This window comes from uncultured Psychroserpens sp., assembly GCF_947503375.1.
Classification (GTDB): Bacteria; Bacteroidota; Bacteroidia; order Flavobacteriales; family Flavobacteriaceae; genus Psychroserpens.
Window position 1 is genome coordinate 57,672 of the sequence record NZ_CANNDQ010000004.1, and the last position, 230,686, is coordinate 288,357.

The 230,686-nt window shown below is 32.6% G+C and carries 228 protein-coding genes, 1 tRNA gene and 1 pseudogene (2 of these 230 only partly in view); 102 read left to right on the top strand and 128 right to left on the bottom strand.

Translation table 11 applies throughout. The features are described from left to right. From Q0876_RS07975 to Q0876_RS08010, 8 genes are all read left to right on the top strand, one after another. A protein-coding gene (locus Q0876_RS07975; protein WP_299225985.1) for a histidine kinase dimerization/phosphoacceptor domain -containing protein crosses the window boundary here: on the top strand, window positions 1-1,273 show its 3' portion. The gene continues 533 nt to the left of window position 1, outside the view; 1,273 of the gene's 1,806 nt are visible here — the last part of the coding sequence; its start codon lies off the left edge, out of view; its stop codon occupies window positions 1,271-1,273. Next, window positions 1,273-2,022, top strand: a complete 750-nt coding sequence (locus Q0876_RS07980; protein WP_299225988.1) for a LytTR family transcriptional regulator DNA-binding domain-containing protein — start codon at window positions 1,273-1,275, stop codon at window positions 2,020-2,022. The genes Q0876_RS07975 and Q0876_RS07980 overlap by 1 nt, the downstream gene beginning before the upstream one ends. Before the next feature lie 130 nt (window positions 2,023-2,152). Beyond that, window positions 2,153-2,890 carry a hypothetical protein gene (locus Q0876_RS07985; protein ID WP_299225991.1) on the top strand — a complete coding sequence of 246 codons (738 nt, stop codon included), beginning with the start codon at window positions 2,153-2,155 and terminating at the stop codon, window positions 2,888-2,890. 17 nt (window positions 2,891-2,907) lie between these two features. Continuing rightward, window positions 2,908-3,426, top strand: coding sequence for a nuclear transport factor 2 family protein (locus Q0876_RS07990; protein ID WP_299225994.1), 519 nt, complete (start codon window positions 2,908-2,910; stop codon window positions 3,424-3,426). Between the two features lie 187 nt (window positions 3,427-3,613). Further along, window positions 3,614-3,889, top strand: a complete 276-nt coding sequence (locus Q0876_RS07995) for a hypothetical protein (protein WP_299225997.1) — start codon at window positions 3,614-3,616, stop codon at window positions 3,887-3,889. Between the two features lie 144 nt (window positions 3,890-4,033). Beyond that, window positions 4,034-5,431, top strand: a complete 1,398-nt coding sequence (locus Q0876_RS08000) for a TIGR00366 family protein (protein WP_299225999.1) — start codon at window positions 4,034-4,036, stop codon at window positions 5,429-5,431. A 60-nt stretch (window positions 5,432-5,491) separates the two neighbouring features. Beyond that, the gene (locus tag Q0876_RS08005; RefSeq protein ID WP_299226001.1) at window positions 5,492-5,974 is read left to right on the top strand and encodes a cupin domain-containing protein; all 483 of its coding nucleotides are present in this window, start codon (window positions 5,492-5,494) and stop codon (window positions 5,972-5,974) included. A 125-nt stretch (window positions 5,975-6,099) separates the two neighbouring features. Continuing rightward, window positions 6,100-6,828, top strand: a complete 729-nt coding sequence (locus tag Q0876_RS08010) for a hypothetical protein (RefSeq protein WP_299226003.1) — start codon at window positions 6,100-6,102, stop codon at window positions 6,826-6,828. Here the strand turns inward: Q0876_RS08010 and Q0876_RS08015 are convergent. Then, window positions 6,825-7,199 (bottom strand): VOC family protein, encoded by a 375-nt coding sequence (locus Q0876_RS08015; RefSeq protein ID WP_299226006.1) that lies wholly within the window; start codon window positions 7,197-7,199, stop codon window positions 6,825-6,827. The two genes, Q0876_RS08010 and Q0876_RS08015, sit on opposite strands and share 4 nt — an antisense overlap. A 56-nt stretch (window positions 7,200-7,255) precedes the next feature. On the opposite strand from Q0876_RS08015, the gene Q0876_RS08020 reads away from it, so the two are divergent. Then, a complete protein-coding gene (locus Q0876_RS08020) occupies window positions 7,256-8,065 on the top strand; it encodes a M23 family metallopeptidase (protein ID WP_299226008.1) in 810 nt (269 codons plus the stop codon). 3 nt (window positions 8,066-8,068) lie between these two features. Here the strand turns inward: Q0876_RS08020 and Q0876_RS08025 are convergent, their stop codons facing one another. The 11 genes from Q0876_RS08025 to Q0876_RS08075 form a co-directional block, all read right to left on the bottom strand. Continuing rightward, window positions 8,069-8,641 carry a hypothetical protein gene (locus tag Q0876_RS08025; protein ID WP_299226011.1) on the bottom strand — a complete coding sequence of 191 codons (573 nt, stop codon included), beginning with the start codon at window positions 8,639-8,641 and terminating at the stop codon, window positions 8,069-8,071. Between the two features lies 1 nt (window position 8,642). After that, a complete protein-coding gene (locus Q0876_RS08030; RefSeq protein ID WP_299226014.1) occupies window positions 8,643-8,966 on the bottom strand; it encodes a hypothetical protein in 324 nt (107 codons plus the stop codon). A 14-nt stretch (window positions 8,967-8,980) separates the two neighbouring features. Then, window positions 8,981-10,384: a M20/M25/M40 family metallo-hydrolase gene (locus Q0876_RS08035; RefSeq protein ID WP_299226017.1), complete on the bottom strand. Its 1,404-nt coding sequence runs from the start codon at window positions 10,382-10,384 to the stop codon at window positions 8,981-8,983. A gap of 70 nt (window positions 10,385-10,454) precedes the next feature. Continuing rightward, window positions 10,455-11,333 (bottom strand): PPK2 family polyphosphate kinase, encoded by an 879-nt coding sequence (locus tag Q0876_RS08040; RefSeq protein WP_299226020.1) that lies wholly within the window; start codon window positions 11,331-11,333, stop codon window positions 10,455-10,457. Window positions 11,334-11,340: 7 nt separating this feature from the next. Beyond that, window positions 11,341-12,504: a sigma-54 dependent transcriptional regulator gene (locus Q0876_RS08045; protein ID WP_299226023.1), complete on the bottom strand. Its 1,164-nt coding sequence runs from the start codon at window positions 12,502-12,504 to the stop codon at window positions 11,341-11,343. 2 nt (window positions 12,505-12,506) lie between these two features. Then, window positions 12,507-13,331, bottom strand: a complete 825-nt coding sequence (locus Q0876_RS08050) for a DUF6268 family outer membrane beta-barrel protein (RefSeq protein ID WP_299226026.1) — start codon at window positions 13,329-13,331, stop codon at window positions 12,507-12,509. Between the two features lie 103 nt (window positions 13,332-13,434). Next, window positions 13,435-14,316, bottom strand: coding sequence for a mechanosensitive ion channel domain-containing protein (locus tag Q0876_RS08055; protein ID WP_299226029.1), 882 nt, complete (start codon window positions 14,314-14,316; stop codon window positions 13,435-13,437). Between the two features lie 2 nt (window positions 14,317-14,318). After that, window positions 14,319-15,632 carry an ABC transporter permease gene (locus Q0876_RS08060; protein WP_299226032.1) on the bottom strand — a complete coding sequence of 438 codons (1,314 nt, stop codon included), beginning with the start codon at window positions 15,630-15,632 and terminating at the stop codon, window positions 14,319-14,321. Window position 15,633: 1 nt separating this feature from the next. Beyond that, on the bottom strand, window positions 15,634-16,560 hold the full coding sequence (locus Q0876_RS08065) for an ABC transporter ATP-binding protein (protein ID WP_299226035.1): 927 nt from the start codon (window positions 16,558-16,560) through the stop codon (window positions 15,634-15,636). A 234-nt stretch (window positions 16,561-16,794) separates the two neighbouring features. After that, complete coding sequence (gene dnaJ / locus Q0876_RS08070; RefSeq protein WP_299226038.1) at window positions 16,795-17,919, bottom strand: molecular chaperone DnaJ; 1,125 nt, start codon at window positions 17,917-17,919, stop codon at window positions 16,795-16,797. Window positions 17,920-17,975: 56 nt separating this feature from the next. Further along, the gene (locus tag Q0876_RS08075) at window positions 17,976-18,512 is read right to left on the bottom strand and encodes a nucleotide exchange factor GrpE (RefSeq protein ID WP_299226041.1); all 537 of its coding nucleotides are present in this window, start codon (window positions 18,510-18,512) and stop codon (window positions 17,976-17,978) included. Window positions 18,513-18,670: 158 nt separating this feature from the next. Here Q0876_RS08075 and Q0876_RS08080 point away from each other — a divergent pair, with 158 nt between their 5' ends. Continuing rightward, window positions 18,671-19,348 (top strand): YceI family protein, encoded by a 678-nt coding sequence (locus tag Q0876_RS08080; RefSeq protein WP_367276642.1) that lies wholly within the window; start codon window positions 18,671-18,673, stop codon window positions 19,346-19,348. 59 nt (window positions 19,349-19,407) lie between these two features. Here Q0876_RS08080 and Q0876_RS08085 read toward each other — a convergent pair whose 3' ends face one another. From Q0876_RS08085 to Q0876_RS08095, 3 genes are all read right to left on the bottom strand, one after another. Then, the gene (locus Q0876_RS08085) at window positions 19,408-20,316 is read right to left on the bottom strand and encodes a TIGR01777 family oxidoreductase (RefSeq protein ID WP_299226044.1); all 909 of its coding nucleotides are present in this window, start codon (window positions 20,314-20,316) and stop codon (window positions 19,408-19,410) included. 66 nt (window positions 20,317-20,382) lie between these two features. Then, the gene (gene mnmD, locus Q0876_RS08090) at window positions 20,383-21,057 is read right to left on the bottom strand and encodes a tRNA (5-methylaminomethyl-2-thiouridine)(34)-methyltransferase MnmD (RefSeq protein WP_299226047.1); all 675 of its coding nucleotides are present in this window, start codon (window positions 21,055-21,057) and stop codon (window positions 20,383-20,385) included. Window positions 21,058-21,059: 2 nt separating this feature from the next. Then, entirely contained in the window at window positions 21,060-21,575 is a 516-nt protein-coding gene (locus tag Q0876_RS08095; RefSeq protein WP_299226049.1) for a DUF4920 domain-containing protein, read from the bottom strand. A gap of 116 nt (window positions 21,576-21,691) precedes the next feature. Here Q0876_RS08095 and Q0876_RS08100 point away from each other — a divergent pair, with 116 nt between their 5' ends. Next, window positions 21,692-22,762, top strand: a complete 1,071-nt coding sequence (locus Q0876_RS08100; protein ID WP_299226711.1) for a branched-chain amino acid aminotransferase — start codon at window positions 21,692-21,694, stop codon at window positions 22,760-22,762. A 29-nt stretch (window positions 22,763-22,791) separates the two neighbouring features. On the opposite strand, the gene Q0876_RS08105 is transcribed toward Q0876_RS08100, so the two are convergent. Then, window positions 22,792-23,178: a nucleoside triphosphate pyrophosphohydrolase family protein gene (locus Q0876_RS08105; RefSeq protein ID WP_299226052.1), complete on the bottom strand. Its 387-nt coding sequence runs from the start codon at window positions 23,176-23,178 to the stop codon at window positions 22,792-22,794. A gap of 626 nt (window positions 23,179-23,804) precedes the next feature. Here Q0876_RS08105 and Q0876_RS08115 point away from each other — a divergent pair. Beyond that, window positions 23,805-24,824 carry a GyrI-like domain-containing protein gene (locus Q0876_RS08115; RefSeq protein WP_299226056.1) on the top strand — a complete coding sequence of 340 codons (1,020 nt, stop codon included), beginning with the start codon at window positions 23,805-23,807 and terminating at the stop codon, window positions 24,822-24,824. Window positions 24,825-24,826: 2 nt separating this feature from the next. Continuing rightward, window positions 24,827-25,192 carry a fluoride efflux transporter CrcB gene (gene crcB / locus Q0876_RS08120; RefSeq protein WP_299226714.1) on the top strand — a complete coding sequence of 122 codons (366 nt, stop codon included), beginning with the start codon at window positions 24,827-24,829 and terminating at the stop codon, window positions 25,190-25,192. A 3-nt stretch (window positions 25,193-25,195) separates the two neighbouring features. On the opposite strand, the gene Q0876_RS08125 is transcribed toward crcB, so the two are convergent. Next, the gene (locus Q0876_RS08125; protein ID WP_299226059.1) at window positions 25,196-25,798 is read right to left on the bottom strand and encodes a DUF1684 domain-containing protein; all 603 of its coding nucleotides are present in this window, start codon (window positions 25,796-25,798) and stop codon (window positions 25,196-25,198) included. A 228-nt stretch (window positions 25,799-26,026) separates the two neighbouring features. Here Q0876_RS08125 and Q0876_RS08130 point away from each other — a divergent pair, with 228 nt between their 5' ends. The 3 genes and pseudogenes from Q0876_RS08130 (at window position 26,027) to Q0876_RS08140 (ending at window position 28,380) form a co-directional block, all read left to right on the top strand. Beyond that, window positions 26,027-27,241 (top strand): MFS transporter, encoded by a 1,215-nt coding sequence (locus Q0876_RS08130; protein ID WP_299226062.1) that lies wholly within the window; start codon window positions 26,027-26,029, stop codon window positions 27,239-27,241. After that, window positions 27,238-27,615 carry a VOC family protein gene (locus tag Q0876_RS08135; protein WP_299226065.1) on the top strand — a complete coding sequence of 126 codons (378 nt, stop codon included), beginning with the start codon at window positions 27,238-27,240 and terminating at the stop codon, window positions 27,613-27,615. The genes Q0876_RS08130 and Q0876_RS08135 overlap by 4 nt, the downstream gene beginning before the upstream one ends. A 10-nt stretch (window positions 27,616-27,625) precedes the next feature. Next, window positions 27,626-28,380, top strand: a pseudogene (locus tag Q0876_RS08140) (DJ-1/PfpI family protein). A 2-nt stretch (window positions 28,381-28,382) separates the two neighbouring features. Here the strand turns inward: Q0876_RS08140 and Q0876_RS08145 are convergent. Continuing rightward, window positions 28,383-28,826 (bottom strand): Lrp/AsnC family transcriptional regulator, encoded by a 444-nt coding sequence (locus Q0876_RS08145; protein WP_299226068.1) that lies wholly within the window; start codon window positions 28,824-28,826, stop codon window positions 28,383-28,385. Window positions 28,827-28,941: 115 nt separating this feature from the next. Between Q0876_RS08145 and Q0876_RS08150 the strand changes: the two genes are divergently transcribed. Next, on the top strand, window positions 28,942-29,337 hold the full coding sequence (locus Q0876_RS08150) for a hypothetical protein (RefSeq protein WP_299226071.1): 396 nt from the start codon (window positions 28,942-28,944) through the stop codon (window positions 29,335-29,337). Here the strand turns inward: Q0876_RS08150 and Q0876_RS08155 are convergent. Next, window positions 29,332-29,487: a hypothetical protein gene (locus Q0876_RS08155; protein ID WP_299226074.1), complete on the bottom strand. Its 156-nt coding sequence runs from the start codon at window positions 29,485-29,487 to the stop codon at window positions 29,332-29,334. The genes Q0876_RS08150 and Q0876_RS08155 overlap by 6 nt on opposite strands. A gap of 263 nt (window positions 29,488-29,750) precedes the next feature. Continuing rightward, entirely contained in the window at window positions 29,751-33,161 is a 3,411-nt protein-coding gene (locus tag Q0876_RS08160) for a methylmalonyl-CoA mutase family protein (RefSeq protein ID WP_299226077.1), read from the bottom strand. 206 nt (window positions 33,162-33,367) lie between these two features. Between Q0876_RS08160 and Q0876_RS08165 the strand changes: the two genes are divergently transcribed. From Q0876_RS08165 to Q0876_RS08175, 3 genes are all read left to right on the top strand, one after another. Beyond that, window positions 33,368-34,075, top strand: coding sequence for a DUF4197 domain-containing protein (locus Q0876_RS08165; RefSeq protein ID WP_299226080.1), 708 nt, complete (start codon window positions 33,368-33,370; stop codon window positions 34,073-34,075). A 226-nt stretch (window positions 34,076-34,301) separates the two neighbouring features. Then, window positions 34,302-34,502, top strand: coding sequence for a Lacal_2735 family protein (locus Q0876_RS08170; protein WP_299226083.1), 201 nt, complete (start codon window positions 34,302-34,304; stop codon window positions 34,500-34,502). Between the two features lie 71 nt (window positions 34,503-34,573). Continuing rightward, entirely contained in the window at window positions 34,574-34,801 is a 228-nt protein-coding gene (locus Q0876_RS08175; RefSeq protein ID WP_299226086.1) for a Lacal_2735 family protein, read from the top strand. Here Q0876_RS08175 and Q0876_RS08180 read toward each other — a convergent pair. Both Q0876_RS08180 and bshC read right to left on the bottom strand, forming a co-directional pair. Further along, on the bottom strand, window positions 34,776-35,558 hold the full coding sequence (locus Q0876_RS08180; RefSeq protein WP_299226088.1) for an ABC transporter substrate-binding protein: 783 nt from the start codon (window positions 35,556-35,558) through the stop codon (window positions 34,776-34,778). The two genes, Q0876_RS08175 and Q0876_RS08180, sit on opposite strands and share 26 nt — an antisense overlap. Before the next feature lie 7 nt (window positions 35,559-35,565). After that, a complete protein-coding gene (gene bshC / locus Q0876_RS08185) occupies window positions 35,566-37,167 on the bottom strand; it encodes a bacillithiol biosynthesis cysteine-adding enzyme BshC (RefSeq protein ID WP_299226091.1) in 1,602 nt (533 codons plus the stop codon). Window positions 37,168-37,320: 153 nt separating this feature from the next. On the opposite strand from bshC, the gene Q0876_RS08190 reads away from it, so the two are divergent. Further along, a complete protein-coding gene (locus Q0876_RS08190; RefSeq protein ID WP_299226094.1) occupies window positions 37,321-37,857 on the top strand; it encodes a Crp/Fnr family transcriptional regulator in 537 nt (178 codons plus the stop codon). Window positions 37,858-37,911: 54 nt separating this feature from the next. After that, a complete protein-coding gene (locus tag Q0876_RS08195; protein WP_299226097.1) occupies window positions 37,912-38,472 on the top strand; it encodes a DinB family protein in 561 nt (186 codons plus the stop codon). A gap of 2 nt (window positions 38,473-38,474) precedes the next feature. Here Q0876_RS08195 and guaB read toward each other — a convergent pair whose 3' ends face one another. Continuing rightward, window positions 38,475-39,947, bottom strand: a complete 1,473-nt coding sequence (guaB, locus tag Q0876_RS08200) for an IMP dehydrogenase (RefSeq protein WP_299226100.1) — start codon at window positions 39,945-39,947, stop codon at window positions 38,475-38,477. Window positions 39,948-40,308: 361 nt separating this feature from the next. Next, window positions 40,309-40,812: a ferritin gene (locus Q0876_RS08205; protein ID WP_299226102.1), complete on the bottom strand. Its 504-nt coding sequence runs from the start codon at window positions 40,810-40,812 to the stop codon at window positions 40,309-40,311. A 228-nt stretch (window positions 40,813-41,040) separates the two neighbouring features. Between Q0876_RS08205 and Q0876_RS08210 the strand changes: the two genes are divergently transcribed. After that, window positions 41,041-43,263, top strand: a complete 2,223-nt coding sequence (locus Q0876_RS08210) for a TonB-dependent receptor (RefSeq protein ID WP_299226105.1) — start codon at window positions 41,041-41,043, stop codon at window positions 43,261-43,263. Window positions 43,264-43,324: 61 nt separating this feature from the next. Here the strand turns inward: Q0876_RS08210 and Q0876_RS08215 are convergent, their stop codons facing one another. Beyond that, complete coding sequence (locus Q0876_RS08215; RefSeq protein WP_299226108.1) at window positions 43,325-44,188, bottom strand: hydroxymethylglutaryl-CoA lyase; 864 nt, start codon at window positions 44,186-44,188, stop codon at window positions 43,325-43,327. A gap of 39 nt (window positions 44,189-44,227) precedes the next feature. Continuing rightward, entirely contained in the window at window positions 44,228-44,854 is a 627-nt protein-coding gene (locus Q0876_RS08220; RefSeq protein ID WP_299226717.1) for a LysE family translocator, read from the bottom strand. Window positions 44,855-44,962: 108 nt separating this feature from the next. Here Q0876_RS08220 and Q0876_RS08225 point away from each other — a divergent pair, with 108 nt between their 5' ends. Both Q0876_RS08225 and Q0876_RS08230 read left to right on the top strand, forming a co-directional pair. Then, complete coding sequence (locus Q0876_RS08225) at window positions 44,963-45,913, top strand: spondin domain-containing protein (protein ID WP_299226111.1); 951 nt, start codon at window positions 44,963-44,965, stop codon at window positions 45,911-45,913. Between the two features lie 86 nt (window positions 45,914-45,999). Further along, window positions 46,000-47,754, top strand: a complete 1,755-nt coding sequence (locus Q0876_RS08230) for a T9SS type A sorting domain-containing protein (protein ID WP_299226114.1) — start codon at window positions 46,000-46,002, stop codon at window positions 47,752-47,754. Between the two features lie 37 nt (window positions 47,755-47,791). On the opposite strand, the gene Q0876_RS08235 is transcribed toward Q0876_RS08230, so the two are convergent. Further along, window positions 47,792-48,814 (bottom strand): quinone-dependent dihydroorotate dehydrogenase, encoded by a 1,023-nt coding sequence (locus Q0876_RS08235; RefSeq protein WP_299226117.1) that lies wholly within the window; start codon window positions 48,812-48,814, stop codon window positions 47,792-47,794. 232 nt (window positions 48,815-49,046) lie between these two features. Here Q0876_RS08235 and pepT point away from each other — a divergent pair, with 232 nt between their 5' ends. Both pepT and Q0876_RS08245 read left to right on the top strand, forming a co-directional pair. Then, the gene (gene pepT / locus Q0876_RS08240; protein WP_299226119.1) at window positions 49,047-50,288 is read left to right on the top strand and encodes a peptidase T; all 1,242 of its coding nucleotides are present in this window, start codon (window positions 49,047-49,049) and stop codon (window positions 50,286-50,288) included. A gap of 3 nt (window positions 50,289-50,291) precedes the next feature. Then, complete coding sequence (locus Q0876_RS08245) at window positions 50,292-50,891, top strand: DUF1801 domain-containing protein (protein WP_299226122.1); 600 nt, start codon at window positions 50,292-50,294, stop codon at window positions 50,889-50,891. Between the two features lie 79 nt (window positions 50,892-50,970). Here Q0876_RS08245 and yajC read toward each other — a convergent pair whose 3' ends face one another. The 4 genes from yajC to Q0876_RS08265 form a co-directional block, all read right to left on the bottom strand. Continuing rightward, window positions 50,971-51,252 carry a preprotein translocase subunit YajC gene (yajC, locus tag Q0876_RS08250; RefSeq protein WP_299226125.1) on the bottom strand — a complete coding sequence of 94 codons (282 nt, stop codon included), beginning with the start codon at window positions 51,250-51,252 and terminating at the stop codon, window positions 50,971-50,973. Between the two features lie 21 nt (window positions 51,253-51,273). Next, window positions 51,274-51,774 (bottom strand): DUF1573 domain-containing protein, encoded by a 501-nt coding sequence (locus Q0876_RS08255; protein ID WP_299226127.1) that lies wholly within the window; start codon window positions 51,772-51,774, stop codon window positions 51,274-51,276. A gap of 135 nt (window positions 51,775-51,909) precedes the next feature. Further along, a complete protein-coding gene (nusB, locus tag Q0876_RS08260; RefSeq protein ID WP_299226130.1) occupies window positions 51,910-52,854 on the bottom strand; it encodes a transcription antitermination factor NusB in 945 nt (314 codons plus the stop codon). A 93-nt stretch (window positions 52,855-52,947) separates the two neighbouring features. Then, window positions 52,948-54,051, bottom strand: coding sequence for a Glu/Leu/Phe/Val dehydrogenase dimerization domain-containing protein (locus Q0876_RS08265; protein WP_299226133.1), 1,104 nt, complete (start codon window positions 54,049-54,051; stop codon window positions 52,948-52,950). A 130-nt stretch (window positions 54,052-54,181) separates the two neighbouring features. Between Q0876_RS08265 and Q0876_RS08270 the strand changes: the two genes are divergently transcribed. From Q0876_RS08270 to Q0876_RS08280, 3 genes are all read left to right on the top strand, one after another. Further along, window positions 54,182-55,936: an ABC transporter ATP-binding protein gene (locus tag Q0876_RS08270; RefSeq protein ID WP_299226136.1), complete on the top strand. Its 1,755-nt coding sequence runs from the start codon at window positions 54,182-54,184 to the stop codon at window positions 55,934-55,936. A gap of 73 nt (window positions 55,937-56,009) precedes the next feature. Beyond that, window positions 56,010-56,414, top strand: a complete 405-nt coding sequence (locus Q0876_RS08275; protein WP_299226139.1) for a PUR family DNA/RNA-binding protein — start codon at window positions 56,010-56,012, stop codon at window positions 56,412-56,414. A 104-nt stretch (window positions 56,415-56,518) separates the two neighbouring features. Next, window positions 56,519-59,023: a M14 family metallopeptidase gene (locus Q0876_RS08280; RefSeq protein ID WP_299226142.1), complete on the top strand. Its 2,505-nt coding sequence runs from the start codon at window positions 56,519-56,521 to the stop codon at window positions 59,021-59,023. A 102-nt stretch (window positions 59,024-59,125) separates the two neighbouring features. Here Q0876_RS08280 and Q0876_RS08285 read toward each other — a convergent pair whose 3' ends face one another. Then, a complete protein-coding gene (locus Q0876_RS08285) occupies window positions 59,126-61,276 on the bottom strand; it encodes a TonB-dependent receptor (RefSeq protein ID WP_299226145.1) in 2,151 nt (716 codons plus the stop codon). 275 nt (window positions 61,277-61,551) lie between these two features. Further along, complete coding sequence (locus Q0876_RS08290; protein ID WP_299226148.1) at window positions 61,552-62,823, bottom strand: NAD(P)/FAD-dependent oxidoreductase; 1,272 nt, start codon at window positions 62,821-62,823, stop codon at window positions 61,552-61,554. Window positions 62,824-62,957: 134 nt separating this feature from the next. On the opposite strand from Q0876_RS08290, the gene Q0876_RS08295 reads away from it, so the two are divergent. Beyond that, window positions 62,958-63,452: a sigma-70 family RNA polymerase sigma factor gene (locus Q0876_RS08295; protein ID WP_299226151.1), complete on the top strand. Its 495-nt coding sequence runs from the start codon at window positions 62,958-62,960 to the stop codon at window positions 63,450-63,452. Window positions 63,453-63,456: 4 nt separating this feature from the next. Next, window positions 63,457-64,095: a hypothetical protein gene (locus Q0876_RS08300; protein WP_299226154.1), complete on the top strand. Its 639-nt coding sequence runs from the start codon at window positions 63,457-63,459 to the stop codon at window positions 64,093-64,095. 6 nt (window positions 64,096-64,101) lie between these two features. On the opposite strand, the gene Q0876_RS08305 is transcribed toward Q0876_RS08300, so the two are convergent. Together Q0876_RS08305 and Q0876_RS08310 are read right to left on the bottom strand one after the other, a co-directional pair. Beyond that, window positions 64,102-64,902, bottom strand: coding sequence for a 1-acyl-sn-glycerol-3-phosphate acyltransferase (locus Q0876_RS08305; protein ID WP_299226157.1), 801 nt, complete (start codon window positions 64,900-64,902; stop codon window positions 64,102-64,104). A 46-nt stretch (window positions 64,903-64,948) separates the two neighbouring features. Continuing rightward, entirely contained in the window at window positions 64,949-65,590 is a 642-nt protein-coding gene (locus Q0876_RS08310) for a CoA pyrophosphatase (RefSeq protein WP_299226160.1), read from the bottom strand. A gap of 79 nt (window positions 65,591-65,669) precedes the next feature. On the opposite strand from Q0876_RS08310, the gene Q0876_RS08315 reads away from it, so the two are divergent. The 3 genes from Q0876_RS08315 (at window position 65,670) to Q0876_RS08325 (ending at window position 70,320) form a co-directional block, all read left to right on the top strand. Then, window positions 65,670-66,344 (top strand): peptidylprolyl isomerase, encoded by a 675-nt coding sequence (locus tag Q0876_RS08315; protein WP_299226163.1) that lies wholly within the window; start codon window positions 65,670-65,672, stop codon window positions 66,342-66,344. Window positions 66,345-66,422: 78 nt separating this feature from the next. Continuing rightward, window positions 66,423-68,576 carry a M3 family metallopeptidase gene (locus Q0876_RS08320; RefSeq protein ID WP_299226166.1) on the top strand — a complete coding sequence of 718 codons (2,154 nt, stop codon included), beginning with the start codon at window positions 66,423-66,425 and terminating at the stop codon, window positions 68,574-68,576. A gap of 31 nt (window positions 68,577-68,607) precedes the next feature. Then, the gene (locus Q0876_RS08325) at window positions 68,608-70,320 is read left to right on the top strand and encodes an alkaline phosphatase family protein (RefSeq protein WP_299226168.1); all 1,713 of its coding nucleotides are present in this window, start codon (window positions 68,608-68,610) and stop codon (window positions 70,318-70,320) included. Window positions 70,321-70,372: 52 nt separating this feature from the next. Here the strand turns inward: Q0876_RS08325 and Q0876_RS08330 are convergent, their stop codons facing one another. Both Q0876_RS08330 and Q0876_RS08335 read right to left on the bottom strand, forming a co-directional pair. After that, window positions 70,373-70,987: a trimeric intracellular cation channel family protein gene (locus Q0876_RS08330; protein ID WP_299226170.1), complete on the bottom strand. Its 615-nt coding sequence runs from the start codon at window positions 70,985-70,987 to the stop codon at window positions 70,373-70,375. Further along, entirely contained in the window at window positions 70,987-71,703 is a 717-nt protein-coding gene (locus tag Q0876_RS08335; RefSeq protein ID WP_299226173.1) for an RDD family protein, read from the bottom strand. Before Q0876_RS08335 ends, Q0876_RS08330 begins: the two co-directional genes overlap by 1 nt. Before the next feature lie 34 nt (window positions 71,704-71,737). On the opposite strand from Q0876_RS08335, the gene Q0876_RS08340 reads away from it, so the two are divergent. Genes Q0876_RS08340 through Q0876_RS08365 form a run of 6 tightly spaced genes read left to right on the top strand, consistent with a single transcriptional unit; the run spans window position 71,738 to window position 77,899 of the window. Continuing rightward, complete coding sequence (locus Q0876_RS08340) at window positions 71,738-72,715, top strand: stage II sporulation protein M (protein ID WP_299226175.1); 978 nt, start codon at window positions 71,738-71,740, stop codon at window positions 72,713-72,715. A gap of 14 nt (window positions 72,716-72,729) precedes the next feature. Beyond that, complete coding sequence (locus tag Q0876_RS08345; RefSeq protein ID WP_299226177.1) at window positions 72,730-73,605, top strand: hypothetical protein; 876 nt, start codon at window positions 72,730-72,732, stop codon at window positions 73,603-73,605. Then, complete coding sequence (locus Q0876_RS08350; RefSeq protein ID WP_299226179.1) at window positions 73,606-74,352, top strand: DUF4129 domain-containing protein; 747 nt, start codon at window positions 73,606-73,608, stop codon at window positions 74,350-74,352. Beyond that, window positions 74,349-75,593, top strand: a complete 1,245-nt coding sequence (locus Q0876_RS08355) for a DUF4350 domain-containing protein (protein WP_299226182.1) — start codon at window positions 74,349-74,351, stop codon at window positions 75,591-75,593. Before Q0876_RS08350 ends, Q0876_RS08355 begins: the two co-directional genes overlap by 4 nt. Then, entirely contained in the window at window positions 75,575-76,558 is a 984-nt protein-coding gene (locus Q0876_RS08360) for a MoxR family ATPase (protein ID WP_299226184.1), read from the top strand. The genes Q0876_RS08355 and Q0876_RS08360 overlap by 19 nt, the downstream gene beginning before the upstream one ends. Before the next feature lie 9 nt (window positions 76,559-76,567). Continuing rightward, window positions 76,568-77,899, top strand: a complete 1,332-nt coding sequence (locus tag Q0876_RS08365) for a DUF58 domain-containing protein (RefSeq protein WP_299226187.1) — start codon at window positions 76,568-76,570, stop codon at window positions 77,897-77,899. Window positions 77,900-77,914: 15 nt separating this feature from the next. Here Q0876_RS08365 and Q0876_RS08370 read toward each other — a convergent pair whose 3' ends face one another. The 3 genes from Q0876_RS08370 to Q0876_RS08380 are packed head-to-tail and all read right to left on the bottom strand — an operon-like array spanning window position 77,915 to window position 81,713. Beyond that, window positions 77,915-80,218, bottom strand: a complete 2,304-nt coding sequence (locus Q0876_RS08370) for a TonB-dependent receptor (RefSeq protein ID WP_299226190.1) — start codon at window positions 80,216-80,218, stop codon at window positions 77,915-77,917. Then, window positions 80,215-81,141, bottom strand: coding sequence for a FecR family protein (locus Q0876_RS08375; RefSeq protein ID WP_299226193.1), 927 nt, complete (start codon window positions 81,139-81,141; stop codon window positions 80,215-80,217). The genes Q0876_RS08370 and Q0876_RS08375 overlap by 4 nt, the downstream gene beginning before the upstream one ends. A 59-nt stretch (window positions 81,142-81,200) precedes the next feature. Beyond that, complete coding sequence (locus Q0876_RS08380; protein ID WP_299226196.1) at window positions 81,201-81,713, bottom strand: RNA polymerase sigma factor; 513 nt, start codon at window positions 81,711-81,713, stop codon at window positions 81,201-81,203. A 131-nt stretch (window positions 81,714-81,844) separates the two neighbouring features. On the opposite strand from Q0876_RS08380, the gene Q0876_RS08385 reads away from it, so the two are divergent. Then, window positions 81,845-83,152: a hypothetical protein gene (locus Q0876_RS08385; RefSeq protein WP_299226200.1), complete on the top strand. Its 1,308-nt coding sequence runs from the start codon at window positions 81,845-81,847 to the stop codon at window positions 83,150-83,152. Between the two features lie 276 nt (window positions 83,153-83,428). Then, on the top strand, window positions 83,429-84,367 hold the full coding sequence (locus Q0876_RS08390; protein WP_299226203.1) for a LysR substrate-binding domain-containing protein: 939 nt from the start codon (window positions 83,429-83,431) through the stop codon (window positions 84,365-84,367). Window positions 84,368-84,511: 144 nt separating this feature from the next. Here the strand turns inward: Q0876_RS08390 and Q0876_RS08395 are convergent, their stop codons facing one another. The 3 genes from Q0876_RS08395 to Q0876_RS08405 all read right to left on the bottom strand — a co-directional run bounded on the left by Q0876_RS08395 (window position 84,512) and on the right by Q0876_RS08405 (window position 86,160). After that, window positions 84,512-84,709 carry a hypothetical protein gene (locus tag Q0876_RS08395; protein ID WP_299226206.1) on the bottom strand — a complete coding sequence of 66 codons (198 nt, stop codon included), beginning with the start codon at window positions 84,707-84,709 and terminating at the stop codon, window positions 84,512-84,514. Between the two features lie 135 nt (window positions 84,710-84,844). After that, window positions 84,845-85,645, bottom strand: coding sequence for a TIGR00266 family protein (locus Q0876_RS08400; protein ID WP_299226209.1), 801 nt, complete (start codon window positions 85,643-85,645; stop codon window positions 84,845-84,847). 56 nt (window positions 85,646-85,701) lie between these two features. Next, complete coding sequence (locus Q0876_RS08405; protein WP_299226719.1) at window positions 85,702-86,160, bottom strand: DUF4442 domain-containing protein; 459 nt, start codon at window positions 86,158-86,160, stop codon at window positions 85,702-85,704. A gap of 144 nt (window positions 86,161-86,304) precedes the next feature. Here Q0876_RS08405 and Q0876_RS08410 point away from each other — a divergent pair, with 144 nt between their 5' ends. The 8 genes from Q0876_RS08410 (at window position 86,305) to Q0876_RS08445 (ending at window position 94,306) form a co-directional block, all read left to right on the top strand. Beyond that, window positions 86,305-86,751: a DUF4870 domain-containing protein gene (locus Q0876_RS08410; RefSeq protein ID WP_299226212.1), complete on the top strand. Its 447-nt coding sequence runs from the start codon at window positions 86,305-86,307 to the stop codon at window positions 86,749-86,751. A gap of 153 nt (window positions 86,752-86,904) precedes the next feature. Further along, window positions 86,905-87,243, top strand: a complete 339-nt coding sequence (locus Q0876_RS08415) for a PadR family transcriptional regulator (RefSeq protein ID WP_299226216.1) — start codon at window positions 86,905-86,907, stop codon at window positions 87,241-87,243. Next, entirely contained in the window at window positions 87,243-89,021 is a 1,779-nt protein-coding gene (locus Q0876_RS08420) for a PspC domain-containing protein (protein WP_299226219.1), read from the top strand. Before Q0876_RS08415 ends, Q0876_RS08420 begins: the two co-directional genes overlap by 1 nt. 87 nt (window positions 89,022-89,108) lie before the next feature. Next, a complete protein-coding gene (locus Q0876_RS08425; RefSeq protein WP_299226222.1) occupies window positions 89,109-89,882 on the top strand; it encodes a nuclear transport factor 2 family protein in 774 nt (257 codons plus the stop codon). Between the two features lie 21 nt (window positions 89,883-89,903). Continuing rightward, window positions 89,904-90,626, top strand: a complete 723-nt coding sequence (locus Q0876_RS08430) for a head GIN domain-containing protein (RefSeq protein ID WP_299226225.1) — start codon at window positions 89,904-89,906, stop codon at window positions 90,624-90,626. Window positions 90,627-90,639: 13 nt separating this feature from the next. Next, complete coding sequence (locus Q0876_RS08435) at window positions 90,640-91,503, top strand: hypothetical protein (RefSeq protein ID WP_299226228.1); 864 nt, start codon at window positions 90,640-90,642, stop codon at window positions 91,501-91,503. Window positions 91,504-91,611: 108 nt separating this feature from the next. Next, window positions 91,612-92,448, top strand: coding sequence for a DUF2807 domain-containing protein (locus Q0876_RS08440; protein WP_299226231.1), 837 nt, complete (start codon window positions 91,612-91,614; stop codon window positions 92,446-92,448). 40 nt (window positions 92,449-92,488) lie between these two features. Further along, on the top strand, window positions 92,489-94,306 hold the full coding sequence (locus tag Q0876_RS08445; RefSeq protein WP_299226235.1) for a M2 family metallopeptidase: 1,818 nt from the start codon (window positions 92,489-92,491) through the stop codon (window positions 94,304-94,306). Between the two features lie 74 nt (window positions 94,307-94,380). Here the strand turns inward: Q0876_RS08445 and trxB are convergent, their stop codons facing one another. Then, the gene (gene trxB, locus Q0876_RS08450; RefSeq protein WP_299226239.1) at window positions 94,381-95,361 is read right to left on the bottom strand and encodes a thioredoxin-disulfide reductase; all 981 of its coding nucleotides are present in this window, start codon (window positions 95,359-95,361) and stop codon (window positions 94,381-94,383) included. A gap of 211 nt (window positions 95,362-95,572) precedes the next feature. Between trxB and Q0876_RS08455 the strand changes: the two genes are divergently transcribed. The 3 genes from Q0876_RS08455 to Q0876_RS08465 all read left to right on the top strand — a co-directional run bounded on the left by Q0876_RS08455 (window position 95,573) and on the right by Q0876_RS08465 (window position 98,290). Then, window positions 95,573-95,959 (top strand): arsenate reductase family protein, encoded by a 387-nt coding sequence (locus Q0876_RS08455; protein WP_299226242.1) that lies wholly within the window; start codon window positions 95,573-95,575, stop codon window positions 95,957-95,959. Window positions 95,960-96,019: 60 nt separating this feature from the next. Next, a complete protein-coding gene (locus Q0876_RS08460; protein WP_299226245.1) occupies window positions 96,020-97,048 on the top strand; it encodes an AraC family transcriptional regulator in 1,029 nt (342 codons plus the stop codon). 201 nt (window positions 97,049-97,249) lie between these two features. Beyond that, window positions 97,250-98,290: a helix-turn-helix transcriptional regulator gene (locus Q0876_RS08465; protein ID WP_299226248.1), complete on the top strand. Its 1,041-nt coding sequence runs from the start codon at window positions 97,250-97,252 to the stop codon at window positions 98,288-98,290. On the opposite strand, the gene Q0876_RS08470 is transcribed toward Q0876_RS08465, so the two are convergent. Then, window positions 98,273-98,974 (bottom strand): SOS response-associated peptidase family protein, encoded by a 702-nt coding sequence (locus Q0876_RS08470; protein WP_299226251.1) that lies wholly within the window; start codon window positions 98,972-98,974, stop codon window positions 98,273-98,275. The genes Q0876_RS08465 and Q0876_RS08470 overlap by 18 nt on opposite strands. A 241-nt stretch (window positions 98,975-99,215) precedes the next feature. Between Q0876_RS08470 and Q0876_RS08475 the strand changes: the two genes are divergently transcribed. Then, a complete protein-coding gene (locus Q0876_RS08475) occupies window positions 99,216-100,256 on the top strand; it encodes an AraC family transcriptional regulator (RefSeq protein WP_299226252.1) in 1,041 nt (346 codons plus the stop codon). A 1-nt stretch (window position 100,257) separates the two neighbouring features. On the opposite strand, the gene Q0876_RS08480 is transcribed toward Q0876_RS08475, so the two are convergent. The 7 genes from Q0876_RS08480 to Q0876_RS08510 form a co-directional block, all read right to left on the bottom strand. Beyond that, the gene (locus Q0876_RS08480; RefSeq protein ID WP_299226254.1) at window positions 100,258-100,806 is read right to left on the bottom strand and encodes a hypothetical protein; all 549 of its coding nucleotides are present in this window, start codon (window positions 100,804-100,806) and stop codon (window positions 100,258-100,260) included. 55 nt (window positions 100,807-100,861) lie between these two features. Further along, on the bottom strand, window positions 100,862-100,999 hold the full coding sequence (locus tag Q0876_RS08485; protein WP_299226256.1) for a hypothetical protein: 138 nt from the start codon (window positions 100,997-100,999) through the stop codon (window positions 100,862-100,864). A 28-nt stretch (window positions 101,000-101,027) separates the two neighbouring features. Beyond that, window positions 101,028-101,186 carry a DUF1328 family protein gene (locus Q0876_RS08490; protein ID WP_299226259.1) on the bottom strand — a complete coding sequence of 53 codons (159 nt, stop codon included), beginning with the start codon at window positions 101,184-101,186 and terminating at the stop codon, window positions 101,028-101,030. Between the two features lie 111 nt (window positions 101,187-101,297). Continuing rightward, the gene (locus Q0876_RS08495; protein WP_299226261.1) at window positions 101,298-102,002 is read right to left on the bottom strand and encodes an SOS response-associated peptidase family protein; all 705 of its coding nucleotides are present in this window, start codon (window positions 102,000-102,002) and stop codon (window positions 101,298-101,300) included. Between the two features lie 138 nt (window positions 102,003-102,140). Further along, window positions 102,141-102,590, bottom strand: coding sequence for a PA2169 family four-helix-bundle protein (locus Q0876_RS08500; protein WP_299226264.1), 450 nt, complete (start codon window positions 102,588-102,590; stop codon window positions 102,141-102,143). Between the two features lie 157 nt (window positions 102,591-102,747). Next, entirely contained in the window at window positions 102,748-103,830 is a 1,083-nt protein-coding gene (locus tag Q0876_RS08505; RefSeq protein WP_299226267.1) for a DNA topoisomerase IB, read from the bottom strand. A 3-nt stretch (window positions 103,831-103,833) separates the two neighbouring features. Beyond that, entirely contained in the window at window positions 103,834-104,268 is a 435-nt protein-coding gene (locus Q0876_RS08510; protein ID WP_299226721.1) for a hemerythrin domain-containing protein, read from the bottom strand. Window positions 104,269-104,704: 436 nt separating this feature from the next. Here Q0876_RS08510 and Q0876_RS08515 point away from each other — a divergent pair, with 436 nt between their 5' ends. Further along, the gene (locus Q0876_RS08515; RefSeq protein ID WP_299226270.1) at window positions 104,705-105,748 is read left to right on the top strand and encodes an AraC family transcriptional regulator; all 1,044 of its coding nucleotides are present in this window, start codon (window positions 104,705-104,707) and stop codon (window positions 105,746-105,748) included. 29 nt (window positions 105,749-105,777) lie between these two features. Further along, on the top strand, window positions 105,778-106,377 hold the full coding sequence (locus Q0876_RS08520; protein ID WP_299226273.1) for a DUF2652 domain-containing protein: 600 nt from the start codon (window positions 105,778-105,780) through the stop codon (window positions 106,375-106,377). A gap of 102 nt (window positions 106,378-106,479) precedes the next feature. Here the strand turns inward: Q0876_RS08520 and Q0876_RS08525 are convergent, their stop codons facing one another. The 4 genes from Q0876_RS08525 to Q0876_RS08540 form a co-directional block, all read right to left on the bottom strand. Next, window positions 106,480-107,076 carry a hypothetical protein gene (locus Q0876_RS08525; RefSeq protein WP_299226276.1) on the bottom strand — a complete coding sequence of 199 codons (597 nt, stop codon included), beginning with the start codon at window positions 107,074-107,076 and terminating at the stop codon, window positions 106,480-106,482. Between the two features lie 190 nt (window positions 107,077-107,266). Beyond that, window positions 107,267-107,467 carry a hypothetical protein gene (locus Q0876_RS08530; protein WP_299226279.1) on the bottom strand — a complete coding sequence of 67 codons (201 nt, stop codon included), beginning with the start codon at window positions 107,465-107,467 and terminating at the stop codon, window positions 107,267-107,269. Between the two features lie 3 nt (window positions 107,468-107,470). Continuing rightward, window positions 107,471-107,818: a hypothetical protein gene (locus Q0876_RS08535; protein ID WP_299226282.1), complete on the bottom strand. Its 348-nt coding sequence runs from the start codon at window positions 107,816-107,818 to the stop codon at window positions 107,471-107,473. A 2-nt stretch (window positions 107,819-107,820) separates the two neighbouring features. Next, on the bottom strand, window positions 107,821-108,171 hold the full coding sequence (locus Q0876_RS08540) for a YtxH domain-containing protein (protein WP_299226285.1): 351 nt from the start codon (window positions 108,169-108,171) through the stop codon (window positions 107,821-107,823). Between the two features lie 173 nt (window positions 108,172-108,344). On the opposite strand from Q0876_RS08540, the gene Q0876_RS08545 reads away from it, so the two are divergent. Beyond that, complete coding sequence (locus Q0876_RS08545) at window positions 108,345-109,709, top strand: NAD-dependent succinate-semialdehyde dehydrogenase (protein ID WP_299226288.1); 1,365 nt, start codon at window positions 108,345-108,347, stop codon at window positions 109,707-109,709. A gap of 240 nt (window positions 109,710-109,949) precedes the next feature. Further along, window positions 109,950-110,429, top strand: a complete 480-nt coding sequence (locus tag Q0876_RS08550) for a hypothetical protein (protein ID WP_299226291.1) — start codon at window positions 109,950-109,952, stop codon at window positions 110,427-110,429. Between the two features lie 46 nt (window positions 110,430-110,475). Here the strand turns inward: Q0876_RS08550 and Q0876_RS08555 are convergent. Next, window positions 110,476-110,550: transfer RNA gene (locus tag Q0876_RS08555), tRNA-Pro, on the bottom strand. A 121-nt stretch (window positions 110,551-110,671) separates the two neighbouring features. On the opposite strand from Q0876_RS08555, the gene Q0876_RS08560 reads away from it, so the two are divergent. The 14 genes from Q0876_RS08560 to Q0876_RS08625 all read left to right on the top strand — a co-directional run bounded on the left by Q0876_RS08560 (window position 110,672) and on the right by Q0876_RS08625 (window position 125,969). Then, window positions 110,672-111,775, top strand: a complete 1,104-nt coding sequence (locus Q0876_RS08560; RefSeq protein WP_299226294.1) for a PQQ-dependent sugar dehydrogenase — start codon at window positions 110,672-110,674, stop codon at window positions 111,773-111,775. Further along, window positions 111,772-112,212, top strand: a complete 441-nt coding sequence (locus tag Q0876_RS08565) for a cytochrome c (RefSeq protein ID WP_367276643.1) — start codon at window positions 111,772-111,774, stop codon at window positions 112,210-112,212. Before Q0876_RS08560 ends, Q0876_RS08565 begins: the two co-directional genes overlap by 4 nt. Window positions 112,213-112,261: 49 nt before the next feature. Further along, window positions 112,262-112,870 (top strand): uridine kinase, encoded by a 609-nt coding sequence (gene udk / locus Q0876_RS08570; RefSeq protein ID WP_299226297.1) that lies wholly within the window; start codon window positions 112,262-112,264, stop codon window positions 112,868-112,870. After that, the gene (locus Q0876_RS08575; RefSeq protein ID WP_299226300.1) at window positions 112,871-113,176 is read left to right on the top strand and encodes a septum formation initiator family protein; all 306 of its coding nucleotides are present in this window, start codon (window positions 112,871-112,873) and stop codon (window positions 113,174-113,176) included. Further along, entirely contained in the window at window positions 113,169-114,554 is a 1,386-nt protein-coding gene (locus Q0876_RS08580; RefSeq protein WP_299226727.1) for a methylmalonyl-CoA mutase subunit beta, read from the top strand. Before Q0876_RS08575 ends, Q0876_RS08580 begins: the two co-directional genes overlap by 8 nt. An 11-nt stretch (window positions 114,555-114,565) precedes the next feature. Further along, complete coding sequence (locus tag Q0876_RS08585) at window positions 114,566-115,207, top strand: hypothetical protein (RefSeq protein ID WP_299226302.1); 642 nt, start codon at window positions 114,566-114,568, stop codon at window positions 115,205-115,207. A 29-nt stretch (window positions 115,208-115,236) separates the two neighbouring features. Then, window positions 115,237-117,360, top strand: a complete 2,124-nt coding sequence (gene scpA / locus Q0876_RS08590) for a methylmalonyl-CoA mutase (protein ID WP_299226304.1) — start codon at window positions 115,237-115,239, stop codon at window positions 117,358-117,360. A 240-nt stretch (window positions 117,361-117,600) separates the two neighbouring features. Beyond that, entirely contained in the window at window positions 117,601-120,441 is a 2,841-nt protein-coding gene (locus Q0876_RS08595) for a pitrilysin family protein (RefSeq protein WP_299226306.1), read from the top strand. 145 nt (window positions 120,442-120,586) lie between these two features. After that, window positions 120,587-121,351: a ParA family protein gene (locus Q0876_RS08600; RefSeq protein WP_299226309.1), complete on the top strand. Its 765-nt coding sequence runs from the start codon at window positions 120,587-120,589 to the stop codon at window positions 121,349-121,351. Then, window positions 121,351-122,253, top strand: coding sequence for a ParB/RepB/Spo0J family partition protein (locus Q0876_RS08605; RefSeq protein WP_299226313.1), 903 nt, complete (start codon window positions 121,351-121,353; stop codon window positions 122,251-122,253). Before Q0876_RS08600 ends, Q0876_RS08605 begins: the two co-directional genes overlap by 1 nt. Beyond that, window positions 122,243-122,830 (top strand): DUF5683 domain-containing protein, encoded by a 588-nt coding sequence (locus tag Q0876_RS08610; protein ID WP_299226316.1) that lies wholly within the window; start codon window positions 122,243-122,245, stop codon window positions 122,828-122,830. Before Q0876_RS08605 ends, Q0876_RS08610 begins: the two co-directional genes overlap by 11 nt. Window positions 122,831-122,833: 3 nt before the next feature. Beyond that, window positions 122,834-123,535: a 4-hydroxy-tetrahydrodipicolinate reductase gene (gene dapB / locus Q0876_RS08615; RefSeq protein WP_299226319.1), complete on the top strand. Its 702-nt coding sequence runs from the start codon at window positions 122,834-122,836 to the stop codon at window positions 123,533-123,535. Between the two features lie 60 nt (window positions 123,536-123,595). Next, window positions 123,596-125,317 carry a signal peptidase I gene (lepB, locus tag Q0876_RS08620; protein WP_299226322.1) on the top strand — a complete coding sequence of 574 codons (1,722 nt, stop codon included), beginning with the start codon at window positions 123,596-123,598 and terminating at the stop codon, window positions 125,315-125,317. A 31-nt stretch (window positions 125,318-125,348) separates the two neighbouring features. Beyond that, a complete protein-coding gene (locus tag Q0876_RS08625) occupies window positions 125,349-125,969 on the top strand; it encodes a WbqC family protein (RefSeq protein WP_299226325.1) in 621 nt (206 codons plus the stop codon). A 9-nt stretch (window positions 125,970-125,978) separates the two neighbouring features. Here the strand turns inward: Q0876_RS08625 and Q0876_RS08630 are convergent, their stop codons facing one another. The 7 genes from Q0876_RS08630 to Q0876_RS08660 all read right to left on the bottom strand — a co-directional run bounded on the left by Q0876_RS08630 (window position 125,979) and on the right by Q0876_RS08660 (window position 132,435). Continuing rightward, window positions 125,979-126,998: an endonuclease/exonuclease/phosphatase family protein gene (locus Q0876_RS08630; RefSeq protein ID WP_299226328.1), complete on the bottom strand. Its 1,020-nt coding sequence runs from the start codon at window positions 126,996-126,998 to the stop codon at window positions 125,979-125,981. A 4-nt stretch (window positions 126,999-127,002) separates the two neighbouring features. Then, the gene (locus tag Q0876_RS08635) at window positions 127,003-127,878 is read right to left on the bottom strand and encodes a rhomboid family intramembrane serine protease (RefSeq protein WP_299226331.1); all 876 of its coding nucleotides are present in this window, start codon (window positions 127,876-127,878) and stop codon (window positions 127,003-127,005) included. Then, window positions 127,875-128,699, bottom strand: a complete 825-nt coding sequence (locus Q0876_RS08640) for a rhomboid family intramembrane serine protease (protein ID WP_299226335.1) — start codon at window positions 128,697-128,699, stop codon at window positions 127,875-127,877. Before Q0876_RS08640 ends, Q0876_RS08635 begins: the two co-directional genes overlap by 4 nt. 6 nt (window positions 128,700-128,705) lie before the next feature. Then, window positions 128,706-130,562 (bottom strand): DNA mismatch repair endonuclease MutL, encoded by a 1,857-nt coding sequence (gene mutL / locus Q0876_RS08645; protein ID WP_299226338.1) that lies wholly within the window; start codon window positions 130,560-130,562, stop codon window positions 128,706-128,708. Beyond that, window positions 130,562-130,867, bottom strand: coding sequence for a hypothetical protein (locus tag Q0876_RS08650; protein ID WP_299226341.1), 306 nt, complete (start codon window positions 130,865-130,867; stop codon window positions 130,562-130,564). The genes mutL and Q0876_RS08650 overlap by 1 nt, the downstream gene beginning before the upstream one ends. Window positions 130,868-131,183: 316 nt before the next feature. Next, the gene (ribH, locus tag Q0876_RS08655) at window positions 131,184-131,669 is read right to left on the bottom strand and encodes a 6,7-dimethyl-8-ribityllumazine synthase (RefSeq protein ID WP_299226344.1); all 486 of its coding nucleotides are present in this window, start codon (window positions 131,667-131,669) and stop codon (window positions 131,184-131,186) included. Between the two features lies 1 nt (window position 131,670). Further along, window positions 131,671-132,435 carry a tetratricopeptide repeat protein gene (locus Q0876_RS08660; protein WP_299226347.1) on the bottom strand — a complete coding sequence of 255 codons (765 nt, stop codon included), beginning with the start codon at window positions 132,433-132,435 and terminating at the stop codon, window positions 131,671-131,673. A gap of 120 nt (window positions 132,436-132,555) precedes the next feature. Here Q0876_RS08660 and Q0876_RS08665 point away from each other — a divergent pair, with 120 nt between their 5' ends. Genes Q0876_RS08665 through Q0876_RS08675 form a run of 3 tightly spaced genes read left to right on the top strand, consistent with a single transcriptional unit; the run spans window position 132,556 to window position 134,380 of the window. Beyond that, complete coding sequence (locus tag Q0876_RS08665) at window positions 132,556-133,635, top strand: DNA replication/repair protein RecF (protein WP_299226350.1); 1,080 nt, start codon at window positions 132,556-132,558, stop codon at window positions 133,633-133,635. Window positions 133,636-133,675: 40 nt separating this feature from the next. Continuing rightward, window positions 133,676-134,065, top strand: coding sequence for a lipocalin family protein (locus Q0876_RS08670; protein ID WP_299226353.1), 390 nt, complete (start codon window positions 133,676-133,678; stop codon window positions 134,063-134,065). A gap of 18 nt (window positions 134,066-134,083) precedes the next feature. After that, on the top strand, window positions 134,084-134,380 hold the full coding sequence (locus tag Q0876_RS08675; RefSeq protein WP_299226355.1) for a DUF721 domain-containing protein: 297 nt from the start codon (window positions 134,084-134,086) through the stop codon (window positions 134,378-134,380). 70 nt (window positions 134,381-134,450) lie between these two features. On the opposite strand, the gene Q0876_RS08680 is transcribed toward Q0876_RS08675, so the two are convergent. Beyond that, the gene (locus Q0876_RS08680; protein WP_299226358.1) at window positions 134,451-135,383 is read right to left on the bottom strand and encodes a peptidylprolyl isomerase; all 933 of its coding nucleotides are present in this window, start codon (window positions 135,381-135,383) and stop codon (window positions 134,451-134,453) included. A gap of 113 nt (window positions 135,384-135,496) precedes the next feature. On the opposite strand from Q0876_RS08680, the gene Q0876_RS08685 reads away from it, so the two are divergent. After that, window positions 135,497-135,943, top strand: coding sequence for a hypothetical protein (locus Q0876_RS08685; protein WP_299226361.1), 447 nt, complete (start codon window positions 135,497-135,499; stop codon window positions 135,941-135,943). Here the strand turns inward: Q0876_RS08685 and recQ are convergent, their stop codons facing one another. After that, entirely contained in the window at window positions 135,944-138,145 is a 2,202-nt protein-coding gene (recQ, locus tag Q0876_RS08690; RefSeq protein WP_299226364.1) for a DNA helicase RecQ, read from the bottom strand. It lies immediately after the preceding gene. Window positions 138,146-138,231: 86 nt separating this feature from the next. On the opposite strand from recQ, the gene Q0876_RS08695 reads away from it, so the two are divergent. The 4 genes from Q0876_RS08695 to lptB are packed head-to-tail and all read left to right on the top strand — an operon-like array spanning window position 138,232 to window position 141,161. After that, window positions 138,232-139,197: an SIS domain-containing protein gene (locus Q0876_RS08695; RefSeq protein WP_299226367.1), complete on the top strand. Its 966-nt coding sequence runs from the start codon at window positions 138,232-138,234 to the stop codon at window positions 139,195-139,197. Continuing rightward, complete coding sequence (tatC, locus tag Q0876_RS08700) at window positions 139,197-140,024, top strand: twin-arginine translocase subunit TatC (protein ID WP_299226370.1); 828 nt, start codon at window positions 139,197-139,199, stop codon at window positions 140,022-140,024. Before Q0876_RS08695 ends, tatC begins: the two co-directional genes overlap by 1 nt. Continuing rightward, entirely contained in the window at window positions 140,017-140,364 is a 348-nt protein-coding gene (locus tag Q0876_RS08705; RefSeq protein WP_299226373.1) for a carboxymuconolactone decarboxylase family protein, read from the top strand. Before tatC ends, Q0876_RS08705 begins: the two co-directional genes overlap by 8 nt. 53 nt (window positions 140,365-140,417) lie before the next feature. Next, window positions 140,418-141,161: an LPS export ABC transporter ATP-binding protein gene (gene lptB / locus Q0876_RS08710; RefSeq protein WP_299226376.1), complete on the top strand. Its 744-nt coding sequence runs from the start codon at window positions 140,418-140,420 to the stop codon at window positions 141,159-141,161. A gap of 182 nt (window positions 141,162-141,343) precedes the next feature. Here lptB and Q0876_RS08715 read toward each other — a convergent pair whose 3' ends face one another. From Q0876_RS08715 to Q0876_RS08725, 3 genes are read right to left on the bottom strand one after another with little or no spacing between them, the layout of a single operon-like run. Next, window positions 141,344-141,940, bottom strand: coding sequence for a hypothetical protein (locus Q0876_RS08715; RefSeq protein ID WP_299226379.1), 597 nt, complete (start codon window positions 141,938-141,940; stop codon window positions 141,344-141,346). 18 nt (window positions 141,941-141,958) lie between these two features. Then, complete coding sequence (locus Q0876_RS08720) at window positions 141,959-142,765, bottom strand: tellurium resistance protein TerC (protein WP_299226381.1); 807 nt, start codon at window positions 142,763-142,765, stop codon at window positions 141,959-141,961. A gap of 9 nt (window positions 142,766-142,774) precedes the next feature. Next, window positions 142,775-143,530 (bottom strand): CDP-alcohol phosphatidyltransferase family protein, encoded by a 756-nt coding sequence (locus Q0876_RS08725; RefSeq protein WP_299226384.1) that lies wholly within the window; start codon window positions 143,528-143,530, stop codon window positions 142,775-142,777. A 135-nt stretch (window positions 143,531-143,665) separates the two neighbouring features. Between Q0876_RS08725 and Q0876_RS08730 the strand changes: the two genes are divergently transcribed. Next, complete coding sequence (locus Q0876_RS08730; RefSeq protein ID WP_299226729.1) at window positions 143,666-144,724, top strand: PorV/PorQ family protein; 1,059 nt, start codon at window positions 143,666-143,668, stop codon at window positions 144,722-144,724. After that, on the top strand, window positions 144,721-146,319 hold the full coding sequence (gene lnt / locus Q0876_RS08735) for an apolipoprotein N-acyltransferase (RefSeq protein WP_299226732.1): 1,599 nt from the start codon (window positions 144,721-144,723) through the stop codon (window positions 146,317-146,319). Before Q0876_RS08730 ends, lnt begins: the two co-directional genes overlap by 4 nt. A gap of 17 nt (window positions 146,320-146,336) precedes the next feature. Here lnt and Q0876_RS08740 read toward each other — a convergent pair whose 3' ends face one another. From Q0876_RS08740 to Q0876_RS08920, 37 genes are all read right to left on the bottom strand, one after another. Beyond that, window positions 146,337-147,731 carry a sugar transferase gene (locus Q0876_RS08740; protein ID WP_299226387.1) on the bottom strand — a complete coding sequence of 465 codons (1,395 nt, stop codon included), beginning with the start codon at window positions 147,729-147,731 and terminating at the stop codon, window positions 146,337-146,339. A 35-nt stretch (window positions 147,732-147,766) separates the two neighbouring features. Further along, the gene (locus tag Q0876_RS08745; protein WP_299226390.1) at window positions 147,767-148,795 is read right to left on the bottom strand and encodes a glycosyltransferase family 4 protein; all 1,029 of its coding nucleotides are present in this window, start codon (window positions 148,793-148,795) and stop codon (window positions 147,767-147,769) included. Between the two features lie 50 nt (window positions 148,796-148,845). After that, entirely contained in the window at window positions 148,846-149,622 is a 777-nt protein-coding gene (locus Q0876_RS08750) for a hypothetical protein (protein ID WP_299226393.1), read from the bottom strand. 197 nt (window positions 149,623-149,819) lie between these two features. Then, complete coding sequence (locus tag Q0876_RS08755) at window positions 149,820-151,181, bottom strand: O-antigen ligase (protein WP_299226396.1); 1,362 nt, start codon at window positions 151,179-151,181, stop codon at window positions 149,820-149,822. Next, window positions 151,178-152,323, bottom strand: coding sequence for a glycosyltransferase (locus Q0876_RS08760; RefSeq protein ID WP_299226398.1), 1,146 nt, complete (start codon window positions 152,321-152,323; stop codon window positions 151,178-151,180). The genes Q0876_RS08755 and Q0876_RS08760 overlap by 4 nt, the downstream gene beginning before the upstream one ends. Beyond that, the gene (locus tag Q0876_RS08765; RefSeq protein ID WP_299226401.1) at window positions 152,287-153,348 is read right to left on the bottom strand and encodes a glycosyltransferase family 4 protein; all 1,062 of its coding nucleotides are present in this window, start codon (window positions 153,346-153,348) and stop codon (window positions 152,287-152,289) included. Before Q0876_RS08765 ends, Q0876_RS08760 begins: the two co-directional genes overlap by 37 nt. Continuing rightward, on the bottom strand, window positions 153,345-154,670 hold the full coding sequence (locus Q0876_RS08770; protein WP_299226403.1) for a glycosyltransferase: 1,326 nt from the start codon (window positions 154,668-154,670) through the stop codon (window positions 153,345-153,347). The genes Q0876_RS08765 and Q0876_RS08770 overlap by 4 nt, the downstream gene beginning before the upstream one ends. A 6-nt stretch (window positions 154,671-154,676) precedes the next feature. After that, window positions 154,677-155,417: a class I SAM-dependent methyltransferase gene (locus tag Q0876_RS08775; RefSeq protein ID WP_299226406.1), complete on the bottom strand. Its 741-nt coding sequence runs from the start codon at window positions 155,415-155,417 to the stop codon at window positions 154,677-154,679. 88 nt (window positions 155,418-155,505) lie between these two features. After that, window positions 155,506-156,705 carry a glycosyltransferase family 4 protein gene (locus Q0876_RS08780; protein ID WP_299226409.1) on the bottom strand — a complete coding sequence of 400 codons (1,200 nt, stop codon included), beginning with the start codon at window positions 156,703-156,705 and terminating at the stop codon, window positions 155,506-155,508. Next, window positions 156,706-157,881, bottom strand: a complete 1,176-nt coding sequence (locus Q0876_RS08785; protein ID WP_299226412.1) for a glycosyltransferase family 4 protein — start codon at window positions 157,879-157,881, stop codon at window positions 156,706-156,708. Further along, a complete protein-coding gene (locus tag Q0876_RS08790) occupies window positions 157,874-158,761 on the bottom strand; it encodes a hypothetical protein (RefSeq protein ID WP_299226415.1) in 888 nt (295 codons plus the stop codon). Before Q0876_RS08790 ends, Q0876_RS08785 begins: the two co-directional genes overlap by 8 nt. Window positions 158,762-158,783: 22 nt before the next feature. Beyond that, complete coding sequence (locus Q0876_RS08795) at window positions 158,784-160,211, bottom strand: MBOAT family protein (RefSeq protein WP_299226418.1); 1,428 nt, start codon at window positions 160,209-160,211, stop codon at window positions 158,784-158,786. 14 nt (window positions 160,212-160,225) lie between these two features. Next, window positions 160,226-161,074, bottom strand: coding sequence for a sulfotransferase domain-containing protein (locus Q0876_RS08800; RefSeq protein ID WP_299226420.1), 849 nt, complete (start codon window positions 161,072-161,074; stop codon window positions 160,226-160,228). Then, entirely contained in the window at window positions 161,071-162,165 is a 1,095-nt protein-coding gene (locus Q0876_RS08805; RefSeq protein ID WP_299226423.1) for a glycosyltransferase, read from the bottom strand. Before Q0876_RS08805 ends, Q0876_RS08800 begins: the two co-directional genes overlap by 4 nt. Then, window positions 162,158-162,712 carry a serine acetyltransferase gene (locus Q0876_RS08810; RefSeq protein WP_299226427.1) on the bottom strand — a complete coding sequence of 185 codons (555 nt, stop codon included), beginning with the start codon at window positions 162,710-162,712 and terminating at the stop codon, window positions 162,158-162,160. Before Q0876_RS08810 ends, Q0876_RS08805 begins: the two co-directional genes overlap by 8 nt. A gap of 20 nt (window positions 162,713-162,732) precedes the next feature. Beyond that, window positions 162,733-163,719 carry a glycosyltransferase family 2 protein gene (locus Q0876_RS08815; RefSeq protein WP_299226429.1) on the bottom strand — a complete coding sequence of 329 codons (987 nt, stop codon included), beginning with the start codon at window positions 163,717-163,719 and terminating at the stop codon, window positions 162,733-162,735. Window positions 163,720-163,724: 5 nt separating this feature from the next. Next, window positions 163,725-165,107: an asparagine synthase-related protein gene (locus Q0876_RS08820; protein ID WP_299226431.1), complete on the bottom strand. Its 1,383-nt coding sequence runs from the start codon at window positions 165,105-165,107 to the stop codon at window positions 163,725-163,727. An 80-nt stretch (window positions 165,108-165,187) separates the two neighbouring features. After that, the gene (asnB, locus tag Q0876_RS08825; RefSeq protein WP_299226433.1) at window positions 165,188-167,029 is read right to left on the bottom strand and encodes an asparagine synthase (glutamine-hydrolyzing); all 1,842 of its coding nucleotides are present in this window, start codon (window positions 167,027-167,029) and stop codon (window positions 165,188-165,190) included. A gap of 3 nt (window positions 167,030-167,032) precedes the next feature. Beyond that, window positions 167,033-167,782 carry a methyltransferase domain-containing protein gene (locus tag Q0876_RS08830; protein WP_299226435.1) on the bottom strand — a complete coding sequence of 250 codons (750 nt, stop codon included), beginning with the start codon at window positions 167,780-167,782 and terminating at the stop codon, window positions 167,033-167,035. Window positions 167,783-167,835: 53 nt separating this feature from the next. Next, window positions 167,836-168,735: a glycosyltransferase gene (locus Q0876_RS08835; protein WP_299226438.1), complete on the bottom strand. Its 900-nt coding sequence runs from the start codon at window positions 168,733-168,735 to the stop codon at window positions 167,836-167,838. Between the two features lie 44 nt (window positions 168,736-168,779). Beyond that, window positions 168,780-169,766 (bottom strand): glycosyltransferase, encoded by a 987-nt coding sequence (locus Q0876_RS08840; RefSeq protein ID WP_299226440.1) that lies wholly within the window; start codon window positions 169,764-169,766, stop codon window positions 168,780-168,782. Further along, window positions 169,756-170,790: a glycosyltransferase family 2 protein gene (locus Q0876_RS08845; RefSeq protein ID WP_299226443.1), complete on the bottom strand. Its 1,035-nt coding sequence runs from the start codon at window positions 170,788-170,790 to the stop codon at window positions 169,756-169,758. The genes Q0876_RS08840 and Q0876_RS08845 overlap by 11 nt, the downstream gene beginning before the upstream one ends. Before the next feature lie 44 nt (window positions 170,791-170,834). Then, window positions 170,835-171,941 (bottom strand): glycosyltransferase family 4 protein, encoded by a 1,107-nt coding sequence (locus Q0876_RS08850; protein ID WP_299226446.1) that lies wholly within the window; start codon window positions 171,939-171,941, stop codon window positions 170,835-170,837. Window position 171,942: 1 nt separating this feature from the next. Next, a complete protein-coding gene (locus Q0876_RS08855; protein ID WP_299226449.1) occupies window positions 171,943-172,713 on the bottom strand; it encodes a glycosyltransferase family 2 protein in 771 nt (256 codons plus the stop codon). 13 nt (window positions 172,714-172,726) lie between these two features. Next, a complete protein-coding gene (locus Q0876_RS08860) occupies window positions 172,727-173,881 on the bottom strand; it encodes a glycosyltransferase family 1 protein (protein ID WP_299226451.1) in 1,155 nt (384 codons plus the stop codon). Further along, complete coding sequence (locus Q0876_RS08865; protein ID WP_299226454.1) at window positions 173,860-174,753, bottom strand: NAD(P)-dependent oxidoreductase; 894 nt, start codon at window positions 174,751-174,753, stop codon at window positions 173,860-173,862. Before Q0876_RS08865 ends, Q0876_RS08860 begins: the two co-directional genes overlap by 22 nt. Further along, complete coding sequence (locus Q0876_RS08870) at window positions 174,750-175,610, bottom strand: bifunctional 2-polyprenyl-6-hydroxyphenol methylase/3-demethylubiquinol 3-O-methyltransferase UbiG (RefSeq protein WP_299226457.1); 861 nt, start codon at window positions 175,608-175,610, stop codon at window positions 174,750-174,752. Before Q0876_RS08870 ends, Q0876_RS08865 begins: the two co-directional genes overlap by 4 nt. Continuing rightward, window positions 175,610-176,491: a class I SAM-dependent methyltransferase gene (locus Q0876_RS08875; protein ID WP_299226460.1), complete on the bottom strand. Its 882-nt coding sequence runs from the start codon at window positions 176,489-176,491 to the stop codon at window positions 175,610-175,612. The genes Q0876_RS08870 and Q0876_RS08875 overlap by 1 nt, the downstream gene beginning before the upstream one ends. Next, window positions 176,484-177,377, bottom strand: coding sequence for a sulfotransferase (locus Q0876_RS08880; protein WP_299226463.1), 894 nt, complete (start codon window positions 177,375-177,377; stop codon window positions 176,484-176,486). Before Q0876_RS08880 ends, Q0876_RS08875 begins: the two co-directional genes overlap by 8 nt. Before the next feature lie 39 nt (window positions 177,378-177,416). Beyond that, a complete protein-coding gene (locus Q0876_RS08885) occupies window positions 177,417-178,196 on the bottom strand; it encodes a sulfotransferase domain-containing protein (RefSeq protein WP_299226466.1) in 780 nt (259 codons plus the stop codon). Window positions 178,197-178,212: 16 nt separating this feature from the next. After that, window positions 178,213-179,508, bottom strand: coding sequence for a polysaccharide ABC transporter ATP-binding protein (locus tag Q0876_RS08890; protein ID WP_299226469.1), 1,296 nt, complete (start codon window positions 179,506-179,508; stop codon window positions 178,213-178,215). Between the two features lie 2 nt (window positions 179,509-179,510). Next, a complete protein-coding gene (locus Q0876_RS08895; RefSeq protein WP_299226472.1) occupies window positions 179,511-180,377 on the bottom strand; it encodes an ABC transporter permease in 867 nt (288 codons plus the stop codon). 77 nt (window positions 180,378-180,454) lie between these two features. Continuing rightward, window positions 180,455-181,435 carry an SDR family oxidoreductase gene (locus Q0876_RS08900; protein ID WP_299226475.1) on the bottom strand — a complete coding sequence of 327 codons (981 nt, stop codon included), beginning with the start codon at window positions 181,433-181,435 and terminating at the stop codon, window positions 180,455-180,457. Then, the gene (locus tag Q0876_RS08905) at window positions 181,435-182,727 is read right to left on the bottom strand and encodes a nucleotide sugar dehydrogenase (protein ID WP_299226478.1); all 1,293 of its coding nucleotides are present in this window, start codon (window positions 182,725-182,727) and stop codon (window positions 181,435-181,437) included. The genes Q0876_RS08900 and Q0876_RS08905 overlap by 1 nt, the downstream gene beginning before the upstream one ends. A gap of 3 nt (window positions 182,728-182,730) precedes the next feature. Continuing rightward, complete coding sequence (locus tag Q0876_RS08910; protein ID WP_299226481.1) at window positions 182,731-183,318, bottom strand: sugar transferase; 588 nt, start codon at window positions 183,316-183,318, stop codon at window positions 182,731-182,733. A gap of 1 nt (window position 183,319) precedes the next feature. Continuing rightward, the gene (locus tag Q0876_RS08915; protein WP_299226484.1) at window positions 183,320-185,794 is read right to left on the bottom strand and encodes a tyrosine-protein kinase family protein; all 2,475 of its coding nucleotides are present in this window, start codon (window positions 185,792-185,794) and stop codon (window positions 183,320-183,322) included. A 1-nt stretch (window position 185,795) separates the two neighbouring features. After that, a complete protein-coding gene (locus Q0876_RS08920; protein WP_299226487.1) occupies window positions 185,796-186,587 on the bottom strand; it encodes a polysaccharide biosynthesis/export family protein in 792 nt (263 codons plus the stop codon). Window positions 186,588-186,690: 103 nt separating this feature from the next. On the opposite strand from Q0876_RS08920, the gene Q0876_RS08925 reads away from it, so the two are divergent. From Q0876_RS08925 to Q0876_RS08960, 8 genes are all read left to right on the top strand, one after another. Then, complete coding sequence (locus Q0876_RS08925; RefSeq protein WP_299226490.1) at window positions 186,691-188,559, top strand: ABC-F family ATP-binding cassette domain-containing protein; 1,869 nt, start codon at window positions 186,691-186,693, stop codon at window positions 188,557-188,559. Between the two features lie 3 nt (window positions 188,560-188,562). Further along, the gene (locus tag Q0876_RS08930; protein ID WP_299226493.1) at window positions 188,563-189,333 is read left to right on the top strand and encodes an O-methyltransferase; all 771 of its coding nucleotides are present in this window, start codon (window positions 188,563-188,565) and stop codon (window positions 189,331-189,333) included. 65 nt (window positions 189,334-189,398) lie between these two features. Then, entirely contained in the window at window positions 189,399-190,082 is a 684-nt protein-coding gene (locus tag Q0876_RS08935) for an ABC transporter ATP-binding protein (protein WP_299226496.1), read from the top strand. Window positions 190,083-190,276: 194 nt separating this feature from the next. Continuing rightward, on the top strand, window positions 190,277-190,852 hold the full coding sequence (locus Q0876_RS08940; RefSeq protein WP_299226499.1) for a cob(I)yrinic acid a,c-diamide adenosyltransferase: 576 nt from the start codon (window positions 190,277-190,279) through the stop codon (window positions 190,850-190,852). Between the two features lie 155 nt (window positions 190,853-191,007). Next, entirely contained in the window at window positions 191,008-191,229 is a 222-nt protein-coding gene (locus tag Q0876_RS08945) for a DUF2795 domain-containing protein (RefSeq protein ID WP_010177336.1), read from the top strand. Between the two features lie 168 nt (window positions 191,230-191,397). After that, the gene (gene secA, locus Q0876_RS08950; protein ID WP_299226503.1) at window positions 191,398-194,754 is read left to right on the top strand and encodes a preprotein translocase subunit SecA; all 3,357 of its coding nucleotides are present in this window, start codon (window positions 191,398-191,400) and stop codon (window positions 194,752-194,754) included. 119 nt (window positions 194,755-194,873) lie between these two features. Then, window positions 194,874-195,278 (top strand): hypothetical protein, encoded by a 405-nt coding sequence (locus Q0876_RS08955; RefSeq protein ID WP_299226506.1) that lies wholly within the window; start codon window positions 194,874-194,876, stop codon window positions 195,276-195,278. 20 nt (window positions 195,279-195,298) lie between these two features. Then, entirely contained in the window at window positions 195,299-196,261 is a 963-nt protein-coding gene (locus tag Q0876_RS08960) for an SMP-30/gluconolactonase/LRE family protein (protein WP_299226509.1), read from the top strand. Here Q0876_RS08960 and Q0876_RS08965 read toward each other — a convergent pair whose 3' ends face one another. The 5 genes from Q0876_RS08965 to Q0876_RS08985 form a co-directional block, all read right to left on the bottom strand. Further along, entirely contained in the window at window positions 196,262-197,443 is a 1,182-nt protein-coding gene (locus Q0876_RS08965; protein ID WP_299226512.1) for a hypothetical protein, read from the bottom strand. It lies immediately after the preceding gene. A gap of 68 nt (window positions 197,444-197,511) precedes the next feature. Continuing rightward, window positions 197,512-198,222 carry a peptidoglycan DD-metalloendopeptidase family protein gene (locus Q0876_RS08970; RefSeq protein WP_367276645.1) on the bottom strand — a complete coding sequence of 237 codons (711 nt, stop codon included), beginning with the start codon at window positions 198,220-198,222 and terminating at the stop codon, window positions 197,512-197,514. 59 nt (window positions 198,223-198,281) lie between these two features. Then, complete coding sequence (locus Q0876_RS08975) at window positions 198,282-199,844, bottom strand: hypothetical protein (RefSeq protein ID WP_299226515.1); 1,563 nt, start codon at window positions 199,842-199,844, stop codon at window positions 198,282-198,284. A 55-nt stretch (window positions 199,845-199,899) separates the two neighbouring features. Beyond that, window positions 199,900-200,484: a hypothetical protein gene (locus tag Q0876_RS08980; protein ID WP_299226518.1), complete on the bottom strand. Its 585-nt coding sequence runs from the start codon at window positions 200,482-200,484 to the stop codon at window positions 199,900-199,902. Next, complete coding sequence (locus Q0876_RS08985) at window positions 200,468-201,019, bottom strand: RNA polymerase sigma factor (protein WP_299226521.1); 552 nt, start codon at window positions 201,017-201,019, stop codon at window positions 200,468-200,470. The genes Q0876_RS08980 and Q0876_RS08985 overlap by 17 nt, the downstream gene beginning before the upstream one ends. 169 nt (window positions 201,020-201,188) lie before the next feature. On the opposite strand from Q0876_RS08985, the gene Q0876_RS08990 reads away from it, so the two are divergent. Genes Q0876_RS08990 through Q0876_RS09000 form a run of 3 tightly spaced genes read left to right on the top strand, consistent with a single transcriptional unit; the run spans window position 201,189 to window position 203,577 of the window. After that, entirely contained in the window at window positions 201,189-201,755 is a 567-nt protein-coding gene (locus Q0876_RS08990; protein ID WP_299226522.1) for a DUF2911 domain-containing protein, read from the top strand. Between the two features lie 14 nt (window positions 201,756-201,769). Next, window positions 201,770-202,852 (top strand): methylmalonyl Co-A mutase-associated GTPase MeaB, encoded by a 1,083-nt coding sequence (meaB, locus tag Q0876_RS08995; RefSeq protein WP_299226525.1) that lies wholly within the window; start codon window positions 201,770-201,772, stop codon window positions 202,850-202,852. 8 nt (window positions 202,853-202,860) lie between these two features. Then, window positions 202,861-203,577 carry a glycosyltransferase gene (locus Q0876_RS09000; protein ID WP_299226528.1) on the top strand — a complete coding sequence of 239 codons (717 nt, stop codon included), beginning with the start codon at window positions 202,861-202,863 and terminating at the stop codon, window positions 203,575-203,577. Window positions 203,578-203,581: 4 nt separating this feature from the next. Here Q0876_RS09000 and Q0876_RS09005 read toward each other — a convergent pair whose 3' ends face one another. From Q0876_RS09005 to Q0876_RS09040, 8 genes are all read right to left on the bottom strand, one after another. After that, window positions 203,582-204,157 carry a phosphatase PAP2 family protein gene (locus tag Q0876_RS09005; protein WP_299226531.1) on the bottom strand — a complete coding sequence of 192 codons (576 nt, stop codon included), beginning with the start codon at window positions 204,155-204,157 and terminating at the stop codon, window positions 203,582-203,584. Continuing rightward, entirely contained in the window at window positions 204,157-204,384 is a 228-nt protein-coding gene (locus Q0876_RS09010) for a hypothetical protein (protein ID WP_299226534.1), read from the bottom strand. The genes Q0876_RS09005 and Q0876_RS09010 overlap by 1 nt, the downstream gene beginning before the upstream one ends. Window positions 204,385-204,390: 6 nt before the next feature. Continuing rightward, on the bottom strand, window positions 204,391-205,773 hold the full coding sequence (locus tag Q0876_RS09015; RefSeq protein WP_299226738.1) for an MATE family efflux transporter: 1,383 nt from the start codon (window positions 205,771-205,773) through the stop codon (window positions 204,391-204,393). A 342-nt stretch (window positions 205,774-206,115) separates the two neighbouring features. After that, window positions 206,116-207,225, bottom strand: a complete 1,110-nt coding sequence (locus Q0876_RS09020) for an ATP-grasp domain-containing protein (protein WP_299226537.1) — start codon at window positions 207,223-207,225, stop codon at window positions 206,116-206,118. Window positions 207,226-207,269: 44 nt separating this feature from the next. After that, window positions 207,270-208,217 (bottom strand): nitronate monooxygenase, encoded by a 948-nt coding sequence (locus Q0876_RS09025; protein WP_299226540.1) that lies wholly within the window; start codon window positions 208,215-208,217, stop codon window positions 207,270-207,272. Beyond that, on the bottom strand, window positions 208,218-209,828 hold the full coding sequence (locus tag Q0876_RS09030) for a S8 family serine peptidase (RefSeq protein WP_299226543.1): 1,611 nt from the start codon (window positions 209,826-209,828) through the stop codon (window positions 208,218-208,220). A gap of 32 nt (window positions 209,829-209,860) precedes the next feature. After that, window positions 209,861-211,048: a tRNA 2-thiouridine(34) synthase MnmA gene (mnmA, locus tag Q0876_RS09035; RefSeq protein WP_299226546.1), complete on the bottom strand. Its 1,188-nt coding sequence runs from the start codon at window positions 211,046-211,048 to the stop codon at window positions 209,861-209,863. A gap of 78 nt (window positions 211,049-211,126) precedes the next feature. After that, the gene (locus tag Q0876_RS09040) at window positions 211,127-211,813 is read right to left on the bottom strand and encodes a toxin-antitoxin system YwqK family antitoxin (protein WP_299226548.1); all 687 of its coding nucleotides are present in this window, start codon (window positions 211,811-211,813) and stop codon (window positions 211,127-211,129) included. A 102-nt stretch (window positions 211,814-211,915) separates the two neighbouring features. Between Q0876_RS09040 and Q0876_RS09045 the strand changes: the two genes are divergently transcribed. After that, window positions 211,916-213,322: a fasciclin domain-containing protein gene (locus Q0876_RS09045; protein WP_299226551.1), complete on the top strand. Its 1,407-nt coding sequence runs from the start codon at window positions 211,916-211,918 to the stop codon at window positions 213,320-213,322. A gap of 260 nt (window positions 213,323-213,582) precedes the next feature. Here the strand turns inward: Q0876_RS09045 and yidC are convergent, their stop codons facing one another. The 3 genes from yidC to Q0876_RS09060 all read right to left on the bottom strand — a co-directional run bounded on the left by yidC (window position 213,583) and on the right by Q0876_RS09060 (window position 217,784). After that, window positions 213,583-215,490 carry a membrane protein insertase YidC gene (gene yidC, locus Q0876_RS09050; RefSeq protein ID WP_299226554.1) on the bottom strand — a complete coding sequence of 636 codons (1,908 nt, stop codon included), beginning with the start codon at window positions 215,488-215,490 and terminating at the stop codon, window positions 213,583-213,585. Window positions 215,491-215,557: 67 nt separating this feature from the next. Then, the gene (locus tag Q0876_RS09055) at window positions 215,558-217,195 is read right to left on the bottom strand and encodes a CTP synthase (protein ID WP_299226557.1); all 1,638 of its coding nucleotides are present in this window, start codon (window positions 217,193-217,195) and stop codon (window positions 215,558-215,560) included. Window positions 217,196-217,325: 130 nt separating this feature from the next. Further along, a complete protein-coding gene (locus Q0876_RS09060) occupies window positions 217,326-217,784 on the bottom strand; it encodes a hypothetical protein (RefSeq protein ID WP_299226559.1) in 459 nt (152 codons plus the stop codon). Between the two features lie 226 nt (window positions 217,785-218,010). Between Q0876_RS09060 and Q0876_RS09065 the strand changes: the two genes are divergently transcribed. The 3 genes from Q0876_RS09065 (at window position 218,011) to Q0876_RS09075 (ending at window position 220,550) form a co-directional block, all read left to right on the top strand. Then, window positions 218,011-219,576 carry an MBL fold metallo-hydrolase gene (locus tag Q0876_RS09065; RefSeq protein WP_299226561.1) on the top strand — a complete coding sequence of 522 codons (1,566 nt, stop codon included), beginning with the start codon at window positions 218,011-218,013 and terminating at the stop codon, window positions 219,574-219,576. Between the two features lie 293 nt (window positions 219,577-219,869). After that, on the top strand, window positions 219,870-220,217 hold the full coding sequence (locus Q0876_RS09070; protein WP_299226563.1) for a hypothetical protein: 348 nt from the start codon (window positions 219,870-219,872) through the stop codon (window positions 220,215-220,217). A 3-nt stretch (window positions 220,218-220,220) separates the two neighbouring features. Then, on the top strand, window positions 220,221-220,550 hold the full coding sequence (locus Q0876_RS09075; RefSeq protein ID WP_299226565.1) for a hypothetical protein: 330 nt from the start codon (window positions 220,221-220,223) through the stop codon (window positions 220,548-220,550). Between the two features lie 169 nt (window positions 220,551-220,719). Here Q0876_RS09075 and Q0876_RS09080 read toward each other — a convergent pair whose 3' ends face one another. The 5 genes from Q0876_RS09080 to guaA form a co-directional block, all read right to left on the bottom strand. Next, on the bottom strand, window positions 220,720-220,947 hold the full coding sequence (locus Q0876_RS09080; RefSeq protein WP_299226741.1) for a DUF3820 family protein: 228 nt from the start codon (window positions 220,945-220,947) through the stop codon (window positions 220,720-220,722). 5 nt (window positions 220,948-220,952) lie between these two features. Beyond that, window positions 220,953-221,498, bottom strand: coding sequence for a DUF922 domain-containing protein (locus Q0876_RS09085; RefSeq protein ID WP_299226567.1), 546 nt, complete (start codon window positions 221,496-221,498; stop codon window positions 220,953-220,955). Further along, window positions 221,499-221,900 (bottom strand): OsmC family protein, encoded by a 402-nt coding sequence (locus Q0876_RS09090; protein WP_299226569.1) that lies wholly within the window; start codon window positions 221,898-221,900, stop codon window positions 221,499-221,501. After that, window positions 221,897-223,804, bottom strand: coding sequence for a LysM peptidoglycan-binding domain-containing protein (locus tag Q0876_RS09095; RefSeq protein WP_299226572.1), 1,908 nt, complete (start codon window positions 223,802-223,804; stop codon window positions 221,897-221,899). The genes Q0876_RS09090 and Q0876_RS09095 overlap by 4 nt, the downstream gene beginning before the upstream one ends. A 76-nt stretch (window positions 223,805-223,880) precedes the next feature. Beyond that, the gene (guaA, locus tag Q0876_RS09100) at window positions 223,881-225,416 is read right to left on the bottom strand and encodes a glutamine-hydrolyzing GMP synthase (RefSeq protein ID WP_299226575.1); all 1,536 of its coding nucleotides are present in this window, start codon (window positions 225,414-225,416) and stop codon (window positions 223,881-223,883) included. 149 nt (window positions 225,417-225,565) lie between these two features. Here guaA and Q0876_RS09105 point away from each other — a divergent pair, with 149 nt between their 5' ends. The 4 genes from Q0876_RS09105 to Q0876_RS09120 all read left to right on the top strand — a co-directional run bounded on the left by Q0876_RS09105 (window position 225,566) and on the right by Q0876_RS09120 (window position 230,609). Beyond that, window positions 225,566-227,428: a tetratricopeptide repeat protein gene (locus tag Q0876_RS09105; RefSeq protein WP_299226578.1), complete on the top strand. Its 1,863-nt coding sequence runs from the start codon at window positions 225,566-225,568 to the stop codon at window positions 227,426-227,428. 189 nt (window positions 227,429-227,617) lie between these two features. Next, the gene (locus Q0876_RS09110; RefSeq protein ID WP_299226581.1) at window positions 227,618-228,586 is read left to right on the top strand and encodes a hypothetical protein; all 969 of its coding nucleotides are present in this window, start codon (window positions 227,618-227,620) and stop codon (window positions 228,584-228,586) included. A gap of 23 nt (window positions 228,587-228,609) precedes the next feature. Further along, on the top strand, window positions 228,610-229,611 hold the full coding sequence (locus Q0876_RS09115; RefSeq protein ID WP_299226584.1) for a hypothetical protein: 1,002 nt from the start codon (window positions 228,610-228,612) through the stop codon (window positions 229,609-229,611). Window positions 229,612-229,622: 11 nt separating this feature from the next. Next, complete coding sequence (locus Q0876_RS09120) at window positions 229,623-230,609, top strand: hypothetical protein (RefSeq protein ID WP_299226587.1); 987 nt, start codon at window positions 229,623-229,625, stop codon at window positions 230,607-230,609. 70 nt (window positions 230,610-230,679) lie between these two features. On the opposite strand, the gene pyrF is transcribed toward Q0876_RS09120, so the two are convergent. Continuing rightward, window positions 230,680-230,686, bottom strand: partial view of an orotidine-5'-phosphate decarboxylase gene (gene pyrF, locus Q0876_RS09125; protein WP_299226590.1) — the final stretch only. The gene runs 806 nt beyond the window's last position; the window shows 7 of its 813 coding nt (coding positions 807-813); the start codon falls outside the window, past its right edge — the gene reads right to left on this strand; it ends in the stop codon at window positions 230,680-230,682.

A 230,686-nucleotide genomic window follows, 5' to 3' on the forward strand; every position in this document is an offset into this window, starting at 1 on the left:
TTTAGAAAATGCATTAGAATCCATTAATCAATCTATTGAAATTTACAGGAGTTTAGGAGAAGAAGGAATTCCATTGATGGCTTCTATCAATTGGAGAGGAAATATCTATAAGTATATGGGGCTTTATGAAGAAGCAATTGCTGATTACCAGACAAATTTTGATAACTCAGTTCAAATGGGATTAGAGCGTTACTTGATTCCATCATTAGGGAACATAGGTCATGTTTATCTCATGCAAGGCAAGTATGAACAAGCTTTACCTTACAATTTGAAAGCAATAGATCTAATAAAAAAAACTGGTAGAACTCGTAATCTATGGGAAAACTACATGCATGTATCAAGCATATACGAATCACTTGGAGATTATAAGATGGCACTGCATTATCATCAGTTGTATGCAGAAGAGCATGAAGCCTTTAAAGACAATATAATTCTGGCATTAGAATCTGAAGCACAATCTAAATATGAAGTTGGTCAAAAGAACGCTACCATTTATTTTCAAGACGAAAAAATAAGTCAGCAACAACGCACAAAAGTATTGTATCTGTTATTAACTGGTTTATTAGCTTTGATCATTTTCGGACTATTTCATAACTATAGAAAACGAAAAAAACGCAACGAGCAATTAGAACTTTTAAACGATAAGCTTGATAGCAAGAATAAACAAAATGAACTACTATTAAAAGAAATACACCATCGTGTTAAAAATAATCTTGAACTTGTTAAGAGTTTAATTTCACTTCAATCAGCACAATTAGAAGATTCTGAATCTAAAGACGTTATGATTGCTAGTCAAAATAGAGTTCAATCAATGGGCATCATTCACCAAAAACTGTATCAAGGTGAAAACCTAGGAAGTGTTGACATGAAAGATTATTTTTTAAATCTTAGTGATGGCATCTTAGACACATTCAATGCAGAAGATAAAGTTAAAGTAGTTTGTGCTATGGAACGATTAGAGCTAGATGTAGATACAGCAGTTCCTATTGGACTTATTGTAAATGAACTACTTACCAATGCATTAAAATATGCCTTTCCAAACAAAGGTGAAGGGAAAATTGAAATTAGTTTAACAAAGTCCTCTGCAGAAATTTTAATACTAAAAGTGACAGATAATGGTATTGGAAAATCGAACAGTACTTCTTCGACTGGAACTGGTTTTGGCTCTCAACTCATCAAATTATTAACGCAACAGCTTAATGGGGAAATGCATGAAAAACATGAAGATGGAACGTCAATATTATTTCAATTTAATACTAAATCTGCTGCTTAATGAAGTTACCGACTAAAATATTAATTGTTGAAGATGAAATGATCATTGCTGCTAATATTTCATTACAACTCACTACATTAGGCTACGAAGTTACTGGTATTGTACCAAGAGCAGATGAGGCGTTATCTTGCATCAAACAAAACCCTCCAGATATTGTTTTAATGGATATCAACCTAAAAGGTAAAATAGATGGTATAGAAACTGTTAAGCGCATTCAACAATCGTATAATATTGCAATCATCTATCTAACAGCAAATGCAGATGATGCGCATTTTAATCGTGCTAAGGCAACGCATCCACATGCATTCATTTCTAAACCATTTAAGAAACTAGATCTTCAGCGTTCTATTGAACTCACTATAGATCGCATAGAACAAGAACAAGCTTCCGTAACTGATAAAACCAGTAATGAACATAAATCGTCACCTTTTATATTGAGTAATTGCATTTTTGTAAGGCATCATGAGAAAATGGTAAAAGTAGATATTAAAGATATCTTGTATATTGAAGCAGAGCGTAATTACTGTAGAATTTATTCTAAAGGGAAAGAATACTTATTAGTTATGACATTAAAAGATATGGACGAAAAACTTCCAAACAAACACTTCTTAAGAATACACCGTTCATTCATTATCAATCTTTCTCAAATAGATGAAATTGCAACTAGCCACATCGTTATTGCAAAAAAGGCAATTCCGGTAAGCAAATCATTAAAAGACGAACTGTTGAATAGGCTCCAAACCATTTGATAATTTAATACTCACCTTCGGACAGTAATAAACTAGATTCGTCCTAGATTGGTTTCATATACCTATAGTTATCATGTATTTAGTATTGAGTTTAAAACAAATATTAATTAACCATTTAAAAACTATTATTATGAAAATCTTAAAATCAATCTTTGCTGTCACATGTTTTTTATTAATACTAACAACAAGTATTCAAGCTCAAGAGGACAATAACTTCATGCTTAACTTAACAGAGTTTACAGTGAAATTTGGCCATGATGCCAACTTTACTGATGGTGTTAAAAAGTGGAACAAATGTTATAAAGATAATGGAGGAAAAAACACATGGAATGTTTGGAATCGTGTTCAAGGTTCAGGCAATGTTTATGTGATGGCCTCAAGAATGGATAGTTGGGCTGAGATGGATGCGAGTGATCCAGCTTCAAAAGCGTGCAGTAGCATTGCATATAGCTCAATAATTCCACATATAGAAAGTTCAAGCTTTTCTACAACTAAATATATGCCAGAACTAAGTAAAAATGAAGGCTTAGGTGACAACACTCTTGTCTGGGTTTATAATTTTAAAGTAAAAAATACTTTAGCATTTAACGAGGTCGTAAAAGATGTCGTTAGTACAGTAAAACAAAAAGAAGGCAGCAATAGAGGGTATTGGTACTCAGTAATAGGCGGAAATGGCGCTGACTACTTCGTTTCCGTACCTATGAAAGACTTTGCCGCATTAGATACTAAAATAGACAGTGTTTGGAAAATTTATGAAAGTGTACATGGCGCAGCTAAAACCAAAGCTGCAAGAGAAAAGTTTAGCGCATCTTTAAGTGATGCTTGGGATTATGCTTACACCTTGAGTAAAGATTTAAGCATGAATTAAAATAAAATGATAAAATAATGAAAAATATAATCATAATGGCAATGACTGTTATTTTAATGACAGCTTGCCAACCAAACGAAAAACGCTATACACAACAATCTCCTGAGATTGAAACCGTGAAAAAATTAGTAAGTAATTATAATGGGAAAATTTACGATACTAGTGTATATGCTGACACATCAAAAACCTTTTTCAATTCTAGCAAGGAAGCCATGACTTCTGAAGATGTGATGAACTATCATAAAATAAATGATGCTAATTACTCGAGCAGAGGCTTTACAGGGAAAGACCCAGAATACGAAATGGTCGTTACCGACGAAGGCAAAACATGGGTTAACTGTTGGCTAGATTGGAAAGCTACTCTAGCTGGTAATGGTAAAGAGGTTAACATTCCTGTACACCTTACCTATCAATTTGTAAATGGAAAAATTGTAAGAGAAGTTGGGTATTGGGATCCTACTGAAGTTGTATTGAACCTTCAAGCCATAGAAGCGGCTAGTAAAGCTACTACTGAAGAAGACAACTCTAGTGAATAACCAATTCATTAAATTATATTTCAACAGGCAGATGCGATTTTTGTGGAGAGAATCAAGGTAATCACACAAATAATAGATTTTCTGTTTTAGTGTTTAAAAAAGTAAATCAACCAAAAAACGATTACTTATCTGCCTGTTTATTTAAAAAATCATCAATTAAAAGCTATCCAATTCGCTTAAAATCATTATGAAAAAGGTAGGCATAATAAGTGGCTCAGGGTTTATTGAAAGTGATATTATCAAACTATTTTTAAATCAAGATTTTGATGTCAAAATATCAACCGCAGATATTTCTATAAAAGAAAACTACCAACATTTGATGGAATTAAACAACGCACAAGCATTACATATTTGTGAATTGGATGAATACAACACTACAGCAATTATTGACTTTGTAAAAGATTGCGACTATATCATTCATTTAAATGTAAATAATAGATTAGTGTCTAAGACAGTATTTTGAGATCGAGTAAAATTAAAAATACCGAAAACTAAATAAAATAGTATATTTAGAATATACAAATCTTAATAAACTTAAGCTCAAAAATAAAGTCACAATTAGCAATATATGTGTGTGTCTTATACGCACTTAAACCAACTTGATTAGATGATTACCAAACTTGGAGAGAAGTTTACTTTTTTATTTCAAAAATACATGCCAGACGCTTTTGTGTTTGCTATACTACTAACCCTAATAACCGGTTTATCTGCTTTTTTCTTTTTAGATGCTAAACCTATAGAAATTATAGTGTCTTGGTATGATGGATTTTGGTCGTTACTAGAATTTGGAATGCAAATTGTGTTAATTATTATAACTGGATTTGCTATAGCATTATCTCCAATTATCAATAAGCTTATTGACCGCTTAACCCATTACATAAAAACTCCTAAAAAAGTCTATTTTTTTGTGGTTTTAATAGGTGTATTGCTTTCAATGATAAGTTTTGGCTGGGTGGTGATCACTTGTGTTTTAGCTCGAGAATTAGCGTTACGTATCAAAGGAATCAACTATCCTTTTTTAGTAGCTTGTGTATATTTTAGCAACAGCGCTTGGGTTACAGGTTTATCTAGCTCTATACCACTATTATTGGGTACAAAAGACAATTATTTGATCCAAGCTGGTGTCTTATCAGATGTTATCCCAACCACTTATACTTTAGGCTCTACACTCAATATTGTTACTGTTCTTTTGTTTGTGCTATTTGCTCCTTTAATGATTTTGCTATTAATTCCAAAAACAAAACACATTAAAGAACTAAAGGATATGACTGAACACTCATACAATAAAGAACAAACCTCTATAAAAAATGAAGCCGATGGTCTAAATTTAAACTATAATGCGCTGTCTGATAAATTAAATAATGGCATACTATTACAAATCATTATAGTAGTCATGGGCTTAACATACATCATTTATCATTTTCATACAAATGGTTTTGAATTGAATTTCAATATCATGATTTTCATCTTCCTCATCATTGGATTAGCCTTACACAAAACACCAATGCGCTATGCTATAGCAATGAAGCGATCAAGTAGTAATATCTCAGGAATTTTATACCAATATCCATTTTATGCTGGTATTATGGGAATAATGCTCCATACGGGTTTGGGTAAAGAATTAGCTAATATGCTATCGTCTGTAGCTACATTAGAAACGTACCCTTTCTACGCATTTATAACAGGAGGAATTGTAAATTTTGCTATCCCATCAGCAGGTGGAGAATTTGCCGTTGTTGGACCAAGTATCATAGATGCTGTTAAAGATATTGGTGCTGGTTTACCTGCTGAAGAAGTTACAGCCATGATATCAAGAGCATCATTATCTGTTGCTTATGGTGAGAGCTTAACCAATTTATTACAACCTTTTTTCTTGCTATTAGTATTCCCAATTATGGGAGCAGGAATTAAAATACAAGCACGTGATGTTATGGGTTATTTTGTAATCCCCTTCGTTGTATTGTTTATCATTCAATCTATATTAGTTATGTGGTTACCTTTATAATTCTCTATAACAAATGAATATTGAAAAGCACTTATTTATAAACCATCTAGAGTATTAAACATGAACTTGATTTACATTGGTTTTTATTCATGGGCTACCTATCTTGGTTCAAGATTGAAAATAGTATTACTTTATCCGCTATATAAAATATTTATGAGAAAGTATGTCAGATTAATATCAATAACACTTGTAACACTACTATATTCGCTATCGGTTACAAACTGTAAAGATAACAACCAATTACCTGACCCGTTAGAAGCTGGCTGGAACAATGAAGCTGTTTGCGAAGTTCTTGAAGAAAATTCAAAATTAAGAACATTAAAATGTACTTTCCCTCCTGGTGTAGGACACGAAAGACATTATCATCGAGCACATTATGGCTATACAATAGTAGGAAGTAAATTCAAAATAAAGGATACTGCGGGTGTTAGAGAAGTTAATGTACCAACTGGCTACAGTTTTTATAACAATAAGATTGAATGGCATGAAGTATTAAATATAGGTGACACTACTGCTATTTTTTTAATTATTGAACCTAAATAGTTAACTTGTGCTATGAATGGTTTTGATATTGTTTTGGCAATAGCCATAATCTTATTTGCGCGTCTTGGTATTAGACTAGTAGCTGGTTATATTAAAATGAAAAATGAGCAAAAAAATAACACTCAATGATAGGCTTTTTTAGAAAAATTCGCCAAGTTTTACTCAAAAAAAACAGATTTACTCAATACTTATTATATGCCGTTGGTGAAATTGTTTTGGTTATGATTGGGATTTTATTAGCTATGCAAATCAATAACTTAAATGAAAAACGCAAATTACAAAAGACACTTAATAATACATTTCGAATTATCTCTGACGACTTAAAAACCGATACCCTTATCGCTTCTAATATCATTTCCTATTATGAGAAAAATCAAAAAAATAGCTTAAAGATTATTAACAGAGAGTTTACTAAAGATAATTATTCAGACTGTATGCAGTGTTTTAATCTGGTGACCTTTTATCAACCCTTCAATACGCAATCGAAAGGAATATCTCAGTTAAAAAACATAATTGATGGAGAAAGTAAAGAATTGGATAGCTTAGTAGCTGATATCTCTAAATTTTATTCGGTATTTGAACCAAACATAAAGAAGAGTAATGATCGCATGGAGAATGTTGTGATGAGCAATGTAAATGATTTTCAAGAATTTTCTTGGTTTGTAGATATGTCTCAAGCGAAATTCACACCTGAACTTATAGCATATTTTACTACAAGTGAAGATTATAGAAAACGTGTTGTATCACACAATATGTTAGCAGTTGGTAACCATTTAGGACTCGCTAAAAGCTACAAAGCTAGTGCTACAGAACTTATTCAACGTATTGAGAGCAGACTAAAAGACGAAGATTAAAGATCAAGATAAAACACTAGTCCATTACCATATAAATCATAAAACCCAAATTCTCGAGTTCCCCATGTCGTTTCTTTTAAAGATGTTCTATCATGAAATATATCTTTGGTTTTATACTCATCAAACAACGCTTCAATATGATCTACATATATTCTTAACAAAGGTCTATCTATTGTGACTTCCCATTCTTTTTCATCATGCCATTGCAAATGAATTTCAATACCATCTCTTATGACACCTCCATAATTTGGATTATCTCCTTCATCCTTGAATGCCAACCTAAAGCCTAGCTTTTCTGTATAGTAACGAATGGCTTGAGTAACATTTTTAACAGGAAGAACAGGATGAATATGTTTTAGATAACCAGACATTTATATATTTTTACTACATAAATGTAACACTTTAATTAAATTATTGCCTTTATTTTATGAAACTTTTATTAGCGATTTTTATACTCCTCTTTTCATTTCAATACGGTAGTAGCCAATCTGTAAAACGCATTAAACATATTGATAAAGATTCCATTTATTTAAGTTTTATCAATCCGTATATTGCGCCAATGGAAATTAGTATTACACCTTTAGATTCAACTAGATCGTATATTGGTGTAAACAGTTATGGCATTTTAAAGGAAGGTGACACTTTAAAAAATGCACTCATAATTCCTTTAAGTAAACTATCAGATACTACAAAGATACACGCCAAGTCATATATCAATTTTAAAGCTACATTTGGAGATCCTAATGGTATTATAGACGAAGACCACCTCTATGAATTACCTTTTATGAAAGGGAAACGCTATAAAATCATTCAAAGTTTTGATGGCAAATTTTCGCATAATAAGCCACATTCAAAATATGCCATAGATTTTGGAACTCCTATTGGAGACACCATAACTGCAGCAAGAAGTGGAAGGGTGTTTTTTGTAAAAGAAGACTCTAAAGAGCACTGTAAAACTTCAAAATGTGCAAGCAAAGGCAATAAAGTACTTATCATTCATGATGATGGCACTATGGCTCACTATGTTCATTTAGATTTTGAAGGCGCTTTAGTTGAAATAGGTGATCATGTTAGTGTCAATCAACCCATAGGCATATCTGGCATGACTGGTTTTACAACAATTCCTCATCTTCATTTTGTGATGTACAAAGCGCGTAGTAAATCAATTCCTTATTACTTTAAAGGCTTTCGAAGAAAAAAATTAAAACAAGGCAAGTATTATAAAAAACCTTGGTGAAAGTTATTGTTTCACAATCCCTTTAAACTGACTTATATTTGGATTAATTGGATTTCCAGTAGTTCTCCTAAAAGAAGCCAGCTGCCCACAATGCCATATAGCATCAGCAATAGGACCATTAATTTGATTCCAAAACGGATATTCTTTCTCTCCAAAAATAATTTTATACTGAGAAATATCTTCACTTGTTCTTAAAATATCAGCAGCTGTTTTTAAGTTTTCTAGTATTTGTGTTCTCTTTTCTAAATAACTTAAATCTGCTGCTTCTAATTCTCCATTTGGCTGTTTCAATGTTGAATTGACTATTATATAAGACAGACGCAAAATATGGTCTATAGTTTCTTCGGTAGAGCGCACTTCTTCATTAGGTCTGTATTGCAAATCTTTTTCGGTCAAGCCTTCACTGGACCAGTAAAACCTAAACCCTAAACCATCAACCATTCTAGCAGCTGTCGTACCTGCGGTATATTCATTTGAATATTCAGGGATTTCATAATAAGGTAATTTCGCGCTCTCAGTTTGAGATTGAGAAAAAGCAGTAACTAATAAGATAAAGAAAAGGATACTATTTTTCATTTTATTTAGGTTCTAAAGTCATGACGTAGTCATAACTTTCGTTTAAGTATTTTGCAACGTTATCTAAATCATTTAGCATAGAATCAGGAATTAAAACATATCCTTTCATTACTGCGCCATATGATTTGTAAATAGAAGAATTAAAGGCTTTAATATACTCTTCTTGAACGTCCTTTGAAAATCTAATACCTATTTCACAATCTTTATTGAATAATGAAAACATGTAACCATTAGCTGATGTATAAGGCATTGTTTTTCCTTTACGCTCAAATCTTGAGCATTTAGCAACTAATTGATCATAAACCTTAAGTTTTTCTTCCCACATGAAAGTATGCGTTTTTAGTCTTTCAATTTTGTATCATTGCTTATGGTATCTGTACCATACTTATCAATTAGATAAATTAAGGCAGTCATTGCGCCAGCACCCAGTTCAAGTTCACGTTTATTAACATGTTCAAACGTATCATTAGAAGCATGGTGGTGATCAAAATAACGCTGAGAATCTGGTCTCAATCCAGCTAAGACAATGTTATCATCTTTTAACGGCCCAATATCGGCTCCACTGTAACCTTTTTCAAAATAATGAATCAAATAGGGTTTAAATAAAGGCTTCCAGCTCTGTACTTTAGCTAACATGGCTTCACTAGATTGAAAGCTAAACCCTCTAGGTGTGAATCCGCCAGAATCACTTTCTAAAGCAAAAACATGATGCTCTCCTTTTCGTTTTGCTTCTTCAGCATATTTATTTCCACCACGTAATCCATTTTCTTCATTCATAAACAATACAGCTCTAATGGTTCGCTTTGGTCTAATACCACTTTCTTTGAGCAATCTCAACACATCCATAGACTGTACAACTCCTGCACCATCATCATGCGAGCCATCTCCTAAATCCCATGAATCTAAATGACCTCCAACTACAATAATCTCGTTCGGAAACTCACTTCCTTTAATCTCACCTATAACATTATACGATTGCACGTCTGCCAATTGTTTACAATGTTGACTAAAATATAATTTAATATTCTTGTCAAGCGCCAACATACTACTCAACAATTCTGCATCGTTTGTACTAATTGCTGCAGAAGGAATACGTTTTGAGCTCGGTAAATCACCATAAGACATACTTCCTGTATGAGGGTAATCGTCTAATCTTAAATTTAGAGATCTAACTATAAGACCTACCGCACCATACTTTCCTGCTTCACTAGCACCAGAATAACGTTCATTAGCACATCCTCCATAAGCTTCAAACGTATTTATCAAATCTGCCTGCATAGGTCTGTTTATAAATACAATTTTACCTTTTATATTTTCTTTGCCTAAAGCTTCTAATTCTTCAAAACTGTTAACTTCAATAATGTTGGCTTTTACGCCTCCTGCTGGAGTAGCTATTGAGCCACCAAGCGCGCATATATTAACACTAGTTGTTTTTCCGGGAGCTGTTTCGATATAAGCAAATTCGGGTGCTCCTCTTACCCAACGTGGAACCATGACTGGCTGTAGCCATACACGATCTAAGCCTAAATTTTCAAACTCTTCTTTGGTGTACTGAACAGCTTTCTCTGCGTTTAAAGAGCCCGATAAACGACTCCCTATTTGATTTGATAGATGATCTAACCATTGGTAGCTCATTCCATTGGTAAGCGTATTATTAAAAATAGTTTTAATGGTTTCGGCATCCGTCTGTGCCGATAATTGTAAGGTAATTATTAATGAAAATAATATCAGAATTCGCTTCATGCAGTAATTTTTAAAGCTAAATATACTACTTAAAATATTTACGTTTTATAAAGAAATCATAAAAAAAATATCACTCACTCTCTAACTGCTTTATATAGTTGTCTAAATTCTCTTTAATCTCAGCTTCTAATTCTGGCTCAACAATATCTTTATATTCTGTGAGTGTATCGTATAGTATTCTAGCAACAATATAACGTGCTGTAGGTTTATCGTCTGCTGGAATGGTATACCAAGGTGCATGTGGTTTTGATGTTCGGTTAATGGCATCTTCATAGCATTCTTGATATTTATCCCAAAGTTTACGTTCTTTGAGATCTCCTGGCGAAAACTTCCAATTCTTTTCAGCTTTACGCAAGCGCCTTAATAGTCGGTTTCTTTGCTCATCTTTAGAAAGGTGTAAGAAGAATTTAAAAATAAGGGTTCCATTTTGTGCAATATGCTCTTCAAAAGCGTTGATTTGATCAAAGCGCTTATCCCAAAATGATTCGTCAATATCTTCTACTGAATTTACATCAGGCAGAAACTCACCAAGAATATAGCTTGGATGCACACGAGTTACCAATACATTCTCGTAATGTGTTCTATTGAAAACACCAAATTTCCCACGTGCTGGCAACGCAATATAGTGTCGCCAAAGGTAATCATGCTTGCGCTCTAATTCGGTAGGCACTTTAAAACTATGAACGACTATTCCTCTAGTATTAAAATCTTTAAACACTTCACGAATCATACTATCTTTACCTGCAGTATCCATACCTTGAATACAAATCAAAACGGCATACTTTCCATGAGCATAAATGGTGTTTTGAAAGTCGCCTAGTTTTTCCCTTACGTCTTCTAGCTCTTTTTCAATTTCTTTTTTATCAGCATCCAAATCAAATGTAGTAGGTGTGTCTTTCAACTGGATACTTTTGGTGACTTGGAATTTATTTACGTTGATGTCTTTCATACGATTTTTATTTTGATGCAAACATCTTTACATCATGTTCACTTACTTCATTTTCGCCAAGGATAATTAAGCGTTCTACTACATTACGTAGTTCTCTAATATTTCCGGTCCAATCATACTCCTGTAATAATTTGATCGCTTTTTTAGAGAATGATTTTTTGGCTGTACCTTGTTCTTCAGCAATTTTCTTTGTAAAATAGTCTATTAATAAAGGAATATCTTCACGTCTATCATTTAAAGCTGGTACTTTTATTAAAATTACTGCCAATCTATGATATAGATCCTCTCTAAATTTCCCATCTTCTATTTCTTTTTTTAGGTTTTTGTTCGTTGCAGCTACTACGCGAACATCTACTTTAATATCTTTATCATTACCTACGCGTTGAATTTTATTTTCTTGTAAAGCTCTTAACACTTTAGCTTGAGCAGAAAGACTCATGTCTCCTATTTCATCAAGAAAAATTGTGCCTTTATTAGCGGCTTCAAACTTTCCTGCTCTATCTTTTACAGCACTTGTAAAAGCACCCTTTACATGACCAAACAACTCACTTTCAATAAGCTCAGAAGGTATTGCTGCACAATTTACCTCTACTAAAGGTCCTTTTGCGCGTTCGCTTTTTTCATGTAACCAATGTGCAACCAATTCTTTACCTGTTCCATTGGGTCCAGTAATTAATACACGAGCATCAGTAGCTGCTACTTTTTCTATCATGTCTTTGATATGAGAAATGGCTTCACTTTCACCAATCATTTCATATTTTTTGCTGACTTTCTTCTTAAGCATTTTGTTTTCGACAACAAGCTCTTTCCTATCTAAAGCAATGCGAACAGTATTTAAAAGTCTGTTCAAATCTGGTGGCTTAGAGATGTAATCAAAAGCACCAAGACGCATGGTATTTACTGCTGTATCTAGATCGCCATGACCTGAGATCATGACCATAGGTGTTTCTGGCTTGATCTTTTTTACGGCCTCAAGAACTTCAACACCATCCATTTTAGGCATTTTTATATCACACAGGACAAGATCATAATCTTCTTTCTTTATTTTTTCAATACCAACTAATCCGTCTTCAGCCTCTTCAACTGTGTAAGCATCGTTTTCTTCAGAAAGAATTTTTACTAATACTCTTCTAATAGCTGCTTCGTCTTCAATTACTAAAATTTTTGCCATAATTATATTTTAAATTTTATTCCTGTTCTTAGATAGAACGCATTTACATCGTCTAATTTAAAAACTTCATCTCTATCTTTATTGCGTAGCACATTATTTAATCTAAATGTATAACCTGTATAAATGTAAGCTACCAAATGTTTAGTGAATAAATATTCATATCCTAAACCTCCAACTGCAACTGATAATGAAATGTTTTCTACCGCTTTTCCATTAACAAGCTGTGGTCTTTGCAAATGTGCGAAATACCCATCAAGGCCAATAAATGCTTGCAACATATTTTTTTCATTTAAGAAGCGTTTTATATTAGATTTTGGCACGCCAGCATTAAATGACCACTTATCATTTATTCGTCTATAATAGCTTACAAAAGGCAAAGGAAATGGCACTCCTGTTGTTGCGTTATATGTCAATCCTAAAATCAATCTGTAAGGACGTTTAAGACCTTCATCTTTAGTTCTGTCATTAATAGCGTAGGCTCCTCCATTCAGAAAAAAATCATCAGAAGTTAATTTTTCGGTAAGTGTTGATGCTATTCTTGGGTTGAATTTAAAACCTAATCGCCATTTTTCACTAGTCTTAAAAGTATAGCCTATATTTAAGTCAATAATATTTATAGTTTCTAATAGCGAACGGTCAAATGGGTAATCGTCTTCTAAATTAAGAATAATACGATTATATTCAGCTCCAATAATAAGGTAACAATCTTCGCTTGTCTTTATTGGGTAATTGAGTAAAGCTCTAAGTCTTGTGTATTGATCTTCGGAATCACTTTTTGGTATGAATGAATACTCCAATCGAGCTATGTCTGTGAGTTGAGCAGTCATCGAGTATGATATTAGACAAAAAAATAATGAGATAAAAACTTTACACAGTTTATTGATCATAGAATAGTATAGCTATTATTAAGTTTCTTATTTGGTTTTAGTATTATTCAGATTTTTGAATAATATGTATATCTCGCTGAGGGAAAGGAATGGTCACATTGTGTTCCCTAAACAATTTATCTATTTCAAAACGTATATCACTCTTAGGAAATTGTGCTTTGAAACTATCATTTATAGTAAATACGACCCTAAAATCTAAACTACTGTCACCAAAGTTGGTAAAAACTACTGCAACAGGTGGTTCAGGTAACACATCGGGATGAGAGCTAGCAGCCTTAGTGAGTAGCTTTTTTACCAATTGTACATCACTACCATAAGCGACCCCAACTGAGACACTCTCACGAGTTATCGATCCATTTTGCGTCCAATTGTACAAACTATTCTCAAGATATAGGTGATTAGGAATTACTAATACTTTATTATCAATAGTTACTGCTCTTGTGGTTCGAAGTTTAATTTCTTCTACACGACCAACCTTTCCATCAATTTCTATAATATCTCCAACATGTACAGACTGATCTATTAAAATAAATACACCAGAGATGATATCTTGAAATAAGGTTTGCAATGCTAATCCTATTCCAATTAATAATGCAGCAGATGCAGCAAAAACAGCAGTAACATCTACACCAACACTATGCAATGTTATGAGCAGTATGATTAAATAGACAAGCCACCTAAAATAGCCAAAAACCACATTGAATTTTCCTTTATCTTCTAATGGTAAATTTCTAGTAAATGCTTTAAGCACTAGTCTTAAAACGATGGTTGTTATAAAAATAACTGTGATAATAATCAATACATCTAAAATTGAAATACTAATATCCTCACTAAAATCTATGTGTTGATTTAGAAATACTTTAGTATTTTCCCAAACAGAGCTTTCAGTAATAGTTTCTTCTATTTTAGATAAATCTTGAGCCATAATTAATACTTAATCCACTTGAATAATTCTTTATAACTTGGCTTTTTCCCATACATCAAGATACCAACCCTATAAATCTTGGCAGCGAACCATACAGTAAAAACAAAAGTGCATATCAATATTAGTAAAGATAATACTTGTTGCCAAATAGGAACACCAAAAGGTATTCGCATAAGCATCACCACTGGTGATGTCAATGGCACAAATGAAAACACAGTAGATACTGTACCATGAGGATCTTCAATTACAGTAAATATTCCAACATATACTGCTAATATTAAAGGCATAATAATAGGCATCATAAACTGCTGAGTATCAGTTTCGTTGTCTACAGCAGCTCCAATTGCAGCATACAAAGAGCTATATAATAGATAACCTCCAATAAAAAAGAACATGAATGCAATAAGTAAGTTAGCTATTGGTAAATTTAAAAATGATGCTATCGCCAATTGCATCTCCTGCTCCATCCCAGGATTTTGCATTGCTTGTTGCATAATTTCCTGCTGTGGTGTTTGCAATTCAGACAAGTTAATGCCTAAGATTGCTGTTAAAACAAAAATCATCACACTACCTAGAACTACCCAAATTGCAAATTGAGTTATTCCCGCAAGTGAGGTTCCAATAATTTTACCCATCATAAGTTGAATAGGTTTCACTGAAGAAATAATGACTTCAATGATCCTGCTTGTCTTTTCTTCAATAACACTACGCATGATCATGTTACCATAGATAATAATAAACATAAATAACAAATAACCTGCTGCACCTCCAAAGAACAGCTTCAAATAGCTATCTATTTTTGATGTTTTTTCGCCTGTGAATGTTTCTTGCGCTATATTAATTTTAATTTGCGAGGCTTTTATTTTTTCAATATTAACACCATCTCTTTGCAATTTAGTGTTAGAAAGCTTGTCTTCAATTTTTCGCTCTAAACTACTCATAATTGATAATGAAGGGGATTCATCTGAATAAAATCTAACCGTATCAACAATGTTCAAAGTATCTTGACTTTTCTCAATATACAACAACCCAAACTCTTCTTTTGCCTTTACAAGTTCTTTAGCCGACTCTAAGTTTGTATTTGATAAAATGGTATAGGTTGTATGCTCAGTATTAACAAAAACATCACTTAAAACTCCTGTTTCATCCAACACAGAAATAGCTCGCTCTTTATCATTATTTAACTGAGACAAGTAGGCTACAACTGCAATTAGCGCAATCATAATCAATGGGCTAACAAATGTCATTATAATGAATGATTTGTTTTTTACCTTAGTAAGGTATTCACGTTTTATAATGAGTGGTAAATGATTCATTTTAGTTGTTTTTTACAGTTTGAATAAAGATATCATTTGCACTTGGTATAACCTCTACAAAATGGTGTACTTCAGCCTTAGATGTTAAAAAGGAGAGCAGATCATTTGAAGTATCCCCTTCGTGAAGTTTAATGTTCATTTTAACGTCATCATTTAAATTTCTAAATGTTGCAGGCATAACCTCAAACTTCGCTTTTATTGCATTAGTTACACTATCAATTGCATTGGTTTGTAATCCAACTTCAAAAGTATTGGTTTTGAACTCACGTTTGATATCAGTGAGTTTACCATCTAGAATCTTATTCGATTTGTGAATTAATGCAATGTGGTCACAAAGTTCTTCAACAGACTCCATTCGATGTGTTGAAAAAATAACGGTAGCACCTTCATCTCTTAGCTGAAGAATCTCGTCTTTGATTAAGTTTGCATTAATGGGATCAAAACCAGAAAAAGGCTCATCAAAAATAAGTAATTTAGGCTGATGCAAAACGGTTACTACAAATTGAATTTTTTGTGCCTGACCTTTACTTAGTTCTTGTATTTTTTTATTCCACCAATCGCCTATTTCTAATTTCTCGAACCAATATTTCAAGCGTTTTTTTGCTTCTTGTTTACTCAGTCCTTTCAATTGAGCTAAATACAGTGCTTGTTCTCCGACTTTCATTGACTTATACAAACCACGTTCTTCTGGGAGATATCCAATATTCTGAATGTGTTGCGGTTGCAATGGCTCTCCATCTAATAAAACATGACCAGAGTCTGGCATAGTGATTTGATTAATAATACGTATTAGAGTAGTTTTTCCTGCGCCATTGGGACCTAACAAACCAAAAATACTTCCTTTTGGTACAGCAACAGAAACTGAATTGAGTGCTCTAAAATCTCCAAAGCTTTTAGATACAGATTCAGCAACTAAGAGGTTGTTCATATGAAAAAAATTGAAATTGTTAATTTTGCAACGCGTAAAGATAAAAATGTTACTGATGTTATTTGTGCTAAATCACTAAATTTTTGGTTACAAAACAAAATACAGATGATCTAAAAAACAAAACCCACCCTTAAATAAATAAGGATGGGAAAAAATTGCTATGAAAAAGAAAAATTACCACTAAAATGAATTAGTGATATTCAAATATAGTGTTTTTTCTTAAAATCTCTATTTTTAAGAAAACATATCTTTAACTTTTTCAAAAAAAGATTTATCACCACTTTCTGGTTTAGGATCGAAATGCTCATCGTTTCGCATACTCTCAAAGAACTCTTTTTGCTGCTTGCTTAATGTTTTTGGTGTCCAAACATTAACATGAACTAACAAATCACCTGTTCCATAACCATTGATACTTGGTATTCCTTTACCACGTAAGCGCAATATTTTGCCAGATTGCACTCCAGCTTCGATTTTAATTCTCACTTTACCTGTAACTGTATCTATTTCTTTAGAAGTTCCTAATACTGCATCAGGCAAGCTTACATAAAGATCGTAATGCAAATTATCACCTTCTCTCTTGAGTGTTTCATGTTCTTTTTCTTCAATAACAACTAATAAATCACCAGATATTCCATTACCAGGCGCTTCATTACCTTTACCTGTTACTTTTAATTGCATTCCATCTACCACTCCTGCTGGAATTTTCACAGATACCGTTTCTTCCTGCACCTTAAGCCCTTGGACATCAGCATCATTAGGTTTTTTATCTATACTTTGTCCTGCACCTCCACAAGTAGGACAAGCTGAAGAGGTTTGCATTCTCCCAAGAATGGTATTTGTCACTCGAGTAACTTGACCTGAGCCATTACAAGTACTACACGTTTTATAAGTAGTTCCTGGAGCTTGGATTTTGCGTTTTACTTTAATCTTCTTCTCGATACCATTGGCAATTTCATCGAGTGTAAGTGTGACACGTATTCTAAGGTTACTACCCTTTACGCGTCTTTGACCTCCTCCAAAGCCACCTCCAAAGCCAGAAAATCCTCCGCCTCCAAATGCACCACCAAAAATATCGCCAAACTGACTAAATATATCGTCCATATTCATACCACCACCGCCAAAGCCACCAGCACCATCAAAGGCTTGATGCCCAAATTGATCGTATCGTGCTTTTTTGTCAGCATTACTTAGTACCTCATAAGCTTCTGCAGCCTCTTTGAATTTGGCCTCAGCTTCTTTATCATCGGGATTTTTATCGGGATGATATTTTATTGCCATCTTACGGTAGGCTTTTTTAATTTCAGACTCAGAAGCATTCTTATCGACTCCTAATATTTCGTAATAATCTCTCTTTGCCATAATTAGATTCTTAGTCCTTTTAAAAACATGTAGGACATAAGCATTTTAGTTAATATTTATTGGCCTATAACCACTTTTGGAAAACGAATTACTTTATCTCCCAACTTATATCCTTTCTCTACTACATCTACAATTTTACCCTTAAGCTCATCATGTGGTGCTGGGATTTGAGTGATTGCCTCATGTAAATCTGCATCAAAAGCATCGCCAGAATTTACTTCAATTTTTTCTAACCCTTTTTGGTTAAGTGCATTAAGTAATTTATTATAAATTAGAAGGACTCCTTTTCTAAGTTCTTCAGCCTCTTTATCTTCTTCTATATGTGTAAGTGCACGCTCAAAATCGTCTAAAACTGGAAGCATCGCTAACATAACATCTTCACTAGCTGTTTTGAATAAATCAATGCGCTCTTTTGCTGTTCGCTTTTTATAGTTTTCAAACTCTGCAAACAAACGCATAAATTTATCTTTTTCTTTGTCTAGTGATTCTTGCAGTTGCTCTTCAATTGTTGGTGTTTTAGTATCTGTATCTTTAACATCTACATCTTGAACTTCTATATCTTTTTCAATGTCGTTTTTATCTTTTTTACCCATTGTATTAGTCATTTTAATAAATCTTCGATTTAAGATTTGCAAAAGTACTGCCATTATTTTTAAAATGTCAAAATGTCATCAAATAAATTTTATGAATTTGTCCAGTACTAAAAATTCGTTATTTTTATATTAGAATTTTAACATTAAAAACACTTAAAATGATTAAAAAAACATTCATCTCTGTTGCAATCTTAATTGTGGTATGCTGTTCTATAACATCTTGTAATGATAAAGCTAAAGAAGCCAATACTAGTAATGCAGAAGCCGCTGCAGTAAGTAAAAGTACTTCTGAAAAATTTAACGTCAATATTGGTGAATCTAAAATAGAGTGGAAAGGTTTTAAACCTACTGGCACACATACTGGAACTATTAATTTAGAAAATGGTATTTTTAAGACTGATGATGGTAAATTACAAAGCGGAACATTTTTAATAGATATGACATCAATAAATGTAACTGATCTTGAAGTTGGTGATGGAAAAGAAGACTTAGAAGCTCATTTAAAAGGTTCTGTTGAAGGAAAAGAAAATCATTTTTTTGACGTTAGTAAATTTCCTATATCAGAGTTTGAGATAACCAGTACAGAATCTCTTGCTGCAGGAAAGACTAGACTTTCTGGTAATCTTGCCATAAAAGGACAAAAACACAACATTTCATTTCCTATTACCATAACCAATAATAATGATGTTATGACCATTGAAAGTGAACCATTCACTATTGATAGAACAAAATGGGGTGTCAATTATGGATCAAAATCTATTTTTGACGATCTAGGAGATCGTTTTATAAATGATGAAATAGAACTAAAAATCACTATCAAAGCCAAAAAAGCGTAAAATAAAGAATTTTACTAATGTGCAGGTTAATTAAAACCTGTACATACTAGTAAAAATGATTAGCGCAATATGTTGTTAAGTGCTAACTCAAGGTTGTGAAAGTTAAAATGAAATCCAGAATCTTCTACTTTTTTTGAGCTTACTCTTTGGCTTTCAAACAATAAAATGTGCATCTCTCCAAGAATTAACTTCATCATAAATCTTGGAATATTAGGAAGAAGTAGTGGCCTGTTTAAAACTTTGGCTACAGCTCTTGTTAGTTCTTTATTAGTCACAGGATTTGGTGCTACAGCATTGTAGATTCCTTCATAGTGATGCTCAATTGCAGCAATGAACAATTTCGCAAGATCATCTAGATGTATCCATGATTGCCACTGTTTACCACTTCCAAAAGCAGCTCCAACACCAAAGCGTATTGGTTTACTTATCTCTGGTAAAGCGCCTCCTTTTTCAGATAAGACCAATCCTATTCTAATTTTGGTAACTATTAATCCTAAACTTGAAAATTCATCTACTGCTGTTTCCCATTTTTGAACAACCCTTCCAAGAAAAGAGTTGGATAAGTCAGTTGCGTTTTCAAAGTAGTAATTAGTTAACGAATCTTCATATATTCCAATAGCACTTGCGGAAACAATTTGCTTGATTTTCAAATCATTTGCTTTAATTGTGTCTCTTAGTAACTTAGCAGTTTGAGTTCTACTATTTATAATTTCCTTTTTATATGCTTCGGTCCAGCGTTTAGAAATTGTAGCTCCAACTAGATTGATTATAGCATCAACCCCTTCAAAGCACTTGACATCTATTTCATTTTGCTTTGGATTCCAATAAAACCCTTTGTAGTTCTCTGTAGAGCTTAATTTGGTTTTTGAAGTAGTCAAATAATGAACTATCCATTGCTTTTTATGACAATGCTCAACAATTTCCTGACCGATTAGTCCTGTAGCTCCAGTAATTAATATCCGCTTCATAATAACTCAAAGTTACTGAAACTGGGTTTTAGCAACTAGATATTTAGCAAGGGTTTAACGTTTAGTTTAAGGCTTCAAAGCCCTTAACATTTCTCGCTTGCCAGGAGGACCTTCAAGACGTTCAACTTTAAAACCTACAGATTGCATGGCACGTCTCACGCTTCCTTTAGCAGAATAAGTCACTAAAATACCACTACGTTTTAGTGCTTCAAACATGGTTTTAAACATAGCTTCTGTCCAAAGTTCTGGTTGAACTCTAGGACCAAACGCATCAAAATAAATAATATCAAACTCATTAAAATTAGTTATGTTTTTAAATCGTTTATTTTGTTTGATCAATTTAAAACCTTTTTCTATTTCTACTGAATTTTCCCAACCAGTATCATGAAGCTTTGTAAGCAGTTGCGAATCTATCTTTAATTGCTCATTATAATTTAATTGTTCTATTTCCGCTTTAGAGACTGGAAATGCTTCCACTCCAACATAGTTGATACCCGTTAGTTTTTTATAATTCATTAAGGTAAGTAAGGCATTTAGCCCAGTACCGAAACCTACTTCTAAAATTGAAAGTGGTTGCTTTTTATTTAACGCAATCTCATTAAAATAAAAAAGCAAACCATGTTTAATGTAGACATGGTTTGCTTCTTGAATTGCTCCGTGAACAGAGTGATACTGTTCGTTCCATTCTTCTATTTGAATGGTTTTTGAACCATCAGCTGTGGTAATGATCTTCCGCTGCAAAACTATTCTGTTTTCAACAAAACACCATCAGCTTCAAAAGAATATGTTTTTTTAGGTTCAGTAATTTTTGCAATTTCTTCAGCAGATTGCCCAGCATCTTCAGCATAATGACGTTGTTCATCTACTGGAACCTCATTTACAAATGCTTTACCATTAATAACTACTTCTTTACCAGCAATATCTTTTGGCATAAAGAAACCATAGTCTTTAAATTTAACCATGATTTGCTCTCCGTTTTCAAGATTTAATTTCATCCAGCAACCTTTTGCTTGACATACCTCATCAACTTTTGCCATTATTTTAGTATTCACAGAATCTCCTACAGTCATTTTTTCATAATGAACGGCCATTCTTTTTGCAGATAATGCATCGGCATCATTAATTTCTTTACCAAAAGATTCGTATGATGTTTCTTGTTTTAGAGTTGTATCTGCTATATCTACTTTATCCTCTTTAGCTTCATTTTTGCAAGAAAACATTATAGTTACCGCAATAAATAATATAAAAATATGCTTCATGATTTTATGTATATGTGATTAAAATTTGAAGCTATAAAGATACGCATTTTTTAGGTAAATTTTATGTTTTTTATACAGCTTAAATTGAGTAGTTTTGCAAAACATAATACATTATGATGACTAAAATTTCAACTTACGCAATCGATATAGTAAAATCTGAAAACACTAAAATTAACGAGGTGGATTTCAATAATCTTGTTTTTGGAAGAACCTTTACCGATCACATGTTTTATTGTGATTATATAGACGGAGAATGGCAGCAACCCAAGATCGTTCCTTATGGCCCAATGACTATTGATCCATCTGCAAGAGTGTTTCATTATGGACAGGCTGTTTTTGAAGGGATGAAAGCCTATAAAGATGAGGATGACAACGTTTTTTTGTTCAGGCCAGATGAAAATTTCAAACGTATAAATAAATCTGCTTCGAGATTAGCCATTCCTAAATTCCCTGAACACTATTTTTTTGAAGGGCTTTATACATTATTAAATTTAGATCGTGATTGGATAAAGACAGGTAAAGGGAACTCATTATACATAAGACCATTTGTTATTGCAACAGAGTCGGCTATTTCAGCTTCTCCTGCAAATTCATATCGTTTTATGATAATTTGCTCACCTGCAAAAGCATATTACACAGATAGAGTTAGAGTTTTATTTGCTGAAAAATATAGCAGGTCTGCAGATGGAGGTGTTGGGTTTGCAAAAGCTGCAGGAAATTATGCAGCACAGTTTTATCCAACGGGCTTAGCACAGAAGAAAGGGTTTCAACAAATTATATGGACAGATGCTAATTCGCATAAATATTTGGAAGAAGCAGGTACTATGAACATTTTCTTTAGGATAAATGACACTTTGATAACTGCACCAAACAATGACCGAATCTTAGATGGAGTAACTCGAAAGAGTGTTATACAATTAGCTAAAGACCTGAATATAAAATGTGAGGTAAGGCGTGTTAGTGTTGATGAGATTAAGGAAGCTTCAAAAAATGGCTCGCTAAAAGAGATTTTCGGTGCTGGGACTGCAGCAGTAATAAGTCCGATTTCCGCTTTTGAGCATGCTGGAAGTGTCTTTGAAATCTCTGAAGTTGACGATTCTTATGCCATACTTTTCAAAACTAAACTATTAAACATACAACACAATCTTACAGATGATAAGCATGGTTGGAGATATGAAGTAAAATAAAAAAAAGAAGCCTTTCGGCTTCTTTTTTTTTATGATTCAAGAATTTCTTTAATATGTGGTTTAAAATAATTGGGACCTTTTAGCACTTTACCATCTTCTCTGTAAATGGGCTCCCCATCATTGCCTAACTTACTCATATTGCTACGCTGTATTTCATCAAAAACTTCTTCAATCTTATGTTGTAAACCATGTTCAATTATGGTACCACATAAAATATACAACATATCTCCAAGTGCATCGGCTACTTCAACTAAGTCATTTTCATTAGCTGCTTCAAGATATTCTTCGTTTTCTTCACGCATTAACTTGTAACGTAGCATATTCTTTTCTAAACCTAAATCGGCCTTAGGTGTTTCCCTATGCCCTATTTTAAATGCAGTATGAAATGCTTTTACAGCCTCAATTTTATTTTTCATATGGAATTATTTTACGATAAATCTCTAGTATTACTCTGTAATTAATACATAATTTTATATTACTATTATTTCGAAATTCAAGAAAACATTAACTAGATTTTAAAGATTAATGTATTTAGTTTAATTATTTTTGCATAAAAATAGCTATATGTTTAGTAATGGTCAATGGATTTTTGGAATTTTATTCGCGATTGTTTTCGCGGTAATTATTTTTATGGCCTACAAAAAAGATTTTAAATTACATCAAAAGTATTACAAAGGCAGTGTTTGGATTTTAATTGCTTTCGTTTCTTTCATTTTAATGATTTCTGCTATCAAATATATCTTCGTATAATTATTTCGAAGACGTTTCTCTCTCTTTTTACATTAATATAATCCGTTGTTTGTAGCTAATTAAGCAACAATGATGACATTCTGTGCATTTTAAGATGTAATGTAAACAAAAGTCATGATAGTAGTTTTCTTAATTCTTACGTTAATCGTAATTAACTTTCTCCTTTTGAAGTTTAGTAGCAACAAATACAAGAGTTAAAATAAAAAATGAAGGGTCTCGAGAAGCCTTATAAAATAACTAATAAGGCAAAATTGATTATATTTGATTACCTAATCAAAAAATAATCAAAATCATGAAAGCGCTCAAGTACATTTTATTTTTAATCCTAATACTCATCATAGGTTTGGCAATTTATATTGCTGTTCAGCCAAATTCTTTTGAAGTAAAACGAACAAAAACTATAAATGCGCCTTCAGCAGTTATTTATGAAAATATAATAGATCTTAAAAACTGGGAAGCTTGGTCATCTTGGGTTGAAGCTGATCCAGATATGAAAATAACATTAGGAGAACAAACTAAAGGTATTAATGGTTCTTATAAGTGGGAAGATAAAGATGGTGTTGGTAAAATGAAAATTGTCGATGCTACGCCTTATACATCAATTAAACAGGAAATGCAGTTTGCTGAATTTCCAAAATCTGATATATCTTGGGATTTAGCATCTAATGAGGATGGATCTACAGATGTGACTTGGACGATTAATGGGAAAGATCTTCCTTTCGGATTTAAAGCGTTCTCAGTTCTCTCAGGTGGTATGGAAAAGCAAATCGGTCCACACTATGAAAGAAGTTTAGAAAAGCTAGATAGTATTGTTGTTACAGACATGAAAAAATATAGTATCACCGTTGATGGTATCACCAAACATAGTGGTGGGTTTTACCTGTATAATACAACCTCTTGTAAAATGTCTGATTTCAAAGAAAAAATGCAAGAAATGATGCCTAAAATTGGTGCTTATGCAATAACAAATAATATAACAATGGCTGGAAATCCCTTTGTTATCTATCATAAATGGGATACCGAAAATGACGCTGTTATTTTCTCGTGCTGCATCCCAACAACTACAAAAGTAATAACAACCGAATCAGATGTGTTAACAGGTCAATTAGAACCATTTAAAGCTGTAAAAACAGTATTAAAAGGTGATTATGAAAATCTTGCTGAAGCTTGGACTAAAGCTATGGCCTATATTGAAGAAAACAACCTAGAGCAACCAGAGACAGGACCAGCTATAGAATCTTATCTAACAGATCCAATGAATACACCTAATCCTGCAAATTGGATTACTGAGATTTATTTAGCTGTTAACTAATGATAAAGCAACTTGTATTAGTATTTCTTGGTGGTGGCGTTGGCAGTGCTTTACGTTTTATCTTAGGAAAGTATTTCAACAGTTCTGAAAATGGGATTCCATATGGCACTTTCGCTACCAACATTATTGGTAGTCTTTTAATTGGAATTATTCTTGGTTTGGCTTCAAAAAACGATTCGTTGACCACTAATCAAACACTATTACTTGCTACTGGTTTTTGTGGTGGTTTTACAACCTTTTCAACATTTGCATACGAAAACCATGTATTTCTAAAATCTGGTGATTTTACCTCTTTTGCTATTTATACCATTGCTAGTTTTATAATTGGATTTTTAGCAGTTTTCTTTGGTATGCATATTGTAAAATAAAGCTTAATGCTTTTTATAAGCCTTTACGCCAGCTTTAATTTCTAAGGCCAAATAATTATCTCTTGGTACTATTGGACATGAATACACTTCATTATAAGCACAATATGGGTTGTATGCACTGTTAAAATCGATTTCAATGCTATCTCCATCTGGAATTCGTAAGTCTATATAACGACCACCTCCATAGCTCTCCGCTCCATTGGTATCGTCTAAAAATGGTAAGAACAAATAATCTTCATAACCTTCAAGATCCATTGTTTCTTTACCTTGATAGACATTCAACTGAAATGTCTTTCCTTTTAATTGAAAAGTTAAAACTCCAAAAATACGCTCTGGTGAAACACGACTGGTTGTTGTTTTCATGTTGAACCATTCAGTATTTGGCGTTCGCTCTAAACTTGCAGTAACCACATACGTTGAATCAAACTTGAAAAAATCTAAGCCAGTAAATGTTTTTAGATCTTTTGCTTTTAAAGGCGATTTGGTTGCATCTTTATATTCGGCATTAAGATTTTTTTGAAATTGAGTCTCTCCCGAAACAGGCGTTTTTTCTTGAGCACAACTTAACGTGCAGATCAATAATACGATCAAAGCGTAAGATTTCATAATTATCAATTTGAAATCCAAAAATACAACTTAAAGATATTTTTTATAGATTTGAATATTAATAATAAGCGAATCATGCTAAACTTCGTCGTAACATATACAAAAAGACAGACCTCTTTTTTAAAGAGTCGGACTTACTATATGCTATGATAATATAAATATTTAACCAATCAATCATAAAAAGTCCGACGATATCGTCGGACTTTTTACATTTATACAACAGTCAAAATGAAAACAATAATCAATCATTACAAAGCATCTTTTGAAGGCCTTTCAAAGGAAATTTGGTACCTCTCTTTAATTACATTAATTAATAGAGCTGGTACTATGGTTATTCCTTTTTTATCACTGTACCTTACAAAAAGTCTTGACTTCAGCAAAGATGATGCTGGTTGGATTTTAGCATGTTTTGGAATAGGTTCTGTAATTGGCGGCTGGCTTGGAGGAAAATTGACAGACAAAATTGGATACTATAAAGTAATGATTATTAGCCTTTTTATTACGGGCATAAATTTTATTATTCTACAATATATCACCTCTTTCATAGGCTTATGTCTTGCTATTTTATTTCTAATGATAATTGCTGACTCCTTTCGTCCTGCCGTTTATGTTTCAATAAAGGCATATAGCAAGCCAAAAAACCAAACGAGATCGTTAGCTTTACTAAGATTGGCAATAAATATTGGAATGGGAATCGGACCTACCATTGCTGGTTTGATTATTGTCATGGAAGGCTATGATTTATTATTCTGGATTGATGGCCTAACATGTATTTTTGCAGTATTACTTTTTAAATACTTAGTCAAATCTCCAGAGAAAGTAATTCAAGAAACAAAGGCTGATGATACCAAAAAAGATTTAAATATTGTATACAAAGACTTTACCTATTGGATTTTCATTGCGATTTGTTTCTTTATGGGAATGGCTTTTATGCAATTAATTGTTACAATGCCAGTATATTATAATGAAATCTTCGGGCTAGATGAATTTAAAATTAGTTTAATCCTTGTTATTAATATTGTTATTATCATTCTTTTTGAAATGCCTTTGATTAGTTTTTTAGAAAAAACCAATATTTCTATAACAACCTATATTCTTACCGCTTCATTACTTATGAGTTTAAGCTTCTTAGTGTTATATGAAAATTATTGGATTGGAATTCTAATTTTAAGCATGATCATAATTACTTTGGGTGAAATGTTAGGGTTTCCATATACGAATAAGTTTGCTCTAAGTAGAACTAAAGAGGGTGTTGAAGGAAGCTACATGGCACTGTATGCCATCGCTTTTTCATTATCACATATATTTAGTCCGAAAATTGGACTAAATATCGTTGAAAACTATGGATACCAAGTAAACTGGCTTTTAACTTGTGCTTATGGCATTATAGGAGTTATACTATCTCTATGGCTTCAAAAACGAATAAAAAGCAACCCAAAATGAATCTAAATCAAATTACCATTCCATCCCTTGATGTCGAAAAAGCATCGAGGTTTTACAAAACATTAGGATTACAGCTTATTGTTGAAGCATTACCTCGTTACGTTCGCTTTGAATGTCCAGATGGTAATGCTACATTTTCAATTCATAAAGTAAATACATTACCAAAAGGTCAAGGCATTACTATATATTTTGAAGACGACAATCTAGATACATTGGTAAACACACTTCAGCAAAAAGGAATTATATTTACATCATTACCAGAAGATAAATCATGGCTTTGGCGTGAAGCGCATTTAAATGATATAGATGGCAACCATATAATCTTATTTAAAGCTGGTGAAAATAGAAAAAATCCTCCATGGCGCATTAACTAAATATACATAAATGAAACACCTAGTATTTTTATTGATTTTTACATTTTTGATTAGCTGCAATAGTAATACGGAAAATGATATACCTAAAGCTGTCATAAATGAAGTTCAAAAGGACCAAAAAAAGTTTCCAGAGCTTAAACCAAATCGTTACAATGTGGCATTTTTAATTATGAATGGTGTTTACAATACCGAATTAACTGCACCTTTTGACATCTTTCAACATACTATTTTTAGAGATAGTATCAAACCAATGAATGTATTTACAGTAGCAAATACTAGTCACCCCATAGTTACTTTTGAAGGAATGCGTATTTTACCAGATTTCAATTATGTTAAAGATAGTCTACCAAAGATCGACATTCTAGTAGTACCAAGTGCAGAACACCACTTAGATACAGATCTGGAAGACTCTACAATGATTAACTTCGTAAAACAAGTAGATCAAGAAGCTCAATTCGTTACTTCGCATTGCGATGGTGCGTTTGTATTAGCGAAGGCTGGATTACTAGATAATTCTGTAGCTACCACTTTTCCAAGTGACATAGATACAATGCGTGAACGTTTTCCAAATTTAGACATAAGAAAAGAGGTTCTTTTCGTACATGATGGTAAATACATCACTTCAGCTGGAGGTGCAAAATCATTTGAAGCTGCTTTTATCTGTGCGAATATCTTTACGGTAAGGCAATTGCTAAACGTCTTGCAAAAGGATTAGTAATAGATTGGGAATTAGAAAATATTCCGCATTTGATCATTGAAAAATAACACTACTTCAATGGTTTAACTTCGTTGTGCTTTATAACATGAGACAATACTATTTGTGTTTTGGTTTCACCATAGACTATTAATTGATCAATAAAAGATTCTAAGTGTTTTTGATTTTTCAAAACGACTTCCATTACTATATTTTCATTACCTGTAATGCGATAACAATTAATAACCTCATCGTATGTTTTTACTTTTTCTAAAAACGGCTTCAACATGCCCATAAAAGCACGAAGTGTAATTAATGCTTTTAATTGATATCCAACTTCAAAAGGAGATACTAAAGCATTATAATTTTGAATAATACCAGCGTCTTCCATTTTTTTAATACGCTCAGATACCGCAGGAGAACTTATCCCAACTTGTCGCCCAATTTCTGCATTAGACTGACGAGCGTTTGTTTGTAGACATTTCAAAATCTTCCAATTAAGATGATCTATATTCATTTAAAGAAACAAACTAATATACGTTAATAGTTAAATCAAATATACATTTTTACTTTAATATCTAAAGCATAATTTCATTACTTGTCACTAATTTTGTTACAATTGCTATTAAAAAATGAATTATAATATCCCATCTCATTTATCTGAACTGCCTATATATAAAAAGGCTATAGATATTCTTGTGCTTTCAAGAAGTATATCAAGCTATATTAGTCAAGATCTATCCTATTTAAGACCAGATGGTAAGGAAGACACTCATATCTATTTTTCTGGAGATATCATTCAACAATCGGAATCTTTAGCTCCTGAAATTGAAAAAGCGCAAGCAGAGCGTTTTTCAGAAAAAAAACACAAGCATATTGCTTCGTTAGAGCGCTTGATACATCGTTTGCATCTTAACTGTAATCGTCTGCAACATTGTAATAGTAATGGAAAAGATTATCTACCAATACTACAAGGGGAACTTAAAAAGTTTAAGCGTTTACAACGCAGTTGGATGTTAACTTTATAAGTTATCAAACCTAGAAGATTGCTCGATAGACTTTGGAGAAACGATATAACTATCGGCCAAAAAGTATTTTTCTGATTTAATAATCCTTGACAACCAATCTAAATGATTTTTTGATTGTCGCTTAAAGTTGTAATTTAAAGTAGCTTCCATAATTCATACATTTTCGTTCGTAAACTTGAGTGGTATAAAATTACATTTGGAAACTTCAACTTCTGCTAATCAAAATTTAAATTAGTTAAATCGTAACATTTTTCCTTTCATCTGTATTGACTTGCAAAATTTAACGATAAAACTCAATATAAATTACAAATCATTGAAAATCAATATTTTGAAATTTTAATTTTCAGTAGCATTCAATTGCAATACCTCGAAAACACTGTGTTTTTTGCTAATAAATGTGTGATGCATTAGGATTACATATTTCTACGGTACTGACCACCTACTTCAAATAGTGCAGATGTGATTTGACCAAGAGAGCATATCTTACATACATCCATTAAAGCTTCAAAGATATTTTCATTATTGATAGCCCTGTGTTGTAACTCTTTCAATAATGCTTTAGTATCATTTGCTTTGTGCAAGTTTTCTAATGTTTTAATTTGAAATTGTTTTTCCTCCTCGGTAGCCCTGATTACTTCTGCAGGAATTACTGTAGGTGAGCCTTTACTACTTAAAAATGTATTAACACCTATAATAGGAAATTGTCCGTTATGCTTTAATGTTTCATAGTATAGACTCTCCTCTTGGATTTTACTACGCTGATACATGGTTTCCATAGCGCCGAGTACACCACCACGCTCAGTGATACGATCAAATTCCATCAAAACAGCCTCTTCAACTAAATCCGTTAATTCTTCAATAATAAATGACCCTTGAATTGGATTCTCATTTTTAGCTAAACCTAATTCTTTATTTATAATTAACTGGATTGCCATTGCACGACGAACAGACTCTTCTGTAGGTGTGGTAATGGCTTCATCGTAAGCATTAGTATGTAATGAATTACAATTGTCATAAATGGCGTATAACGCTTGTAATGTGGTACGTATATCATTGAAATCTATTTCTTGAGCGTGAAGACTTCTACCAGAAGTTTGAATATGGTATTTCAACATTTGCGCTCTAGGATTTGCTCCATACTTATTTTTCATAGCTTTAGACCATATCTTACGGGCTACTCTACCTATGACTGCATATTCTGGATCAATCCCATTTGAGAAAAAGAACGATAAATTAGGTCCAAATTTATTGATATCCATACCTCTTGAGAGGTAATACTCAACATAAGTAAATCCATTTGCTAATGTAAATGCAAGCTGAGAAATTGGATTTGCGCCTGCTTCAGCTATATGATATCCAGAAATAGATACCGAATAAAAGTTACGCACATTATTTTCAATAAAGTACTCTTGCACATCACCCATTAAACGCAATGCAAATTCTGTAGAGAATATACAGGTATTTTGAGCTTGGTCTTCTTTTAATATATCTGCCTGAACCGTCCCTCGAACCTGAGCTATTGTATTCGTTTTTATTGTTTTATATACATCATCAGGTAGCACCTGATCTCCAGTAACACCTAAAAGCATGAGTCCTAGCCCATCATTTCCTTCAGGTAATTTACCATTATAGATTGGACGCTCTTTATCTTTATATATTTTATCAATTTTAGACTCAACTTCTTTTTCTAGTCCATTTGCTTTAATGTAGATCTCACATTGTTGGTCTATGGCAGCATTCATAAAAAAGCCTAATAACATAGGTGCTGGACCATTGATGGTCATACTTACCGAAGTCATCACATCAGCCAAGTTAAAACCAGAGTATAATTTTTTAGCGTCATCTAAACAACATATAGACACACCTGCATTACCTATTTTACCGTAAATATCAGGTCTGTGATCTGGATCATTTCCGTAAAGTGTAACACTATCAAATGCTGTTGATAAACGTTTAGCCGGCAAGCCCATACTTACATAATGAAAACGACGATTGGTACGCTCTGGACCACCTTCTCCTGCAAACATACGTGCAGGATCTTCACCTGTACGTTTAAATGGATATAATCCAGAGGTATATGGAAATTCTCCAGGTACGTTTTCTTGTAGTGTCCATCTTAAAACATCGCCCCAAGCTTGATATTTTGGCAATGCAACTTTTGGAATTTGCGTATGTGACAAAGACTCGGTATGAGTCTCAATTTTAATTTCTTTATCGCGAACTTTAAATGTGTAAATCGGATTTTTATATTTATTGACTTTCTCATCCCACCCAGTAATCACTTCCCAATTGTATGGATCTAGGTTTAGTTTTACCCGATCGAATTCACCAACAAGTAATTTCAAAAAGTCTTTGTTTTCAGAAGACGCTATCGATTTTGAATCGATTCCAGCTTTATCAAGTTCTGGTGTTTTACCAACAACAGACTCTATTGTTTTATAAATCCCATAAAGTTTTTGAGCCACATCTACTTGTTCATTTACAGTTTTATCATAAGCACGATTGTTCTCGGCAATCTCAGACAAATAACGAGTTCTTGAAGGTGGAATAACAAATATCTTTTCACTCATTTCATCTGAAATATGGAATGTAGAATTCAAGTCTGTATTTGTTTTCTCTACAAGTTTGTCCATTATGGCTTTGTAGAGTGTATTCATTCCTGGGTCGTTAAACTGAGAAGCAATTGTTCCAAAAACCGGGAGTTCTTCTTGAGGTGTATCCCAAAGGTTATTATTACGCATATATTGTTTTTTAACATCGCGTAATGCGTCTAACGAACCTCTTTTATCAAATTTGTTAATTGCGACAAGATCAGCAAAATCAAGCATATCAATCTTTTCAAGCTGAGTTGCAGCGCCAAATTCTGGTGTCATAACATAGAGAGAAACATCACTATGCTCAATAATTTCTGTATCGGATTGTCCTATTCCAGAAGTTTCCAGAATAATCAAGTCGAACTCAGCAGCTTTAAGCACTTCAACTGCTTCATTAACATATTTTGATAATGCAAGATTAGATTGACGTGTTGCCAAACTACGCATGTATACTCTAGGAGAATTAATGGCATTCATACGAATTCTGTCACCTAATAAAGCACCTCCAGTTTTTCGCTTTGAAGGGTCTACAGAAATAATTCCAATTGTTTTCTCTGGAAAATCAATTAGAAATCGACGCACTAATTCGTCAACTAAACTCGATTTACCTGCACCTCCAGTTCCTGTAATACCCAAAACTGGAGTTTTACAATCCTTGTTCTTAGAATGTATCATATCTAGAGTGGCTTTTGCCACTTTGGGAAAGTTTTCAGCAGAAGAAATAACACGTGCTATAGCCCTAGGATTCTTTTCTGGAAGCATATCAAGTTCACCATTTAGAGCATCTCCAATTGCAAAATCAGATTTTTGCACCAAATCGTTTATCATTCCTTGTAATCCCATTTCTCGTCCATCATCTGGAGAATAGATACGATCAATACCGTAATCCATAAGTTCTTTTATCTCAGATGGCAAGATAACTCCTCCTCCTCCTCCAAAAATCTTGATGTGTCCAGCGCCTTTTTCTTCGAGTAAATCATGCATGTATTTGAAATACTCATTATGGCCACCTTGGTATGAAGTTAAGCAAATGGCATTTACGTCTTCTTGAATAGCAGTATTCACGACCTCCTCGACACTACGATCATGACCTAAGTGAATCACTTCTACACCAGTAGCTTGGATGATTCTACGCATGATATTGATAGAGGCATCGTGACCATCAAATAATGATGCTGCTGTTACAATTCTAACTTTATGTTTCGGGTTATATGGTGCGACTTGCTTCATTCGTAATTTTATGAGAATTTAGTGGCACAAATTTACGGAATTTTCAAAAGAAGAGCTGTATGATTTAGAATAGTTTAATAGTTAATTATGGCTTCCATTAAAAGTGTGACTTGTTTCGAATAATAGGGTCTTAGATATTTGCACTTGGCTTTTAAACTTTTTTCATAAGTAAATATTTATATTTGTCACTATTAAAACCTTAAATCATGATACGTAAACTATTAACCTTCGTCCTTATTTTTAACCTCACTGCTTGCGCAGAATTACAAAGCGTTGTTGATCAGCTTCCACAAGGTGGAGGTGTTTTGAGTAATGCTGATATAGCTTCTGGTTTAAGACAAGCCTTAGATCTTGGTATTGATAAGCAAGTAAGTAAACTGACTCAGAAAGATGGGTTTTTTAAAAACGAATTGGTAAAAATCTTACTTCCAGATGAGTTACAAAAAGTAGACAAAGGACTTAGAGATATAGGCCTAGATAATCTTGCAGACGAAGGATTAAAAGTATTAAATCGTGCTGCTGAAGACGCTGTAAAAGAAGCAACACCGATTTTCATTAATGCAGTTAAAGATATTACATTCAATGATGCTAAGAACATTTTACTTGGCGATGACAATGCAGCTACTCAATACCTAACAAGTAGAACACAAACAGAGTTATATAATAAATTCAAGCCTGTAATAAATAATTCGTTTTCTAAAGTAGGTGCAGATCAAATTTGGGCTAACCTTATCAATAAATACAATGCAATTCCATTTACCAACAATGTAAATCCTGATCTAACTGATTATGTTACAGGTGAAGCTTTAAAAGGGGTTTATACTATGATTGCTGTTGAGGAAAAAGAGATTAGAAATAAAGTATCATCTAGAACTACAGATTTACTTCGTAAAGTATTTGCATTACAAGATTAATAATACTTAATGTAAAGCTAATATTTACGTAACATTGATGTAAATACTTTATAGCATATTTGTAATGTTAGCAAAAGTAATTTACTCTTCACTTTATTTGAATTAGAAAAGTTAGTAAGAAAATCGGTCTACAAATTGAGATCGATTTTTTTTATTCACAATCTATATCATTAAGTTGCTGCTTTCTAATATTTTAAATATATTTAATGTCACAACCATTGTAGTAATGAAAAATCTAAACGAATTAAAAAGTCACCAACTCAAACTACAAGCACGTTATAAACAACTTATTGAACAAGCCTACAATTTCCGTCAAACTGATTCAGCATTTAGTGATATTTCTGAATACAAGGCTATAAAACTCTTACATAAACTCAATAAGCTAAAGTTCTTGGATAGAGATTTTTCTAAAATCTCTTGTAATTAATTTTTACATAAATTTAACTTTAAGCTGCATCTGTACCTTGTTTTATGGTCGTATATAAAATAAAACAAGTCATGAGTCGTCATTTTTGTAGAATAGGACATGTAAGTCTTAGCCATAAAAGTTTACTTAATCTTGGTGAGCTAGAGCACAAATATTATCATTTTATTGAAGAAGCTTATAATGTGATGCAAACAGATGCTAGCTTGAGTGATTTTTTATATCATGAAGCTTCAAAAATAAAGAAGCGCATACGTAATCTTAAAACTTCAAAAGCTAAAGGTCGTCACGTAAAGTTCTAAAATAATCAAACACTTTCAAAAGTCGAGAGCCATACCAAGAAAATGCTTCGCCATCAACAATTTTAATTATTGTATTTGGGAATAATGGCTTTAATATTTTTACATCTTTTTCCTTAAAAGGATAAGGTTCACTGGACAACAATATCATTTCTGGTTTTAGCTGTTTTAGTTGTGATAATTCAATTTCAGGATAACGATTGTCATTTTTATAACAGTTTTCAAAATTATTTATCGTCAACATTTCATTAATAAATGTATTCTTTGCTGCTACCATCCATGGATTTTTCCATATAAAATAAGTTACTTTTAATTTTTGAGATCCTTCAATATGCTTTGCGAAAGCTTTTTGTTTAGCCTTTATAGAAGCTACCATAGATACAGATGCTTTTGTTTTGTTAAACAGTTTGCCATACATAAGTATTAATTGCAAGCTATCTGTTATAGTATATACATCACTAATATGAACTGGAGCAATAGCTTGTAATTTACCAATCATATCTTTTGTGTTCTCTTCTTTATTACAAAGTATGATGTCTGGCTTGAGTGCTTTTATCTTTTCAAAATGTACTTGTTTTGTACCTCCTACTATGGCCTTTTTTTGTTTATAATGAACTGGATGTACACAAAACTTTGTTATACCTACAATTTCATTTTCTAAGCCAAGATCATGTAACAGCTCGGTTTGTGAAGGCACAAGCGATACAATACGTTTAGGTATTTGCGTTAGCGATATGATTCTGTTAAGTTGATCTTTCAAAAGAAAATTATACCGTTATGATAGAAAATTTATTTTCTAGCGGATTGAGATCATCGATTAACTTAGATATGAGCTCTATACCATGCTCTAAATAAAATTCTGAAAAATTCATTTTGCGTTCTTGCAAGCTTTGATTTGGAAATAAGTCATTTTGAATCAAAATGATACGATCTAAATGGTCTTTTAACTTACGCTTCTGTGCTTTGAGTAGTCGCTTTTCTAAATGTTCTAACCCTTTTATTTGTTTTCGTTCTTGGGCAGAAACCGCGCCTGTAAATGAAGCATCGGTTTTTTCAGCTAAATGATACAAGCCTTTAAATTGTTGTGCTAAGTAAGTTTTTTGTTCAGAAAAGTCAATCTTGATTTCTGATATTTTTTTGGTGACCTTGGTTTTTAATTCTGCTTGTTCTAAAAATAAATCTGAAATTGGAACTTCTAAATTTTCTAGCTTTTGTTTCTGTTTTTCAGTAATTAAAAGTACCGAATTACGTAATAATAGCATTGGATACGTAACACCTTGCGCATCAAAATTAGATCTCAATTGAAGCCAATACGCCAGTTCTCCTCCTCCACCTATATAGCATAAGTTTGGTAAAATGACTTCTTGATATAGCGGTCTCATAATCACATTTGGAGAAAATCGTTCTGGCTTCTCAATTAGATGTTGTGTTATTTCACTTTTACTCCATTTAATATTAGTATTGTTAACGTAAAACGTACCATCTTTTTCTATAATACGCTCACGTATACCTTCTTTATTATAAAAAAGATTAATTTTTCTAGGATTCACCTGAATTTTATAATTTCCATCTAACGCATTTAGTTGCTTGTTTGCTTGGGTTACTTTATCAAATGAAGTTTGTTTGTATAATTCATTCTTTAGGTAAGGTATGAAAAGACGCTTTAAATCAGCATTATCTCCATCTACAATGACCAAGCCATGATCTTTAAACAATTCATTCACCAAATAATGCATAGCTTGCGTAAGATTATCGTGTGATAAATAGGCATTTTCAAACAAGCTTTTCAATTGAGTGGCATGAATAGAGGTATCTAACTGACTGCTAAAGACCTTAAAAACTTCGTCTAGACCTTTTAAGTTCAATGCTCCAACTGCACCAGAGGCTTCTCGATTCCATTGTACCTTTTTACCCTTAAAATTAAAAAAGTTGATCTCTTCAAAATCGTGATCTTCAGAAGCCATCCAATATATTGGAACAAAATTATATTTTGGGTACTTAATCTTTAGCTTTTTGCATAAATTGAGTGTAGAGATGACTTTGTAGAAAAAATATAATGGTCCAGTAAACAAATTCAATTGATGACCAGTAACTACTGTAAATGTATTGTTATCATTTAAAAGATTAATATGTGTTTGGGTAGCTTCAGAAATCAGAAAATTTTTGTACTGCTCATTTAAGTTATCTACTAAAACTGCTCTTGTTACACGATCGAAGTTCTTTTGCTTTTCATCTATTTGTGCTTTAAAAGCATTTAGGTTAGGAAAGCGATTGTAAAATGGTTTTAAAGCTTCTTTTTCATCTAGATAATCACATATTAAGGAAGAAAAATAGTTAGTTTCTCTAAACGATATATAGTCGGTTGGCATAAATACAATTCTATTGAGTTGTAAATATACAGTTATTCCTATTTCTTGTTTCTAAAAATTACGTTAAGAGTTTTATCCTAAAAAGTTTATAAACTAAAAAATTATGACACTTAATTGATTACATTCGTAGCTATAAAACGGTAATACAGACTGATGAATCCTATTGATATTCTAGTCAAAGATCTAAACGAAAATGACTTATGGAGCAAACAAATTTTACTTCATAGAAAAGACTACCTTAAAGTAAATGCCAGTATTGATACCAACTTGTACTTAGTTGTTTCTGGTAGTTTGCGAATTTTTGTAATCGACTCAAATGAAGAACATACCATTCGATTTGGTTATAAGAATAATATTATTGCAGCTTTAGATTCATTCATAAGTGAAAGTCCCTCAGACCTATATATACAAGCCCTCAAGCATACCACTTTAAAGGTTGTCGAAAAATCTAAATTAATGAGTTATTTTTCGTCTTCTCCTGAACGTTTAAACTTATGGCGAATTATTTTGGAGAATTTTGCACTTCAACAAATGGAACGAGAACGAGACATCTTAACCAACTCACCTTTGGAACGCTATGAACGCGTTTTAAAACGAAGTCCGCAATTGTTTCAAGAAATACCTAACAAATATATAGCGTCCTATCTTAGGATGACTCCTGAAACACTCTCAAGAATTAAAAAATCTTAATTTCAATCAATTTTTTTACTACTGAAAATCATCAATTTTGTAAAAAATAAAGTAATGACTATAGCAACTACTAATCTACTTCAAAATTTAATTGAAAGAACACATCAAAATTTAAATGAAGCTGAAAAGTACTATCAACTTTCAATAGAGCTTCTCAACTATAAACCACATTTAGATTCTTGGAGTATTTTAGAATGTTTAGAACACTTAAATTTATATGGAGACTTTTATCTTAGAGAGATCGAACAACAAATGAAAAATTCAAGAAAAGCGCCTTCTTCACATTTTAAACCTGGTTTACTAGGGAATTATTTTGCAAAACTAATGTTACCGCAAGAAGGGATGAAGAAAATGAAGACCTTCAAAGACAAAAACCCTATTAATAGTCGTTTAGATAAAAACACAATCGAACGCTTTATCAATCAGCAGCAACAAACCCTAGAGTTGTTGAATATTGCTAAAACAAAAAACTTGAATAACGTAAAGACTGGTATTACTATTTCCAGATGGATTCGCTTAAAGCTAGGAGACACCTTTAGAGTAGTCGTCTACCACAATGACAGGCATATTGCACAATGCAATGCAATACTGAATAACAAAAAAAGCTTGAATTAATCTTATCTAGAATAATTAGGAGCCTCTTTAGTTATGGTTACATCGTGAGGATGGCTTTCATTAATTCCAGAAGCAGTAATTTTCACAAAGCGACCTGAATTTTTTAAGGTTTCAATATTCTTAGCACCACAATATCCCATTCCTGCCCGTAAGCCACCAATAAACTGATGAATGCTCTCAACCAATTCTCCTTTGTATGGTACACGACCTACAATACCTTCAGGTACCAGTTTTTTAATATCATCTTCAACATCTTGAAAGTAGCGATCTTTGCTACCTTGCTTCATCGCTTCAACAGAACCCATACCACGATACGACTTAAACTTTCGCCCCTCATAAATTATAGTCTCTCCAGGACTTTCTTTAGTACCAGCTAAAAGTGAACCCAGCATCACACTATCTGCACCTGCAGCAATAGCTTTGGGGATATCTCCTGTGTATCTAATACCTCCATCAGCTATTACTGGAACTCCAGTTCCTTTAATAGCAGCAGCAACTTCAAGCACTGCAGAAAATTGAGGAAATCCAACACCAGCAACAACTCGCGTTGTACAAATAGAGCCAGGACCTATACCAACTTTAACTGCATCTGCACCTGCATCTACTAAATATTTTGCAGCCTCTCCTGTCGCAATATTACCTACGATTACTTCTAATGTTGGAAACTTTTCTTTGATGGCTTTCAAAACCATAACCACCCCTTTTGTATGGCCATGAGCTGTATCAATGATTACAGCATCTACACCAGCTTTCACTAAAGCTGAAGCTCTTTCTACGGCATCACCAGTAACACCAATTGCAGCAGCAACTCGTAATCTACCATAAGAATCCTTATTAGCATTTGGTTTTTGTGTTACTTTAGTAATGTCTCTAAATGTGATGAGTCCTACCAATTTGTAATTATCATCAACAATTAGTAGTTTTTCAATTTTGTTTTGCTGAAGAATCTTTTCTGCATCTTTCAACGAAGTCCCTTTTGCAGAAGTAACTAGATTTTCAGAAGTCATCACCTCAACAATTGGTCTATCGTTTTCATGTTCGAATCGCAAATCACGATTGGTCACAATACCTTTCAATGTACCGTTATCATCAACAATTGGAATACCTCCTATTTTATGTTCAGCCATGTTAAGCTTAGCATCTGCTACTTTAGCTGTTAATGGTAATGTAACAGGATCTATGATCATACCACTTTCTGCACGCTTGACCTTACGTACTTTTTCAGCCTGTTGCTCAATGGTCATGTTCTTGTGAAGTACTCCTATTCCTCCTTCTTGCGCCATAGCAATGGCCATTTTACTTTCTGTAACTGTATCCATAGCTGCAGAAACAACTGGGATATTAATCGTTATGTTACGTGTGAATTTGGTTTGAATGTTTACTTCACGTGGTAGAACTTCAGAAAATGCTGGAACTAAGAGTACGTCATCATAAGTTAGACCTTCTCCAACAATTTTATTTTCGTGTGCTGTCATGATGCAATTACGGTTATAATTGCATGCAAATCTACGTATTTTTTCCCATTATAATTAATTTAAATCAGGAATAGTACAAAGCGTATTAAATGTGGGATGGAAGCCAAAAGATTTTAAATCTATTTGTGGTTAGATCAAAGGACAACGTTTGCAATTAGTTTTACCTTTTTTTTTGTATTTCTTACAACATTTAGACTTCTTATTGGTATTACAATATACAATACAAGATGTAATAATAATTGGTGTAGGTGCTTCTGAAAAATCTGATTGCATTATTTTAATTTATTCTAAATAAATGCAAATTTATAAAAAAAAGATTCCTATTTAGGAATCTTAATGCATATAGTTATTAACAGTTTAACTATTTACTATCGTGAGCTGCAGCGATAGCATTGATATCACGATCAAATAAATAATGACCAGACTTATCACTACCAATAATATTCAATTTATCCAATAATGTTCTCGCCATAGCTTCTTCTTCCAACTGTTCGGTTACATACCATTGCATAAAGTTGTGTACATTATAATCTTTAAGCTCTAAACATTTATATATTACATGGTTGATTTGCTCAGTTACAAACATTTCGCTTTCTAGAAATTTCTCGAACAACTCATTTAACCCTTTGTAAGTTGCTTTTGGTTTTTCTAATTCAGGGATTTCAACATTACCACTTCTTTCGTTTACGAATTTCACCAATTTGGTCATGTGTACACGCTCTTCTTCTGATTGACTGTAAAAGAAATCGGCAACACCATTATAACCTTTAGCATCAGCCCAAGAAGCCATTGCCAAATACTGCATAGATGCAGTAGCTTCATACTTTATTTGATTATTTAATAGTTCTTCTATTGTAGCATTCATCTTTCTTTTTTTTAATAATGAGCTACTAAATTAAGCATTCTGATTTAGAATTTCGTATTCCATCAATCTTTATAATATTAAATGCTAAAAATTCTACCAGTAAGAATAAATTGATTATCAAATAATTATAAATTTTATTTTTATTTATTCTAAATAAACTTTGTTTAAGTAAAATTCATCCTTAAATTTGCGCCCATATTATTAACTATTTTAAATCAGTCTAAATAAATGAAATCCAAAATCGTATTATTATTCCTACTTATCTGCGGAGTGGTTGCAGCTCAAAATAATGATAACACTAAAAAAGATTCTATTCAGCAACTTGATGAAATATTGCTCAAAACGAATGTTATTTTTGGTAGCAAGTATCAAGCAAAAAACAGAACGGGATCTTCATATTACATTTCTCCTGAAGAACTTCAAAAATTTAATTATACAGATATCAACAGAGTACTCAGAACTGTTCCTGGTGTTAACATCTACGAAGAAGACGGTTTTGGTCTAAGGCCAAATATTAGTTTAAGAGGGACGTCACCAGAACGTAGTGCTAAAATTTCGATCATGGAAGATGGTGTTCTTATTGCTCCTGCTCCATATAGTGCTCCTGCAGCTTATTACTTTCCTTCTGTAGCAAGAATGGAAGCTGTGGAAATACTAAAAGGTAGTAGTCAAGTACAATATGGCCCATTTACTACGGGTGGTGCAATTAATCTTGTTTCTAGTCAAATTCCTAACACATTTCGTGGTCAAGTAAAAGCAAGCACAGGAAGTTTTAACACAAATCAGTTTCATGCAAAATTTGGAGATCAAAAAGGTGTTTTTGGTTATAGTATAGAATATTTGAATTTTAATTCGGATGGTTTTAAAAATCTACCTGATGAAAGCAATACTGGCTTTGATAAAAATGATGTCGTTGCTAAATTTAGAATCAATAGTAAGGCTGATGCCGAATTTCAACAAGCAGTAGATGTTAAATTTCAATATTCAGATGAGGTATCAAACGAGACTTACTTAGGTTTGAGCCAAAACGACTTTAATATTAATCCTTTTGACAGATATGCCAGTTCTCAAGAAGATGTTATGACTAATGATCATATACAATTTATGGTTACTCATCAAATGGATTTTAATCAAAAACTAAGAATTACTACTACAGGATATTATAATGGCTTTTCTAGGAATTGGTATAAGTTGAATGATGTTGTCTCCGACGGAGAAAAAATTGCTATAGCTTCAATACTTGAGCGCCCAAATGAATTTCCTAATCACTTTAATATTGTTAATGGAAATACAAACTCTGATGCTGATGCACTTTTAGTAAAAGCTAATAATAGAGATTATGTTTCTAAAGGCGTACAAACAAAATTTGATTATCATTGGTCTGGAGAACAAATGTTTCATGATCTAGAGATAGGTTTACGTTATCATTATGATGAAGAAGATCGTTTTCAATGGAAAGATGGTTATAGCATCATTAATGGTGAAATGATCCAAACTACAGAAGCTACACCTGGTACTGATGCAAACAGAATAAGTAGTGCTAAAGCATTTGCTGCATATGCCTTGTATAAATTAAAGTATAAGAACCTTACACTAACTCCAGGTCTTAGATATGAAAACATAGTTTTAGAACGAGAAAATTTTGGGTCTAATGATCCTAGTAGAGTTGGGAACAACCTTTCAACTAGAGAAAACAGCGTTGATGTCTTCATTCCTGGTATAGGCTTTAACTATAAATTTAATAACGATGTTTCTGTTTTTGGTGGAGTACATAAAGGATTTTCTCCTCCAAGTAATCAAGAAGGACAAAAAGCTGAAGAGAGTGTAAATTATGAAATAGGAACAAGATTTAATCTTTTAGGCTTACGAGGAGAGGTTGTCGCTTTTTATAATGATTACAGTAATTTGCTAGGAAGCGATTTGGCAGCAACAGGAGGAACTGGCTCACTAGAACAATTTAATGCAGGTGAAGTAAGTGTTAGAGGTTTAGAGGTCTTATTTAACTATAATCTTTTAAATAAAAATTCAAAATTTGAGTTGCCAATTACTTTTGGATATACTTTTACAGACACAGAATTTCTTAATAGTTTTGGAAGCGATGATGACCTTTGGGGAGAAGTTACAAAAGGTGATGAACTACCCTACATAGCAAAACATCAATTCAACACATCAATTTCTTTAGAGCATAGGAAGTTTGAATTAAATCTAAATGGACGATATAATGGTGCTTTTAGAACTACTGCTGGCACAGATGATATTACAGACACCAATGGTGTGACCTCTAATTTCATAATAGATTTTTCAGGAAAATATCATATTACCAAGTATTTAAGCCTTACAGGAAACGTGATCAATCTATTAGATGAAACCTATGCTGTATCAAGAGTTCCTGCTGGACTAAGACCTGGTCACCCATTTGGAGCATATGCTGGTTTAGAATTAAAATTCTAGTTCAGTTCTCTCTCTATTGGATTAAAAAAAGAGTCATTATAAAAATAATGACTCTTTTTCTTTAATGATATGAAGTAAATATTTTTGTTGCTTCATTGTAAGCACTTTCAAAGCTCATGGCATTGAGCTGATTATTCTTTTTGGATGTAAAATATGATAGTAATTTTTCGGTAGGCATGTTCCCTGTAAGCTCATCCTTGGCCATAGGACAGCCACCAAATCCTTGAATAGCACCATCAAATCGCATACATCCTGCCTTGTAAGCTGCATCAACCTTTTCAAACCATGTGGTAGGTGTTGTATGTAAATGGGCGCCAAACTCGATATTTGGATATTTTGGAATAAGATTTGAAAACAAATAATCTATACTCTCAGGATTTGAACTACCAATAGTATCACTTAAAGATAAGATCCTAACTCCCATTTTACTAAGTCGTTCTGTCCAATCTCCAACAATACCAACATCCCAAGGATCTCCATAAGGATTTCCAAAACCCATAGAAATGTAAACTACAACTTCTTTATTATGTGCATTTGCTAATTCTAATATCTCTGACAATGTCACCACAGATTGCGCTATGGTCTTATGCGTATTTCGCATTTGAAAATTTTCAGAAATTGAAAACGGATAACCTAAATATTGGATTTCAGGATGCTGACATGCATCATTTGCACCTCTAGTATTTGCAATTATTGCTAAAAGTTTACTTGTTGTAACACTCAAATCTAATTGAGATAATACTTTTGCAGTATCTACCATTTGAGGAATTGCTTTTGGTGAGACAAAGCTCCCAAAATCTATAGTATCAAATCCAACCCTTAATAACGATTGTATGTATTGTACTTTTTTATCTGTAGGAATAAAATCCTTTATCCCTTGCATAGCGTCACGAGGACATTCAATTATCTTAAGTGGTGTATTCATTGTTGTTCAAAGATAGTAATTAAGATGATTTTTCAGCAGCTATTTTTTTGAGATAAAAATGATAATTGCAATTCCAATAAATACAATAATTTGTAACCATTTAAGGTATAAACCGATACGGTTGCTTTGTTTGATGTAATTAGAAATCCAGCCAGCTAAAATTGCTATTACTGAAAATATGATTGCTGAAACAAGCATGAATAAGATCCCTAGAACATAAAACTGACTTACAGTACTCAGTGAACTACTAAATAAAAACCCAGGAAAGAACGCCAGAAAAAAGATAGATACTTTAGGGTTTAAAACATTCATAACAAAGCCTTGCTTAAATAATTGTACTACACTTTTTTTAGGAATATTTTGAGAGCCTATATGTAATTTTGAATTAGACTTGTATACCTTATATGCAAGATATAATAAGTATGACGCACCAAATAACTTAATCATAAAAAAAAGCAGGTCGTTCTCTTTTATAATAGCAGATACTCCAAACGCAACTAATGTTGTATGCACTAAACAACCAGAAATCAAACCAGCAACAGTAGCAAAGCCATATTTTTTTCCATTAACAATACTTTGCATTAACACATAAATATTATCTGGGCCAGGAGAAATAGCTAAAGCTGAAGTAGCTATTACAAACGATATAAGAAGCTCGTAATTCAGTAGTTAAAAATTTTAAACAAAAATACTATTAAAATAAAGTTTTAAAATATTGTAAGTAATTAAAATACAATTACGACTTAAACATAACATAATCATTAAGCTATAGAAATGAAAAACTCTACTTTATATTTAAAATTCGCTACAATTCTACTTCTTTTTTGCTCGCTTAGTTCTGTTTTTGCTCAATCTACAGCCAGATATAATATTACATTTAGTAGTGATTGGGAAAATGAAATAGTAGATCCAATTAAAGGTAATAGTACAGCTCCAATACCTAGTAATGCACACTGGTCAAACCTAGTTGGTGCTACTCACAATAGTAATTACAAACTGGTAGAAATGAATACATTAGCTTCTGTTGGTGTAAAGGATGTTGCTGAACGTGGTGTAAACACCGAATTATTTAACGAAGTAAATAGCGAGATCGCAAACGGTAATGCTGATCAATGGTTACAGCAAGGGTTCTCTCCTTTTGCAGCTATTAGTTCTGCTACTCTAAGTAATGTGATTGTAAGTTCAGATTATCCTTTACTGAGTTTAGTATCTATGATAGCACCTAGCCCAGATTGGTTTATTGCCATAAATAGTATTAATCTTAGAAATGGAAATAATTGGCAAACACTCATAGAAATTCCTTTATTTCCTTATGATGCAGGAACCGATAGTGGCACAACTTATACCGCTAATAATCAACCTACAACACCAAACTTTGAACCTGTTTCATCACTCATCAATGAAGGTCCGTTTAATGCAAAACCCATTGGTACTCTAACGATAACATTAGATCAAGTATTGAGCGTTGATTCAAATAGTATTAATAAAATAGCACTTTACCCAAACCCGACTAATGGAATGATAACATTTAGTACATCTTCAACAAACCCATTAGAAGAGGTTCTCGTTCATGATGTATTAGGGAAACAAGTTGCTAAAATTGAAAATCAAAATCATAAAAATGAAATAAACTTAGATTTAAGTACTTTAAATGATGGTGTATACCTAGTTAAACTAAGACTCTTTGATGGTTCAATATCAACTAAGAAAGTGGTAAAAAACTAACGAAAACATGTGTTTGGTCTAGAAAAATATATGTTTTATCGAATTTTTTGTATTTTCGCTTGCAATCGAAATCTACATATGATATTATGAAATTAAGAACCCAAACCAAAAACATCTTTAATTTAGGTGTTTTTCTATTAGCGACACTATTTGTTTCTGCACAAGAGCACACACCTCAATGTGGTACTGAATATACTCCTGAGGCTGAAGCCTATATCAAGAACCTTTTGCCACAACTAAAGCAATATGAACGTGAGTTCTTTTCTAATGATTTACAGAGAAGATCTTCATCTGCTATTAGTTCTGTTCCTGTAAAAGCACACATTATTAGAACAAGTTCTGGTACTGGTGGACTTTCAGAAGCACAGTTGAATGCAGCTATGGCAGTAATGAACAACTATTATGCTAACGCATATTTAGAATTCTTCTTATGTGACGGAATTAATTACATTAACAACAGTTCATTTTATGACTTTGAAACTAATGAAGAAGGCCTCATGACTTCGGCAAATAATGTTCCTAATGTTATCAACATCTATTTTGCAAACTCGGTTACGAGTTCTTCATCTGGAAATGGCTTGTGTGGTTATGCTTACCCTCCTGGTGGACAAGATGTTATTTTAATGCAAAACTCTTGTGCTACAAACGGAAGTACATTATCTCATGAAGTTGGGCATTTTTTTGGATTACCTCATACACACGGAACAAGTAATAGTACACTTACAGAAGAGTTAGTTGATGGCTCAAACTGTACTAGCACTGGTGATTTCATTTGTGATACACCAGCAGATCCACAATTAGGTTCTAGTAATGTTACGCCATCATGTGTCTATGTAGGAACTGGTATTGATGCTAATGGTCAAGCATATGTTCCAGATCCATTAAATATCATGTCGTATTCTCGTAAGGCTTGTAGAACTCAGTTCTCTCAAGGACAATATGCAAGGATGTATGCTATTTATCAAGCAACAAGAGATAATATGGCATGCCCAAGCATAAGTGTAAATATGATTACAAATGCTTCAAGGAATTGTACGTCTTTAGATGTTGCATTTACAGATAGTAGTTCTGGAGCAACTTCATGGCAATGGGATGTAGATGGTGATGATGTCATAGATTACACAACGCAAAACCCATCGCATACATATAACACTGAAGGTGTTTATGACGTTGCACTTACCATATCAAACGGGAGTGAAACGATTACTAGAGTTTTTCAAGAAATTGTAGAATTTGATGGCACTCAAGATATTTCAACTAGTGAGATCAATTTGATTCTAACTTTAGACGATTATCCTACTGAAACTACATGGGAACTAAGAGATGGCAATGATGCTTTACTATATTCTGGCGGACCTTATATTGAAGGTACTGATGATTTTACTACTATTAACGAAACATTTACAGTTGCTTCTAACGAATGCTATTCATTTACTATAAATGATAGTTTTGGTGATGGCATCTGTTGTTCAAATGGTACTGGTTCATATACATTAACAGATGAAAATAACTTTCCAATAACAGTTGGTGGCCAATTTACTTTTATTGATCAAGCATTTATGGCAAACGATGTATTAGGTATTGATGACTATTTTGTAAATAGCGATCTTTCACTATTTCCAAATCCATCAAACTCTATTATTACTATAAAGACTAATAACACCAATAATTTGCCTGACACTTATGCTATCTATAATATGTTAGGTCAATTAGTTAAACGTCAATCTATCGCACAGCTAGAAGATCTTTCTATAAATGTTGAAGCATTTAGCGATGGTATGTATTTTATAAAACTGCAAAAAGATAATGATTCAAGTACATTGTCCTTCATTAAAAATTAATTGCTATACTATATATAATAAAAAAGGCGAACATTACTCAGTTCGCCTTTTTTATTAATGCTTTATTAATTGTCTTTATAAGCTTAGGGCCTTCATATATGAAACCTGTATAGAGTTGTATTAAGTCTGCACCTGCTTCCAGTTTCTCTAAAGCGTCCTTCACCGAATGTATTCCTCCTACACCTATGATTGGAAATGCTTTGTTACTTTTTTCCGCTAAAAACTTAATTACTTCAGTAGAACGGTTTGTTAAGGGTTTACCACTTAAACCACCAACCTCTTTTTGTTTTTCTGAAATTAATCCTTCTCTAGAAATAGTGGTATTAGTAGAAATTACACCATCAATTTTTGTGTCAGAAATAATGGTTATGATATCTAGCAATTGCGCATTGGTTAAATCTGGAGCAATCTTCAATAATATAGGCTTTCTTTTATTATGGTTAGCATTTTCTAATTGAAGTGTCATTAGTAGCTCTGTTAATGGCTTTTTATCCTGTAGTGCCCTCAAGTTTGGTGTATTAGGAGAACTAACATTCACCACAAAATAATCTACATGCTCAAATAAAGCATTAAAACATATCTTATAATCTTCAACAGCTTCAGCATTAGGAGTTACTTTATTCTTACCAATATTTCCACCAATGAGTACGCCTTTGTTGGCTTTTAATTGCTCAACAGCAGCTTCAACACCTCCATTGTTAAATCCCATTCGATTTATAATAGCTGAATCTTCTTTTAACCTAAACAAACGTTTTTTTGGATTTCCTGATTGTGGTTTAGGTGTCAACGTTCCAATTTCTATAAATCCAAAACCAAAGTTTGATAACTCATTATAAAGTTTTGCATCTTTATCAAAACCTGCAGCCAAACCTATCGGGTTTTTAAAGGTCAATCCAAAGAGTTGCCGCTCTAATGACTCATGTTCTATTACGTATAAGTATTTGAACAAATGACTAACACCTGGAATTTTGCAAAAAAATCGAATTAAGGAAAATGTAAAATGATGAATTTTTTCTGGGTCAAAAAGAAAGAAGATTGGTCTAATAAAAAACTTATACATGACTATAATTTAAGTGCAAAAATACAACACTTATTATTTAATTATCATATAATTAATTTGAAATAATCATTTTAGTAAGCAGTTAAGACAACCAATTATTTGGCTACTATTGATGCACAAAACATTACAATTATTTTAAATGTTTTAAGATAAAACATCAAGCACTATTAATTTTTATAATAATACCTTCTTAATCCCATTTGCATTTTTTAATTTTGAAAAAACACCTTCAATGATAGACAAACAACACCTGATCAATAGATTCATCAGTTATGTTACAGTAGATACAGAGTCTGACCCAGAAAGCAACACCACACCAAGTACAGCTAAACAATGGGATTTAGCACATGCTCTCGCAAAAGAATTAATTGCAATTGGTATGAAAGATGTGTCTATAGACAACAATGCTTATATTATGGCTACACTACCAAGCAATGTTGATCATGATGTACCGACTATTGGCTTTATTTCACATTTTGATACAAGTCCAGATTTCACTGGAGCTAACGTAAAGCCTAGAGTTATAGAAGATTATGACGGTAAAGATATAGCACTCAATGTAGAGCAAAACATTATCTTATCTCCAGATTATTTTGAAGACTTATTGCTATATAAAGGGCAAACACTCATTGTCACAGATGGTACTACTTTGCTTGGAGCCGATGATAAAGCTGGTATTACTGAAATTGTCTGTGCAATGGAGTATTTAATTAAACATCCAGAGATAAAACATGGAACCATTCGCGTTGGTTTTACTCCAGATGAAGAAATTGGTAGAGGTGCTCATCATTTTGATGTCGAAAAGTTCGGAGCAGATTGGGCATACACAATGGATGGAAGTCAGATTGGCGAATTAGAATATGAAAATTTTAATGCAGCTGGTGCAAAAGTAAAAGTAAAAGGTAAAATTGTTCATCCTGGTTATGCTAAAGGAAAGATGATCAACTCTATGTATATTGCCACAACATTTATCAACTCCCTACCTAGGTTAGAAACACCAGAACACACTGAAGACTATCAAGGCTTTTTTCATTTACACCACATTGATGGCAAAGTAGATGAAACTATATTACAGTATATTATAAGAGATCATGACAAAGCACATTTTGAAGCTCGAAAAGAAGTGATGCAAAAATTAGCCAATGATATCAATGCCGAATATGGTCGTGAAGTAATTACTTTAGAAATCAAAGATCAATATTTTAATATGAAGGAAAAAGTTGAGTCTGTTATGCATATAGTAGATATTGCCGAAGAAGCTATGAAGCAATTAGGGATTAAACCTTTAATTAAACCTATTCGTGGTGGTACTGATGGTTCACAGCTTTCATATATGGGTTTACCGTGCCCAAATATATTTGCTGGAGGACACAACTTTCACGGTCGTTACGAATATGTCCCTGTTGAAAGTATGATTAAAGCAACCGAAGTTATTTGTAAAATTGCAGAATTGACTTCTGAAAAAGCTAAATAAGTAATGAAAAAGGTTTATTCTGTTGAAGAATATATTGAAAACAATGTTCACTATACTGAAGCATTAATGACGCTCAGAGAGCTCATTAATACTACTGAGTTAGAGGAAACCATCAAATGGAGCATGCCTACCTATTGCTTAAACGGAAAAAACATTTTAGGTATAGGTGCTTTCAAACATCACTTTTGTTTATGGTTTCATCAAGGGGTGTTTTTAAAAGATGAACAAAACCTTTTAATCAATGCACAAGAGAATAAAACTAAAGCCTTAAGGCAAATGCGGTTTGAATCGTCAAATGATATAGACAAACACTTAGTCTTAGCTTATATTAAAGAAGCTATTGAAAATCAAAAACTAGGGAAAGCGATAAAACCTCAGCGCATAAAAAAACAAGTACCTACACCTAAAGAATTAAAACACGTTTTAGAAACTCAGCCTGAACTAGATGAAAGTTTCAAAAAACTAACTTCTGGAAAACAAAAAGAATATTGTGAATATATAACTGATGCAAAAAGAGATATAACTAAGCAAACTCGACTTGAAAAAATCATTCCAATGATTTTAAATGGTGTTGGCTTAAATGACAAATACAAGAATTGTTAAGTTAATCATTCTAAATAAAAAAAACTCCGAAGGTATTACTTTCGGAGTTTTTTTATTTAGGAATTATTATTCCTATTCTTTATTTTGTTGTTGCTGGAGTATTGAGTTTTTTGCTCATTTCCATAGAAATTGCAGAACGTTCAAATTTAATTTTCCCAGCAAGGGTTTCGATGACACAACTGTTGTCTTTATCGTTAAGATCAACAACCTTACCATGCAAACCACTTTTGGTAATTACCTTATCGCCTCGTTTTAAATCAGCTGCAAACTTTTTTTCTTGTTTGGCGCGTTTCATCTGTGGTGCGATCATGAAGAAATACACCACAGCAAACATGGCAACAAATGGTAAAATACTTTCCATAATACGTATACGCTCTAAACGTTATTGGTTTAGTTTATTGATTGCTGCAGTTCCTGCTTTTTTAGCTGGAGCATTTGGATCTGGTTCAATAAATGCTTTGATTTTTACAACTTCTGATCCTTTTTCAGTATTGGTAGTAAGTGTAATGCTTTTGCTTACTTGATTATTACCTTTACCATTGAACTTAACTGTAAATTCAGCAGATTCTCCTGGAGCTAAAGGTTCTTTTTTCCAATCTGAAGGAACTGTACATCCGCATGTACTTTTAATGTTACTTACCACTAGTGGAGACTTTCCTGTATTTGTGTACTTAAATTTTGTTTCAACTGGTGTACCATTTACTATAGTACCAAAATCATGCTCAGCTTCATCGAATGTAATTACTGGAAATTCACTAGAAGCAGCATCTCTTTCAGCAGCAGCAGCTACATTATCTGAATTGATCTTACTTGTAGCATCTTCTTTACATGATGTAAATGCTACTAAACAAAGCGCACTTAATCCTAATATTACTTTTTTCATTGCTTTAAATTTTTGGTTAAATTTTTTAAGATTTTTGATTTAAGGTCGTAAAAGTAATGATTATTTCAAGTAATTAAAATTTTTTAGGAGTTTTTGAGCCAAATTTTAACGTTAACCTCTAGGTTTTAAAGGCACTTAAAGTAATCCTCTTCCTATCTTGTTGAGTGTTTTAGACGTTGTATATTCTTTTACGATTTTGTCAAGAATACCGTTTATAAAATTACTACTCTTAGGTGTAGAATACTCTTTAGCAATCTCTAAATATTCGTTGATCGTTACTTTCACAGGAATTGAAGGGAATTTTTGAAATTCACAAATTGCCATTTGCATGAGTACAGTATCAATCTGTGTAATTCGATCTGAATCCCAATTTTTGGTTTTTGAAGCAATTTCTTCACTAAAGACACTTTGATTCAAAATAGTCTTTTTCAATAAATCTACACCAAAATCCCTGTCGTCAAGATCTTTAAATAGTTTCGGTAAAAAGTGTTGTTCTGAAGTAGTAGGCTTTAACTTTTTTATAAGTTTTAATATTCCAGTATTCACCACAGGAATATCGTCAAGCCAGGTTAGTTTTTTATCTTCAAAGTAATCGTAAAGCTTATCGCTTGGCGCAATAAGTTCTTCAAATATTTCTATAATAAATTCTTTGTCTTCTCTAAATGTTGAAACTGAAGTAGACATATAATCTTTATACAAATCACTTTCTATTATTGCTTTGTACAATATATCAACGTATTCAAAATCTAAATACCAAGGGTTTAGTTTACGGTTTTCTAGCTCTTCTTTTAAGGATTGATTAGCAACTAACATCAACAATACCTCATTGTTGATAAACTTAGAGTTTGGGTTTTTTTCTGCTTGAGTAGCTAAAAACTTTTTTTGCGTCTTAATTTGATGATCTTTAGCTTTTTTATGAATTTCAATAAGTAGTGATAATATACTTAGATAAAGCTCGTACGTACTTTCAAAACTTCCCCTTAAAAAAGTTTCACTAACCTTTAGGTTTTCACTTTCACTACCCTTAAAAGCGTAAAGGGCTTGCATGACTTTGATACGTATATGTCTTCGGTTGAGCATGTAAAGAACTTTAAATAAAAAACGTTATTCAACTTACTGTTTTTAGAAAAACGCTTTGCAAAAATACTATAAATTTAAAAGTTAGAGCAATTATTATTTAGACTGTTCTCTTTTTCTAATTTCAATACGTTCTTTAGCAATGTTTAAAGCTGCAATATTAGTAGTTTCATTATTTGCATGAGCACGAATTAATATCTCTTCAGTAGTATTGTATATATTTTCTGTTTTACGCATTATTTCTTGCCTTCCATAATTTTCAAGCTCAGCATAAACATTGATGATTCCTCCAGCATTTATTAAAAAATCTGGAGCATAAACAATACCTCTTTCTTGCAATTGTTTGCTATGCTTATCTTCAATAGCCAATTGGTTATTAGCAGCACCAGCAACAACTTTAGCTTTCAATTTAAAGATGGTATCATCATTAATTGTTGCGCCAAGAGCACAAGGCGCATAAATATCCATCTCTTCAGAATAAATATCTTGTCCGCCATAAATTGTAACGTCGTACTTAGATTTTACATTTTCTAAACGTTCTTGACTAATATCTGCAATAGTTACATTGGCGCCTTCATTCACAAGATGTTCTACCAAGGCTTCTCCAACATGACCAATACCTTGAACAAATACTGATTTATCTTCAAGTATATCACTTCCAAATTTAAACTTTGCTGCAGCTTTCATTCCCATAAAAACGCCATAGGCAGTTATTGGAGATGGGTTTCCTGCGCCACCTTTACTTTCAGAAATACCAGTAACATAAGGTGTTACTTCTCTTACAAGATCCATATCTTCAGTAGTCATTCCTACATCTTCAGCAGTAATGTATTTGCCACTCAAGGAATGTACAAACTCACCAAATCTTTTCATAAGTTCTGGTGTTTTTTGAGTCTTAGCATCACCAATAATAACGGCTTTTCCTCCTCCAAGATTTAAACCAGTAATGGCAGACTTAAAAGTCATACCTCGTGACAAACGTAGTACATCATTAAGCGCTTCCCATTCGTTATTATAATGCCACATTCTAGTACCACCAAGTGCTGGTCCTAAAACTGTATTATGAATACCAATTATTGCTTTTAAACCAGTATCTTTGTCGTTGCAAAACACAATTTGTTCGTGATTATCAAAAGATAATTGCCCAAACACTGGGTCTATTTTATGAAGTTCAGTGGAACTCAAAACATCTGATGTCATGTAAATTAAATTTGAATGCTATTTTAAATTATAAATAAAATAGCGTGCAAAAATAAACCAATATTAGAGTATTAACAAAAATATGTGTGTTAAATTAACATATCTCTAAAATTTGAAGCTCCATTTTTTAATGAAAGAACTACGACACATCAACAAATATTTTTATAAGTATCGCTATCGTTTACTCTTTGGTATAATTATAACCATTTGCGCAAAGATATTTGCTTTATTTACACCAAGATTAATAGGGAAATCTATTACTATCATATCTAAAGGATTGAATAATGAGGTTACTAAAGAGGTCTTCAGGCATGAACTTGCAATGAATATTATGTATCTTATCATTGCAGCTATTATAGCTGGTGTTTTTACATTTTTAATGCGCCAAACCATTATAAACGTTTCTCGCTACATTGAATACGATCTTAAAAATGAAGTCTATCAACAGTATCAGCGTTTATCACTCAATTTTTATAAGTCAAATAGAACAGGAGATCTTATGAATAGAATAAGTGAAGATGTAACCAAAGTTCGTATGTATACAGGACCTGCAATAATGTACACAGCAAACATGGTTACGCTTTTTATAGTAGCATTGATATATATGTTAAGTGTAGCGCCAAAATTAACATTATATACAATGTTGCCACTACCACTTTTGTCGATCATCATTTACAAACTGAGTCGAGTAATTAATAAACGTAGTACTATTGTTCAAGAATATTTGTCAAACTTATCAACATACACACAAGAATCGTTTAGCGGAATTTCTATCATTAAATCTTATGGTATAGAAGACCAAAATAATCAAGCATTTGCAACACTGTCAAACGAAAGTAAACAAAAACAAATAGATTTGACTAAAGTGCAAGCCTTATTCTTTCCTTCCATGATCTTATTAATTGGAATTAGTAATATTCTTGTGGCTTATATAGGAGGAATGCAGTATATCAATGGCGAAATTGAGGACATTGGCACCATAGCCGAATTCTTAATTTACGTAAATATGCTTACTTGGCCTGTAGCTACAGTAGGTTGGGTCACAAATTTAGTACAACAAGCGGAAGCATCCCAAAAACGTATCAACGCCTTTTTGAAACAAGAACCAGAGGTTAAAAATAATAATTTTAATTCTACACCAATTGAGGGTAATATTGATTTCAAAAATGTAACTTTTATTTATCCAGACACTAATATAAAAGCTTTGGATGGTGTTAGTTTTTCTTTGAAAAAAGGTGAAACACTAGCAATTCTTGGAAAAACAGGTTCTGGGAAGTCAACCATACTAGATCTCATTGGTAGATTATATGATGTTCAAGAAGGTTCTATAACGGTTGATGGTGTTTCGATTGACCAAGTTAACTTAAATAATCTCAGAGATAGTATTGGCTATGTGCCTCAAGACGCATTTTTATTTTCAGATACAATTGAAAACAATATTATGTTTGGCAAAGAAGACGCTACCATAGATGAAGTTATTGAAGCCGCAAAGAATGCAAATGTTCATAAGAATATTAAAAAATTCACTTATGGTTACCAAACTAAATTAGGCGAACGCGGTATCACCTTGTCTGGTGGGCAAAAACAGCGTATATCTATTGCGAGAGCAATTATTAAAGCACCTGAGATCATGCTCTTTGATGATTGTTTATCTGCTGTAGATACCGAAACTGAAGAAAAAATATTAAACAATCTCAAGAAAGTATCTCGAGGTAAAACGACAATAATTGTCAGCCATCGTGTTTCATCAGCTAAAAATGCAGATAAGATTATTGTACTTGATGATGGTAAAATTGTTCAAAATGGAACACATGATTATTTGATAAACATAGACGGATACTACAAAGAACTTTATTTAAATCAACTAAGCTCAAAAGAATTATAATTATTTGTTGTTTACCTTACTTTTTTTTTAGATTTTTGAAGCACTTAACAACACAAATAATATAAAATTAGCTATGAGTGATCACGGAATGATGGAGAAAGAGGAAATTTTCTCAAAAGTACTAAGAGCAGGACGACGTACTTATTTTTTTGATGTTAGAGCTACAAAAGCTGGCGACTATTATCTAACTATTACCGAAAGTAAAAAATTCACGAACGACGATGGTTCTTTTCATTACAAAAAGCATAAGATCTACCTATACAAAGAAGATTTTAATGAGTTTAATAATATCTTGAGAGAGATGACTGACTACATTATTACTGAAAAAGGTGATGAAGTTATTAGCGAAAGACATCAAAAAGACTTTAAAAAAGAAGAGTATACTTCTAACAACGATGATGTTGCTGAAGGTGGAACTTCTACAGATAATTCAGATTCTGCTGATAAGTTTACAGACATTAACTTTGAAGACATTTAATTTTTAAATTATATGTTAAAACATATGAAACCGTTACTTTATGTAACGGTTTTTTTATTTTTACATGCCAATACTTAAAACCTCTAATTGTAATTCTGTTGCCTATGAAACGTATTATATTCCTTCTCTTACTATCGGTTATCCATATTAATGCTCAGAATACAATAGATCTATCATATTATATTCCTCAAGATATTACATACAATCCTGAAATTCCTACACCAAAATCAATCATCGGTCATCAGGTAGGAGAATGGCATATTAGTCACGATAAGCTTGTACATTATATGCAAGTTTTAGCCGACGCTTCAGATCGGATAACGATAGAGAATAGAGGCAAAACTTTTGAAGATAGACCCTTACTTTTATTAACAATAACTGCTCCAAAGAATCATACCAATCTCGAAAAAATAAGAAAAGAGCACATCGCAGCTACAGAAACAAACCAAGCAGACGTGAACAACAGACCAATAGTGGTATATCAAGGGTTTTCTATACATGGCAATGAAGCAAGTGGCTCTAATGCAGCTTTACTTGTCGCCTATTATCTAGCAGCTGCAGAAAGTGATGACGTTAAACAAATGCTAGAGCATACAATCATCCTCTTTGATCCTTCATATAATCCTGATGGTCTACAACGCTTTGCATATTGGGCCAACACCAATAAGAGTAAAAATTTAAATCCAGATCCTAATGATAGAGAATATGATGAGGTCTGGCCAGGAGGAAGAACAAATCACTATTGGTTTGATATGAATAGAGATTGGCTTCCGGTACAACTTCCAGAGTCTAAAGTTCGTATTAAGAGTTTTCACAAGTGGCTTCCAAATATTTTAACAGACCATCATGAAATGGGCACGAATTCTAGTTTCTTTTTTCAACCTGGAATTCCCTCACGAACTCACCCACTCACTCCAAAGATAAATCAAGAACTCACAAAGGCTATTGGAAATTTCCACGCTAAAGCCTTAGATAAAATTGGATCCTTATATTATACTGAAGAAAATTTTGATGATTTCTATTATGGTAAAGGTTCTACATTTCCAGATATCAATGGTAGTATAGGTATACTTTTTGAGCAAGCTAGTTCTCGTGGACATGTACAAGAAAGCGATAATGGAATCTTAACCTTTCCTTTTGCCATTCGGAATCAATTTACCACAGCGCTATCTACCTTAGATGCAGCAAAAACTATGCGTACAGCTATTTTGAAATATCAACATGACTTTTATAAAAATGCGAGAATTGAAGCCAGAAAGTCCAATGATAAAGCCATTGTATTTGGTGATGAAAAAGATGCTGCAAAAACCTATCATCTAGCAGAAATATTAAAACAACATCAAATCGAATTTAACGAGATTAAAAAAGATTTCAAAGCCAACAATAAGCACTTCAAAAAAGGTTATGCTTACATAGTACCGAAAAACCAAAAGAATATAAGACTGATCAACGCTATGTTTGAAAAGCGAACTAAATTTCAAGACAGTTTGTTTTATGATGTTTCTGCTTGGACTTTCCCTCTAGCTTTTGGTCTAGACTATGCAGAAAACGTAAACATCGAAAATGCTGGTAAAAAAATTGAAACCCTTCAAATGAAAACTGGTAATGTCTCTTCCAGAAGCAACTATGCTTATCTTATGGAATGGCATGAGTATTACTCTCCTAAAGCACTAAACACTATTTTAAATAAAGGTATAAGAGCTAAGGTAGGAATGAAACAATTCATTATTAATAGTAAAATATTTGATTACGGAACAATATTAATTCCTGTTCAAAATCAAAATATGTCTACTGAAGATCTCTATCAGTTTCTACAAACTGTAGCTAAAGACAACCACATACAAATTGAAGCTGTAAGTACTGGGTTAACTAAAGGTATAGACCTAGGAAGCAATCAATTTAAGACCTTAACGCAACCAAAAGTAGCTCTAATTGTTGGTGACGGAATTAGAAGCTATGACGCTGGAGAAATATGGCACTTATTTGATCAACGCTACGATATGCATATCACTAAATTAGATAGTAAATCATTAAATTATGCTAATCTTGAACGCTATAATACCATTATCATGCCTAGTGGATCATTGCAGAAAGATGCAAGCGAAAAATTAAAACAATGGGTTGGAAACGGTGGAACATTAATAGCATACAGAAATGCTTTACGATGGTTAAAAAGTAATGAGTTGATGGTATTGGACTTCAAAAAAATGGAACTAACAGCTAAAGATATTTCATTTGAAGAACGTAGCGATTTTAGAGGAGCACAAGTTATTGGCGGCGCCATATTTGAAGCCATACAAGACCGATCACATCCTGTAAATTTTGGATACAAAAACGAATATATTGCTTTATTTAGAAACAACACGATATTTGTAAAACCAAATAAGCAAAGTTATGATAACCCATTACAGTATACTAAAAATCCATTGTTAAGTGGTTACATTTCAAAACCAAACTTAGACAGTTTGGCATTAACCGTTCCATTTAAATTTAACAAGTTTAAATCTGGAAGAGTTATAGCATTTACAGATAATACAAATTTTAGAGCTTTTTGGTATGGTACAAATAAACTCTTGATGAATGCCATATTTTTTAGAGAAGAATTTTAACTTCTTCAATAGAAAAACATGTATAAATTCTACTCAGTAAATACTTTCTACTAAGTAATGCATTATACATACTTCGATGTAAAACTAAACTCAAACTTTATTTTACAAATTGTCTAATTGATTATCTGTTCCGTCTTCACTAATGGTCCAGAAAAAACCTATAAAAAAGAATTGATCTGCTGCAGGTCGCAATGAGCGTCTGTTAAAGTTACCATTAACATCAGGCGCATTAGCATATTGATATCCGTTGATATTTTTAAAGCCAAGTACATTATTGACCGAAGCATACAAAATCTTTTGTGGTGATAGTAAATAAGCCCAGTTTAGACTAATACTATTAAAGCTTTTGGTGGTTTCCCCTAGAAACTCATCTGTATTCGGATTCGTGTAGGGTCTGCCAGAAGCGAAAGTGTAACTAAAACCTACTTGACTTTTCCAATCGTCTATCCAATATTTAGCGACAGCAGAGAAATTATGTGCATTGGCAAATCCTGGTTGAGCTTGTTCAGGAAAATTCAAATAATTACGTTCGGTATCTAAATAAGAATAACTTAACCAATAATCTGTGTTTTTAATACTTTTATTATCTCTCCAAAAAAAATCTAAACCTTGTGCATAACCAGAGCCTGAGTTATCAAAGTTAGAATCAAAACTTTCCATTTGAGTATCAAATTTTACCAAGTTGTCATAATTTTTGTGGTAAAGCTCAGCTCGAAATAGACGACCATCATTTACATATTGATAATTCATAATGTAATGGTTTGTATTTTGAGTTTCAACCTGAGAGTCAAATTTTAAAATATTACTACTAGCATTTTGATAAAAATCGCCATACGCAAAAGATAGTTGACCGTTTTTTGAAGTCTTATATGCTATTGAAGCTCTTGGTGCAATATTAAATTCATCAGAAAGCTGGTAATTATCAGCTCTAATACCAACTTTTAAAGCTAGTTTTTTACTAAAGATAATATCAGATTCTACAAATGCTGCAGTATTATCGTTTTTAAATCCATAGCTTGCAGAAAAATCATCTTCAGAGAACGTTTCATCAAAATCTGTAGCAAAATGTTCTATTCCAAAATTGAGCTTAAATCTACTACTGAAACGCTTTTTAAATTTTAATTTTGCATGAACAGAGTTTTCGCTATCATCTACATCAAAAGTATTTACCTTAATATCAGTTCTTGCTATTGTATAACTTAAACCGGTTTGCATTGACCAATTATTACCTAAAATCCCTTGATATGATGTGTTAGCGTAAAAATTTCTGTTATTTAGCTTAAAACGTACGCCTTCTGAATTATTTATATCTTCCTGAGTTAAATCAAAATTTGAAGTATCAAAAGCTGCATAGAATTTTAGCATTCCATTATTAAATTTCTGACGAAAAACAGCTTCGCCTTGAGCACCTTCAAACGGTTCTTCCCAGTCGTTACGATCTGAATATACTGCTAAATAAGGAGCTAAGTTAATGTATGATGCATTAACACTTAAAGACGTTTTATTCCATTTTTCGGTATGACCTAATGCGCCTCCAACAGTCATGATCCCAATATCTGTTTTTTCTTGATCTGGCTCATCAATCGTGTTTAATAGCAACACACTTGATAACGCATTTCCGTATTCTGCTGAATATCCTCCTGTTGAAAAAGTAATCCCATCAAACAAAAAGGGTGAATATCGTCCTCGAGTTGGTATATTATTTGTAGTTGGTGAGTATGGTGTAAATACTCTAATCCCATCAATAAATATTTGAGTTTCGTTGGCGTCACCTCCTCTTACGAACAAACGTCCGTCTTCTGCTACAGTAGAAGTTCCAGGAAGGGTTTGCAGTGCGCCCACAAAATCACCTAATGCGCTTGCAGTAGTGACAACATCTAAAGGTTTTAAAACGGCTACCTTACTATTATCGTTAGCCTCAAAAGTTCCTGCAGAAATAACGACTGTATCCAAAGCATTAACATCTTCACGCAATTTTATTTGAACATTACTTAAGTTTTTCACATCCTGTGTAATCTTTTTTGTTTCGTATGACAAATAAGAAATAATTAGTACCTGAGTGCTGGTTTTATCTGTAATAAAATTAAAATTTCCATTTTCGTCTGTAGTATCACCATCATAAGTGCCATCTAGGTAAACATTAGCTCCAACAATAGGTTGATTATTTGCATCGGTAACTTTACCGCTTATTGTTGTTTGAGCAAAAGAAAGTGTTGTAATAAAAAAAAGTAGAATACGTGATAAAGTTTTCATGTTTTTGGTTGTATTAAACGGTTTGCTTTAATTGACGGTACAAACTTGATATATTTCGAAAACTCTTGGAATTCTATTTCACCGAATTGTTAAAAATTAATGACGAATTGCATGTTTTTACAAAAAACCAATAACTACTACTGGTTAAATTCTAGTATAATTTACATTAGTATGACTACTTTGCAATGTGACAACACAAAGCGTTAAGGATGGAGACGGTATCCTTTTGTTTACAAAAGATAGAGTTGAGAGCCTGACCGAAGGGAACGCCTAAATTATTTTTTAAAGGGACGGATGATGAGCCGTGCAGCTTTATCAAAATTAATGTAATTATAGGTCCAATTGAAGAAGACAATAACTCTGTTTCTAAAACCAACTAGAGACATAAGATGAATAAACATCCACACAAACCAAGCAAAGAAACCACCAAACTTATAATGCTTTAGATCTACTACAGCTTTATTTCTTCCAATTGTTGCCATAGAACCTTTATCGTGATAGATAAAAGGTTTCATTGGCTTTTTATTGATGAGTTTAATCAAGTTATTGCCTAACAACTTCCCTTGTTGTATCGCAGGTTGTGCAACTTGAGGATGTCCTTTTGGATATGCATCTGTGGTCATTAATGCAATATCACCTATGGCAAAAATATTGTCATATCCTTCAACTTGACTAAATGCATTTACCTTATAGCGATTAGCGTTTTCTAATAATGCATTTGCAGACACACCATGAATCGGATTTCCAGTAACACCTGCAGCCCAAATTAGTGTTTCAGATTGCATGGCCAAATCTGAATTAGTGGTCACTTTATTTCCGTCATAATCTTTCACATACGTATTACAATGCACATTTACACCCAAATCTTTCAAAAATTGTTCTGCTTTTTTAGAGGCGTGTTCACTCATAGGTGGTAATACCCGATTGGCGCCTTCAAGCAAATGAATATGCATATCGCTAGGGTTTAGATCGTGATAATCTTTTGGAAGAATATTATTTTTAAGTTCTGCAATTGCGCCTGCCAACTCTACTCCTGTTGGACCACCTCCTACAATTACAAAATTTAAAAATGCAGCTCGTTTTTCTTTAGACTGTGTAATAGCTGCTTTTTCAAAATTTTGCAGAATAAGGCTTCTAATATTCAATGCTTGTGGCACACTTTTCATTGGCATACTGTAGGTTTCTATAGAGGCATTCCCAAAATAATTAGTACGCGTTCCTGTTGCAATAACTAAATAATCGTAAGAGAGGTATCCTATTGAAGTTTTGATTTGATTTTGCTCTGGCTGTATTTCTTCAACTTCAGCTAAACGAAAGAATGACGTTCTATGTTTTTTAATAATCTTTCGCAATGGGTAGGCTATAGAGTCTGGCTCGAGACCTGAACTAGACACTTGATATAACAGTGGTTGAAATGTATGGTAATTATGCTTATCAATTAACACGACTTGCACTTTTTTGTTTGCTAGAGTCTTAGCCAATTTTACACCAGCAAAACCTCCTCCAATGATGACTACTCTTTGTAAATCTGAGTGTGGAATATTCATACAAAAAAGCATTAAAATTAAGACTATAAAGATAATGTTTATCAGCTCTAAAACTCTATTTTTGAATTATTCTTTAACATAGATGTAACAATTTAAATTGGATAACTACATATAGATAACTAACTGATAAAAAATTGGATAAAGCACTAGAACATAGTTTTGTTGAATTACTTGAAAAACACCAAAACATTGTGCATAAAGTCTGCAGGTTATACACTAATAATCAAGACGCGCACAATGATCTATTTCAAGAAATTACTATACAATTATGGAAAGCATATCCAAAGTTTCGTGGCGACTCGAAGTTTAGTACTTGGATGTATCGTGTTGGCTTAAATACTGCTATTACACTTTACCGAAAATCTAAACGAAGTATAAAGACAGAAGAATTTGAAAATGTTCAGTTTAAGATAAAATCTGAACCTTATGATGACACTGAAGAACAACAATTAAAGCTTATGTATAAAGCTGTACATAAACTAAATGACATTGAAAAAGCTCTAATTTTCTTGTATTTAGAAGACAAGAATTATAGCGAAATAAGTGAAACTCTTGGTATTACAGAAGTTAATGCACGTGTAAAAATGAATAGAGTTAAAACCAAGTTAAGAACCATATTAAATCCGTAAAACTATGGATGAATTAGATTTATTAAAGAAAGATTGGCAGAGTAAAAACACCTCAAAAGAGCAACAATTTTCAAGCAAAGACATCTATCCAATGCTTTTAAAAAAATCGTCTTCTATTGTTAAGACCTTATATTATATAAGCATTGCCGAATTAGTGTTTTGGATCGTTATAAACAGTGTGCCTTACTTTTCATCTGAAAAATACCGGGAAGATATTGAAGCCATTTATGGCAACAGTGCGACCGTATTAATCATTACAATTTTAAGTATTGCTATTGTAATTTTATTTGTGTATCTGTTATATAAATCTTATAAATCCATATCGGTAACTGATAGTGCTAAACAACTCATGGAGAGTATTTTAAAGACTAGAAAGGTCATTAAATATTATGTGATATACAACTTGGTCGTAGCGTTTCTTTCAATGGCTTTTGGATTGTATTATACGGTATATCGAAACCCAGATATCGCACCTCAATTTGCAGAGTTTTCAGATAAGCAAATGCTTATAACATTATTAATAATGATTCTTGTAATTGCCGCTTTTGTCTTTGTTTTCTGGGTCATTTACCAGCTCATTTACGGCATATTATTGAGAAGACTTAATCGCAATTATAATGAACTTAAAAAACTAGAAGCTTAAGTGACTTTACCAATTTCTTAATTCTCTATTTAAGCGTTCTTTTTCTTCTAATTCTTCTTGAGGAATCACTTTCAAGAATGATGGATGTTGTTCAATAGCGTATTCAATTTTTTCAACGATATCTGCTATTGATTCATTTTCATAATCTATATCTAAAGGTGCTTTAACTTCAAAAGATTGATATACATTTTTCTTTTTAACACGTAATCCTTTTTTATCAAACGAACGCCTGAACCCATCAATAACTATAGGTACTACTATTGGCCTATATTGTTTTATAATATGTGCTGTGCCTTTTCTAATAGGTTTAAAAGGTGTAGTTGTTCCTTGTGGAAACGTAACTACCCAACCATCATCTAGCGCTTTTTTAATATTAGTAATGTCGCTCATCTTCACTTGCCTATTGACATCCTGCCCTTTAGCTCGCCATGTTCGTTCAATACTTATAGAACCTGTATATGCAAAAATCTTAGGCAATAACCCAGACTTCATAGTCTCTTTTGCCGCAACATAATACATGTTCAGTTTAGGGTTCCATAAGTAACCAACATTCTTTATATTATCTAACCTACCACTAAGGCTAGCATTAAACACATGAAACATAGCAATCACATCGGCAAAATATGTCTGATGATTTGATATAAAAAGAACATTTGTATCTGGTAAATTTTTAATGATCTCAGAACCTTCGATCTGTAGTTCATTAAACCCTCTAAATCTTCGATGCGTTAGCAATCCGAGGATTCTTATTAACCATTTCTTTACGAAAAGTGTGTGTCCAAAAGGATTCTTTTTAAACAATCCCATAATTGAATTTCATTTTAAATATCGACAAAAGTACAAAACTGAAGTTTTAAAGCACAGCTTTTAACACGTCTTTAATTTCGCTTAGCATCATTGCCGTTGCTCCCCATACCACATGCTCATTAAGTTTAAATGCTGGTACCTCAACATTTATGTTATACGATGTTGGTACGGTTGTATTAATTACAATAGAATCATCTAAAAAATGTGATAGTGGCACTTCAATTAAATCTTCAACTTCTTCATCTTGTTTTCTAAAGTTAGGTGTATTAGTTGCGATGCCTAAAAATGGATGCACAGCAAAATTACTAGGTGGAATGTACATTGGCGTCATCGTCTTTATCACATTGGTTCTAGAAATATTAACTCCAACTTCTTCATGCGTTTCTCTAAGTGCAGTATGTTCTAAATCTGTATCAGTTTGCTCTACTTTGCCTCCAGGAAAACCAACTTGTGCAGAATGCACACCTTTGTACGTTTTACGCAAGATCAAAATCAAATGTGTTTCATTAGAGGTATTTGGATAAAACAAAGCTAAAACAGCAGCTCTTTTAGCCGTCTTTATCAATTCTCTATTCCGTTCCATAAGTTCTAAACGATAAGGAGGAGACATTTTAATTTGAGAAGCCTCTCCAGGAAGTTCAAGATTTTTTATTTTTGGTATTGATTTTGAAAATGTATTGAAATCCATCAAATTAAATGCTTTGCTTATTTATCTATATTATTTGAATACAATGAGGTTATTACTATTTATATTATGTCTATGCTTTATGAATTGTGAAGATAAACAATCTCATAAAAACAAAAGCACATTTACAGCGGATTCATTAGTAACAAAGCAAGGTCAAAAAAAGACTAAAGCGATAGACTCTTTACCTGTTAAAAAACAACGTGAATACCCTTTACTAAGTAGCAAGAATGCCATGGAGTTTTTTTTGCAATATGAAAAAGAACACAAAGAAAATAAAGTTCGCTTGGTAACCGATTTTGGTAATATTGATATTTTATTGTTCAACGAAACCAAATTCCATCGTGCTAATTTTATCTATCTAACCAAACAAGGTTATTTTGAAAACACTCAGTTTTATCGTGTCATAGAGAATTACATCATTCAAGGTGGAAGCACAGACGACAGAAAAGTAATGAAAAAACGCACTAAAATTGGCAAGTACTTATTACCAACAGATACCAAACGTGGTTTTAGGCATGATAAAGGTGTTATTTCTATGCCTAGTAGTGATATTGACAATCCATACAAACTAGCATCGCCTTATGAGTTTTTTATAACATTAAGTAATCAATACCAACTAGATGGAGATTACACCATCTTTGGTCGTGTAATCAGTGGACTTGATGTTGCTAATAAAATTGCTGAAGTTGAAACCGATGATGCCGATTGGCCATTACAGAATGTCTACATCAAAACCGTTGAGATTTTAGAGTGATGTTTTAACATAAATCCAACATAAATTTCAGACAATTTTCAATATCTTCAGCCTCACTAAAACTAATACAATTATATAATGATTTTAAAATCAATTAAAGCTGTATGCATATGCAGTATTATCCTTCTTACAGGTTGTAAGAAAGACGAAAAAAAAGAAGACCCAATTGCCATGAGCGATAATGTATTATTACAAGAATGGACAGGCCCTTATCAAGGTGTTCCTGCTTTTGACAAAATGGATGTTGCTGATATAAAAGAAGCTGTATTAAAAGGAATGGAACTTGGATTAGAAGATATTGAAGCCATTGCAAATGCTCCTGAAGCGCCAACATTTGAAAACACCATTGTAGCACTTGAAGCATCTGCCGATGAATTGAATCATGTTTTCACATACTATGGGATACTAAGTAGCAATATGTCTTCACCAGAATTCAGAGAAATTCAAACTGAACTAGCGCCAAAGCTCTCAGAATATAACTCAAAGATTTCTCAAAATACAAAACTTTTTGAACGCATCAAAGCTGTTTATGACGCATCTCAGCAAAAGCCATTACCTTCAGAACAACAACGCGTAGTAGATTTGACCTATAAAGGTTTTGAAATGAATGGTGCTAACTTAGATGAAGACAAGAAAAAACGTTATGCTGAAATCAATAAAAAATTATCTTCATTATATACAAAATTTTCAAACAATGTACTTCATGATGAAGAAAACTATGTAACTTATTTAAATGAAGATCAATTAAATGGTTTGTCAGAATCATTTATTAACTCTGCAGCAAAAATTGCTAAAGACAAAGGACAAGAAGGCAAGTATGCTATTACCAATACACGATCATCAATGGATCCGTTCTTAACGTATTCTACTGAGCGTGAATTACGCAAAAAAGTTTGGACTAACTATTATTCTCGTGGAGATAATGGTGATGATTACGATAATAATGCGCTCATAGCAGAAATTTTAAAACTCCGTAAAGAACGTGTAGGGCTTTTGGGTTATAATAATTATGCTGAATGGCGCTTGCAAGATCGCATGGCTAAAACACCAAAAAATGCAATGAACCTAATGATGGCCGTTTGGCCTGCTGCAATAGCCAGAGTAGAAGAAGAAGTTGCAGACATGCAAGCCATTGCTGATGCTAATGGAGATAATATTACAATTGAACCTTGGGATTATAGATTCTATGCCGAAAAAGTACGTAAGAAAAAATACGATCTAGATAGTGATGAAGTTAAACAATATTTACAATTAGATAAACTAACTGAAGCTTTGTTCTACACTGCTGGACGTTTATTCAACTATAAGTTTACTCCTGTTGAAGAAGGTAAAGTTCCTGTATTTCATGAAGATGTGAAAGTTTGGGAAGTTACAGATAAAGACTCTGGCAAACATATTGGTCTATGGTATCTCGATCCATTTGCACGTGAAGGTAAACGTTCAGGAGCTTGGGCAACGACATACAGAAGCTATACCTCTTACCAAGGTGAGACCAATGTATTAGCATCAAACAATTCAAATTTTGTAAAGCCAGCACCAGGTGAAGCTGTATTAGTGTCTTGGGATGATGCAGAAACATTTTTTCATGAATTTGGTCATGCGCTACACTTTTTCTCAAGTAATGTGGCCTATCCAACATTAAATGGTGGTGTTAGAGATTATACTGAATTTCAATCGCAACTTTTAGAGCGATGGTTATCTACAGATGAAGTTATTAATCAATTCTTAGTACATCACAAAACTGGCGAACCTATACCTGCTGATCTGGTTGAAAAAATCAAAAAAGCTTCAACCTTTAATCAAGGCTTTGGTACTACCGAGTACCTAGCATCGGCTCTTATCGATATGAAGCTTCATTTGGCAGATCCAACTAATATTGATATTGATCAGTTTGAACGTGAAACATTAACAGAACTAAACATGCCTGAAGAATTGCCAATGCGTCATAGAACACCGCATTTTGGTCACGTATTCTCAGGTGAAGGTTATGCAACTGCATATTATGGTTATATGTGGGCAGATGTGTTAACTAGTGATGCCGCAGAAGCTTTTAAAGAATCACCTGGAGGTTTCTATGATGCAGAGGTAGCAGATAAACTTGTAAAGTATTTATTTGCTCCTAGAAATGCAATGGATCCTGCTGAAGCTTATCGCCTTTTCAGAGGTCGTGATGCAAAAATTGAAGCATTGATGCGTGATAGAGGGTTTCCAGTACCAACAACAACAAAGTAAACTATATGTACACCCATAAACCTGAATGTTTATGGGTGTACACATTGCTACAGATAAGTGTTTGAAAAAGTTCTTGTTCATAATAAGTATCATAGCCTTTGGCTGTTCTAAATCTGAACAATCGAGTCAAAAAATCATCATCATTCACTCTAGAGGCATTCCTTACACAAGCTTGATAACTTATTTAGATTCTGTAGAATCGAATGGTTTTTTCAAACAAAAATACAACGAAGGTCTAATTAAAAAACTCACACCCATTACTAATGCGGTAACCATTTCTAACATTGCTACATTTGAAACAGGCGAATTCCCTAATGTACATGGTATTATTGGACATTCCTTTGCAGTAAAAACAGATAGTTCTCATAAGAAAGTTAATGGATTCTCACTTCCTTTTGGTTCTCAAACATTTATAGAGAGTGCCAATAATGATGATAAAAAGATACTAAACCTAGGAGCCTTAGTATTTCATCATAACAACGATAATAATAACAACACACATTGTATTGCACAAGGCAAAAAAATCAATGGCTCAAGTTTTTTACAACTTACTCCATATCAAAAAAATAGTGACACCACTATAATTAAATATAATACCCTCAAAGAGAACTCAAAATTCTCATCGAATGATCATCGTCTAGATTCATTATTTGTATATATGATATCCAAAAAAACAAATACAAATGAACTGATTATAGATAATGATTATAATTTTAATAACGGAATTATTGGAAAATTAAGAAAAGAAAATTGGTTAGAAGTTGAAACTAAAAATGCTAACGCTTTGAATGAATCTTTTAGATTCAAATGGTTGGAATGTTCGTCTGACACTTTACAATTATATGTAAGAGGAACGTATAAAAATAGAGGTTATCCTTATGACTTTTTAAAACTTATTGATGAAAACGTAAGCACTTCCAAAGGATGGCCAAACATATCATTATATTCAGATAGCAAAATAACAGACCTCACTCTAATTGACGAAATAAATACAGAAACTGATTTTATTATGAATAGCTTCTCATTTTCTGCAAAAAACAATAACTATGACCTTATAGTGATAGACTACCCTCTAATAGATAGATACAACCATGCCTTTCTTCAATTAAAAAAATCATCGACTAAAACAAAACAGCAATATGCTAATGCTTATAAACGTATGGATGAAGATTTTAAAAAAATTGAAAACTATGCCAAGAAAAATAATTATGAGCTTATAATTACTTCAGGTCATGGGTTTTCTCCAGTTCACACATCGATAGATATAGACAATCTACTTATTTCGCATAAAATTAATATTGACAAAACTTCAAATGACTGGAAAGTTATGGTCGTACCAGGTAAGGTCTCTGCTCATGTTTATATTAATCCGGAACTTGATGATGTCAAGAAGAGACGTCTATTAAAACAAATTAAGGCTGTCTTTGAAAACCTATATCATCCTGAACATAAAATGTATGTTATAGACGATATCTATGAAAAAAGCGAGTTGGATAAGATTAATCTAGACCATGAAAACTCAGGAGATCTATTTGTACTACTAAAACCTGGATTTGTATTTGAAAAGCAAAAAATTAAAGAGAATACTATTTTTGGCACTCCAACATTTAAAGGAGAACATGGATATGCTTTGAAGCATGACGACTCATTTGGGATCTTAATTTCGAATGAGCAGTGTAATCCATGTTTAAGTAGTGACATAGCTAATATTGTGACACAAAAACTTAAATTGACCAACAAATAATAGCAAACCTAATAAGCAACAACCGAAATAAAACCATCTATTTTCATACTAATTAAGACTTTTCATCTTTATATAAACTAGGTAAGCTTATTTTAAACTTTACAGCTAATAATCGAACTGCAATAACGATTAGTGCAGCTATAACAAAAATAAAATTAACATCGGCAATAAGTTCGCGTAGCAAGAAATAGGTAAATCCTCCCAAAATACATGGTGTTGCATAAATTTCTTTTCTAAAAATTACAGGAATCTCATTACAAAGAATATCTCTAATTACACCTCCAAAACAGGCCGTCATCGTACCTAAAGCTATACAAATTATGGGATGTAAACCAGCTACAATACCTGTTTCAATTCCAGCTACAGTATACAAACCAATTCCAATGGTGTCAAACAAAAAAAGTGATTTACGTAGATAGTTAATTTTTTTCCGAAGTAATACAGCAAAAACAGCAGATGCAACAATAACATAAACATAGGTCATGTTGGTCATCCAAGACACTGGTTCTATACCTATTAGCACATCTCGCAGTGAACCACCTCCAACGGCAGTAACGAAAGCAATAATAAGTACACCAAAAGGGTCCATTTTCTTATCTAGAGCCACCAAAACCCCCGAAATTGCAAAAGCAATTGTACCTAGAATGTCTATAATTTGAAAAAACATTACATCTTTTGGGTATAATAGTTATAATCCTTAATAACTGTATCAACAAAATCAATTGGTTTCTGTTTAGTTTCTATTTGCATTACATCTACAATTTTATTGTGTAAAGATAGAATGATATTATGCTGACTTTTAAATCTCGCTTCATCATAAAGCGTTTTAATTAACTGCATTTCCTCATCCTTGAACAATGTGACTTGGCTATAAGTAGGCACATAACCTTCTGGTACTTCTTTTAATATTGTGTCTTTTATTGTAATTCTTGTTTTCTCACTAATAACAGTAGTACCTGCAGCAATATCACCAATACGTTGCCCATTACCTCGAATTAAAATGCTCAAAACTGCCAAACCACCACTTGTAAGAGAAACATCTACGATTCTTAAAATCCATCTTACAAAATAATTACCGAAACCAGGTTTAGAACCATCCATTTTCACTACTCTAGTCTTCATTGCATATTTACCAATAGTCTTGCCGTTCCAGAAGGTTTCTAATAGTACGTAATACAAAAAAGCTGGTAAAGATAGTAGTAAGTATATTGCCCATTGATCTCCTAAATCAAGATCAAGTGCAGCCAGAACCATAATCATGGCAATTAAATAGACTATTATCACCAGACTATCAATCAAGTAACCTAACATGCGATCGCCAAGATTAGCAACATTTTGTTGAATACCTACATTTTGAGCGGTTTCTATTTGAAATTCTTCCATATTTTCTTTTCTTTGGTAGCAAATTGGCGTGATAATGCGAGAAGCTGCTTTCGTAAAGCAAAATAAAGATAAATGGTTAAGATTTGAAAGCGTTCTTTCAAATAATAATTCAATTGATCCTGATGAGCTTTCTGACCTCTACATAGAAATTACAGATCATCTCAGTTATGCCAAAACCTTTTATCAAAATAGTAATACAGAACGGTATTTAAATCAAATTGCTTCACAAGCGCATCAAAAAATTTATAAAACTAAAAAAGTACCCAAAAATAGACTTATCTCGTTTTTTAAGACCGAATTTCCACTCATGTTCTATCAACACCAACGAGAATTATTAGTTTCATTTATAGTTTTTGTATTGTTTAGCATAGTGGGTGCCTATTCTGCAGCGACAGATGGTGATTTCGTACGTTCAATATTAGGTGATAGCTATGTGAATATGACCTTGAAAAACATTGAAAATAATGATCCAATGGGTGTCTATAAAAAAATGGGTGAGTTTAATATGACGCTAGGTATTACTATCAACAACATTAAAGTAGCATTAATGGCATTTGGTTATGGTATAATGGCAGGAATTGGCACACTATATATCATGATGAGTAATGGCATTATGCTAGGCAGCTTTCAATACTTTTTCTATGAGAAAGGACTATTGTGGGAATCGGTTAGAACCATTTGGATTCATGGTACTTTTGAAATTTCAGTAATTATTATTGCAGGATGCTCTGGTTTGGTTCTTGGCAACGGCATGCTCTTTACAGGAACTTATACACGTGTAGAAGCTTTTACACGTGGTGTTGTTAATGGGTTAAAAATATTAATAAGTACAATCCCTTTTTTCATTGTAGCTGGATTTTTAGAAGGCTATGTGACAAGACATACAGAAATGCCAGATTGGTTGGCCATATTGATTATTGGTGGATCACTATCTATTATCATTTTTTATTACGTAATCTATCCAAGGCAGCTCTATAGAAAGTCTCAACTAAAAAAGAAACTAAGCAATTAACTTAAAAATAAATAATGAAAACCTATATAGAATTAAAAAAGCAACGAGAATTTGGAGAAATTTTAGCCGATACATTTGCATTCATAAGAAATGAATTTAGACCTTTCTTAGGAGCCATAGCTAAAATTGCTGGTCCTTACATTGCTTTGTTTATCATTGGACTTATATTTTACATATATATAATTGGTGATCAATTCAATTTTGATTTTATTAACTCTACTGAAATTTACTCAGACCCATTAAAAATGATTTTAGCCTATATAGTTTATATTGTAACTGCTACTCTAGCTTATGTTTTTACGACCTCAACAGCATTACATTACATTAAATCTTATGTTGACCATAAAGGCAACCCAAATATTGACGAAGTGAAGCAAAATGTAAATAACACATTTTGGGGATTCTTAGGTTTGTCTATACTCAAAGGACTAACTGTAGGTTTTGCAGCTGTGCTATGTTGTATCCCTGTTTTTTATGTTATAGTTCCAATGTCAGTCGTATTTCCTATAATGGTTTATAAAAATATGAATGCTACTGATGCCTATAGTTATAGTTATAGTCTGATTAAAGATGAATTTTGGATCACTTTAGCTACCGTAATTGTACTTATAATTATAATGTATGTACTATCTATGGTATTTGCCATTCCAACTGTAATATATACTTGGGCAAAAATGGGAGTTTTTGGTAATGAAATAGACCCTGGGAATCTTGACACACTCGTAGATCCTGTATACATTGCTTTAAACGTCTTGAGCTCATTTATTCAATATGCCCTTAATTTAATTGTTGTAATAGGTTCTGCCTTCATTTATTTTAATTTGAATGAACGAAAAAACTTCTCAGGCACTTTAGAACGAATTGAATCATTAGGAAAAATTGAGCATTAAATGCAGTACATTAAGATTGTTTTCTGCTTATTTTTTCTCTCTAGCATTAGCTTTGCTCAGGAAGACTCTAACGAAATAAATTATGAAGACTCTAAGCTAGAAATCAGAGATATTTCTGAAGATGATCTTAAAGAATATAAAAATGATGATGCTTTTAATTATGAAGAAGTTGAAGCAGAAGAAAATTTTTTAGTTCGTGCTTTTTACACATTTATAGATTGGATCGCAAATATAATACGCAAAATAGTTGAAGCTATTTTTGGTGTTGGAAGAGCAGACGGTTTACTGTATTTTATTTTTAATGTATTGCCTTATGTAATTCTGGGAATATTAATATTCTTTTTAATTCGTTTCTTCTTAAAAGTAAATTCAAAAACACTAATTACAGGTAAGCAGGATAATGCTAGCTTTCAATTTACTGAAGATGAACAAATTATTAAAAATGAAGACATCAATGCATTGATCAACAATGCTATATCACAAAAGAATTACAGATTAGCAATTAGATACTATTACCTGCTATCGCTTAAGTTCCTAACTGAAAAACAAATTATTACATGGCAACAACAAAAAACTAACGAAGATTACATTACCGAAATTGAATCTAAGACTATCAAAGATAGTTTCAAATCAATAACACGAATATATGATTATGTTTGGTATGGCGAATTTGATGTTGATGAACTACGATTTGAAAGTTTAAAAACACCTTTTGAAACGTTAAATACCACAATAAAAAATAAGTGAGTAAACGCGTAAAATTTTATATAGCCCTAATTAGTCTTGCCATTCTTGGCATTATCATTATGGAATACTCAAAACCCAAAGAAGTCAATTGGTTTGAGTCTTACACCAAGCATCATAAAATTCCATATGGTACTTATGTCTTTTATGAACAATTACAACATTTATTTTCAAATGAAACTATTAAAGATGTAGAGCAACCACCTTATGTATATCTCAATGATAATCCATTAGTAGAAGGCACATATCTCTTCATAAATAATTCGGTTTTATTTGGTGATGCAGAGTTAGATAAGGTTTTAGAATGGACCGCACAGGGCAATACTCTTTTTATAGCTTCAAATGAATTTGATCAAACACTACTAGATACGCTTAATCTAGAAACAGACCTATTAAGTAAGTTCGAGGTTGAAGGTGACAATTTTCAGTTTCAGCTAAAAAATAATTACCTAGATACGACCACAGTTGACTTTGATAGAGGAAGCTATGCCAAGTACTTTAATAAAATTGATACACTAAACACTTCTGTAGTTGGAGTGATAAAACATTTTAAGAATGATGTAAATGATGACGAAATTACTTTAAAAACCATTGAACCTATTTGTATTATAAAACAACCATTTGAAAATGGTGAGATCATCTTAAGTACATTCCCAGAAGCATTTACCAATTACTTTATATTAAACACGCCTAATCAAAATTATACTGCAGGACTAATATCTTACATTGACAATTCCAATTCTGTTTATTTTGATAATTATTATAAATCAGGAAAGGTATTTAATGCCTCTCCAATGTATATCCTTCTAAATACCAAAGCGTTAAAATGGGCTTATTATATAATGCTTATAGGTGTAATCATTTACGTTATTTTTGAAGGAAAACGTAAACAAAGAGCGATACCTATAGTAAAACCTTTGCGAAATCAAACTATAGATTTTACGCGTACTATTGCAAACATGTACTATGAAAAGGGTAAGCATGATGATATCGCTCGACATAAAATTCAACATTTTTTAGAATATATAAGAACACATTTGCACTTGAACACGAATGTGATCAATGATGACTTCATTAAAAACTTAGCCGCTAGAAGCAATAACAGTATTGATGATACTAAGCATCTATTTAAGACCATTGAACAATTTAAAAACAACAAACAACTTAATACGATAGAATTGGAGCGTTTAAATACGCTTATTGAAACTTTTAAAAGTAATAACACATGGAAGAAAAAGACCTAGATTTTGATAATAGAATTCCTTTAGAAGAGTTAAAGAGTGCTGTTGATAGCATCAAAGAAGAACTACGAAAAGTTATCGTTGGGCAAGATCAATTTGTTGAACTACTTATTGTAGCGCTTTTAGCAGATGGTCACGTGTTGATTGAAGGCGTACCAGGCATCGCTAAGACCATAACTGCAAAACTTTTTGCAAAGGTACTTGAAACCGATTTTAGTCGTATACAATTCACTCCTGACCTCATGCCAAGTGATGTTTTAGGGACATCGATACTTAATACAAAACAATCTGAATTTGAATTTAAAAAAGGGCCTATATTTTCAAATATTATTCTAATTGATGAAATTAATAGAGCACCAGCTAAAACGCAAGCTGCACTATTTGAAACTATGGAAGAGCGACAGGCTACAATAGATGGTACAACTTATATCTTTGAAGCCCCATTTATGGTATTGGCCACACAAAACCCTATTGAACAAGAAGGCACTTATGCCTTACCTGAAGCTCAATTGGATCGATTCATTTTTAAAATTAAAGTAGACTATCCTAGCTTAGAAGATGAAATTAAAATTATAGATACCCATCATAAACGTCAAGGGAAATTGCCTCAAACACTTATAAAACCAGTTTTGAATGCCAACAAATTGGCAGATTTCAAATCAAAAACACAGGCCATTCTTGTTGAAGAAAAGATCATCAAATACATTGCTGAAATTGTATCAAAAACACGTAATCATCCACACTTGTACTTAGGAGGTTCTCCAAGGGCATCCATTGCTATCTTGAATACGTCTAAAGCTTTCGCAGCTATAAATGGGCGAGATTTTGTGATTCCTGAAGATGTTAAAAAAGCACTGGTACCTGTTTTAAATCATAGAATTATTCTTACACCAGAACGTGAAATGGAAGGTATGACTACAGAACAGGTTGTTGATATGATTGTGCAATCTATTGAAGTTCCAAGATAAAATCCTAATATGAAATTCTTCAAGTCACTTTACATACATAAACAATTTTACATCTACATGGCTATTGTTTCAGTATGCTTTTTAGTGTCCTATTGGTTTAACTTATTATATCCTATTGCTTGGATTCTAGTGACTACTCTTAGTGTTTTATTTTTATTGGATTTACTGTTACTATATCGATTCAAAAATGCTATTTCTGCTAGACGATTACTTCCTGATAAGTTTTCTAATAGTGATGAAAATCCAGTACCTATAACTCTAAATAATCATTATCCTTTTCAGGTTGTTATTGATGTTATTGATGAACTGCCAATTCAATTTCAAAAACGTGATTTTTCATACCAAACTGTTTTAAAGCCTAACGAGATTCATGATTTCTCATACGAAGTGAGACCTGTAGAACGTGGTGAATATTTCTTTGGTAATCTAAATGTTTATGTTTCTACACAATTAAGTATTTTAAAGCGAAAATATCAATTTCAAAATGAACAGATGGTTGCAGTGTATCCATCATTCATACAAATGCAAAAATACGACTTCTTGGCCATTGGTAACCATCTTACTCAAATTGGTCTTAAAAAAATAAGACGAATTGGTCACACTTCAGAATTTGAACAAATAAAAGATTATGTCCCAGGTGATGATTACAGAACTATAAATTGGAAAGCTACGGCTAAACGTGCTCAGCTGATGGTTAATCAATATCAAGATGAAAAGTCACAACCAATCTATTCAATTATTGATACAGGTCGTGTAATGAAGATGCCTTTTAACGGCTTAAAGCTATTAGATTATGCTATAAATTCTACTTTAGCTTTTAGTAATGTGGCACTTAAGAAGCATGATAAAGTAGGTATGCTTACCTTTTCTAAAACCATCGAAACCTTTTTACCAGCAGTTCATAAACTCACATATCTCAATACTATTTTAGAAGGGTTATATAACATTAGTACTCAGTTTAATGATAGTGATTATGGGTTGCTGTATGCACAAATAAAACGAAAAGTAACACATAGAAGTCTACTTGTACTTTATACTAATTTTGAGCACCTAAGCGCCTTAAAACGTCAATTACCTTACTTACAGGCCATTTCAAAAAAACACATGCTTGTTGTGATTATTTTTGAAAATACCGAATTGGACGATCTTGTTTCAACTGATGCTGAAGATTTACAAACCATATACCATAAAACCATTGCAGAAAAATTTGCTTTTGAAAAACGATTAATGGTTAAAGAACTACAAAAGCATGGCATACAAAGCATTCTTACTGCACCTAAAGAGTTAACTATTAATACCATTAACAAGTATTTAGAAATTAAAGCTAGAGGACTACTTTAACTTATAGAAATTGCATTACCAATACAACCTAAACATTAAATTAGGTGTAAAACCCAATGAGAATTTATCTATCAGTTCGATTTCATTCTCAAAATCATTATTTCCAAGATACTCTCTACTAATTAGATTCTCTTTATTATATACATTTCTAATTGATAACCCAATCTTACCTTTGGTAGGGCTGTTTTTTGAAAGGTTAAAGCTATAGGTTGAAGAAAAATCCAATCGATGGTAATCTGGGAGACGTTTGGTATTGATCCCATCGTTAAACGTAAAGCCATCTACACCTACAGTAGACTCAGTGTATGGCTTCCCAGTTTGCCATCTCCAACCCAACGCAAATTGTAAGTTAGAAACTTTGTAACTTATTGAAGTCGTTACGGCATGAATTACATTGGATCTGGATGTAAAAAATTTGTCGTTATTTAAATTTTGATACTTACTTTCTGATGTATTGAACGAATAGCTTATCCATGAATTAAAGCGATTTAATCGTTTCCTTAAAAATACATCTATCCCAAAACTATGTTGTTCACCAATATTAAACTGACTGTTTTCCGGATTCAAAAATCCTAATGATAATGCAGTAATGTTATCTATAGTTTTATAGTAATTATCAACATCTAAAGTCCAACCGTTATTGGTATAAATAAAACCAGCAGAAACTTGTTGACTTTTAATTATTGGGAATTGATTACCATTTGCTAATCGCCATACTCTATTTTCTAGAGAAAGGTCGCTTATAATGGTTTCATCAATTTCGCTGATGATTTGATTTTTAATTTCGCCTGAAACCTGCAACTTCACATTTTTGAAAAGCCGTTTATAAAGTAACAATCTAGGTTCAAAACGAAAGGTATCCAACTCATCAAAATAAGTAGCTCTTATACCAAAAGAAACATCAAACCACTTAGGGCTTTTGTATTGATAATTTCCGTACAGACTATGGGTTTGTACTACAGTTTTATCTTCATCTAAAATAAATTCTAAACCAGTAGTGGTATTCAAAAATGCATAACCAACATCTTTAAGAACGTATTGATAACCTATAGTAGCTATATTATTGTTATTAATTGTTTGTTGAAATTCGGTTGAAATTCCTGAATCGAAAATCACATTACGTTTCTCAAAATCTGAAATTTGTTGATTATCTTCTGAGGTTATAAAATTATAATTGAGTTCATACTCAGAAAAATAAGCAGAAGTGGTCTGTTTCAAATTAGGGTTCCATTCTCTATTCCAACCCACACCATAACCTGTGTTTTTAATTGATAACACATCTGTAAATGCCTCATTGGTTACGTCATCATTAACAGTATAATCTAATTGGTTATCAATAGAAATAAAACTTGCATAAAGACTATTTTTTGCATTTGGTCTATAGTTCAACTTAATGTTATAATCTATAAAATTAAAGTCTTGATTTGGATTGTCTCCATTTTCGATCTTAGTACTTTCAAATACTTTATCAGCTAGCCGATCAAAGGTATACGATTGATATAAATTAGTATAACTTGACCTGATTGATGCTTGAACACCTAGTTTATCTTTGATAATTGGAGCGTCAAAATAAGCATCAGTACTAATCCCATTGAAACCAAATTCTGCCTTGAATTGATCTTCAATCTCAGTATTTGTTGACATAGAAATCACGCTCGATGCGCGTTCGCCATAACGTGGATGCGACCCTTTATTGATAAAGGTAACCTGTTTAGTTGCATTTGGATTAAAGGGTGAGATCATTCCAAAAAGATGGCCTTTATGGTAGATGTTAATCCCATCCCAAATCACCCTATTTTGATCGATCTTTCCACCTCTAACTAAAAAACCAGAAGCTGTTTCGTTTGGACTTACAACTCCTGGCAATAATTGAATACTTTCTAAAACATCTGGCTCAGTAAGACCTGGCAAAATTCCTAAAATAGTTGGGCTAATTAAATACGAAGCATCTTTTTGTTTAGATATTCCTTTAGTGAGGTAACTATTAACTACTACTCGATCTAGCTCTTGTATATCTGAGCCTGTTAAATTTTTATTTACTACAATGTAACGCTTATTAATTATTTCAAACCTCAAATTGGTTTGCTCTTCTATAGCTGTAAGTAATTCATTAATGGTTCGTTTCTCACCTTTTAAATTTATGATCTTAGCTTGAACAATATCATCATTATACGAAAACTTAACATTATATACATCTTCTATAATTTCGAAAACATCAACAAGTGTTTCATTATTAAAATTGGTGTAAAATTTAGCCTCTTCTTGCGAAAAGGCTAAAAAAGGTAGAATCAATAAAATACTAACAATTAATTTATTCACTTCGAACTTAAATAAATGTTTCCTTTTTCTTTTTCAAAATACTGTATTTGCAATGATTTGAATACTGTTTTCAATGCAATATCTAAATCATTATGCGTAAAACTACCTGTGTATATAATGTTGCTATTAATACCTTTAGCATGAATTTTTATTTGGTATTGTGACTCTAGAGCAGGTATAACATATTTTAGAGGCACACTTTTAAATGAGCTTTCACCCTTAATCCATGTTGGATTGGAAGCAACTGTTTCCCAAGCTTCTATAGCATTACCATTAATACGTCTTACAGATCTTGTAGGTAATAAAATATGATCTTCTCCCTTTGAACTTACGCGAACCTTACCTTCAAAACACACAACCTCAAATAAGTCACTAATCGAATTAACGTTAAACTGTGTTCCTAAGACTGTTACTTCGCCATTTTTAGTTATAACTTTAAAGGCATTACCCTTTTTAACTTTAAAATAAGCTTCACCATCAAGATTTAAGATTCTGTTAGTTTCCCAATTATCTTCATCATAGGTAATGGTAGATTTGGAGTTTAATATAACTTCTGAACCATCTAATAAGGTAATCGTTTTTTGCTCGCCATAATTAGTATTTATAGCCACTATATTATTACCAAAGATTGAAAAAAGACCAATAAATAAGATAATTGATGCTGCAATACCAATATACCAAGTGTTGTTATTAAATTGCCTTACTTTAGTTTGCTTGGCTGAAATTTTATTTTGAATTTTAGCAAAAGTCTCATGAGTTGTTGCTTCTAAAGCTACATAAGTATCAACACCTTTTCTAAGTTTTATAAAAGCGTTATAATCAGCATCTGAAACCAATGCTTTAAGCTCATTATCAGAAAGTTCACCTTCTAACCATTGTGCTAAAAACCTATCTTTATTGTTATGTGTATCTTGACCTTCCATGGCTTACCTTTATTTATGACAATTGTAACTAATAAAACCCTACTTTAATTTTTATTTTTTTAAATATTACCAATTTGTTCTCTTATCACTATAAGAGCAGAGTGCATTCGTTTTTCAACAGCTTTTACTGAAACACCTAATTGTTCTGCAATCTCTCTATATTTCTTTTTTTCAATTCTGTTTAATAAAAAGACTTCTTTTTGCTTTTCAGGTAATGCATTAATTGTACGCTCTAATTTATCCATGAATTCTTTCTCTAATAATATAAATTCTGGCGATTCATTTGTTTTATTTGTTTTGATACTTTGCTCGTGTTTTCGTACCACATTTTCATGCTTTATCATGTTTAGAAAAGTATTTGTAGCTACAGTATACAAATAGCTTTTCACTTTATTATAATTTACTTTACTACAATTATCCCAAAGTTTGATGAAGGTTTCTTGTAATATGTCTTCAGCTTTATCTATATCTTGGGTTTTATAAAATATAAAACGTCTTAGATCTTTTGCATACGACCCGTAAATAGTTTCGAAAGTTTTAGAATGGCATATATTATGTTGATCTTTAGACATTATTTGGTTTAAAGTGGACATACCAAAACTAAATAAAAAAAAATTAGAGAAAAAAGTAGGGTTATTTTTTTAAAGATTGTCTTAGTTATAATTAATCGCTAAAAAAACTCATTAACCTTAAAATTACTATGATGAAAAATTTTAAATTATTACTATTAAGCTTTGTAATTATTACTGGTTTTTTAACTTCTTGTTCTAATAACGAACCTTTAGTCGAAGAAGAACAAAATATTCAAGAAAGTCAAGCTATTACTACATCTTTAAATCAATTAAGACAACAATATAATGCTGAAGGTGATATTATAGCAGATGATAACCCATCAGGAAATATTGTATTCGACTTTTGTTTTGATTTTGTATATCCATTGAACTTATCATATAATAATGGCACTACAGTAAGTGTTGATAGTTTAGACGATTTAATTCTAATCTTAATCAATTCAACAAATGAACTATACATTAGTGGTATAGCATTTCCTTTTGATGTTGAGGCTTTTGATGACGACTCAGATGCTATAGAGATCATTACTATAAATAATGAAGAAGAATTTTTAGATTTATTAGAAGATTGTGATTTTAATAATGTTATACAATGCGTTTGTACAGAAGACTTTGACCCTGTATGTGTTGAAGTTGAGGCTCCAGATGGTGAGAGCTTTATCGTGACATACCCAAATGCATGCTTTGCGCAATGTGATGGGTTTACAGAGGAAGATTTTGTAGATAATTGCGAAGAAGATTACAACTGTCCAGGTGGTACAGATTGCTTTACATTTAATTTCCCATTAACTATTATCACAGATAATAACGAAACAATCACAGTAAACTCTCAAGAAGAGTTAGACAATGCACTTTATAATGCATATTATTTTGATTTTGTGTATCCGTTTGAGGTGACTTTAGAAGAAGGAGAAGTTGTAACTGTTGGCAGTGTAGAAGATCTTGAAGACCTATTAGACGAATGTTTTGATGATTACGGCAACCCAAATTGTGATTGTAATGATGATGATCTAGAACCTGTTTGTGTAGAATATGATTCAGGTTCTGGACAAGTACAAATTCTAGTATTTCCAAATGCATGTATTGCTGAGTGTGAAGGGTTCTCTGAAGAAGATTTTGTAGATTGTGATGGTGATAATGGCAATTCAGATTGCACACCAAATGATATCTTTCTTTTAGTAACAGAATGCTCTTGGAGCGTCGGCAACTACACATACACATTTGATAGTGATGGTGTTGTTGAAATTACAGATAACGCAAGTACTATTACAGGATTATGGTTTATAGGTAATACTGGTGGTACATCACCTGCATCAATAATTATTCAAGGTGATCAAAACATGACTGACGAATGGTTTTTCAGTGGTTGTGATGATGATGATGTGATTGTTACAAGTACAGTAAATCCTGCGATTCCTGTATTGTACAACTGTGATTAAAACCACATATACATTTTAAGTTTTTAGTTGTAGAAAACCCTTTTAGAATTAGCCTAAAAGGGTTTTCCTATTTTTATAAGCCAGACAAAAACCTGAAATACTCTCATTTAACTGAGCTTAGTCATCCAAACTGATTTTTCTTTGTAGTGTCAAACCAATCCTATATAGCGCATTATAACCATTGTTTTTATTTATGAAAATTTCATTTATAATTAAAATAATTTATTATAGATTTTATTAATAGTTTTTATATTTTTATAGTCTAAATAAATTAAGATGACCATAACACAATTACACTACGTACTAGCAATAGCTGAGCACAAAAACTTCACAAAAGCTGCAGAAAAGTGCTTTGTAACCCAGCCAACACTTAGCACACAAATACAAAAATTAGAAGATGAACTAGATGTCTTAATCTTTGACAGAAGTAAAAAGCCTATAGAATTAACAGACGTTGGCAGAAAAATTGTTCATCAAGCCAAAAACATTGTTGATGAATCAGATAGAATTCAAGACATAGTAGATCAACAAAAAGGGTTTATTGGTGGCGAATTTAAACTTGGTATCATCCCAACAGTAATGCCAACACTATTGCCTATGTTCTTAAAGGCATTCATCAAAAAATACCCAAAAGTAAAACTAAAAATTGAAGAGTTAACTACCGAAGAGATCATTGCTAGAATTAACGATGGGCATTTAGATGCAGCTATTGCTGCTACACCCTTATTACAAGAAACTATAAAAGAACGAGTCATTTACTTCGAGCCATTTGTAGCATACATTCCTAATGACCATAGACTAGCTCCAAAGAAAAAATTAGATACCTCAGATCTTGACATAGATGATATGCTTCTTTTAGAAGATGGTCATTGTTTTAGAGATGGTGTAATTAATTTATGCAAAACCTTTAAAAATCATTTAGACGATCAATTTCAATTAGAAAGTGGAAGTATCGAGACCTTGATAAAGCTCTCAAATGAAGGTTTGGGAATGACCTTATTACCATATTTACATACCATGGAATTGAATGACAATCAAAAAGGTAAATTGAGATATTTTAATGACCCCTCTCCCGCTCGTGAAGTAAGTATCATATATCACAAAAGCGAGCTAAAAATGCAAATTATAGACGCTCTGCATAATGTTATCTCTGGTATCATTAGAGGGGCAATTGCATTTCAAAATGTTGAAATTATAAGTCCATTACCAAAATAAAAATTATCATATCGTCTAATCAAAAAAAAACACGTATTGAAAGATAAACTTTCTTTACTCTAGCAATCTTTCTAAAAGACAAATAACAAAAATATTTTTTTGATGATTATGACATAAAAAAAGCGACTCGTAAGTCGCTTTTTTCTATTGTTTTAATAAGATTAAACATTGATCTAGTTCTGGATTTTGCAGAATTAACGATTTGATATAAATCTTAAGCTCTTCAATTTCATAAGGTAATAAGCGTTGAAGGGCTTTTTGCAATTCTTTACAGAACAAATTAGCATCGAAACTAACTTTTTTAAGTACAATTTTAGTGTACTCAAACATTGCTCTTGCCATTTTTTAATTGGGTTTAGGGTTTAAATAGGTAGATTTGTTAAATAAGCATTTAATTTTATGATTATACTTCTAAATGTAGTAAAAAAAATGATTTGTTACTTTTATTAAACAAAAATTTAACAGAAAAAAGTGTCTTTAAAACTTATTATCACCATCGAGTAAATCGCCTAAACCTCCAAGAATACTACCTTCGCCTTTATCTTTCCCTCCTCCTCTTGGTGCAGATGCCAAAACGCGACCTGCTAATCTACTAAATGGTAACGATTGGATATATACTACACCAGGACCTTCTAGTTTAGCAAAGAAAAGACCTTCACCTCCAAAAATAGTGTTTTTGATCCCTCCAACGAATTCGATATCATAATCAACATCTTGAGTAAAGCCAACCAAACAACCTGTATCTACACGTAATGTTTCGCCTGTTTGTAATACTTTTTTAGCCATAGTTCCTCCAGCATGTACAAACGCCATACCATCACCTTCAAGTTTTTGCATGATAAAGCCTTCTCCTCCAAAAAGACCTCGCCCAAGTTTTTTTGAAAATTCAATACCAACACTAACTCCTTTTGCTGCACAAAGAAAAGCATCTTTTTGGCAAATAAATTTACCTCTATACTCAGTAAGGTCTATAGGAATTATTTTTCCTGGATATGGTGATGCAAAAGAAACATTACGTTTTCCAGTTAAGTCGTTATAAAATGCGGTCATAAATAAGCTTTCTCCAGTGAGAATACGTTTACCTGCACCTAATATCTTTCCGAAAAAACCAGAATCTTTTTGAGAACCATCTCCAAAAATGGTTTCCATTTTGATACCATCGTCCATCATCATAAAACTTCCTGCTTCAGCAATCACTCCTTCTTGCGGATCGAGCTCTATCTCAACAAATTGCATTTCTTCTCCAAATATTCTATAATCTATTTCATGTGATGTCATAATATGTGTTTTTAATTGATACCTATATGTTTAATAGGTGACTATTTTGTTACAGCCTATTTGCTTTTTAATTTAATGGTCCATTCAAAATTAAAATCTGAAACTTGAACACCGTCTGTATTAATTCCTTTTGAATTTAACCAAACGGTTTGCCCTTCTCCAGTTTCAATGGCTTTGGATATCGCATGATCTATTGCCTCTCCTTGGTTACAACTGAACTGAATTCTCCCAGTAGCTTTTTTTGTAAAAGCAGCATTATTATTTGCTACTAGCATTGATATCTTTTTACCGCTTGCTCTAATTTTTGTCATCACCAAAGCACCTGTGGTTAACTCTGCAGCCATACCTTGTACTGCCCAAAACATCGAATTAAATGGGTTTTGATTTATCCATCTATGCTTAACTGACACCACACAGGCCGTGTCTGTAATCGATTTTGTACGCACACCACAAAGATAGGCTGATGGCAATTTGAAAAATAAAAAAGTATTAAGCTTACTTGGCGAAATGGTCATAATCATTGGATGTTTCAGCTAAAATATTGAAAAAAAACCGAAATTCAATATGTTAAAATTATGTTAATTTTTAGTACTATGCGTAACATAATACCTTTTTTTGGACATATATTTGTATAAGAAATTACTATATGCTTTAATATCATGCAAGACAACCATCAAAAAAACATCGCTACATTCATTCATTTATCTACATTTACTAGGTTTATTTTTCCATTTGGAAACTTCATTGGTCCTATTGTATTATGGATGGCAAATAAGGAAAAATCTGAATTTGTAGATCTACATGGCAAACAGGCTATCAATTTTCAAATGAGCATTTTACTTTATGCATTAGTATTTGGTTTATTAACAATACCATTTTTCATTTTTAATGTAATTAGCGGTTTTAATTTTATTGATATTAACACATTTGATAGTATCCATATCAATTTAACGAAGCCTTCACCTCTACTTTACATTACTGGAGGTTTAGGATTTCTAGCAGTTATAGGTTTCATACTAGAATTAGTATTTGTTGTTATAGCTAGCTTAAAAGCTAGAGATGGCGAAATATATCACTATCCGCTAACCATCAACTTTTTGAAATAAAATCATCAATCAATAATCAAATCATCAATCAAAAAAACGAACAGTTTTAAAGCAAAATGAACAAATGACATCAACATTGAACAAAATCATTAATCAAAAAAGTAATGTCCTATGCAAACTGCATTTGACCTCTAAAAAAAGGAGAGATAACACATGAAAATAGAAAACACAAAAGCACAAATGCGAAAAGGTGTATTAGAGTACTGCATATTATCAGTTTTAAAAGATGATGATGCTTATGTTGCAGAAATCTTAGACACGCTTAAAGACGCAAAAATGCTTGTGGTAGAAGGAACTATTTATCCGCTACTAACAAGATTAAAAAACGCAGGATTACTCAATTATCGTTGGGAAGAGTCAACCTCAGGTCCGCCAAGAAAATATTATGGACTTACAGAAACAGGGCAATTGTTCTTAAAAGAGCTTAATAACACTTGGTCAGAATTACAAAATGCAGTTAACCTAGTCACCAGACAAAAAACAAAAAAATAATGAATAAGACAGTCAACATAAATTTAGCAGGTATATTCTTCCATATAGACGAAGATGCATACTTAAAACTACAGCGCTATCTTGAGGCTATAAAACGTTCATTTACAGACTCTCAAGGTCGCTCAGAAATCATATCAGATATAGAAGCGCGTATTGCTGAATTATTCAACGAACGTGTTCAAAATGAAAAACAAGTCATTAGAATTAAAGAAGTTGACGAGGTCATCTCAATCATGGGACAACCTGAAGACTATTTAGTTGATGACGAAATATTTGAAGACGAGCCTAAAACGTCATATCAAAAAACGTATAGAACATCAAAAAAATTGTATCGAGACACTGACAACTCTTATGTAGGTGGTGTATCTTCAGGATTAGCACATTATTTTGGTATTGATGCGATCTGGATTCGATTAATATGGATCTTATTAATTTTTGGAGCTGGAACTGGTGTTTTACTTTACATCTTGTTATGGATCTTAGTTCCTGAGGCAACTACAACCTCAGAAAAACTTACCATGACTGGAGAGCCTGTGAATATCAGCAACATTGAAAAAAAAATTAAAGACGGGTTTGATAGTGTTTCACAAACCGTTTCAGATACCGTAAAAAATGTAGATCTTCCTAAACAAGGAAAGAAAATAAAATCCTCCTCTAAACATTTTTTTGATACCATAGGTGACATTTTCATGTTCTTCTTGAAAGTGATTGCCAAGTTCATTGGCATCATATTAATTATTGTAGGAGCAGCAACGCTTATTTCATTGATAATTTCATTATTCTCAGTAGGTGTTGCTGATATCATCCACATTCCGGGGATGGATTTTGTCGATGCAGCTAATGCTGCAAATATGCCAATGTGGTTAATGTCTTTACTGCTTTTGTTTGTGTTTGGAATTCCGTTTTTCTTTCTAGCATACTTAGGATTAAAAATACTGGTAAACAACTTAAATTCAATAGGTAAAGTAGCTAAATTCACCTTATTGGGCTTATGGCTTATTTCATTTATTGGTCTTATCGTTTCTGGTGTAAATCTAGCAAGTGAGTATTCAGAAGATGCAACATATACAAAAAGAGAAGAACTGAACATTAAGGCCAATGATACAATCTACTTGAACATGGCGCATAACAGATTGTACAGTAAATATTTTGGAAGATATAGTAACAATGGGTTTAAACCTGTATATGATGAAAATGATACTAAAATCATTTACAGCACAGATGTAAGACTTATTGTTCGTTCAACAAAAGATTCAATGGCTTCGTTAAGCATAGACAAATATTCTAGAGGACGAAATTATAAAGCTGCTAAAACTCGTGCTGAAAATATTGATTTCGGTTATGAGTTGAATGGCAATAGACTTAATTTGAATGGATATCTCACTACTCCATTCGAAAACAAATTTAGAGATCAAGAAGTTGAAGTGACACTCTACTTACCTGAAGGCACCATCCTTTTTGCTGAAGACAACACTTATTCATACCATAGAAACTCAAGTTATTATAACGACATCTTAGTTAATGGTATGGAAGAACAATATCTATTAATCAAGCAAAATGGAGTGAAATGTCTCGACTGCCCTATTGACGAAGAGTTTAAGGTAAAGATAGATGTTAAAGATGAAGATACAGGTCTAAAACTAGACGACGATGGTTTAGAGATTAAAACTAACGACAGTAGCTTGAAAATAGATGACGACGGTCTAAAAGCAGAATCAGAAAATGTTAAAGTGAATATTGATGAAGATGGTGTAGAAATTATCTCTGATGACAATTAACAATTCAGACCTAAAAAACAACAACTCAGATATTTCGGTTTTGAAAACCAACTTAAAACCGAAATATTTGAACTAACAATCAAAAAAATGAAACCACCAGTTTACTTTATATTATTTCTAGTTACCAGTACTTTTTTTAGCTATTCGCAGACTAATGAAAACTCAGAATTATACAAAACCCTCAAAGCCAACGATAGTTTATTATTTGAGCGATCTTTCAACAAATGTGAAACACAGTATCTGGAACTGTTAATTGCTGAAGATTTTGAATTCTACCATGATATTTCTGGAGTAGATAATTCAAAAAAGCAATTCATCACTACAATGAAAAAAGGAATTTGCAACCCTAATAACACCACCAAATCAAGACGTGAATTAGTTGAAGGCAGTTTAGAAGTTTTTCCACTAAAAAATAACGGCCAACTTTATGGTGCATTACAAAATGGCGTTCATAAGTTCTTTGAAACTACCAATGGTAAAGAAGTAGCTGGAAGCATTGCTAGGTTTTCACACCTTTGGGTTCTAGAAAATGAAAAATGGGTGCTTAAACGAGTTATTAGTTTTGATCACAAAATGCAGCATAAAGACAAAATTATTGAGCTACCTCAAAATACCTTAGAAACATACACAGGTAAATACATAGCTGATGTAACTGGTGAAGTATTTGTTTCTAAAATAACAAATGGCTTACATATTAAAGCTGGACCTATGGAAGCAGATATTTATCCGATAACGCAAACATTATTCTCACACAAAAAAGCATCATTGACTTTTGAATTCATCATTAACACAAATGATAATAGTAGTAAAATGGTTGTTCGAGAAAATGAAAAAATCGTAGAAGAAGCTATAAAACAATAAAACCAATTTAAAATAATCATCATGACAACACTAGTAAAAATCATTGTAACTACCTTTTTAAGTGTATTACTTTTTTCATGCAACTTCGATATGAATTTTGGAGTAAAAGGTGATGGAAACGTAATCACTACTGAACGAACCCTAAACGAAGAATTTACTGCAATTGAAGTAAGTAGAGGCTTAGATGTGTATTTAGCACAAGGTGAATCTAATCGTATTGATGTACAGGCAGACGAAAACCTACACAATATAATTATGACAGAAATTGAAAATGGTGTACTGAAAATTTATGCAGATAAAAACATAAGTTATGCCGCATCAAAAAAAGTTATGGTAAACTTTAAATCAATCAATAGACTATCGTCTTCAAGTGGTAGCGATGTTGTTTCAACTACTTCAATTAAATCAGATCAACTGGATATATCTACATCCAGCGGAAGTGATGTACAAGTAGAAGTAGATGTAGAAAACCTAAGCTGCGAATCATCAAGTGGTAGTGACATTAAAATAAGCGGTTCAGCTAACACATTCCGTGCAGATGCATCAAGTGGTAGTGATATAAAAGCTGCAAATTTAAAAGCCGTTTCAACAAGAGCAGAAGCAAGTAGTGGTGCAGATATTACTGTAAACACATCTAAAGAACTAATTGCCAATGCAAGTAGTGGAGGAGATATTAAATATTATGGAGACCCAGAAAAAGTCCAAAAAAGTGATGGTGCTTCAGGAAGTATAAGAAAACAATAGCTGATACAATTAAATGAAGCGTATTCTAACATTCATTCTCATTGTTTTTGGTATCCTTTTGTTACTGTTTTATTTTGATATTCTTTGGAAATCGCCTTCATTTTACAAAATAGAAAAGCAATATACCTTGAATACTCCTGTAATGGATATGGAGGAATATATGAATATGGTTAGTCTTCATAGACGACCATACATTTATAGTGTAAAATCTAAAACTAAAGGACAAGTTATTGTATTAGGTGTTGAACATATTAATGATCCAAAGAATGCTCAGTTCGATTCGATTAGACAGTATTGGGACGCATATCAACCAGATATTGCATTAGTTGAAGGTAGAATGGGTTTCTTTTTCAAATGGACTCAAGATCCCATAGAAACTTATGGTGAAAGTGGTTTAACGGCATCACTCGCAAAATCTAGTAACGCAGAATTATATACATGGGAACCAGACAGAACAGATGAAATTGAACTGTTAATAAAAAAACATCCAGCAGAAAAACTAGCTATGTTTTATGCATTACGACCTTTTTTTGGTAGCTCAAAAGAAGAACGCCTCACCAATCCTGAAGCTAAACTCCAAGAATTAATTGATGAGCGTACCGATTATGATTATTTAAGACACACCATAACCTCATGGAAAGATATAGATAGCATATGGCAACAAGATTTCCCAGATTTAGATTGGAGGACTTACTCTACCAACTATGGATGGCCAGGTTACTTTCATGATATATGGAATAGTTCAAATTTATCTAGAGACGAACATATGATCCACATTATTTTAGAACAAATAGAAAAGAACAAGACCGTCTTTGTTACGATGGGTTCAAGTCACGCTCCAAGAATTGAAAAAGCACTTAAAACCACCATACAATGATATACTAACAACCAACTAACCACTTGTTTTTTTAAACCATTTCAAACGCTTTTTTAAAGTTTGGGATGGTTTTTGTTTTATATTTGTTATAACACTTAAACTATTATAATGAAAAACCTTACTTTATTTCTATTGTTTACTTTAGGATGTAATCTTGCTGGCTTTACTCAAGATTCAGACAAAGTGAAAGGAGATAGAAATGTAACTATCAAACAAACCTATCTTGATGCTTTTAATACTATTATTGTTGGTGAAGATTTTGAAATAGAGCTCTTTTATAACAGTAAGCCTTCTGTAGAGATCGAAACTGATGAGAATCTTCATGAATATATCTCGATTGAAGTGGTTGATAGTATATTAACTTTCAAAACCACTAAAAATATAAGACCTAGTAAAAAAATGAATATAAAGGTCAATTATAGTGAAGGCTTTTCTCATATTGAAGCACTTGATGATGCCGAAATTAGATCACTCACATCACTTGAGCTCAATAATGCAAGTCTTAAAACAAGAGGTTCGTCTAGAGCTTACCTAAATATTAAAGCTAATAATTTTAGTTTTAGCAGTGCAGATAAATCAAAAGTTAGGCTCAATATTACCGCAACAGATACAAAAATTGAGTTAAGTGACAATAGTAAATTAGATGCTCTTATCAATACTCAAGAAGTAAAAGTAGATCTCTATCAACGTGCAAATGTAGATATTGAAGGTACGACTGATAATTTACTTTTAATTACTGATAATAACGCACAATTTAATGGTAAGAACTTCACCGCAAAAACCTGTACAGCTGTATGTGAGTTTGCTAGTGATTCATATATAGAAGTTACAGATTCACTTACATTAGAAATTACTGGTTCAAGTGAGGTATACCTTTATGGCAATCCAAAAATAGCACTTAACCGATTTATAGATACTGCTAAACTTCAGAAAAAAGAAAAATAATACTAACCACAATAATTAAATTTAACTCAAACCAATTAAAATGAAGAAAACAATTTTATTGTTTGCAATACTTCTTTCGGTATTAGCATGTAAGAAAGATGTTGAAAAGACAGAAGCTAAAACAGCTTCAAAAGAAGATGTTCAAGCATTTTTAGATGATTACACAAAAACATTCACCAAATTGTATTACGACTCAGCTCTAGCTGAGTGGGATGCAAACACCAGAATTGTTGCTGGCGACACAACAAATGCTTACAAAGTTCAGCAAGCAAACGAAGCATTAGCAAAGTACACTGGAAGCACAGAAGTAATAGAAAAAACAAAAGCATTTTTAGAAAGTAAAGGTAATTTAGATATCGTTCAGGTAAGACAATTGAATACTATCCTGTATGCAGCTGCTAATAATCCAGAAACTGTTTCTGATCTTGTGAAAGAACGAATAGCTGCTGAAAATGCTCAAAATGAAGCATTATTTGGATACGATTTTCAAGTGAATGGTACCTCTGTGACCACAGGAGACATAGACAAAGTTTTAAGAGAATCTAATAATGAAACTGAACGTTTGGCCAACTGGGAAGCCTCAAAAGGTGTTGGGATAGGCCTTAAAGATGGTTTAGAAAATTTACGTCGACTTCGTAACGAAACTGTTGGTGCTTTAGGTTATGATGATTATTTCTCGTACCAAGTATCAAGCTATGGTATGTCAAGACAAGAAATGCTTGACGAAATGAACAAAATGGTAAAAGAAGTTTGGCCTTTATACAGAGAATTGCATACATGGGCACGTTATGAATTAGCCAAAAAATATAATGCTGATGTGCCAGATTATCTTCCTGCACACTGGTTGCCTAATCGTTGGGGACAAGACTGGAGCGCTCTTGTTACTGTTGAAGGATTAGATATTGATGATGCTTTAAAAGACAAAGATCCTGAATGGATCGTAAAAGAAGGCGAAAACTTCTATAAGAGTATTGGTTTTGATGCGCTTCCTGAAAGTTTTTATGAAAAGTCAAGCATGTATCCGCTTCCAGCTGATGCACCTTACAAAAAAAATAATCATGCCTCAGCTTGGCATATGGATTTAGAAAATGATTTACGTTGCTTAATGAGTATAGAACCCAATGCTGACTACTATGAAACAATTCATCATGAATTAGGCCATATTTATTATTACCAAGCTTACACCAACCCAAATGTTCCTCCTTTATTACGAGAAGGTGCAAATCGTGGTTATCACGAAGCAATAGGAAGTTTACTAGGTTTCGCAGCTATGCAAAAACCCTTCTTAGCTGGAAAAGGCTTAGTTGAGGCAGATACCAAAATTGATGAAACACAGAATCTATTAAAAGAAGCCTTAAGTAACATTGTATTTTTACCATTTTCTGCAGGAGTTATGACAGAATTTGAAAATGCCCTATATGCAGAAAACCTTCCAAAAGATGAATTCAATAAGAAATGGTGGGAATTAGCTAAAAAGTATCAAGGAATGGTACCTCCAACAGATCGTGGTGAGGCGTTTTGCGATGCTGCTTCAAAAACACATATCAATAACGATGCTGCTCAATATTATGATTATGCTGTTTCGTATATTTTATTATTTCAGTTTCATGACCATATCTCAAAAAACATTTTAAAACAAGATCCTCATGCAACAAATTATTTTGGCAGTAAAGAAGTAGGAACCTTCCTGAGAGGTGTATTAGAAACTGGTGCCAATAACGATTGGAGAGAATTACTAAAAGAAAGTGTTGGTAGTGAAATGAGCGCTAAGCCAATGTTAGAGTATTTTGAACCTTTGATGGCTTATCTAAAAGCACAAAATAAGGGTAGAACTTATACGTTACCAGAGACCTTATAAAAGGTTATTAAATCAAATAAAAGTGCCTAAAGATAATTTCTTTAGGCACTTTTATTTTCATGAAACTCGTTTATCTAATTATAAGTTGGTGTACTTACTTCAAAGCTAGAGTCTTTTGCAGCCAGATAACGTTCGGCATCTAAAGCTGCCATACAACCTGTTCCAGCAGCTGTCACAGCTTGTCTGTAAACATGATCTGCAGCATCTCCAGAAACAAAAACACCCTCTACGTTCGTTTTTGCTGTACCAGGAACATTGATAATATATCCTGTTTCATCTAACTTGAGAAAGTCTTTAAAAATATCTGTATTAGGCTTGTGCCCTATGGCAACGAAAAAACCTGTAGCAGGAATTTCATACTTTTCATTCGTTTTATTATTAAACACTCTAACACCAGTAACTACTTGACCATCTCCAAGTACTTCATCGGTTTCAGTATTGTATAAAATTTCAATATTCTCAGTATTCTTAACTCTGGCCTGCATAATTTGAGACGCTCTAAATTCATCACGTCTAACCAACATTGTTACTTTTTTACACAGTTTAGAAAGATAGTGTGCCTCTTCAGCTGCTGAATCACCAGCACCCACAATCACTACTTCTTGGTTTCTATAGAAAAAACCGTCACATACTGCACAAGCAGAAACACCGCCTCCAAGTTTTAAATATTTTTGTTCAGACTCTAAACCTAAATATTTGGCTGAAGCTCCTGTAGAAATAATTACTGTATCACAGTGAATTTCTTTGGTTTCATTTACCCAAACTTTATGTACATCTCCTGAAAAATCCACTTTAGTAATCCAACCATCACGTACATCTGTTCCAAAACGTTGTGCTTGCTTTTGAAGTTCGATCATCATTTCTGGCCCAGTGATTCCTTCAGGATACCCAGGAAAATTCTCTACATCATTTGTAGTTGTTAATTGACCTCCTGGTTGTGTCCCTTGGTATAAAACTGGAAACATATTTGCTCTTGCAGCATATATTGCAGCAGTATATCCTGCTGGTCCTGAGCCTATAATTAGGCACTTTACATGTTCAATTGTATCTGACATAATTTTAATTCATTTTTCATAGACAAAAGTAGAGTTTTTGATAGAAACCTTACGCAGAAGTTATCAACAGTTATTATATGAATATTGAAGTTATCTATTGTGAAAAGCGTCAATAATTCCTCTAATCGCATCAATAAGGAACAGTCGAACTTAATATCTTTATCTAGTCAATGAAAAAACACATTACTACTAATTTTTAATAAAATTCTACATGATTAAAATATATTACAGTTCGTCATCATCAATTGGGAAACAAACCTATTCTTATGCCAATGCTTCGTATAAAGATTTGCTGGTAATTGATGTTACCAAAACAAAGGTAACAGGAACGGTTTGGAAAGATCTAGCCGAGCAGATGAATCTTGAGATTAGTGATTTGATCGATAAAGAACACCCAACTTATATAACGCATTATAATTCTAATACCCAACTTACTGAAAATGATTGGATTAAAGTGTTACAGGCCCATCCCGAAGTATTGGTCTATCCAATTGTAATTTTTGATGACAAAAAATATCTACAGATAAAAAACCCATCTGATATACAACATCTTTTAGATCCAAATAGTGAAGGTATAGACGAAAAGAAACACTTCTAAATTGTAATTATTTGTCATAATGGATTAACTTTATATCAAATACAATTAAACCACACTCCTATGCCTAAAACACTATACATCAAACATTCTAAGATTAGTGGTATTATGAATTCACTTACAGAGCAATTAGGTATAGATTACAGTAACGATGGTGATGACTATTGTATAGACCTTACAAAAAAGTTAGGCAGAGGTTACTTGAGAGGTATTCAATTTTCTCATGGCCTATCAGTTATTGAAGTTAATTTGACATTAAAAGACAAAACTACATTCAAATTTGAAAAGCAAGATGTGAATTTTCTTCATTTTTTATTCAATACAGATACGGCAATACATCATATAGTTTCTGAAACCAAAAAAAACGACACAATTAGTAAACTTCAGTATTGTATGTTTTCTAATGACACTAGTAACACAAATGATATTGTTATTTCTAAAAATAAACCTACTGATTTTTTTATCATCCTAATTGATAGGAAAGCTTTTGAAGAAAAATTATTAAGTATTACTAATGACCTATCTAACGAACTGGAGCAAATATTCAAAGATGTTAATGGTGTTAATTTCATTTATAATAAAAATTACTTTTCATTAGAAATTGCTCAATATATTGAGGAGTTTAGGCATTGTGAGTTAGAAAGTTTTATGAAACCTATGTTTCTTGAAGGTAAAACCTATGAAATCTTAACCTATCAATTGCAACATTTTAATGATGATAATGGAGAGAAAAAAGTACTTCTAAGAAAATCTACTATAGATAAAATTGAAAATGCTATAGATATTATTAAAGACGAACTTGATGTTAGGATTAGTGTTCACACACTTGCAAAACGTGTGGGTCTTAACCAAAATACTTTACAAAACGGTTTTAAAAACTTGTTTCAAACCTCTGTGAATGAATACATAAAAAATTACAGAATTGAGAGAGCAAAAACGTTGATTGAAAATTCTGATCTCAACATTACAGAGATCACTTATAAGATTGGAATTAACAGTAGAAGTTATTTTTCAAAGTTATTTAAAGAGCGTTTTGGCATATCTCCTAGCGAATATATTAATCAAGTTCGAAAAAAAACAAAGTCTGCTTAACGCTTATAAAACCTATAAAATTTCAATTTTACTATAAAATTTGATAGGATATTTTTTTCAATAACTACCCAATACTGTTAAACAATGTTTCGATTTTGTTAAACACCTTTCGGCTATTCCTCTTTTTTTGCAGTACCAATTTAATCACACTCTACTAACTACATTTTGATTAACATTTAATATCTAAGAGGAGAACTTAGCATGAAGACTATTGAAATTATAGATGTAGAAAACAAATCTATCATCAAACAATTAAATGCCTATATAGAAGGCAATATCGAATATAAAAATGGTGAAGAATCACTCATTTTCAATAATTCAATTGGAAGTGGCACCATAAGAAATATAAAATTTGATTGGGGAATCGCTTTATTAGATTACGATGTCAATTTTAATGATGACGTTAAAATCATTTTCAATACAACAAAAGGTGCAGCACCTATTGAATTCTTATTCATTTCTGAAGGAAATCTAACTTTTAATAATACAGATGACAAGAATTATGTAAGACTTGAACGCTTTCAAAATATTATTATTTCTAATAATTCTCAATCTAGGAGTATTTATGTATTTCCAAGTAAAATAAACGTGAAACTTAATATTATTCATGTGTTTTCTAAGAAATTCATGAAGAAGAAAAATCATCAGGTAGATACTCTAGAAGATTCTCTTTTATCAGTATTTGAACGAAGAGAAGAAAATTTACCGTTTAAGCATATTGGTAATTATAATCTAACCATTGCAGAAAAAATAAAAACGTTAAATGAATTCGGTGACTCTGGAATTATAAAATCATTATCTATTGAAGGGCAATTAAATCTCATTTTAGCAATGCAAATGCTAGAGCATAAAAAATATGAGAACGACACACACCTAACAGATAGTTTGACTATATCTGAAATTAAAAAAATTCATGGATTGGTAGACTTTATCATTGATAATGTATCCAAACCATTAACTATCAAATCATTAACTAAAGAGTCTGGTCTAGGACCAAAAAAATTACAACTAGGCTTTAAGTTATTATTTTCCAAATCTATCAACGAATATATACGCAGTATAAAGTTGAAAGTCGCCAGAGATATGATAAAGGATACCGATAAATCGATATCTGAAATTGTATACGAAATAGGCTATAGAAGTAGAAGTTATTTTTCGAAGATTTTTTACGAACAATACAATATACTGCCCATTGATTATAAAGAAAACCTAAAGACACAAAAATCAAGAGTTGATAATTAAGTCTTTATATGTGGCTGGTTCGAGAATCGAATCGTAAAGAATATTATTTTTATAAAATTCTTTAGCGATTGTATGCGAAGTAAAATTCAGTTTTTCAAAACTGTTATTGTAACCCATAATGATAGTGTTATAATTCTCGCCCAGCCATATATCTTTATGACTTTCATCTAAAACTATTGGCATCGAGTCACTTATATTATGAAGTTTAGACATCAGGTAGTTGCTGTTTTCAAGTAATATTGAGAAGGTGATGAATCCGTCAAAAGTAATATTGTATATGGCAGCTAAGGAAAACACCTTATCACCTTCTGGATATACATATATAGGATATACCTGCCCTTGGTAATTGTAAGATGCAAAAAAACCTGAAACCACAACCACACATCTTCGTTCTTGTAATGCTACTTTATAATCTGAATGCGCATTTATGGCTCTTACATCAATGTTGAGTGTATTCCTTATTTTTTGAAACACACTCCATTCGTCTCTGAAATTATCGGGTAACATGCCCCAAATAGCAAATTCTAACGTTTCTGGTTTCTCATTAGTGATGACAGGAAGCAATTCTTCATTCAAACCATCAATAATTGGAGATGTTTTGTAAACATCTGGAAACCTGAACTTAGCATCCATACTAAATTCAATAACGTTAAGGCTTGCACTATTTGAGAGCTTATAATACATGTTTTCTTCTTTCTATACAAAGAACGTTAAAATTTAAATAAGCTATTGTCTTTAAGACATTTAAAAGTAACCCAAATGATATTTTTAATGTTAAATAAAGTTTATAAATCAACATAAAATGTCTGCTAGTTAAAAACGCAAAACTGTTAAACAAATATGTTATACTGTTACTAGAACATAGGTTTTTGACTGTAAATTTACATAACACTTTTAAAGATGAATTTAAGAGATAAACTAAGCAATGATGAATGTAATGAATGACAGTTTGATTAATTCAAACCAATTGCTTAGAGCAATTAATGAACGTTTGAATTTTAAGTCACTAACCAATGATAATGGACTGATACAACTCACTTTAGATGGATTAATGGGTCAAGGTACAATTGAACAGATTACGTTTAATAATAAACTTAGCGCCACAAATTTCAATATCCATTTATACGAAGATCTTGAAATTAAGATTCCAAAAGACAATAACGACAATCTATATTTTTTTTACAATCTAGAAGGCATATGTTATCACAGCTTTGATAATACAGAAAAATTTTCAAAAATTGATGAATTAAAAACCATTGCAGTAGCTTCAAGTAAAAATGGGTATAATATATTGATCATTAAAAAAGGGGTTCAATTCAATTGTAATTTATTAACTATAAGTAGAGAAGTTTACATCAAGAATTTCGAATGTAAATTAAAACCTGTAGATGCTAAATTAAACCGTCTTAATTCTATTTTTGATGCATTAAAAGATCATTTATTCGACTGTAACTATGACCTAAAGATCACTGAGCAGTTACGATTAATAAAATCTTTATCATTTTCTGAGACCATCTCACCTAGATTACAAATGCAAAGTAGGTATCAACTTATTTTGTCTTACCATATAGAGCAGCTTTATAATGAAACTTACAACGAACGTGCTCATTCAAGCATAACAAGATCAGAAATTCAAAAGATTAGGACCATTACAGAATATATAATTGATAACCCTGGGCTTAACCATTCTCAAAATAAATTATGTACGCAATTCTTTATTTCACAATCTAAATTACAGCATGGATTTAAAAGTGTTCATAAGACTACTGTTTCAAATTTTACTAGAAAGGTTCGACTTGGAAAAGCTGAAGAATTAATTAGAAACTCAGACTTGAATATCTCTGAAGTTGTCTACACAGTTGGTTTTACTAGTAGAAGTTATTTCAGCAAGATCTTTAAACAAAAGTATGGATGCAATCCAACTGTTTATAAATCACAATTTAAATATAAACTAGAGGTAGAGTAAATTAACTGTCTTTTGTCTCTTGATCTACATCATCTTTAGTATAAACTAAATCTAGATTTTTTCCTAAGCCAACTATTTTAATAATGTTCGTTATAGTATTATACAGCATTAAGATAACCACCACCATACCTCCGCTCAATAAGGAAGACATAAACAAAGTTACCCAATAGATGGTTCTATACCAATTAGTTGGCACTTGATCTGATTCTACAATTGGAATATTAAACATCTGAAACATGATTAACGTTACAATGAATAAAACCGTGTCTATCTTAGCTATATTCATCACTTCTAAATAATGACTATCTTTCAATTTTGATTCGGTACCAGTACTTATTCCTAAAAGAGTTAATAACAATGCAAGTATTGTAGCAGAAGCCAAAACAATGGTATTACAAAGCATATTGATTCCAGAGAGCGATGCTTTGAGAAGATTTTTAGCTTCATAACCAGAAATGTTTCCAAGTAGAAATATGCCTAATGCAATGAACATAAATGTGATCATACCTCCATAAATAGCACGCTTGTTATTAATTATAAACTTTTTCATAATCGCGATTAAAAAAAGCCTCAAAATGAGGCTTTAATATTTGATTTGATATTTATTAATCTATTGCATCTTCAACATCATCTGCAACATCTTCTACAGCATCTTCAACTTTATCTTCATTGGTTTCTCTACATCCTGTAAATACAGTAGACATAGTAAATAATAGTAAAAAGGCATATACTAGCTTCTTCATAATTTTCGATTTAATTAATATTGGTTATTTATTTTATTAAGCTTTTGATAAGTGATAGTACAAATAGCACTATAAATATATAGAATATTATTTTTGCTATTCCTGCGGCTGCTCCTGCTATTCCTCCAAATCCTAATACGGCTGCAATAATAGCTATAACAACAAATGTGATTGTCCAACGTAACATAATTTTTAAAGTTTTAGTTAATAAGAACTGACTTTCATTTCTTTATGTTACAAATATCGACCAACAGAACAAATTAGCTTAACGCATATACCGTAAACATTAACACGAATACTAATAATTACGATAAATTTTCATAATAGACTTGTAGTCTTCACTATTAGTTATTCTTTCATAAATTTTTGAGTCATTGTAAAAATCTTCTTTAATTGGGTGAGATAAAAAATTGTGCCCTTCATGGTCATTAATTAAAGCTTTTAGATCTCTTAACTTGTTGTCTTCCGATAACCATCTTTGATAGTCTTGTTTTTTAAAAATAAGAGGCTTACTCTGACCTAGGTTTGGAATTTTCGCAAACTCAGCCCTAGATTTGGTAATCAATATTGAGCACGTTAAAAATCCATCATTAATTTTATTGAATATTCCAGCTATACAGAAGGGTTTATGATTTTCAAGGTGGATGTGATGTGGATACAGTTTTCCTTTGTACAACTTTGAAGTAAAAAACCCGTTGACAATGATCAAACAACGTCTTTCATCTAGTGCGTTTGAATATATTTCATTGTTTAAATTTACATCTTCAACATGTGTATTGAGCGTATTTGTCAAGTTTTGAAAACGCTCCCAATCATCATCGTAATTTTCAGGAAGAAGTCCCCAAATTGCCAAATCGATATGCTTAGGATTGGCAGACGTTAGTACACAAAGGTTAGATTCAAACTGTCCATTGATTATAGCTTTAGGCTCGTAAAGATTAGGAAATCTAAACGTAGCGTCTAGCTCATTTTCAATAGTTTTCAACTCTAATGTATTAGACAATTTATAAAACATTTTTCTTTTCAAGAAAATAAAATACAGAAATACGAATTGACTCAAATGCTATAAAAATGTCTTTATATCAAAAAAGGTGCTTTTTATAAAAAAAAGCACCTCAGGTTCTTTAAGGGAGGTTTCTAATTATCTCAGATCTTCTAAAGATTTGATGTTAGACAAACCATTTTGAATGGTATTTTTTTGAGATTCTAACAATGTCTTTGTTGTTGATGGCAAACTAGATTCATTCAAAACATCTTGATACTCATCAATAGCAGCTTTTTCACCTCGAATAGCTTCTTCTAGCATTGATTCTTCATCATCTGCTGAGAATAGCGATTTAATATCCATCCATGCTCTGTGTGCCTTTCCTGTTAAACTTCCGCCTTTATCAACATCTTGATTAAAAGACTTAATTTCTGATTTTAGCTCATGACCAAAATTATAACGTTCTTGTGCTTTATTATTGAAATAAGATTTCAAAGCCGAATGTTCAACATTTTCAGCTGCCTTTTTAAATCCTTTTTCAGCATCGTAAGTTTTTTCTAATAGATCATTTAATTTTTCTCCAATTTCTTGTGTGTATGTACTCATTTTTTGTTTGTTTAGATTAACCGATAATTTCTTTAGTGATGCCTATCAGTTTACATCATAGCGTATAACTATAGACAAAGGTATTGGATGAAAGCGTTTGGAATTAATGGAAATGATGCAAAGATTAACGCAATTAGCTAGACTAAAAATAATTGTATTAAATTACTGGCTTATAGTTTTTAATCAAGTTTAAAACTGAGGTCTCACTAGGTGTTAAATGTTCTGAGATTTGAGGTGTATTTGTGACATCCAAAAATACATTGTGTAATGAGTCGTCTTCATATGATTTTACCAAAATAGGATGCACATAGTACTTCCTACAAACATTACGAGTGTTGCCTAAAGCATTGGCTGTTGCATCAAATGCAGATAGGATATTCTTATGCTTTTCGGCTTCTGTAGTTGGCTTGTCAAAATCCATTAAGGTCTCAAAAAAAATAACACTTGCTGACCAAGTTCTAAAATCTTTTGCAGTAAAAGAATCTCCAGTTACGTCATTAATATATGCGTTGACCATACTGCTATCAACATGATGCTTATGCCCTTCTCTGTCGTAAAATTGAAACAATTCCCAACCTGGTATCTCTTCGCATTTACCAACCAGCTTAATAAGCTTCTTATTTCTGAGTGTGATGTTATGTTCCTTTCCTCTTTTACCAACAAACTGAAACCGTAATTTATCTTTAAAAAGATGAACGTGCTTTGTTCTTAAAGTCGTAAGCCCATAAGTTTTATTTTTCTTAGCATAGTAGGTGTTCCCTATTCTGATGTGAGTTTCTTCCATTAGTTTAATCACTAAAGCTAAAACTTTAGTTTTAGTCCACTCTGTTTGGATAATATCTCTTTCTACCTTATCTCTAATGATTGGAAGTGCTTCACCAAAGGCAGCCATTCTAAAAAATTTGGTTTGATTTTTTATTTTATTCCATTTGGTATGGTATCGGTATTGCTTTCTAGATTTAGCATCTCGTCCTGTAGCTTGTAAATGCCCATTGTGCATTTCAGCAATTCTAACATGTGTCCAAGCTGGAGGTATTACTAATGAATTGATTCTATCAAGATGATTATTATCTGATACTATTTTTCCGTTACGGTAGTAAGTAAATGTTTTTCCTGAAGATTCTCTTGTTATCGATAGCTGTCGATTATTAACATATACTAAATCTAATTTACTAATTACAGATTTAGGATCCTCATTAATAGTATTGATTAAAGAAGGTGTTAATTTTCGCTTTGACATTAATTATCTATGAGACTTTATATAGTTGGTGTAAGAATTTGCTAATTCTTTCTTCTGAGAGTCTGACAATACTTTTCCTGATAACTGAAAGAATTTATGTTCTTCATCTTCTAAATGATGTTCAACCTTATCTTTCAAATTTTTAGCTATTTTTAGCCATGCTGATGAATCATAATCTGTTTCCTCTAGAGATTCAATCAGTTCATCAATTTCGTGATGTTCTGCAATGCCATGTCTTGCCTTTTCTTGCATAATATCTGAATCTATCAACGGTTTATAATAATGACGCTCTTCTGCATCCGCATGTACTTTGAGTTCATTCTTTAACGATTTAAAAATGGCATCGCGTGCATTAGTATCACCAGAAGTCTTTACTAATTTACTCAATAATTCTCTTTGGATATTGTGATCTGCTCTAATAGCTTCAAAAATAGTCATCATATTTACATTTAAATTAATATTACCGTTAAAAAAACCTCAGTAGCCAAAAGGTTACTGAGGCATACCAACCAATCGTATTATTATAATAATGAAGAATGTGTCTTATAATAATGTATAAAATTAATAGTAATCTATTTTTTGTATGTGCTTTATAGGGTTAAATATTAATCCAAAAAAACTCGATGAGCCGTTCACCGAGTTTTATCCTAACTAACTAATAAACTATACTTCGTGACGATTGAAGAAATATTTACTCAACAAAGTTATTTTAAGACCGTCGATCATATGTGCTTTTTTGAATTAACTTTTACCTAATAATGTAAACGTTGTGTTAAAAATTTAAATGTCCATTTAGCCCAAGATTAAAAATAGTTATTTTTGTTAACAGCAATACTTTAAATAGGTTTTGTATTAACTCATAAAAGTAATCGTTATGTTAGAAATTGATATTAATGCTGAAAGCCCTAAAGATTTGTTACATCAAATAAAAGATGTTATTGGTGGTAGAATAGAAGAAAAATGGAATGAGCATAATTTAATTTTTGATAATGAAAACGCTGTTGGTGTTATTAAGTTTATGCCATTTGATTGGGGTGTTAACCTGTTAGATTTTGATGTCAAATTCTACAAAGAAATTATTTTAAAGGTCAAAGCCAATGACTTTAATCCTATTCGATTTATTTACAACTATAACGGTAGTTTTAAGCATCGATTTGGTATTAACAATGAAGAAAAACATGTTGAACAGTTTCATTCGTTAATTTTCACTAATAAAACTGGAGGTTACAATTACATTCATTTTCCAAAAGAAGAAAAACTAGAAATTAATATTATCCAAATTGTTCGTAAAAAATTCTTAAAGAAACGAACTACCAATGCTTCTTTATTAAATGATCGCCTTTATGAAATATTTGTAGATACTGACCACGATTATAGGTTTGCACATTATGGTGCATTGAATTTGAAAATGTCTGATTTCATTAAAAAGATGAAAAAGATAAGATCAAAAGGCATGGTAAGAGTGTTAAAAATTGAAGCTTTAGTATATGAAATGCTATCTCTACACATTGAACAACATAATAAATTTCAAAGAGGTGTTCAATTGCCTACATCTTTAACTAAAACCGAATTAAAAATAATTAGAAAACTAGGGAGCAACATTATAAAAGACCCTTCGTATCCATACGCATTAGAGCAATTATCAATGAAATCAGGCTTATCTCAAGCCAAACTTCAAGATGGTTTTAAATTTTTATATACAAGAACGGTTACAGAATATGTAAGACATGTTAGATTAGAAGCTGCAAGAGACTTGATGAGTAATGCAGATTTGAATGTATCACAAGTGGTTTACAGTATTGGCTTTACTAGCAGGAGTTATTTTTCTAAGATCTTTAAAGAAAAGTATGGTATCACTCCAAATGAATACAGGAAAAATGTACTGAATAATTTAATCCTAGAAGAAACAGCAGCATAACTTGCTGATTAAATCAATATTCAAAGTGTATGGAACAAGAACCAATTTTAATATGCATTCCAGATATTAGTGGATTTACGCGATTCATGAGTGAAACTGATGCAGAGTTTAGCTCAAAGATCATCCCATCATTATTGAATAAAATCATCTACTCTAATGAAATTGGTTTAAGGGTTTCAGAAATTGAAGGTGATGCTGTACTATTCTACAGAAAAGGACCATTACCAAGTTTAAAACGGTTAATAGATCAATGTACTAGATTCTACAAAGACTTTTACAAACAATTAGACTTACTATACAAGGCCAATGAGCACGATAAAGATGGGAAGAAAATCCCTCAAACTCTAGGCTTAAAAATAATTTTGCATTTCGGATTGAATGTTGATGCTGTACAAATTGGCAAACACATCAAGCTCATGGGAGAAGATATTGTTATTGCTCATAAATTGCTCAAAAATGATATCCCACACGAAGAATACATTTTACTATCTAATGACTTAATCTCAAAATATGATTTCGAAGAAATTGAGACCAAAACTTATTGGGCGAGCCTAAAAAAAGGTGGTAATTTTTATGAGCATCTAGGTGAGATTGGCTATGCATACATTAACTTGAGCCCTTTAGTTTAATGAGAGTACTTCATTAGTAATCAAACACACTCTATTTTAAATAAAAAACCTCAATCAGAAAGACTGATTGAGGTCACACTAAAACGTGATTATTACAATGGGTTATTTAGTGTAAATAACTTTATAATCACCTTTTACTTTAGATTTTAATGCATCTATACTAGATACGTATTTATGCTGAGTATTAAATACTCTATCTGGTTTTTCGCCAATAACATAGTGTTTTACATTAAGATCTGGCGCATTCAATGTCAATTGATCTGACACCCTCATCTTTTTATCACCAATAGTTTGTTCTGTTGCTACAAGTTCTGAAATAACCAATAAATTATTATCAGATGCCCAAACTTCTTTTATATTTAAATCATGTTCAGTATCGGTTACTTCTGCTTCAATCATAATAGTACGCTCTTCTTTTTCAGAACTATCATCATTTGGCATATCAACATCAATATAAGGCACTTCAATTTCTTCTTCTTCCATAACCACGACAACTTTAGGTATTTTTACAGTTTTAGTCGTTGTGCCAACGTTAACATCTGCCCAATCAACATCAAAAGTTGGTAATTGTCCTTCTTCTGCTGATACATCCATATCAACATCTACTTCAGGCAATTCCATTTCTTTTTTCTGCTCAACATTACAACTAAATATTACTGTTGCAAATAATGTGCTCAATAGTATAGTTTTAATTTTCATAATATATTTAAGTTTTAAGTTATTTAAAATGGGAATTATTCCCTTCCTTATTCTGACTGCAATTTACATAGCCTCGCGAGTAAGTTTTAGCTCATTTGTATATAAGATTAACGTATATGACAATATGAGTGTTTGAATAAAAAAAAGCATCAGTAAATTCTGATGCTTTGATTAGGTATATAGGCTAAGTTTACTTAACTATTTTCTTTAGCAATAAAAGAGAACCATATTTCGTTACATACTTTGCAACCGTTTGCAACCAATGTATTGGTCTCAAGTCGTCTTTAACATCACTCTTGATACCTTTGAGTTCTTCAAATGCAATTTGTCGCTCAAGGTCTAGTCGCTTAAGGTCATAGTCTATTTCTTCAAAACTCGTATAATTCTTCATGTATTAGTCAAAAAATTTGTTAGACATGGCTTTGATAATCTTTTTGTCTATCAAGGTTCTTATAAAGTACACTACGCATGAAAGTAACAAAAAGATGACACCTACGATAAGGTATCCAATAGGCAAATTATTCAATGCTTCTCCTATAGCAATAGCACCAGAGACTGCAATAAAGATCAAAGCCAAAGCTGCTAAACCTCCAATAATTGCAAGTTTTATAATTAAACTTAATGATATGGTCAGTTGCTGAAATACTTTTAATTTGATAAACTGCTGAGAGGTCTTAAGGTATTTCTCAGCAGTATCAGTTGCTTTATTAGTTGTGTTATTTAAAGATTCTAATACAGTCATGTTTATGACGTTTGTAAGTCTTTATTAGTATCTTTTTGATACTTCCTATTTTTAGCCTTTAACTCTTTCAATTTGAGCTCTAGTCTTGTGATGACATCATCGGCCTTGTAGCTTGCATCAGACATTAAAGCTTCAACTTTTTCATCCAAAGTTTCTTTATTAGAATGTACTGTTGCAGACACTCGCTCTTTGAGGTCAATAGCTCCAGCCACTACTCTATCTTTTTGCAATGTGGCTTCATCTGCAATTTTTTTTCGGGTTACACTACCCTTCTCTGGTGCAAATAATACACCCAAAGTGGCACCAATTGCTGTGCCTGCTAATATTCCTAAAATTGTGTTGTTATTACTCATCGTATTTTTATTTATAACTTTAATTTAAACTCAATACAAAATTCTAAAATGCGATACATATAGCTTAACGCAAAAGATGTAAATATTAACGTATACAAAATTCATTGAAAAAGTTAATAGTTTTTTGGTTTGAGTTAACTCACTTTTTAAACACTTATTAATTTGAAGATATTATGAAAAGTAAAATTAAAACATACAACCCTTACTCTAATAAAGTATTAAATGAATATAATATCGATTCTGAAAATGATATTGAAAGAATTATTCACGATAGCCATTCTGCATATAAAGACTGGAAACTACTAGAGGTCAATAATAGGTCAAAACTTTTAGATCATCTCTCAAAACGACTTCATAACAATATTGAAAAATACAGTCAGTTAATTACTAAAGAAATGGGAAAACCCATTTCTGAAAGTAAAGCTGAAATAGAAAAATGCATTTTCCTTTGTGATTTTTATAGGAAAAATGCTGATGAACTCCTATCTGATGAAATTATAGAAACAGAAGCCAATGAAAGCTTTATAAGCTATGATCCGTTAGGTGTCATCTTAGGAATAATGCCTTGGAATTATCCGTTTTGGCAAGTATTAAGATTTGCTATCCCTACTCTAACAGCTGGTAACACAGTATTGCTCAAACATGCATCTAATGTTACAGGTTGTGCTTTAGCTTTACAAGAAATTTTTGAAGCATCACAGTATCCTAAGGGTTGTTTTCAAACTTTGATTGTGAATCATAATGCTACAGAGTCAATAATTGCAGATCGAAGAATAAAAGCTGTATCACTTACAGGAAGCGAAAAAGCTGGAAAAAAGATTGCCGAAATTGCAGGTAAACATCTCAAGAAAACTGTTTTAGAGCTTGGTGGTAACAATGCTTGTATTATTCTTGAAGATGCAAATCTTGAGAAGCATTTAGATACTATTGTAAAAGCAAGAATGCAAAATACAGGACAGAGTTGCATAGCAGCAAAACGATTTATTGTAGTTGAAGCTATTTATAATAAGTTCTTGACCGAGTTTACCAATAAAGTTAAATCAATAACTTCTGGAAATCCTTCAGATGAGAAATCACAGATTGGTGTTATGGCAAGAAAAGATTTAGCCGATACCTTGGAAGATCAAATAAATAGATCCATCAAAAATGGTGCAATAATACACTTCGGGAATGAAAGACATAATACCTACTACCAACCAACTATCTTAACAAATGTAAAACCTGGCATGGCTGTTTTTGATGAAGAAACCTTCGGACCACTAGCAGCGATTATCAAAGTTAAAGATAAAGAAGCGGCCTACGCAATGGCATCAAATTCAAAGTTTGGTTTAGGGACAATGTTATTTACAGATGATGTGGATGACGCTATTGAAAATATCATCAATATAGAAGATGGCGCTTTCTTCATAAATGAATTAGTCAAATCTGATCCTAGATTACCTTTCGGAGGAACTAAAAATTCTGGCTACGGACGTGAACTATCTAGAGAAGGTATCCTAGAATTTGTAAACAAGAAAACAGTATATATTAACAAATAAAACAAGAAATGAAATTTATAAAAGACGAAAATGAGAAAAGAAGAGATTATATTCTTCAAAAAGACGAAAAAACAAAAAAAATGTCACTATTTATAATAACAGTACTTTCAATTTTAGTACTCGCTGTTATTATTTCTGGAATTTATTTTTCAAATTATTAACCATTAATACATAACATTTATAATGTGAAGTCTGAAGGTTTTTTTGTAAATTTATATACAACCCATAACCTTCTACATTATGAAAACTCTATTGTATTTGCTTTGCATGACCCTCGTTTTAATGTCTTGTAAAAATGAAACTAAAAGCTTTCAAGCTGAATCAAGTACTGAAGACACTAATGCTATTGAACTTCAAACCTCTTTGATAGGCGCATGGGAACTCGTTGGATTTTATAATTATAATGAGAATAAAGTAGTTGATACTTTTGATACTGCTGATGGTTATAGACAAGTAAAACTTTACACTTCATCTAAAGTCATGTGGAGCAAGGACGTTCCTAAAGACTCTACAGAATGGTTTGGCTACGGCAGCTACAAATTAAAAGATAACACATTAACTGAAATATTAGATTATGGTTCAGAAATGATGAGTAAAATTATACAAGAGAAAAAGGCGTTCGTCTATGAGATAGATCTTGAAGAAAACACATTTAGTCAAATTGAAATTGATGAAGACGGAAACCGCATTTATTCAGAAAACTATAAACGAATAGAATAATACTATCAATAAAAAAAGAGCTAAACAAATGTTTAGCTCTTTTTAGTCGGAGTGGCAGGATTCGAACCTGCGACCTCCGCGTCCCAAACGCGGCGCGATAACCGGGCTACGCTACACTCCGATTCAGTTATCAATAAATTTCAAGAAAAAAATATTCTCGAAAAATGGAATGCAAATATATAGCTTTTCTTTAAATACTAACAATAAAATTTTTAATTTTAAAAACTAAACTTATTTCTATTATGAACTTTAAACCCAAACCTATCTTATTTTTAGTTTTACTAAATCTTTTTGCTTGTGCGCAAGACAAAAACCCTGTAAATACAAAAAATAATTACGAAGTTGTTGTTTCAGATTTAGATATTCCTTGGGGCTTTACATTCTTGCCAGATCATTCAATGCTAATTACTGAAAAAGATGGTAGAATCATTCATTATACAAATGATAAAAAAATTGAAATTAAAAATGTGCCTCAAGTTTATAATCGTGGGCAAGGTGGTCTTTTAGACATTGCTTTACATCCAGAATACGAAACTAATGGATGGGTTTATTTCACTTATGCTTCTTCAGAGGGTAATAGTAAAGGCGGTAACACAGCTTTAATGCGTGCTAAACTTAAAAATAATAGCCTTATAGAAAAACAACTACTTTACAAAGCGACCCCAAATACAACTAGAGGTCAACACTTTGGATCTCGAATCGTTTTTGATGATAGCGGCTATTTATATTTTACTATAGGAGAACGTGGAAATAGAGATGCTAATCCGCAAGACATCACTCGTGATGGTGGTAAAGTTTATCGTTTACATGACGATGGTTCTATACCAAATGACAACCCTTTTGTTAACGACCCAAATGCTAAAAAAGCAATATACTCCTATGGTCATCGTAATCCTCAAGGTATGACCTTACATCCTCGAACACGTGAGATTTGGACGCATGAGCACGGACCTAGAGGAGGAGATGAAATTAATATTATTAGATCTGGAAAAAACTACGGATGGCCAGTAATAACTTATGGTATTAATTATATAGGTACTAAAATAACAGATGAAACTTCTAAGCCTGGTATGGAACAACCTTTTCATTATTGGGATCCCTCTATTGCGCCAAGTGGTATGGTCTTTATTTCTAGTGACAAGTACAAGGGTTGGAAAGGCAATCTTCTGGTTGGCTCATTAAAATTTCAATACTTAAACAATTGCTATATAAAAAACAATAAAGTAGTTAAAGAAGAACGACTATTAGACGGTTTGGGTCGTGTACGCTCAGTTAATGAAGGTCCAGATGGTTATATTTATGTTGGCATAGAAAATTTAGGCATCGTAAAACTTTTAAAATTATGATGACTAGACTTATAGTCTTAACTGTAGTAAGTTTTTCGTTTCTTTTTCATTCATGCAACCACACTACAAATAAAGATAAAACGACACCAACCTATACCAATATAAACGCATCCCATAGCTTTAAAAAAGGGAAAGTAGTTTACGAAGATTTTTGTGTTTCATGCCATTTACCAAATGGTGAAGGTGTCCCGAAAATTTTTCCACCTTTGGCAAACTCCGACTATTTAATGAATAAAAGAATAGAAAGTATCAAAGCCATAAAATATGGACTATCTGGGGAAATAGAGGTTAATGGTGAAACTTACAATTCGGTTATGTTATCACAAGGACTATCAGATTCAGAAATTGCTGATGTAATGAACTACATTACCAATAGTTGGGGAAATAAAAATACCTCGTTGATAACTGAAGAAGAAGTTTCAAAAATTGAGCCATAATAAATGTATAATAATAGTTAAATTTGTTTTTACAATCTAAAATTAAATTATGCTTATTATAGGAATAGCTGGTGGCACAGGGTGTGGTAAGACTACAGTTGTAAATCAAATCTTAAATGAACTACCAGAAGGTGAAGTAGGTGTCATTTCGCAAGATTCATATTATAAAGATACGTCACATTTAAGCTATGAAGATAGAGTTAAGATCAATTTTGATCATCCTAGATCTATAGATTTCGAACTTTTAGAAATGCATCTAAAATCTTTACGCTCTGGTAATTCTATTGAACAGCCTGTTTATTCTTTTGTGAAGCATAATAGAACAGGTGATACTATTAATACCAAACCTCGTAAAGTAATGATTGTTGAAGGGATTTTAATCCTTACTAATCCTGAGTTAAGAGATATGTTCGATATTAAAATCTTTGTTCATGCTGATAGTGATGAACGATTGATCAGGCGATTAAAGCGTGATATTTCTGAACGTGGTCGTGACATTGACGAAGTTTTATCTCGCTATCAAAATACCTTAAAACCTATGCATCAACAGTTCATAGAACCAATGAAAGAATATGCAGATATTATTATTCCAAATAATAAATACAATACAGTAGCAGTTGATATAGTAAAAACCATTATCAACGAAAAACTCAATTAAATGCTAAAATATTTTAAAAACATATTTGTCATCATTTTTATCGTATTTGTGATATGGATGTTGTTCATTGATTCAAATTCGTTAATGATCCATCATGAATTGAATGAAGACATAAGCGATTTAGAAAATGAAAAGGAATACTATAATAAAGAAATTGAAAAAGATAAAAAAGCTATAAAAGAATTGAGTACAGAAGAAGGTATTGAAAAATTAGCTAGAGAAAAATACTATATGAAGAAAGAAAATGAAGACATATATATCATTGAGTATCAAGATAGCATAAAAAATAAGAACAATGATGAGTAATCCTCTATTTGATGAATTTGATGATGTTTCTTCAAAAGGTTGGAAACAAAAGATACAAGTAGACCTTAAAGGAGCAGATTATAATGAAGCATTAATTTGGAAAACCAATGAAGGTATTGATGTAAAACCGTTTTATCATCCAGATGAATTTGATGTGCTTCCAAATATATCTGACTCTAAAGCTACAAAATTCAATATTTGCCAAACTATTTTTGTTTCAGACGAAAAAAAATCTAATAGAAAAGCCTTAGATGTTATCTCAAGAGGTGCTGAAGCTTTAAAATTTATCATACCTTATGAAGATATATCGCTTGAATTATTACTTCAAAATATAAATACAGAAATTGCAATCATATATTTCGAACCACAATTTTTATCAGAGAAATTTGTTGATCAAATACATACAATATTGAACAATAAACCTCAAGCAATAATACATCTAGACATCATTGGGCAACTCTTAAAAACTGGAAATTGGTATCAGTCATTAAGTAAAGATCATGAGCTGTTTAACACTATTGTTAATAAAACAGCTTCAATATCTATTGATACAACCATATACCAAAATGCAGGTGCTAGTATCGTTCAGCAACTAGCCTATGCCATGGCACATGCTAATGAATATTTGAATCAGCTAGATTATAATATAGACACAACTGTAAAAAACTCATTAAATGTCTTATTTAAAGTAGCCATAGGCACAAACTATTTCTTCGAAATTGCTAAGCTAAGAGCCTTAAGAAACTTATGGAAAACACTAGCTACAGAATATAACATAACTACCAAATGCCACGTCATAGCTCAACCTACAAAACGCAATAAAACACTATACGATTATAACACTAATATGCTTCGTACAACAACAGAATGTATGAGTGCAATATTAGGAGGAGCAAATACTATAATCAATATGCCTTACGATGCAATTTATCATAAAGACAATGAATTTGGTGAACGTATTTCTAGAAATCAATTGCTCATATTAAAACATGAAAGTTATTTTAATGCTGTTGATAATCCAGCTGATGGTGCTTATTATATTGAAACATTAACTCAGCAACTCTCTGAAAAAGCATTAGTGCTTTTCAAAGACATTGAAGCTAACGGCGGGTTTTTAAATCAGTTAAAAGAAGGAACCATACAACGAAAAATTAAAGAAAGTGCTACTAAAGAACAAGAACAATTCAATGCAAATGAACTGGTATTATTAGGTACCAATAAGCACCCAAATCCGCAAGATAAAATGCAACACGAATTAGAATTGTATCCTTTTGTTAAAACAAACCCAGTAAAAACATTGATTGAACCTATAATTGCAAAAAGACTATCTGAAAATTTAGAACTAAAAAGGTTAGAACAAGAAAAGAACAATAATTAAAAATTAAAGCAATGAAATTTAAATTGATCCTTTTAGCATTGAGTATGATGCTCTTTAATTGTAAAAAAAAGCAAGAGCAACTAAATTTTAAGTACGCAAACTTAAACGCAGAAATTAATTGCGGAAACTCCTATGATGCGCTTCTAAACGAAGCTTTACATGCTTTCGAAAGCGACTTAACAAACTTCTATACACCTAATAACACGAATCTCAACTCTGCATATCGAAGATTTGTTAATGAAAGTACAAGAAATACAGCAAATCTTAATGGTATAGCCAATCAACACTCCATTGATATCTTTAATACTCTAAAAGATGTAGATGGACTTTGGGATGCAAAGAACAACAAAATGAATTACAGTCATGAAATTTTTAGCTGTATTGGGAATAATATAAATGCAGTAGATATCAAGACCACATATAATGCACTCATTTCAACCAATAGTATGAGTTTAAGAATGTTTGAAGCACCATTAAAAAAATATTCTAGAATACTGCAAACCGAAAAGTATCTGGCCACATTTGTTGCACTAGATTTATATTACTCAAAACTCACCAATGTTGACCTTACTAAAAAAGATGAACTGAAAAAAGAACAGAATACTATAGCGAATCCTGAAAAAGACCCACATGCTGGTCACAACCATGATTAGCTGATCATATTATTTTTTGATTTACTTACATGCAAAGAAAAAACCTCCAACATATAGCTTTAAAACAGGATAAAATCCAAAAGGAATTACCTAAGAACAATATCTATCGTACAGCTGAAGATATTGAGGTAAAATCTACATACACCAAAGATGATCTCAAAGATGTTGAACATCTAAAATTCGTTGCAGGAATTGCTCCTAACTTAAGAGGTCCATATTCTACAATGTACGTTCGTAGACCATGGACCATACGTCAATATGCTGGTTTCTCTACTGCAGAAGATAGTAATGCGTTTTACAGGAGAAATCTTGCAGCAGGACAAAAAGGATTGTCTGTTGCTTTTGACTTAGCAACGCACAGAGGCTATGACTCCGATCATGAACGTGTTGTAGGAGATGTAGGTAAAGCTGGTGTAGCTATAGATAGTGTTGAAGATATGAAAATTCTCTTTGACCAAATTCCGTTAGATAAAATGTCTGTTTCAATGACAATGAATGGAGCGGTTTTACCTATCATGGCATTTTATATTGTAGCTGCAGAAGAACAAGGCGTTTCTCCTAAAGATCTCTCCGGAACCATACAAAATGATATTCTAAAGGAATTTATGGTTCGAAACACCTATATCTATCCGCCTACTCCATCAATGAAAATTATTTCAGATATTTTCGAGTACACTAGTAAACATTTGCCCAAATTTAACAGCATCAGTATTTCTGGCTATCACATGCAAGAAGCTGGTGCAACATGTGATATAGAATTAGCATACACATTAGCAGATGGGCTAGAATATATAAAAAAAGGATTGGAAGCTGGTATGGATATTGACACATTTGCTCCACGTCTTTCTTTTTTCTGGGCCATAGGAATGAACCATTTTATGGAAATCGCTAAAATGCGTGCTGCTCGTATGCTTTGGGCAAAGCTAGTACGTCAATTCAATCCAAAAAATCAAAAATCATTAGCCTTACGTACACATTGCCAAACCTCTGGCTGGAGTTTAACAGAGCAAGACCCGTTTAATAATGTAGCAAGAACCACTATAGAAGCTGCTGCTGCTGCTTTTGGTGGCACCCAAAGTTTACATACCAATGCTTTAGACGAGGCCATTGCTTTACCTACAGATTTTTCTGCTCGTATCGCAAGAAATACGCAAATCTATCTACAAGAAGAGACAGGAATCACAAAAACTGTTGATCCTTGGGCAGGAAGTTTTTATGTTGAAAAACTAACTCATGATATTGTTCAAAAAGCCTGGTTACATATCCAAGAAATTGAAGCACTTGGAGGCATGACCAAAGCTATAGAAGCTGGAATACCAAAACTTAGGATTGAAGAAGCTGCAGCTCGAAAACAAGCACGTATAGATTCTGGTCAAGACATAATTGTTGGTGTAAACAAATACCGCTTAAAAGAAGAAGATCCCATTTCTACTCTTGAGATTGATAACCAAACTGTAAGAAATGGGCAAATAAGGCGTTTAAAAGAAATAAAATCTACACGAGATTCAAAAGCAGTAAATAAAGCATTAACAAAATTAACTGAAGCAGCTAGAACAGGTAGAGAAAATTTGCTAGCTTTAGCTGTTGATACTGCTCGTAAGAGAGCTACTTTAGGAGAAATAAGTGATGCCTTAGAAGCAGAATTTGGGCGTTACAAAGCACAAATAAAATCATTTTCAGGAGTGTACAGTAAAGAAATAAAAGACGACGAGTCATTCAAAAAAGCTAGAGAACTAGCAGATACATTCGCAGAACAAGATGGCAGAAGACCTCGCATCATGATAGCAAAAATGGGACAGGATGGTCATGACAGAGGTGCAAAAGTTGTAGCTACTGGCTACGCCGACGTAGGTTTTGATGTAGACATAGGTCCTTTATTTCAAACGCCAAAAGAAGCTGCAAAACAAGCTGTTGAAAATGATGTACACATTTTAGGCGTATCATCATTGGCAGCAGGTCATAAAACTTTGGTCCCTCAAGTTATAGAAGAACTCAAAAACTATGGTAGAGATGACATTATGGTAATCGTTGGTGGTGTGATTCCAAAACAAGATTACCAATATCTATTTGATGCTGGCGCTGTAGCTGTTTTTGGCCCTGGAACTAAAATAAGTGATGCGGCCATTCAAATTTTAGAAATTTTAATTGATTAAGACGCCATCCAAAATTAAGATAGCTGAAAATAAAATGATATAACTCTAAAACGCTAACTAGCAAAAAAATTCTTATTATTTTTAAAAGCGTTAAAACTTGTTAATCTTCACGATATCAATACTTTATTTTTATATATTCGATTCTATATAAGAAAATTAGTACATTTTACCAGTTTTCAACTAAATTTTTAGTTATATTTGTTAGACAACTCTTTTTTTAAATCTAAAAACTCAAAAACTATGAAAAAACTCTCACGCATAGCATTTACTCTTATGCTACTTGCTTGTACATTTACGGTAACAGTTGCCGCTCAAGAAGTACAAGAAAAAACAACACAAATAAAAGCTTCTGAACTAATCCCCTTTAACCCAGAAGTAAAAATGGGTAAATTAAGTAATGGACTTACTTATTATATAAAAAATAATGGAAAACCAGAAAACAAAGTAGAGCTTAGACTTGTAGTCAACGCTGGTTCTATTCTTGAAGATGATGATCAATTGGGTCTAGCACACTTCATGGAACATATGAATTTCAATGGTACCAAAAACTTTAAAAAGAATGAATTAGTAGACTACCTTCAAAGTATTGGAGTGAAATTTGGAGCACATCTTAACGCGTATACTAGCTTTGATGAAACCGTTTATATATTGCCAATACCTAGCGATGATCCTGAAAAATTAGAAAAAGGATTTCAAATAATTGAAGACTGGGCTCATAATGCTTTATTAACCAATGAAGAAATTGATAACGAGCGTGGTGTTGTTCTAGAAGAATACAGATTAGGAAAAGGCGCAAATGAGCGTATGAGTCAAAGATACTTACCAAAAGTGCTTTATGGCTCAAAATATGCCGATCGCTTACCTATAGGTACAAAAGAAAATCTAGAAACGTTTGATTACGAAAGTATTAAACGCTACTATAAAGATTGGTATAGACCAGACCTTATGGCTGTTATAGCTGTAGGTGATGTTGATGTTGCAACTTTAGAAGCAAAGATCAAAAATCACTTTGGTAAAATTCCTGCTGCTAAAAATCCAAGACCAAGACCAGTTTTTGATCTTCCAAACCATGAAGAAACATTTGTTGCCATAGAGACAGATAAGGAAGCTTCATTTTCTCAAGTGCAAGTGATGTTTAAAGATAAAGAAGAAGCCAAGCCAGATACAACACTTGGAGATTATAGAGCATCAATAGTTGAAGGGTTATTCTCTCAAATGATTAATAACCGTTTAGATGAATTAAGAAATAGTGAAAACCCTCCTTTTGTTTTTGGTTCAAGTGGATATGGTGGTACTTATGCCAGAACTAAAAATGCATACCAATCATTTGCAATGTCTAGTGAATCTGGGCAACTTAATGCCTTAAAAACTTTATTAGAAGAAAATGAGCGTGTTAGACAACATGGTTTCTTCAAAGGTGAATTAGAGCGTGCGAAAAAAGATGTCATAGCACGAATGGAAAAATCATTTAAGGATAAAGATAAAATGGAATCTAATCGTGTCGTTGGTGAGTATGTAAGACACTTTTTAGAAAATGAGCCAATGCCTGGAATCGAATGGGAATATAACTTTTACAAGCAGCAACTTCCAACAGTCAATCTAGACGAAGTAAATGCTTTAATCTCAAGCTATATCAAAGACGAAAACAGAGTTATTGTACTTACTGGTCCAGAAAAAGAAGGCATGACCAAGGTCACTGAAGATGAGGTTCGCTCACTATTAGAAAGCGTAAAAAGTACAAAACTAGAACCTTACGAAGATAAAGAAGTTGCAGAGTCTTTAATTACTAATCTACCAGCAATGGGTACTATTACAGATTATAAAAAAGATGATGAATTAGGAACAACGACTCTAACACTTAGTAATGGTGCAAAAGTTACTTATAAAGTCACCGATTTTAAAAATGATGAGATTTTATTTGACTCATACAGTTATGGCGGCTCTTCATTATATTCTGATGAAGAATATTTAGCGACTGTAAATGCCAATGGTGGTTTAGCTGAAGCAGGTGTTAATGGCTTTAACAAAGTTGAAATGAGTAAGATGATGTCTGGTAAAATTGTAAGAGTTAGACCGAGTATAAGAAATTATAGTGAAGGCATGTCTGGTAATGCTACACCTAAAGATTTTGAAGACTTGTTTCAATTGATTCACTTACATTTCACATCACTAAACAAAGATGAAAAAGCGTTCAAATCATTTATAGAAAAACAAAAATCATTTTTAGGCAATCTTATGTCTAATCCACAAACTTATTTTTCTGTAAAAATGGGTGAGTTTATGTACGGTAAAAATCCAAGATATACTGGCTTTCCTACTCCTGAAAAAATGGACCAAGCTAATTACGATTTGGCTTATAAAAAATATCAAGAACGTTTTGCTGATGCTGGTGATTTTCATTTCTATTTCGTAGGTAATATTGACGAGAAAAAACTAGTTGAATTCAGTATGAAATATTTGGCAAGTTTACCATCTACCAATTCAAATGAAACATATAAGGTAAGTGATTTCAGACCAATAACTGGTATGCATAAAAAAGTTATAGAAAAAGGCGAAGACCCTAAAAGTGCAGTTAGAATCACATACCATGGACCTACCGAATACGATGCAAAAGAAGCTCATGCATTTAAAAGTTTAGCAGAGGTTCTATCTATAAAGCTTATTGAAAAACTAAGAGAAGAGGAAGGTGGAGTTTATGGCGCTGGTGCTAATGCTAGAATAAATAAAATGCCTTATGGTTGGTATTCGTTCAATATTAGTTTTCCTTGCGGACCAGAAAATGTAGACAAACTAAAAGACGCAGCTTTAGCTGAAGTTGAAAAATTAATAGCTGAAGGACCAAGCCAAAAAGATTTAGACAAAGTCAAGGAAGCTCAAATACTACAGCGTAAAGAAGACATCAAGAAAAATAGATTTTGGTTACAAACGTTAAAAAACGCAGATTATGAAGATAAAGATGCTTCTAAGCTGTTTGAGTTTGAAAATGATGTTAATAGCTTAACTGCTTCAGACTTACAAAATGTTGCTAAGAAATATTTAACTCAAGGTTATATTTTAGGTATTCACAATCCTGAACAATAGTTCTTATTAATTACTTTATAAACCACTTTTACTTTTGTAAAAGTGGTTTTTTTATTTGAATATACTTTACAAAACTGTTAACAACTTCCATTTTATAAACCCATAATAAATTGTATTTTTGAGTTTCTTAAAACCAAATCAATTAATGGGTAAAATCATTGCAATTGCCAATCAAAAAGGCGGTGTTGGTAAAACAACGACTTCTGTTAATTTAGCAGCTTCATTAGGTGTTCTAGAAAAAAAGGTTTTGCTTATTGATGCAGATCCTCAAGCTAATGCAACCTCTGGTCTTGGAATCGATGTTGAAGCAGTAGAAACAGGTACCTACCAACTATTAGAGCACACTGCTTCTGCTGAAGATTGTATCGTAAAAACCGATTCTCCAAATGTAGACATCATTCCTGCACACATAGATTTGGTTGCTATTGAAATTGAACTTGTAGATAAAGAAGAAAGAGAATATATGCTTAAAAAAGCAGTTTCTCATTTAAAGTCTGTTTATGATTTTATTTTAATCGATTGTGCGCCTTCATTAGGATTGTTAACCCTGAACGCGCTTACCGCATCAGATTCGGTTATTATTCCTATTCAATGTGAATATTTTGCTCTTGAAGGTTTAGGAAAACTGCTCAATACCGTTAAAAGTGTACAAAAAATTCACAATAATGCATTAGATATCGAAGGTATGCTATTAACAATGTATGATCAGCGTTTACGTTTGTCTAATCAAGTTGTTGAAGAAGTACAGAAACATTTCAGTGATATGGTGTTCCAAACAATCATACAACGTAATGTAAGATTAGGTGAGGCGCCAAGTTATGGAGAAAGTATCATAAAATATGATGTTAGTAGTAAAGGTGCTTCAAACTATTTAAGTTTGGCAAAAGAAATTATAAACATGAATACGTAATGGCGAAGGCAACCAAAAAACAGGCTTTAGGAAGAGGATTATCGGCATTGTTAAAAGATCCTTCGAATGATATAACATCTGCAAAAGATAAAAATGCAGACACTATTATTGGCAATATCGTTGAACTCGATATTGAGGCTATTGAAATCAATCCGTTTCAACCAAGAACCAATTTTAATGAAGAAACATTACGTGAATTAGCTTCTTCTATTAAAGAACTTGGTGTTATCCAACCTATTACTGTTAGGAAGTTAGAGTTTAATAAATTTCAGCTCGTCTCAGGTGAGCGTCGTTTTAGAGCATCTAAACTCATTGGTTTGACCACAATTCCTGCCTACATAAGAATAGCTAACGATCAAGAATCGTTAGAGATGGCCTTAGTAGAAAACATTCAAAGGCAAGACTTAGACCCAATAGAAATTGCACTTTCCTACCAACGTTTAATTGATGAAATAAAACTCACTCAAGAACAAATGAGTGATCGCGTAGGTAAGAAGCGGTCGACAATTGCTAACTACCTAAGGTTATTGAAATTAGATCCAATAATACAAACTGGTATTAGAGACGGTTTCATCTCTATGGGACACGGTAGAGCAATTATCAATATTGAGGATCAAAACATTCAATTGGATATTTATGAAAGAATAATTACAAACCAACTCTCTGTAAGAGCTACCGAACAGTTAGTGAAAAATTTTCATAATACTAATACGATCAGAAACAACGCCAAAAGTGAAGAATTACCAAAGTATATCAAAAAAGGAGTTAAAGAGTTTTCAGAATACTTTGGACATAAAATTAGCGTTAAAGTATCTAAGAATGGTAAAGGTCAAATTACAATTCCATTCCATTCAGAAGAAGATTTTAATCGCATAAAAAAACTCGTTCAAAGTGCCAAATAAGCATTTTTATACCATTTGTTTGATTTTATTTTTGAGTTTCAGTGTGTTTTCTCAAAACAAAGATGAAAATGATACATCTCAAGATGTAAATACTGAGCTTATGGTTGTAAAAGATTCCATAACACGTAAGCCAATTAATATTCTTGCACCTTCAAGAGCAGCCTTCTACTCTGCTGTATTACCTGGTCTTGGCCAAGCCTATAATAAGAAATACTGGAAAATTCCAGTCGTATATGCAGCTCTTGGAACTGGCATCTATTTTTATGTAAAAAATGATAATGAATATGATCGTTATCGCGATGCATACAAAAGACGCTTAGCTGGATTTTCTGATGATGAATTTCAAGGAGTTTCAGATGATGGTTTAATTAACGCACAGCAAACACTTAAACGCAATAAAGAGCTATCGCTACTGATTACAATTGGAATATATGCATTGAATATAATAGATGCCAATGTTGATGCGCATTTATTACAATATAATGTTGATGAAAACCTAGCCATTAAACCTCATTTTCAATACAACCGAATGGAAAATGCTTCCGACCTAGGTGTTACCCTCAATTTTAAATTTTGAGTTATGAATATTGCACTATTGGGTTATGGCAAAATGGGTAAAGCAATTGAACGTATTGCATTAAAAAGAGGACATCAAATTGTATTAAAAGTCTCAAGTGACACAAGTGCATACACATTAGATAATATTGATGTCGCTATAGATTTTAGTCTGCCTAGTTCTGCAGTAGAAAATATTTCCAAATGTATTCTGCAAAACACACCTGTTATCTCAGGAACTACGGGATGGCTAGATGAATACGACAAGATCTTATCACTATGCAAAGTCCATAATGGAACATTTTTATATGCCTCAAACTTTAGCCTAGGTGTTAATATCTTTTTTGAAATCAATAAAACATTAGCTCGATTAATGAATACGACTCCTCAATATAAAATTAATATAGAAGAAATACATCACACACAAAAATTAGATGCGCCAAGTGGCACTGCCATTACACTTGCCAACGATATAATTGAAAACTCTGATTATAATAATTGGACATTAGACAAGCCAAAACAAAAAGAGATTGGTATTTTAGCAAAACGAATTGAAAACGTTCCAGGAACTCATAAAATTAATTATGAATCAAGTATAGATAGCATCTCTATAAAACATACCGCTCATAATAGAGAAGGTTTTGCTTTAGGAGCTGTTATTACAGCAGAATGGATACAGGATAAGAAAGGGGTTTTTACTATGAAAGATGTGTTAAACATTGGTTAATATGCAGTACAAGAGTAACGTTTTTAAATATTTTTCAACTTACAACGCAAACAAAACATTATGACAATAACACAGTGGTTAATATTTTTCCTAATTATTCAAATAGTACATGGACTAGGCACTTGGAAACTTTATGTAAAAGCTGGGCGACAAGCCTGGGAAGCTTTTATTCCTATATACAACTCTGTGATTTTAATGAAAATTATTCGCAGACCATGGTGGTGGACAATCTTACTATTTGTCCCTATTGTTAATCTTATTATGTTTCCTGTGGTTTGGGTCGAAACTGCTAGAAGTTTTGGGAAGAATAATTATATAGACACCTTCTTGGCTATTGTTACTCTTGGGTTTTACAACTACTACTTAAATTATGCTGCGGAGGTTTCTTATATAGAAAATAGAGACTTGCAACCTAAGTCAAGTTCAGGAGACTGGGTAAGTTCAATCTTATTTGCTGTTGTAGCAGCTACTATAGTTCACACTTATTTTATACAACCTTTCACCATACCAAGTTCTTCTCTTGAAAAATCACTGTTAGTTGGTGATTTCTTATTCGTAAGTAAATTTCATTATGGAGCCAGAATACCAATGACAACTGTTGCGCTACCAATGGTACATGATACCATTCCTATTGCAAAAAGTAAATCTTATTTGTTTAATGACAGTTATGAAAAAAGGAAGTCATCTTGGAAAAACAAATTACAACTTCCGTACATGAGGTTTCCAGGTTTTGAGAATATAAAGCGTAATGAAATTGTCGTATTTAATCAGCCAGCAGACACACTATTGGATATGAACAATTTCACTCCTGATCGAAACTATTACAAACCTATAGACAAGAAAACCAATCTTGTTAAACGTTGTGTAGGTATTCCTGGCGATTCTCTTGAAATCATTGATGGGTATGCTTACATAAATGGAAAGAAAAATGTACTACCAGATAGAGCTCAATTACAGCACTATTACACTTGGGTTTCAAAATCAAATATTTCACAAGAGTTTATCGACAAATACGAAATAGAGAATTTTTGGCGATTTTATAAAATAGAAAATCAATTGTGGGATAACTCTAAAGTACAAGGTTATCTAAATGAAAAAGATCGATCTTTTCTAAAAGAAGCCTCTAGAGATTCTTTAATGACTGAAGTTGTTGGGTTTATTCAATATGATGATATGGTAAAACTAAGAATGATCCCTATTGAAAATAAATTCAACATAAACTTAACCGCAAAAAATGCCTCAATTATAGAAAAGTTACCAATTACTGTATCTTTGAATCAATTTTCTTACCAACTTAATGACCCAACTGTTTTTCCACATAATGCCGAATACAATTGGAATTATGATAATTTTGGCCCAATATACATTCCTAAAAAAGGTGAAACTATTAAACTAAGTATGGAAGTTTTACCTCTGTACCAACGTGTAATCTCTGAATATGAAGGCAACACACTTCAAGTTAAAGGAAATCAAATCCTAATTAATGGAAAACCAGCAACTTCGTATACCTTTAAGCAAAATTATTATTGGATGATGGGTGATAACAGACATAATTCTATTGATGCTCGTGGATGGGGTTATGTACCGTTTGATCACGTAGTTGGTAAACCTGTATTTATTTGGATGAGTTGGGATGGTATTAAAAACCCACGTTGGGAACGTTGGTTTACAACAGTTCATGGTAATGGAAAAGCAACATCATATCTCATCCCTTTTGTAGTTCTATTACTAGGATGGTTTGGATTTAATAAATGGAGAAAGCGTAAGAAAGCTAATGGTTAGCTCATCTTCTAAATAGATTTATACTATATGAATGACTGTTTTATTACATCCAACATACTTTCCAAATATTGCACATTTTGTAGCATTGACTAAAGCTGAATCATTAATTTTTGAAGTCTGTGATAATTATCAAAAACAAACTTACAGAAATAGAGCTATCATTTATGGTGCTAATGGTAGGTTAGATTTAAACGTTCCTGTACATTACACGCAAAAAAATAGACAGTTGTCTAAAGCTATTGATATATTTAGTGCAAGTAACTGGCAAGACTTACACCTGAAGTCTTTAGAGTCAGCTTATAGAGCCTCACCGTTTTTTGAATATTACATAGATGATATCAAACCAATATTCGAAATGCCATTTAAAACTCTAATAGACTTAAACTTTAAATCTATAGAAATAATTTTCAACTGTTTACAGCTTCCTTTTGAATATATGTTAACTAGAATATTTGAGCTAGAGCCTAAAGAATATATAGATGCTAGACCTTTAGCAAATAGTAGAAAAGAGATTCGTCAAGACTTTCAACCCTACGATCAGGTTTTTGATAACAAACATGGTTTTATAAAAAATTTGAGTATTCTAGATTTACTATTTAACGAAGGTCCGAATACAATAACTTATCTAGAATCGCAGAGACTTAACTTGTAGTCTGTATTTCTACTCCAATTTAAGTTTTGCCATAATCGGATAATGATCTGATAGTTTTATATCGTATGTTTTAAAAGCATTAACTTTAAAGCTTTTATCTACCAAAATAAAGTCTATTCTAATTGGGAAAAATTTAAAATCAAACGTTCGTCCAAAACCATTGCCAGCTTGTTTGAAAGTATCTTTTAAGTCGCCTTTAATTTCTTTATACACGTACGAATAAGCTGTATTATTGAAATCTCCACATATGATCATTTTGTAAGTACATTGCTTTTTATGCTTTAGAAATAATTCAGTTTGAAACTGTTGCATCTTAAACGTATTACTTACGCGGTTAAAAAGGTTTTCAGAATTTTCATTAGCAAGTTTCTCAACAGTAGGATCGATGCCTAAAGATTGTAGATGTACATTATAAATGCGAATTGTATCAACCCCTCTCACAATATCAGCATATATTGCATTGTTAGACGTCTTTGGAAACTGGATCGAACCAGATTTAATAATAGGGAATTTTGCAAAAATCGCTTGCCCATTCTTTACTTTTTCTCCAGAAACTTCTTCGTATTTATAATAGCCATCTAGGTTTACAGAAGCATCAGGTCTATATTCTTGCATGCAGAGTACATCTGGTTGTTTTTCAGCAATAAACTCTGATATTTCGGTTTTAACATCCACGTCTTTGATCCATTTAAATGCATTGAATAAACGCACATTGTAATTCGTTACGGAAATATTCTTACTATCGTCTATATTCTTTGAAGATGAAAATTTATATAAAGAGAATACATAATTATAGCCAATAAAGAGCACAATAAGAGATAATAGCAATTGCTTTTTAACCTTCAATAACCAATAAACAAAAAACAGAATATTTATAATAATCAAAAAAGGAACAGCTAAACTCAAAACCGATAAAAAGGCAAATTGTTTTGGAGCAATATAAGGCAGAACATAAGATAATAATAAGGCAAAAGCCGTCAATGAGTTTATAACGAAAATCAACTTATCAAAACCTTTAAGATTTTTCATATAATTAGTCCTTTCCAGCTTTAAATAGAAATGCTTTTTCTTCTTTGGTTAGACTATCGTAACCACTTTTACTAATCTTATCTAAGATTAAATCAATCTTCTTTTGTTTATTAAACTCACTAAATTCTTCTTTATTATGTCCTGCATATGGCTTCTTTTTACTCTTATGAACGGTTTTTAAAGGTGATTTTGATTTAAAAAGATTAATAAATCTATCCATTAAACTACCAAACCCTTTTCCTATATCTTTACCTTTCAACAATTGAGTCGCGTAGAAATACCCAAGAAAAGTGCCTCCAAAGTGAGCAATTTTACCTCCTTGATTAATACCAAAAAGGCCTATAAAATCAATAATAACTATTGCAACACCAATATGCCATAATTTAATTTTTACAGTAAAAAAACGTGCTTCTCGATATGGCATATAGGCACATAAAAAAATCAACAATGCATTTACTCCAGCAGATGCACCAACAAGAGCACCAACATTAGCTAGTATAGATTCTGGAAGCAAATTATATACTAAAAGGTATAAAAACCCACCGCAAAGTATTCCTAAAAAATAAATATTCAGTGATTGTTTAGATGGAAAAAGATTTACCATACTTCTAGACACAAAATATAATACAATAAGATTAAATAATAAATGTATAAAATCATAATGTATAAAACCATAAGTAATTATAGCCCATGGTTTAAGAATGAACTCAAAAACATCATTCGGCAATTCAAACCATTCAAGCGATTGATGTCTTGGTGTATTGAAAACTACTTGAATCAACCAACCCATGAAAAAAACTATGATATTGGCAATAATAATTTTTTCAAAAATATTAAGCCGTTTCAGTTTGTCCTTTATGTCATAAGTTAGCGAGGTCATCTGTCCCAACGATTTTTATTAAACTGATTCTTTTTCCAATACCACATGATAATAAATCCAGTAACTGCTCCACCCACATGAGCCATGTAAGCAGTATTGCTCGGACTAAAGAAAGATTGACCAGTAATTGCAGAAATAATATCAAGAATAATTAGTCCAGGTATAAAGTACTTAGCTTTGACTGGAATTGGCAAGAATATGAGCATCAACTTTGCTTCGGGATTCATCATTCCAAAAGCAGCTAAAATGCCCATTATACACCCTGAAGCACCAACCATTGATGCCCTAGTTGTCATATTCATTTCAAATAATGAACTAAAAGTGTTGGTGTCAATTTGAGGTCCAGAATAGTTGTTATTAGTAAGTACTTCTATTAATCCTGTTCTAAATATATCTGGTTTTATATAGTTTCCTTCAACAGAATTTATATTTACAATAGTATGTATTAAATCAGGATCAAGACCAAGGCCTCCGATGCCACGTGATGCTGTGTAATATTTAAAATAGTAATAACCCAATTGAAACAAAATTGCTCCTAATCCTGCCGATATGTATATGAAGAAAAACTTTTTAGAGCCAAGTTGTTGCTCAACAGCCGTACCAAACATCCATAAAGCAAACATATTAAACAGTATGTGTGTTGTTCCGCCATGCATGAACATATGCGTTATAACCTGCCATGGCTTGAATAAATCGTTCTCAGGAAAATATAATGCAAACCATTTGTAAAATAGCTCTCCATTTCCAATTGTCATTGTGCCAATAAACATGATCACATTGATAATCAACAAATGCTTTACGGTATCAGTAATTCTCATCATAACTACTTACATGAATTTTTTATCAAAGTCATCAACACTCATCGTAATGAATGTGACTTTATTGGTAGGTGAAACCGAAGGTTCCTTGCAAGCAAACAAACTATTTACCAAATGTTCTTGTTCCATTATTGTAAGTGACTGACCAGTTTTAACTGCCAAACTTTTAGACAGTGATTTTGCTAATAAATCTGTAGCACTAAAGTTACTATCAGGTACTTCTTGCTCTACGTCATTAATCAATTGTTCAAGAATAATAGACACTTCACTTTCAGGTACATTTGCTGGTACTCCTGTAATTTCAATAGCACTAGCTTTAAACGCTGAAAACACAAATCCAGTATGTTCTAAATCTTCTTTTAACTGACCCAATAATTTCATTTCACTACAAGAGAACTCTAAGACTAGAGGAAATAATAATTGTTGACTTACAGCTTCTTTAATAGTAGTATATTTTAGTAATCCTTCATAAAGTATGCGTTGGTGAGCACGATGCTGGTCTATGATTAGCATTCCTGATTTTATTGTGCTAATAATGTACTTATTGTGCAACTGGTATGTTGTTTGTGATACCTTATTCGAATTATCATCTGAAAAGAGTAATCCAGTTTCTGGTTCACTTTCTACCTCAATTTCACTAAAATCATGATGGCTTTTTGTGCTTTTACTTTCTAAACCAACATATAGGCTCTCCCATTCTGCTGTATCTCTCTTATAAGTAGTAGAAATTCCTCTAGCTTTAACATTCGTTTTTTCTTCTTGAAATGGATTAAAAGTCCGATCTACTTCAACAGTTGGGTTAGAGATTGTCTTTTCTCTGTAACTATAAGGAGTGTCTAAGTTTTGATCATGCTCAAAATCTAAAACTGGTGCAATATTAAACTGGCCAAGACTATGCTTCACTGAAGAACGCAAAATTGCATACAACGTGTGCTCATCATCGAACTTAATTTCTGTTTTAGTTGGATGAATATTGATATCAATCGTTTTTGGGTCTACACTTAGATTTAAAAAATAGCTTGGGTAACTACCCTCTTTTAGTAAGCCATCAAATGCAGCATTAATAGCATGATTGAGGTAAGCACTTTTAATAAACCTATTATTCACAAAGAAAAACTGTTCGGTTTTGGTTTTTCTAGCAAACTCAGGCTTGGCCACAAATCCAGAGATTTTCAAAACTTCAGTTTCCTCTTCAACAGGCACCAACTTTTCATTGGTCTTATTCCCAAAAATATTTACAACGCGTTGTCTATAATTACTTTTAGGTAGATTAAAACTTTCACTACCATTGTGAAACATAACAAAAGTGATATCAGGATGTGCTAATGCTACTCTATGAAACTCATCAATGATATGACGTAATTCTACAGTATTTGACTTCAAAAAATTTCGTCGCGCTGGTATATTAAAAAACAAATGCTTAACAGCAATAGATGTTCCCTTTGGTGTAACTATTACATCTTGCGACTTGACCACACTCCCTTCAATTTCAATTTGAGTCCCAAGTTCGGTTTGTTCTTGTTTGGTCTTTAATTCTACATGAGCAATTGCTGCAATACTAGCTAAAGCTTCACCTCTGAATCCTTTAGTATTTAACCTAAATAAATCTTCTGCAGATTTTATTTTAGAGGTAGCATGGCGTTCAAAACTTAATCTCGCATCTGTAGTGCTCATTCCTTTGCCATCATCAATCACTTGTATTAATGTCTTGCCTGCATCTTTTACAATAAGTTTTACAAGTGACGCTTGAGCATCTATAGCATTCTCTAGAAGTTCTTTAACTACTGAAGCTGGACGCTGGACGACTTCGCCAGCAGCAATTTGATTTGCAACATGATCTGGTAAAAGTTGAATTATGTCTGCCATTAGCGTTCTGAAAAGAATATAGAAAGGTCAAAATCTATTATAAACAGAAAAATCAAAATGAAGATTCCTACTAGAACCAATATGGTCTTATTGAATTCGTAATTATTCCTGTTTCTATTCTTTAATCTATTTTCATACCATTGACCAGAAAAATCATTTTCATTATATGTATCGGCATATGCATCAAACTTTGTTTCATATTGTGAGGTATCTACATCTTTTTTACCATTATAATGCATCGGTGTATAATTAAACCTCTTATTCTTCGGTAAACCTTTTATTATAGTGAATCTTATTGGGCCCATAATACAAATTATTAAATATATCTGTTAAGTATATATATCAAGACAAAAAGCGAAACTAAAACTATAATTAAAACTGGTAATGACGTAAATATACTTCCTCGTCGTTTATTACTATCTCGCATGTCATTCCATTTAGATTCCAAGTCGTCTCTCGGTTCTATCCTTTTTGAATCCTTAAAACGAGGCTTATAATTAAAACGTCTATTTTTTCTATTACTGAACAAATTAATTATAAATTACACTTGATCTATCTCAAAAGTACTGAATTTACGAGAAAAAATAGCTGCTGAAGTCCTAAAAATTGTTAACAAAAATGTTATGCTTTGCGCCTTAATTCTGCCATTTTTATTGCAGCAATGGCAGCTTCAGCACCCTTATTACCATGCTTTCCTCCTGAACGGTCGATAGATTGTTGCATGGTATTATCTGTTAACACGCAAAAAATAACTGGTGTGTCAGTAGTGAGATTTAATTCTTTGATACCTTGTGTAACACCATCACAAACAAAATCAAAATGCTTTGTTTCGCCTTGAATAACACATCCAATAGCAATAACGGCATCAACATCTTGAGTAATCATTTTTTTAGAACCATAGATCAACTCAAAACTACCAGGAACATCCCATTTAATTATGTTTTTTGATAAAGTACCACAATCAATAAGCGCATCATAGGCACCTTGATACAAACCGTTGGTGATCGTGTCATTCCATTCTGAAACAACAATCCCAAATCGAAATGTTTTCGCATTTGGGATTGAGTTTTTATCGTAATGTGATAAGTTATGGTTTGCCGTAGCCATATTATTCTTTTGCTTCTGCTCTTCCTATAAAGACATCAATATTAGCAGCCTCGGTAGAACTAGAAAATTCTTCTTTAATTCGTTTGAAATTATTTAATGCCTTATCCGATTGCCCTAATTCTAAAGCAACATTAGCTGCTTTAAAAAGATACATAGGTGTTGTGTAATCATTCTTTGAAGCAGCTATGGCTTTTTCATAGTATTCAAGTGCCTGCTCAGGTTGATTCAATTGAACAAATGCATCTCCTATAGCACCTTTAGCAATAGGATTTAAAACAGCATCATCTGTTTTAAAATCACTTAAATGTTTAACAGTGTTTGTATAATCTTTAAGATTTAAATAAGCCATTCCTGCATAATAATTGGCTAGATTTCCAGCTGGAGTACCTCCATATTCTTCAACAATATCTAACATTCCATACTTTCCTTCTCCACCATTGAGTGCAAGTGTGTATAAGGAATCTTTAGCCGTACCTGTCACTGCTTCATCAAAATATTTCTGAGCAGTAAACATTTCGTTCATAGCTTCACTTGCTTTAGGCTCAGCAATAAATTTGTTATAACCTAAATATCCTAAAACAATTGCAGCAGCTAATCCCACCACAATAAAAATATTCTTTTGATTTTTAACAGCCCAATCTTCAGCTTTAGAAGCGCCTTCATCTAAGGTATTAAAAACTTCAGCAGTTGTTGAGTTTTCTTCAATAGCTTCAACTTTCTCAGCTTTTGTTTTTGGTTTATATCCTCTTTTCTTATATGTTGCCATAATTCTCTATTTGTGCCCGCAAAAATAAAATTTTTATTGGGATTTAAAAGGTAAATTATTTGTTATTTTTACTTCTTCTTACTAGAAACAATAGTTAAACACAAAAATCAAGGTTGTTTTATGATCTTAAAAACCCTTAGTTTGGTTAATTATAAGAATTTTGAAAGTCAAAATTTCGAGTTTGATAATAAAATTAATTGTTTTGTAGGCTTTAATGGTGTAGGAAAAACCAATATCCTAGATGCTATTTATCATTTATCCTTTGGTAAAAGCTATTTTAACCCTGTGGCTACACAAAACATCAATCATAATGCCGATTTTTTTGTTGTAGATGGTGTTTTCGACAAGCTTGAACGCACAGAAAAAATTATAGTTTCTCTCAAAAGAGGTCAAAAGAAAATAATCAAACGAAACGGTAAAGCTTACGATAAGTTTAGTGACCATATCGGTTTTATTCCTTTGGTCATTATTTCTCCTGCAGATCGTGATTTAATCATTGAGGGAAGTGATACACGTCGTAAATTCATAGATAGTGTCATTTCACAAAGTAACAAAGCGTACCTCAACAACTTAATTAATTATAATAAAGTACTAGCTCAACGTAACGCACTTTTAAAATACTTTGCACTCAATAATACTTTTAATCAACAAACATTAGAAGTATATGATGACCAATTACATACTTATGGCCTTGAGATTTTCAAAACACGACATGAATTCTTAAAAGTCTTCATTCCAATTTTTAAGGATCGCTATGAAGCCATAAGTAATAACAACGAAAATGTAAACCTTAGCTATAAAAGTGATTTATATGATACTGATCTAAAAACATTACTTGCGCAAAGGGTTAGTAAAGATAAAGCGTTACAATATACAAGTGTTGGCATACATAAAGATGATTTGAGCTTTGAAATTGAAACACATCCTATAAAGAAGTTTGGAAGTCAAGGTCAACAAAAATCTTTTTTAATAGCTTTGAAACTAGCACAATTTGATTTCGTAAAACAGCAAAGCGGTGTTACACCTCTACTACTTTTAGATGACATCTTTGATAAGTTAGACGAACAGCGCGTAGCGCAAATTATTAGCTTAGTAGATAATGAAAATTTCGGACAATTATTTATAAGTGACACTCATGCTGATCGTACAGAAAATGTAATTAAGCAAATTCATCAATCCTATAAAATTTTTAAATTATAATATGGCTAATAAAAATTTAGTATTTATTATCAGTTGTGTAATGATTACAATTTTTGGATGCTCTAAAGATCCTAACACGTATATAAATCATTTAAATGGTTATTGGGAAATTAAGAAAGTTTCGTTAAGCAATGGCACAGAGAAAGAGTATTCGTTTAGCGATACAATCGATTATATTGAAATAACCGATAGTTTAATAGGTTTTAGAACAAAACTCAAACCTAATCTTTCTGGTGGTTATGAAACCTCTTCTAATAGAGAACGTATTACTGTGAAAATAGTAAACGACAGTTTGCATTTGATGTACACTACGCCTTATTCTAATTGGAAAGAAACCGTTTTAAATGCTGATAAAGATCACTTATTAATCGTTAATACCAATAAAGATGTTTATCTTTATAAAAGGTACGAGCCGCTCGTTTTTGAGTAAGGTTTTATTTGTATAAATATGGCAAAACGCAACAATGATCATTTACCTATTAGCGCTATCTTGAAAGAGTTTGTTAATTCAAATAATCTTCAATCAGGCTTAAACAAAGTAAATGTTAGAGAAGCTTGGGCAAAAATGATGGGCAACGGAGTTAATAACTACACGACTAATATTGTCTTAGAGCGTGATACATTATATGTGCAATTAAGTTCTAGCGTATTACGTGAAGAATTGAGTTATGGTCGAGAAAAAATTATCAAGATGCTTAATGAATCTTTAGGAAAAGAGATCATTCGTAAACTCGTCTTGCGTTAAATTACAAGCTATATTATAAAAATAAAAAGCACCATAAATTGGTGCTTTTTATTTTTATAATAGGGAATCATTATTTAACATCCATCAACTCTACGTCAAATACCAATGTAGCATTTGGAGGAATTACACCACCAGCTCCAGCGGAACCATAACCCAAATCACTTGGAATTACTAAACGTGCTTTATCTCCAACATTCAATAAGCAAATCCCTTCATCCCAACCTGGAATCACTTGACCTACACCAACTTGAAAATCTAAAGGCGTGTTTCTTTTATAAGATGAATCAAATACAGTTCCATCAGCCAATTGTCCTTTATAGTGTACAGATACCATGCTACCAGCTTCAGCAGGCTTTCCATTGCCTTTCTGAATGATTTGATAACGCAATCCGCTTTTTGTTTCATCAAATCCAGCAGCCAATTTATCTAACTCAGCTCTAGCTGCTTCGCGCTCAGCTTCAACACGTTTTTCTCGTGCACCTTCAAAAACTCTAAACGCCTCAACAGCATTAAATGATTCGGCTGCTTCTCCTACTCTTAATATCTCTAAAGTTTCTATTGCATCGTCTTGAGCAATGGCATCAACAACATCTTGACCTTTTAGCACTTTACCAAAAACTGTATGATTATTATCTAACCAAGGTGTTTCGACATGCGTGATAAAAAACTGACTACCATTAGTTCCTGGTCCAGCATTAGCCATAGAGAGCACTCCTGGTCTATCATGTTTTAGATCTGGATGAAACTCATCATCAAACTTGTAACCTGGATTTCCTGTTCCAGTACCTTGAGGACAACCACCTTGGATCATAAAATCTGGAATTACTCTATGAAATTTCAATCCATCATAATAAGGTTGCCCTTGTGGTTTAGCAGAATTTTCTAAATTTCCTTCAGCTAAAGCAACAAAATTACCAACCGTACCTGGTGTTTTCTCAAATTCTAAAGCGACTAAAATCTCGCCTTTTGTTGTATTGAATTTTGCGTATAAACCGTCTTGCATTGTATTGTATTTTAATTGAGGTGCAAAGATAGGAAACTAAGTTATATTTTTCAGCCTTAAGGTTGATATGATAAAACTTAAAATGCCTAGTTTTACCAAAATAAAAATGAGACATGAAATTCTCTTTAAACAAACTCTTAAGAAAGTCAGAAAAAGCTGTAACGTCTAGTCAAGATTCTGTAGATGAAATAATCAAAAATATTGAGCATATCCCTTTTGGTATTAGTGAAGCTAATGTATTATATGCTGGTTTAAATGAGTTAGGTGGTTATTACTTTTTTCAAACTGTTATTGTAGGTAGCTTTCAAATGAAGGTTAAAAATGGTGCTCAACTGATTGTTTTTAGTCATGATTTTGAATTGCAATTACAATCGGATATGCTAGAATTAGAATCAGACCATACAGATATTACTGGTCGATATATTACTAAAATTGATTTTCAAATCGAAGAAGTAGACGCAGCCAAAATAAAACGTTCATCAATAAAAGAAATACATTTAAAAAGTAAAAAACAAGGCGTTACATTTTCAATGTATGAATTAAGTGAGGAAGAAGCGTAGTTAATTAGCTACCTCACTCATGAACTTAATACGATAGAGCCGAAGTTCTTCATCCTCATAATCGCCATCGAATTCTTCTACAGCTTCAGATATTTTATCAGTTTCAGATTCCATAAAATACTCATAAATTTCTTCTTGTTGGTCTTCATCAAGAATTTCGTCTATCCAATAGTCAATATTAAGTTTAGTTCCTGAAAAAACAATCGCTTCCATTTCCTTAATAAAGTCAGCCATACTCATACCTTTAGAAGATGCAATATCATCTAGCGGTAACTTTCTATCTACATTTTGAATTATATAAAGTTTTATAGCAGAATTTGAACCTGTACTCTTTACAACAAAATCGTCTGGTCTCATGATGTCATTTTCTTCAACATAATTAGAGATGAGTTCAATGAAATCTTTACCGTATTTTTTTGCTTTACCATCACCTACACCATGAACATTACTAAGTTCTTCCATAGTGATTGGATATTTTAATGCCATGTCTTCTAGAGATGGGTCCTGAAAGATCACAAATGGTGGTATGCCTAACTTTTTAGCATTACGCTTCCTCAAATCTTTTAGCATTCCCATGAGCTTTTCATCTGCGACACCTCCTCCTCCTTTAGCAGCAGTAACGATACTATCATCTGACGTTTCATCAAAGACATGGTCTTCAGTCATCATAAAAGACTTAGGCGATTTTAGAAAGTCATGACCACCAGCAGACAACCTAAGTACACCATAAGTTTCAATATCTTTTTTTAAATACCCAGCAACCAATACTTGTCTGATAAGTGCCATCCAAAAACGCTTATCTTTATCCTTTCCTATTCCAAAAAATGGCTGAGTATCTGTTTTATGAGAAGAGATTAAAGCATTTGAAGTTCCAACTAAAACATTGACCAAGTCTTTTGATTTGTACTTCTCATTAGTTTTGTTAACAGTATCTAATAATGTTACCACTTCATCTTTTGCTTCATGTTGTTTCTTAGGGTTTCGAACATTGTCATCCATATCTCCACCTTCACCTGTTTCATTATCAAATGCCTCTCCGAAGTAATGCAAAATAAATTTTCGTCTAGAAACAGAGCTTTCAGCAAATGCTACTACTTCTTGTAGTAACGCATGACCAATTTCTTGTTCAGCAACAGGTTTACCAGACATAAATTTCTCTAGTTTCTCAATATCTTTATAGGCATAGTATGCTAAACAATGGCCTTCTCCTCCATCTCGACCTGCTCTTCCAGTTTCTTGATAATAGCTTTCAATACTTTTAGGCATATCATGATGTATTACAAAACGTACATCTGGTTTATCTATTCCCATACCAAATGCAATTGTAGCTACAACAACATCTGCATCTTCCATTAAAAACATATCTTGATGCTTTACCCTAGTTTTTGGGTCTAAACCTGCATGATAAGGTACCGCATTTATACCATTGACTTGAAGTACCTGAGCTAATTCCTCAACACGTTTTCTACTCAAACAGTATACAATTCCAGATTTACCTTCATTTTGTTTAATAAATCGAATAATATCTGAATCTACATTTTTAGTCTTTGGTCGTATTTCATAATATAAATTAGGTCTATTAAAAGAAGCCTTATATGTTTTAGCATTCGTTATATCTAAGCTTTTTAAAATATCTTCTTGAACTTTAGGCGTTGCTGTGGCTGTTAACCCAATTATTGGAATATTATCTCCAATACGTTTAATAATATGTCTTAAGTTTCTATACTCTGGTCTGAAATCGTGTCCCCATTCACTAATACAATGCGCCTCATCAACTGCCATGAAAGAAATTGTAACGGTTCTAAGAAATTCTACGTATTCTTCTTTGGTTAATGATTCAGGAGCAACATACAGCAACTTGGTTACACCATTAGTAATATCTTCTTTTACACGTTTGACTTCAGTTTTGTTAAGTGAAGAGTTTAGTACATGAGCAACACCTTCTTCATTTGAAACACCTCTTATAGCATCAACTTGATTTTTCATTAACGCAATTAAAGGAGATACTATAATTGCGGTACCATCTTTTATTAAAGCAGGAAGTTGATAACATAATGATTTACCACCTCCTGTTGGCATTATAACAAATACATTATCACCTTCAACAACACTTTTTATAACACTTTCTTGAAGCCCTTTAAATTTTGAAAAACCAAAGTATTGTTTGAGTGCAGAATGTATGTCAATTTCTTTTATACTCATTAATCCCTATTAGTATTTTTGATACATTTGCATAAGACTAAAGATAACAATTTCTTTAAACCCGTCAAACTCAAAAAAATTAAATTTTGAACAGTATACAATCTATCCTTGATACCGCAAAAAAAACCATAGATTTAGAACGAGATGCTATTGCAAATTTGAGCCAATTACTAACCGATGATTTTGCAAATGCTGTATCGCTTATTTATAATTCTAAAGGGCGAGTTGTTATAACTGGAATAGGAAAAAGTGCTATTATAGCAAATAAAATTGTTGCAACTTTGAACTCCACCGGAACACCATCTGTCTTTATGCATGCTGCAGATGCAATTCATGGCGATTTAGGATTAATTCTAGAAGACGATGTTGTCATATGTATTTCAAAAAGTGGAAATACTCCAGAGATCAAAGTTTTAGTTCCGTTAATAAAGAATGCGAAAAATAAAATGATTGCCATTACTGGAAATGACAATTCTTTTTTAGCACAACAGGCAGATTTTATTTTAAATGCTTATGTAGAACAAGAAGCCTGCCCAAATAATTTGGCTCCAACAACTAGTACTACTGCGCAATTGGTTATTGGAGATGCACTTGCGGTTTGTTTACTTGAACTTCGCGGTTTTTCTAGTAAGGACTTTGCAAAATATCATCCTGGTGGCGCTCTAGGTAAACGTTTATATTTAAGAGTGAGTGATTTATCATCTGTAAATGAAAAGCCAAAAGTAGACCTCAATACATCTGCAAAAGATGTTATTGTAGAAATATCAGAAAAGATGCTTGGTGTTACTGCTGTTGTTGATAACAATAAAATAGCTGGTATAATTACCGATGGAGATTTAAGACGTATGCTTACCAAAAACGAAGCTTTTATTCACTTAACAGCAAAAGATATTATGAGTAACAACCCAAAACGAATTGATGAAGACGCTATGGCTATTGATGCTATGGAGCTGATGGAAACACATGGGATTTCACAATTACTTGTAGAAAAAAATGGTAATTATGCTGGTGTTATCCATATTCACGATTTAATCAAAGAAGGTATTATATAATGGCGAAAAAAAGTACCGATGAGATGTCGTTTTTAGATCATCTTGAAGACTTAAGGTGGCACTTGATACGTATGACAATTGCAATTTTGATTTGTGCTACTATAGCTTTCATTTTTAGTGGATTCATTTTTGAACATATTGTTTTTGCACCAAAACGAATGGATTTTCCAACCTATAAATGGCTATGCAAAGCGTCGCAATTTATTGGTATTAATGACACTACTTTTTGTGCTGCCGAATTCCCCTTTAAAATTCAAAGTAGAACGATGGCTGGACAGTTTTCAGCAGATATATGGACATCTATTTATGCTGGTTTTGTTTTAGCTTTTCCATATGTTATCTATCAATTCTGGAGTTTCATAAGTCCAGGACTACATCATAATGAGCGAAAGCATTCAAGAGGTTTTATCTTTATTACTTCATTATTATTCTTTATTGGTGTTTTATTTGGTTATTATATTGTTACACCTTTATCTATAAACTTCCTTGCAAATTATAGTGTGAGTGTTGAGGTCTCTAATGAATTCGATCTAAGTTCCTTTATATCAACAGTACGATCATCTTGTTTAGCATCTGGATTAGTTTTTGAGTTACCAATTATTATCTATTTTCTAACCAAAATAGGATTAGTCACACCTCAAATCATGAAGAAATATCGAAAATTTGCTTTAGTAATTGTATTAATTATCTCTGCAATTATTACACCACCTGACTTGGCAAGCCAAATTATTGTTGCCATTCCTATTTTAATTTTATATCAAGTAAGTATTTATATTTCTAAAGTGGTTGTTCGCAACCAGAATAAAAAACAAAAAGTCCATGTCTGATATCGTTTCCGAATTTAACGCATACCGTTCAAAAATGAACGATGCAATCCTAGAAGATAACAATAAAATTATCAAACGTATTTTTAACCTAGACACCAATGCGTTTACTGAAGGTGTCCTAGATAAAAAAACTAAAGAATTATTAGGCCTGGTAGCCTCTACTGTGCTACGATGTGACGACTGTATTAAGTATCATCTTCAATCAAGCTATGATGAAGGATTAAACAAAGAAGAAGTTGTTGAAGCATTAAGTATTGCTACTTTGATAGGCGGAACAATTGTTATTCCGCATTTACGAAAAGCCTATGAATATTGGGATGCACTTGAAAGTGAGCGTTAAACTTTTAATAAATAAAAAAGCGAGTCATTGTTAATTTGCTATTTTAGCAGCATATGAAAAAATTAAGAGCCGATAATTTAATGAAAGCCTATAACGGCAGAAAAGTCGTTAAAGACGTGTCTTTAGAAGTCAATCAAGGCGAGATCGTAGGTTTATTAGGTCCAAATGGTGCTGGTAAAACCACTTCATTTTACATGATTGTTGGACTCATAAAACCCAATGGCGGAAATATTTTCTTAGACAATACTGAAATTACCAGCTTCCCAATGTACAAACGTGCACAAAATGGTATTGGTTACTTGGCGCAAGAAGCCTCAGTTTTTAGGAAGTTAAGTATTGAAGATAATATTTTGAGTGTTCTACAATTAACTAAGCTGAGTAAAAAAGAGCAGCAAGATAAGATGGAATCGCTCATAGAAGAATTTAGCTTAGGTCATATTCGTAAGAATCGAGGTGATCTACTCTCTGGAGGTGAACGTCGTCGTACGGAAATTGCTCGTGCCTTAGCTACAGATCCAGATTTTATTCTGCTTGATGAACCTTTTGCTGGTGTTGACCCAGTTGCTGTTGAAGATATTCAACGTATTATTGCGCAACTCACCAAGAAAAACATCGGCATTTTAATTACAGACCATAATGTACAGGAGACTTTAGCCATTACTGACCGAACATATTTAATGTTTGAAGGTAGTATTCTAAAAGCTGGAAAACCTGAAGAATTGGCTAGTGATGAAATGGTACGTAAAGTGTACTTAGGTCAGAACTTTGAGCTACGAAAGAAAAAACTTCATTTCTAGCTTATACCTAATCAAAACCAGATACGATTAAGGTTAGACCAATAACAGTTAAACAAACTACACCAATATATAGCTTAATCATTCGATTAATCCTTTTTACTCTTGAATAGGTGAAGTAAAATATTCTAGCAGCAATTATGAGTACAACAAACCCTAAGATATTTTCAAAAATCCTCATCAAATTAACCTCTACGTCGCTCTAACAATACCATCATCATAAAACTTAGAATAATACGTTCGTCATCATCATTATCAATAGGTTTAAGCTTAGATAGTTTAAATTTTCTACCAAAAAAAGAAGCCTCCTTTTTCAATTGGCAAACTGCTTGACCTTTCAAATCTGTTACAGTATAACTTGGGTTGAATAAATAGCCTGTAAATCCACCAATGATGGGAAGCTGCCCTAAAACTGAATCTAGCACCTTTACCCAAGCATTATCTTCTCTAATGTGGTATTGTAGTTTTTGATGTTGGTCTATGATTTCGTAGTGTGCCTTCCAAATTGAAGCCCAACCCTTTCGAGCTATCTTTCCAAGTTCTTTCCCACTAGCATCTTTCATACTATAAGCTGCAGAAAAATCAATCCACTTATCGGCATTAATCTTATGGGTCAAATTATGTTTTGTCTCATCTTGATAAATACTAATATCTTCTTTAAGTTTAAACATTTTCTGCTTTACATAGGCTACTGTTTTACCAGAGTTATCTTTGGCTGTAAAGTCGTTAGATAATGTCGTTACATGAAATGTAAAACTAATTGGGAATTGTAGATGTTTCATTTGTTTAGTTTAAGTTAGTTAGTGCTTTCCGTTTTCTTTTTCAGCCAATATTTTCCTTTGATAGCGTCCTTGAACTATATCTGTAACAACTAAAATGGCAATTACGAAATAGAATGTTGTTTTACTCATTGGCACAATTTCATTCCCAAATATTTTCAAATGCGCCAAATGACCGCCTTCAGTGACTAACATGATACCAACAATAAACAAAATGAAGAGACCAAGTACTTCATACATTCTATTTTTGGCTAAAAATTCAGAAATTTTATCAGCTAACAACAACATTAATAGTCCACTAACAACTATAGCAATAGCCATTACTATAAATGCCGTAGTTGAATTTTCAATATCGCTAGTTAAGCCAATAGCAGCTAGGATAGAATCAAATGAAAACACTAAATTCATAATAACAATACTTGTAATGACTGCGTTAGCAGTTTTTCTACTTTTTTGATCTCCATCAATAACTTCATTTAAATCTTTTTTCCCAATCATATGCCATATTTCTTTTATTGCTGTATAAATAATGAAAGCCCCTCCAGCTAAAACAATTATACTATGACCGTTAAAAGCAAAAACTAAAATATCTCCAAGTTGACCTGTTAGCCAAGAAAAAGGCTCTTGAAAAAAGTCTATAATAGATACCAGTACGAATAGTAAAACTATCCTAAGTATTATAGCAATCAAAATACCTATTTTGCGTACGCGTTTTTGATCTGACAAAGGTGCTTTTTTAGATTCAAGAGAAATGTAAAGTAGGTTATCAAACCCTAACACAGCTTGTAGCATCACTAACATCAATAGTGTGAAAATTATTTCTAACATGTTATAAAATTATCTGGTGGTTGTATTCTTAAGTAATGATAATATGATGTAAACTAAAATAATCAATGGTATTGCAATAAAATGAAATAGCACCATAAACAGTATACTTAAAAGTATGAGTATGTATCTAAATTTATTATCGTTAAAACTATAATTCTTAAACTTTAAAGCAAAAAGCTTAATATTAGAGTTTAACAAATAGCAGCTTACTAGTGTTAATGCTATTAAAAACCATTGGTTTAAAATTAACGAATTGAATAGATCATTATGTTGAAACTCCATAATTAGTGGTAATGACAAAATAAGCAACGTATTTGCTGGTGTTGGTAGGCCTTTAAAATAAGCTTGTTGATCTTCATCTATATTAAATTTTGCTAGGCGATAAGCAGAAGCTAGAGTAATACACAAGCCTACCAAGGCTAAAGGTGCCAATCGTAAGCCATACCAATGTGTTGTTGATGTCCAGTCATCAATATGCATAGAATCTGGTGCATGAATACTTATAGAGATTAACTTGAACATGATAATTCCTGGCACCAATCCACTGGTAATCATGTCTGCCAATGAGTCTAATTGAATACCCAAATCACTTTGTACGTTAAGTTTTCTTGCTAATAAACCATCAAAAAAGTCAAAGAAAATACCAAGAAATACAAATATCGTTGCTGCTATGAAGTTGTTATTGACCGCGAAAATAACTGCGATACTTCCGCAGAACAAATTGAGAAGTGTTACCAAATTAGGAATGTATCTTTTTATAGACATGCAGTAAGATTTGTGTAAAAATAGCAAACTATTTTAGACTTATACAAGACTAAGGCAATATCTACTTTAATTTACAGTTTAATAGATGAAAAATATTATGCATCTTTGTAAAAAATTTTGCTATTGAAGAATTACATACTCATTGTTCTATCACTGTTTACGTTGTTAGGCTCTGCTCAAAACGCACGTAAATACTCTAACGAGTTTTTAAATATAGGTGTTGATGCAGCCGCACTTGGAATGAGCAATTCTGTAGTTTCTCATACTGCAGATGTGAATTCAGGCTATTGGAATCCTGCAGGCTTAGTACATTTAGAGGACAATCAACTAGCCGCTTTACACTCCAGTTATTTTGCTAACATAGCTAATTATAATTATATCGCTTTTGCTAAGCCTTTAGACGATAGAAGTACGATTGCTGTTTCATTAATACGATTTGGTGTAGATGATATTTTAGACACAACTCAATTAATTGATGACCAAGGCAATATTAATTATGATCGTGTGAGTTTATTTTCAACAGCAGACTATGCATTAACGTTTTCTTATGCAAGAGATTTACCAATTCCAGGGTTGAGTTATGGTGTTAATGCTAAAGTTGTTCGAAGAATTATAGGTGACTTTGCAAATTCTTGGGGTTTTGGACTAGACTTAGGTGTTCAGTTTGAATCTGATAACGACTGGAAATTCGGTATCATGGCAAGAGATATTACAACTACTTTTAACGCTTGGTCTTTTGATGACGATAAACTTGCTGATATTCAAAATGCAATTGAAGGTCAAAATCAAACCGTTCCTGAAAGTACAGAGCTCACCATACCTAAGTTGCAAATTGGAATGTCTAAAAAGTTCATATTCCATTATGATTATTCTTTATTAGCTTCGTTTGACCTTAATGTTAGATTTGAACAAAATAATGATATCATTTCCACATCTTTTGCAAGTGTAAACCCAGCCTTAGGATTTGAGTTTGGTTATACCGATTTGGTATTCTTAAGAGGTGGTGTTGGGAACTTTCAAAACGAGCTTCAAATAGATAATTCAGAAGATTTAACGTTTCAGCCAAGTTTAGGTCTTGGTTTTAAATATAAAGGGATACAAATAGATTATGCATTCACCGATATTGGTGATCAAAGTGTAGCATTATATAGCAATGTGTTTTCTTTAAAGCTTGATTTTAGTATCTTTAGATAGTGAACCGACTACTATTCGCATTAGCCTCAGGATTATTACTTGCACTAGGATGGCCAACATATGGTGTCCCTCTTTTACTCTTTGTTGCTTTTGTTCCACTCCTTATTGCCGAACATCAAATTAGACAATCAAATGTAAAACGAAAAGCGCTTAAAGTGTTTGGACTGTCTTATTTAACATTTGTAATATGGAACCTCATCACTACAAGTTGGTTGCGTTATGCTGATATCTTTGGAGCTAGTTTTGCTGTATTTGTCAATTCTGCTCTTATGGCAACTCTAATTCTAGTTTACCATAAGTATGCAAAACGATTGTCTTTAAATAGGTCTCTGTTATTTCTGGTTACACTTTGGATTAGTTTTGAAAAGCTACATCTTGAATGGGAGTTTTGTTGGCCTTGGCTAAATCTAGGAAATGGTTTTTCTGAACAAATCACATGGATACAATGGTATGAATATACTGGGACTTTTGGTGGTACGCTATGGATACTTCTACTTAATATATTTGTCTTTAAAGGTGTTTTAAAATATCAAGATAGAAAATCTAAAACTCTTATTAAAAGCTTAGCACTAAGGTTTGCAGCTTTTATTTTGATTCCGATAGGAATTTCATTGATCATTTTCAATAATTACAACCATGAAGGCGAAACAATAAATGCTATCGTACTCCAACCTAATATAGATCCTTATTCAGATAAATATAATATCTCTAATCTGAAATTCTCCGAATTATTTTTTGAGCTTTCAAATACAAAAATTACAGATACAACTGATTTTGTTATAGCACCTGAAACATTTTTTGCTGAAAGTGCTAGACTTACAGAATTTGACAATTCGCTATTAAAAAGTAGACTAAAACGTTACGTTTATGACCATCCAAAAGTAAATCTATTAACTGGCATCTCATTTATTGATTGGTTTCATGACAAGAGCAAAATTAGAGAAGAAACCAATACTTACAAATTAAGACCGAACACATGGTATGATGATTACAATTCAGCAATACTAATTAACTCATCAGACTCTGTAGCTCAATACAACAAATCAAAACTTGTGGTAGGTGTTGAAAACTTTCCATACCAAAGTATTTTAAAGCCAATTGTTGGTGATGCACTAATTGATCTAGGAGGAACGGTTGCTATGAAAACCACACAAGATTATAGAAGCGTATTTACCTCATCAAATGGTAAATTCAAAGCAGCACCTATTATCTGCTATGAATCTGTTTATGGCGAATTTGTAACAGGTTATGTAAGAAATGGTGCAAATTTTTTAACTATTGTTACCAATGATGCTTGGTGGAATGAGACTCAAGGTCATAAACAACATTTGAGCTATTCAAGACTGAGAGCTATAGAAACAAGACGTGAAATTGCGAGAAGTGCTAATACTGGGATTTCAGCATTTATAAACGCTAAGGGTGAAATTATTAAAAGCTTAAACTATAATAAAAAAGGAGCCTTAGCAGGTCAAATAACCACTAATGAAAAACTTACATTCTATGTAAAAGCTGGTGATTATATCGCAAGGATTAGCGTTTTTATTATGCTATTTGTTTTTTTAATTGGCTTTTTTAGAAAGAAAAGGCAAACCTAATGTCATCATTAAAAACACTATTGACCTCGATAATACAAAATTGTGCTTAGGGTCTTGACTACAATATTCAAATCTAAAAAAATACTTCTGTGCTTTATGTAGAACAAATCATACTGTAGTTTGGTTAAACTATCATCTACCGAAGACCCATACCTAGTGTTTACTTGTGCCCAACCTGTAAGTCCAGGCTTCACAATATGCCTGGTTTCATAAAATGGAATTATTCTTGACAATTCATTTACAAAAAACGGACGTTCAGGTCTTGGTCCTATAATACTCATTTCACCTTTTAAAACGTTGATAAATTGTGGTATTTCATCCAATCGAGAACGTCTTAAAAACTTTCCAAAAGTAGTAACTCTAGTATCATTCTTCTGTGCCCACTTAGCACCTTCACGTTCAGCATTTACAATCATACTTCTTAACTTGACAATGCTGAAAATTTTTCCATTCTTTCCAACACGTTCTTGAGAATAAAATAAAGGTCCTTTGTTGGCAATGGTATTACCTATGATAATAAACGGAATAAGAAGTAACCCAAAACAAAGCCCAAAAACAGAAAATAAAATATCAAATGTACGATGGAAAAATAAATAGAGTGTATTTTGATTACTTCTACTAAACGGGAAATATTTATAAAAATCCTTACCAACAAATTGTATTGGCACTCGATATGTTATTTCTTCATATACTTGTGTGTATTCTCTAATTGTAAAACCATGCTCTAATAAGTTGATCAGGTCATGATATATTTCAGGCGTAATCGTCTCAGAGTCATAACTTGCAACAAGTATTTCAGAGATTTTTTCTTTATAAATAACCTCCATAAGTTCGTGTGGCTGAAACTCTTTAAGACCTTTAAATTTTATTGGTGATTCTGTCTCTTTTTCACAATTTATAAACCCAATAATCTTATAATTAGGGTCTGTTTCTCTTAATGGTTTTATAATGTTTTCAATGTTTGATATCTCGCCTACTAAAAGTACTTTTTTGTAGAATCTTGGTGAGGTAATGAACGTTATATATGCTAAACGCCACAAGAATACCATAACAATGATAACCAAATAAAAATAAACAATTTGCAATCTGTTTTCGGGTAGAAAAGGCGTGAAAAAAGGAGTTAAGAGATAAAACAGAACTGTTGTTGATGCTGTGATGACAATGTTCCTAAAGACCACATCTAGTTTGCTGGATTTTTGTAGATCGTATATCTCAAAAATAGTTCCAAAAACAGTGATATAAAGCGTTAAAAAAATTAAAGCAACAGCATTCTCATTATTAACGGTTAAGTAATCATAATCTAAAAATAACTCAATCCCGTAGAGACCAGCAAAAATGAATACAATATCAAGGATTCTTAGCAGAATCTTGCGCTCAGAAATTTCAAAATGTATATCTTTTTTCTTACTCATTATACTAAATTGCACGTAAATATAATAAGATAAGGCTAACTATTACTAGTAATATTAGGTAATACTTTAAACCAAAGAGGTTTTATTTGACTCCAATCAAATGTTTCAACTTTTTGTCTTGCTTCATGAATCATATCCTGTCTTTTTTTAGGGTTTTCCATAACAGAAATAATTGCTTCTACCATGAGTTCTGTGTCATCTGGTTCAACCAATAGACCATCAACTCTATTTTTAATAAGATAAGGCATTCCTCCAACATTTGTAGATATAATTGGTAAACCCAAAGCCATTGCTTCAATAACACTTACAGGTGTATTATCAAAGTTTGTGGTATTTATAAAAATATTATATGCTTTAGAAACTGATATCCACTCTTGTTTTTTCAGTTTTCCAGTAAAATCAACTTCTAAATTAAGATCTGAAGCTAGTTGCTTTACTTGGCTTAGTGTTCCATCAGCATTAGGACCAACCATACATAATGTTGCTTTAGGATATGTTTTTTTTAATCGATGTAAAACATGAATTGCTAATTCTGGGTTGTATATTTTTGAGAATGACCTTACCCAAAGCAGCCTAGGTGTATCAAACGTTTTAGTTTGGAATGGATACTCATTTATTTTTATCGTATTTGGAATATGAGTCACATTTTGATAGCCAAATGCCTCAAATTCCTTTTTTAAAAATAATGAAGGTGACACATTAATTTGTGCATTATTGAAAATTAAATTGCTAAACCTAGGGTTCTGTTTTAATCTTAAAGATAAATTACCGCCTCTTAATATAGGAATATACTTCAACTTACACACTCTAGCTAGTTGACTTATAAACAGGGCAAAATAAAAATTTTGTGTGCTATATGTATCAATTAATACACATGAAACGTTTTTTCTTACCTTTAATAAGGTGAAGAGCATATCACATAACCTCAAGAATTTGTTAGTTTTTCCTGAGGTATAAATAACTTTGTAATGCTCACTCTCAAGTAATGAACCTAGCGTATGAATAGCAGTAATATTCGTATTGCTACTAAATAACCTATTACCAACGTAAAGAATTGATTTCATTTTTGAACAAGCAAATTCATATTTGAGACAATATTACGGAAACGTAGAACTTAAGAAAACAAAAACTGTCTAAAATCAAAGATTTTCTTGTAATCATGTAATGGAAATTCATATCTATAGCTCTTTCCTTTCAGATAAATAAGAAAATGTATGACGAAAACTGGTAAATAGCCTCTATATCGATCTAAGTATTTATCGTACAGACTATTTTTATAGTTTAAAATAACAAAAGGAATCGTAGCTGGATCTTTATATAGCAAATCTAATAAATTAACTTTAATAGGCATGCCTTTTAAAAAACAATCATAACTCAATCTATTGTTATCTTTAGCATTCAGTTCAAACCATTCTAGCACAGATAAGTAAATATCTTTATCATTTTTAAAAACAATACAATGCGAAATGTCTACCATAACCCATTTATTGAGTTCACTTATATAAACCTCATTGAATGAATGACCTCCAAATTTTTTATTGAACGGATAGTGAGTAATTCCCCATTCTTTAACTCTTAAATTGTTAATGACACAAAAATTATTAAATATTTGCACCAAATCACTACAAACACCTCCATCATTGTTCAACATCTGTTTAAGTGCTAATTCGGACGATAAGCTAAGACCTCTACCTCCTGTTATATTTAAGCGCAACCAAGATACAATAGTTTGCATCTTTTGCATATCTGAAGCATCTTCCTGATCCTGAAATATTTCATCATTGATATCAAAAAATAACTTAGGGATATCATCTAAAGAATTTACCTTATTATAAAACAAATCGTCAACTAAATTTTTAGAAGTGCTTTTTGACAATAGCTTAAAACGCATGAAATATAAAAAAGGATGTCTTTTAAAGATCCATATAAATCGTTTTTTTAGTCGCAAGGGAAGTTTTTATATTAATAACTCGATAAAAATAAATATTTTTTTCAATCTACCTATTAATTTAAAATTATAATTATGTATTAATCAGTGAACTACTATTAATTACCGCTGAAAAGTTATTTATAATGTTAGAGAGAAAATCAAGGCTTATTTTCAATTCTTCTCTTTCGTAGGTAAGGCTTACTTTTTACAACTTGTAATAATGCTAGTGCATAAATAAATGCTGGCGCAGATATTCGCATTGAAGAGTGGTTTATCGTTGCAAACCAAAAACATAAAAACGCATAAAAATAGTAATTGCGCTTATTTCTAGCTCTAAAATCCAAAGGCTTTACAAGTAAAATTAATAAAATTGCCACGCCAAAAATACCGTGCTCAGCTAATGTTCTGCTCACTTCACTATGCGATGTAACACCTTGACCATCAATTTCATACCTGCTATCTTTTGCTCGGCTTGAACCAATTCCCAAAAATGGATTAGAAATGAAGCCTTCAAGTTCATTAATAAACAGTTCGCCTCTACCTGTAGTCACATCTTTTTTCTCTCTTCCTAAATGATCTTTGTTAGCATATCGCAATTCTATTAATCCATCTGTCTGATTGGTACTTATAAACCATGTAGCTACCATACTAAAACCAAAAATAAGTACTAAAAACGAAATTTCCCTTTTTCGTTTCTTGGAGACTGTAGAGTAATAGACAACTAAAAAAGCAATCATCATTATTAAAGCTGCTAACACGCCTCCTCTACTAAATGTAACTACAGCTCTAAAAGAAATGAGAATCAATAATGATACATTTAATATTTTCAATCCTAAGTTTGGAGACTTATTAAAGAAACGCACTGTAGCTATAAACATTCCTAAACCTAAAACTGTGGCAACCTGATTTGGTCCAAAACCACCAGAAGTGGCGCGATTAGATGCTGTATTTGAAAGCACATCTCCTACACTTGGTGTATACAAAAACAAATACGTTGTTAGCGATATAATGGGTAAGAAAACATAAAGTAATACTTCTGATAACTGATTTATAGTTACTTTCTTATCGTAACAAAATAGTGCTGCCATACCTAAACATATCGGACCACTAAGTACAAAGGCAATATTAGTTCTAAAGTTAGCATCAAAACTAAGAGTTGTAGAGGCTACAAATATTGAAGGGACTAAAAACATCATATACAGAAAATAAGGGTAGCCTTTGCCAGATAAGCCTTTATAAAACATACCAATACTAACAAATACAATTACCAAATATTTTGAAGCTTCATAAGAAATTGCACCTCTAGTCATTCTTAATAGTACTTCAGCACCAACAAAATAGGCACATGCTTGAAGTACCTTTTCAATTTTCTTGTTTTCAGGGGAAATTATTACAGTAACAAATAAGTATGATAATGCTGCCCAAAAATAAATCTTTGCTAAAAATTCATTGAAATATATAGCTACGCCAATAAGTACATGAAGCAATATCGATACTGGATATGTAAGATTATATTTCAAAAGTCATATATAGAATTCATAATACGTTCAACATAATAGCCATAAGTGAATTTTTTTGCCATAGCATGATTTGTTCTAATCATAGTATCATACTTCTCATCAGTTAGTTTAAGACTTCTTTGAATTGTGTCTTTTATGTGATTCACCTCTTGAGAAGCTATTAAAAATCCATTTTTATCATCAACAACATACTGATCAATACATGATATTTTGGTTACCAAAGGGATACAACCATAATTCAAGGCTTCACTTATAACTTTAGGAAATCCTTCACTCTTTGATGGCAAGGTAATAAATTGAGAAGTTTTATAAATATTAATTACTTCAGACTTTTGCAACGTGCCATGAAAGACAACATTTAATTGATAAAGTTTAGTAATAGCTACTAACTGATCTTTCAACTTACCATCACCTACAACATGTATGGTATCATAAGCTGATCTTTCTATACCTGCAAATGCTTTCAATAGTGGTGAAACCCCTTTATTTGCATTTAAGTTTCCTATAAAGCAATAATTAGGTTTTGCTTGAAATATCTTTTCTGAAACCATAGCCTCCCCAAGTACTCGGTCATCACTTGTTAAACACGGATTTTCAAAAGCTAAAATATGTTTTTCTTGATTTGGCCATTGCCCATTGACAGTAACTTTAGTAGGTGCTTTGAGCTTCTTTAATAAATTTCTTTGATAGTTATAGGTATATGATGTGCTATCGACCCAGCTTCCAGCGTATTTAAACCAAAATTGCTTGTCTTTATATTTTTTTGATAAATGCATTGCAATCAATGCTGGGTTTGAAGGTGCTCTTACATGAATATAATTATGTTTTTTCAACTCATTATTAATGATACTATACATCTTAGGATACTGAGTTAAAATATCTAATTTATCTGTAATATTCGGGCCCTCAGTAGACTTCAAGAAGATTGTTCTAATGTGTTGATGTGTGATCTTTTGATAAGATCTATTATGTGATTGATTGGGTTTATTGAAACCAATCCATGTAATAGTTTTAAAATAATGTGCTAAATATTCTAATTCTCTTAATACTGGACCAAAAGCAAACACGTGACCAACTTCTTCAAACATACCTGTGTCTGAAATAACTAAGAGTTTAGAATCTTTTGGTACACGCTTAAGCATTTGCCTAGATAGTTTTCCTTTGAATAATTAGCGGTATAAATATACTGTATTTTATTGCGCATTTTAGTATGATATTGCGCATTTGAAATTAATTTCATTATTACTGCTTTCCAAGTATCAACCTTAAAATCGCTTTGAATTAATTCATAAGAATTAGATTTCAAAACCTCAGCGACTTCTCCTGTATCATACATAACGAAAGGCAATTGTTTTGACAAGTATTCAATTGCAACCAATGGTCCAGTTTCAGAACTTGAACAATGTAATCCTAGCATGTAATTATGTATTAATGGGCTTACGTTTATCACATTAGTTATAAGGGTTATTTGATTTTCTACACCAACTGTCTCAATCTCTTTAAGTATCGTATTATAATAATGCTGGTCTACTATTCTACCATAAAGATCTATCTTTAGTTCCTTTGGTAGTTGTGCTATCAATTCGACCAAAAATTCATAATTTTTCTGAGGTCTGAAATTGCCAATAACTATAATCTTTGCCGACGAATTATTTGTAATGTTATCTGACCCATTTAAAATAATATTCCCTAAAAGTGTTACAAACCCATTTAATTTATGTGCTCTTGCCCAATTTACTAATGACTGACTAACTCCAACGTAAGCATTGCACGATCTGATAGCATATTTTAGATAAGGTGTTATTGTTGTATCTGAATCAATACGCCCAAAATGGTCATGGAATACTATTTTATATGACCTGAAAAAAGGAAATAAAAATCGAGTCAAAGCAACATAACGAAGTACATGTCTTGAATGAATATGAATGATATCAAATTGCTTCAGAACCTTATTCAGTTTAATTAAAGTAAGTGGATTGAATTTGTTTTCCCTTCTAAGATAAATCACATCTATACCTTGTGATGTCAATTCTTCATCTAGGTCACCTTCATCTAATAAGCATAAAAACTTAACAGACACGCTTGGATGTAGAAGCATGGTTAAATCTACAGCAACGCGTTCTGCGCCACCAACATTAAGCTTGTCTATTATTTGAAGAACTTTCATGATAGAGTTTCAATACTTGGTCCTTGAGCAATTTTCTTACTTGCTAATTGCCATGACTTCATCACTTGATATAAAACTAAAGGTACTAACAAAACAGAAATTAAACCGCCTAACAACAATACTGGTCTATTTTTTTTAAATTGATATGGTAAGATTGAAAATGGTATCGTTCGTAATAAAGCAAGTCTAGTGGCCTTATTTCCAAAATAACGTCTATAAAAATAAATGACGCTAGGTATTGGTTTAGGCGCCAAAAATGAGGATGGCCTAAAAGCATCCCAACTTCCCATTTCTCGTAATCCACCAGTTCCTGCTTTTACGTCAATACATGAGGCATAGGGATTTGAAATACATCTAACACCATCAAGATAGGCTCTCATACCAAATTCACCATCTCCCATGCGTTGCTTTTCAAATTGTCTATCAAATAGGCCAATACGCTTAAAAACATCTTTATACAACATAGAATTACCAGTAGCAAATTGAGATGCAATGGCATAGAATGAACGCTCGTGTGGAATTTGCTTCCCTTTAGGATAAAACACTCCTGCTGACACTTTTGCATCAAAAAAATCTAAGCACTCAATATGCTTTCTAATCCAATCAGGCTGTATTTCTACATCATCTTCAGACAAAGCAATAAGCTTGCCTTTAGCAACCTTTACAGCTGTATTTCTAGCTAACCACAATGCTTTTTCTTCTTGGTAAATAAGGTTGATCTCTAGATTGAAATCTGAATAAAAATCTGGATCAAAAGGCTCAGATTGATCAACAACGATAACTTCAAAGTTCTTGTAGTCTTGTAGTTCGAAGTCTTTTAGTATCTGTTTTAAATACGCATACCTATTTAGCGTAGGTATAACGACACTTACTTTTGGATTTTCAGCTATCAAACTAGAAGTAAAAGTCTTATAATCAGCACAGTGAATAGGTGGATTTTTAGTGATTCTTTTTACACTTCTCGTAGAAAACCACCCTGAAAGTTCTTTAAAAGGGTTATGAAAAGAGAATAGCCTTAAAATGAGGATATAAAAGACCCAAGCAGAATTAAAATACTTGCGAATAAACAGATAATTATCTGAAACTGGTAACCTTTCAAAACTTGTGTAGGTTGGCTCTTTACCTATATACCCTCTTTGTATGGCTTGCCATGACAAGTCATAATCACGGGCTTTATTTGTTTTAAAGCGTTGGTCTCTATCCAATTGATTTAGAACATCTTCTGGCAGTAAATTGGTTTGAGGAAAAATCGTTTGACCACTTTGGTTAGGTAACCTAAAATAGTGAGTAGGTTGTACGTATTTTAAAAACCTAAATGGCATATACTATTAGTATTTATAAGCTTTAGCTATAAGATGTGCCGTCTTTACTGATGTGCTCTCCAAACCTTTAGATTCGTATCTATTAAGAACATTACCTATCATTGACTTTAACAATTTTAAAGGATTCTTTATGTCAAACCGCTTTAATCCCCAAAGACGATACTTCCCTGTTTTTACAGCATAAATTACCTCTGCTCTATCAAAATATTTTTCCAAAAGAGTTTGGAGTTCTGCTCGTGTGTAATGTCTCTTGTGGTCTGGATTATTGTTTGGAGGCTCATTCTTGATATAATCACCATTAGGCGTAGTAAAATATGCCCAACCTCCTTTTTTGACTACAGCTGCAATATTTTTTACAAACAATTCATCCTCTTCGACATGCTCAATAACTTCTACAGAAACTACAGCATCATACGTTTCATCTTTTAAAGTAGACCTAGTCATATCTTGGATAACGACCTCTTTAATATTACTTCGCTCTTTTTGAATAGAAGTAAGAATATCTGATGTAAAACCTAAATTGAGTTCTTCTTGTGTTTCACTTTCTTGAGGAATATCAAGTAGCGCTATATCAGATTTGAGGTTGATTGTGTATGGTGATTTCCTTCCGCCTACATCAAGCAAAGTATAGGTTTGATTATTTTTTTTATGATGTTTTATGAGTTGTTTTAGATCTTTTCTTACGGTTACCAAAATAGTTGGCATTACTGGAAAAGTAAACCATCTCATCCATTCATATGTTGTCATATTAATAAATTAGGTCTTTACAATACAATATTACTTTTTATTATTGAAAAATCCTTATCGTAAGACATAAAGCTTGAATAGAATCTCATTACGATTTGTAGAATTCAATGAATGATGTTTCTTGAATTGAAAGATTAAATTCATTTTTTGCTCTCATTCTCGCTCTATCTCTCACATTTGACTTCTTGTCTTCTGATAATTCTAATACTTTTAAAATTCTATCAGCCAATGCTAAAGGGTTTCGCTTTTGAACAACCCAACCCGTTTGATCATGCAATACGTTCTCACTTAAACCCTCTGCATTTGATACCACACATAACAATCCCATAGATTGAGCTTCTAATACTGCATTACAAAAACCTTCTTGTGTGCTATATTGAATATAAACATTTGTTTGTTCTAACTGGTCTTTAACCTGCTCTTTTGAATATTTTCCTGCAAAAATCACGTCATCTAAAATTCCTAATTGATAAGCGGCAAATACCAAACGCTCTTGTTCTTCTCCTGTACCAATGATCGTAAATTTAAAATTCAATCCTTTATTTTTAAGAATGGCTAAAGCTTCTAGAGTATATACCAATCCCTTTTTCCAATGCAACCTAGAGACCGTTGTAAAATTAATGATCTCGCTTTCGTTTCTTTTAACTGCAGATGAGTTGAAAAAATCAACATCAATTGCAGGTGGAATAATTCTAATTTTTTCTTCATTTACATGATAGGTTTTAAGAGTAGTTTTCATTTCATTACATAGTACATGATACCTAATATTCTTATCAAATAGTGTAGCATAACAATCATGATGCTTTAAAGGCGAAAGGTACAGGTCAAATCCTCTGAAACTCACAGCCATCTTAGCATTAATAACCTCGGCAACATTTTCTCTGTTAAATGTTAAGGTTCCGAAACCAAAGTGCAACCAATCGATATGTGCTTTAAAAAAAGGCTGATTTCTAATCACATTCTTAAGACAAAGTTTAAAAGGTAAACCATCCTTTCTATCTAATTTAAAAAGCTTAAAACTTTTAATTGGGTTTATAAAAATAGCACTCAAAATAGCTTTACTCGCATTCAATAATCGGTTTAATTTAGAGCCATCATAATTAGAGGCTCTTATAATTTTACATGGCGGACGAGTTTCAAAATTCTTTAGATAGTCAACAAATAAGATTACATTGAACCCATTCTGACTAAGGCCTTTTATTTTATTTTGAAAAAAGGTTTCAGAATAGCTAGGTACTGAGATCAAAACAATACCTATTGTTGGTTTATTTGTGATTTTCCTACTCATTTAAGTATCTTTTAAAACGCTATTATATAAGTCTATCATACCAGCTATCATCTGGTCACTAGTAAACTTTTCATTAATTGTTCTGTAGGCCTGATCCGTAATTTTATTTTTATTTTGGCTATCTAAATTTGATATTACCATTAGCTTTTCAGCCATTTGTACTGCATTTCTAATAGGAATCAAATAACCATTTCTCTCATTATCTATAAGTTCACTCATACCTCCACAATCTGTACTTATCACTATTGTTCTTAGAGCCATAGCTTCTAAAACCACATTAGCAACACCTTCCTTTAAGCTAGGAAGTAGAAATACATCTGCGTTTGCTATTAGTTGTTTTATCTGTTCAAAAGGTTGCTTATCTACAAGCGAAATATTATGCGTTAATTTTAAATCATGAACATGATGCACTAACTCTATATTTTTGCTAACACCCACAACTGTATACTTAAATTCTAACCCTGAGTCTTTAAGTATTTTACAAGCATCAATAGCATAGCTATAACCTTTAACCCAGTGTGATCTTCCAACAGATACGATATTAAAAACTGGTTGTTTCGTTTTTTTTATCTCAGAAAAGTTATTGATATCAAGACCGCTATACACTGTTTGTATTTTGGAAAGCTCAGCGCCATACTTTAAAGCTTCTTTAGCAATTGCATTTGAAACTGCATGAAAACCGTCTACTTTTGGAAAATAGGTGTTGTACATCTCTGCTAAATCATGATTTGCAATTGGTGAGTAATTGATATGTGCACCTCTTAAACTCAATACGAGTTTAATACCAAACTGTCGTACCCAACTCCATTCTCTTAATGCTTTTGCCCATTGTAAATGGAATACATCTGGTTTTACCCAAAGTACTGGGTAAAACTTCACTTTAGAATACACTAGATTATTAGACGTAGAAGCAATGATTTGATCTAACTTTTTTTTATCATTATTTCTGAAGAGAAATAACAATACACTGTACTTAATTAGCGTGAATAATTTAGAAAACTTATTATGTTTATAGGCTACAACTGAAATATTATCAGTATAGGCAATACTTTTCTTCTTTGCTCCAAATAAATAAACCGCAGAACCAGTTTTAGCAATTCCTTTTATAAGTCTCTCAATGAAAGTTGTACTAGGAATTTCACCAGAATAAACAGCTATTTTTAATTTTCTATTCATTCTTAATCTTATTTATACGCTTAGCAAATACTTCAGAGAATTTTAGGCTACACAATTGTCTACCGTTACTATTAACATGAATATCATCATAAAAAAGTTGTTCATCTTTGATAAGGTCTGAATGATTTATAATACTGTATAACGAGGTATTAACAGAAATACTTTTTGAAGCAACAGGTGAAAAATAACAGATCAATTCTATATTATTTGACGCACATAAATCTTTAATTTTTGCTACATATTTATTTTTAAATGATACGTTCAAATTTGATGGCTCATTTATGACGACTCTACTATTCTTTAAATTAGGATACGTATAATTTCCTTTATCATCAAATCTATTGCGCTTTTTATTCTTAATGACGGTTATCATAGATGGATAAAACAATTCTGCATTGTAGTAAGAGACACCTAGCATAGGAAGCCATCTGGAATACTTCAAAACCTTAGACTGTTTTGATGAAAATGCTTTGTAATAATCATACACATAGGTTTCAGAAATGAATGGTAAAAATCGATAATCATTATCACTCACATCATTGGTAGAGTGATCATAAGCATTAGCACTAGGTGCTAAAATGCAGTACTTAGTTGTTTTTCCTTGATTTAAAAAATGTTGTAACATCAAATATTGACTAGATAAACCTGTATCATCCATTGATAAATTTAATCCTTCAGTTCCTAATACAGAATCAATAGTCTTGGTATTCAAAGTTGTTAAACCTGTACTCGCTCCTAAAATGATATAATCAAATGATGTTTCGTTGATTGTATTGACTAAAAAAGAAGGCTTATAAAAGGCTGACTTACGTAAAGACCAAAGGCTAAACGATGAGATCATCATTGCTAACACTAATGCGCTTATACTAACAAAATTCATTTTTTTTAAAAAGTCACGCATACTAAAATTGAAAATATATAAAGTCTGACGGGTTTTTAAATACTCCCATAAAGACAATTAATAAAATAATAAAAACTGCATTAAACCGATCTAATTTCACTTCTTTTTGATCACGTTGTACAGCAAGAAATTCGTAGCCCAATAGCACTATTATACTAACTGTAATTATAATACTAAACAATAAAGCTTTTGATGTCTTAGAAAAGCAAGATAACGACATTCCATTAAAGCTAAAAACATCTGTAATATATTGAAATGCGATAGCTATACTATCTGCCCTAAAGAAAATCCAAGCCAACGTTACCATTACAAACGTGAATACTATTTTAAGAATGTGATTTGACTTCAATCTTGTATGACTTAAATAATTCCTATTTGTACTAGTTAGCAACAACGGTAAAAAGAAAAGACCGTGAAGAAAACCCCAAAAAATAAAAGTCCAATTTGCACCATGCCAAAAACCACTAATTAAAAATACGATCAATACATTTCTAACAACAGTATATTTCCCAACCTTTGAACCTCCTAATGGTATATAAAGGTAATCTCTAAACCAGGTAGACAATGAAATATGCCAACGTCTCCAAAATTCAGCAATATTTCTCGAAAAATAGGGAAATGAAAAGTTAACCATCAATGAAAAACCAAATAGTCGAGCTACACCAATAGCAATATCAGAATAACCGGAAAAATCACCATAAATCTGAAATGCAAAAAGAACAGCACCAAGAAATAATTCTAGCGAATCAAATGCTGATGGGTTAGAGAAAATCTGATCGACAAAAAAAGCGCAATTGTCTGCAATAACAACTTTTTTAAACAAGCCCCAAATTATAAGGTAAATGCCACTCATAGCAAACTTTGAACTAAACTCTCGCTGTTTAGAAAATTGAGGTAATAAGTGACTCGCTCTTTCAATTGGACCAGCTACGAGTTGTGGGAAAAATGATACAAAAGCAGCAAATTCAATAATATTTGATGTTGGCTCGATCTTCTTACGATACACATCAATACTGTAGCTCAAAGTTTGAAATGTGTAAAAAGAAATCCCAACTGGCAGTATAATACTTAGTGTTGATGCATGCATTTCAACTCCAAGATTACGCCATGCTTCAATCCAGCTATCTACAAAGAAATTATAATATTTAAAAAAACCTAATAAGCCTAAATTAAATGAAAGGCTAAAAATTAACAGGAACCTTCGGGCTGCTCTATTTGTTGCAACGCTTAGTTGTCTTCCAACGAAAAAATCAACTAATGTGCTCAATACTATTAAAGATAAAAATCGATAATCCCACCATCCATAAAAAACATAACTTGCAGTAAGTAAAAACAGGTTTTGTAAAGTTAATTTTCGGTTTAGCACTGCCCAATACACAAAAAAAACAATTGGGAGGAAAATAGCAAAATCCAAAGAATTAAAAAGCATAGTCAGGGTATTGGTTACTTTCTTGGATATAAATCAGTATTAAACTTATCTAATATATCATTAATCTGGTCGATATCATTGTCTGTAAGATAGCTCTTCTTATTAGAATTACTTAGTAGCTTACTTTCGGGATGAGTCTTAGATGACGGTTGCTTGTAATAATGATCAAGGTTTGAAATTGGCTCTAGGTCAAACTTATTACACAAATCATAAAAGGTTTGAATATTTTTAAACAAGTCTTCATAGCGTACTACTTCATACGTATGAGTTATTCTTGCTTCAGTTTCTAATATTAATACATTTTCAATACACCACCGTAAGGCTAAAATTTGTACTGTTGTGAGTGTTTTGTATTCTAAAAGATTATAATTGAACTTGTCTTTTAAAGTTTGAACAAGTTTTGTTTGTGCTACAAAATGAGACAAATCTACTAACCATGGAAACTTAACTTGTTGTTGAGAAGCTATAACATCGTAAGGATTTCTTATTAAATGTATTACAGGTATTCCAAAGGTTTGGTTCATAAACTTAGCTGCTAAGTTTGCTCTTACAAATTTGATTACATATTTTTTGGCTATAAATGGCCATAAATGTCTTTTTAATGTTCGGTTACTATTTTGTGCAATCCAATCGCAATCTACTTTATTGGAGAACACCTGCTTTAGATATTTATACGCTTCTTTAGAATCATTCTTATTGTTAATCCATTGATCACAAATTAAGAACCCTCTTTTAGTTCGCGTCTCTTGTTCAGGCTCAAACAGTATACGATACCGATACTGCCTTGCTATAGTTTCACTTAACCAACTTGTACCACTTCTGGCCGTTCCAACAATAATAATATGTTTTCTAAACGTATTCATTGCTTGTTAGTGATTAATTGAGTGTAAAGTTCTTCATGAGCAGAGATAAACTTTTCCATTGAAAAATGATCAATACAATACTGTCTTAGGGAAACACCTATTTGCTCTCTTTCAGTTGTGTTTAACGACATTATATACTCTATTTTTTCTTTAAGTGCTTGTACATTTCCTGCTTCAAATAAAAGATCTTGAAATGCTCTCAATACGAAATTAATCCCAGATATATTAGAGCCTAATAAAGGGATACCGATACTCATAGCTTCTACAAGTGCCATAGGCATTCCCTCTTTACGTCCTTCATCTAAAGTAGGTATGACGTATAAATCTGCTTCAGACATGTAGGGTCTAACATCTAATTTCTTGCCTAAAAATGTTACTAAATGATCAATTTTCAAATCTACACTTAGTTGTTTCATTTCATCACCATACAAATTGTTATCATCTCCTAAAATAGTTAGCTTAATGTTCTTTTCGGCAACTAATCCAATGGCTCTAATTAAGATTTCGATTCCTTTAACTGGAACAAGGTTTGCCACAGTGATAATATGAAATGTATCGGTTGGTGACTCCTTCCTAACTTGTTTGCTATAATATTCTGTATCAATACCTAGTGGGATTAACTTTTGTGCCTTCTTATTAGGAAAGTAAGCTTGCATATCGTCGTTGATTGTAATTATAAAATGTGCCAACCAGCTTTTAATTTTCCAGTGCTTACTTTTAAAACCCATAGCTTTTTTGGTATAAATCCATTTGCAGCCAGCAAATCTAGCTGCCAAAGATTCTGTCCAATCACTGCTCCATTGCCATGAATGTACCAAATCATAATCATGCTGTTTATAAAATTTTGCTATTTTCCAAACCCTAGAAAAAAGTGAGTGATATGGCTTAAGTGGCGTTTTTGTCTTTACAATATGAATGGGTAGACCTAAGTTCTCGACCTCTTCGAAAAACTTGCCTTTACGATTTTCGCAAGCAATTTCAACATCAAATTTACTTTTATCAAGACCTTTTGCTAAATCGTATAGAACTTTACCACTTCCTGCAGTATTAAAATTTGGAATGGTATACAAAATGCGTAATCGTTTACCCATTTTCTTGGCTTTGAATTATTTTGGCTGGATTGCCAGCTATAATGGTGTTAGAAGGCACATCTTTTACTACTACTGAGCCAGCACCAATGATTACATTGTCTCCAATGGTTATATCTCCAATGATGACCACATTGGCTCCAACAACTACATCATTACCAATGGTTGGAAGCTTTCTATTATCATTGCTCTTATTGCCTATAGTGAGTCCGTTTCTAAATTCAAAATTTTTCCCGATGGATTTCGCATTAATCACTGAAGCAAAAGGATGGTAACACATTAATCCACCATCAACCAAAGTACTTTCAAAAATCTTACAATGAAAATCTTTTGTAAATCTATGCCTCATCCATTTGGTAGATCTAACTCTCCAAAAAAAGATGAACGCATATTCTGGATAATAGAACATAAGGTGATTAAACTTTCGCTTAATTGTTTTAGGCACCACATGACACCCTCTAACAGCTATTGTCTGCTCTATATCTTGCTGAATAATGATATTATCTAAAACATACTTCTTGTATAAGTATTCTATACATATCTTTTTCATTACTTTTTTGAAGAAGGCAATCATAATTGGCTTTTTTTAACTACATAAGGGACTATGTAATAGACATATATTTTAAGCAAGATATTAAACGGTAAAGTAATCAAAATTGATAAATAAATTCTAATTATAAACGGAATTTTTATTGAGGAAACATCGTGGAATAACTGTTTTTTTAAAGCTATTCGATTACTAATATCTTTAGTGGATTTTAATTGCCGTCCCATGGACCTGTAGAGTTGTTTAAACAATAAAACTCTAAATTGATCTGGCGTTTTATGGTTAAGATAAAAAGGTAAATGCTCATGTACTAACCGTGGCCAAACCATAAATGCTCTACTCATTTTCTTCTTACTGATTTCTATAGTAGAGTTCTCATGTTTAAAATAAAGGTAAACAAACATATCGATGAATGCTATTTTTTTGGTCATTCCAAGCTTGATATCAAATGCTGTATCTTCGTTGTTTTTAATAGATTCATTATACATTCCTATAAATTCAAAAACCGTTTTACGATATAAAAATGCTGGAGGCCCAACAACTTGACGCAGGTCTCTAAACCAAGTCAAACCCCAAAAAGGAGTGTCTTTTATGATAACTTCAAAGGTCTCTCCTTCCGGTTTTAAGGTTTCCGATATTCCTTTTGAAGACTTTACCATCCTGCCAAAAACTGCATCAACAGTTAAATTATCATCTAACACATTAATCATTTTGAGTAACGCATTTGGGTAAATTTCATCATCTACATCAAACACGTACACATAATCTCCTAATGCGTTTAATATACCCATATTTCTTGCAGCTGCAGCACCTGATTTTTCCTGTATCAATGTTTTTACTCTAGGATCTGAAGCTGCTAACCGATTGATATTTTTTAGCGTATGGTCTGTCGAGTTATTGTCTACATAAATGATTTCAAAACTGTCTATGTTTTGACTCAATATCATTTGATATGATTTTTGAATAAAATCGGCACCATTATATACTGGGATCACAACTGACAACTTCATTAATACTAGTTTTTATTTTGTTTTTTCCAAAGTGCTAACGTAAGTAGCATACTCAATGGATGTGCATAGTGGATAGGATCTACCTTTTTAAATTTTGTGTAAATATCTTCAACGATATCTTTAGATATAAATTCATTAAAAGCGTCTGAAAACAAATAGCTTCTAAGTTGCTTGTCATTCTCATCTCCAACAAACTGAAGTTCCCAATTGCGTTGTACATAGTGTTTCCCTCTTAATTCATTGAGCGTTCTTTTCATTTTATTAGAAATACGATAAGGCAAATTGTATGGAGGCTTATTGCGCTCATAGTTGTTGATGTTAAATGGTTTACGGGCTTGCCAAGTAATATTTGATAATGCCTTATCTTGTTTTATATGAGCGATTTGCAACTTCCTATCTGCCAAAAAAGCTTCGGGTACGTTACAGATAAATTCACACATTCTGTTGTCATAATATGGTAATGTTATTGGATTCGCTTTCTCAAAAACACTAAGGTTGGTGCTAGTCCATCGATGTGCCCATTGTGATGTTTTAAATGCTCTTACCTTAGCACTTGCGTTATCTATTTTAATGCTAGATAAAGCTACTTCGATTCTACTTATTAGGTAATCTTTAAAATTACCTTCAAGCTCCCAATACTGCCACAGAGTTTCACCGAGTTCGAACCCATACTTCTTCACCATTTTCTTAAAAAGCATAGGAATAATATCATCATTAGTAGTACCTTCTGGAGTTCCTCTATCGAAAAACACATCTCCCCAATGCCCAAGAGAAAAAACACCCCGTATTTTTTCAAATTCACTTAAAACAGCCATCTGTCTTGGATGAGTAAATTCGGAATAACATTGATTGATTTCTGCTAATTCCTCTATAGTATCCCAAAGATAACCACGTTTAATTGTATAAGACGAAAAATTAAATCCGCATGCATTTGCTATTTTTTCGCTGATTTTATGCTCTTTAAATCCGTTTTGAAAACTATAGCTATAGGCTTCCACCTTATTATCTAAAGATTTGAAAATCATAGCCTGACTCCTGCTATCCAACCCTCCTGATAATGGTAAAATTACGTTATCATCTTTGACTTGAGATTTTACAATTGTTTTTAAAAGTGATGTGTATTTCTCTAAAACAGTATCAAAACTGATATATTCTGGATGGTATGACCATTTAAAATAAGATTCACTGTTAACTAAAAACCCATTATTATCAATGGTGTGCTTTGATGCTGGTGCTAAACAAACCTGATCTTTCCAATACGTATCTGAGTCTAAAAAAAAACCAAGTGCTATGAACACACAAATAGCTTCTAAATTCTCCTGATGTGGCCCTTTGATTTTTGCGAAACGTGTACGACTAGGTAGTATGTCGGTTTCTATTATCGGCATTGTTGGTTTAGGGTAGGTTAATAGTTTATGCAGTTAAAGATAATAAAATCATTTAGGCAATATAGTTGTTCTTTGATAAATTAGATGAGATTTTCTCCTAAATGAGTGTATGCCCATTTTTGCCATGCGTAAATATGCCATATTCCCCAAAAATGATGATGTTTATTATTGTAATAATCTTCAATAAAAGTTTTCATCTTAGCAACATCTATAATTTCTCTACCATAAAACGGAAGTTTCAACGTGTAATGTAATACGTCTTCCTTTAGATCATTATGCAGCCAATTATGAATTGGAACAGCAAATCCCATTTTCTTTTTATTGAGTAACTCTTCAGGTATTTCTTTTGCCAGTAACGTTTTTAATTTTCGCTTTAGATCATTTTTATCTTTAAGTATTATTTGTTCAGAAGACCAAGCTTTTTCAATAACTTCCCTGTCTAAAAAGGGAACTCGTACTTCTAGACTATTCATCATGCTTGCGCGATCTACTTTTATTAAAACCCGTTGCATATGCGCGTAAAACTCATTCCAACGTAATTGCAATAAAAGTGATTTTTTTGATCCTTTTTTGAAATTATATAACGTCTGAGCTTCCTTAGTCATTGATACATTTGGAAACATTACATGAAGCTCTTGCTTAGGTATTTGTATATGCTTATACATGATAAACTCGCTTAAACTTTCATAAAATGGCGCCCAAGTGTTTGTTATGCCTAATTTGTTAGTGATTCGAATCAATATTTTACGCACTGGTAATGGCAAGGAAAACCATTTTGCTTTTTTCAAAACGTCTAACATTCTTGGGTAACCGAAAAATAATTCGTCTCCTCCATCACCAGAAAGCATTACAGTATATCTCTTTTTTGATTCTCTAGAAATCACATAGGTTGGAATACTTGAAAAATCACCAAAAGGTTCTGAAAATGCCTGAAAGTGAGAGTTAATACTAGCAATGAGATCGGTACCTTCAACACTATGAATATGCTGTTTTAAATTAAGATGATTTGCATACAATTTGGCTATTTCACTTTCATTGAGTGTTTCATCATTAACCTTAATGGTAAAGGCTTCAATGTCATGCTTCTGTTTTTTTGCGTAGGCCGATATGAGTGGGCTATCTATTCCGCCACTCAAAAAAGTAGCTATTGGCACATCGCTAGCAAGTTGTTTTCTAACGGTTGTTTGCAATGTTTGCTCGAGTGTTTCATTAGATCTACTTCCCTCTTGAATTGTATGCCTATTAAATTGGCAAATCACTTTATTAGTAATTGTTCCTTTTCGGTTTATAATAGAAATTGTGCCTGGTTCTAGCTGAAAAATACTATCATAGATGGTATTTGGTGCTTGCATGTAACCAAATGCAAAATATTCTTTCATCACTTCTGGTCTAAGTGATCGATTATTTTGATGCCATGGATGTTTAAATATTTGATCAAATTGTGATGCTGAAACTATTCCGTTTGGAGAAACTCCGAAGAAATGTGGCTTTATACCAGCGAAATCTCTCGCTAGAATAAAGAGCTCCTCTTGTTTATCTACAACTGCAATAGCGAACATGCCGTTTAACACTTTTATCGTTGCTTCTATTCCTAACTGATCTAATAAGTGACAAATAACTTCAGTATCTGATGTAGAAGAAAGGTTTGTTAAGTTGTGTTCTTTTATAAGGTCTTCATAGTTATAAACTTCTCCATTGAAAACCATATGATAGCGTTTACTAGGACTTTCTTTAGGCTGATTGCCTGCACTAGAGATATCTAAAATAGATAAGCGGTTAAAACCCAATTGATAGGTATCTGTTCTTGATACTTCTGTGGCATCGGGACCTCTATGTTTAGATAAACTTAAAAGCTCTGTAAAAATTGCGTCATCAGACGTTATAAAGTTATCAAAACAAAATTCAGCTAGAAATCCACACATATTTTATTTTTTTTCAAAAATTGCCATTATAGAGGAAGAAAAATATTTAGATGGATACTTATTTACCCATTTATTTCCCCATTTTTTAAACACTAGCCGATGTGCCTTATGCAATATTTTCTGAAATAGATTTAATTGTTGATGCACTCCTAATGGAAAATTTCCAAAGTAATTTAAGTATTTCACAGATAAGTCATTTCTATCGGCAAAAGACTGAAAGACCTCTAACTTCATACACTTGAGGTTATGTATTTTCATATTATTATAATCAAGTAAATACTTGTATATTCTAATATAACCTCTCATGTTAGGTATCATTACAAGTAGTTTAGAAGCGTCTTTCATATACGATAAATGTAAGTCTAATATCTCATCGAAATTTTCAAAATGCTCTATAAATCCGTTAGACATTACATAATCATATTTAATAGGTGTTTGAAATGTTGTAAAATCTTCTTGAAGAATTGAATAGTTATTTACATTCATAACCTTGAATGTGTTTTCAATCTGAGATGTGTCAGAATTATAATCTAAGCAGGTTGGTTGAAGTTGGTATTTTTGTGATAAATAGGCTAAATACCTTCCAGGAAAGCCTCCAATTTCTATAATAGTCTTGGTAGCATTTGGCGCTGAGATGAACTGCTCCCAAAACGTATCGTAATAAGAACACACCGTTACAATGTGTTTTACATCAGCATGATTACGACTGTAATAGTCTTCCCAATATTGTCGAGTAGTTAGCTTCTCTTTCACAAAAGTCTATTCTGTATTATGTTTTATAATTTCAATTAAAACTATGCAAATGATTAATATTTTAAAAATAAGTAAATTAATCTACCAAACTCTTTTGGGCTATAGACAAGTACATCAAAAACAAAGCGAAGTTTACATTTTAAACCTGGGCAATGGTTGGTTAGTATTTGATTGATCCGTTGCCATTCAATTTTGTTTATTGTATACTGTTGTTTTTTAGTAAATCTAGAACTTCCCCAAGCTAAAGTTGCTTTGTTTAATTTTCTATATCTAATATATTGTTCAAGAGGTTGTGTGGTAACAATTTTAGAGGTATTATCGTCGTGGAGTCTGACACATGCCAAGACCTCTTTCATTCCATAAAAAGGATAATAGTAAGCTATTCGTCTCCAATATTCCCAATCTTCAAATATGGTAAAATTGGTATTAAATTCACCTACCTTATCAATGACCTCTTTTTTGATCATTGGTGTAATTGCTGATGTTCTGTTTTTAAATATTAAGTTTTCAAAAACATAACCATGATTTCCTTTATGTGTTATTATACGGCCTGTACGTTTTCCATCAGTATTCACATATTCAAAATTACCAGTAACCAGACCTACTTCAGGATGCTTTTTAAATATCTCAATTTGCTTTTCAAGCTTATCCTTTAACCAAAAATCATCATCATCACAGAAAGCAACAAATTCGCCCTTACACTTTGATAGACCAAAATTTCTGGAGCCATTCACTCCTTTCGGAACATGTGATGGACGTTTATGGTATTGAACCCTTGAGTCTTTACCGCAATAAGCTTCCATTACTTCTGTTGTTGCTTGATCATCAGTATCATTAACAACAATACACTCCCAATTTGTGTAGCTTTGTGCGATAATACTATCTAAGGCAATTCCTATAAAATGCGGACGATTGTAGGTGGGTATAATTATAGAAACTAATGGTGCTGACATCTAACGCGTACTTAATGAAAGATCTTTAAAGACAAAAGTATCATTTATTTTCTGTTGCGAGCCCATGATGTGATAAAATCATAATGTTTGATACGTTCACGATGTGAGACTATGATGAGTTTGATTTGTCTAAAATAATTCTTAGCAATTTCCTTTTCATTATAGTTGCCAAAAATGCGTTTATAACTGTGTTTGAAAAAATTCTTTTTTAGCTTAGATCTTAGTAATTTATTTTGATCTGGTCTTATCCCTTTAAGAACACATCTATACGTGTGAATAACAAAATTAGAATATGCCATTGCTGACCTAAGCCTAGATAAGTAATTGAGATTCAATCGGTTTTTGGTCATGTAGTGTTTAAATAACAAACGATCGTCATACCAAATTTTATAACCTAATAATTGTAAGGCATAACAGTATTCTGTATCACCTCCAGAACTCAACGCATTACCTTTTCTACAGCTTAGTATATGTTCAAAACCTACTGCTTTTAACTCTAACCAGTGTGATTTTCTAATGACCATACCAGCACCATAAAGATAGCCTAAACTTTGTGTTACATCTCCATTAACTTCAGATTGCTCTCCTACAGCATAGTAAAACGCAAATCGGTCAAACCACTCTGGAGGATTACTCTCAAAAGCGGCTTCGCTACTACCTCCCAACGCACCAATACTTAAATTTGATTGCATTATATCATAACTCAATTGAACGTAATTAGGATTTAGCCAATTATCATCATCACATACTAAGATATATTCATAAACTGCGTGCTCATAAGCCATATCTTGTGCGTACGATTTTCCAGGAATTGCCTGTTCTAAAGACTTATAACTAATCGCTTTACTTCCGTTGATCTCCCACCATTGATCTGCGAAGTGTTTAGTCCCGTCTGTTGATGCATTATCTACGAGAATTAGTTCACATGGTATACTTAGCTCTTGAGCTGCAATATACTTGAGTGTTTGCTCAAGCAACTTTATACCGTTATAGGTACACAATGCTATGGTTACACCTGGTTTAATTTCCATTTTTATAATTAAAGCTTTCTTTTAAATGTGATGAAGGTATTTGTAATTCTTTAGTAATCTTATCTAACGTTTTATGAAGCACATACTTCTTTATTTTAGTACTCCTTCCTAATAGAATGATTAGATATAGTTTAAGGAATTTGAGCCTACTTCTGCTAAAAAACAAATCATTTTTAATTATCATTTTTAAGGGATAGAACTTTTTTCCATTTAAAACTGGATACTCAATTAATTTCCTGTATATCAATCTCTCAAAAGCCAAAGCGATAGCTTGATTCTCGTTTTTAAAACGCATAGTTCTGGCAATAGATCGTATTGCTAATTCAATAGATTTTAAGTACGTATCACTTTTATACGCGCTAGCAATTCCATCTTTGGTCATATGCCTATAGTAATTATCTGGTTGAGATGTATCGCATTTTATTTGAGGCTGGTTTAGTATCGCTCTACTGTGCATTTCCCAATCTTGCCAAGCGTTTAAGTCTTCATTCCAATTACCACAAGATTGGAAAAATGCTTTTGACCAAGTAACACCATTAGTTTGCCAAGGCATATCTATATTAAAAAAACGAATTAATAATTCTTCATTTGTACTTTCAGGGTCTATTGTATTCCATAATAAATCAGAATCACCAATACAATCAAAAAAAACTGCAGATAGATTAATGAGCATATCTACATCATTATCTAAAAGATTCACTCTGTCTTGAATTGTGTTAGGTAACAATAAATCATCTGAATCTAAGAAAATAATATACTTACCATTACTTAATTCAAACCCATAGTTACGTGCAGCATTACCACCCTTTACTCTATTAGTTGGTCTTTGATAGTAAGTTACTCGAGGGTCTTTTCTTATATATTGATTTACAAGATTACCAGTATGATCTGTACTACCATCATCAATGACAATACATTCCCAATTCTTATAAGTTTGCTGAACTACAGAATCTAAAGTTGCGCCTATATATTGTTCTCGATTATAGGTAGGGATAATGATTGAAACTAATGGTGAATTTGCCAAATTATTATAAAGCGTTATTTCACCACGAATATACAAATAAGCACTTACTCGGCATTTGATACTTTAGATAAAATAGCATATAACTGATCTATATGACGCTGTATATTGAAATATTTCAAGATGTGCGCTTTAGCCTTTCTTCCCATTTCTTTTGCTAAATCAACATCATCTATAACCATAAGCATGTGTTTTGACATGGTATCTACATCATGCTCTTCGCACAATAAACCCGTATCGCCGTGTATGATGACATCTGGTATTCCAGCGTGTATTGTTGCAACTACAGGTAAACCAGCCACACTAGCTTCTAATATTGCTAACGGAGTACCTTCCATATCGCCAGAAATAGCTGTAATTGAGTGTTGCACATAAGCTAATGAATCTGATAGTAATTCTCTATAATCCTTTGGAGAAATAACCCCTAAAAACTGAATATTTTTATCAAGATTAAAATGTTTTACTAAGTTTTTGCAGGTATTTAATAAATCACCTTCTCCAGCAAAAATGAGCTTAGCATCTGAATGCCTTTCAATTACCTTCTTGAAAGCTAGAATGGTATAATATGGTGCTTTTTTATCTGTAAAACGACCAACTGAAACGAATTGTTTCTTATCGAATGAAGGCGTAATACTTTCAAATTCTGGTTGTGGCCCATAAACATTATATACTACTTTTTCTTTCGGACAACCCATATCATAAAGCATCTTCTCCATTACCCTTGAAACCACAATCACTTTTGAAGCCAAATGAAACACTTCTTTGTAATAGTTTGTATTTTCAACTACAGAAGTCATACTCGCATCATAACCATGAAAGTGAACTACGACAGGAATATCTAACTGTTTTAATATTGGTAGTAAATGATGTGCATGTGTTCCATACTCAATCAATAATACATCTATTTGATTCTTATAAATTGAAGATAAGATACGTTGTTCAGCTAACCAAGAATTGGATTTTCTGAATAGGTATTTCTTAATTCTAAAGAGTTTTTGTTCAGGTCTTGAGATTAGTTGATCCTTACCTTCTAATTGCAATCTATGTTTTGATCCAAAATAATAAAAAATTCGACCATTCAAATACGTCTTATGCGCTTGAATAAACGTTTCTGAATAAGGGTTTCTATTAGGTGAAAAGATTGCAATATTCATGTTAGGACTTATTTAATATTTTTTTAATTAGTCTTGAAATACGTGTTTTATTTCTTTTATGAATTAATAACTTAATATAAACATACAAAAATCGCTGTGGTGTATAACGCAATGCAAATTTAAGCGCATGTGGCATTTGAACTGAAAACCCATCAACAATGATACTGGTCTTATTATTTCCATCAAAAACGAAGCAACCTAAAAATGCATCAATTTTAATAGGTTTAAAAAAATAAAACGCATGTAATAAGAACCAATAATCCATAGTATAGTGCTCATTGACTGGAAAGTTGCCAATTCTTTCTTGAACTTTGCGCCTGTACATGTAACTTACTGGATTTAAAGGAAACCTCCCTTTAATAACTGATAAATCTTTCCATGAGACCGTAGCATTAGTACTTTCTTCTATTTGTCCGTGTCTATCTACATGCAAATTTCCAACAACTATATCGGCTTCTGGATGCGCTGTAAAATGATCTATTATAGTTTGAAATGCTTCTGGATAGAAATAGTCATCTGCATTGAGATATACTATAATTTCTCCAGTACTAATAGCAAATGCTTTGTTCATAGCATCAGACTGGCCGTTATCTGGTTCAGAGATCCATTTCAAATGACTGTAACCGTTAAGAATACTTAGAGTCTCATCTGTAGATTGCCCATCAACAATGATATGCTCCCAGTTACTATAGCTTTGCGAAATCACACTTTCAATACTCTTTTTCAAGTATTGACCCGAATTATAACTAGGTGTTAAAACGCTTATTTTCATTTTTGATAAAAGTTTAGGCTAAGGCAATCAAATCATAGAAACGTTGTCCAAATTCTTCGATATTCTTTGAGTAATCAAGCTGCTTTACAATGTAGCTCATTAGATTGAGTTCTTCTAAAATATTAGAGAGTTCAAGCTCATCCTTAGGGTCGAAGAACATTACATTTTCATTAATTTGTTCAACATGCACTTCTAAATTTGACAGTACAATGAGCTTATTTAAGGCTTTTGCATCTTCTACAACAGTACTCCAACCTTCAAACAATGATGGTTGTATGATTGCAATTGCATGCTTCATCATACACAATTGTTCGGTTCTAGAAATGAATCCAAGAAAACGAATATGGGTTTCTATATCATTCTTAAACACAAAATTCTTCAACTGCTTAAAATTATCTACATTTCTATAGTCATTTTCTTTTCCAGACATAGCTATATTAATTTTCAAGCCACGATCACTTAATCGTTTAATAGCTTTTAAAACTATAATATGATTTTTATGTGCCCAAAATTGATTTGGCACAAAAAAGTAGTGGTTTGTAAGTTCATATTTTTCTTTTAATTCATCGATATTTTCATGGGAAAAATCTGGCAACGTAACTGCAAATGGTAATACATAGCGTCTTGATTTAGACTGAGGATACAATCGATCAAAGTCTTGTTTTGCATTCTCGCTACTAAAAACAACGATATCACTTTTGGTAAGTATATTTTTCTGGTAATCTTTTCTATTCTTAATATCAATAGCAGAAAAAAATTGAGGTAAATGATCTTCTTGAAAATCTGGAATCCAATTGATGCTTTTTAAATTTTTAAATAACCCATTGATTTGTTTAGGATATAACATGTCAATCTTAGGAAGCCCTTTAGGTGTCTTTACGATAAGATGTTTTAGTTTTAATATGCGGCAAGCTTTATTGATTGCTCTTTCTACAATGGAATATCTAGGAGGTGAAAATGGAAATGGAACATACTCCAAATATGGATAATTTGTTTCTGACTTCAAGTATTCGAAATTAGCTATAGATTCGGTAAGAATAACCAGTTCAGGCTGTAATGATTCAGGTATTGTTTTAAGTGCTTGCACAATGTTTAATATATAGTAGGAACCTGCTATCCATTCTTCGTTATAAGAGAATACTAATCCTACTCGTTTTCTCTGAGCCATTGTACGTATGAGTTTAATCCAGTTTCTAAATCAATTGTTGTTTTGTAACCAAACGACTTTAACTTTGAGATATCTGCTACCCAATTATTAGGGTCTCCTTCTCTAGCTTCACCTTTAAACGAAATGCTTATTTCTGGCTTAAAATATTTGTAGAATAAAGACACTGCGTCAGGTATGAGAACTTCATTTCCATTTGACACATTAATGGTATCGTTTAAAAAAGATGCTTTTTCAATTACAAGGTCAATAGCTTTAACAAGGTCTTTAACATGAATAAAGTCTCTAGATTCTTTACCTGTTCCGAATAATTTTACTTTATTTTCATTGCTTCCTTTCTTGTAAAGATCCCAAAACAGTTGTTTTTTCAGACCTTCACCATAGGCTGAAAAAATACGTAAGTTACAAGTCTTTAAGTTGTAGTTTTCATAAAATGAACCACATATATCCTCTGCCATTTTCTTATGCTTTCCGTATGGAGAAATAGGCTGTAAAGGGTGCATATTGTCAATTGGCAAGTAATTAGGATTACCATAAACAGCTGCGCTTGAAAGGTTGATGTATTTACAATCAGAATTGTACTTTCTAATTGCATCTAATTGTTTGAATACATTAACCGTATTTAATACAAAATCGCGCTGAGGGTTTTTAATAGAATCTGGCACACTTGCAGCACCAGAACAATTGATACAAACATCAAATTTTTGAAGTTGGAATAACTCGCTATAATCTGCATTTGTGGCATCTACTTGGTAATAGTTTGACGTTGTATAATCTACAACTACATCACTTTGCCATACCTGATGATTTTTTGAAAAAAAATCTGTGGCATGGGATCCTATAAAGCCTTTAGAACCAATAATGACTATCTTCATTTTTTTATTGAAATATAAGAATACATCCTACCTGGTATGTGTTTTTCATTTAGACTTTCAAAGCTGCTAAACTTTTTATACAACAACCAAACTAATGGTATTTTAGCAAATACACCAATTTTATGTGCTAGTTTTTTCTTTTGAGAATAGGTATTCTGTTGTGCTAAGCGTTGTAGATCTTCTTTTTTAGTAGGAAAATAATTGATCACGCTATCGTAATATTTCAGCTCCTTTTTTACCTCAGCCCCAGCTAGTTCAATAGCGTTTTTGTAGATTTCTGACGTAAACGCATTCTCACCTCCATAAAATTTATGTAAAGGATGTTCTTTTAAGAACCAATCTTTATCTTTTTGGTTATAAATGACATGATCTCTTACACAAAGTAGTAGTCCTTTTGGCTTTAAAACACGTACACACTCTTTAATGAACTTTTCAATATCATTTGCATGGTGCATCGCTTGTCTTATATAAACGATATCGAAACTATTAGAATCAAATTTGATATTCTCAGCAAAATCTTCATGAATTTCGATGTTATTTAATTTATAATTTTTTTTTAAAATTCGAATAGCGCCTGAACCTACAGTATTACTAGTATCTGGCTCTACTGCTGTTACATGGTAATTATTAAGCGCAAAATTTATGCTGCTGATTCCGTTTCCACAGCCAATATCTAATATGCGTTTTCCTTTAGGTTGGTAAGACTTTATAATTCTTAATGTTTCGAAAAATTCATCACTTTTACCAAAATTTTCAACATTGAATACCAAATCCTCATGAAAATATGCTTGTTCAACCAAAGCTTCGAACTCAGGTTTTTTTCTAATATATTGTATAGTCTCTTCCCAAGTTTTCATTAGTTTTTTATAAACTTTAGGCAAGCAACACTTCTACAATGCGCTGCATTATCATCTAATTTTCCTTTTCCTGTATGAGGGTTGTAGGATACACTGTTTTTCAAGTCATTTTGATTGGCAATAATCCATCCATCTTCTTTATATAAGAAAAACCTACAGTCATAAGTCCCAATACCATCAAATAACGTTAGTAGTTTATTGAGCATTTCTTCGTCAAATTGTTGAAAAAAACCATGATGTTCAAATTTCCCATAAGGGAATGTAATTAACAATTCTCCTTTATTCTTCAACGTTCTTAGCATTTCTTGAACTGCAACTAAATAAGAATATGATTTTTTAGTATCATCATTGTGATGATTGATATCATAACCATAAATTGAATTATCCATATCAATGTGTTCAATTGTAGATTGTGATACTATGGTATCAAAATAGTTATCCCTAAAAGGTAGTGCTCTTAAATCACCATAGATATATGAAATTCCTTTATTAAAAAAGCAATTATCCTCAGGTGCATAAGTAAAAATTGTTAGCTTTTTATTTTTAATTTTAGGATGGTTTACTACAAAGTCAAAGTTAAATGTAGAGCCTGCATCTAACAATTGTTGCTGTTCATGAGATAGATTTGAAAAGATCCATGGGTATTCAACTATACGCTCATCTATTCTATAACCATAGCCAGTTGGTAAATCCCCTTTTTTTAATTCTTTCAAAAAATTTGTATCAGATATAGACTCGTTTATTTTGAATGTTTTGTATTCTTTATAACCTCGTGACCATGGAATCATTCCATTAGATATAAAATGTTCTTTCGTATCAATTTCATGTTTACTTGTAAAACCTAAGCGTTTATATATTTCTTTGAGTTTCTTTTTAATCATACCATTTTTTGTAAAAATCAATACCTGTAAGCTGGGTTAGTTTTTGTACATCTTCTTTGTAATTATCACGCAACTTAAGCTTAGTATCCTCATTAATTTTTTTAGGCTTTTTTTTAGTGATATTTTTAGACATTATGGTGTTAATCAACTGTTTAACTCTAGGGTTAATACCGTATCTACTAAGGTACAGTTTTCTAAGCCAATATTGTAATAAAACAGATTTTACTCGATTAGATTCATTAGTTTTTAACTCTGAGATATCATGTGTTTTATCAATTTTTAAAAACTCAAAAATACGCGTTAATGATCTTATCTGGTTTTTATTAAAATTATCATATTCTATAACTAACACATTAGCTTTCCCAAAAAAGTCATAAAAGCGTTTGACCTGTTCATAGTATTTTCCAGAATTAAAATAATGGTAATTTTTTCGAAAACGATGTAACAGTTGATGTTTAGGCTTTTTGTCTTGAAACAGTAATTTCTCTTGTTCTAACGCTTTTTCAAACGAATTTTGGTATTCATAACCATGCATTATCATCCAATTATATAAAGAATATGCTCTTTCTACAGGATTTCTTAACATGATAATGATTTTAGCATTTGGTACTTCCTGTTTGATCCAATCAGCACTTTCATTGGAAGTTAGATATACATGACAGACTTCTCCTATTAATTGATCAGGTTCAGCATTTTTAAAGAAAGATAAGTACTCTGATTTAGATGAAACACCATACTGATTAGAATAATAACCTAATTCTTTAGCTTCAATGGTATCTGTAACAAAAACATCTGGATGCTTCTGAAAGTACTTCCATAGTGCTGTTGTACCTGATTTTGCAGCACCTACAACAAAAAAATCAGGTTGTCTCATGAGCGCTGCCATTAAGGTTAATTATGATCTTTATCTCAATATACATCGTAATCAACATCTAGTTTTGAAATATTTTTTTAATAGATCCTCATGCGTTTTATTGAATAATCTTAAATCTTCATCAGAAATAATACGCGTATTAGATTTATTGTCTTCTGATCTTACAAAAGTACCTGTGTTGAAATTATTAGCTTTTTTCATCAATTGCCAGTCTGCTCTTTTTTCTAGCATTCGCATATGGTCTAAAGAAGTAAACGCTACTACATTTTCTAGTTCGTCTTGCGTTCTTGATAGCTCTAAAAATTTACATATACGCTCTATTTCTTGAAGTTTATTAGATTTTAAGTCTTCGTAGTTAACCCATAAAATATCTGCTTGATAAGGATTAGACTCCCATGCCTTAATATGGTTAGCCCAAGTTGTGTTTAAAATCTTTTCTTTTCCTGTAAACAAATCTTTTAAAGGCACTGGCTTTCCCATATTTTCCATCATACGATGGTATGATAGTAAGGCTTCACTACCATCTCTAATGATATAAATTACTTTTTTATAATTAGGCCTTGGTAATTCATGGGATTTGAAAAAGCAACGATCATTAAACCTAAAATAATGACTGTTAGCATAAATATCTGGGACGACAAGGTTTATCATACTCCTACTAGCTTCAGCATTAAAACCATATACCAAATGCGCCATAATGTGCTGCATCAATGTATTTCCAGACTTAGGAAAACCTACAACAAAAACATCAGTATCTTTTACAGCGTGTATATTAGTTAATCCTCCAGGAAACTTAGGCGTTTGGGCATCATCAAAAGAGAGCCACTTCATTAATCTATTTTTGATTCTATTTATCATGAGCTAGTTTGGTGACATTCCACTCTAAATTTGGTGCGGTTATCCCTGGAAAAACGGTATTCGTTATTGAGCCACTTGGTGTTAACTTCTCTATCTGAAAATCTAAAACATAGCTTGATGGGAATAAGACCTCAATCCCTGGTACTCCAGCATTGATTGCAATTTTAAATTGCCCTTTATTGAAAAAATCTTTAGGTAAACGGACACTTGTTCTGTAATTACCTGCTTTTTTATCGGTCTCATCAGAACTATGAGAACTTGTTGTAAAAACAATGATATCTTCGTTCTTTGAAAGCACTTTTAAATTGATACGGATATCATTGAATGTTTTATCTAATACATATTCTACAACTACTGTAATATACTCATCAGATAAAAAGAGACTTTGATTTTCATTATTTGAATTGAATAACTTAACCGATTTCAATGAAAAGCCATTCTGTAAATCCTCTTCCTTATGTGTGTAAATACCTGTTGATGATAATTTAGAATTTTCCTTTTGAAGATAATAGTCTACAGCTTCATCTGTACTGCCTTCAAATACAGTTTCGCCATGCTCTAGCACAATAGCTCTAGTACATAAATTACGTACTGCTGCCATATTATGACTTACAAATAAAACCGTTCGACCATCGCCTCTACTTATGTCTTGCATTTTACCAATAGCTTTTTTTTGAAATTCAGCATCACCAACTGCTAACACTTCATCAACCACTAAAATGTCTGGCTCTAAATGCGCTGCCACTGCAAACGCTAATCTTACGCGCATACCACTACTGTAGCGCTTTACAGGTGTATCTATATAACCTAAACATCCTGAAAACTCTATAATCTCTTCCTCTTTTTTACTAATTTCAGATTTGGTCATACCTAAAATAGCACCATTGAGATAAATGTTTTCTCTACCAGTTAATTCTGGATGAAACCCCGTTCCCACTTCTAACAAAGAAGCAATTCGTCCTTTGGTTTTGATCTCTCCTGTAGTTGGGCTTGTTACACGCGATAATAATTTAAGCAATGTAGACTTTCCTGCACCATTCTTACCAATAATACCTAAAACATCTCCTTTATTGACTTCAAAATTGATATTCTGTAATGCCCAAACATAATTAGCGCTAGAATTAGACGATCGGTCGTTTGCTTCTCCTATTTTAAGAAATGGATCTTCTTTGCCAAGTAGTTTATAACACCAACGTTTGAGATCGTCAGCAATAGTTCCTGTACCAACAAGACCTAGCCTGTACTGTTTACTTATATTTTCAGCCTTAAGAATAATATTAGACATAACTAAACGGTATCTATGAACGTTTTTTCAGTTTTATTAAAGATAATCAATCCTAAAATAAATAGAATAATACTAATTCCTAAGGTATAAAGAAAGCCTATCAAATTGAATTCGCCAATACCTAGCAACATGTGCCTAAACCCTTCGATCACCTGTGTCAATGGATTATATTCTACTAAAGTTGCTACCATTTCAGGAAACTTCTTCTTGGCTTCTGAAACTGGATAAGGAACTGCAGACATATACATTAGCAACTGTAATGCGAAACCTACTAAAACTGTAATATCTCGATATTTAGTTGTTAGAGAAGATATGATCATACCAACGCCTAAACCTAATAAAGCCATTACAATTATATATACAGGAAATAGCCATAATGTTGAACTGGGTTGAATATCTTTTCCAATACTAACATAATAGATATAAAAACCTACAAATATAACTACCTGAATACTAAATTTAAGCAAATTGGAAATGATTATAGATATAGGCATGATCACTCTCGGGAAATAAACTTTTCCAAAAATATTTGCATTCTTCTTAAAAGTACTACTGGTACCTGACAAGCATTGTTTGAAATAGTTCCAGGCCGTAATTCCTGCTAAATTAAATAATAATGGTGGAATTCCTTCTGTTTTAATTGCACCAAGATTGTTAAACACCAAAGTGAATACTACTGATGTGAAAAGGGGCTGAATCAAATACCACAACGGACCCAATATGGTCTGTTTATATAAAGTTGTAATATCTCTCTTAACAAAAAGAATTAGTAGATCTTTATACCGCCAAATCTCTTTAAAATTGAGGTCTATCAACTTCCGCTTAGAAGAAATGGTATAAAGCCATTGGTCTTTTTGGTCGGTATTCAAAATGATTATTAGATTAAGTTTCGGCTAATATACTAAATGCATACAGGAGTATAAAATATAGAAACTTTTATTAATGACTATTTACCAAAATGATCCCAAGTAATATCTAAACCTTCTTTTACTGTATATTCTGGTTGATAACCTAGTAATTTATTCGCCTTTGAGATATCTGCTAAAGAATCTCTCACATCACCTTGTCGTGGAGGCCCATAAATAGCATCAACAGAAGAGTTAGCAGCATCTTTTAACGATTGCCATAAAAAATTAATACTAATTCGCTCTCCACAAGCAATATTAAAGACTTCATTTTTAGCCACTTCAGAAGCAAAGAACCCTCTAATATTAGCTTGCACAGCGTTGTCTACAAATGTAAAATCTCTAGTTTGTTCACCATCTCCATTTATTTTTGGAGATGCATTGTCTTTTATAGCTTGCATAAACAAAGGAATAACAGCGGCATACGCACCATCAGGACTTTGTTTAGGTCCAAACACGTTAAAATAACGGAGACCAATCACATCGGTATTATAGGTTTTACCAAATACATCAGCGTAAAGTTCATTTACGTATTTAGTGACAGCATAAGGTGATATCGGTTTTCCTATAACAGCTTCGACTTTAGGTAGGGCTTTACTATCACCATATGTAGAGCTAGAAGCTGCGTAAACCATTCGCTTTACTGTTTTTGAGTCTTTAAGCGCTACCATCATATTTAAGAATCCTGAAACGTTGACTGTATTAGACGTTATTGGGTCATTTATTGAACGCGGCACAGAACCTAGAGCTGCTTGATGTGACACATAATCAATACCATCCATAGCATCAATACAAGTTTGTAAATCTCTAATATCACCTTCAATCAATTCAAATGAAGGATGATTATGAAATTCTAGCAAGTTTTTGCGATGGCCATTTGAGAAATCATCTAGAACACGAACTTTTTTAGCCTCATATTTTAAAAGGTATTCGACAATGTTTGAACCAATAAATCCACCGCCTCCAGTAATTAAGAAAGACAATTTACTTAAATCTTGTGTATGGTATTTAGTATCGTACATTATAACCTTGCGTCTACACTTTGTTTTGGAAGTAATGATTTTACATCAAAAATAACACCTATATCTGATTTTAAACTTTGAATATCTAATTCTAAAAATTCATTATGTGAAACGGCTAGTACAATTGCATCGTAATCTGATTTTAATTGCGAAGTGTCATCTAATAAATCAAAATTGTATTCGTGCTTGACTTCTTCTGTTGAAGCCCAAGGATCAAACACATCTACATTTGTATTATACGTTTCAAACTCTCTTATAATATCTATAACTCTGGAGTTTCTAATATCTGGACAGTTTTCTTTAAATGTTATCCCTAAAACCAAAACATTGGAGTTTTTTATTCTAGCTCCTTTTTGAATCATCATCTTAACAGTTTCTTGAGCTACATAAGCTCCCATACTGTCATTCATCTTACGTCCTGCCAATATAATTTCTGGATTGTAACCTGACTCAATCGCTTTTTGAGCTAAATAGTATGGATCAACTCCTATGCAATGACCTCCAACTAGTCCTGGGGTAAACTTAATAAAGTTCCATTTTGTTCCAGCAGCTTCAAGAACTGCTTTGGTATCAATATTTAACAATCTGAATATTTTAGATAGTTCATTCACAAAAGCTATATTAATATCACGTTGCGAGTTCTCTATTACCTTAGCTGCTTCAGCAACCTTGATAGATGGTGCACAATGCGTTCCTGCAGTTATAACACTCTTGTAAAGGTCATCAACAATTTTTGCAATCTCTGGGGTAGAACCTGAAGTTACTTTCAGAATTTTAGTAACTGTATGCTTTTTATCTCCTGGATTAATCCGTTCGGGAGAGTATCCAGCATAAAAATCTTCATTAAACTTTAAACCAGAATGTTGTTCTAAAATCGGCACACAAATATCTTCTGTAACACCAGGATATACAGTAGATTCATAAATAACAATATCATTATGCTTTAATACCTTACCTACACTTTCACTAGCTTTTTCTAAAGGTGTAAACACGGGACGTTTTAATTCATCTGTTGGTGTAGGCACTGTAACAATGTAAATATTCGTAGCCTTTATATCTTCTAAATCATTTGTTATAAACAAACCCGTTTTCGAATTTGAATCTGTGGTCAAAACAGATTCTAAATGCGCATCCTCTACTTCTAAAGTTTTATCTAAACCATTTTTAAGTTCAGTTATACGTTTTTCGTTGATATCAAAACCAACTACAAAGTATTTTTTAGCAAACTCTACCGCAAGAGGCAATCCAACATAACCGAGACCAAGAATTGTTATTTTATGTGTTGTGCTCATTATTTATTTACTAATCGATTTTAAAATAAAGTCCAAATCTAAAGAAAAACTATAATTCTGAATGTATTTTTTATTGATTTCGACCTTATCAGGCCAAATAATCGTTCTATTGTAATTTTCAGGGTCGTCTTGCTGTGATAAGATCATCTCTTCGTCTTTATATTTAATTGTTGCTGGACCTGTAATGCCAGGTTTGACTATTAAAATAAGTTTATCATCTCCAATAAGTTTATCAGCAAAACCTTGAATATCTGGTCGTGGACCAACAAAACTCATATTGCCAATTAAGACATTAAAAATTTGCGGTAGTTCATCTAATTTAAAACGTCTTAGAAATTTACCAAATGTCGTGGCACTTAGATCTAAATGCCCAAGAACATGTGTTTCTTTTTTTAAAGTTCTAATTTTATAGATATCGAATAGCCTACCATGTTGGCCAACTCGCTTTTGTAAAAACAATCCATATTGCCTAGTATCTATTGTGGCGATAATAACCAAAATCAGTATCGGTATAATCAAAAAAGGCAAGAGCAACATGGCTAATATAACATCAAAAACCCGTTTTAGTATAAGTTGGTTTTTTGTTATCACTTTAGAGGCGCTTTAGAAAACGCTTTATGCGTTTCCAAATAGAATTATTTTCTTTTTCGTGATAAGCATTTCCATAAACACCATAGCCATAACCATAGCCATAACCGTAACCATAACCGTAATTATGATTGGTTTTATGTTTATAGAAATTGAGTACGAAACTAATATTTTTAACCTCTCCCGTTCTGTACTTTGCATTTATAAGTGCTAACATCCCTTTTTTAGTATAATCGAGACGTACCATAAATATAGTTGCATCAGCATATTGTGTTAACTCTAATGCATCTGTCACCAAGCCTAAAGGCGGTGTATCTAATACAATCATATCATAAGTTGAACGAAGATAGTCCATTAATGTCTTCATGTTATTAGACATCAATAATTCTGAAGGATTAGGAGGTACAGGTCCAGATGATACGATATCGAGATTTTCAATATGTGATTTGAACGTTACACTTTGAATATCAGTTTCTCCAATTAAATAATTAACAACGCCTTGATCGTTGGTGGTATTAAAATCACCGAAAATCTTAGGTTTCCGCAAATCTAAGCCTAACAATATCGTCTTCTTACCTGAAAGCGCATATACGGTTGCTATGTTTATTGAACTGAATGTTTTTCCTTCACCACTTACCGATGATGTGATCATGAGTGTACGGCCTTTGCCATCCTCCTTTTTTTGCTTTTTGTAGATGAACTGAAGACTTGACCTAATTGATCTAAAAGATTCGGCTACTGCTGACTTAGGCTTTTCATATACTACTAAGTTGTTTTTATAATTGTATTTACCTACCACACCTAGTATTGGTATTTTTGAAAGGTTCTCTACTTCGTCTGATCCATGTATAGTAGTGTCTAATAAAAATATAACAAAGATTAGTAGCATTGGAATGAAGAAGCCCATCATCAAACCCATCATATAATTCAACACTTTATTGGGTCCTATCGGTGCATCACCTATGTCTTTAGCTTCATCTATAACAGTTATATCAGAAACGTTTGCGGCTTTAACAATAGCAGCTTCACTTCGTTTGGCCAAATAGATATCGTATGCCTCTTGGCTAATATCCATTTTTCTTTGAATTTTAAGATATTTTTGTTGATCCTCAGGCAAGTCGCCTAGTTTAGCTTCTAAAATTGCAATATTTCTATTAACCTCATATAATTGTTGATTGATAGTTGCTTTGGTGGCATCAATGGTCTTAAGTAAGACATTCTTTTCAGCATCAATACGTCTATCGAGATCTTTAAACGCAATTGAACCTTCTTTTTGTGTGTACTCTAAACTTTGTCGCTCAACAGCTAATCCAATTATTTTTTTGACACTAGAAATAATATTATTCTCTGTAATACCAACAGATGTTGGTGCAGCAATTTTTTGATAGTCTTCAACGTTGTTCAAATAACTTTCAAGAGAGTTTAAATAATTAAGTTTAGAATTCTCTGCATCTTTTATCAAATCAAAATTTCTCAGCTTACTTGAGAGCTCAGTCATTTCTTGATTCACATTGAATACTTTATTTTCTTTACGAAATTTATTCATTTCGTCAGTTATATCTTTTAACTCATTATTTACTTGATACAAACTGCTATCAATAAACTTAATTGTATTGGTAGCGTAGAGATTTTTTCGCTCAAGCTCTGTCCTACTCAAAATTGCAGCAGTAGCGTTCAAATAGTCTGTGATTTTGGCTTTGTTGGTTCCTGATAATATCAGTCTTAAAACAGAAGAAGACGCTGTAGCACTTGGCTTAATTTGTATGGTTTTTTGATAACTTCTTACTACATGATCAAAATTCTTAAACTGTAAAAAGAATTCTTGATTAGGTGTTACCAATTTTTTCCCTCTTAGCTTAATCACACCATTGAGAAAGGGAAGGTTAATTGTCTCACCAAATCGGTATTTTTTCTTAAATTCTCCCGCAGGCATTTTTACAAAATACTCTTCTTTATCGATATAGCGCTGTACTTTTCCTCTGTTACCAAAAGTGCCAAAAATTTCATATTCACTATTATTCAACATTCTTATGCCAATGAGTGTACCCAATAATTGTCCTTTACTCTTATTGATCTCAAACTCAAAAGGTGCCTGTTTGTAGATATCTATTTTATTATATTTCCCCTCGGTCAAATAGTTTAAGTAAAAATCTAACGAGTCTACAACTTTCTCATTATGAGTCCTTGTTTTAACGGTCGTCATTATTTTTCCTACTTTTCCAGATACGCCTCCCCAATTAAAGGAGATACTTGTGTTAGCAGTAAAAAAAGGGTTTTGATCATTCTCAACAGATATAAGTGACTCTAACCTATATACACTAGTCTTTCTTACATTGATATAATAAGCAATCAACAAAGCCATTCCAACACATACGAAAACAAATTTCCAAAGATTAAGTGCTTTGAATATGTAGCCTTTAAAGTCAAAGGTGACTTTACCAGATTCTACAATGTCTTCATATTCTTCGTCGTGAGCCATACTATCTATTAATTAATAAAACTGTTGTAGTAATGATTCCTAAAACAGAAACAATGGTTTGTAAAGTCTCTCTTCCTGTAGTTCCAACTCCCCAAGTTTTTTGTTTTACTGGTTTAACGTATATGATATCATTAGGCTGAATGTAGTAATATGGAGAGTTCATTACATTTCTATCTGTTAAATCTAATGTATGAATTTGTTGCCCTTGAGGATATTGTCGTATAATTTGCACCTCACGTTTATTGCCTGTTAATGGAATATCTCCTGCATTTGCTACTGCTTCAAAAATATTCACGCGATCTTTGAAAATAATACGTGTTCCTGGGTTATTCACTTCTCCACTAGCGGTATAGCTCAATCCAGCTAATTTTACCGTAACGAATATATTGGCAGCTTCCTTAAATTGTTCTTCCAGCAATTTAGCTTCAATCATTTGTTCAATCTCTTCGGTGGTGTATCCTAAAACATTGACCTTACCTAAAGTTGGTATTCTAATATTTCCATGTACATCAACTGTAAATCCGTCAAAATAGGCACGCTCTGCACTATCTGCATTAAGGTTCTCTTCTCCTGCAGGATTCAAAATAGAAACTGTTTCTTGATCTAAGGCTTTAACTCTAACATTCAATATGTCATTTATCTGAACACGATATGGCTTTTGCTGCTCAATCATCACTTGTGTAGAATCTGTAGCAGCCTCTTTGTTTTGAAGATAAACAATATCCTTGTGAGGAATGCATGAGGTTGAAAACACACATAACATCAATCCCAATAGCAGTAACATTCTATTCATACCAAAGTTGCTTGTTGCTCCACAAATATAGGTTATCACTATTAATATCAAAACTATTCTCTGTTTTTTTGAGTAATATCACTTTCTTTGTAAAAAAATTGATTTGAACTACCTTACTGTTGAAAATATTTCTAAATCTTATGGAGAAGTTGAACTTTTCTCAGACCTCTCTTTTAGTATTCATAAGGATGATAAAATTGCTTTCGTAGCAAAAAACGGAAGTGGAAAAACATCTATACTTAACATTTTATCTGGAGCAGACACTCCAGATTCTGGTCAAGTGATTATGAGGAATGGATTACGCATCTCATTTTTATCACAATCTCCAAATTTTGACAGGTATCAAACGATTAGTGATGCCATTTTTAATTCTGAATCACCTCAATTAAAAATTATTGAAGCTTATGAAAAGGCACTTCAAAATCCTGAAAACACTGAAACTTATCAGAAGGCCTTTGAGCAAATGGACATTCATAATGCGTGGGAATTTGAACTTCAGTTCAAACAAATTCTATCTCAACTAAAATTAGACGACCTTAATCAAGAGATCAGTAGCATGTCTGGCGGACAGGTGAAGCGTCTAGCTTTAGCACAAGCACTTATTAGTAATCCAGATGTATTAGTTCTTGATGAACCAACAAACCATTTAGATTTAGAAATGATTGAATGGTTAGAGCATTACTTCACTAAGGCGCAATTTACCTTATTCATGGTAACTCACGATCGCTATTTTTTAGAACGTGTTTGTAATGAAATTATCGAACTAGACCACGGAAAACTTTACACCTATAAAGGCAATTATTCTTATTATTTAGAGCAGAAAGAGGCAAGAATTCAGCTCGAACAGGTAGAAACAGGAAAAGCAAAACAACTCTTTAAAAAAGAGCTCGAGTGGATGCGTCGTCAACCAAAAGCTAGAACAACAAAATCAAAATCACGAATTGACGATTTTTCAGATATAAAAAAACGTGCACACCAGCGTAGGAAAGACCATAAAATTCAACTTGAAATCAACATGGAACGCTTAGGCAGTAAGATCGTTGAGTTCCATAAAGTATCTAAATCATTCAAAGACAAAATTATTTTAGATAAATTCGAATATGTGTTTAAACGTGGTGAACGTATTGGTATTATAGGAAAAAATGGTACAGGTAAATCTACATTTTTGAATATGCTCACTAATACTGTACAGCCAGATTCTGGTAAAATCATCGTTGGTGACACTGTAAAATTTGGCTATTATACACAAGGTGGTATAGAGGTAAAGCCTGATCAAAAAGTAATTGATGTGATCAAAGATTTTGGTGAATTCATTCCGCTAACTAAAGGCAGACAAATTAGTGCTAAACAATTGCTAGAACGTTTTTTGTTTGACGGAAAAAAACAACACGACTTTGTAGAGAAATTAAGTGGTGGTGAACAAAAGCGATTATACCTTTGTACTGTTTTAATTCAAAACCCCAATTTTTTAATTTTAGATGAGCCAACTAATGATCTAGATATTGTTACACTAAATATCCTTGAAGATTTTCTACTTGATTTTCCTGGCTGTCTTATAGTCGTTTCCCATGATCGTTATTTTATGGATAAAATTGTTGATCATCTTTTCGTTTTCAAAGGTGAAGGTAAAGTACAAGATTTTCCAGGTAACTATTCAGACTATCGTCAATATGAATTATCAGTGTCTTCAGAACCAAAATCTGAAAAAATAGAGTCTTCAACTTCGAATAATAATGAAGCTAAAAACAAGGCTCAAAAACTATCTTATAACGAACAAAAGGAATATAAAAACCTAGAGAGTAAAATACGCTCACTTGAACTTGACAAAAAAGGTATCGAAGAACAATTCAACGATGTGTCATTATCGCAGGATAAAATAAATGAACTATCTGAGCAACTTCAATTAATCATCGATGCTATTGAAAAAAAAGAGCGTCGTTGGTTTGAATTAGCCGAAAAGTTTGAGTCTTAACTAATGTTTCAAATTATTCAATACATAACATTTTTAATTCGTTCTACTAATCAACATGGTGTTCATTCTCCTTTTATTTATGATTTGGTAACCAAATGCTTCTACGATAAATCATTTTTTAAGGATTATGTAAAATTGTCGCAGTACAGGAACTCACTTTTAAATAATCGTGAAATTGTTGAAATTAAAGATCTAGGCTCTGGATCACGAATTTTTAAAACCAGTACTAGATCAATTTCAAAAATTGCTAAAGCTTCAGGAACACCCTTACAAAGAGCGAAGCTTATATATAGGATTGTAAACTATTTTAAACCCAAGCACACCTTAGAACTTGGCACCTCTTTAGGTATTGCAACACATGCCATGGCACTGGGAAATCAAGAGAATTCTATTACTTCTATTGAAGGCTGTCAAAATATTTCAGCAATAGCAAAACAACAATTAATTCAACAAAACATCAAAAATGTAATATTAGAAGTAGGTGAATTTGAAAGTCAATTGCAAACACTAGAAGGTCAACAATATGATTTGATATTCTTTGATGGAAACCATACCAATAAAGCAACCCTTAATTATTTCAACACACTCGTTAGTAATACTCACAATGACTCTGTTTTTATATTTGACGACATTCATTGGTCTAAAGGTATGTTAGAAGCTTGGGAAACGATTAAATCACATCCTAAAGTTACAGTAACCATTGACACCTTTTTTTGGGGATTTGTTTTCTTTAGAAAAGAACAAGTAAAGGAAAATTTTATAATTCGATTGTAACAAGAGTAATTAATTAACGTCTTATTCTTTATATTGCAATGCACCAATAAATCATCTGTCCTGTAATGAGTAACGTTATTGAAATTAGAAATATCATTCGAGATTTTAAACTCGGTCAAGAGACTGTTCATGTATTAAAAGGTATAGATTTAGATATCGAACTCGGTGACTATGTTGCTATTATGGGACCTTCTGGTTCTGGCAAATCTACACTAATGAACTTGCTAGGTTGTTTAGATACACCAACAGCAGGAAGTTATGTCCTTAATGGCAAAGATGTAAGTCAAATGAGCGATGATGAATTGGCAGATATTAGAAATACCGAAATAGGTTTTGTTTTTCAAACATTTAATCTTTTACCAAGAACTACAGCATTAGATAATGTCGCTTTACCTATGGTATATGCTGGAATGTCAAAATCAGATCGTATTAAACGCGCTGAAGAAGTTCTAACTGATGTTGGTCTTGCAGACCGAATGGACCATAAACCCAATCAGCTATCAGGAGGCCAACGTCAACGTGTAGCTGTAGGTCGAGCTTTAGTTAACAAACCTTCAATTATTCTGGCTGATGAACCTACAGGAAATCTAGATTCAAAAACAGGATTTGAAATCATGAATCTCTTTGATGAAATTCATCAGGCAGGAAATACCGTTATCATGGTAACTCACGAAGAAGATATTGCTGCGCACGCAAAGCGCATCATTCGTTTGAGAGATGGCTTAATTGAAAGTGATACCAGACAGTAAATGCTTTGGACCGTTTTAATATTAGCTTGCGTATTTCTCTTTATGAAAATTTCATTTAAAAATAATAAACGCTTCAGAGAACGCCGCAATAAGGATTCGATGTTCAATAAAAGACGTTTCAAAAAGTAGACTGAGCCTGTAATAATTTCTAGAAAACGTTTAACTTTTAGCATTCTAAGCTTTATCTTGCATGTATGAAAATTTACACAAGAACTGGAGACAAAGGAACAACTGCACTTTTTGGTGGTACACGTGTTCCAAAACATCATATTAGAATTGACAGCTACGGAACGGTAGACGAGCTCAATTCGCATTTAGGACTTATTAGAGACCAAGATATCAATCAACATTATAAAAATATATTGATGATCATTCAAGATCGTTTATTTACTGTTGGTGCTATCCTAGCAACAGATCCAGAAAAAGCAACCTTAAAAAATGGAAAAGACCGACTTAATATTCCTAAGATTTCTGAAGGTGATATTTTGAAACTAGAAGAGGAAATGGATACGATGAATGCGTCATTGCCACCGATGACTCATTTTGTATTACCAGGCGGACATCAAACAGTGTCATTCTGTCACATTTCGCGATGTGTTTGTAGACGAGCTGAACGCCTTGCCAGCGCATTGAATGAATTAGAACCTTTTCAACCAGAGAGTTTAAAGTATTTAAACCGACTTTCTGACTACCTCTTTGTATTGGCACGAAAATTGTCTTATGACCTACAAGCCGAAGAAGTAAAATGGATTCCCGAAAAAGAATCTTAAAAAGTACCACTTTGCAAAGAATATATTATCAGTTCTTGTAGGCCTAAACGATTGAAAACATAAGTTCTTTTAAATTATTATTTAATTAATTCGATTTTTTCTTGACTTTTTGAACTATAATTTTATTTTTGCAAAAAAATAAATACTCATAAGAAATGTATTGGACATTAGAATTAGCATCGTATTTAAGTGATGCCCCTTGGCCAGCAACTAAAGACGAATTAATTGATTACGCTATTAGAACAGGAGCTCCTTTAGAAGTTGTTGAGAATCTACAGGCGATAGAAGATGAAGGCGATTCATACGATTCCATAGAAGAAATTTGGTCAGATTATCCAACTGACGAAGATTATCTCTGGAACGAGGATGAATATTAAAAGGATTTAACAAAAATTACTTTTAAAACATAAAAGTTAAAAAGTCTCATTTTGAGACTTTTTTTATATCTGATTCTTCGTTAAAAATAACACAAATCTTATCTTTGAAATTCACAATTTTGAAGATATAAACGTTACTGTCGACGTTATTAAATAAAATAAAACACAATGAGTTTTTTAAATTCAGTACTTAAAGTATTTGTAGGAGACAAAGCTAAACAAGATGTTAAAGCACTTTCACCTATTGTAGAAAAAGTTAAATCGTTTGAAAGCGCACTTGAGCAATTATCACACGACGAACTAAGAGAAAAAACAGAAGAGTTCAAAGCTATAATAGCTGAAGCCCGTAGATCGCTTCAAGATAAAATTAATCAGTTACTGAATGATGCTGAAACCACAGAAGATATTGACAAACGTGAAGATATTTATTTAGAAATTGACAAAATCAAAGATGATATTTATGAGGTTACTGAAGGTGTCTTGGACGAAATAATGCCTGAGGCTTTTGCTGTAGTAAAAGAAACCGCTAAACGTTTTGTTAATCATACAGAGATCGCTGTTCAAGCAAACGAATTTGATCGTTTGATCTCTGGTGAAAAAGATTATGTTTCACTTCAAGGTGACAAGGCTGTTTGGGCAAATTCTTGGGACGCAGCAGGTAAGGCCATAACTTGGGATATGATTCATTATGATGTTCAGTTAATTGGTGGTGCTGCAATGCATCAAGGTAAAATAGCCGAAATGCAAACTGGTGAAGGTAAAACTTTAGTAGCGACACTTCCTGTTTATTTAAATGCATTAGCTGGTAAAGGTGTGCATCTAGTAACTGTTAATGATTACTTGGCAAAACGTGATAGCGCATGGATGGCGCCGATTTTTGAATTTCACGGCTTAAGTGTTGATTGTATTGACTATCATCAACCTAATTCTGAAGCGAGGCGAAAGGCCTACAGAGCTGATATTACTTACGGAACCAATAATGAATTTGGTTTTGACTACCTCAGAGATAATATGGCGCACTCGCCAGATGATTTAGTACAACGACCACACCACTATGCCATTGTTGATGAAGTTGACTCAGTGCTAATCGATGATGCACGTACACCTTTGATTATTTCGGGACCAATTCCTCAAGGAGACCGTCACGAATTTATCGAGTTAAAACCTAAAGTAGACAATATCGTATCTGTTCAACGTAAGTATTTAACTGGTGTTCTAGCAGAAGCAAAAAAATTAATTTCTGAAGGCGACACAAAAGAAGGCGGCTTCTTACTACTAAGAGCTTACAGAGGTATTCCAAAAAACAAAGCCCTTATTAAGTTTTTAAGCGAAGAAGGTGTTAAACAGTTATTGCAAAAAACCGAAAACTTTTACATGCAAGACAATAATAGAGAAATGCCTAAAGTTGATGCAGAACTCTATTACGTTATTGAAGAAAAAAACAACCAAGTTGAGTTAACAGATAAAGGTGTAGAATTCCTTTCTGGAAAAGACAATCCCGATTTCTTTGTTATGCCAGAAATAGGTGTTGAAATTGCAAAGATTGAATCTAAAGGATTAACTAAAGAAGAAGAAGCAGAAGAAAAAGAAGAACTCTTCAGAGACTTTGGTGTAAAATCTGAGCGCATACATACGCTAAATCAATTATTAAAAGCCTACGCTTTATTTGAAAAAGACAACCAATATGTGGTTATGGACAACAAAGTTATGATTGTCGATGAGCAAACTGGTCGTATTATGGATGGCCGTCGTTACAGTGACGGATTGCATCAAGCTATTGAAGCTAAAGAAAACGTGAAGATTGAAGATGCCACACAAACCTTTGCTACTGTTACTTTACAGAATTACTTCAGAATGTATCGCAAGTTGTCAGGTATGACAGGTACAGCTGTAACTGAAGCTGGTGAATTTTGGGAAATCTATAAATTAGATGTCGTTGAAATACCAACCAACAAACCAATTGCACGTGACGATAGAGAAGATTTAGTATATAAAACTAAACGTGAAAAGTATAATGCCGTAGTAGATGAAGTAACCAAATTATCTCAAGCCGGTAGACCAGTACTAATTGGAACAACATCTGTTGATATCTCTGAGTTACTAGGAAAAATTTTAGCACAACGAAAAATACCTCATAATGTTCTTAATGCTAAACTTCATAAAAAAGAAGCCGATATTGTTGCTGAAGCTGGTCAACCAGGCCAAGTAACTATTGCAACTAATATGGCAGGACGTGGTACAGATATTAAATTAATTGATAAAGTTAAAGAAGCTGGCGGTTTAGCTATTATTGGTACTGAGCGTCATGATTCTCGTCGTGTTGATAGGCAATTACGTGGTCGTGCAGGACGTCAAGGAGACCCAGGAAGTTCTCAGTTTTATGTATCATTAGAAGATAATTTAATGCGTTTATTTGGTAGTGAACGAATTGCTAAGATGATGGATAAAATGGGGCTTAAAGAAGGGGAAGTCATTCAACACTCTATGATTTCAAAATCTATTGAACGTGCACAGAAAAAAGTAGAAGAGAATCAATTTGGTGTTCGTAAACGTTTGTTAGAATATGATGATGTAATGAATGCACAAAGAGAAGTTGTATACAAACGTCGCCGTCATGCGCTACATGGTGAACGTCTTCGTGTAGATCTAGCGAACATGATCTATGACACATCCGAAGGGATCACTGAAGCCAATAAAGAAGCTAATGATTTCAAAAACTTTGAATTTGAATTGATACGTTACTTCTCAATGAGTTCTCCAATTTCTGAAGCTGAATTTGAAAAAGGTTCTGTTCAAGATATAGCAGGCAAGATCTATAAAGCAGCTTTTGAACACTACAGAGAAAAGATGCAACGTAATGCAGATCTAGCCTTTCCTGTCATTGAAAACGTTTATGAAAATCAGCGTGATAAATTCAAACGTATTGTCGTACCATTTACAGATGGTGTAAAGAATTTACAAGTTGTGACCGATCTAGAAAAAGCATACCAAACCAAAGGAAAACAACTCATTAATGATTTTGAAAAAAATATCACTTTGGCTATTGTTGATGATGCTTGGAAAACACATTTACGTAAAATGGATGAGCTAAAACAATCGGTCCAATTAGCAGTTCATGAGCAAAAAGATCCGTTATTGATATATAAGTTTGAAGCTTTCGAATTATTTAAGGAAATGATTGATCAAGTGAATAAAGATGTGATTTCATTTCTCTTTAAAGGTGAATTGCCTACTGAAACTCAAAATACCATTCAAGAGGCAAAAGCTCGCAAACAAGAAAAGCTTCAAACACAAAAAGACGAAATCCCAAACATGGATGAACGTGCTGCTCAAAATAGAGCTGTTGGAGCGGGAGCTTCTCGTCAACAGCAGGTGGTAGAAACCATTGTTCGCGACAAACCAAAAATTGGACGTAACGACCGTGTAACTATTAAGCATGTGATGAGTGGCGAAAATAAAACGGTTAAATATAAACAAGCCGAACCATTGATCGCAAAAGGCGAATGGGTATTAATTGAAGACTAAATCCCAAATACGTTAAAAGTAAAAATCCTAATAGAAAAACTATTAGGATTTTTTTTTACCTTAGAGCGTCTAACTAATCATGATCGCTACCGAGATAGAGGTCAAAAAAACTAGAACTCATGAGAAATATTTTGGCTACCATTGTAGGGTTTATAGTAGCATCTATAGTCGTTTATATGTTTGAAACACTTATTGGGCATAATTTGTTCCCTTTACCTGAAGGTGCAGACCCTATGGATATGGAATGGATAAAAAACAATATGGATAAAATACCAACTGGTTCAAAAGTATTTGTAGTAATTGCACATTTCATGGGCATTGTAGTAGGAATGTTTATCGCAGGTTTGATTTCAAAAACTAGTATGATTCCTGCTTATATTGTTGGAGGGTTAATAGTAGCTGCTACGTTCTTTTATATTTTTATGTTACCAAAAGAATTGTGGTTTTCAATTTCTGATGGTATATTTGCGTTTATTGGATTCGTAATTGGCACATCATTAGCAAAGAAGCAACTGAACAACTAGAACTTTAATGGCTTAAACTAATGAAGCCTTTGTATTATCTTACTTTAATTATTACGCTCTACTCTTGCAATTTTAATGAGAAGGAGAAACTTTCTATAAAAGTCCTAAATGCAAGTTTAGAATATAAAATAGAATCTAAATTAGGAGAAGGTGCCTTCTGGAATCATAAAACACATGAATTGTATTGGATTGATATTTTAGACAATAGCTTACACATCTATAGTCCAAAGAATAAAACAAATAGAACACTTCAAACGCCTTCAAGTATTGGTACTGTTGTTCCTTCAAATATAGATAACGAATCTATTATAGCGCTCCAAGATGGTATATACATAATAGATACTAATAACGGCTATACTGAACTTCTAAGTGATGTTGAAAGAGATATACCTAGTAACCGTTTTAATGATGGTAAATGTGATCCTTCTGGACGCTTATGGGTTGGCTCTATGGCATTTAGTCAAGAACGATATAAAGCAAACCTCTACATGATAAACGCTAAAGGTGACGCACAGCTTAAAAAGGATAGTGTTACAATTTCTAATGGTATTGTTTGGAGCAAAGATAGAACTAAAATGTACTACATTGATACACCTACAGCAGAAATAAAAGCTTATGATTATGACAACGGTTTAGGTAATATCTCAAATGAACGTATTGTTACAAAAATTCATGATTCATTGGGTTTTCCTGATGGCATGACAATAGATGAAAACGACAATCTTTGGGTTGGAATGTGGAATGGTAACGCAGTGCTTCAGTTTGATTCTGAAACTGGCAAGTTAATATCAAAAGTAAATGTGCCTGCCCATAATGTAACTGCCTGTGCTTTTGGCGGTGAAGGTCTAGACACCCTCTATATTACAACTGCTTCTGTAGATATGAACGCTCAAGAGAACGAACAATTTCCATTAGCTGGCTCAATATTTAAAATCAAGACAGAAGTTAAAGGTGTAAAGAGTTCTTTCTTTAAAACCAATTAATTAAAATATCCGATAGGTAGCTGTTAAATAAATGCTACTGAAATTAACTTCAGCGATATCTTCAAATGTTGATAAGTTAGTATTAAAAAAATACCTGAGTTGAGCTCCAAATCGTTTGTAGTCATATCCAAAAACCATCGAGAAGTTAACTGGTAAATCATTTATTATGTTTCCAAAAAGTTCTTGATTAGCTTGATTTAAAGTCAATTCATTTTTCAACCCAATATCCATAGCTACATCTGGACCTATAAAAAATTTAGATTCTTCATTGAGATACATTAAATACCTAGCACCTAATATAATTTGAATTGACTGTAAATCAACTTCAAAATCTTCAGCCGTTTTTTCATTGAAAGCTTCAGCTTTAAAGCTTTTATAAAACGCAGATGCATTTAAAGAAAACTTATAGTTATTTGTTGGCAATAAAAATTCGCCTTCAAAACCAATGACTGGTGATATTTCATTCTTAAAGCTCAATGACCTATCAAGAAAATCGTTCCTATTAAAACTAAATTCCATATCTAAAGCAGAAAAATTAAGCCCAAGATGACCTTTAAACCTTGCTTTAACACGTCTAGCCTTACTTACATATACGTTTTCTATATTTTTACAAGTATTATACTCTAAAAAGTAATTCTTTAAACTACTTAAATTGAACTTAATTCTAACAAAATTACTTTCAGTTATACATTTGACATCACTATTTAACTTCACTAAATAATCATTATTATATTTCAACTCTTCATCATCAAAATATTCTTTCCTAATCAATTGTCTTATTTCAGAATCATTAACACTGTAAAAATACTTTTCTTGATCGTTGTCATTATTATAATATAATATAGCTTCCCCTTCAATGATAACCTTAGCCAATAACTCAATTGAATTTAGTCTTATTTCTTTACTTTTTGATACGTCTATTTTGGTTTTTATAGTTCTGTAACGAACTATATCTTCTATTCCAAATTCAAAAATACTTTTGGTCTCAACTACTTCTATAGTTGAACTATTAGTTAGTTTGTATTTGATTGTTTTTGGGCTATTGTCCCAGCCTTCATTTTTTATATAACAACTAATTTTTTCCTTGTTATCTTTAATTATATAACCTTTTTGAAAATTAATTTGCGAAAAAAGTGATTGAGTGAAAATGGTAAAAATTAAAATTGAAAAAAAACATTTCATCTGCTTGTATTTTTTGATAGCTGTAAAAATAATATTTTGAAAGAATTTTCGTATTAATCTTTGCCCTTTTATTTTAATTTTAATAACATGTTTGGGTCAGGGCAGTTGTAATTGTAGAACTCTAAATCTCTTTTAGTAGATACGCCTGGGTAATCTCCAACATAATGTTCTATATCTTTTATGATCTGAAAGTGCAAATGTGGTGGATAATCACCATTAACAGAAGTGCTACCTAATGTTGCGAGTAGCTCACCTTTTTTGAAGACTTGCCCAATAGATATCGTTTTTATTGAGCTTAAACTCAGATGCCCATATAAGGTATAAAACGTAATATTTTTAATCTTATGTTCCAAGATTATAGTTGGCCCATAATCGCCAAAGTTTTTGTTATTATTAAAGCTATGAACTATAGCATCTAGAGGTGCAAAAATGGGCGTCTCAGCAGCAATCCATAAATCGATGCCCAAATGAATATTGCGCGCAAGATTTGATTTATTATCATTAAAATAATCACTACGTTGATAAATAGCTCTTGTTTCGAGGTAACCACCAAAAGCTACTTTAGCTTTATTTAATTTGATATGATGGTCTATATAGCTCTCTAGTTTCTTAGATGAAGAAACATCAACATGCTTTAGCTCTTCATTAGTTGTAGATAAATCTATACCAATATAATCTGATTTTACTATGGAACTGTCTAAGATATGAAGTGGCTGAGGGCTAATACAATATAAAAAATGAGAAAATGTGTTTTGAATCACTTTAGAGATTTTTCTCAAAAATAAAGTATCTGAATAAGATTCTGAAACTATGCAAGCATAGATTCAAATCACAAAAATTATTGCATGATGACATTACTATATTTAGCATTAAGCACTATGGTTTTATTACTGCTTAAATTACCTGTAGAATAATTAGAAATATTAGTTGTAGTGCTACTCTCAGGGTGACTAAATCGTGAACGATTACCTTTATATTGCAAATTAAAATCTGTTTTAGGCAATGCTATTACTGCATCACTATTTTCAATAATAACATTAAGATTGTTAAACGTATCTGCAATATTGATAATAGATAAATCACCAAAACTGCCATCAATTATGGCGTTTCCTATTAAAGTTCCGATAATTGTATTAGAAGAATTAGAATTAAGTACCAAACGATCTACCGTTGTTATTTTTGCTTTACTAACGTGGTTCAATTTAAGCTCTCCTAGACTCCATGTAGAAATTAAAACAGGTGAGTAAGACACATTGATGGAAGTCTCGCTTCCATCAATGTGATTAGCTACAAGTGTAGCATGTGATATATCTGCCTTTAAGTTCTTTATTACTGATGAGAACTTAAGCTCACCATGTCTTACATTCATTTTTAGTTTTGCATCTTTAGGCATCTTTATTTTTATAGTTTTCTTCACCTTATCGCCAAGGTGATGCTTCAAACTATTTTTAAGTTCTAGAGTACGAAGTTCCTGAATTTTTTGACGCTCTTCTAAGCGTTTCGCAACCTTTTCGTCTCGTTTAAGTTTCATTAATTCCCTTTCGGCTATACGCTTTTCTAAAGCAGCGTTTCGTTGTTCTAAAGCAGCAGCTCGCTCTTCCATTTGTTCAGCATAACGCTCTCCCCAAGCTTCCATTTTTTCTGCCCATTCACCACTAAATCGCTCTTCCAATTGTTTGGCATACACCTCCATTTTCTTCTGATAGTCTTTACCAAATTTCTTTCCGTATTTTTCACCCCATTTTTCCATATCTTTTTCGTAAGTTGAAAAATCTACCTTTGCCATTTTTTTAGCCCAATCTTCCATACGTTCTTTAAATTCAGCACCATATTTCAACTCATATTCTTTACTCCATTTCTGAAGATACACTTCACCTTCTTTTTTATAAGCTTCGGTATCAAAGTGCACACTTTTTATACCTTCTGGAAGTTCAGGAATCTCAGGCATTTCTGGCATCTCAGGGAAATTGAATTCTTGAATTTCAACCAACTCAGGCATTTCTGGCATTTCTGGCATTTCCGGTAAATCAACTAATTCTAGCTCTAATTTCACTAATGGAGAAAAATTATAATCAAAGTCATAATTTGTCCATGTTGAAAGAGGAGACCCTTTTGAACGAATAGACACATAATCACCAGAACCCTCGACTTCAATATTCCAATTTTTAAGGGCCTTTTCGAGTTCATCTTTAGAAAGCTTTTCATCTTCAATATAGGCTTCAATTTCTAAAGTATTCTTATTCCAAGTATCGACCTCTATCTCAACATAACTCGTATTTAAATCTATAGTAACATTATCTGTAACTTTTATAGATTCTGAAATTTTAGTTAGCTTTTTTTGTGCCGAAACACTAATGCTAATTGATAGTAATAGCATTAAAAATTTATATCTTGTTTTCATTTTTAAAAATTTTTCTGATTAAATCTGTTTGATTAATAATCTATTTCATTGATTATTAAATAATAGCATTTTGCGAATCTTCATCTTTTAAAGTATTTAGATCACGCAATTGTTCTTTTAGACGATATAATAAACTAAGGCGTATTTTTAAATTATCTATCAACGCGCTTACTGTGAGTTCGTTAGGACCATTCTCTGTAAGTTCAACAGACAAGCGTTTATACTCTTCGTTAAGTTCTTCTAGCTTGAGTACATAACCATCAAACAATTCTTTGTTATCTGGTGTAAGTTTTACTTTTGACAACTCTAAGTTAATATTAGCTAAGTAATAATTTTCAACCTTCTTCAGGTCAGGAGAAATATCACCAAGTGACTTGATAGCATCATTACTTGTATCTTGTTTTGCTAGTTCAGGCTCAATTTTTTCAGGTATTTGAAAGAATTTAAAAGCGCCATAACTCAAACTTATTAGAATGACAATACTAGCGGCAATTTGCCAAATACTGAAGCGTTTTTTGATTGATGTTTCTGGAAAAGCGTCATCTAACTTTTTAAGAAAACGTGCTTCATGTCCTTGTTCCATTTTTTCTTGAGAATCTTTGTTCTCGTTTTCAAATAAGCGTCTAATGTCTTGTCCCATTACTCAAAGGTGTTAATAGTTCTTTTAATTTTGATTTTCCTCTTGAAAGTTGTGTTCTTGAAGCAACTTCGCTAATGTCTAAAATTTCAGATATTTCTTGATGGTCGTATCCTTCAATTAGATAGAGCATTACTACATATCTATACTTTTCAGGCAAATTGCTAATTGCTTCTTTGACTTCCTCCAATGTTATGGTATCGTCTACTAACCATTCGTCTTCATAATTTGCATCAACTATTTTAAGGTGCACCTCTTCTAGTTCTAAGATTTGTTTCTTTCTAGATTTTAACAAATCAATGCTTTTATTAACGACGATGCGTTTCAACCAAGCTCCAAATGAGACTTCAGCCTTAAACTGGTGCAACTTCGAAAATGCTTTAATAAAGGCTTCCTGTACGATATCTTCAGCTTCCATAGAATCCTTTACAAAACGCATAGCAACTATATACATGCCATCACAATACTGTTTGTATAATTGCAATTGGGCTACACGATTGTTTTGTTTACATTTTTCGATGATGTCAGTTTGTAACATCTAAACTCGTTTTGGTTTGGTATAGTTCATAATAAAGACGATACAAAAAATGGAGTGTTGCAATTTGTTTTTTATTTTTTAAAAAATCTACTAAAACTACGTTAACATCTATTGTGATGTAATATATTTACTAGTATATTTATATCGCATTTAGAAATCAATTATTTTTATGAATACGTTTTTAAAACGACTATTAATCATTCTGTCTATAATAGCCATTGGTCTATTTCTATATTCCTATTTTGTTGAAAATATTTTTTCTAATCGGTTGAGTCCTAAAGATACTGTAGAGTTTAAACTTAACGATTTAAAACTTGAAGTTTTTTACAATAGACCATCAAAAAAAGAACGAGATATTTTTGGAGCCTTGGTTCCTTATGGTAAGGTTTGGAGAACAGGTGCTAATGAAGCTACAACATTAGAAACCAATAAAAATTTAATGGTTAAAGGCATATATGTGCCCGCTGGAAAATATAGTATATGGACAGTTCCAAATGACAGCGTATGGAAAGTGATGTTCAATACTAAGCAGTATCCTTGGGGTGTTGATGAACAAATGCAGCCGCTTTGGGATCCTAACTATGATCTTCTTGAAATTGATGTTCCTGTTGAAAAGTTAGACAAGGTTGTTGAGCAATTTACTATAGCATTTGATAATTCTACTGATGATCTTAAGCTTACTATGGCTTGGGACAAAACAAAAATTGCAGTACCTTTAGTGGTATTAAAAGATTAAAACAAGTAAGACTTTTGTCTAAAACATCAAAATCTTCTGCTTTAAAAAATAAAGAAGGGGTTTCAATATCTGAAATCACCAATAACTCTTCTATTGAAAATATTAGAAAGAAACGAAAGTCTAAGCCTACATCTCAATTACTAATAACTCAAATATTGAATGGGAATATTACAGCTTTGAGTAGAGCCATTACTTTAGTTGAAAGTTCAAATCCATTACATTTAAAAAAGGCTAATGAAATTATAAAATCATGTTTACCATATGCAAATAATTCCATTAGAATAGGAATAACTGGTGTTCCTGGTGTAGGCAAAAGCACCTTTATTGAAGCCTTAGGTATACATTTGACTACTACAGGAAAAAAAGTTGCAGTATTGGCAGTAGATCCTAGCAGTAGCCTAAGTAAAGGAAGTATTTTAGGTGATAAAACACGAATGGAAGATTTGGTAAAAGACACGAACGCCTTTATTAGACCCTCTCCATCAGGTACATCGTTAGGTGGTGTTGCCCGTAAGACTAGAGAAACAATCATTTTGTGTGAAGCTGCTGGTTTTGATACTGTAATTATTGAAACCGTAGGAGTTGGGCAAAGCGAAACTGCAGTGCATAGCATGGTAGATTTTTTCTTACTCTTGAAACTAGCTGGAGCCGGTGACGAGTTACAAGGTATTAAACGCGGGATTATTGAAATGGCTGATGCTATAGCTATAAATAAGGCAGATGGCGAAAATCAAAAAGCTGCAAAATTAGCTAAAGTTGAATTTAATAGAGCCTTACATTTATACCCTCAAAAAGAATCTGAATGGCAACCTAAGGTTTTACTTTGTAGTGCACTGAAGCAAGAAGGAATTTCTGAAATATGGCAACTGATCAAAAACTATGAAAAGCACTCAAAAGCTAATAGCTATTTTGATCACAATAGAAAAGCGCAAAATAAATTCTGGTTATTACAAACCATTGAAGAACGGCTGAAATCAGATTTCTTTAATCAGAAAAAAATCAAAACAGCACTTAGCACTCAATTACAACTCATTGAAGAAGGTACAACAACACCCTTTGTAGCCGCTGAATACCTATTAGGGTTAGCACTTGATTAACATCTTGTATGATTTATAAGTTTACTATTATTATTCCAATTTATAATGAAGAGGACAACTTAGAGCGTTTAGAGTCAGAACTAATAACTTACATGACCATCGCTAAACTACCAACTAAAGTACTCTTTATAAATGATGGGTCAACTGATACTAGCCAAGAATATATTGAGAACATTTGTAAAAAAAACACTGACTTCAATTACATTCTTTTTTCTAAAAATGAAGGTTTAAGCGCTGCACTAAAAGCTGGTTTTGATTATGTTGACACTGAACTTGTAGGTTATATAGATGCTGATTTACAAACTACTCTTGAAGATTTTAATCTCCTTCTCGAACATGCTAACACTTACGATTTAGTCACTGGTGTTCGTAAAAATAGAAAAGATGATTTTTTCAAGCGTCTATCATCAAAAATAGCGAACCGTATTCGTCGTTCGTTCACTAAAGATGGTATGGATGACACTGGATGCCCATTGAAAATTATTAAAGCAGAATATGCAAAACAAATTCCGCTATTCAAAGGCTTACATCGATTCTTACCTGCTATGGTTTTGCTACAGAATGGCACTATTATTCAGATTCCTGTGCGTCATTTTCCAAGAATAGCAGGTAAGTCTAAATTTGGACTTTCTAACCGATTATTGGGACCTTTAACAGATTGCTTTGCTTACTTATGGATGAAAAAGAAATATATCAACTATAACGTGTCAAAAAAGAAGTTATAGCAAATTATTTAAGTTGAAATCTTGATTGTAAATACATATCTAATTTGTAAAATAAAAAACCAGAAAATCCACCAAAAAACATTCCGCTTAATACATCTAACGGATAGTGTACTCCTATGTATATCCTGCTATAACCCATTACCATTGCCCAAATGATTAACAAATAAGGTAAATACTTATACTTAGATTTTAACATTAAACTAGTAAATACCGCTATAGCCATAGAATTTGAAGCATGCCCAGAAAAATAACCATATTTACCTCCACATGAACTTTTTACTAACCTATATAGTCCTTCTATCTCTGGATTATGGCAAGGCCTCAGTCTTAGTACAATTACTTTCTTAAATAAATTGGTCACTTGGTCTGTAAACGTAATCAAAAGCGCAATTACTAATAGGGTAAGTACAAACATTTTTGTATTTAATCGCTTGTACATCAAGTAAGCTAAGATGATATAAAAAGGAATCCAGTTAAATTTGGTTGTATAAAACATCCAGAATCCATCCCAAGCTGAAGTTCCAAGCGAGTTTAGGTGAATAAATAATTCGGTATCAAGTTTAACTAACTCTTCAAGCATTAGGCATCGTATCTTTCAATTTCTCTATCGTAAAAATCTGTAGCTTGCTGTATCAAGTTTTCTGTTTCCCTTTCAATCTCTTTTTGATCATGTTCATCAAATTCTTCAAACCATTCTACTTCGTCATCTTCTAAATTTAGAATAAATCTAGGAAAATCAGTATGTATTACATAAATAGCATTTGGATAATCTGTATTATCACCTAATATAAATTTTGGAAGTTCCATCTTATTTTACGGATTAGTATTCAACAAAATTAACTTTTTCGTTAAATAATTAAATCTAATATATAATAATATTGCAGCTGTAGTTAAACCAGCTAATAAACCAAGCCAAATACCAAAACTTCCATAAGCTTCTTCTTTCCCTAGAAAATAACTTATAGGAAACCCAATTACCCAATACGACAAAAATGTAATAAGTGTTGGTATTTTTACATCTTGCAAACCTCTTAAAGCTCCCAATACTACAACTTGTATACTATCACTAATTTGAAATATAGCTGCAGCTAGCATAAGTTTTGATGCTATACTTACCACTTCTGTATTATCAATTAAGTTTTTTGCATCATTATAGTCAACATATAATTTTGGCAAATGCTCATGGAACATAAAGAAAATAATTCCGAAACATGCTGCCAATAAAACGGCTAATAAAAATATTGAAAAAGCGATTCGTCTAAGTTCAAAATATTGATGTAATCCTTTTTGATTTCCTACTCTTATCATTGAAGCAACACTTAATCCCATTGCCACCATAAAAGTCATTGAAGACAGATTCAAAGCAATTTGATTAGCGGCTTGGGGATTTTTACCTAGCAAACCACTAAGCCATATTGCCGCTGTAAAAATGGCAACTTCAAAAAACATTTGCATAGCGCTTGGCGACCCTAAATTAACTACTTTTTTAAGCATCAATTTATCTAATGCGAATATCTTAACTTGAGTTACATAATCTCTTGATTTGTCTTTTTTTGTAAGTAACCACCATAAATGTGCAACCATTATAAATCTTGAAACCAATGTACCATAAGCCGCTCCAACGATTCCCATTTCAGGGAAACCAAACTTTCCAAAAATTAAGATATAGTTTAGTAGTACATTTATGAGATTAGCAAATATGGTTGCATACATTGGATATCGTGTCATTGACAACCCATCGCTAAACTGTTTAAATGCTTGAAATACTATGAGAGGGATGAGTGAAAAGGCAACAAGATCTAGGTAAGGCATTGCTAATACTACAACCTCTTTAGGTTGTTTCATTAAATACATAAGTGGCTTTGCAAAGAAAACCATTACAAAGAGTGCAATACCTAAAACTATACATAAAAATAAGCCATGTTTAAAAGCCGATTTGCCATTTTTAAAATTATTTGCTGAATCTGCTTCAGCCACTAAAGATGTTATTGCTGTAGAGAAACCTATTCCAAGAGACATGGCAATAAAAATAAAACTATTCCCTAATGAAACAGCTGCTAATTCTGCAGTCCCAAGTTGACCAACCATAATATTATCAACAAAACTCACAAAAGTATGCCCTAACATACCCAACATTACAGGAGCAGCAAGTTGCCAGTTGTATTTAAATTCTTTTGTATAGTTAGTTAAGATCAAATGTGCGTTTATTATAGTTTTCAAAGGTAAGTTTTACTAATCTATATCTAGTAAACAACATTCAATTTTCATAGATATTAAATTCAAAAGGTTGATAATTATTGGGTTATAATTAAAAATTGTTAATAAGTTGGATTATTTTTTTTTAATCAACCCAATAGAAACCTTTATTTTTACTTTATTAAATACCTTATTTTAGTAGGTTAGGTATTTGGGGTAGAAACTTTTTTAGCTATTATTTTAGAGGGATTTAAAAATTTTGTTGTTAAAAAACGTTTCAAGCAAAAGAGGACCTAGGTCCTCTTTTGTTGTTTTATAAAGTGAATAATTATGATTAATAGTCTAAAAAAGTCTTCCAAACCATTCTCTAAATTTATAAAATGTTGGTAAAGGATCCTTTAAAAAAGATTTCGCTTCAGTATGGTTTAGTAAAAAATGTGTTTTAAAGATAAACCAAGGCTTGTATTTAATAGATTTTAAGACGCCTTTTAATCGCATATAAATAATAGGTACAGCCTTTGGGGCTTCGATTTTGTTATTAATAGTTAATTGAATGGCGAGATCAGGAAAGTTAACACCTGCATATTTTGAGCCTTCTAAACTACCCCAAAAACGAGCATTTACTTCAATTACCTTATAGTTGTTTGCTTGACTATCGTATCGCATATCTATATGCGCGACACCAGACCAGTTAAGCTGTTTCATTAATTGCTTAACAACTTTTATAACCTCATCATTCTCAATAAATTCAAAACTCAATTGCGGTGCGAAAATACTATGCCCTTTTAAATTCCCTTTTTGAATGGTATATGTTAGAACTTCGCCATCTAAACATAACACACTACAATCTATGTCGTAACCTAATATGTATTCTTGAATGAATAATTCATCACTACTGGAAAACGTATTCAAGTAATTATCTAGTGCTGATCTATCATCAAATTTCACAATCCCATCTCCACCTTTCTCACTCAATGGTTTTAACAGAATTGGAAATTGTAATAGAGATAAACTTTCGTTAATTGTAGTGGCACTTTTAGCATAAAAGAACTTAGGATGTGGAATGTCATATTCATCTAAAAATAGACTTAGTTTATGCTTATTTGTAGCTGTTTCAAAACTTTTTAAGAACGGTAAAGGAATAATCTTTACGGTAGCAGGTAAAAGATGTTTATGCCTAATGAAAAATTGTATTTCATTCTCAGCAATAGGGATAATAACCGAAATTTGTTGTGCTTTAACTTCATTGATGATAAGATGCAACCAATCCGTATCTGTATCTCTTTTATAGTATTTGTAATAGGATGTGTACCTTGAAAATTTAGTTGCTGTGCGCTTTTTATCTGAAAGCACGAATAACTTATACTCATTAATCTCAGATAAGCAATTGATAACCGCTAATGCCCATGTGCTATTACCATCAGGAATTAAAACATTAAGGCTAGAATTCATAAATATTAAGGGAGATGATTGCTATCGACCAAATATACTATTTTTTAATATAATGGTTGACTTGCCTGTTGTTGTGCTTGTTTAAACTCATTGATCATATCTTCTACTATTTGAGCTGCAGGTTTAATATCATGAATTAATCCAGAAATCTGACCAATTTCTAATTCTCCATCGTCAAGATCACCTTCAAACATACCTCGTTTTGCTCTTGCTCTTCCAAGATGGGTTTTAAGCTCTTCAACAGTTGTACCTTTTTTATATAGCTCTTGTAGTTCATTGTAGAACTTATTCTTTATTAATCGTACAGGTGCTAATTCTTTTAATGTCAATTGTGTATCCCCTTCTTTAGCTTCAACGACTACTTGTTTAAAAGCTTCATGAGCAGAAGATTCTTCACTTGCAACAAATCTGCTACCAACCTGTACTGCATCAGCTCCTAATACCATTACAGCCAACATAGCGCTTCCAGTGGCTATTCCTCCCGCAGCAATCAAAGGAATATGCAGATGCTCTCTTACCATAGGTATGAGTGTAAGTGTTGTGGTTTCGTCTCTACCATTATGCCCTCCTGCTTCAAAACCTTCAGCAACAACCGCATCAACTCCAGCTTCTTGAGCTTTTAAAGCAAATTTGACACTACTTACCACATGAACGACAGTAATTCCTCTTTCCTTCAACCAAGCTGTCCATGTTTTTGGATTTCCTGCTGAAGTAAACACAATAGAAACCTTTTCTTCAACAATGATATCCATAATTTCTTCAATATTAGGATATAACATTGGAACATTGACTCCAAAAGGGTTATCGGTTGCCATTTTACATTTCTGAATATGTTCTCGCAATACATCAGGATACATAGACCCAGCACCAATTAATCCTAATGCTCCAGCATTACTCGCGGCAGAAGCTAGTTTCCAACCACTATTCCAAATCATTCCTGCTTGAATGATAGGATATTTAATACCAAATAAATTGGTGATAGAATTTGCCATTTAAGATTTAATCAGTTTAAACAGTTTTGAAGTATTTTCAGATTGAAAAGACATGATATAAACGCCAGAAGCCATAGATGATACATCTAATTGTGATGATGCTCGTTGTAAATTTTGATCTAATATAAGTTTCCCTAGTGTATCGTAAATTTTTAGATTGGTATTGCTAATACCAAATGGAACTTGAATATTCAGAATAGTTGTAGCTGGATTAGGAAATATATTAAAACTAGTAAATGTTTCTTCTTCTACAGATAAACCTATATCAAAAGCCAACTGCAAATTAGGAATACCATAACCTAACAAAAAGTTTGGTGTATTATACTGTGATGCAGACATTCGCACATATTGCTTGATTTCTTCATGCGATGCATTTGGCAACGCTTGCCATAATGACGCTATGCCTCCAGCTAAAATAGGCGAACTAAAAGAGGTTCCATTATTATTGACCACATTATTAGTTTCATCAATCACAAATGCTGCCTCTCCTCTAGCTACCACATCTGGTTTTTGGGTAGGTTGTGTTGCATTACCTCTAGAACTAAACGTTGCATACTGACCTGTTGCGTTTACAGCTCCAACACTTAAAACACCAGCTGCATCTGCTGGAGCACCAACAATTTGCCAATCATTATTACCAGAATTACCTGCTGAAGCAACTACCAAAATTCCTTTTTCATTAGCAATGTTAGCGCCTTTTGTAATAAAAGCTGTATTACCATCCATATCATCTGTAGTATAGCTATAATTTGTATTGTCGTAAACTCTATAACCTAGTGATGAGTTAATGATATGAACACCTAAACTATCTGCTCTTTCGGCTGCTTCGACCCAAAGCATCTCTTCAAGAGGTGTTTCTCTATTTGCATCTTCAGTTCTGAATAAATAATAGCTTGCATCTGGTGCTGTACCAACATACTGATCTTGAATAAAACCTGCCATATTACTTAAAACTCTAGTGCCATGAGTATTAGCTGTAAATGCAAAAACATCTGGAGTTCTATCAACAAAATCATAACCTCCCAGTAAATCACCATTATCTCTCAAGCGTTGAAAAGCAGCCATCGTATCAACATTTGGGAAACCAGAATCTAAAACAGCAATAATAATCCCTTCGCCAGTGTAGTCATCTAGGTGTAATGCATCAACGCTAATCATTTCAACTTGATTTTGAGCATTACCATACGAAAAATCGACTAAATTTTCTTCAATTTCAAACTTGTCATTGTGTTCTGATGAGCGTGATTCTGAATTAAGGGCTTTATTAGCAAAATCAACAGATTCAACAAAACTAAGAGACTCTAGAGCACTAATGTTTGCCTCTGTGCCTCTAACATAAACCGCATTAAACCACTTAGACTTTGCATGTACTGTAATACCTGGTTGATTTTTTAATTGTGATATATAACTTTCATTTACGGGAACGTCTCGCTCATCAATCATTATATTGTGGGCAGCCTTTCTATTAATAGCATTTTGAGTAAGAATGGCAATTGGGTTGGCAATAGATGCAGATACATTTTCTTTATCTGTTAGATAAACCCAAGCATCTTGTTGAGCAAAAGCAATGCATTGAAAGAGGATTACACTATAGAGTAATATTTTTTTCATATTGCAACAATTTGGGCGATTTTTACTGCAATTTAAGAAATAACTCCCGAACCTACTAATTCATCATCTAAATACCAAGCGACAAACTGACCTTCAGTAATTGCTGATTGAGGAACTTTAAACTCAACAAAAAGACCATTGTTTACTTTATAAAGTGTTGCCTCTTGTAATGGCTGACGATATCTAATTCTTGCTTTCACAGCCATTGATTCGTCTGTATTTAGTTTTAAATCTTGACGAACCCAATGCAATTCGTCATTTGTAACAAACAACGCACTTTTAAGTAAACCTGGATGTGATTTACCTTGACCAGTATAAATTACGTTTTCTTTAACATCAGTTTCTATTACAAATAGTGGTTCTGCAGTGCCACCAACGGCTAGGCCTTTACGTTGTCCTTTGGTAAAATAGTGAGCACCTTGATGTTTGCCTACAACTTTTCCATCTGTTACCGAATATCCAACTCGTTTTGTCAAGTACTGAAGTTGCTCTTTCTTAGAAGCAAAATCTAATAATGTTTCGTTATATATCTCCTTTTCTTTAGGAATTTCAACAATGACACCTTCTTTTGGTTTTAATTTCTGCTGAAGAAATTCTGGTAATCTCACTTTACCTATAAAACATAATCCTTGTGAATCTTTCTTATCAGCTGTTACCAAATTTTGTTCTGATGCAATAGCACGTACCTCTGGCTTTGTTAATTCACCGATAGGGAAAAGAGCTTTAGCTAATTGTTGTTGAGATAATTGACATAAAAAGTAAGATTGATCTTTATTTGTATCAATACCCGATCGCAATTGATAAATAGTTTCTCCATCTTTTTCAATAAAACTTTTTCTACAATAGTGGCCTGTAGCTACATAATCTGCTCCAAGCTCTAGAGCTATCTTCATGAAGACATCAAATTTAATCTCTCTATTACATAGGACATCTGGATTAGGCGTTCTCCCTTTTTGATATTCATCAAACATATAGTCGACAATACGTGCTTTATATTGTTCACTCAAATCTACCGTTTGAAATGGAATTCCGAGTTTATTCGCTACTAATAAAGCATCGTTGCTATCATCTAACCAAGGGCACTCGTCAGAAATAGTCACAGAGTCATCGTGCCAGTTTTTCATAAACAAGCCTATAACTTCATAACCTTGCGCTTTCAGCAAATATGCCGCAACACTAGAGTCTACTCCACCAGAAAGTCCAACTATAACTCTTTTCATGTTGCAAAATTAAGAAATAAAAATAGCAACACGTATGATGTTGCTATTGTAAATTACTATGTGTTAGATAAATTTTACCTATTGTTTCTTTGGGTTTTTACTTCGTCTTGTATGGTCTTTTGTTTCTTTTAATTTACCATCTTCATAATAGGTCCATATACCATGTTTTCTCCCTTTTTGGTATTTGCCTTCTGCAAGCAAAACACCCTCTGCATCGTAATATTTAGAAACACCATGTAGTTCGTCATTCTCATAAAGAAATCGTTTTAAAACAACCCCTTTATCAGAATACCATATAGACTCACCTTCAAGTTTTCCATTCGTGTAATTTGATATCTCAGCAATTTGTCCATTCTCATAATATACTGTTTTCTCTCCATGTAATTGCCCTTGATCGTTATAGTGCTCTACAGACATTATAGAATCAGATTTATTATGATAGAACACCCATTTACCAAAATAGAGTTTTCCGTTCATCTTTCCTTCACTAATGACCTTGCCTTTTGATGATAAAAAAGTAACAGATGCTATATCATTATCTTTATTAAATACTTTGATTCCACTTAGTACACTCTTTCCATTCTTCAAGGTATAAAACTTGAACGTGTCTACTTCTTTTCCGTGAAAAAACTGCCCAGAGTATCTTAGTTGGTTTGTATTGTGAAAACTCTTTTTCCATAAACCATGCCGCTTACCATTTTCATCTAATTGATTTACAGGATCTTGAGCATGTGAACTTACGGTGTTAATTGTTAAAGTTAACATAAAAAACAAACAGGTTTTTATATTTTGTTTAATCATTTCTTAATTTTGTTGAACAGACTAATTGAAATTATTAATAAAGTTAAACTACAAAAACTCAAAAAAATGAAAATTATTTCAAAAACATTAAGAATTTTACCACTATTACTATTTGTACTTGCCCTACAATCTTGTAGTGACGATGATGATAACAATCAAATTATCTTACCACAACAATTAAATATTGTTCAAACTGCACAAGCAACACCTGCATTATCAAGTCTAGTTGCAGCTATTCAAGCTGCTAATGGAGACCTAGGAACTGTTTTAAGTGGTGACGGACCATTCACTGTATTAGCACCAACTAATGATGCTTTTGACACATTTTTGGGTGGTACACCACTTGATCAAGTAGATCCTGACGTATTAGAACAAATTTTAAGAAACCATGTTATATCTGGTGATATCAGTGCTACTGATTTAGCTATATTATCAGGAGCAGATGGAAGAGGATATTCTAATACGCTCGCAGCTGGTGTAGCTGGAGAAAATGTGAGCATACTTTTTGATACTAACGGAGCTTTACCAAGATTTAATAATATGGCTAGTGTAGCTTCAGCTGATTTAGCTGATATTCCTGCATCAAATGGTACAGTACATGTTATTGATGCAGTTATTACAATTCCTACTATTGTAGACCATGTTGTAAATAATGAAAGTTTATCTTCATTAGAAGGTGCTTTAATAGGAGAAAACCTAGTTCCGTTACCAGGCAATGGCCCGTATACTGTTTTTGCGCCTACAAATGATGCGTTTGGTTCTTTTACAAATCCAAACACAAACCCTTTAGCTAGTATTTTAGCAAACCATGTCATAGATGGTGCTGCAGCATTTTCTACTGGATTAGCTTCTGGATACGTAACCACTTTAGCTGCTAATGCTGATGCAGACAATCTAAGTATGTATGTGAATGTAGGTGAAGATGGAAGCGTTATGCTAAATGGTATTTCTATGGTATCTACTGTAGATGTAGTTGGTACTGATGGTGTGATTCATATTGTAAACGAAGTTATTGATTTACCGACAATTGTAACACATGCCGTTGCTAATCCAAACTTCTCAACTTTAGTCGCTGCATTAACAGATTTGACGCCTACAGATTATGTAAGTGTTTTAAGTAGTAATGATGCCAATAATGATGCATCTCCGTATACTGTTTTTGCTCCAACAAATGCTGCGTTTGGAGACTTACTAACGGATTTAAGTTTAGCAAGTGCAGCAGACATTCCTACTGCAACTTTAGAAGCAACTTTAAACCTGCACGTATTGACTGATTTAAACGTAAGAGCTGAAGATCTAGGTGGATTAGATGGTAACTCAGTTCCTACATTTGGAGGTCCAAGCATTACTATTGATGCTGGAACACCTGCGATTATAGATCCTGATGGAGGTTCAAACCCAATTATAGCCACAGATGTGCAAGCTATAAATGGTGTTATTCATGGAATAAGTAGAGTTATAAGAGACTTATAATATATAATATCAAAAAATATCTTGATATTGAAAAGTTCATTTCAAATTGATTGATTAATAGCACATATAATTGATTTGATTATGATTGGTTGGTAAAGCGCCTTTAGGAATTCTAGAGGCGCTTTTTTTATAAGGCACAAACTACGAAAAAATTCACTTAAAGGTATTCTCTCAAATAAATGTAAGCAAGTAACTACTCTATAAAACATAAAAAAAGCCTTTAGGATTGTCTAAAGGCTTTTTAAATCACATAATAATGTTTAACGCTTCCTTTTCTGTTGTGCTTGCTTTTGTTGCTCAGCTTGCTCCATCATTTCAGCCATCTTCTTTTGGAATTTATTCTGCTTTTTAGGCTTCTTTTTATTTTCCTGAATTTGAGCATGAATCTTATCTTCATCTAAGATGTAATTTTTAATCACTAACATAATCCCGATACTAATTAAGTTAGAAATAAAATAATACAAACTTAATCCAGATGCATATTGGTTAAAGAACACTAGCATTAATATTGGTGAGAAGTAGATCATATACTTCATCATTTTACTCATATCTGGCATACCTTCTTGAGTTGGCTGAGAAGCCATTTGTTGCCCAGTAGTCATTTTCATGTAAAAGAAAATTGCTATTGCTGCTAAAATTGGAAATAAACTGACATGGTCTCCATATAATGGAATATTGAATGGCAGCTCGGCAATTACATCATAAGACGACAAATCATCTGCCCAAAGGAAACTCTTCTGCCTTAGATCGAATGCAGTTGGGAAAAATGTGAATAACGCATAGAAAACTGGTAATTGAATCAAACCAGGTAAACAACCTGCTAACGGACTCGCACCAGCCTTATTCTGTAAAGCCATTGTTTCCTGCTGCGCTTTCATCTTATTGTCTTTATGCTTTTCTCTTATCGCATCCAATTCTGGTTTCAACACCTTCATTTTTGCTTGTGACAAGAATTGTTTGTACTGAACAAAAGACATCATAAGTTTGATAAGTACTGTCATTACGATGATGGCTATACCATAAGGCAAGAATGAACTTAAGAATCCGAAAAGTGGGATGAACAATGTTTTATTGATCCAACCAAAAATTCCCCAACCAAATGGAATACTTTCTACAAGATCATGATCATATTGCTTTAAAATCTTGCTATCGGTAGGCCCAAAATAAAGTTGAAAGCTATTATTGGCTTCACCACCTGTAAATGTTAACGGCAATTTTGAATAGTATTGTTTTGTGAAAATCGTATCAATATCTTCATCTTCAACCAAATCCTTACTAGAAATATCTGCTGTTTTAAAAGGCTGATCTGCTACTAAAATAGTACTAAAAAAGTGTTGTCTGTAAGATAACCACTTTACGTCTTCAATTGTTTCCTCATCATCTCCTGCTTGTGATAGTTTGTCAATTTTACCATCATCGTGCATGTATGTTAATCGTGTATAACGATTTTCATAACTAATACTTTGGTCATGACTATACGCTTTGAGCCTCCAATCTAAATTAATAGCTTGCGAGCTATTAATCACGTTTAACAATCCTTGCGAACGTATTGAAAAATCCATCATGTAGTCATCTGGCTTCAGCTCATAGCGGTATTCTAAAAATTTACTTTCAGAAACCTTGAGCTTCATCGACACAACGGTATTATTGCCATTTTTACTCACTGATGGCTCAAAATAAAGGTCTTTCGTATTTAAAATTCTATTATCGGCAGTTGGAAATGTAATATTAAAACTTTCATTGTTGTTTTTGATTAAGTGTATTGGAACTGAATCATAATCCACAAAATTTCTAAGTTTCGCTTCTGAAATAAAACCGCCTTTATTACTAAATTTCAAAGACAAAACATCTGTTTCTACAGTAGTTTCTTTATCTGTAGCCGAAGGCAATGCAGATGCATAAGCAAATGCACCAAGTTTGTTTTTTAAATTCTCTAGTTGAAGGGAATCTTTTGCTGTTGTATTTGAAAAATCTTCAGCAGTAGTGACCAATGTATCTTCATTAGTTTTTTCTGCTGCTGCTTTCTTCTCTGCTTCTAACTGCTCTTGTTTCTCTTGTTCTGCTAGTTCTTCTGGTGTAGGCTGGTTTTGCCACATCATGTACACCAAAATTCCAAAAATAAGAATGAATCCTATAATGGAGTTTAGATCAAATTTTTTTTCTTCCATTTGTATTAATTAGCGTCTCCTAAATTTAGGAGCGGACAGATTTTTATTAGCAAAAAACTGTCCAATATTAGTTTTGTGCCATACTGACACTATTTTTATCTGTTTTGAAATTCAAGGCTGCTTTTACAAAAGCTACAAATAGTGGATGCGGACTAGCCACTGTACTTTTATATTCTGGGTGATACTGTACACCAACAAACCAATTATGATCTGGTATTTCAATGATTTCAACTAAACCAGTCTCAGGGTTCAGTCCTGTTGCTTTCATACCAGCCTCTTCAATTTGTTGTTTATAAGTGTTGTTAAATTCGTAACGATGTCTGTGACGTTCTTTAATAGTATTAGCATCATAAACGTCTTTAGCAATGCTGCCATCTAATAAGTCACAATCCCATGCACCAAGTCGCATTGTACCACCTTTATTTGTGACCGTCTTTTGAGATTCCATCAAATCAATTACTGGATTGGCTGTCTCTTCATCCATTTCTGTAGAATTGGCGTTCTTTAAGCCTAATATGTTTCTAGCATATTCAATAACTGCCATTTGCATGCCTAAACATATGCCTAAAAATGGAATATTTTGCTCACGGACATATTTTACAGCTTCGATTTTACCTTCAATACCGCGTTCCCCAAATCCTGGTGCTACAAGTACACCATGCAAATGCTTCAGCTTATCAGATGCATTGGCTTGGGTTAAATACTCCGAATGAATCGATTCTATTTTTACTTTCACTTCATTTTCAGCACCAGCATGAATAAACGCTTCTAATATAGATTTGTATGAATCCTGAAGCTCTACATACTTCCCAATTAAACCAATGGTAACTTCACCAGTTGGATTCTTATGACGTGTTAAAAATTGATTCCACTGTGTTAAATCAGGTTCTGAGCTATCGAGTGCTAATTTCTTAAGCACTACTTTATCTAGACCTTCTTCTAACATTAAATTAGGTACATCATAAATTGTTGATGCGTCTATAGATTGAATAACGGCTTCTGGACGAACGTTACAAAATTTAGCCAACTTCGTACGTACCTCAGCAGGGAGCTCATGTTCAGTACGACATACTAAAACATCTGCCATAACTCCACTTTCCATCAATGTCTTCACACTGTGTTGTGTTGGTTTGGTCTTTAACTCACCAGCAGCAGATAAGTAAGGTACTAAAGTTAAATGAATAACAATGGCATTGTTTTCTCCTAGTTCCCATTTTAATTGTCTAACCGCTTCAACATAAGGCAAAGATTCAATATCACCAACAGTTCCACCTATTTCAGTAATCACGATATCATAATCTCCTGTTTGTCCCAGAATTTGTACACGATGTTTGATCTCATCTGTAATATGCGGAATCACTTGAACGGTTTTCCCGAGAAATTCACCACGACGCTCTTTTTCAATGACACTTTGATAGATACGACCAGTAGTTACATTATTAGACTGGCTAGTTGGTACGTTTAAAAAGCGCTCATAATGTCCCAAATCTAAATCAGTCTCTGCGCCATCATCTGTAACATAACATTCACCATGTTCATACGGATTTAGAGTTCCGGGATCTACATTAATATAAGGGTCTAATTTTTGGATGGTCGTTCTGTAACCTTGAGCTTGGAGTAATTTAGCCAAGGATGCGGCAATGATGCCTTTTCCAAGTGAGGATGTTACACCTCCAGTTACAAAAATATATTTAGTAGTTGTCATGTTGCGCTGTTAAACGCAGGCAAATTTACAAAATTTAAATAGTTATTTCTGAATTGTTTTTGGTTTATTCACGAATATCAAAAATAGCCTCTTTTTGCAATTAAACCTCAATACATTATTATGGTTATTATCAACTAATTAAAGTGTTGTGCGAATCTAACTGTTTTGATGGACTTGCAATCATATTGATTTGGTTTGTATAAAATTGATAAAGTTCGTTAGTAACAACCACAGACTTACGTATCTCTTTGAGTCTATTAAGGTAAAAACTATCAGCCTTTAATGCAGCTTTGATCACTGCTTCATCTGACATAGGTGCAATGAGTGATTTAAAATTAGAAAAGAAGGCATGTACCTTAGACTGAATATTTGAAATAGATTTTGGTTTCACTTCCATTTGCTCAAGCTGAATAAGCACTTTCAAAATAAAATCTGTAGTATTCTCTTTCCTATAATGCAGCCAGTTGACAATATGTTCGCTATTAGTCTTAGAAATAAGAAATTCATAAGTTGATTCGGCCTTTAAACTAGCCATAAGCACTTTTTGAAGTGTTTCTGCACCTACAGCATATTTGATAACTGTTTTCATTGCTCTAAAGTTTCTGGTTAAATGATTATTACGAAGTTCGTGTTTATTAATAGTAAAGAGGTGTCTTATTTTATAAGAAGTTAATCCAAATACAAATGTGCCTAGAAATTAGTACCATGTTATACGTAGAACTACGTATTGACTTCATCAAAAAATATCTTGAAATTTGTTATGAAGTATTGTAAATATCTCAAAACTAGAAACTTCCTACGCTAAACATAATATCATGAGTATCATTGGCTACATCAAAGAAGATTTTGTAAAAACATACGCTAAAGCAAGTAAATCATCAACCAAACGCATGCAGCTTGTTTTTGGCGACAAAGTAGAAATCATCGAATATAAGAACAAATGGACGAAACTCAGGTCTATAGATAGTTATAGTAATTCTGTGAAATATGTTTCGGGAAAACTCGAGCTATCACAAAAAGGTGTCTTAAAAATTTCTATGGTCGATGTACAACAAGGCGATGGTATGATTGTTGAAAGTCCTGACGGAAAAGTGATGTTCATTGATGGTGGTGATAATAAACTATTTGCCAGACATGCTGCTGCGAGATACCAGTACAAAAATACATCCAAAGATCAGCCTATGGATGTTGATGCCATTTTGGTTACACATGGTGATGCTGATCATTTTGATGGCTTGAATGAGATCGTAAAATCTGAAACTAATAAAACGGCTCGTAAGCGTTTGTTTATCAAACCTAAGCGCATTTTCCACAATGGATTAGCCAAATCGCCAAGCAAAAAAAATGGAGTGTCAATACCAGACAAAAAACGATTTGGCAGAACTAAGAAAGTTGACGACACACTCTATGCCATTGACCTTTTTGATGACACAAGAGATGCTGATGAAGATCAATTGAATACACCTTTTAAAAATTGGCATAAATCATTAGAACATTGGGAAGAACAAAACAACACTACTATCGATTGCAAACGTATTGCGCACGGCATGGATACTACAAACATCTTTGATTTTTTAGATGAAGAAGATATCAAGATCGAACTCTTAGGTCCATTTACAAGAAAAGTAAGCTATTGGAATAAGATGTATGATGCACTCCCTTTTTTGAATAAGCATTCAGACGAGAGCATGATCCATATCGATTCTGATAAAGAGCTGAAAGAACTCTCAGCTTCGCACACCATAAATGGGCATTCTATAGCCTTTAGAATGGTGTACGGAAATGTGAGAATTCTTTTTACTGGTGATTTAAATAAAGAATCATTAGACATTATGATGAATAACGTCACCGATCCAAAAGCTTTAGAATGTGAGATTTTTAAAGCACCTCATCATGGCTCACATGATTTTGCCGTAAAAGCACTTAAGAAAGCGTCTCCTATAATTTCTATCATTTCATCTGGTGACGAGTCTTCGTTTCATGAGCACATTCATCCAAGAGCCACACTATTGGCTGCCTTGGGCAATAACAGTCGAACAGATATGAGTATTATACTGAGTACAGAACTCGCAGCTTTTTTCACTAAAAAAGACCTGTGCTATACGAGAGATACTTTAGCTGATTTCTTTAAGAACTCAACACAACAAAATTATACTTCAGAGGAGTTGCGGAAACTGTTTTCTGGTGTGCATAGAAAGGAAGATCCAAAAGGGCTGTTCTACGGATTTCAACGTACCAATTTTGGGATCATTCACATACGAACAGATGGCAAACGTATTTTGGCATTTACACACTCTGGAAAAAAAGGGATGAATGAAGCTTACTCCTATACAATTGCAGCAGACCACTCTGTGACCTCTAATAAAATTAAAAAAAGATAGGTTCATACGTAGAACTACGTATTGACATGCTGCTAAAAAAATACGAACTTCGCTTAACTATGGATATAAAGCATTGCAAACGATGTCATATCCAAATGTTGTGTGTCATTTTGGAAACTATTAAATTTTAAACAATGGATTTAACATTTGTAATCTTAGTTACTTTACTTATAATACTAATATTAGTAATTGCAACTTTAGGGTTTGTATTTATTAAGTTCAATAAAAACTTCCTATTTAACATAAATAAGTTTCTTAATAAGAAACCTCATTATTATAGATCAAACTACTATATGGCAGCATTTCATGATGAAATTTATGACTTTCTCTCAGAAATGGAAGATATAAATGAAATAAGACTCAGTAATGAAGCAAAGCAATTATTAATACTTCCTCTGATTGAATATCAAAAAATTTCTAAAAGGAATAGTCGTAATTTTAATACAAATGAAAACTTTAAAAGAGAACTAGATAGTTGGCGTGAATCAATATCAAAAATAATAAAAACTATTGCCTATGAACCTGCAAGAATTGATAGATTGGATAACGATTCAATATTAAACGAACGAACATCTCTATCTGTAATCAAAGCTTATGCAAAAAGATTTTGTAATATTCCACCATTTTGTGGAGAAAGATAAATTATGGCAGATAACCCAAAAAATGATGCGTGTAAAACATATTTAGAGCAAACTAAATTATTAGTTACACTATCCTCAGCATTTATTATAGCACCAGCAGTCTTTATTGAAAAGATAGGTTTTTTTAGTACTATCTCTCTCTTCATGGAGGTATGTTTTGTTTTGTCAGTTTTTATGGGATATGTCGTTTTTGGAACTATTTCTGGAACACAATTCAAAGGAGAATATAATGTCTATAATAAAGGCACCAAGATTTTCTCATGGCTACAAATAAGTTTATTTATGATTGGCTTAGTTCTCTTATTAATTAATCTTTATTCAATTAAATGTTAAATCCATTTTACTCAGTATAAACAAACACACAACAACGTATATAATCAATGCTAAACTTATACTCAAATTAAAATTCATATATTTAAACTACGGATTTGATACAACCTTAAATCCTACGGATTATAGGTCGCACAAACCATACACGAACACGTTAAACGTAACTCAACTCCTACCTTGGAAATCGTTCTTTAATATCTCTCACCAAATACTCCAAACCATTAATTTTAAGTTCATACACTTGTTGTAGCATATTGCCTAATTTTCCTTTTGGGAAACCTTTACCATGATACCAAACCACATAGTATTCTGGTAGATCGATGAGGTACCTGCCTTCGTATTTCCCATATGGCATTTTAGTATGCGCTAGTGTAATTAAAAATTGATGATCGGGTTGTATCACGTTTAACCTTTAGATTTGTATGCTTCGTAGGTTTTCAACTCTTTTGATACAAAAGCATTCCATTTGGCTTGCTGCTCCTTATTTATCGAGTTTTGACTTTCGGTATCGTACAGTTGTTGCATTTTGGCTAAAGCTTTATTGATGTGACTATGCAACATATCGAGGTCTGCTTTAATGGATGGTGTCACTTTTAATTGAGCCATTTCGTATCGCAGCTTACGTACATGCAATTCAGTAATATCAAAATGAAGCTGCTCATGTGCCAAAATGTAATCGTTGCCCTTTTTCTTTATATACCACGATTTTTCAGGATAGAAATGCGCTTCTACATTGGTTTTAAAACTAGTTATACGACCATCGGTCTTTTTTAGTGAATAGGAAAATGTAATGCCTGAAGCCGTTACAGCTGTAGCATCAGAGTCGGTCTCAACCTCACCTTTAAAATCACTCCATTTGAGTTTTTTTGATTCGTCCCAAGTTAGTGTCACCGCTTCATTAGGCGAGCCTAATAAACAAGTCAAAGCAAGTAAAACAATTCTAAGTAGCATTTAGTTCCAGTTAAACATAATATCTTTTTCAATATCAGGATGTAAACTGTAATGCACAGGGCAAGTATTTGCAGTACGTTCTAAAATCTTTCTCGTTTTATCATCTGCTTCAAACGAGAATTCTAAAATCACTTCAATCTTAGAGATTCGTCTTGGATTACTCGCCATTGTTTTGGTTACATGTGCTGTTGTACCAGTCATGTCTATACCCAAATCGCGTGCTTTAATGCCCATAACCGTAATCATGCAACTTGCTAATCCTGTGGCAACAGTATCTGTAGGAGAGAACGCTTTTCCTTTGCCATTATTGTCTACAGGTGCATCTGTATGAAACGAATTGCCAGATTTAATGTGTGTGCTTTCGGTTCTTAAACCACCTAAATAAGTTACTTTTGAGGTCATAATTTTGCTTCTATAATGGTTAGGTCATCGTACTTAACAATATATACTGCTTCGTTGTAATAGCCTCCGAATAATTTTTTAGAGTATCTAAATTTGTTTTCAACATATTCTGTTTCTACAGCACTCTCTGAAGCCTTATACAGATCTTCATCTGATGCCAAACGAAGTAACAGATCCAAAGTAAGATCAAAACCTCTAACTGCATATTTATTAGGACTCACACCATATTCTGAAGTGTATTTTCTAACAAACCCATTTCTTGAAGTCGCATCAACATCTTTATTTACAGAAGGATAATGGAATTTCAAATTAGACAAATGGTAATTGGAGATCTCTTTTCCTTCAAAAGCTTTATTCTTATTTGTGGTCATTAAAATAATCTCTTGATCTTCAACATTCAATCCATTAATCATACTAATTACATTAGAGGCAAAACCTTCGTTATCGGTCTCTAAGAATACAATATTCTTTCCTGATTTGAATATATTCTCAAGGTCGGTTTGATAAATAAAATATGCTTCTTGTCCTTTTTTATTCTTTCTAGATTGAATCTGTTTTGCTAGCGGAAACTCACCTTTTAGCTTATCACTTATCGCCTTGTGTTTTGAATCAGAAATAATCACCATGTGTTTAGGCAATGAGTCTTTTTTGATAAAGTTGATAATTGCCTGTTCCAATAGATCATCTGCAGGAATCGTTTGAAACACATTACTATAAAGATTTTCAGGCATGGTAAGTGGTGACACAACTGGCACGTTATGGCTCTTGAGCTCTGAAGCAATACGATCAAGATGATTTGGCATTAGTGGCCCAATAACTGCATCATAATTAGAAAAATCGTTAGTACTCAATATCTTAGAAATTTCAGCATTATGATTTCTAGTATCAAAGACTTTTAAATGGGTCGAGACACCTAATTGTTTAGCAGAATCTAAAGCCATTAAAACACCTGCGTGAAAGTCTAATGACACTGATAACAACCCGTTGGTTCTAATCATCTTCTTCGCTTCTGCAACAGAGTCGACGTCAATTTTATTTAGACTGTATGGCAGCATCAAAGCAATGCGCTTAGATTCTAAATTGGTTAAATTGTTTGCTAAATTGGTATTAGCAACGTCTTTGATAATATTGGTTGTAGCAATATTTCCAGGAACTTTCAATACCATTCCTAATTTTAATCCACCATCTTTAAGTTCTGGATTCAACGCTTCTAATTCCTCTTGCGTCACACCTAATTTTCGGTTGAGTGCCATGTAACCTTCGCTCTTTAAAACCGTATAATAGTTATACGCCTCTTCGACAGCTTTTTCCTCATTATCACTTATGTTTGGCACATTCAATTCGTCACCAGGCTGTAAAATCTCATTCATATTAGGATTAAGCATTTCCAATTCAGGCACTGTGATCCCAAATTTATAAGCAACGCGCCATTTACCTTCCTTAGGTAATACCTCATACTTTTTTATAGTGTTATTGAGCGTGACTTTATTAACTATGGTCTTGTAACGTGGAATTTTAATCTTATCACCTTTTCTAAGGTTTTCAGAATAAAGCGATGTATTGTATTTTTTGATGTCTTCCATCGCAATATTATATTTTTTTGAAATACTGAATAAGGTCTCCTTACGTCTTACTTTATGAGTTTTATAACCAATAAGTTCTTTAGTCTCAGAAGGGAGCTCTTCATTTTTAACTCTTGACGTAGGAATGATTAATACCATGTTAGGTTTTAATTCCTTTTTAGCATCAGGATTGAGTGCAAAAATATCAAATGGTGTTACTAAGTATTGCTTAGCTATTTGTTCAATAGTTTCGCCTTCTTGTACTTTATGCGTTTTATAATCTTGAGCACTTACAGAGAAACTGTAAAGCAAGATAGCAATAATAATTACGAGTTTTTTCATTCAAAAAATATTATAGCACTGATGCCAATGAGACTTTATGGTTATGAAACAATTTTGACGTGAAAGTCACACTATTTTATTCCCATTCAATCGTTGCTGGTGGTTTTGAGCTAATGTCGTATACTACTCTATTAACGCCTTTCACCTTATTTATTATTTCGTTCGAGGTTTTTTGTAAAAATTCATACGGAAGATTTACCCAATCGGCAGTCATTCCATCTGTACTTTCTACAGCTCTTAATGCTACGCATTTCTCATAAGTTCTCTCATCACCCATTACACCTACACTATTAACTGGCAATAATATTGCGCCAGCTTGCCATACTTTATCGTATAAATTCCAAGAACGCAAGTTATTAATAAAAACAGCATCTACCTCTTGTAATATACGTACTTTCTCGCGAGTTAGATCTCCGAGAATACGAATAGCAAGTCCTGGACCTGGAAATGGATGACGAGCTAATAGCTGCGAATCCATATTCATAGAAGCACCAACGCGTCTTACTTCATCTTTGAACAACGTTTTTAAAGGCTCAACGACTTTAAGTTTCATAAAATCTGGCAATCCACCAACATTATGATGACTTTTAATAGTTGCACTTGGTCCTCCAGTTGCCGAAACACTTTCAATTACGTCAGGATAAATAGTCCCTTGTGCTAACCATTTTACATCTTGAATACGATGTGCTTCATCATCAAAAACCTCAATAAACACACGACCTATTGTTTTTCGTTTTTCTTCTGGATCGCTCTTTCCTGCTAGAGCATCCAAAAAGCGTGCCGAAGCATCTACGCCTTTAACGTTAAGTCCCATCCCTTCGTATTGATGCAATACATCTTCAAATTCATTTTTACGAAGTAATCCATTGTTTACAAATATGCAATACAGGTTCTTACCAATAGCTTTGTGTAATAACATGGCGGCTACGGAAGAATCTACACCTCCTGACAAACCTAAAACTACTTTGTCATCGCCTAACTGAGATTTTAAGTTATCTACGGTTTCTTCAACAAAGGATTGAGGCGTCCAATCTTGCTCAACTTTGGCTATCTTAATAAGAAAGTTATGTAGCAATTGATGTCCATCTGTTGAATGGTATACTTCTGGATGAAATTGTATTGCATAAGTAGCTTCACCTTCAATTTTAAATGCTGCATTCTTAACATCTGTAGTACTGGCTAGAAGCTGTCCTCCAGTTGGTAATTTTTTAATGGTATCACTATGACTCATCCAAACTTGACTTCCTTCATGAATGTTCTCAAAAAAATCTTCGTCAGGTTTAACAAAATCTAAATTAGCTCTACCATATTCCCGTGTATTGGATTCTGCTACTTCTCCACCTGAAAAATGTGCGAGGTACTGTGCACCATAACACACACCTAAAAGCGGTTTTTTACCACGAATATTAGACAGGTCTGGATGGAGTACTTCTTCGCCTCGTACAGAATTAGGACTACCTGATAAGATTACTGCTTTAAAGCTATCAGAGTCATTAGGTATTTTATTGAATGGGTGAATTTCGCAGTAGATGTTTAACTCTCTTACACGACGTGCAATTAGCTGCGTGTATTGCGAACCGAAATCTAAAATAAGGACTTTGTTGTGTTGCATGTGCAAAAGTAATAATTGATTTTATAATGACCTTTTTCAGCTTATAATTTTTTATTTTTTTTTACATAAATGGACACTTCAAATACTAGAGGTTTAATTCTATCTATTTATATAGTATCTTTATGTAATACACTAAGCTACTTTAAATTATGAAGTTTAAATATCTCTTTTGTTTTCTACTGATGATCGTAACCAATGTAATTCTATCACAAAACCAAAAAAAAGCAGATAGTATTGATACCGTAATTCAGTCTTCTAAAGTAGATAGTGTAAAGGCTAAAAACTATTTAGAACTCTCAAAACTATACCGATTTGATGATCCTAAACAAATGCTCCTTTATTCTAAAAAAGCTTTAGAGTTATACCAAATCACTAACCATCATAAAGGACAAGCAGAAGCTTATTTTTATCAAACATCGTATTATAATTCTATTGGAAAATTAGATTCTGCTAGATACTTTATGAAAAAAAACATTGATCAATTATTACTAGCTAGAGACACTATAAATGCTGCTACTCAAACCTCTAATATGGCCTATTTTGAATTAGCAGATGGCAATACAGACAAAGCCATTACAATGTTAGATTCTCTTACTCCTGTTTTTATCAAATACAACGACTCTTCTAGTCTAGCTAGAACTTACATTGTAAAATCACAAGCATACAGTTTAAAAGGCTATAAAAGTTTAACACTTGAAGTCATTCAAAAAGCTTTAAGTATCTATAGAAATTTAAATGATAAAACTAATATTGCTCAAAGCTTACTTATTATTGGCGATCAATACCAAAGTGGAGAGCAAGATCAAAAAGCCATTACTGCATTTAAAGAAGCCCTTGAGCTCTATAAACGATTGAATAACAAAATATTCGTTGCTCAAACTCAAAGCTACTTAGGCGACTCATATTTAGCTATAGGTAATTATAACGAAGCAGACAAAAATCTTAATGAAGCATTACAACTTTCTAAAGAACTAAACTTTAATGCAAATATAGGGCGAACATATATCAATTTAGGAAGACTACATCTAGCGAGAAAAGAATATGATAAAGCTATTGATTTCTTAAAAGATGGTCTAAATTTATATCAATCGCTTCGCATTCCGCACAACGAAACTAGAGCGAGATTCAATATAGGTAGAGCCTATTTTGAAAAAGGCATGTATAGTAACGCTATTGAAAACCTAGATCAAAGTATCTCCATTTCAAAACGCATCAATGATATTAATAGATTAAAAGATGCATTGTATTATAAATCACTAGCATTAGAAAATTTAGGAGAGACTAAAGACGCATTTCTCGCCTATAAGGAAAGTAAACTCTTAAGTGATTCTATTTTTAATGAGAAAAGCCAGCAAAAAATCTCAGAACTTCAAATCAAATATGAAACAGAAAAAAAAGAACAACAAATAGCAATGCAGAATAACGAAATTGAACTTTTAGAAGAAAAGTCAAAAGTGAGCAATCTGCAAAGACTATTATTGGGTGTTGGCTTGGTGTTATCGCTAACAGCTATAGGCTTGGGTTGGTTTGGTTTCAAACAAAAACTAAAACGTAATAAAAGTGAAAAAGAGAAACTTGACAAAGAGCTTGAATTTAAAAAGAAAGAACTAACAACACATGCGTTACAATTAGCAAAAAAGAATGAATTATTAGGTGTTTTAAAATCTAAGGCTGAAGTATTAAAAACAGATCGCACGAAAACAAACGGTTATCAAGAATTGATCTCAACGATAAATCTCGATCTACAAGATGATAAAAACTGGGGGAATTTCACGCAATACTTCGAGCAAGCTTACAAAGGTTTTAATCAAAAGATAAAAGAAAAATACCCTCAAATAAATACTAATGACCTACGCTTCATAGCACTTCTAAAAATGAATTTATCCAACAAAGAAGTAGCAAGCATCTTAAACATTTCACCAGATGGTGTAAAGAAAGCACGTTATAGAATTCGAAAAAAACTCAATTTATCAACCGAAGATTCTTTAGAACAAATGGTTCAAGATCTATAATTTTAGGCTTTTACAACTCGTCTACCGTTTGTCTACCATCATTTCTTGTAAATACAATTAGCTGATTATAAGTTTATAACGTCATCAATTTGACATACCAGTTTTGTGGTGTCTTACTCAAGTTTGGGCTGCAGACCTTACACGAGTGAGTCACTATAAAACACATTAAACCACAAAACATTTATAATCATGAAATCTTTAAGACATACATTTAAGGCATTATTAGTGCTATACTTATTAGCCGCCTCTTGCTCTAGTGATGAAGGAGATAATAATACTACCCAATTTACAGCTTCAGATTTAATTCTTACCATAGATGAACATACCACCACTTCATTGTTAGGAACTATTACCACCAATATAGAAGGTAATTTAAATTACACCATAAGCTCTCAAAGCGTAGATGGTGCTCTAGGAATTGACAATTTTTTAGGACATGTTTTCGTTAATGATCGCTCCAAAATAGATTTTGAAACAACACCAGTTTTCGATGCTACAGTTACTGTGAGCAATTCATCAGATTCGGTCTCAGCAATGATTCAACTTACCTTGAACAATGTAGATGATATTGCTACCTTCCTATCCTCTAATAGCAGAGCAATTTATGATTCGGCAAGCCCAGGTGACTGGATAAAAATATCATCAAGCGAATACAACATTTTGGCATCAACATTAAAAAATGTTGTAAAATCTGGATCTACAGATGAGCAATATAATTTTGATGATACAATCTCTCCAGTGAGTGCTAGTGCAAATGGAATTACTATGGTTAATAACAATGGTGTTTCTATGCCAATTGACAGTTATGTTTTCGCTTTTAAGTACAATGTAACAGAAAATAATATTCAAGGCGCTAAAGTAAAAGCATTCTTTTACAGTTGTTGTCCAATGACCGATAATAAAAATATTGGCGAAGCTCTACCTATGCACAATTCTGGAGATAATTACTTTGTATTAAAAGGGAATAGCGCACCGACATCTCATGCAGGAATCGTTGGTTTTTTCTGTCCTAAAAAACCAGGATTTAAACAACTACCTTACGAAACTAATTACCTATTTAATCAGTCCGATGCAATATACTTTTCAGACCAAGGAGCTACAGAGTCAGCATTAATTCTTTATCAAGGTTTAAGTACTACGTTGAAACAATGGAACTAAAAAAGGGATTATATTTTATAATTATGAAGATATTACTCACAAAATCATATATGGTTTTACTAGTTTGTTGCGCAATGTATAATTGCAGTAATGACCACAAACCCAACTTTAAAGACCAAAATACGCCTAGTTTAATGGTCAAAGATTTTTCAATTACAATCAATGAACACCCTCTAGAGAATGAGTTGCTGGGAACTATAGAAACCAATATAGATGCAACATTTACTGTAATCTCAGAAAATCCAGAAGATGCGATTCATGTTGATGCTGCAACTGGTGATATTTATATTGCTGACACTTCAATATTTGATTATGAAATAAACAACGAAATACTGGCAACTGTTCAAGCAAATACATCAGGAGAATATACCGAATCTACTATCTCTATTAAACTTAACAATATTGATGATATTGCTTTTTACTTAACTGATTCTAAAGACAATTATGTCAATGCAGAGGCTGGACAATGGATAGAGATTACTGAAGAAGAATACAATTTCCTAGCTACTAAGCTTCACCTTGTAACTAAAAGTGGATTAGATGATTTTCAATTTGATATTTTTGCCTTTGGATCTGGAGGTATTACACCTTCATATCTAGGTATCACAGTAGCAAACGATAACGGTCATACACTACCGCATGGGAGTTATTGTTTTGCTTTTAAATATATTCCTGTAGATACTGCATTTGAAACGCATAGTGAAACCAGAGTAAAACTTTCAACTAATAGCGTAAATAGTACTTATAACAATTTAGGATCTGTACTGCCTAGTCATGGCGGAGGTGAAGACTTTTTTTTCGACAATCCTTATACTTTTGTATTAAAAGGCAATACTATTCCTATAAATAATACTGGCTATCTAGCAATGTATGCCAAGACATTTATTGGATATAAAACTGTTGAAGGAACAACAAATTACTACACCAACTTTGGAGATGTTTCAGATCTTAGTACACATGGAACCATTGCCTCTAGAGTATTTATGTATCAAGGCTTAAGTACCACTCAAAAGCAATGGGATTAAACCAAAATATTATGAAATCTCTATTTTTCAAAATACTAGTAATCTTGTGCTTATTAGTGATTAACTACAATTGTAGTGATGACGATTCTATACCTCAAGAAAAAACTAGAGTGCAATTAACTGCTGAAGACTTCACAATTTCTATTGATGAACATCCCATAACAAATGGTGATTTCTTAGGAACAATGACAACTAACATGGAAGCCAACTTCAATATTGTCTCTCAGGATATTCCAGACGCACTCACTTTAGACTCACAAACTGGAAATATATCTATAGCAAATGCTTCGGTATTTGATTATGAAATAAATTCAACTATTGAAGCAACAGTAAACGTAAGTACATCTAATGAAACGGTTGAAGCTAAAATTACAATTAACCTTAACAATCTAGATGACATCGAATATTTTTTAACGACTACTAAACAAACTTATATAGATGCAGCAGATAATACTTGGCTATTAATTACAGAAGAGGAATACAACTTATTATCAACAGCATTGAATAATGTCACAAAATCTGGAACTACAGATATGCAATATGATAGTGATGTTCAAACAGACCCTCCTATTAATGAAGGATTAACCATTATTAACAACAACTCAGAAATAGTACCAGCTGGTAGTTACCTATTTGCTTTTAAGTATTATGCCTTTTCTCATCCATTCTTTGGTCAAGTTCCAATAGATGAGGCTAAAGTAAGACTATCTGAAACCGATATTGCCAATGGCTATTATACTATAGGTTCAACTTTAGCGCCTCATGACGAAGGCAATCAATACTTCTTATTAAAAGGAAATGCTACACCTATTAATAATATAGGTTACCTTGGTATTTGCGAATCTGATGGTATAGGTTACAAACGTATAGCTGGAACAAATGTTTACAGCAATGCTTGTGCCTCTAGTGATTATTTCAATAAGGAAAATAATCAAGCTGTAGGAGGATTAGTGGTCATGTACCAAGGTTTAAGTACCACACTAAAGCAATGGGATTGAGATATGGATTGAATTAGAAAAAAAAGGCAAATCAATTGATTTGCCTTTTATATACATTATCTTTTTTCTGTTATATC

Excerpts from the sequence above, each read along its gene's own strand:
- Q0876_RS08175 (WP_299226086.1), top strand. The coding sequence starts at position 34,574 with ATGAGTCGTCATTTTTGTAGAATAGGACATGTAAGTCTTAGCCATAAA.
- bshC (WP_299226091.1), bottom strand. The coding sequence starts at position 37,167 with ATGCCAACCGACTATATATCGTTTAGAGAAACTAACTATTTTTCTTCC.
- Q0876_RS08770 (WP_299226403.1), bottom strand. The coding sequence starts at position 154,670 with ATGCCATTTAGGTTTTTAAAATACGTACAACCTACTCACTATTTTAGG.
- mutL (WP_299226338.1), bottom strand. The coding sequence starts at position 130,562 with ATGGCAGACATAATTCAACTTTTACCAGATCATGTTGCAAATCAAATT.
- tatC (WP_299226370.1), top strand. The coding sequence starts at position 139,197 with ATGGCGAAAAAAAGTACCGATGAGATGTCGTTTTTAGATCATCTTGAA.
- lepB (WP_299226322.1), top strand. The coding sequence starts at position 123,596 with ATGACAATAACACAGTGGTTAATATTTTTCCTAATTATTCAAATAGTA.
- recQ (WP_299226364.1), bottom strand. The coding sequence starts at position 138,145 with ATGAGTATAAAAGAAATTGACATACATTCTGCACTCAAACAATACTTT.
- Q0876_RS08285 (WP_299226145.1), bottom strand. The coding sequence starts at position 61,276 with ATGAAAACTTTATCACGTATTCTACTTTTTTTTATTACAACACTTTCT.
- Q0876_RS08135 (WP_299226065.1), top strand. The coding sequence starts at position 27,238 with ATGAATCTAAATCAAATTACCATTCCATCCCTTGATGTCGAAAAAGCA.
- Q0876_RS09120 (WP_299226587.1), top strand. The coding sequence starts at position 229,623 with ATGAAATCTCTATTTTTCAAAATACTAGTAATCTTGTGCTTATTAGTG.
- Q0876_RS08880 (WP_299226463.1), bottom strand. The coding sequence starts at position 177,377 with ATGGCAGCGCTCATGAGACAACCTGATTTTTTTGTTGTAGGTGCTGCA.
- Q0876_RS08405 (WP_299226719.1), bottom strand. The coding sequence starts at position 86,160 with ATGACCATTTCGCCAAGTAAGCTTAATACTTTTTTATTTTTCAAATTG.
- Q0876_RS08335 (WP_299226173.1), bottom strand. The coding sequence starts at position 71,703 with ATGGAAGAATTTCAAATAGAAACCGCTCAAAATGTAGGTATTCAACAA.
- Q0876_RS08270 (WP_299226136.1), top strand. The coding sequence starts at position 54,182 with ATGAAAGAACTACGACACATCAACAAATATTTTTATAAGTATCGCTAT.
- Q0876_RS08625 (WP_299226325.1), top strand. The coding sequence starts at position 125,349 with ATGACTGTTTTATTACATCCAACATACTTTCCAAATATTGCACATTTT.
- Q0876_RS08630 (WP_299226328.1), bottom strand. The coding sequence starts at position 126,998 with ATGAAAAATCTTAAAGGTTTTGATAAGTTGATTTTCGTTATAAACTCA.
- Q0876_RS08810 (WP_299226427.1), bottom strand. The coding sequence starts at position 162,712 with ATGAAAAAGATATGTATAGAATACTTATACAAGAAGTATGTTTTAGAT.
- Q0876_RS08650 (WP_299226341.1), bottom strand. The coding sequence starts at position 130,867 with ATGGGCCCAATAAGATTCACTATAATAAAAGGTTTACCGAAGAATAAG.
- Q0876_RS08865 (WP_299226454.1), bottom strand. The coding sequence starts at position 174,753 with ATGAAGATAGTCATTATTGGTTCTAAAGGCTTTATAGGATCCCATGCC.
- Q0876_RS08350 (WP_299226179.1), top strand. The coding sequence starts at position 73,606 with ATGCAGTACATTAAGATTGTTTTCTGCTTATTTTTTCTCTCTAGCATT.
- Q0876_RS09005 (WP_299226531.1), bottom strand. The coding sequence starts at position 204,157 with ATGCTTGAAGAGTTAGTTAAACTTGATACCGAATTATTTATTCACCTA.
- Q0876_RS08130 (WP_299226062.1), top strand. The coding sequence starts at position 26,027 with ATGAAAACAATAATCAATCATTACAAAGCATCTTTTGAAGGCCTTTCA.
- Q0876_RS08500 (WP_299226264.1), bottom strand. The coding sequence starts at position 102,590 with ATGAGTACATACACACAAGAAATTGGAGAAAAATTAAATGATCTATTA.
- Q0876_RS08345 (WP_299226177.1), top strand. The coding sequence starts at position 72,730 with ATGAAAACCTATATAGAATTAAAAAAGCAACGAGAATTTGGAGAAATT.
- Q0876_RS08075 (WP_299226041.1), bottom strand. The coding sequence starts at position 18,512 with ATGGGTAAAAAAGATAAAAACGACATTGAAAAAGATATAGAAGTTCAA.
- Q0876_RS08605 (WP_299226313.1), top strand. The coding sequence starts at position 121,351 with ATGGCGAAGGCAACCAAAAAACAGGCTTTAGGAAGAGGATTATCGGCA.
- Q0876_RS08850 (WP_299226446.1), bottom strand. The coding sequence starts at position 171,941 with ATGAATATTGCAATCTTTTCACCTAATAGAAACCCTTATTCAGAAACG.
- Q0876_RS07980 (WP_299225988.1), top strand. The coding sequence starts at position 1,273 with ATGAAGTTACCGACTAAAATATTAATTGTTGAAGATGAAATGATCATT.
- Q0876_RS08750 (WP_299226393.1), bottom strand. The coding sequence starts at position 149,622 with ATGCGTTTTAAGCTATTGTCAAAAAGCACTTCTAAAAATTTAGTTGAC.
- Q0876_RS09010 (WP_299226534.1), bottom strand. The coding sequence starts at position 204,384 with ATGGAACTTCCAAAATTTATATTAGGTGATAATACAGATTATCCAAAT.
- guaA (WP_299226575.1), bottom strand. The coding sequence starts at position 225,416 with ATGCAACACAACAAAGTCCTTATTTTAGATTTCGGTTCGCAATACACG.
- Q0876_RS08165 (WP_299226080.1), top strand. The coding sequence starts at position 33,368 with ATGATACGTAAACTATTAACCTTCGTCCTTATTTTTAACCTCACTGCT.
- Q0876_RS08005 (WP_299226001.1), top strand. The coding sequence starts at position 5,492 with ATGAACTTGATTTACATTGGTTTTTATTCATGGGCTACCTATCTTGGT.
- Q0876_RS08475 (WP_299226252.1), top strand. The coding sequence starts at position 99,216 with ATGATGAATGTAATGAATGACAGTTTGATTAATTCAAACCAATTGCTT.
- Q0876_RS08800 (WP_299226420.1), bottom strand. The coding sequence starts at position 161,074 with ATGAATACGTTTAGAAAACATATTATTATTGTTGGAACGGCCAGAAGT.
- Q0876_RS08060 (WP_299226032.1), bottom strand. The coding sequence starts at position 15,632 with ATGAATCATTTACCACTCATTATAAAACGTGAATACCTTACTAAGGTA.
- Q0876_RS08585 (WP_299226302.1), top strand. The coding sequence starts at position 114,566 with ATGAAATTTAAATTGATCCTTTTAGCATTGAGTATGATGCTCTTTAAT.
- Q0876_RS08980 (WP_299226518.1), bottom strand. The coding sequence starts at position 200,484 with ATGGGACAAGACATTAGACGCTTATTTGAAAACGAGAACAAAGATTCT.
- Q0876_RS08170 (WP_299226083.1), top strand. The coding sequence starts at position 34,302 with ATGAAAAATCTAAACGAATTAAAAAGTCACCAACTCAAACTACAAGCA.
- Q0876_RS08820 (WP_299226431.1), bottom strand. The coding sequence starts at position 165,107 with ATGCCGATAATAGAAACCGACATACTACCTAGTCGTACACGTTTCGCA.
- Q0876_RS08885 (WP_299226466.1), bottom strand. The coding sequence starts at position 178,196 with ATGAAGTGGCTCTCTTTTGATGATGCCCAAACGCCTAAGTTTCCTGGA.
- scpA (WP_299226304.1), top strand. The coding sequence starts at position 115,237 with ATGCAAAGAAAAAACCTCCAACATATAGCTTTAAAACAGGATAAAATC.
- mnmA (WP_299226546.1), bottom strand. The coding sequence starts at position 211,048 with ATGAAAAGAGTTATAGTTGGACTTTCTGGTGGAGTAGACTCTAGTGTT.
- Q0876_RS08460 (WP_299226245.1), top strand. The coding sequence starts at position 96,020 with ATGCCTAAAACACTATACATCAAACATTCTAAGATTAGTGGTATTATG.
- Q0876_RS08365 (WP_299226187.1), top strand. The coding sequence starts at position 76,568 with ATGAAATTCTTCAAGTCACTTTACATACATAAACAATTTTACATCTAC.
- lptB (WP_299226376.1), top strand. The coding sequence starts at position 140,418 with ATGAAAAAATTAAGAGCCGATAATTTAATGAAAGCCTATAACGGCAGA.
- Q0876_RS08930 (WP_299226493.1), top strand. The coding sequence starts at position 188,563 with ATGTTTCAAATTATTCAATACATAACATTTTTAATTCGTTCTACTAAT.
- Q0876_RS08205 (WP_299226102.1), bottom strand. The coding sequence starts at position 40,812 with ATGAATGCTACAATAGAAGAACTATTAAATAATCAAATAAAGTATGAA.
- Q0876_RS08310 (WP_299226160.1), bottom strand. The coding sequence starts at position 65,590 with ATGGATTTCAATACATTTTCAAAATCAATACCAAAAATAAAAAATCTT.
- Q0876_RS08855 (WP_299226449.1), bottom strand. The coding sequence starts at position 172,713 with ATGAAAATAAGCGTTTTAACACCTAGTTATAATTCGGGTCAATACTTG.
- Q0876_RS08440 (WP_299226231.1), top strand. The coding sequence starts at position 91,612 with ATGAAAAACCTTACTTTATTTCTATTGTTTACTTTAGGATGTAATCTT.
- Q0876_RS09115 (WP_299226584.1), top strand. The coding sequence starts at position 228,610 with ATGAAGATATTACTCACAAAATCATATATGGTTTTACTAGTTTGTTGC.
- Q0876_RS08275 (WP_299226139.1), top strand. The coding sequence starts at position 56,010 with ATGAGTGATCACGGAATGATGGAGAAAGAGGAAATTTTCTCAAAAGTA.
- Q0876_RS08465 (WP_299226248.1), top strand. The coding sequence starts at position 97,250 with ATGAAGACTATTGAAATTATAGATGTAGAAAACAAATCTATCATCAAA.
- Q0876_RS08775 (WP_299226406.1), bottom strand. The coding sequence starts at position 155,417 with ATGACAACATATGAATGGATGAGATGGTTTACTTTTCCAGTAATGCCA.
- Q0876_RS09065 (WP_299226561.1), top strand. The coding sequence starts at position 218,011 with ATGAGTATCATTGGCTACATCAAAGAAGATTTTGTAAAAACATACGCT.
- Q0876_RS08940 (WP_299226499.1), top strand. The coding sequence starts at position 190,277 with ATGAAAATTTACACAAGAACTGGAGACAAAGGAACAACTGCACTTTTT.
- Q0876_RS08280 (WP_299226142.1), top strand. The coding sequence starts at position 56,519 with ATGAAACGTATTATATTCCTTCTCTTACTATCGGTTATCCATATTAAT.
- Q0876_RS08540 (WP_299226285.1), bottom strand. The coding sequence starts at position 108,171 with ATGAGTAATAACAACACAATTTTAGGAATATTAGCAGGCACAGCAATT.
- Q0876_RS08410 (WP_299226212.1), top strand. The coding sequence starts at position 86,305 with ATGCAAGACAACCATCAAAAAAACATCGCTACATTCATTCATTTATCT.
- Q0876_RS08360 (WP_299226184.1), top strand. The coding sequence starts at position 75,575 with ATGGAAGAAAAAGACCTAGATTTTGATAATAGAATTCCTTTAGAAGAG.
- Q0876_RS08210 (WP_299226105.1), top strand. The coding sequence starts at position 41,041 with ATGAAATCCAAAATCGTATTATTATTCCTACTTATCTGCGGAGTGGTT.
- Q0876_RS08550 (WP_299226291.1), top strand. The coding sequence starts at position 109,950 with ATGAAAACTCTATTGTATTTGCTTTGCATGACCCTCGTTTTAATGTCT.
- Q0876_RS09105 (WP_299226578.1), top strand. The coding sequence starts at position 225,566 with ATGAAGTTTAAATATCTCTTTTGTTTTCTACTGATGATCGTAACCAAT.
- Q0876_RS08545 (WP_299226288.1), top strand. The coding sequence starts at position 108,345 with ATGAAAAGTAAAATTAAAACATACAACCCTTACTCTAATAAAGTATTA.
- Q0876_RS08520 (WP_299226273.1), top strand. The coding sequence starts at position 105,778 with ATGGAACAAGAACCAATTTTAATATGCATTCCAGATATTAGTGGATTT.
- Q0876_RS08255 (WP_299226127.1), bottom strand. The coding sequence starts at position 51,774 with ATGAAAAAAGTAATATTAGGATTAAGTGCGCTTTGTTTAGTAGCATTT.
- secA (WP_299226503.1), top strand. The coding sequence starts at position 191,398 with ATGAGTTTTTTAAATTCAGTACTTAAAGTATTTGTAGGAGACAAAGCT.
- Q0876_RS08040 (WP_299226020.1), bottom strand. The coding sequence starts at position 11,333 with ATGAAAGACATCAACGTAAATAAATTCCAAGTCACCAAAAGTATCCAG.
- Q0876_RS08665 (WP_299226350.1), top strand. The coding sequence starts at position 132,556 with ATGATCTTAAAAACCCTTAGTTTGGTTAATTATAAGAATTTTGAAAGT.
- Q0876_RS08375 (WP_299226193.1), bottom strand. The coding sequence starts at position 81,141 with ATGGAAGGTCAAGATACACATAACAATAAAGATAGGTTTTTAGCACAA.
- Q0876_RS08025 (WP_299226011.1), bottom strand. The coding sequence starts at position 8,641 with ATGAAAAATAGTATCCTTTTCTTTATCTTATTAGTTACTGCTTTTTCT.
- Q0876_RS08875 (WP_299226460.1), bottom strand. The coding sequence starts at position 176,491 with ATGATTAAAAAGAAACTCAAAGAAATATATAAACGCTTAGGTTTTACA.
- yajC (WP_299226125.1), bottom strand. The coding sequence starts at position 51,252 with ATGGAAAGTATTTTACCATTTGTTGCCATGTTTGCTGTGGTGTATTTC.
- Q0876_RS08915 (WP_299226484.1), bottom strand. The coding sequence starts at position 185,794 with ATGGCTCACGACGAAGAATATGAAGACATTGTAGAATCTGGTAAAGTC.
- Q0876_RS08975 (WP_299226515.1), bottom strand. The coding sequence starts at position 199,844 with ATGAAAACAAGATATAAATTTTTAATGCTATTACTATCAATTAGCATT.
- Q0876_RS09045 (WP_299226551.1), top strand. The coding sequence starts at position 211,916 with ATGAAAATTATTTCAAAAACATTAAGAATTTTACCACTATTACTATTT.
- Q0876_RS08515 (WP_299226270.1), top strand. The coding sequence starts at position 104,705 with ATGTTAGAAATTGATATTAATGCTGAAAGCCCTAAAGATTTGTTACAT.
- Q0876_RS08640 (WP_299226335.1), bottom strand. The coding sequence starts at position 128,699 with ATGATGAGAATTACTGATACCGTAAAGCATTTGTTGATTATCAATGTG.
- Q0876_RS08765 (WP_299226401.1), bottom strand. The coding sequence starts at position 153,348 with ATGAAAGTTCTTCAAATAATAGACAAGCTTAATGTTGGTGGCGCAGAA.
- Q0876_RS08420 (WP_299226219.1), top strand. The coding sequence starts at position 87,243 with ATGAATAAGACAGTCAACATAAATTTAGCAGGTATATTCTTCCATATA.
- Q0876_RS08955 (WP_299226506.1), top strand. The coding sequence starts at position 194,874 with ATGAGAAATATTTTGGCTACCATTGTAGGGTTTATAGTAGCATCTATA.
- Q0876_RS08660 (WP_299226347.1), bottom strand. The coding sequence starts at position 132,435 with ATGGCAACATATAAGAAAAGAGGATATAAACCAAAAACAAAAGCTGAG.
- Q0876_RS08635 (WP_299226331.1), bottom strand. The coding sequence starts at position 127,878 with ATGACCTCGCTAACTTATGACATAAAGGACAAACTGAAACGGCTTAAT.
- Q0876_RS08990 (WP_299226522.1), top strand. The coding sequence starts at position 201,189 with ATGAATACGTTTTTAAAACGACTATTAATCATTCTGTCTATAATAGCC.
- Q0876_RS08145 (WP_299226068.1), bottom strand. The coding sequence starts at position 28,826 with ATGAATATAGATCATCTTAATTGGAAGATTTTGAAATGTCTACAAACA.
- Q0876_RS08790 (WP_299226415.1), bottom strand. The coding sequence starts at position 158,761 with ATGAATTTTGTTAGTATAAGCGCATTAGTGTTAGCAATGATGATCTCA.
- Q0876_RS08045 (WP_299226023.1), bottom strand. The coding sequence starts at position 12,504 with ATGGCAAAAATTTTAGTAATTGAAGACGAAGCAGCTATTAGAAGAGTA.
- Q0876_RS08780 (WP_299226409.1), bottom strand. The coding sequence starts at position 156,705 with ATGAGTAGGAAAATCACAAATAAACCAACAATAGGTATTGTTTTGATC.
- Q0876_RS08415 (WP_299226216.1), top strand. The coding sequence starts at position 86,905 with ATGAAAATAGAAAACACAAAAGCACAAATGCGAAAAGGTGTATTAGAG.
- Q0876_RS08870 (WP_299226457.1), bottom strand. The coding sequence starts at position 175,610 with ATGAAAACTTGGGAAGAGACTATACAATATATTAGAAAAAAACCTGAG.
- Q0876_RS08380 (WP_299226196.1), bottom strand. The coding sequence starts at position 81,713 with ATGTCTAAAGATCAACATAATATATGCCATTCTAAAACTTTCGAAACT.
- Q0876_RS09085 (WP_299226567.1), bottom strand. The coding sequence starts at position 221,498 with ATGCTACTTAGAATTGTTTTACTTGCTTTGACTTGTTTATTAGGCTCG.
- Q0876_RS08580 (WP_299226727.1), top strand. The coding sequence starts at position 113,169 with ATGAGTAATCCTCTATTTGATGAATTTGATGATGTTTCTTCAAAAGGT.
- Q0876_RS08455 (WP_299226242.1), top strand. The coding sequence starts at position 95,573 with ATGATTAAAATATATTACAGTTCGTCATCATCAATTGGGAAACAAACC.
- Q0876_RS08430 (WP_299226225.1), top strand. The coding sequence starts at position 89,904 with ATGACAACACTAGTAAAAATCATTGTAACTACCTTTTTAAGTGTATTA.
- Q0876_RS08000 (WP_299225999.1), top strand. The coding sequence starts at position 4,034 with ATGATTACCAAACTTGGAGAGAAGTTTACTTTTTTATTTCAAAAATAC.
- Q0876_RS08985 (WP_299226521.1), bottom strand. The coding sequence starts at position 201,019 with ATGTTACAAACTGACATCATCGAAAAATGTAAACAAAACAATCGTGTA.
- Q0876_RS08600 (WP_299226309.1), top strand. The coding sequence starts at position 120,587 with ATGGGTAAAATCATTGCAATTGCCAATCAAAAAGGCGGTGTTGGTAAA.
- Q0876_RS08085 (WP_299226044.1), bottom strand. The coding sequence starts at position 20,316 with ATGAAGCGGATATTAATTACTGGAGCTACAGGACTAATCGGTCAGGAA.
- Q0876_RS08490 (WP_299226259.1), bottom strand. The coding sequence starts at position 101,186 with ATGTTACGTTGGACAATCACATTTGTTGTTATAGCTATTATTGCAGCC.
- Q0876_RS09020 (WP_299226537.1), bottom strand. The coding sequence starts at position 207,225 with ATGAATTCTAGCCTTAATGTTTTAATTCCTGATGGTAATAGCACATGG.
- Q0876_RS08840 (WP_299226440.1), bottom strand. The coding sequence starts at position 169,766 with ATGGAAATTAAACCAGGTGTAACCATAGCATTGTGTACCTATAACGGT.
- Q0876_RS08670 (WP_299226353.1), top strand. The coding sequence starts at position 133,676 with ATGATTACAATTTTTGGATGCTCTAAAGATCCTAACACGTATATAAAT.
- Q0876_RS08675 (WP_299226355.1), top strand. The coding sequence starts at position 134,084 with ATGGCAAAACGCAACAATGATCATTTACCTATTAGCGCTATCTTGAAA.
- Q0876_RS08290 (WP_299226148.1), bottom strand. The coding sequence starts at position 62,823 with ATGAATATTCCACACTCAGATTTACAAAGAGTAGTCATCATTGGAGGA.
- Q0876_RS09055 (WP_299226557.1), bottom strand. The coding sequence starts at position 217,195 with ATGACAACTACTAAATATATTTTTGTAACTGGAGGTGTAACATCCTCA.
- Q0876_RS08245 (WP_299226122.1), top strand. The coding sequence starts at position 50,292 with ATGAAAAAGGTTTATTCTGTTGAAGAATATATTGAAAACAATGTTCAC.
- Q0876_RS08890 (WP_299226469.1), bottom strand. The coding sequence starts at position 179,508 with ATGTCTAATATTATTCTTAAGGCTGAAAATATAAGTAAACAGTACAGG.
- Q0876_RS08725 (WP_299226384.1), bottom strand. The coding sequence starts at position 143,530 with ATGTCTATAAAAAGATACATTCCTAATTTGGTAACACTTCTCAATTTG.
- Q0876_RS08115 (WP_299226056.1), top strand. The coding sequence starts at position 23,805 with ATGAAAGCGCTCAAGTACATTTTATTTTTAATCCTAATACTCATCATA.
- Q0876_RS08330 (WP_299226170.1), bottom strand. The coding sequence starts at position 70,987 with ATGTTTTTTCAAATTATAGACATTCTAGGTACAATTGCTTTTGCAATT.
- Q0876_RS08010 (WP_299226003.1), top strand. The coding sequence starts at position 6,100 with ATGATAGGCTTTTTTAGAAAAATTCGCCAAGTTTTACTCAAAAAAAAC.
- Q0876_RS07995 (WP_299225997.1), top strand. The coding sequence starts at position 3,614 with ATGAAAAAGGTAGGCATAATAAGTGGCTCAGGGTTTATTGAAAGTGAT.
- trxB (WP_299226239.1), bottom strand. The coding sequence starts at position 95,361 with ATGTCAGATACAATTGAACATGTAAAGTGCCTAATTATAGGCTCAGGA.
- Q0876_RS08960 (WP_299226509.1), top strand. The coding sequence starts at position 195,299 with ATGAAGCCTTTGTATTATCTTACTTTAATTATTACGCTCTACTCTTGC.
- Q0876_RS08425 (WP_299226222.1), top strand. The coding sequence starts at position 89,109 with ATGAAACCACCAGTTTACTTTATATTATTTCTAGTTACCAGTACTTTT.
- Q0876_RS08470 (WP_299226251.1), bottom strand. The coding sequence starts at position 98,974 with ATGTATTATAAGCTCTCAAATAGTGCAAGCCTTAACGTTATTGAATTT.
- dnaJ (WP_299226038.1), bottom strand. The coding sequence starts at position 17,919 with ATGGCAAAGAGAGATTATTACGAAATATTAGGAGTCGATAAGAATGCT.
- Q0876_RS08105 (WP_299226052.1), bottom strand. The coding sequence starts at position 23,178 with ATGAAAAATAAAATTGAGGCTGTAAAAGCATTTCATACTGCATTTAAA.
- Q0876_RS08385 (WP_299226200.1), top strand. The coding sequence starts at position 81,845 with ATGAAAAATTTTAAATTATTACTATTAAGCTTTGTAATTATTACTGGT.
- Q0876_RS08965 (WP_299226512.1), bottom strand. The coding sequence starts at position 197,443 with ATGAAATGTTTTTTTTCAATTTTAATTTTTACCATTTTCACTCAATCA.
- Q0876_RS08485 (WP_299226256.1), bottom strand. The coding sequence starts at position 100,999 with ATGAAGAAGCTAGTATATGCCTTTTTACTATTATTTACTATGTCTACT.
- Q0876_RS08530 (WP_299226279.1), bottom strand. The coding sequence starts at position 107,467 with ATGAAGAATTATACGAGTTTTGAAGAAATAGACTATGACCTTAAGCGA.
- Q0876_RS08860 (WP_299226451.1), bottom strand. The coding sequence starts at position 173,881 with ATGGCTCAGAGAAAACGAGTAGGATTAGTATTCTCTTATAACGAAGAA.
- Q0876_RS09030 (WP_299226543.1), bottom strand. The coding sequence starts at position 209,828 with ATGAAAAAAATATTACTCTATAGTGTAATCCTCTTTCAATGCATTGCT.
- udk (WP_299226297.1), top strand. The coding sequence starts at position 112,262 with ATGCTTATTATAGGAATAGCTGGTGGCACAGGGTGTGGTAAGACTACA.
- Q0876_RS08190 (WP_299226094.1), top strand. The coding sequence starts at position 37,321 with ATGAATCCTATTGATATTCTAGTCAAAGATCTAAACGAAAATGACTTA.
- Q0876_RS09090 (WP_299226569.1), bottom strand. The coding sequence starts at position 221,900 with ATGACCTCAAAAGTAACTTATTTAGGTGGTTTAAGAACCGAAAGCACA.
- Q0876_RS08685 (WP_299226361.1), top strand. The coding sequence starts at position 135,497 with ATGAAATTCTCTTTAAACAAACTCTTAAGAAAGTCAGAAAAAGCTGTA.
- Q0876_RS08835 (WP_299226438.1), bottom strand. The coding sequence starts at position 168,735 with ATGTCAGCACCATTAGTTTCTATAATTATACCCACCTACAATCGTCCG.
- Q0876_RS08785 (WP_299226412.1), bottom strand. The coding sequence starts at position 157,881 with ATGAATAGAAAATTAAAAATAGCTGTTTATTCTGGTGAAATTCCTAGT.
- Q0876_RS08215 (WP_299226108.1), bottom strand. The coding sequence starts at position 44,188 with ATGAATACACCACTTAAGATAATTGAATGTCCTCGTGACGCTATGCAA.
- Q0876_RS08325 (WP_299226168.1), top strand. The coding sequence starts at position 68,608 with ATGGGTGTACACATTGCTACAGATAAGTGTTTGAAAAAGTTCTTGTTC.
- Q0876_RS08100 (WP_299226711.1), top strand. The coding sequence starts at position 21,692 with ATGACTAAAATTTCAACTTACGCAATCGATATAGTAAAATCTGAAAAC.
- Q0876_RS08905 (WP_299226478.1), bottom strand. The coding sequence starts at position 182,727 with ATGAGCACAACACATAAAATAACAATTCTTGGTCTCGGTTATGTTGGA.
- Q0876_RS08510 (WP_299226721.1), bottom strand. The coding sequence starts at position 104,268 with ATGACTATTTTTGAAGCTATTAGAGCAGATCACAATATCCAAAGAGAA.
- Q0876_RS08920 (WP_299226487.1), bottom strand. The coding sequence starts at position 186,587 with ATGAATAGAATGTTACTGCTATTGGGATTGATGTTATGTGTGTTTTCA.
- Q0876_RS09095 (WP_299226572.1), bottom strand. The coding sequence starts at position 223,804 with ATGAAAAAACTCGTAATTATTATTGCTATCTTGCTTTACAGTTTCTCT.
- Q0876_RS08720 (WP_299226381.1), bottom strand. The coding sequence starts at position 142,765 with ATGTTAGAAATAATTTTCACACTATTGATGTTAGTGATGCTACAAGCT.
- Q0876_RS08390 (WP_299226203.1), top strand. The coding sequence starts at position 83,429 with ATGACCATAACACAATTACACTACGTACTAGCAATAGCTGAGCACAAA.
- dapB (WP_299226319.1), top strand. The coding sequence starts at position 122,834 with ATGAATATTGCACTATTGGGTTATGGCAAAATGGGTAAAGCAATTGAA.
- Q0876_RS09075 (WP_299226565.1), top strand. The coding sequence starts at position 220,221 with ATGGCAGATAACCCAAAAAATGATGCGTGTAAAACATATTTAGAGCAA.
- Q0876_RS08760 (WP_299226398.1), bottom strand. The coding sequence starts at position 152,323 with ATGCTTAAGCGTGTACCAAAAGATTCTAAACTCTTAGTTATTTCAGAC.
- Q0876_RS08705 (WP_299226373.1), top strand. The coding sequence starts at position 140,017 with ATGTCTGATATCGTTTCCGAATTTAACGCATACCGTTCAAAAATGAAC.
- Q0876_RS08595 (WP_299226306.1), top strand. The coding sequence starts at position 117,601 with ATGAAAAAACTCTCACGCATAGCATTTACTCTTATGCTACTTGCTTGT.
- Q0876_RS08155 (WP_299226074.1), bottom strand. The coding sequence starts at position 29,487 with ATGGAAGCTACTTTAAATTACAACTTTAAGCGACAATCAAAAAATCAT.
- Q0876_RS09000 (WP_299226528.1), top strand. The coding sequence starts at position 202,861 with ATGATTTATAAGTTTACTATTATTATTCCAATTTATAATGAAGAGGAC.
- Q0876_RS09060 (WP_299226559.1), bottom strand. The coding sequence starts at position 217,784 with ATGAAAACAGTTATCAAATATGCTGTAGGTGCAGAAACACTTCAAAAA.
- Q0876_RS08900 (WP_299226475.1), bottom strand. The coding sequence starts at position 181,435 with ATGTACGATACTAAATACCATACACAAGATTTAAGTAAATTGTCTTTC.
- Q0876_RS08815 (WP_299226429.1), bottom strand. The coding sequence starts at position 163,719 with ATGAAGTTGTCAGTTGTGATCCCAGTATATAATGGTGCCGATTTTATT.
- Q0876_RS08945 (WP_010177336.1), top strand. The coding sequence starts at position 191,008 with ATGTATTGGACATTAGAATTAGCATCGTATTTAAGTGATGCCCCTTGG.
- Q0876_RS08150 (WP_299226071.1), top strand. The coding sequence starts at position 28,942 with ATGAATTATAATATCCCATCTCATTTATCTGAACTGCCTATATATAAA.
- Q0876_RS08935 (WP_299226496.1), top strand. The coding sequence starts at position 189,399 with ATGAGTAACGTTATTGAAATTAGAAATATCATTCGAGATTTTAAACTC.
- Q0876_RS08225 (WP_299226111.1), top strand. The coding sequence starts at position 44,963 with ATGAAAAACTCTACTTTATATTTAAAATTCGCTACAATTCTACTTCTT.
- Q0876_RS08080 (WP_367276642.1), top strand. The coding sequence starts at position 18,671 with ATGATTAAAAAAACATTCATCTCTGTTGCAATCTTAATTGTGGTATGC.
- Q0876_RS08795 (WP_299226418.1), bottom strand. The coding sequence starts at position 160,211 with ATGCTTTTTAATTCTTTGGATTTTGCTATTTTCCTCCCAATTGTTTTT.
- Q0876_RS08505 (WP_299226267.1), bottom strand. The coding sequence starts at position 103,830 with ATGTCAAAGCGAAAATTAACACCTTCTTTAATCAATACTATTAATGAG.
- pepT (WP_299226119.1), top strand. The coding sequence starts at position 49,047 with ATGATAGACAAACAACACCTGATCAATAGATTCATCAGTTATGTTACA.
- Q0876_RS08015 (WP_299226006.1), bottom strand. The coding sequence starts at position 7,199 with ATGTCTGGTTATCTAAAACATATTCATCCTGTTCTTCCTGTTAAAAAT.
- Q0876_RS08575 (WP_299226300.1), top strand. The coding sequence starts at position 112,871 with ATGCTAAAATATTTTAAAAACATATTTGTCATCATTTTTATCGTATTT.
- Q0876_RS08160 (WP_299226077.1), bottom strand. The coding sequence starts at position 33,161 with ATGAAGCAAGTCGCACCATATAACCCGAAACATAAAGTTAGAATTGTA.
- Q0876_RS08565 (WP_367276643.1), top strand. The coding sequence starts at position 111,772 with ATGATGACTAGACTTATAGTCTTAACTGTAGTAAGTTTTTCGTTTCTT.
- Q0876_RS08315 (WP_299226163.1), top strand. The coding sequence starts at position 65,670 with ATGAATTGTGAAGATAAACAATCTCATAAAAACAAAAGCACATTTACA.
- nusB (WP_299226130.1), bottom strand. The coding sequence starts at position 52,854 with ATGCTCAACCGAAGACATATACGTATCAAAGTCATGCAAGCCCTTTAC.
- Q0876_RS08235 (WP_299226117.1), bottom strand. The coding sequence starts at position 48,814 with ATGTATAAGTTTTTTATTAGACCAATCTTCTTTCTTTTTGACCCAGAA.
- Q0876_RS09110 (WP_299226581.1), top strand. The coding sequence starts at position 227,618 with ATGAAATCTTTAAGACATACATTTAAGGCATTATTAGTGCTATACTTA.
- Q0876_RS08560 (WP_299226294.1), top strand. The coding sequence starts at position 110,672 with ATGAACTTTAAACCCAAACCTATCTTATTTTTAGTTTTACTAAATCTT.
- Q0876_RS09040 (WP_299226548.1), bottom strand. The coding sequence starts at position 211,813 with ATGTTAACTTTAACAATTAACACCGTAAGTTCACATGCTCAAGATCCT.
- Q0876_RS08055 (WP_299226029.1), bottom strand. The coding sequence starts at position 14,316 with ATGGCTCAAGATTTATCTAAAATAGAAGAAACTATTACTGAAAGCTCT.
- Q0876_RS08320 (WP_299226166.1), top strand. The coding sequence starts at position 66,423 with ATGATTTTAAAATCAATTAAAGCTGTATGCATATGCAGTATTATCCTT.
- Q0876_RS08305 (WP_299226157.1), bottom strand. The coding sequence starts at position 64,902 with ATGGGATTGTTTAAAAAGAATCCTTTTGGACACACACTTTTCGTAAAG.
- Q0876_RS08020 (WP_299226008.1), top strand. The coding sequence starts at position 7,256 with ATGAAACTTTTATTAGCGATTTTTATACTCCTCTTTTCATTTCAATAC.
- Q0876_RS09070 (WP_299226563.1), top strand. The coding sequence starts at position 219,870 with ATGGCAGCATTTCATGATGAAATTTATGACTTTCTCTCAGAAATGGAA.
- Q0876_RS08395 (WP_299226206.1), bottom strand. The coding sequence starts at position 84,709 with ATGGCAAGAGCAATGTTTGAGTACACTAAAATTGTACTTAAAAAAGTT.
- ribH (WP_299226344.1), bottom strand. The coding sequence starts at position 131,669 with ATGGCTACGGCAAACCATAACTTATCACATTACGATAAAAACTCAATC.
- Q0876_RS08445 (WP_299226235.1), top strand. The coding sequence starts at position 92,489 with ATGAAGAAAACAATTTTATTGTTTGCAATACTTCTTTCGGTATTAGCA.
- Q0876_RS07990 (WP_299225994.1), top strand. The coding sequence starts at position 2,908 with ATGAAAAATATAATCATAATGGCAATGACTGTTATTTTAATGACAGCT.
- Q0876_RS08805 (WP_299226423.1), bottom strand. The coding sequence starts at position 162,165 with ATGGGTAAACGATTACGCATTTTGTATACCATTCCAAATTTTAATACT.
- Q0876_RS08125 (WP_299226059.1), bottom strand. The coding sequence starts at position 25,798 with ATGAAATCTTACGCTTTGATCGTATTATTGATCTGCACGTTAAGTTGT.
- Q0876_RS08745 (WP_299226390.1), bottom strand. The coding sequence starts at position 148,795 with ATGAAATCAATTCTTTACGTTGGTAATAGGTTATTTAGTAGCAATACG.
- Q0876_RS08230 (WP_299226114.1), top strand. The coding sequence starts at position 46,000 with ATGAAATTAAGAACCCAAACCAAAAACATCTTTAATTTAGGTGTTTTT.
- Q0876_RS08535 (WP_299226282.1), bottom strand. The coding sequence starts at position 107,818 with ATGACTGTATTAGAATCTTTAAATAACACAACTAATAAAGCAACTGAT.
- Q0876_RS08435 (WP_299226228.1), top strand. The coding sequence starts at position 90,640 with ATGAAGCGTATTCTAACATTCATTCTCATTGTTTTTGGTATCCTTTTG.
- Q0876_RS08195 (WP_299226097.1), top strand. The coding sequence starts at position 37,912 with ATGACTATAGCAACTACTAATCTACTTCAAAATTTAATTGAAAGAACA.
- guaB (WP_299226100.1), bottom strand. The coding sequence starts at position 39,947 with ATGACAGCACACGAAAATAAAATTGTTGGAGAAGGTCTAACTTATGAT.
- Q0876_RS08265 (WP_299226133.1), bottom strand. The coding sequence starts at position 54,051 with ATGACATCAGATGTTTTGAGTTCCACTGAACTTCATAAAATAGACCCA.
- asnB (WP_299226433.1), bottom strand. The coding sequence starts at position 167,029 with ATGTGTGGATTTCTAGCTGAATTTTGTTTTGATAACTTTATAACGTCT.
- Q0876_RS08035 (WP_299226017.1), bottom strand. The coding sequence starts at position 10,384 with ATGAAGCGAATTCTGATATTATTTTCATTAATAATTACCTTACAATTA.
- Q0876_RS08480 (WP_299226254.1), bottom strand. The coding sequence starts at position 100,806 with ATGAAAAAGTTTATAATTAATAACAAGCGTGCTATTTATGGAGGTATG.
- Q0876_RS08050 (WP_299226026.1), bottom strand. The coding sequence starts at position 13,331 with ATGACTGCTCAACTCACAGACATAGCTCGATTGGAGTATTCATTCATA.
- Q0876_RS08340 (WP_299226175.1), top strand. The coding sequence starts at position 71,738 with ATGCGAGAAGCTGCTTTCGTAAAGCAAAATAAAGATAAATGGTTAAGA.
- Q0876_RS09025 (WP_299226540.1), bottom strand. The coding sequence starts at position 208,217 with ATGGCAAATTCTATCACCAATTTATTTGGTATTAAATATCCTATCATT.
- Q0876_RS08300 (WP_299226154.1), top strand. The coding sequence starts at position 63,457 with ATGGATGAATTAGATTTATTAAAGAAAGATTGGCAGAGTAAAAACACC.
- Q0876_RS07985 (WP_299225991.1), top strand. The coding sequence starts at position 2,153 with ATGAAAATCTTAAAATCAATCTTTGCTGTCACATGTTTTTTATTAATA.
- Q0876_RS08400 (WP_299226209.1), bottom strand. The coding sequence starts at position 85,645 with ATGACATCACATGAAATAGATTATAGAATATTTGGAGAAGAAATGCAA.
- Q0876_RS08095 (WP_299226049.1), bottom strand. The coding sequence starts at position 21,575 with ATGAAGCATATTTTTATATTATTTATTGCGGTAACTATAATGTTTTCT.
- Q0876_RS08680 (WP_299226358.1), bottom strand. The coding sequence starts at position 135,383 with ATGCAAGACGGTTTATACGCAAAATTCAATACAACAAAAGGCGAGATT.
- Q0876_RS08740 (WP_299226387.1), bottom strand. The coding sequence starts at position 147,731 with ATGAGTAAGAAAAAAGATATACATTTTGAAATTTCTGAGCGCAAGATT.
- Q0876_RS08030 (WP_299226014.1), bottom strand. The coding sequence starts at position 8,966 with ATGTGGGAAGAAAAACTTAAGGTTTATGATCAATTAGTTGCTAAATGC.
- Q0876_RS08065 (WP_299226035.1), bottom strand. The coding sequence starts at position 16,560 with ATGAACAACCTCTTAGTTGCTGAATCTGTATCTAAAAGCTTTGGAGAT.
- yidC (WP_299226554.1), bottom strand. The coding sequence starts at position 215,490 with ATGGAAGAAAAAAAATTTGATCTAAACTCCATTATAGGATTCATTCTT.
- Q0876_RS08715 (WP_299226379.1), bottom strand. The coding sequence starts at position 141,940 with ATGAAACATCTACAATTCCCAATTAGTTTTACATTTCATGTAACGACA.
- Q0876_RS08525 (WP_299226276.1), bottom strand. The coding sequence starts at position 107,076 with ATGAAAATTAAAACTATACTATTGAGCACATTATTTGCAACAGTAATA.